This window comes from Bradyrhizobium sp. 27S5 (assembly GCF_037217225.1).
Classification (GTDB): Bacteria; Pseudomonadota; Alphaproteobacteria; order Rhizobiales; family Xanthobacteraceae; genus Bradyrhizobium; species Bradyrhizobium septentrionale.
In genome coordinates, this window is record NZ_CP147714.1 from 8,152,686 (window position 1) to 8,383,371 (window position 230,686).

Here is a 230,686-nt window from a genome sequence, read left to right on the forward strand (position 1 = left end):
CGGTCGTAGCAATTCCACGACACCTCATAACCGGGCACGTTGGTGCCGATACCGTGGATATCGAGATTGTTCGGACCGCCCTCGGAGACGATCAGCAGCGTCTCAGAGCGCGCGTCGGCCTTGGCCGGCGACCAGATCGCGGGCGCGGTCGGCGCCAGCGCCCCCGCTGCCAGTCCGGACACCGATTTGAGGAAATCGCGACGCTTCATGTGATGCTCCAAATGCCTTTTTGGAAAATGGCTTTGGAACAGGGATCGCAAGGTTTGTGCCAACCCTTAACGGAATCTTATTCCGAATTAAGCAATTGAAATTCAAGGCAAAACATTGCACTGGCAGCAAAGTCCGGCCAAGCACGTTGCATACAAAGGCAGACAGTTTGCCCAATATGAGTGCAAACGACAGGTGCTGCTCGCCTTTTCGTGCAACCAGCGACCAGGCGTCACTAGCTGGGACGCGGACTCATTAAGGCGTAGCCACAGGCGGTGCGAGCGCGAGCTGTCAGTGGCGTGGCGGTTAGGTGGGGCGCCATCCCGTTTCACCTGTGAACGCTTGCAGGCGAACCTTCCCCCGGCCCTCCAGTGGCGTCAGTCATGCCGAGCTGGGGAGCCGCTCTCCGCCAGGCGATCCAGCCAACTACTATCGATAGTGCCGCTACGACAAGCGGCGCCACCCCGTGCCCGTATTCGCCGTGGAGTGTGACGGTCGCGAGCGCCGCCAACATCACGGCGCAGCCGAGCGCCGAGCCCCACAGCCGCGTCCGTGCCCGCGCCAGCAGAACGGCGGTCGTGAGTTCCAGCGATCCGGTTACGAAATGGAACCAGTACGGGTATCCCCACCGCAGATATTCTTCGTAGATAGACCCAGGGGCGAAGATGTTGCTGAGCGATCCCACAACGAAGAAAGCTGCAAGCGCCAAGGCCGAGACTAGGCGCCAGGAAATCTTTGACATTTGTCCATCCTTTTCTGATTAGGGCGTCGCGGAGAGACGGCCGGCTCGCGACGCATTCATTCCGAAGGAGATGCGAATTTCCGGAACAGGTCCGAAAGTCGCATCTCATCGCTGATCCGCGGACCTAAGCCGTGGCGGCCTTCTGGGCCGCTGCGAAGACATCGCGGGGAAGCGTTGTGCCGGCGACGCGCTCCGTGCCCGCTACGCCGACGTCCATCCAGCCCGCGTTGACGGCGTCGAACATCGCTTCAGCCGGTCCGGTTTGGCCCTTCGGGATGCCGAACTGCTCGAATGCTGCCGGCCACTCCGCCCGCGGGACAGCGAAGGCGTGGACTTCGCGCTGCATGACATCGCCCAGTTGCGCTGCGACTTCATCCGCGCTGACCATCGAACCAAGTTCGATGGCGCGATGCTCCGACCACGCCGGCCCGGTCAGCAGCGTCGCCACCTCGGCACCGATGTCGTTCGTCGCGACCATGGTCGATTTCCGGTTGGTCGGGTTGTAGTAGACGGGGAGCGTGCCGCCCTTGGCGACGTGCAGGCCGTAAAGGAAGTTCTCGAAAAACCCGCCGGCGCGCACGAAGGCGGTCGGCGATGTCAGTTTGCGAAAGCCTTGCTCCAGCAACGACAGGGCCGTGATCATCCCCAGCCCGCTGGTTCTGTTCGCCCCCATTGACGAGAGCCCGACGACTCGCGGCGGCGGGGCCTTGGTCAGCGCCTCGACATAGTTCGCGATGACGCCCTTGGCTTCCTTGAAGTCCGGCGAGGGGGCCCAGACGGCCGGCAACATTACAAACGCGCCGTCGACGCCCTTGAGCGCCCGCTCGATGGCGGCCGTGTCGTTCCAGTCGCCGTCCACCAGTTCCACGCCCTGGTCCGTCCAGCTTGCCGCCTTCCCGCGGTCGCGAACCAGCGCGCGTACTTTCTTACCTTGCGCCAATAGATGCCTGGCCGTTGCGCCGCCGACTTTTCCTGTAATTCCAGTGACTAGAAACATGCGTATTCTCCGGGTGCTCAATGGCCTATATTCTAGGGTAGGTCTCACATAGAGACCGCAGACCTGCACCGTAAGGAGGCAGTTTTTTGTAACCAGGAGAGAAAAAGGGGACCGGCATGAGCGACGCATTGAGCGCGATCGAGCGATTCAGCCGATATCAATCGGACGACGCCCAGTCAGTAGAGCCCGTGCATTGCCCGGTGCGCGACGTGCTCGACTGCATCGGCGACAAGTGGAGCATACTCATGATCATGACCCTCGCGACGCGACCGCAGCGCTTCGGCGAGCTTCGCCGAGCCATCCGCGACATCTCGAAGCGCATGCTCACACAGACGCTGCGCGACTTGGAGCGCGACGGACTTATCACCCGCCATGTCTTTCCGACCAAGCCGCCGGGCGTTGAATATCGCCTTTCCCCGCTAGGCCAATCCCTGCTGGACCCGATGGCGAGCCTCATCGATTGGGCCGACCGTCGCTATTCGGATATCCATGCTGCGCGCGTCCGCTTTGACGAAGCCCCCTGTGATGTCCCGCGTTAGTGATGTGAAACAGAAGTTCACATCATCGCGTGTGTGAGGTTTGGCGGCGTGCTTCCGATGCAGATAACAGCAGCCGGTTCGTTAGCTGTTGCCGAGAATGGATGTCGGCATTCGTTACGGTGATGGCCGCTGGCGGAATCTCAAGTCTACCCTCCTGCTGCACGACGAGTCAGAACTGACGGCGATCCCGGAATTGCGGCGTTCAATAATAGTCCGGCCAGATCAACTGCTGAAGCTGCACGAAATCGTCGACCCGGTCCGGCCACCCCTCGATGCAGATGTGCCGGAGCGGATCGCTGGCCCCATGCAGCATCAGCAGCGCCATCAGCCGCCGCTTCAGCGCGAACGTCACATCCGCGGGTGCAATCCCAAAGCCGTCGAACAGGCTGCGCACAAGCCGCGGATGGCCGGCGGCCATGAAGGCGCTGGGACCGAGCAGATCGTACTCGCCCCACCCGGTCCGGACATCGCCGAAGTCGAACAGGCCGGCGACGTGCCAGCCGTCGGCCCGGCGCTCCAGCAGGAAATTCTCCGGGATGTACTCGCCGGTCAGGATCACCGGCGGCGCGTCCATCGGGATCAGTTCGGCGGCGTCCCGCAGCAAATCGTCGAGCCCGGCGAGGAATTTCGCCGGCAGGCCGAGCCGCTCGTGCCGCGCCCGGCACTGCGCGATCTGCCCGCGCATGAAGGCCTCCCAGCGCGGCTCGATCGCAAGCAGGCGGCCGGGCGGCACGCGCTGTACTTCGGCAATCACGGCGCCGATCTCGGCGAGCACGCGCTCCCGCTCGGCCTCCGACAGCGACGGCCACACCTCCGAGCCGACGGTGCCGGACAGGCGGGTGATGACGAGATACGGCCAGCCGTCCCGCTCGCCCTCCGCGACCAGGTCGGGAATCGGAAAGCCGAGCCGTCCGCGCAATTCCGCCAGCGCGCCGCGTTCGGAGACGAATTGCGGGCGCAGAAACGGTGGAAACAGTTTCAGGATCAGTTCACCGTCGAGCCCGATAACGAGATTGGTGCCGGTCGAGAACACATGCGGGGTGCGCCAGAACAGCCCATGGCCGTCGGCAATATCGCGCGCGACCGGCAGCCAGCGCGACGTGTCGCTGCGCCAGGCGCGGTAGGTGTCGTAGGTGGTCAGGGATGGAAGGGATATCATTTCAAGGAATCTCGTAGCCCAATCTCTCCCCGTCATCCTGAGGTGCGAGCGGAGCGAGCCTCGAAGGATGCACGGCCCGACGGTGGCCGTCGATCCTTCGAGAGGCCGCTTCGCGGCTCCTCAGGATGACGGAGAAGCAGTTGAGCAGCCTGGCTGCACGATCACCGGTCCGGATTGGCGCGCTCGAACTGGCGCAGCAGGCGGTTGCCGCGTTCAACGGCGTTGTCCATCGCGGCCTGCGCCGTACGCTTGCCGGCGAACACCTGCTCGAGCTCCTCCTCGATCACATCGCGGATCAGGACGAACGAGCCGAGGCGGATGCCCTTCGAGTTGTCGGTCGGCGGCTTCAACGTGACCTCCTCGATCGACATCGAGGCGCCGGGATTGCGATCATAGAAGCCCTGCGCGCGGGTGAGATCGAACGCGGCGTGGGTGATCGGCAAGTAACCCGTGTTCTGGTGCCAGGCGGCCTGGACTTCCGGCCGCGACAGATAGGCGAAGAACTTCGCCACTCCGGCATATTCGGCGCGCGGCCGGTCGCGCAGCACCCACAGCGTCGCGCCGCCGATGATCGAGTTTTGCGGCGCGCCCTGCACGTCGGGATCGTACGGCATCATGCCGTAGCCGACCTCGAATTTTGAGTTGGCCCTGATGTCGGCTCGGGTGCCGGACGAGCCGATGAAGATGCCGCACTCGCCCTTCTGGAAGCGCGGCTCGGCCAACTGCCCGCGGCCGCTATAGTCGAAGGTCTTGTCGGCCTGCCACTGCGCGAGCTGCGCGATATGGCGCACCAGCAGCGGGTTGTTGAAGATCAGCTGCGCGTCGAGCCCGGAGAATCCGTTGGCCTTGGTCGCGATCGGCAGATTGTGGAAGGCGGAGAAATTCTCGACGTTGATCCAGGACGGCCACGACGTGGTCACCCCGCACATTGCGCCCGCGGCGCGCAGCCGCTTGGCCGCGATGCCGAGCTCTGGCCAGGTCCTCGGAGGCTGGCTCGGATCGAGCCCGGCCGAACGGAACATATCCTTGTTGTAGTAGAGGATCGGCGTCGAGGCGTTGAACGGAAACGACAGCATGTTGCCATCGACATCGGCATAGTAGCCGGCCACCGCGGGCAGATAGGCCGACGGCGCGAACGCTTCCGATTGATCGCGCATCAGCTCGAACACCGGATAGATCGCGCCGCGCGCCGCCATCATGGTTGCGGTGGCGATCTCGTTGACCTGAACGATCGCCGGCTGGCTGCGCGAGCGGAAGGCGAAGATCGCCGCGGTGACGGTTTCGGTGTAGTTGCCCTTGTAGACGGGCACGATCCGGTAGTCGGACTGCGAGGTGTTGAAATCGGCGGCGAGCTTCTCGAGCTGCTTGCCGAGCTCACCCGACATCGCGTGCCACCACATGATCTCGGTCGCAGCTTGCGCGGGCGATACAAGCAGAAGGGCCGCCACGGTGAGTTGCAGGAGTTTGAAAGCGAACTTCACGACGAGCTGTTCCTCGATGCCAGCGCGCAGTCATAAGGCGCCACAACCCCGGATTCAATCGACACAGCAGGTTGCACCGCGGATTTAACGTTTGGCCGATGGGCGAACCACCCACGTTCTGCTAGAAAGCATTGAACCTTTTCCTCCCGCCCTGGACACAAATCACAAGGGGAATTGTAGCCTGTGTACCGCCGCGCCGGCCTTTCGCGGACAATGATGCTTGCCGTCGCGCTGTTATGGACAGCGGTTTCGGCGAGCCTTTCTGCGCGCGAATTCCGCACGGCCGATACCCAGAATGAGGACTATCCGACCGTTCAGGCACTGAATTACATGGACCGCCTGATCGCCGAGCGGACCTCCGGCCGGCACCGCATCGTGGTCTTCCATTCCCGCCAGCTCGGCGAGGAAAAGGAGACGCTGGAACAGACCCGGGCCGGCGCCATCGATCTGAACCGGACCAACGTCGCGCTGATCGGAACCATGGTGCCATCGGTCAACGTGCTGGCGATGCCGTTCCTGTTTCGGTCGCTTGAGCACCTGCAACATGTGCTGGACGGACCGATCGGGACCGAGATCCTGAACAATTTCGAAGCCCATGGCTTCGTCGGATTGACCTTCTACGATTCCGGCGCCCGCTCGATCTACAACAGCGTCCGCCCGGTGCGCTCGCTCGACGACCTCAAGGGGCTGCGGCTGCGCGTGCAGCAATCCGAACAGATGTCGGACATGATCCGCGCTCTTGGCGCCCAGCCGGTCGAAATGCCCTACGGCCAGGTGCTGACCGGGCTCGCCAACCGGCTGATCGATGGCGCGGAGAACAACTGGCCGTCCTTCGTCACCACCGGCCACTACAAATACGCCGGCTACTACACCTTGACCCGGCACACCATGAGCCCGGAAGTGCTGGTGATGTCGCGCAAGGCCTGGGCCAGCCTCTCGCCGGACGAGCAGACCATCTTCCGCGATGCCGCGCAGCGCTCCAGCATCTATATGCGCGACAAGTGGCGGGAGCTCGAGGAGCGCTCGCGCAAGCAGGCGGAACTCGCGGGCGTCAAGGTCGTGACCGACTTCGACCGCAAGCCGTTCGAGGCGGCGATGGCCGGTATCTATGCCAGGGCCGAGCGCGATCCCGCTCTATCAGCGCTGATCGAACGCATCCGCAACATGGAGTAACCGGATCTTGGCTGCACCCAAACAGGACAGGAAGACACGGCGGCCGGCGGCCTTTGGGCCGCAGGGCCGTTTCCGTATCGTCCAGTTGCTGCGTGCGGTGCCGATCCGCTGGCGCATTCTTTCGATCGCGCTGCTCAACTCCGCGGTCGTGATCGTGCTCGCGGTGCTGATCTGGAACGGTTCGAAGGTGCTCGGCTCCGCCTGGGAGGATGTCCGCCAGGTGCGGGAATCCGACAAGATCCTGGCCAAGCTCGAAAGCGAGACCAGCCGGCTGCAGAACCTGATCCACCGCTACATCAACCAGCCGAGCCCGGACCTGTTCGCGGAAATCCTGCTGCTGCGCGAGGCCGTGCTCGGCACGCTGACGAACCGGGCCTCGACCGACCCGATGCTGTCGGGCTCGGTCGAGCAGCTGGAACGCGTCACCAGCCGCTTCCTCGACGGCTTCGGTGAATTGCGCACCTTGCAGACCAAGATCTCCAAGACCTATGACGAACAGGTGCTGACGCCGACCAAGGACATGGCCGGGCTCTATTCGATCATCGAGGGCGCGACCGGGCATCGCGATGCGCTGATCTGGCCCGCACTCGGCAAGTCGCGCGAGGCGTTCACCTCGCTGCTGGTCGCCGCCAACGCCTACTACCTCTCGCTCGCCTCGTCGTCGGCCGAAGAGGCCCGCCGCAACATCGACACGATCGAGAAGACGATCCCGGTCATGACCGATATGGCCGAGAATGATTTGCAGCGCATGGCGCTGGCGCGGCTCAAGGTCAAGACCGCCGAGCTGCGCGACGGGCTCGGCAAGCTCAGCGAACAACTCACCAACCGCACCGACCTGTTGCGCAACTCGATCGACGCCAGCCAGGCCGACGCGATCGGCGCGATCGACGATCTCTCGGTGAAGATGCGCCAGCGCGAGCAGAAGGCGCAGGAGACGTTCGACAGGACGCTGTCTTCGATTTCGCGCCGGGTGCTGTCGATTGCCGTGGTCTTCCTCGGCGTCATCATGTCGGCCGGCGTCATGATCGCACTGTCGATCCGGCTGCCGCTCGCGCAGATCATGGCCGCGATGCGCACGATCACCTCGGGCGATCTCGACCGGCCGGTGCAGGGCACCTCGGCCAAGGACGAGGTCGGCGCCATGGCGCGCGCGGTCGAGGTATTCCGCGAAAACGCGATCGCCAAGCGCAAGACCGAGGACGAGCTGCGCACCGCCAAGGAGAAGGCCGAGAGCGCACTGCTCGAGCTCAATGCCGCGCAGCAGAACCTGATCGATGCCGAGCGCCTCGCCGCGCTCGGCGGCCTCGTGGCCGGCGTCGCCCACGAGGTCAACAACCCGATCGGCATCAGCCTGACGGTGGCCTCGAGCTTTGCCCGCCGCGCCGAGATGTTCGACAACGACCTGAAGACCGAGCCGCTGCGCCGCTCCAAGCTCGATGACTTCGTGCGCGCTTCGCGCGACGCTTCGCAGCAGCTGGTCTCCAACCTGCAGCGCGCCGGCGAACTGATCCAGTCGTTCAAGCAGGTCGCCGTCGACCGCTCGCATGCCGAACGGCGCCAGTTCAGCCTGGGCGAATCGACCGACCAGATCGTGGCGAGCCTGCGGCCGGTCCTGAAGAAGGCCGCCATCGCGCTGTCCGTCGACGTGCCCGAGGGGCTCCTGATCGACGGCTATCCGGGCGCCTATGGGCAGATTTTAACCAATCTTTTCCTCAACGCCGTCAATCATGCCTTCGCCGACGGCCGCTCCGGCAACATCACGATCTCGGCCCGCGGCCGCGGCGCCGATGATGTCGAGATCATCTTCGCGGATAACGGGGCTGGCATGACGCCGGACGTGCAGCGGCAGGCGTTCGACCCCTTCTTTACGACGCGCCGCAACGAAGGTGGTACGGGTCTCGGCCTCCATATCGTCTATAACCTGGTCACCCAGCAGCTCGGCGGACGCATGATGCTGGAGTCAAGGGTAGGACAAGGCACCACTTTTCGCATTATCATGCCCAGGATCGCCAAGGGCCAGCCCACGATCACTGACGCAGCAGCTGACGGAACCAGTCAATGGCCGAACAGGACGATGTCCTCCAACTGATCGACGATACCGAGAGCCCCCCGGAGGACTCGTCGGCCCGCAAATGGAAGATCGCCGTCATCGACGACGATCACGCCGTCCATGAAGGCACCCGTTTCGCGCTCAGCGACTACAATCTGAACGGTGCGACGCTGGAAATCCTCTCGGCCTACTCCGCGGCCGAAGGCCGCACGCTGATGCGGGACAACCCTGATATCGCAGCCGTGCTGCTCGACGTCATCATGGAGACCGACGTCGCCGGCCTCGAGCTCGTCGAGTTCATCCGCAACGAGATCAAGAACGAGACCGTCCGCATCATCCTGCGCACCGGCCAGCCCGGCCAGGCGCCGGAACGGCGCGTCATCGTGCAGTACGACATCAACGACTACAAGGCGAAGACCGAGCTCACCGCCGACAAGCTGTTCACCTCGCTGACGGCGGCGCTGCGCAGCTACCAGCAGCTCGAGCGCATGGTGCAGACAAGGCGCGGCCTCGAGATCATCATCGACGCCGCCTCGACCCTGTACGATTTCAAGTCGATGCAGCGTCTCGCCGAAGGCGTGCTGACCCAGCTCGCCTCGCTGCTCAATGTCGATTGCGCCGGGATCCTAGTGCTGCGCGACGACGGCAACGCAGCCGCATGCGATTTCTCGGTGTTGGCCTGCTCGGGCTGCTACAGCCGCTTCATCGGCACCACCTCGTCGAGGGCGCTCGATCCGGACCTGCGACACATGGTGGAGGCGGCATTCCAGCGCCGCAAGAACGAGTTCGCCGACCACCGCAGCGTACTCTATTCGCGCACCGGCAGCGGCCGCGAGGTCGTGGTGCTGCTGCAGGCCGAACGCCAGCTCTCCGACACCGACCGTGCGCTGGTCGAGATCTTCTCGAGCCGGCTGTCGATCGCGTTCGACAATGTGATCCTGTACCAGCAGCTGCACGAGGCCAACAGCCAGCTCGAGGACCGCGTCGCGCAGCGCACCCGCGCGCTGATGCAGGCCAACCGGCGGCTGTCGGCGCAGTGGCTGCGGCTACAGCGCGCCAACGGCTTCAAGAACGAGATCCTCGGCACCGTCGCCCACGACCTGAAGAATCCGCTCGGCGTGATCCTCGGCCGCACCGAGATGCTGACCGAACTGATCGGCGCCGGCTCGCCGAAGGAGAGCGTCACGTCGCAGGTCGAGCACATCCGGGATGCGACCAAGCGGCTGACCTCGATGGTCGACCACCTGATCTCGGATGCGATGGCCGATGCCTTCGACATCACCATTCGCCGCGAGCCGGTCGATGTCGCAGCCCTCGTCAACGAGGTCACCGAGGCCAATTTGCCCTCGGCCGTCAACAAGCAGCAGAGCATCTCGGTCTCGGGTCCGCAGCATTTCGTCACGATGTGCGACGCCGACCGGATCCGCGAGGCGATCGACAACCTCGTCAGCAACGCCATCAAATACTCGCCGATCGGCGGCAAGATCACGGTCTCGGTCAGCCACGAGGGCGAAGACACCGTGATCCGCATCTCCGACCAGGGCCCCGGCCTCAGCCCCGAGGATCTCGGGCGGCTGTTCGGCCGGTTCCAGCGGCTGTCGGCCAAGCCGACCGCGGGCGAGAGCTCGACCGGCCTCGGCCTCTCCATCGTCAAGCGCATCATCGACATGCATGGCGGCCATGTGACCGCTCAGAGCCCCGGTCCCGGACAGGGGTCGACCTTTACGGTTACACTGCCGGCGACAGAGACATCATGAACCAGAACCCGCATATCTTCATTGTCGACGACGAGGCGCCGGCCCGCGAGATGGTCGGCGATTACCTCAAGATGCACGGCTTTGGCGTGACGCTGTGCGATGGCGGCAAGAGCCTGCGCAAGGAGATCGAGAGCAGCACGCCCGATCTCGTGGTGCTGGACCTCAACATGCCCGAGGAGGACGGGCTCTCGATCATTCGCGACCTCAAGAGCAAGATCAACGTCCCCGTCATCATGCTGACAGCTACTGCCAGCCCGATCGACCGCGTGGTCGGGCTCGAGCTCGGCGCCGACGATTACGTGGCAAAACCCTGCGAATTGCGCGAGCTGATGGCGCGCATCCGCTCGGTGCTGCGGCGGAGCGGCCCCGCGAAGACCGCTGCGCCGGAGCCGGCCGGTGCAAAGGCCGAAAAGGAGCAATTGGTGCGGTTCGGCACCAAATGGCTCGATCTCGAGGCCCAGGCCTTGCGCGACGACGAAGGCAATGAGCACCCGCTGACGGCCTCCGAATTCGGCCTGCTGAAGGTGTTCGCGGCCAATCCGAAGCGGGTTCTGTCGCGCGAGCGGCTTTTGGAACTCGCCAATGCGCGCGACGCGGAAGCCTTCGACCGCGCCGTCGACCTCCGCATCATGCGGATCCGCCGCAAGATCGAATTCGATCCGACCAAGCCGTCGGTGATCCGGACCATCCGCGGCGGCGGCTACCTGTTCTCGCCGACCGGCGATAAGGCATAATCTATTCCGCAGCTGCCCCGACACCCTGAGGAGCCGCGAAGCGGCGTCTCGAAGGGTCGACGGCCACCAGTCGGGCCGTTCAGCCTTCGAGGCTCGCTCCGCTCGCACCTCAGGATGACGGGATGGCACCATCAAATCCATCGATTTGGCTGTGCGGCACGCCCAGAATCCACACAGCAAAGGCTGTCAATCCGCGCAAAAATCCCTAAGTTTCGGCCATGCCGAAAACAGCCTCCACAGACCCCGCCAAATCAGCCCCGAAGACCGCCCCCAAGCCCGTTGCCGCCGAGCCCGTTGCTACCAAGGCCGCGGCGAAGGGCGACCATGTCTTCCTGGTCGATGGTTCGGGCTACATCTTCCGCGCCTATCACGCGCTGCCGCCGCTGAACCGCAAGTCCGATGGGCTGCAGGTCAATGCCGTGCTTGGCTTCTGCAACATGCTCTGGAAGCTGCTGCGCGACATGCCGGAGGACAACCGGCCGACGCATCTGGCGATCGTGTTCGACAAGTCGGAGATCACCTTCCGCAACAAGCTCTATCCCGACTACAAGGCGCACCGGCCGCCGGCGCCGGACGATTTGATCCCGCAATTCGCGCTGATCCGCGAGGCGGTGCGCGCTTTCGACCTGCCGTGCCTCGAGCAGGTCGGCTTCGAGGCAGACGATCTGATCGCGACCTATGCGCGACTGGCGAGCGAGCGCGGCGCGACCACGACGATCGTATCTTCCGACAAGGATTTGATGCAGCTCGTCAACGACAAGGTCGTGATGTACGACACGATGAAGGATCGCCGCATCGGCCGCGACGAGGTGATCGAGAAATTCGGCGTGCCGCCGGAGAAGGTGGTCGAGGTGCAAGCGCTGGCCGGCGACTCCACCGACAACGTTCCCGGCGTGCCCGGCATCGGCATCAAGACCGCGGCGCAGCTGATCATCGAATATGGCGACCTCGATCAGCTGCTGTTCCGCGCCAGCGAGATCAAGCAGCCGAAGCGGCGCGAGGCGCTGCTCGAGAACGCCGAGAAGGCCCGCATCTCGCGCCAGCTCGTGCTCCTCGACGACAAGGTCGCGCTCGAGGTGCCGCTCGACGACCTTGCCGTGCACGAGCCCGACTCGCGCCGGCTGATCGCCTTCCTCAAGGCGATGGAGTTCTCCACCCTCACCCGCCGCGTCGGCGAATACGCGCAGATCGATCCCGCCAATGTCGATGCCGATCCCGGCAACAAGAGCGGCGCCAGCGTGTTCTCGCCGCTGCCGCCGTCGGACGTGACGCCCGCGCCCGGAAACGGATCGGCGGCCTCTGCATCTGCAACGTCAGCGTCGAAAGAGCGCGCCAAGCCGAGCGGCGCGCGCGACGACAAGAATTCCAGCCTGAAGGGCACGCCGGCCGCGCTGGCGGAGACCCGCGGCGAGGCGATCCGCAACACCGGCTTCGACCGCAAGGCGTATCAGGCGATCGGCAGCCTCGACCAGCTCAAGGCCTTCATCGCCCGCGTGCCCGACACCGGCTATGTCGCGATCGAGGCGATGTCCGAATCGATCGACCCGATGCAGGGCGAGCTCTCCGGGCTCGCGCTGGCACTGGCGCCGAACGACGCCTGCTACGTGCCGCTCAGCCACCGGCAGCCCGGCGGCGGCGCAGGCCTGTTCGATGCAGGCCTCGCACCCGGCCAGATCAAGGCTGCCGAGGCGCTTGAGACCCTGAAGCCGCTGCTGGAGTCCGCCGGCATCCAAAAGGTCGGCTTCAACGTCAAGTTCACCTCGGTGATGCTGGCGCAGCACGGCATCACCTTGCGCAACATCGATGATGCGCAGCTGATGAGCTACGCGCTCGATGCCGGCCGCGGCTCGCATGCGCTGGAGTCGCTCGCCGAACGCTGGTTCGAGCATGCCGTCGTCAATTACGGCGGCCTCGTCGGCAGCGGCAAGGGCAAGCTGACCTTCGATCAAGTCACGATCGACAAGGCGACTGAATACGCCGCCGAGAGCGCCGATTTGATCCTGCGGCTGTGGCGGGTGCTGAAGCCGCGCCTGGTCGCCGAGCGGATGACGACGGTCTACGAGACGCTGGAGCGGCCGCTGGTGTCGGTGCTGGCGCGAATGGAGCGGCGCGGCATCTCGATCGACCGCCAGGTGCTGTCGCGGCTGTCGGGCGATTTCGCCCAGACCGCGGCGCGGGTCGAGGCCGAGATTCAGCAGATCGCCGGCGAGCCGGTCAATGTCGGCAGCCCGAAGCAGATCGGCGACATCATCTTCGGCAAGATGGGATTGCCCGGCGGCACCAAGACCAAGACCGGCGCGTGGTCGACCACCGCGCAGGTGCTGGACGACCTCGCCGAACAGGGTCTCGAATTCCCCAAGAAGATCCTGGAGTGGCGCCAGGTCTCGAAGCTGAAATCGACCTATACCGACGCGCTGCCGACCTATGTCAACCCGCAGACCCATCGCGTGCACACCACCTACGCGCTGGCCGCGACCACGACGGGGCGGCTGTCGTCGAACGAGCCGAATTTGCAGAACATCCCGGTGCGCACCGAGGACGGCCGCAAGATCCGCCGCGCCTTCATCGCGACGCCGGGCAACAAGCTGGTGTCGGCCGACTATTCCCAGATTGAGCTGCGTCTGCTTGCCGAGATCGCCGACGTGCCGGTGCTGCGCCAGGCGTTCCGCGACGGGCTCGACATTCATGCCATGACCGCGTCTGAGATGTTCGGCGTGCCGATCAAGGACATGCCGAGCGAGGTGCGCCGCCGCGCCAAGGCGATCAACTTCGGCATCATCTACGGCATCTCGGCGTTCGGCCTCGCCAACCAGCTCGGCATCGCCCGCGAGGAAGCTTCGGCCTACATCAAGAAATATTTCGAGCGCTTCCCTGGCATCCGCGCCTACATGGACGAGACCAAGGATTTCTGCCGCCGCAATGGCTATGTGACGACGCTGTTCGGCCGCAAGTGCTATTACCCTGATATCAAGGCGTCCAACGCCTCGGTGCGCGCTTTCAACGAACGCGCCGCAATCAACGCCCGCCTGCAGGGTACCGCGGCCGACATCATCCGCCGCGCCATGATCCGGGTCGAGGGCGCGCTCGCCGAGAAGAAGCTCTCGGCGCAGATGCTGCTGCAGGTGCATGACGAATTGATCTTCGAGGTGCCCGACGGCGAAGTCGCGGCGACGCTGCCCGTCGTGCAAAAGGCGATGCAGGATGCGCCCTTCCCCGCGGTGATCCTGTCGCTGCCGCTGCAGGTCGACGCCCGCGCCGCCAACAATTGGGACGAGGCGCATTAGCTTTCTTGCCTCTCCCGCTTGCGGGGGAGGCCGACGCGCGCGAAGCGCGCGGCGGGTGGGGGCTCTCACCGCTGAAAGATTCTGCGCGGAGACACCCCCACCCCGCCCTCCCCCGCAAGCGGGAGAGGGAGCCCTCACACCATGTTCGCGGCTACATTGCTCCGAGAGCAATTCCAGCATGGCCGCGCGGCGGACGACACGCTAGACATGCGTGTATCCCCTCGCGAGAGCCATCATGCCCCACACATCCACATTGCTCGGCTTTGCGCTCGTCTGCCTCGGCATGGTGCTGACGCCGGGCCCGAACATGATGTACCTGATCTCGCGCTCGATCACGCAAGGCCCCGGGGCCGGCATCGTCTCGCTCGGCGGCGTCGCGCTCGGCTTCGTGTTCTACATGCTGTGCGCGGCGTTCGGCATCACCGCGCTGCTGTTTGCCATCCCCTACGCCTATGACGCGCTGCGCTTTGCCGGCGCCGCCTATCTGCTCTGGCTGGCGTGGCAGGCGCTGAAGCCCGGCGGCCGCTCCCCATTCCAGGTCAAGACGCTGAAGGTCGACGGCCCGCGCAAGCTGTTCGCGATGGGCTTTGTCACCAATCTGCTGAACCCGAAGATCGCGATGCTTTATCTCGCGCTGCTGCCGCAGTTCATCGATCCCACAGGCGGTAGCGTACTGACGCAGTCGCTCGCGCTCGGCTCGATCCAGATCGTGATCAGCGTCAGCGTCAACGCGATGATCGCGCTCGCCGCCGGCTCGATCGCGGTGTTCCTCGGCACCCGCCCGACCTGGCTGCTGGTGCAGCGCTGGCTGATGGGCACGGTGCTCGCAGGGCTTGCGATGAAGATGGCGCTCGAGGCAAGGAGGGCGTGAGCTTCTTACCTCGCCCCGCCTGCGGGGAGAGGTCGGATCGCATCGTCAGATGCGATCCGGGTGAGGGGGACTCACCGCGAATTCAATTCTCACCGTCTTTGCGGCACCGCCCCTCACCCCAGCCCTCTCCCCGCAAGAGCGGGGCGAGGGAGAAGATCAATCCAGTTTCGCCTCCATCCCCCGCTTCGTCGCGGGGCGGGCCATCAGCGTCTCGTACCAGCGCTTGACGTTGGGGAAGTCGGCCAGATCGACCTTGTGGCGCGGATGGCGCCAGGCCCAGCCGAGGATGGCGAAATCGGCGACCGAGAGATCGCCGGCGACGAAGTCGCGGCCATCCAGCCGGCGGTCCAGCACGCCGTAGAGCCGCCGCGTCTCGACCATGTAGCGCTTCAGGCCATAGGCGCGGTCCTGCTCGTTCTCCAGCGCGATGAAATGGTGCACCTGGCCCGGCATCGGGCCGAAACCGCCCATCTGCCACATCAGCCATTCATAGACCGGGATCCGCTCGGTGAGCGGCTTCGGCAGGAACTTGCCGGTCTTCTCGCCGAGATAGAGCAGGATCGCGCCGGACTCGAAGATGCTGACACGCTTGCCGCCGGGTCCGTCGGGGTCCACGATCGCCGGGATCTTGTTGTTCGGGCTGATTTCGAGGAAGCCGGGCGCCATCTGCTCACCCTTGCCGATATTCACCGGGATCACCTTGTAGGGCAGGCCCATTTCCTCCAGCGCGACGGAGATCTTGCGGCCGTTGGGCGTGTTCCAGGTGTGCAGCTCGATGGTCATTTCCGCTTCCCATGCAAGTGTTTGGCGCTTGCTTTAGGGGGAACCCGTTGATGGCACAACCCGCGCTTTCCGCACACGGCTGCGCTGAAATGGCGGCGCGGGCACTGTTGACGGCGGGATTTACCCGCTGGAATGTGTTGGAGACCGCCGATAGATTGCCGGCCGCCGCAAACCGCCAAGAAGCCCCCAAAGGGAAAAAGCCTTGTCCAAATCAGCCTCCCGCGCCCGCCTCGCCGAGATCATCCGCAAGCGTTCGTTCGGCCGCGGCGAGATCACGTTGGCGTCGGGCCGCAAGAGCGACTTCTATTTCAACCTGAAGCCGACGATGCTCGATCCCGAAGGCGCAGCCCTGCTCGCCGAGCTCACCTATGAGGCGCTGAAGGACGACAAGCTCGATTTCGTCGGCGGGCTCGAGATGGGCGCGGTGCCGCTGGCCGGCGCCATCGCACAGCTCTCCTGGCTGAAGGGCCACCCGATCGCCGCCTTCTTCGTGCGCAAGAAGCCGAAGGAGCACGGCGCGCGGCTTGCCGTCGAAGGGCTGGCCAAGGGAGAGACCCTGGCGGGCAAGCGGATCGTGATCGTCGAGGACGTCACCACGACCGGCGGCTCGGCGCTGAAGGCCGTGGAAGCCGTGCGCGAGGCCGGCGGCGAGATCGCGCTGGTCTTCACCATGGTCGACCGCGAGGAAGGCGCCACCGAGACGTTTGCCGAAGCCGGACTGCCGTTCCGCGCGCTGTACAAGGCCGGCGAATTCTTGAAGGGCTGACGGTTTCTCTCTTCTCCCTCGCCCCGCCCCTGCGGGGAGAGGGTTGGGGTGAGGGGCTGCTTCCACGAGCCGTGAACGTGGTGAGACCTGTACCCCCTCACCGGATCGCATCTTGCGATGCGATCCGACCTCTCCCCGCAAGCGGGGCGAGGTAAAGAGAGGTTCGCGCAACCTCGCCTTCTTCCTGTGACGCCGTCACGCACGATCAATCGCTCGTTTACCATCCCGCACTATGGTGAATCCGCCGGGGCAGCTTGTCGCCACGGCGTGGTGCGTCGGTGGAGTTGGCGTTGCGTACAGAGTTGAGTGATCGGCGCATGCGGCGCCGCGTGATGCTTGCCGCCGCGGCGTTTGCGGGTTCCGCCCTGGTCGTGCCCGCGCCCGTCTCGGCCGAAGGGCTGTTCGACTTGTTCTTCGGCGGTGCCCAGAAGCAGCAGGGCCGGCAGGCGCCGCCGCAGGCCAATTTCTTCGCCGACCCGTTCGGCCTCAACCAGCAGCCGGAACGGCAGACGTCCGCGCCCATCTCGGCGCCGCGCGTCGCCGGTTCCGGCCCTGCCTATTGCGTGCGCAGCTGCGACGGCAAATATTTTCCGCTGACCATGCGCGGCAACGCGACGCCGGCGCAGCTTTGCCAGGCCTTCTGTCCGGCAAGCGCGACCAAGGTCTATTACGGCGGCCATATCGACAGCGCCGCATCGACCACTGGCGAGCGTTACGCCGACAGTGAAAACGCCTTCGCCTACCGCAAGGCGTTGCGCGCCGACTGCACCTGCAACGGCCGCGACCCCGCCGGGCTTGCGCCGGTCGACCTCGCGCTCGATGCCTCGCTGCGCGCCGGCGACGTGATCGCGACCACCGACGGCCTCGTCGCCTATACCGGCGTGCGTGTCGGCAACGAGCAGTCCTTCGACTTCACGCCGATCGCCTCCTATCCGGGGCTGACTGCGGCGGTCCGCGCGCGGCTCGGCGAAATGAAGGTCGCTCCCGTCAGCGCCGAGCTCGCCGGCGACGCGCCGCTGCCGGAGACCAGCCGCGATGTCGCGCCGTCGGCGCCGTCGTCTGCTGTTCCTAAGATGACGACACCAAAGCCGGCGAGGCGCGCGGAAGTGAACTGATGGGCTAAGTCGTCATTCCGGGGCGATGCGACGCATCGAACCCGGAATCTCGAGATTCCGGGTTCGCCTCTTCGAGGCGCCCCGGAATGACGACGTTACAAATTGCTACCGCGCCACGATCACGCCGATCACGTCTGGCGCGGCCATGTATTTCTCCTCGATCGCGGCGCGCGCGGCCGCGCGGTTCTCCGGGTTGAGGATGCCGCGCTTCTCGGCGAGGATCATCCAGCAATAGCCCCACCAATCCGTCAGCATGCCGTGATCGTCGACCAGATCGTAACCGTGCTCGGCGGCGAAGATGCGCGCATGCGCTTCATCGAGCGCGTCGAGCCAGGCGTGATCCTCTGATGAGAACAACTCGTCGCCGAAATCATCGGTGGTGTAGCCCCAGATCGACATGCAGACCGCGTTGAACTCGCGATCGAGCTGGTCGTCGTCGATCGGCTGGCGTCGCGAGGCCTGGTGCAGCCGCGACAGCGACCGCGCGAAATCGGCAATCCGGGTCAGGGCGAATGGATCGAACGCGATGGTGGACATGTAGTCCTCGTGGAGACTGAGAGACCATAGATATTGTGTCGGCACAGGCACCGAATCACAATGATATATCAAAGACTTGCTAAAGTGTTCTTAATTCGTTCTGATGCCATCTTAGGCGTCGCCCCGGCGAAGGCCGGGGCCCATAACCACCGCGATCGGACATCTCACGTGATCGGTGCCCTGAAATGAATGCCGCAGCCTACTACGTTTACATTCTCGCGAGCCGCCGCCATGGGACGCTCTACATCGGCGTCAGCAACGATCTTTGCAATCGGCTGACGCTCCATCGTTCCGGACGCGGCTCACAATTCGTCAAGAAGTACGGGGTCACGCGACTGGTTTACGTAGAGGTCTACGCTTCACCACAGGAGGCGATTGCACGGGAAAAAGCGCTGAAGGAATGGCGCCGCGACTGGAAGCTTCGCCTGATCGAGCAAGATAATCCGGAGTGGAGCGACCTGTCCCATCTTCTCTGACGGCTGTGGTTATGGGCCCCGGCCTTCGCCGGGGCGACGAATTGCGGTGACTGCCGTTTCCTCATGAAAAAGCGGTCGCCATGCTCGCACGGCCCCCAAAAGCAATTCGGGCCGCCGACAAATGTCAGCGGCCCGTTGAAAATTGCTTCGGAATGAAATGCGTCGGAGCTTAAAAATGTGCCCGCCCCACGGGCGACAGTTCGTTTGTAAAGAACTCGTTAAGTTCTGGGAATCCGTATCACCACGGTGTTCCCGACTGCGCGTGAAACGCCTTGCGCGCCGGCTTAATTCGCCGCCGACAGCAATTTGTCACCGCAAGCATTTGCGTAGAACTTGCCGCCGCATTGCCGCTTGATGGCGGCGCAGCGCGCGGCCGGCGAGGCATTCTGCGCCACGCTGAAGCTGCAGCTCAGGCCGTCGGCGCTGCGGCCGAGTTTGCCCGCTGCATAAGCCGCGCTGGTCGCCGTGATGCACACCACGAGCAATGCTGCGGCCGCGATCTCGATCAAGAGTCTCATCACGCATCCTCCGCCAACTTGCCGCAAGATTTAGGCTTTCATGGTCGATCGTAGCACCGGCAACGACGGTTCCGAAGGCCCCTAAATCGGCCCGGTCCTTGCATAAAATGTCGGCAGCGCTGTGCACGGCAACGTTTCGGGCGGTTTTGATTGCCATGCAACACGCGTATCATCGGGTTGGGGCATGATCCGGACATTATGATCGCATCATGATCCGGAAATCTGAACGGCAGGGATTGGGCGTTGCAGGAACAAACAAACTACCCGGCATTGAACCAGCCGATCGATGAGCTGGCGCTGACCGAGATCAAGGGCGCGATCCTGGCCAAGCTGCGGCTTGCGATCGGCAAGGACGCCACCGTTGCGACCAGGCGCGACTGGTACAAGGCCGCGACGCTGGCGCTGCGCGACCGCATCGTGCACCACTGGCTGACGGCCGAGAAGCAGAGCTACGACGCCGGCGCCAAGCGCGTCTATTATCTCTCGCTCGAGTTCCTGATCGGCCGGCTGTTCACCGACGCGCTGAACAATATGGGGCTGTTGCCGGTGTTCGCGGCCGCGCTCGGCGACCTCGGCGTCGACCTCTCGGAGCTGCGCAAATGCGAGCCGGATGCGGCGCTCGGCAATGGCGGCCTCGGACGGCTGGCGGCCTGCTTCATGGAGAGCATGGCGACGCTGGCGATCCCCGCGACCGGCTACGGCATCCGCTACGATTTCGGCCTGTTCCGCCAGATCATGAACCATGGCTGGCAGCAGGAATATCCCGACGAGTGGCTCGCCTTCGGCAATCCCTGGGAATTCCAGCGGCCCGAGGTGGTCTACAACGTCCACTTCGGCGGCCATGTCGAGCATGTCGATGACCGCGGCCGCGACCTCGCCACCTGGCACCCGGCGGAAACCGTCGAGGCGATGGCCTACGACACGCCGATCGTGGGTTGGCGCGGCCAGCACGTCAACGCGCTTCGGCTGTGGTCGGCGCATGCGCCCGATCCGCTCCAGCTCGATGTCTTCAACAGCGGCGACTACGTCTCGGCCAGCGCCGAGCAGGCGCGCGCCGAAGCGATCTGCAAATTCCTTTATCCGAACGACGAGAGCGCGGCGGGCCGCGAGCTGCGGCTGCGCCAGGAATATTTCTTCGTCTCGGCGTCGCTGCAGGATCTGGTGAAGCGGCAGCTCGCCTCCGACGGCGGCCTGCGCAGCCTCGCGCAGAAGGCCGCCGTGCAGCTCAACGACACCCATCCGAGTCTTGCGGTCACCGAGCTGATGCGCATCCTGGTCGACCTGCACAATTTCCGCTGGGACGAGGCTTGGAAGATCACGGTCGCGACGCTATCCTACACCAATCACACGCTGCTGCCGGAGGCGCTCGAGACCTGGCCGGTCGAATTGTTCGAGCGGCTGTTGCCGCGCCATCTCGAGATCATCTACCGCATCAACGTGGCGCATCTCGCGCTCGCCGAGGAACGCTTCCCCGGCGATATCGAGTATCGTGCCTCGGTGTCGCTGATCGACGAGCGGAGCGGCCGCCGCGTGCGCATGGGCCAGCTTGCTTTCGTCGGCTCGCACCGCATCAACGGCGTCTCGGCGATGCATTCCGACCTGATGAAGGAGACCGTGTTCCACGACCTCCATCATCTCTATCCGTCGCGCATCACCAACAAGACCAACGGCATCACCTTCCGCCGCTGGCTGATGCTGGCCAATCCGCGGCTGACCGCGCTGCTGCGCGAGACCTGCGGCGAGGCCGTGCTCGACGACTTCTCGCTGCTCGAACGGCTCGAGACCCATTCGAGCGACCTCGAATTCCAGAAGCGCTTCCGCGACGTCAAGCATCACAACAAGCTGGCGCTGGCGCGGCTGATCGGCGAGCGCAACAGCATCAAGGTCGACCCGTCGGCGCTGTTCGACGTGCAGATCAAGCGCATCCACGAATACAAGCGGCAGCTGCTCAACATCCTGGAGACCATCGCGCTGTACCACGCGATGAAGGACGAGCCGCAACGCGACTGGGTGCCGCGCGTAAAAATCTTCGCGGGCAAGGCGGCGGCGAGCTACCGCTACGCCAAGCTGATCATCAAGCTGATCAGCGACGTCGCCGAAATCGTCAACAACGATGCATCGCTCGGCGGCAAGCTGAAGGTCGTCTTCCTCGCCGACTACAATGTCAGCCTCGCCGAGGTGATCATCCCGGCCGCCGATCTCTCCGAGCAGATCTCGACCGCCGGCATGGAGGCCTCGGGCACCGGCAACATGAAGCTCGCGCTGAACGGCGCGCTGACCATCGGCACGCTCGACGGCGCCAATATCGAGATCCGCGACAATGTCGGCGAGGAAAGCATCGCGATCTTCGGCCTCGAGGCCGGTGATGTCATGGTCCGCCGCAAGCAGGGATTGGACGCCAGCGACGCGATCAGCAACTCACCGCGGCTGGAGCGCGCGATCCGCGCCATCGAGAGCGGCGAGTTCTCGCCCGGCGATCCCGCCCGCTTCGCCTCGATCGGGCACGCGCTGCGCTACCTCGACCACTACATGGTTTCCGCCGATTTCGATTCCTACTACGACGCGCAACGCGGCATCGACGCCCGCTGGCGCGTGCCTTCCGCCTGGACCCGCGCTTCGATCCTCAACGTGGCGCGCATGGCGTGGTTCTCCTCCGACCGCACCATCCGCGAATATGCCGAGGATATCTGGCACGTGCCGGTGCATTCGACGGTCTCGCCGCAGCTTGGCGTTCAGCGCGAGGCGAAGGGCTAATAGAGGTAATTCCCGGGCAGCGGAAATCCATTACTTTCGACGTCATTGAATTCGCTGCAGCAGCAATGATACTGCACGGCTGAAGCGAGGCGGATTTGGCAATGCCTGTCGGCGAGTACGTTAGCCCGGACGGGCAGCTGAAATTCATTGTTACCTGCCCCGATGGTGATTGGACCATCGGCTTTGACGGATATCCGTGGCACACGCATGGAAGCGTCTTGGCAGCACTCACCGGACAGGACGAGGTAGTGGCCGTCGAGCGGCTTCTCGCCGATCTAATCGGCAATGTAAGTGTGATCACGCTGGCGCGTCGGGCCGGCAAATTGGTCGACATCTGGGTAACAGATGATCCGGCGAAAGACCTGTCGAGCTGCAAGGAATACGGCAGTGCCGAAGACACGGTTGAGTTTCGACTATGGAATGGGACGTCGGTAAAGATTTAACGGATCGAATTCATGCTCACCAAGACCCCGCACCTGTTCGATGACGCCACTGCCGTGACCGCCGGCGACAGCCGCTGGCAGGGACGGACCAGCCCGGATTACTGGGCGTTCGTCGGCCCGTTCGGCGGCTGCACGGCGGCGACCATCCTGCGGGCGCTGATGCAGCACCCGCAGCGCGCGGGCGATCCGCTGGCACTGACGGTCAACTACTGCGCGCCGGTCGCCGAGGGCGTGTTCGATCTCGATGTCCGCCTGGTCAAGGCCAACCGCTCCAGCCAGCACTGGTCGGTCGAGATGACGCAGGGCGGCGGCGAGGTCGCGACGCTGGCGACCGCCGTGTTCGCCGAGCGCCGGCCCTCGTGGTCGCACCAGCCGGCCGACTTTCCCGGCGCGGTGGCGTTCGAGCAGCTCCGGTCCTATCCGAAGCTCGCGATGACCTGGGCCAACCAGTACGACTTCCGCTTCGCCGAGGGCGAGCCGAACTTCAGCGGCAGCGCCGCGAAGGAACCGTCGAGCGCCTATTCCAAGATGTGGATCGCCGACCGCGTGCCGCGCAAGCTCGATGCGCTGTCGCTGATGTCGATGTCGGACGCCTTCTTCGGCCGCGTGTTCCACGCGCGGCACGAGCTGGTGCCGTTCGGCACGGTGTCGCTGACGACCTATTTCCACGCCGACGCGGCGGATCTGGACGCAGAGGATACCACTCGCGTGCTCGCCACAGCCGACGCCAAGACCTTCCACAAGAGCTATGGCGACCAGCACGGCGAATTATGGTCGCCCTCCGGCCGCCTGCTGGCGACCACGACGCAGATCGCCTACTTCAAGGCCTAAGCGAAGCGCACATATCCACATTGGTCTGTCGCGACCGGATTGCCTATTTCAAGGGTTGAGGGAACATTGGCGCGTCGCTTCTGTTCCACGCCTTTGGGAGCACCGCCGCATGTCCGAAGCCGACAATTCCAAACCATCGCGCATCGCTTTGCTGGGCGTTCCCATCGAGATCGGCGCATCGCAGGCCGGTCCGCTGATGGGACCGGACGCGCTGCGCACCGCGGGTATCGCCCGCCTGCTCGAGCAGCTCGACTTCCAAGTTGACGACCACGGCAACCTGGCGATCCCGGCTGTTGTCGCCGACGGCCCGGTGCCGGCGAACACCAGATTCTACGACGAGGTGAAGACCTGGACCCGCGCGCTCTCCGAGCGCGCCTACTGGCTGGCGCATTCCGGCGCGATCCCGATTTTCATGGGCGGCGATCACTCGTTGTCGATGGGATCGATCAACGGCGTCGCACGCTACTGGAAGGAAAAAGGCCGGCCGCTGTTTGCGCTGTGGGTCGACGCGCATGCCGACTACAACACGCCGGCCACCACCATCACCGGCAACATGCACGGCATGTCCGCGGCCTTCCTGTGCGGCGAGCCCGGCCTCGACGACCTGCTCGGCGGGCTGCCGCGCGCCTCGATCCCGCCCGATCAGCTCGACCTGATCGGCACCCGTTCGGTCGATCCGCTGGAGCGCAAATTGCTGCGTCAGCGCAATGTCGCGATATCAGACATGCGCCAGATCGACGAGTTCGGCGTCGCCGTGCTGACCCGCCGCGTCATCGAGCGCGTCAGGGCAAAGAACGGCGTGCTGCATGTCTCGTTCGACGTCGACTTCCTCGACCCGGCGGTGGCGCCCGGCGTCGGCACCACGGTGCCTGGCGGCGCGACCTATCGCGAAGCGCATCTGATCATGGAGCTGCTGCACGATTCCGGGCTGGTGCGTTCGCTCGATATCGTCGAGCTCAATCCCTTCCTCGACGAGCGCGGCCGCACCGCGCGCGTCGCGGTCGAATTGATCGGCAGCCTGTTCGGCCTGCAGATCACCGACCGCCAGACGCCAAGCAACGCGGTGCTGCCCGAGATGGGCGAGTAGCACATACCCGGACCCGTCATCCTGAGGTGCGAGCACTTGCGAGCCTCGAAGGATGTACGGCCCGGCTGGTGGCCGGCGACCCTTCGAGACGCCGCTGCGCGGCTCCTCAGGGTGACGGAACGAGGACGTGTCGCGCGGATAGAGGAAGACAACTGCAATAAAAAAGGCGGCCACGAGGGCCGCCTTTTCAAATCGCGGGATCGTTGCGCGCTTTACTCCGCCGCCAGCTTCACTTCCGGCGCGGCGGCGCGGACTTCGGCGTCGACCTGCGCTTCGAACTTGGCAAAGTTCTTCTGGAACATGCCGACCAGTGCACGCGCGGTCTTGTCGAACTCGACCTTGTCGGCCCAGGTCTTGATCGGATCGAGGATGTGCGGCTCGACGCCCGGCAGCGAGGTCGGCACCGCGAAGCCGAAATACTTGTCGGTGCGGAAGTCGGCATTGCGCAAGCTGCCGTTCAGCGCCGCGGTGAGCAGCGCGCGCGTCACCTTGATCGGCATGCGGCGGCCGGTGCCGTACTTGCCGCCGGTCCAGCCGGTGTTGACCAGCCAGCAATCGACATTGTGCTTGGCGATCAGCTCGCGCAGCAGATTGCCGTAGACCGACGGATCGCGCGGCAGGAACGGCGAGCCGAAGCAGGTCGAGAATTCCGGCTGCGGCTCGTTGCCGAGCCCGCGCTCGGTGCCCGCGACCTTCGCGGTGTAGCCGGACAGGAAGTGATACATCGCCTGCGCCGGCGTCAGCTTGGCGATCGGCGGCATCACGCCGAAGGCGTCGGCGGCGAGCATCACCACATTCTTCGGATGCGGCGCGCGGCCGGTGCGCGAGGCGTTCGGGATGAAATCGAGCGGATAGGCCGAGCGGGTGTTCTCGGTCTTCGAGCCGTCGTCGAAATCCGGCACGCGATCATTCGCACCGAGCACGACGTTTTCCAGCACCGCGCCGAAGCGCTTGCTGGCGGCGTAGATCTCGGGCTCGGCCTCGGCGGAGAGCTTGATGCACTTGGCGTAGCAGCCGCCCTCGAAATTGAAGATTCCGTCGGCGCTCCAGCCATGCTCGTCATCGCCGATCAGCGTGCGCTTGGGATCGGCCGAGAGCGTGGTCTTGCCGGTGCCGGACAGGCCGAAGAAGATCGCGCTGTCGCCGTCGGGGCCGACATTGGCCGAGCAGTGCATCGGCATCACGCCCTTTTCGGGCAGGTAGAAGTTCAGCGTGGTGAACACGCTCTTCTTCATTTCGCCGGCATAATAAGATCCGCCGATCAGGACGATCTTGCGGGCGAAATCGATCGCGACGACGTTCTCCGACTTGCAGCCGTGACGTTTCGGATCGGCGCGGAAGCTCGGCAGATCGATGATCGTGAGTTCCGGCACGAAGCTCGCGAGCTCCGACGCCTCGGGGCGAATCAGCAGCGTGCGGATGAACAGCGAGTGCCAGGCGAGCTCGGTGAAGACGCGGGTCTTGATGCGATGCGTCGGATCGGCGCCGCCATAGAGATCCTGCGCGAACAGCGTCATGCCTTCGGCATGCTTGAGGAAGTCGGCATAGAGCGCCGCGAACTGCTCCGACGTGATCGACTGGTTGCCAGCCCACCACATGCTCTTGTCGGTCAGGTCGTCGCGGACCGTGAACTTGTCCTTCGGGCTGCGGCCGGTGAACTCACCGGTATCCGCGCAAAGCGCGCCATCGGCCGAGAGCACCGCTTCGCCATTGCGCAACGAATGCTCGTAGAGCTGCGGCGCGCCATAGTTCCAATGCACGCCTTTGAGATTTTTTAAGCCGAATTTGTCGGCGCCGAAGGCACCGTTATGCACGCCCGTCTCTTGCACGAAGTACCTCCTCGAACCCGCGTATCCTTGTTCGCGCGAATGTCGCTAATCGCGCCCTGCCGCGGTGACCGTCATCAGAATATAGCCTCTCGGCCCCGGTCCGGCGACCTAATAGTGGGGATCGCCGGGCTTGCCAAGCCAGTCGAACGGCTTTTGGTTGATTCCAAGGCGGGCACATCATCTGGCGCAAATACCGCAGCGCGGGACCCTTTCGTTTTGCTTTCGCTTTCGCTTTGTTTTCACAGCAGTCGGGCGGCGTTCCACTACCTTTCTCGCTGCGTACAAGGCGTTGCGATGCACAAAAGGTGCCAGCTAGCGGGCCGCGCCTTCGCCGATCAGGGCGAACGGCGCCCAGAATGCCGGGTATGCATTTCGCGCCGAGGATGTGTCGTTGAGATAGGCGAGCATCGCCTGGCGCAACGCCTCCGCGCGTCCCAGTTTGGGATCGGCCTTCAGGCGATCGAAGGTCGAAATGGTCAGCCGCGTTGCGGCCTCCGAATCCACCGACCAGTGCGACACCAGCAGTGCTCGCGCGCCCGCATAGAAGAACGAGCGCGCCAGCCCTGACAGGGCTTCGGCACCGGGCTTGTCGCCGGCGATCGTGTTGCACGCAGATAGCACCACCCAATCGGCGTTGAGCTTGAGCTGCGCGACCTCGCTCGAGGTGAGCAGTCCGTCGTCAAGGTCTGACGGCTGATTAGGAATGCTCAACACCAGCGAAGGTTCCGCAACTCCCTTCACATCGCCTGCAACCAGGCCATGCGTTGCGAAATAGATGATTGCGTAGTCAGCCAGTGGCGCGCGCTTCACCACAGTTTCGCTCGCGTCAGCGCCGAGATGGATGTCGGAGGCTTCAGCGCCGAGATCCTTTGCGACCGCATTCAATTCGTCGGCGGTGTCAGGCAGTTGCGGCAGCGCGGCGGCAAGCCGCGCACGATCGACGCCGGCGCCTTGCCAGAAATCGGTGTAGGCCGACGTCACCAGCGCGCGCGAGGCCTGCTTGACCGCGGTGCGATTGGCGCCCGAGCCTTCGCGCGACGGATTGAACAGCGGATCGCCAAAGCCGGTCAGCGGCTTTGTGCTTTGCTCCTTGCGCGCGAAGACGCGCGACGCCTTCAGGCTGGAAGCCGCAGGCAACACCGATACCGCCTGCCGCTTCAACAGCCATGCCGCGTCGCGATAGCCGGCAAATGTTTCGGGAATCGCTGAAGGCGGCGGCTCGGTGACCAGCAAATGGAATGGTAGCGCTGTCAACGCTCCTACAGGCGCGACCAGCAGGCTGCGCTTGTCCCTGACCAGCGCATCGACCGGGCCGAGCAGCGCCGCGTAGAGCTCATTGGCCAGTGCGAGATCGAACAGGCCGGCCTTGCCGCTGGCATCGCTCGCCTTGCCGATATCGAGCCCGCGGCGAAATGCAGCAATTTTGGCAGACAGCGCATCGCCGCCGAGGGAGACCTGCTTCCAGTCGACCGCGTCGCGGGTCAGCGCGAACACGAAGCTTTCCTTGTTAGCGACCGCGAACAGCACCATCGCCTCGTCGGGCGAGAGCAGCGCCTGGATCTCCCGCGCGGTCATCGGCAAGGGATTCGACAGCGCGGCATAGTCGGGGAACTCGATCGCAAAGGTCTTTTGCAGGCCGGCACGCTCGGTCGCGATGGCGGCGAGCCGCGCGCGGCTGCGCGCCTCGGCCGCGGCGTCGCGCTTGGCGCGGTCCTTCGACACCGCCGACAGCAGCGACTTGTCGAGAGCCTCGGCTTCCGCCGCGAGGTCCTGGTCGCGGCGCACCAGCTGCGCGAGACGGTCGGTGCCGGCGGCAAGCCGCACCGCAAGCTTGTTCACGGCCGACGCCGCCGATGACTGCGTGGCGCGCTGGACCACATTCAGCGCAGCGTCGAGCGCCCTGTCGCCGGTCAGCAATTGCTGGCGCTGCGCGGCGAGCAAGACCGGCAGCGCTATGCGGAGCTGCGCCCGGCCATTCGTGATCGAGGTCTCGACGATCGGCAGCGCGTCGGCGCTGCGGCCTTCGGCCTGGTAGAGCCCGGCGAGGTTGTTGAGCGATATCGCAAGATCGGGATGATCGGGTCCCAGCGCGCCTTGCCGGATCGCAACAGCGCGCTGATAGAGCGGCTCGGCATCGGCATAACGGCGCTGCCGATCATAGAGATCGGCGAGATTGTTGAGCGAACGCGCCACATCGGGATGCTCGCGCCCGAGCACTTTCTCGCGGATCGCAAGCGAGCGCCTGATCAGCGGTTCGGCCTCCGCATAGCGCCCCTGCACCTTCTCGACCTGGCCGATATTGTTGAGCAGGGTCGCGACCGCTGGATGCTCCGGACCAGCCGCCTTCTCGTAGATCGCGAGCGCCCGCTTGAACAGCGGCTCGGATTCCGCGTGCCGGCCAAGCTTCTCGTACAGCGTCGCGAGATTGTTGAGCGATTGGCCGAGATCGGGATGGTTTCGACCTAGCGCCTTCTCGCGGATTGCCAGTGCCCGCTTGAACAACGGCTCGGCATCGGCATAGCGCTCCTGCCGCTGATAGAGCGCGGCAAGGTTGTTCAGTTCAGGCGCGGCATCGGCGGAATCAAGACCCGACACTCGGTCGAGGATCGCGATGGCGCGCTTCAACAACGGCTCGGCCTCGGCGTCGCGGCCCTGCGCGCCGTAGATCTGGGCGAGATTGTTCAGCGCCGCCGCGACATCGCGGTTATCGGACCCGTACTTCTTTTCGAGGCTGTCGAGCAGGCCCTGCGCCAGCGGCAGCGCTTCGGCATATTTGCCGGCGCGGCTGAGCGCGTTGATCCTGGCGCTGAGCGCTGCGACGCTGCCCTGCTGTGCGAATGCCGGTGCGGACAGGCTGCTGCTCGCGGCCAGCGCAAGCCACAGCGTGACGACCAGATGGTTGCCTGACTTCATAGGCCTCGCTCCTGGCGCAGCAAGTTCGCGCAAGGAGCAGCGGCCATGCGACATCATGCCTCGCTGCGCTGCCTTCCTCAGTTGCGCTGCCTTGGGTCGCGGCAGCGGCGGCGTCCGTTCAAGACAAGGCCTGAGATTATCGCGATGCTATTGCTTGGCGCGCGCCTCGCCGGCGAGCCGCACGAGCATCTTGCGCAGCAAGGTGCCGTTGGTGACCCTCTCGGGGAAATCGAGCCGCAGCGTGTTGCGGCCGGCCTGCATGTCCATGCCCTCTGGGTCGCTGCCGGTGCAGAGCCAGTCGGCACTTTCCGCGCCGAGCAGCCGCGTGGCGTAGAGGTTCATGGCCTCGCGGTGATCCTCGTTCATATGCGCCACCGCGCCGGGCTCGGCCTCCAGCAGCGCTTCGGCCCCGCCGAGATCGGTCAGGAACTGCGCCGGCTTGAGGTCGACGATACGGCCGAACCCGGCCACCAGATGGGCGCCGCTCGGCTTTATCAAGAAGAACGAAAAATCCTTAAATTCTACAAAGGCTTCCGCCGAAGGATGGGCGCCGAGATAGCGCCGGCGGACGAGCTCCCGCTCAGCCTCCGCGACCTCCTCGGCCTTACCCCCCAGCATGATCCGGGCGCCCTCCAGCGGATCGCCCTCGGCGCGCTCGTCCAGCATCAGCGACACCCGGCTATCGGCAAGGATGTTCTTGGTGTGCAGCGCCAGCCGCGAAATCAGCAGGATTGGCGAGCCGTCGGGATGACTGGCCAGATTGACCAGCGAGCAATAGGGATCGCCGGTCCCGGTCATCAGCGTGGCGAGCGCCCCCTGGCGGCTGCGGCGCAGCAGCGAGCGGGCAAGACGGGCGGGGTCGAAGTCGGCGGTCGGTTGCATGGGTCTATCGGATCATTTTATGGGCGAATCGGGCCGGTTCCGCATGAAAAAAGGGCCTTTTCTCAGGGTCTAAGGGTGCTATATGGGGTCCATCGCTTGGGTCGCAGCGTTTTTGCGGAACTCGGTCACACTTCAGCCCAGCTTGCATTGCTCGTTGACCGCGTTCGAAGCCCATTTCCACGGCGCGTCGCCAGAGTGCCCGCCGCTTAAGCCACTCTCAAATTGTGAAAGCAGCACATGCCCACAATCGCCCTGGTCGACGACGACCGCAACATTCTTACTTCGGTCTCGATCGCGCTCGAAGCCGAAGGCTATCGCATCATGACCTACACGGACGGTGCGTCGGCGCTGGATGGGTTTCGCACGTCGCCGCCCGATCTGGCGATCCTCGATATCAAGATGCCGCGCATGGACGGCATGGAGACGCTGCGCCGGCTGCGCCAGAAGTCCGACCTGCCGGTGATCTTTCTCACCTCGAAGGATGAAGAGATCGACGAATTGTTCGGCCTGAAAATGGGCGCCGACGATTTCATCCGCAAGCCGTTCTCGCAGCGCCTGCTGGTCGAACGCGTCAAGGCCGTGCTCCGCCGCGGCCAGCCGAAGGATCCGACCGCCGCGCCGAAGGAGCCGGACGCCCGCGCGCTCGACCGCGGCCTGCTGCGGATGGACCCGGAGCGCCACACCTGCACCTGGAAGAACGAGCCGGTGACGCTCACCGTGACCGAATTCCTGATCCTGCAGGCGCTCGCCACCCGCCCCGGCGTGGTGAAGAGCCGCAACGCACTGATGGACGCGGCCTATGACGACCAGGTCTATGTCGACGACCGCACCATCGACAGCCACATCAAGCGGCTGCGCAAGAAGTTCAAGGTGGTCGACGACGATTTCGAGATGATCGAGACGCTGTACGGCGTCGGCTATCGCTTCAAGGAAGCCTGATCTGCACTTCCCGGGCGGCTTGTTACCTGACAGGGTCCGCACGGCTGGGGTAAGCTCGGGCCACCATTTGCTTCGCGGGACGACATCCATACCAACCGGCAGCTTTGCCAGTGCTTGATCGAACGCAGCTCGAGCAGGGACTGAACACCGAGGACGCGTCCCAGCTCCTCGATCACGAGGCCGTGGCCGACGACGTTGCGCAGGACTTGGCGCAGGAAAAGGGCTGGCGCCGGCCGCTCGGTTGGCTGCGCCGGGCCGGTCAGTTCTTCTTCGCGCTGTCGTTCTCGAGCCTGACGCGCCGCATCGTCTCGCTCAACCTCGCCGGCCTCGTCGCGCTGGTCGCTAGCATCCTCTATCTCTCGCAATTCCGCGCCGGCCTGATCGAGGCGCGCACGCAGAGCCTCTTGGTCTATGCCGAGATCATCTCGGAGGCGATTGCCGCCTCCGCGACCGTCGAAGGCAATACCGTCACGATCGATCCCGACCGCCTGCTCGACCTGAAGCCCGGCGAGAGCTTCGGCCAGCCGGATGAATCGGCGGATTTCCCGATCAATCCCGAACGGGTCGCGCCGATCCTGCGCCGCCTGATCGCGCCGACCAAGACGCGAGCCCGCATCTTCGACCGCGATGGCGGCCTGATCCTCGACAGCCGCAACCTGTTCGCGCGCGGCGACGTGCTGCGCATGGAGCTGCCGCCACCGTCGGAGAAGTCGTCGCTGTACGACAAGACCAAGGCCACGATCAAGACCTGGCTCAACCGCGGCGACCTGCCGATCTACCGCGAGCTCGGCCCCGAAGGCGGCAAGGGCTATTCGGAAGTCGCGCAATCGCTCGAGGGCATGAAGGGCAGCGCAGTGCGCGTCACCGAGCGCGGCGCGATCATCGTGTCGGTTGCCGTTCCGGTGCAGCATTTCCGCGCCGTGCGCGGCGCACTGATGCTGACCACGCAGGGCGACGACATCGACCAGCTCGTGATGTCGGAGCGCCTCGCCATCCTCAAGATCGGCGGGGTCGCCTCCGCGGTCATGATCATGCTGTCGCTGCTGCTGGCGAGCACGATCGCAGGCCCGGTACGCCGGCTCGCCGACGGTGCCGAGCGCGTCCGTCACCGCATCCAGACCCGCGTCGAGATTCCCGATTTCACCGGGCGCCGCGACGAGATCGGCCATCTCTCCGGCGCACTGCGCGACATGACCAACGCGCTCTACAGCCGCATCGAGGCGATCGAGATGTTCGCGGCCGATGTCGCCCATGAGTTGAAGAACCCACTGACCTCGCTGCGCTCCGCGGTGGAGACGCTGCCTTTGGCGCGCAACGAGAACAGCCGCGCGCGGCTGCTCGCCGTGATCGAGCACGACGTCAGGCGGCTCGACCGCCTGATCTCCGACATCTCCGACGCAAGCCGGCTCGATGCCGAGCTGCAGCGTCAGGACATGGCGCCGGTCGATCTGCGGCGGCTGCTGACGACGCTGACCAGCGTCGCCAACGAGACCCGGCTCGGCCACGACGTCGCCGTCGAAGCCCGCTTCGAGGGCCGCGGACCGACCGACACGCTCTCGGTGCCCGGCCATGATTCCCGGCTCGGTCAGGTGATCTCGAACCTGCTGTCGAATGCGCAATCATTCTCCAAGCCGGGCGACAAGGTGCGCATCGTTTGTCGCCGCAGCCGCGGCGAGGTCGAGATCGTGGTCGATGATGACGGGCCCGGCATCGGCGAGGACGCGCTGGAGCGGATCTTCGAGCGCTTCTACACCGACCGGCCGCATCAGGGATTTGGCCAGAACTCCGGCCTTGGGCTCTCGATCTCCAAGCAGATCATCGAAGCGCATGGCGGACGCATCTGGGCCGAGAACCGCCTTGGCCCGGTGGACCAAGATGGCCAGCCCACAGTTGCCGGCGCGCGCTTCGTGGTCAGGCTGCCGTCACTATGAGCGACAATTCAAGCGTGCACGCATCCGCCGTTCTGGTCGGCGAGCGTGCAGTGCTGATCCGCGGCCCCTCGGGCGCCGGCAAGTCGCGTCTGGCCTTCGAGCTGATTCTCGCCGGGCGCACCGGAGCGCTCCCGCCGGCCATTTTGGTGGGGGACGACCGTGTCTATCTCGACACAGCCGGCGAACAATTGTGGGTTCGCCCGGCACAGCAATTGGCCGGCCTGATCGAGATCCGAGGCCTCGGAATCCGCCATTGCCCGTTCGCAAACGAGGCCGTGGTGGGGCTGGTCGTCGACCTCGCGGCCGATGACGCCGCGCGGCTGCCGTCGCCGGAGGCGCTCAAGACTCGCCTTAATGGTGTTTCAATACCGCGAATTCCCGTACCGGCCGGCTTCCAACCCCTGCCGCTGGTTGTCGCTGCGCTGACGACAACCTGAAAGTTCATGTTCCCGTAATCTTGCGGCCAATTGTGAGAAGGGAATTGGTAACCATATCACATCCACTATCGCGTCGGATTTTGCCGGCGCAGCCTCCCCTCTCTACCGCCAGGAACAGGGAGACTAGCCAAGATGCCCTCTTGCGCAGGGCCTCTGGATGGTCAAAGTGGCGCGTTCGTGCGGTGCACCAAAGGGCGCCCGCGAGGAGTTTCCGATGATTGGTCTAGTGCTGGTGACCCATGGGCGCCTTGCCGACGAGTTCCGAGCCGCGCTCGAACACGTCATGGGTCCGCAGAAACAAATTGAAGCAATTACGATCGGCGCCGAGGATGATTCCGATCTCTGTCGAAGCGACATCATCGAGGCGGTGAACCGCGTCGATAGCGGCGACGGCGTTGCGATCCTCACCGACATGTTTGGCGGCACGCCGTCGAACCTCGCGATCTCCTGCATGAGCCGCCCGAAGGTGGAAGTGCTTGCGGGCATCAATCTTCCGATGCTGGTCAAGCTCGCCAAGGTTCGCGAGGAGCGTTCGCTGCCCGACGCGATCGCGATGGCCCAGGAAGCCGGCCGCAAGTACGTCACGATCGCCAGCCGCGTTCTCGCAGGCAAATGAGCGGCGAGGCCCCGGGCGAGAATCAGGTCGGCCCGGGCGTGCCGGCCGGCGCCATTTCCCGTGAGCTCTTGATCGTCAACAAGCGCGGCCTGCATGCGCGGGCATCAGCCAAATTCGTCCAGATGGTCGAGCGCTTCAACGCCGAGATCTGGGTCACGCGCGGCGGCGAGACCGTCGGCGGCACCTCGATCATGGGATTGATGATGCTCGCCGCCGGGCCCGGCACCACGGTCGTGGTCTCGGCAAAGGGCGAGCAGGCGCAGCAAGCACTGGACGCCATCGCCGAACTCGTCGCCAGCAAGTTCAACGAGGAAGGCACGTAAGGGCTGCCCGCCCGCTAGGCCAAGCCATCACCGTCACCCTGAGGAGCGCGCATCGCGCGCGTCTCGAAGGGTCGACGGCCCGACTGTGGCCGTGCATCCTTCGAGGCTCGCAAGAGTTCGCACCTCAGGATGACGGAACGGCAATGGCGACTGTTCAAGACAGTTGGTGGCAACGATGCCGCGGCGCTACTTCGCCGGCGGCACCAGATAGACTTTCCAGACCGTCGACGGGCCGGGATGGCCGTTGAAGAAGCGCATGGTGGTCATCACCAGCGGCTCGGCATCCCTAGCATTCTCCGCCATCCATGCCTCGCACGGCTTCAGGAACACCGGATCGGTGGTGTCGCAGACGCCGATGAAGCCGAGGCGCTTGGCCTCGTCGAGTGATGTCAGCCCCGACGACCACGCCTCGCCCGGCACCAGCGACGCCGGATGATCGGGGCTGTAGAACGTCATCGGCTCGCCAATGTCGGAACGTGCGACGACCACGGCCCAGCGCGAATGGAATTTGGCCTGCCAGGTCTCGGTGAGCTCGCGGGCGAGCTCGGAGCGCGCGGCGTAGGTCGAGGCGCCATTGTGGCTCGACGCCATCTCCTGCGTGGCGATGCTGGGCGCAGCGATCAGCGTGGCAACCGTGGCCACCAACCAGACGGCTGATATCGAGAACAGCGCCATCCGCGGGATACGAAGCGAGGGGATCGCCACCAGCGCAAGCGGCACCAGGAAGAACAGCGGGATGCCCCAATCGGTCTTGATATAGACCTCGAAAGCCAACGCGCCGAGCGGCGGCCCGATCGCGACGATCGACTGGATGATCCAGACATTGAGCGCCTGCGGCCGATTGACGCCCGGATTGGGTCCGCGCGACCAGATCCGCGCCAGCACGTCCGACGGCCGCCACGGCACCGACCCCAGCAGCAGCGCCACTAGACCCAGCACGACGGGAATCGCGAGCAGCCCAAGATTGTGCACGATGTAGCCGATCACGAGCTGGACGTTGAGCGCGCGGCTCGACAGCGCGTAGACATCGCCGGCATAGGTGAACGGCAGGAAGTTCACCTCCTCCAGCCAGACCAGATGCGGAATCATCGCCACGACCATCGTGCCGATCGCAACCCATGGCGCCGGCGAGCGCAGGAATTGCATCCGCTGCGGATGGATCAGCGCGGCAAGCCCGATGGCGCCGATCATCGTCACCACCCAGTACTTGGTCATCAGCGCCAACATGCCGGCAAAGCCGAGCCAGAGGCCCGATTTCACGGTGCGCTTCTCGAACGCGTTCAGATAGGCCAGCACCAGGAGCGGCAGCGGCACCAGCTGCGCGAGGTCGGCGTTGTACTTGAAGCCCTTGAAATTGAAGATCGGGTAGAGCGCGAGCATCACCACCATGAAGAACGCACGGCGGCGATCGACGACCCGCAGCGCAATCAGCCAGCAAACCACCAGCGCAAAGCTGACGGTTGCCATCGCAAGCGCGTAGGTCGACCAGTTGGTGACCGGGAATATCCTGAACCAGACCCCGGCGATCCAGCCCGACAGCGGCGGATGCTTGCCATAACCAAGCAGGAAGCGCTGGCCCCAGGCATAGGCCTCCGCGACATCCATATGGACGTCCTGCGCGGCCTTGAGCCTGATCAGGATCAGCGTCCACAAGATCGCGTGGACCAGCGCGAAGCCGATCACGAGCCACAGGCCGGTCCCGGGACTGGTTGCGCGCGAGGCAACCCATGCGGCGATGCGCCGGATCGTCAGCTTGCGGCTGGTGCGCCGGGCGGCAGGGAGGGTGGAGACGGTCGACATGGCCTGTGCCTAAAGGCATGACCCGGAAAACTGGAAAGTGGTTTTCCGAAGGGATCATGCCGAATGGAAGCGGAAGCGCGATGAGTGAGTGCTCACCAGCAGTTCAGCGCGCTTTAGCGCGTTTTTGTGGCGAGTGAAATCAGCTTGGCGTGAGAACGCCTCAAACCGGCCGATTCACTTTCCGAGAAGCTCCGGCCGGTACTCGAAATGCATGGTATCGTAGTGATACCATTTGCCGCCCCAGATGAATCCGTGGCGCTCGAAAATGTCGACGATCTGCTGCGGCATGCGGTTTTTGTAGGCGATTGTGCTGCCCTTGCCCGCCCACAGCCAGTAATCCGAAACTTTCAGGTTGAGGTCGATCGCAGCGGCGTAGCCATGCATGCTCATCCGGCCGGTATCGGCGACGGCGCGACACGACAGCACACCGGCGATCGGAAAGGCGGCGGCGCGCAGCCCGGAGCGAGCGCGTCGATCTCGGCCGAGACCTGCTTGAGACGCTCGGCCACGCCGTTGACCCGCGTGACCTGAACCGGCTTGCCCCAGGATCGCGGCAGCCAAATGATCGTCACCAGGTTCCGCCTGACCTCATCCGTATTGCAGTCGCCGTACATCTTCTTGAAGAAGGCCTCGTTGCGGAAACGGCCGGGATCGGCGTTCGGGGCCGGCGGCGCGGCTGGCCCGGACGGATAGGACAACCGCATCTGATCGAGGATCGACGCATTGCGCAGCATCTGATCGAACGGCTTGCCGACGACGCCGTCATCGACCGGCATCACCGTGCCGTCACGCCAGGTGATCGTGGTGTCGTCGTGCCCGGTCAGCGCGTCGGGATAGGCGCGCACCAGACGGTCGAGCAGCTCGCGTCTGTCTTGGGCATGCAAAAGTGGCGGCATCAGTGCGGGCAAGAGCGTCAGTGCGAGCAAGACATGGGCGCACGCCACCCATCGCACAGCCATTCGGCGTTTCCCGGCCTGATCGATCGGCGCGGCATTGGCCTCTTCGATCGCGTTCATCCTCGGATTCCAGCTGTTCGGCGCTACCAGGCGAAGCGAGGGTTTCGGGCCGAAAGACCTAGCAGAAACCTGCCCGAAAATCGATCGCGGCAGCCCTGACTGAAACACCCCGGTGATTCGCCGCCACACCCCTGCAAAATACCGCAATATGGTTGCCCGCGCGGGGGTGCGGATGCTATCCCGCGCCCCATGACAACTGCCCCGATTTCGAACATCCGCAACTTCTCCATCGTCGCCCATATCGACCATGGCAAATCGACCCTCGCCGACCGCCTGATCCAGATGACGGGCGGCCTGACGGATCGTGAAATGGCGGGCAAGGAGCAGGTGCTCGATTCGATGGATATCGAGCGCGAGCGCGGCATCACCATCAAGGCGCAGACCGTCCGGCTGAACTACCGTGCCAAGGACGGCAAGGATTACATCTTCAACCTGATGGACACGCCCGGCCATGTCGACTTCGCCTACGAGGTCTCGCGGTCGCTGGCGGCGTGCGAAGGTTCCCTGCTGGTGGTTGACGCCAGCCAGGGAGTGGAGGCGCAGACGCTCGCCAACGTCTACCATGCGCTTGACGCCGGTCATGAGATCGTGCCGGTCCTGAACAAGGTCGATCTGCCCGCAGCCGAGCCCGAGAAGGTCAAGCAGCAGATCGAGGACGTGATCGGCATCGACGCGTCAGACGCGGTGATGATCTCGGCCAAGACCGGCCTCGGCGTGCCCGATGTGCTGGAAGCGATCGTCACCCGCCTGCCGCCGCCGAAGGGCGACCCTGACGCGACGCTGAAGGCGCTCTTGGTCGACAGCTGGTACGACGTCTATCTCGGCGTCGTCGTGCTGATCCGCGTCGTCGACGGCACCATGAAGAAGGGTAGCCGCATCCGCATGATGGGCACCGGCGCCGCCTACGACATCGAACGCGTCGGCTTCTTCACGCCGAAGATGACGCAGGTCGAGGAGCTCGGCCCCGGCGAGATCGGCTTCATCACCGCCGCGATCAAGGAAGTCGCCGACACGAGAGTGGGCGACACCATCACCGACGACAGGAAGCCGGTCACCGAAATGCTGCCCGGCTTCAAGCCGGCGATCCCGGTCGTGTTCTGCGGCCTGTTCCCGGTCGATGCCGACGATTTCGAGACGCTGCGCGCCGCGATGGGCAAGCTCAGGCTGAACGACGCCAGCTTCTCCTTCGAGATGGAAACCTCGGCCGCGCTCGGCTTCGGCTTCCGCTGCGGCTTCCTCGGGCTGTTGCATCTGGAGATCATCCAGGAGCGGCTGTCGCGCGAGTTCGACCTCAATCTGATCGCGACCGCGCCGAGCGTGATCTACAAGATGAAGCTGACCGACGGCACCGAGTTCGAGATCCACAACCCGGTCGACATGCCCGACGTGGTCAAGATCGCGGAGATCGAGGAGCCGTGGATCGAGGCGACGATCCTCACCCCCGACGAATATCTCGGCAGCGTGCTGAAGCTGTGCCAGGACCGCCGCGGCGCGCAGAAGGAGCTCACTTACGTCGGCTCCCGCGCGATGGTGAAATACGACTTGCCGCTCAATGAAGTGGTGTTCGATTTCTACGATCGCCTGAAGTCGGTCTCCAAGGGCTATGCCTCGTTCGACTATCATCTGACCGACTACAAGCCGGCCGATCTCGTGAAGATGCAGATCCTGGTCAACGCCGAGCCGGTCGACGCGCTGTCGATGCTGGTGCATCGCACCCGCGCCGAGGGCCGCGGCCGCGCCATGGTCGAGAAGATGAAGGAGCTGATCCCGCCGCACATGTTCCAGATCCCGATCCAGGCGGCGATCGGCGGCAAGGTGATCGCGCGCGAAACCGTCCGCGCGCTGCGCAAGGACGTCACCGCGAAGTGCTACGGCGGCGACATCACGCGCAAACGGAAACTTCTGGAGAAGCAGAAGGAAGGCAAGAAGAAGATGCGGCAGTTCGGCAAGGTCGACATCCCGCAGGAAGCCTTCATCGCCGCACTCAAGGTGGATAGCTGAGAGGATGTGAGGCTATATCCTCGTCCACCGCTGTCATCGCCCGGCTCGATCGGGCGATCCAGTACGCCGTGGCCTCTCGGCTCAAGCACTGCGGTCTCTGGAATACTGGATCACCCGCATGCGCGGGTGATGACACTGAGCAAGCTGAGCAATCACCCCGTCATCCTGAGGCGCCGTCACGAGCTGTCGCCGGCTTGACGACAACGACACCAGTCCCGCCCGAACCGAAAATCTCGAAAACAACCCCATGCAAAGTAGCCTGAGGTGGATAGCTGACGCGCCGCAGCCGGGGCGCCTGTTGCCTATTTTTGTCCCAGCAACAAAACGCACCATGATTTGAATCGCCACGACGCGACGTGCGGACTAAGCTGCCGCCATGTTGCGCATCCTGTCTCTCTCGATTGTTATCCTCGCCTTGCTGCAGCCGGACCTTAGCGCGGCCGCTTCCTCGAAAAAGCGGCAGAGCGCCCGCTGGCACGGCTATGGCTTCCTGCCCGGCTACCGGCAGCCGCCCAACGAAACCATTCCAGTGCTCGGACCGCGCGGCGCGGCCCGCGGCTACCCGGATTATTCGCCGCGCTACTGGTATGGCGACGACATGTATTATTTCGGCCGCCCCGGATTCTACCGCGGCCGCTACAATGGCGGCAGTTTTGGCCCGTGCTGGACCTGGACGCCGATCGGGCGGGCGTGGAATTGCGGGTAGAGCATGATCCGGAAAAGTGTGACGCGGTTTTCCGAAAGATCATGCTCAAACAAGAAGCTAAAGCGCGATGATGGTTCAACCCAATCTCATCGCGCTTTAGCCGCGTCGCTGCGACATCTCGCACACGCAACTCACAATCCGCTGATCCCGGAATGAGAGGCATGTTGCCCGTCATATTGCCCCTGGACCTCAGATAGGCCACCATCCTCCCTGCGCGCACCACAAAAACAACAGCGCCGGGGAAACGCATGAGCAAGGACGCTCGGTTCGACTATGGCTGGGTCGTCGTCGGCGCGGGCGCGCTGATGACCTGCGTCGGCTTCGGCACCATGCTGTCGCTCGCGGTGTTCCTGCAGCCGATCTCGGATGCGATGGGCTGGTCGCGCGCCGGCATATCGGCAGCAGCGACGCTGGATTTCCTCTGCATGGGCTTTGCGGCGTTTGCCTGGGGCGCGCTGTCCGACCGGTTCGGCACCCGCATCGTGGTGCTGGCGGGCAGCCTGCTGCTCGGCCTTGGCCTCGTGACGGCAAGCCAGGCGCAGAGCCTGTGGCAATTCCAGCTGTGCTTCGGCGTGCTGATCGGGATCGCCGCCGGCAGCTTCTATGCGCCGATGATGGCGCTCGCCAGCGCCTGGATCGACAAGCATCGCAGCCTCGCGGTGGCGCTGGTGTCGGCCGGCATGGGCGTATCGCCGCTGACCGTCGCGCCATCGGCAAGCTGGCTGATCACGGCCTATGACTGGCGCTTTGCGATGCTCGTCATCGGCATCGTCGCATGGGCGCTGTTGATCCCGGCATCTTTCCTGGTGCGCCCCGCGCCCCACGGATCGACCGTCGCGACTGGCGCGGCCGCGAACGCGCCACAAGCGGAATGGACCGTGGCGCAGGCGCTGCGCACGCCGCAATTCATCACCTTGGCACTGGCGCATTTCGCCTGCTGTGCGGCGCATTCCGGGCCGATCTTCCACATGGTGTCCTACGCCATGGTGTGCGGCATCGCGCCGTTGACCGCAGTCACGGTCTACAGCCTCGCCGGCTTCTCCGGACTCGGCGGACGGCTGCTGCTCGGCGTGCTCGCAGATCGGCTCGGGGCAAAGCCGGTGCTGGTCGGCGGCCTGCTGGTGCAGGCGCTGTCGATCGCGACTTATCTGGCGGTGGCGCAGCTCGGCGAATTCTATGCGCTGTCGGTCGTGTTCGGCCTCGCCTATGGCGGCGTGATGCCGCTCTATGCCGTGCTGGTGCGCGAGTTCTTCGGCGCACGGATCATGGGCACGGTGTTCGGCGCGGTGTCGGCCTTCGCGAGCCTCGGCATGGCGCTCGGGCCATGGGCCGGCGGTTACGTGTTCGACACGTTCCACGGCTACACATGGCTGCACGCCGGTTCCTTTGCGATCGGCCTCGCCGCGGTCGCGGTCGCGCTGAGCTTCTCCACCAAGCGCCGGCCGTCGCTCGATCTCGGCCGCGCCACGGCCTGAGCGTGCGCGTCTGTCGATCAATCACACATCGGAGCTTGGGATGGATAGCTGATCTGCGTCGGCGCCGTCCCGCCTTGCCCTCCCCTGTTGGATGGGTCACCATCGTGCATCCGCCCAACAACAATGTCAGAAGGGGCCGAGGAAACGCATGAACAAGCCGCAGGGGTTCGACCTTGTCGAGCGGGCGCGCGCGCTGGCGCCGCTGATCATAGCTGAAGCCGACGAGATCGAACGGACGCGGCGGCTGACGCCTTCCGTCACATCGGCGCTGGTCGAGAACGGGCTCTATCGCGCGCTGCTGCCGAAGCGTTTTGGCGGCGCCGAGGCGACCCTGGAAGCGTTCATGCAGATGCAGGAGGAGATCGCCAAGGCCGACGCGTCGACCGCCTGGTGCCTCGGCCAGTGCGGCGTCTGCGCCATGACCGCGGCCTATCTCGAGCCCGACGCGGCCAACGAGATCTTCAACACCGCGCCCGGGATTCTCGCCTGGGGCGCGATCGCCCATGAGGTCCGCGCCGAGCCCGGCGGCTACCGCGCCAATGCGCGCTGGGACTTCGCCTCGGGCTCGCGGCAGGCGAGCTGGCTCGGCGCCCATGTCCGCGTCGTCGAGGCCGACGGCTCGCCGCGCAAGAAGGCCGACGACTCGCCGGAGATCCGCACCATCCTGTTCCCGATGTCATCGGCTGTGATGTACGACGTCTGGGACGTGATCGGCCTGAAGGGCACCGGCACCGATTCCTACTCGGTCGACAACCTCTTCATCCCGGAAAAATTCGCGGCGCTGCGCGACGATCCCACCGCGTGCCGCGAACCGGGTCCGCTCTACAAGCTCTCCACCAACATGGTGTTCAGCATGGGCTTTGCCGCCACCTCGCTCGGCGTCGCGCGCGCCATGCTGGATGCGGCGACCGAACTTGCCCGCGGCAAGACCCCGCAGGGCCTCAAGGCGATGCGCGACCACAACGCGGTGCAGGGCCAGATCGGCCGCACCGAGGCGAGCCTGCGCGCCGCTCGCGCCTATCTCTACGCGACGGCGAACGACGTCTGGCGCGATCTGTCGCGCGGCGATCCCATCAGCGAGGCGCATCGGATCGCGATCCGCATCGCCTCGACCTGGACCATCCACCAGTCGGCCGCCGTGGTCGACATCGCCTATCACATGTCGGGGGCAACCGCGGTATTCGCCAAGAATCCGTTCGAGCGGCGGTTTCGCGACATGCACGCGATCGCGCAGCAGATCCAGGCCCGCGACACCCAGTATGAGGATGCCGGCAAGGCGATCCTGGTGGGGAATCTCTCCGCGCCGCCGACAGCGCGCTAAAGCGCGATGAAGTCAGGTTGAACCAGGGCGCGTACTCATGAATCCGCCATGTCGGCTCTGCCCCCTAAAACCTGATATCGCCGGGTGACAACGGCATGTCGGTTTTGGGCCAATATCGGAAGTAACGGACATGACGTTGCGGCGTACGCAGAAGCAGCGTTCAATTCTGACAGACGAAGAACGCGACGTATGGGTGCGAGCGCCATGGGATGTGTTACAGCCCAACTTGCCGCACGGGCACGATGCCTCATGACTTAGGAGCGCCGCCAATGCTTTCTGAGTTACACCGGCTGTTAGCCACCAGACCGTGTCAAATACGGATCCAAGGATCCAGCTAATCGGTCCGCCACTTGTCTGGCGGACAGCGTGGACTGCTTTTCGGGATAGAGCGAGCCGACGGAATTCACGACCAGCCCGCTACAAGCGGCAAGAACAACTATCGCAATCGCAGCGAGATATTTGGTCCTCATGACGATGGTCCCTTCATCGCCCCATGAACTAACTGGGCACTCTCAGAAATGGTTCCCGCGCGCAACGATGGCATCGATGGGATGCGTCGACCTCCCACTCCGGGTTCCTCCGAATGGAACATCGCGTCGCGAGATCAAGGAACGAAAGCGCACGCCGGGCTTTAGAGAGATGCGAGACCGCCCCTCGCTGGTAGAAAGTCCGCGCATGTCGCGGATAGCCAAAGGTCGCGACCAAAGACCCGCTGTTGTGAAAACGAGCGCTCGCGCAGATAGCCAAAAGCGGCGGTCTCCCGGTCCATTCAAAAGTCGCTGGCCGTGCCTCCACTGAGGTTACGGAGGCGGTAGCTACGATGTCGGACTTTGGCTGGGTTTGCATTTACGGGAACGAGAGCAATTGCATGAACCATCGCGTTGACCTTGACCACGCGCACAGCCGCGCCATCGTTCGAGAGATCGGCGAGAGATTGGGCGCGTCGCTGAAGCCAGAGCCGGGACTACCAGAGGGACTTAGACAGCAAATCGACCGGCTCCGCGAATTGGAGGAGCAATCACCATCGATCATTCCAGCGGCCGAGCGCTGGGACAAGGTTCGCCGCTGAGACGGCTCGGCCGAATTGGATGAGCAATGCCATCGGTGAAGCGCCGTGCGTCAAGAATTCTGAATGAGTACGGCGAGGCACAAGCCGAATTGATCGGCAAAGCCGTCGTCCTTACAGATGGAAAAGCAGGCACGGTCGAGCACGTTTGGCTGGATGAATTGCACGGGCTTCGGATTTCGATCAAAGGTCATGACGGAAGATGGCCGGTCTCAACCATCAAGATCACGGAGAACTAGCGCGCTGCACGGCGCGATCCTTTCAGATCAGCCCAATCAAGATGAAAAGAGCGATTTCGGCCAGGAAAGTGGCGCTCATGATCGCGACCGTAAGGAACACGTCGCCCGCCGAGAGAGGATTCATGAATGCCTCGCATCTTGCGAAGCCCCAAGAGTAAATCATTCAGGCCAGAAAATGTTTCGGTTTCAACGCAGACGGCGCGAGATGCGGGCCGCGGACATCCGAGGGCGGCCTAAAGGCAGGGCCCGCTTCGGGTCAAACTCAGAAGTCGGAACACGCAATCGTAACGACCGCTTCACCTCAACACCGGGACTTTCGATTAGCCAGCGCGGCACTTCCGAAAAGGGCCAACAAGGCGACATTCGCGAAATGAAAGAGGCCGCCAACTGAGGCGGCCTTAGTGGATAGCTCCCAATTCTTTCAGCTCGGCGCTCTTGTGAGCGCCAACCGATACTGTTAGTCGCAACGGCGGATCCTGCGGACCGAACCGTCGTCGCGCTCGATCGTGACGGTGCGGCATCCACCGCGATATCCGCGATCATATCCGTTGTCATATCCGTAGGCGCGATAAGCGGGTCGATCGTAGTCTCGGTAGTAACGCCGCTCCGGGCCCACTACTACGCCTCCGAGCGGAGTTTCAACGGCAACTTGAGCCAACGCGGGTGCAGTGGAGATCGGCGTGGCGATGGCGAAACCAGCTACCGCCAATACACCAGCCAGTAACAGGGTTCTCATACGAGTTCCTCCCTAGTTATCGCATTGCTTTCCAACATCCGAGGTAGGGCATGGTTCCTGCACGAAATTCATCCAAACGGCGGGCGGCGTCGCAGCGATCTGATGCGATGGGCCGGTTCCAGACATGCCTGCAAATTAGAGCGGTCCTCCGAATAGCCCATTTGACGGGCCTCCAGCTTTCGCGTCAGCGTCGCCGGGACGCTATGCGCTCAATATCGGCCGCGCATTGATCATTAAGAAGATCACCTAGCCTGCGCACATCCTTGATACCGAAGTACACGTTGCAAGGTGTCTCGGCCAAACGGAAGTGAGGCAACCTGCGCCCGACTTTTACGAATCTGCGGTCACGAAAAACTGGTTCGGATTTATATGTGTCGTATCTGAGTTCGCCGAACGAGCCGACGATATGGCGGACGCTTACATTTCCGTAGCACCACAAGCCGGCATAGACGCAAGCGCCGTTGAGGTATCTCAAATCATATGCAGCAAAGCCATCCGTATCGGCGACGCGCTTGAAGTACCTAAGCCATCTGACGAACATTCTTGTCTGATCGATTTTTACGATCATTCGTTCTGTCGTGAGAATATACGCAAATGCCCCGCCTATGCGCAGCGCGAATAACTGAGGTATGAAAGCAAATATGACTATCACACAGACAACTATCCATCGTCCTCTTACGAGCCCTTCAATGGCGTGTTGCTCGGGTGTTAGGGTATAGATTCCGTGGTACGCGAAAAGCGCCAGGAAAAGAGCTCCCCACGTAGGAACGGTCGTTGAGCAGAAGAAAGTACTGAACCATCCTGGCGTGCCAATCCAGACAACCCGCTCGTCTTCACCCAGCTTGGGTGTCACCCCGGAGGCGTCGACCAGGTCTTGAGGCGGATCGAATATCGACAGACCGCGCTGGATCATTGATCGAAAGCTCGCTTGCAAGGCGCGGTCGAGAATCGAAATTGTCCGCGTCTGAACTCTAGCGCAGGCGAGGCAATGATGCACGCTATGCGTGTATTAACCGTTAATCCTCCATTCTGAATGCCGCTGAGTTGTGTGCAATCAACCGGACAAGGACAAAGGCCAAGCAGCGCAGGGGGAGGGCTGGGGTGGGTATCGCCGCGTATCCCATCGTGGAGAGAGCCCCCACCCGCAATCGGGAGAGGCGAAGCGAGTCTGCGGTCCGACTGATTCAACCTAACTCCATCCCGCTCCAGCCGCTCGGTACGAAAGTAGCACCGGCGACAACGGTCGCGGCACGAATACCGGCCGCAACAACACCCGGTTGTTAAGCTTTTTCTGAGACTTTGCGGGCGGCGCTAATGCCTGGAGTTCCGCTGGTCCCATGTTCACGCTTCGATCGATTGCCGCCCGCCTGATCCTGGCGATTTCGCTGACCGTTGCAGTCGCCTGCGCCATCCTCGGCGGCTTCTCCATCAGCCAGCAGCGCGCGTTGACCCGGCTGGCTCTCGATCAGCAGCTCAAGCTGCAATATGACAGCGTGATTGCAGCGATCGACTACGAGGGGCGCGCTGCGCTGGCGGTCTCGGCTGTCATCGCCGCCTTGCCGCCGGTCGAGGATGCCATCGCTAGGGGCGACCGCGATGGCCTCGGAAAGCTGCTCAGCGCTCCCTGGGCGTCGATGAAGGCGCAGGGCATCCCGCTGATCTCGTTCTGGCAGACCCCGGCGACGAGCTTCTACCGGGTCCACGCGCCAAAGCTGTTCGGCGATGACGCCTCCGCGCGGCGCACGACGGTGGTGGAATCGATCAAAGCCGGCAAGCCGATCGTCGGCGTCGAGCCCGGCCGCGAAGCGCTTTCGATCTTCGGCATGACCCCGATCATGCACGACGGCAAGACGCTGGCCAATGTCGACGTCGGCGCCGCCTTCGGCAAGGAATTCGTCGACCGCGCCAAGAAGCGCTTCGGCATCGACCTCGCCGTGCATTCCTTCGACGGCCAGAGCTTCAAGCGGCTGTCCTCGACCTTCGGCGACACGGTGGTCGCGACCCAGGACGAGCTCAAGGGGGTGATGAGCGGTTCGGCACTGCTGCGCGACGCTACGCTCGACGGCCATGCGGTGGAGCTCTATCTCGGGCAGATCAAGAACTATGCCGGCGAACCGGTCGCCGTGCTCGAGATCATCAAGGACACCAGCGACTATGAAGCCGCCGCATCAAGCGCGCAGCGCAATCTGATCCTCGGCACGGTCGCGATCCTGGCCGCAGCCGTGTTGCTCGCGTTCCTGCTCGGCCGCGGCCTGTCCCGGCCGCTCACCGCGATCACCGCCGTGATGAACCGCCTGTCCAGCGGCGATACCAGCGTCACGATTCCCGGCAGCGAGCGCCGCGACGAGCTCGGCACCATGGCCAAGGCGGTCGACGTGTTCCGCCGCGGCATGATCGAGACCTCTTCGCTGCGCGACGCGCAGGAAGCCGACAAGGTGAAGGCTGCAGCCGACCAGCAGGCGTTGCAGCGGCAGATGGCCGACCGCTTCGAATCCGACGTCAAGGGCATGGTCGCCGCGGTCGCGCGGTCGTCGAGCGACATGCAGCGCGTCGCCAACGAGATCACCACCAGCGTCAACGGCGCCTCGGAACGGACCACGGCGGCGGCTGCCGCGTCCGAGGAGGCGTCGGCCAGCGTCAATGCGGTCGCAGCCGCCACCGAAGAGCTGGCCTCCTCGATCACCGAGATCGGCCGCCAGGTCACCCATTCCAGCCATGTCGCCGACAATGCAGTCGCCAAGGCCAAGGAGACCACCGAGATGGTGACGAGCCTGGCCGCATCCGCCGAGAAGATCGGCGACGTGCTGCGCCTGATCAGCGCGATCGCCAGCCAGACCAATCTGCTGGCGCTCAACGCCACCATCGAGGCCGCGCGCGCCGGCGAGGCCGGCCGCGGCTTTGCCGTGGTCGCCGCCGAGGTGAAGGGATTGGCGAGCCAGACCGCGAAGGCGACCGAGGAAATCGCCGGCCAGGTCGGCGCGATCCAGTCAGCCACCGGCAATTGCGTCAGCGCAATCGGCGACATCAGCGGCACCATCCGCGAGATCTCGGGGATCGCCACCGCCATCGCGGCCGCCGTCGAGCAGCAGGACTCGGCGACGCGGGAGATTGCCCGCAGCGTGCAGCAGGCCTCCGCCGGGACCGTCGAAGTCTCCGCCAATATCGCCGGCGCGAGCGAGGCCGCCGGCCAATCCCGCGCCCTTACCGGCAATGTGCTGGATACGTCCAGCCAGCTCGGCGATCACGCATCCGCGCTGTCGCACAGCGTCGACACCTTCCTCGCCGGACTGCGCAACGCCGCTTAATCTTACTGTGCCATAGGCACAATACCCGTCATCCGTCACCCTGAGGTGGCCGCTTCTTCAGCGGCCCTCGAAGGGTCGACGGCCACCAGCGGGGCCGTGCACCCTTCGAGGCTCGCAAGAGCTCGCACCTCCAGCGGCAAAGGCGACGCCTTTGCGCGGGGATGACGGGCCTGGAAGCGTACGCCTCTTGCCTATGACGCAGCAGTACTAGAGCGTGATCACGGCCAGGGCAGCACGGGCGGCGGCGCCGATCGCTCCGCCTTGTCGTCCGGCCCTGACCCGTCCTGCCCCCATTTGCCCATGAACGGCATCTTGAGCAGCCCGGGCAGCGATTGCTTCTCGGGATCATCAAAACCATCGAGGCCGTAGCGCAGCTCCGCGAAGCGCGGACCGTGATTGTAGGTGCCGCCGAGCCGATCCCAGATCGAGAGCAGATTGGAATAATTGCTGTCGGTCTCCGGCTGGTGACGGGAATGATGCATCTTGTGCATGTTCGGTGTCACGAAGACGAGCCGCAACCAGCGATCGAGCCGCTCGGGAAGACGGATATTGGCATGCTCGAACTGCGCGTTGAGCGCCGACAGCGTCAGATAGGTGACCAGCACCCAGGCCGGCGTTCCGAACACCAGCACACCCGCGATGTGCCAGCCGATCCGCCACAGCGTTTCGCCGGGATGCTCGCGGAAGGCCGTGGTGACATCGACGAAGCGGTCGGCATGGTGCATGCGGTGGAAGCGCCACATCCAGCCGAGCTTGTGCATGGAGACGTGGGCGAAATAGGCGAACAGGTCGAGCCCGATGAGGCCGAGCAGAAGCTGCTCCGGGGGCGACAGGCCAAGCCAGTACGACAGGCCGAATTTCGCATCCCACGTCCATTGCGCGGCCAGCGGCGACAGCGGGCTGAGCAGCAGGTTCACGCCGACGAAGATCACGGTGATGGCGACGTTGCGGCCGATGTTGCGCATCCGCTCGCCGCGGCCATAGCTGAACAGCGGAAACGCGGCCTCGAACAGCAGCACGATCGCGAAGCTCGCGAGCAGGAACGCGATACGCGAGCCGGTCGACGGCAGCTCGACATCGGCCATTTCGCCTGCGCCTGGGTGCCACAAAAGCTTTGCAAAGCCGATCATGCCGATTGCTCCTCTCTTTACAAAACGAATATTCGTTCTTTATAATGATGGCAGACGATCGTCAAGCCGGCCTCGCTCGCCGGCGAGCCGTGGCCCGAATTCGCGACAAGGACCGACAATGCCGAAGGTGAAACCCGAAACGCTCGCGATCCGCCGCGAGGAGATCCTGCAGGCCGCGGAGATCTGCTTTGCCCGCCAGGGATTTCACCAGACCACGATCCAGGACGTGATCAAGCAGTCCGGGCTCAGCGCCGGCTGCATCTACGGGCATTTCGCCGGCAAGGAGGAGTTGATCCAGGCGATCGGGGAAAGCCGCCATGGTCGCGACAGCGCCCTGCTCGCGCTCAAGGGCCCATCGGATGATGTGCTGCAGAGCCTGCGGTCGATCGCCCGCGCCTTTCTCGGCGACCTGCAGAAGGAAGAGGGACTGCGCGCCCGCCGCGTCGCCTTGCAGCTCTGGGCCGAGGCGCTGCGCGACGACGTGGTCCGCGAGCAGGTGATCAGCGGAATCCGCCAGCCGATCGCCCTGATCGTGGAGTTGCTGCGACGCGGCCAGAAGAGCGGCGCGATCGACCGCAGCGTGCAGCCGCGCGGCGCGGCGCGGGCGATGGTCGCGATGTTCCAGGGCATCGTGCTGCAGCGGCTGTGGGGCGAAACCGTCTCGACATCGGAGGCGATGCACGCCTTCGACATCTTCCTTACCGGCCTTGCCGCCAGGCATTGACGGAGGGCGCGGTGAACATCCATGACCTCATTGCCGGCATCGTCACGGGCCTCGCCGGCGGATTGACCGCAGGCCTGCTCGGCGTCAGCCCCGGTGGCGGACTGGTGGTGTTCTCGGTGCTGCTGCTCGGCGCCGGCCAGCATGTCGCGCAGGGCATTTCGCTGGTCGCGCAGGTGCCGCCGACCAGCCTGACCGGGATCAGGCGCTATTGGCAAAGCGGCAACCGCACGCCGCTGCGCTGGATCGTTCTGTTGACGTTTGGTTTCGTAGCCGGCGGCGGCGCCGGCGCGCTTGCCGCGAACCACGTCGCCGAGCCCGCCCTGCGCTGGACCTATGTGGCCTATCTCGTCGCGCTTGACGCGATGCTGATCCTGCGCGGCGGACGCGACAAGCCGGAGCATGACGGCGATGACGCCACGCGCGACATATCGTGGCCGGCGCTGCTCATTGTTGGCCTGCTTGCCGGCCTGTCGTCCGGCTTTCTCGGCATCGGCGGCGGACTGGCGACCGTGGTCGGATTGAGCGCCGTGCTCGGGGTGCCGCAGCATCAGGCGCAGATGGCGAGCCTCGTGATGTCGCTGATCCCGACCACGATCCCGTCGGCCTGGATCTATTGGAGCGAGGGCGCGCTCGCGTCATGGCCGGTGCTGGCAGGCGTCATCGTCGGCCTGCTCGCCGGCACCGATCTCGGCGCCCGCGCCGCCAACCGCATCGACCGCGCGACGCTGCGCATCGCGATGATCTTCTTCGTGTCGCTGATGGCGGTCTATATGACCTTCAAGGCGCTGTGGTAGATAGACACGACACGCCCTCCTCGCGGAGCCCACCATGCGCAAGCCGGCAACATCGACCAGCAAGGCGGCACGACGCCCGCACGCGAAAGCCGCTGATGCGCTGTTCGACACCTACCCTGCCCCGGTCAAGGCCAGGCTGCTGGCGCTGCGTCGCCTGATCTTCGAGACCGCGAAGGCGACCAGGGGCGTCGGCGCGCTGGAAGAGACGCTGAAATGGGGTCAGCCGAGCTACCTGACGCCGGAGACCGGCAGCGGCAGCACGATCCGGATCGATCAGGTGAAGCCGGCCGCCGGCCAGGTCGCGATCTACTTCCACTGCCAGACCAACCTGGTCGAGACTTTCCGTGAGCTCTATCCCGAGCTCAGCTACAGCGGCAACCGCGCGATCCTGCTCGATGTCGCCGGCAAGCTTCCGGAGGTAGCGCTGCGCCACTGCGTGGCGCTGGCGCTGACCTATCATTTGAACAAGAAAGCGACGTAGGCTTCGCTACGCCGCCGTCGCGACGCGCTGCGCCTTCAGCAGGCTGATGACCTCGGCATTCGGCCGCGCCCGGCTGAACAGAAAACCCTGGCCCTCGTGGCAGCCCTCGGCGCGCAGGCAGCTCAGCTCCGCTTCGGTCTCGACACCTTCCGCGGTGATGATGACGCCGAGCCCCATGCCGAGGCTGACGATCGAACGCACGATCGCCTGCGCGTCCGGGTTCGAGCCGAGGCCGCGCACGAAGGACTGGTCGATCTTGATCTTGTCGAACGGAAAGCTGCGCAGATAGCTGAGGCTCGAATAGCCGGTGCCGAAATCGTCCATCGACATCCGCACCCCGAGCGCGCGCAGCGCATGCAGCGTCGCCAGCACCTGACTGCTCTTCTCGAGCAGCAGCGTCTCGGTGATTTCGAGCTCGAGCCGCCGCGCCGGCAGGCCGGATTGCCGCAACGCGTCGGTGATCAGCGCCAGCAGATTGCCGGTGCGGAATTGCAGCGGCGACAGATTGACCGCGACGCGCACGTCATCGGGCCATTGCGCCGCATCCATGCAGGCGCGATGCAGCATCAGCGCGCCCAATGGGTTGATCAGGCCGGTCTCCTCCGCCACCGGGATGAACTCGCCGGGCGAGATCATGCCGCGCTCCGGATGCGGCCAGCGCACCAAAGCCTCGAAGCCGGTGATGCGTCCGCTCGCGAGATCGACCAGCGGCTGGTAATAGGGCCGCAGGCCTTCGTTCTGGATCGCATCGCGCAAATCGATCTCGATCTTGCGGCGGCTCTGGGCGCGCGCATCCATCTCGGCCTCGAAGAACGAGAAGGTGCCGCGGAATTCGCTCTTCGCGCGCGACAATGCCATGTCGGCGCTCTTCAACAGCTTTTCGGAATCCTCGCCATCGCCGGGCGACATCGCGATCCCGATGCTGGCGCCGATCACCACCGAATGCCCCTCGAGCAGGTACGGCTCGCCGATCGCGTCCAGGATCCGCCTTGCCAGCAGCACCGCGTCCTCAGGCCGCATCACGCCGCCCTGCACGATGGTGAATTCATCGGAGTTGAGGCGCGCCATCGCATCTTCCTCGCGCAGCGTCGAGCGCAGGCGCTTGGCGACCCCGCGCAACAGCTTGTCGCCGATGCCGTGGCCGAGCGTCTCGTTGACCGCCTTGAAATTGTCGAGCCCGAGGATCAGCACCGCAACCTTGTCGGTCGAGCGGCGGGTGTGCTGCAGCATCTCGTCCATCTGCTGACGCAGCAGGTTGCGGTTGGGCAGGCCGGTCAGGCTGTCGTGCTGGGCCATGAAGGCGAGCCGCGCCTCGGCGCGCTTGCGCTCGGTGATGTCCATCAGCGCGAGCAGCATCGCCGGCTGGTCGCCATGCATCAGCTGGCGCGAATAGATCGCAAGGTCGATCAGCGTGCCGTCTGCGCGCACATGCTTCCAGGTCCGCGCCGCCTGCTCGTCGCTGCTGCGGCCGGCGGCCCAGGGCAATTCGGTGTCGAACGCCTGCAGGCTCCTGATCGTCATTCGCTCGAATTCGGCACGGACGTAGCCGTAATGCGCGATCGCGGCGTCGTTGACGGCGAGGATCCGTTCGCCGTCGAGCGCACACAGGATCATCGGCACCGGATTGCCGTCGAACAGCAGGCGGAACGACGCTTCGCGCTGCTTCAGTTCGGTGATGTCGACGCGCAGACCGACGATGCCGCCATCGGCGGTCAGTCGCTCCTCGATCAATACCACGCGGCCGTCGGCTAGCACCTGCTCGTGCCGTTCGCCCGGCTGGTACATCTTCTTGACCCGTTCGGCGATCCACTCTTCCTCGCGGCCTTTGGCCTCGGGATAATCGCCGCGCGCGACACCGATGCGGATGGTGTCTTCCAGGCGCGCACCGTGCTCGAACAGATCGGAGCTGCGCTTGTAGATTTCCGAGTATTTCTTGTTCCAGAGCGTGTAGCGGCCCTCCGGGTCCAGGAACACGATGCCCTGCGGCAGGATGTCGATCGCCTCGCGCAATCGCGCGTTCGACTTGCGCGCCTCGGCGATCGCGGCCTCAGCCTGCGCGCGCTGGCGCACCAGCTCGCCGATCTCAACGGCTGGGCGGCGCAAGCTGCCGGACACTTTCGGCACCGCTTGGGGCCGGCGCCCCCGGGAGCGGGCCGGTTTGGCCTGGCTTGGTTTCTTGATCTTCTTCGGCCGCATCATCGGTATCGCACGCCCCACGCGCATTCCAGCTCGGCGATATTTCTGCGATAAGTCTCTGAAAAATTGGTATCTCTTGGCGAAGCGCTGCGCTGTATGAGATATCCGGGCATGCCTGCTTTGCAGGCGGGTTCACGCCACGCGCGAGTTGCCGGCGGTGTGCAAGCGACGAACAGCGCAGATTTGCAGCGTGGAAGCACCGAAGCGTGGTGAAGGAAGCGTAAATCGGCGCGCGAATGCCCAATGAATGCGCCGAATGCGCTGCAAGCGCATCAATGTTTGCCAGCATGTGACAGGGTTATCGCAGGGTTAAGCCGCTGCGCGCTTCTGCCCGCCTGCGTGCCAAGCGGGCTAGAGCATTTTCGGTTCTGATTGAATCAGAACCGAAGCTCTAGGTTATTGTCTTGACGCGTTTTCTTCACGCGAACCGGTGTCCACTTCGCTCGAAAACGCGCTAGTTGGTGATCTGGATCCGCGTGCCGCCGCGGCCGTTGCGCTCGACCAGCCCATAGAGCTGTGCTGCGTGCGAGGGATGCAGGCGCACGCAACCATGCGAGGCCGGCCCGCCGAGACGCGTGAGCTCGTAGGTGCCATGGATGGCAAAGCCGCCATGGAAGAAGATCGAGTACGGCATCGGCGAGTTGTAGTACTTCCGCGAGTACCAGCGGCGCGCCAACATCTGCGGACGGAAGACTCCGCTCGGCGTGCCATAGCCGCGGCGGCCGGTCGACACCGGCCAGTTGTAGCGCGTCGCGCCGTCGACGCTGACCGCCATGCGCTGGGACGATTTATCGATGTGAACGACGATGTCGGCCCGCGCCGGAGACAATGCCAATGTCGACGCGGCGATCGCGGCGGCAAACGCCAGCCGTACGCATACGCTTGTCATAATGACGCCTACCCTGAATTATTGCGGGCATGATGTCGCCTGCAACGTGTGCTTGTAAAGTGGCGTTGCTCACATGCGCGCCAGGAAGCCGCGGGTAATCTTAATCCGTCTTGTGGGCGATCAAGCAAATGGGATGAATGCGCGGTCCGCCTGCTTCGAATCCATGCTAGCCTCGCGCCGACAGAGTGATCCGAATGACACCCCGCCTTCGTCTGATCCCGCTCCTGATCTCAATCCTCGTCGCCTGCACCGTATCCGCGCGGGCGCAGGACAAGGGCTCGCTCGCTCCGCAGCCATTGCCGCCGCTCGCTAACCCTAACGATCCAAAGATCGGGGCGAAGGAGCTGTTCGCACGCAAGGTGCTGCCCGCGGCGATGCCGACGCGGTCGATCGGCGGCTACACCAAGGGCTGCCTTGCCGGCGCGGCGCAGATGCCGCTCAACGGCGACACCTGGCAGGTGATGCGCTTGTCGCGCAACCGCTACTGGGGTCACCCCGACATGATCGCGCTGTTGAAGCGGCTCGCGGTCAACGCGCACAAGGACGCCGGCTGGCCGGGCATCCTGGTCGGCGACATCGGCCAGCCGCGCGGCGGCCCCGCGCTGACCGGTCACGCCAGCCACCAGATCGGGCTCGACGCCGATATCTGGCTGACGCCAATGCCGGATCGCAAATTGTCGCGCGAGGATCGCGAGGAGATGTCGGCGGTGATGATGGTGCGCGACGACCGGCTCGACATCGATCCGCGCGTGTTCACGCCGGCTCATGCGCTCGTCATCCGCGACGCCGCGCGGGAGCCGGCGGTGCAGCGCATCTTCGTCAATCCCGCGATCAAGAAGGCGCTGTGCCGCGACGCCAGGGGCGACCGCAGCTGGCTGTCGAAGGTCCGGCCGTGGTGGGGCCACGACTACCATTTCCACATCCGCATGCGATGTCCGTCCGGCAGCCCCGAATGCGAGGGACAGAAGCCGCAAGCGGAAGACGAAGGCTGCAAGCCGTCCGACCTCGCCTACTGGTTCAAGGATTCGGTGCTGCATCCGAAGCCGCCGCCGAAGCCGCCGAAACCGCGCCCGCCGACAACGCTGGCGCAGCTGCCGGCGGACTGCAAGGCGGTGCTGAACGCGCCCGACGCCAAACAGTAGCATCCAAGGCAATAACATCTTCGTCAGGCGGCTATGCCGGCCGGCTCGAACTGCGTTATGATCTGATGTCGTCGCGCCGTAAGCGCGTACGAGCGATGGATCGGGGCCGCTGATCTGTTTCATCCGTCATCATCTTAATGGACCAGACATGCGCAAATCGCTCCTCGCCGCATCGCTCCTGCTCGTCTCGGTTCCCGCTTTCGCAGCGGAAGAGCCGAGCGGCTGCGACAAGTTCAAATGGTCGATCGACCGGGCACGCGCCGCGCTGACCGCGCCGGATCGCGCCAAGCTCGCCTCGGGCAGCGAGCAGACCGCATTGCCATCGACCGCCATCACGTTGGCGCTGGTCACGCCCAGCGACGCCAAATTGCCGACTCCGCCGGAGCGCGCGCCGAAGGACGGCACCTTCGCCGGCTTCACCAGCTTCAAGGCCGCGCCGAAGGCCGGGCTTTATACCGTCAGCCTCTCGGCCGGCGCCTGGGTCGACCTGGTGCAGGACGGGCATTTCCTGAAGCCGAAGGCGTTCAGCGGGGCGACCGATTGCGACGGTATCCGCAAGACCATGAAATACGACCTCGCCGCCAGCCCCTTCGTGCTGCAGGTCAGCGGCTCAAAAGAGAACTCGCTGTCGATCACGATCCAGCCGTCGGATGAATAGGACGACCCGTTAGACAAACGGTCGCCTTTACCGTAAGCCTCAGCCTGCTATGTTTGCAGTGCGATATCCCTGAGGACCGTAAGTCCTTCGGGGACCAGCGGAACAGCGCTTCCGTCCGTCGCAGGCCAGACTTCACCCAACGCCTGATTTGCGCGTGCTGGTTCGCGCGCGAGCTCGCACGGAGCGCTTCCATGTCACGACTTGCCGGACTTTTCACTGCCTTCGTCATCCTGCTCGGCGCGATCCATTCGCCCGCGAGCGCCGAGGACAAGACGCTCACCGTCTTTGCCGCGGCCTCGATGAAGAACGCGCTCGACGACATCAATGCGGCCTACACCGCCAAGACCGGCGTCAAGATCAGCGCCAGCTATGCCGCAAGCTCGGCATTGGCAAAACAGATCGAGCAGGGCGCGCCGGCCGACGTGTTCGTCTCCGCCGACACCGACTGGATGGACTACGCGATCAAGCAGAAGAACATCAATGAGCAGACCCGGGTCAACCTGCTCGGCAACTCGATCGTGCTGATCGCGCCGAAGGATTCCAAGATCGACAACGTCAACATCGGACCGGGCTTCGATCTCGCCAAGCTCGCCGGCGACGGCAGGATCGCGACCGGCGACGTCAAGGCGGTGCCGGTCGGCAAATATGCCAAGGCCGCGCTCGAGAAGCTCGGTGCATGGCAGGCGGCGGAGCCGAAATTCGCGATGGCCGACAGCGTGCGCGCGGCACTGACGCTGGTGGCGCGCGGCGAGGCTGTGCTCGGCATCGTCTACTCGACCGACGCCAAGGTCGAGCCCGGCGTCAAGATCGTCGGCACCTTCCCGACCGACAGCCATCCGGCCATCATCTATCCGGTCGCGGCGACCACGACCGCGAAGCCGGAGACCGCGGAATATCTCGCCTTCCTGCGTTCGTCGGCGGCGAAGACGATCCTCGAGAAGTATGGCTTCAATTTCCTGATCAGCCCGACGACCTGAGCGTGTTTGAGATCTCGCCGACCGAATGGACGGCGATCCTGCTGTCGCTGCGGGTCGCCATCATCGCAACGCTGGTGGCGACCCCGTTCGGGATCGCGCTCGCCTGGCTGTTGGCGCGGCGCGACTTCTGGGGCAAGTCGCTGCTCGATGCCGCTGTGCATCTGCCGCTGGTGCTGCCGCCGGTCGTCACGGGCTATCTGCTGCTGCTGACCTTCGGCAAACGCGGCCTGGTCGGCGGCTGGCTGGCCGATCATCTCGGCATCGTGTTCGCTTTCCGCTGGACGGGCGCGGCGCTGGCCTGCGGCGTGATGTCGTTTCCGCTGCTGGTGCGGCCGATCCGTCTCTCGATCGAGGCGGTCGATCGCCGTCTCGAGCAGGCCGCCGAGACGCTGGGCGCGGCGCCGTGGCGGGTGTTCGCAACGGTGACGCTGCCGCTCGCACTGCCGGGCGTGCTGGCCGGCATGGTGCTCGGCTTTGCCAAGGCGATCGGCGAGTTCGGCGCGACCATCACCTTCGTCTCCAACATTCCCGGCGAGACCCAGACCATTTCGTCGGCGATCTATTCGCTGATCCAGACGCCGGACGGCGACACCGCTGCAGCCCGGCTCGTGATCATCTCGGTCGTGCTCGCGGTCGGCGCGCTGGTCGCAGCCGAAGTGTTCGCGCGCCGGGCCACCGCGCGCCTGCACGGGCAATAGCGATGCTGCGCGTCGACATCACCAAGCAGCTCGGCGAGTTCACGCTTGCGGCATCGTTCACCAGCGAGGGCCGCGTCACCGGCCTGTTCGGCGCGTCCGGCTCCGGCAAGACTTCGCTGATCAACACCATCGCGGGACTGTTGCGCCCGGACCGCGGCACGATCGTGATCGATGGCGAGACCGTCGACGACACCGCCGCCGGCATCCACGTGCCGACCTGGCGCCGTCGCATCGGCTACGTCTTCCAGGACGCACGGCTGTTTCCGCATCTCGATATCAGGCAGAACCTCGACTACGGCCGCCGCATGAACGGCCTCGCCGAGGATCCCGCGCAACACAAGCGCGTCGTCGACCTGCTCGACATCGGCGCCCTGCTCGACCGCCGCCCCGGAAAGCTCTCCGGCGGCGAGCGCCAGCGCGTCGCGCTCGGCCGCGCGCTGTTGTCGAAGCCGCGGCTGTTGCTGCTGGACGAGCCGCTGGGCGCGCTCGACGAAAGCCGCAAGCTCGAGATCCTGCCCTATCTGGTGCGGCTGCGGGACGAGGCCGGCGTCCCCATGGTCTATGTCAGCCACGACGCGGCCGAGCTGCGCCAGCTCGCCACCCAGATCGTGATGCTGCGCCGCGGCCAGGTGACCGCGTTCGGCGGTGTCAAGGTGCTGACATCCGGCGCCTAGAGCTTCGGTTCTGATTGAATCAGAACCGGAGCTCTGGATTCTTGTTTTGACGCGTTTTCTTCACGCGAACCGGTGTCCACTTCGCTCGAAAACGCTCTAGCTGGCCGTTTTTCCGAAAGTCGGCATAAGATAGCCAATCTTGTCTGCTAGGCCCGCATTGGGACATCCGATCGGGCATGGGGAAGGGCACATTGTGCGACTGACAGGCTGGGTATTGCTGCTGATCGGCGCGGTGCTGTGCGCCACGATTTCGTGGGCCGCGCTCGGCTTCCTGCTGATGGGCGTCGGCCTGATCGCGCTGCAGGTCGCCGAACGCCGCCGAAGCCCGGCAGATGATACCGCGCCGGCAGCCGCGGGATTTACCCCTCCGCGCCTCAGTGCCGGGCTGCGGCCGCCGACCCTCGACCCGGTCACCGGCCAGGACGCCGGACCTCAGCGTCAGCCACGCCGGGTGGCTTGGCCCGACAAGAACGGCGCGCCCTACGACCGGGAGGCGTGGCGACGGCTGGTCGAGAGCGATCCTGATCTGGCCCAGATCGCGCATGTCCTCGCCGACTATGGCCCGCAATATGTCGACGAGCTGGCGGCCAGCTATCTCGCCGCCCCCGACAAGAGCCGCCTGGGGGCGATCGTCGACGGCATAATCGCGCGCGCCCGCAGCGGTCAGCCGGTCCCGCCGGCCCCACCGCTCGAGGCATCGCGGCCACCGCCGGTGGTCGAGGTATCGCGGCCGCCGCCGGTGCCGGTGCCGCCCCGGCAGGAGCCGAAGGTGGTGGTCGCCCCTGTCGCCAAGCCAGCGGCGCCGCCGATACCGCCGAGCAATCCCGCCGATGCGCTGGAATCGTCCCTGCTCGCCACCGTCGAGGAGGCTTCCGCCAGGCTCGCCGCCGAACGCGCGGGTCTCTTCAAGCCCGGCAGGGAGCCCAGCAAGGCAACCGAGAACCGGCCGCCGACGGCGAACCAGCGGGAACCGCTGTTCGGTCGCGCGCCCCGGGACACGAAGCCCGCCGCGCCGCCGCCGATGCCGATCCCGGCTGAGACTCCCGCCGATCTCGAAGCATCGTTGATCGCCGCCGTCAGCCAGGCCGCCGCCAAACGGGCGGATACCCCCAAGCCTCCACCGATACCGGAGCGCGCGCCGATCGCGGCGAAGCCCGAGCAGGACGCCCGCGCCGTCGCGCCCAACCAGCCGAAGCCCGCGCCGCCGGCGCCGTTGCCACCTCCGCCCGCCATCATACCGCTCGCGAAGCGACCAGCCGGAAAGACAGCGGCCGACGATCTCGATGAGACGCTGCTCGCGGCGCTGGCCGAGATTTCCGGCCAGAAGTTCAAGGACGAACCCAAGCCGGACTCGCCCGGCCCGCCGGCCGACGACGGCCTGTCCGAGATGATCAAGAAGTTCGCGCCGGATTCGCAGTTCTTGCGCAAGCAGTAGCGCTCAGACCCCCGCCACCGACGCCCAGATATCGGCGAGCTTGCGCCGCACGGTCTGCATCCGCGTCTGTGGCGCGACCTCCTCCTCTTCCGGCAGCCGCAGGCCGACGACGTTGACGCGGCCGCCGCTGATGCTGCGCGCCACCAGCACGATCTCGTCGAGCGCAAGCTCGGCGCCTTCCTTCGGCGCGCGGTCGAGATTGATGTCGAAATAATCCGCAAGCGTCAGCTTGGCCTGGTGCTCATCGACCTTGACGCCGTAGATCTCGGCGAGCTCGCCCAGCGTATGCTCGCCCGAGACCATGAAGTCGCCGAGCAGATGCGGATCGGGCGTGCTCGATGGCGCCATGTCGACGAAGAAGCGGTCGAGCGCCTCGGCGCGCTCCGGCGGCGCCAGCAGATAGATGTAGTCGCCCGGCGCGACCGGATCGGCCTCGACAGGCGTCAGGATCCGCTCGTCGCGGATCACCAGTGTCGGCTTCGACCACGACGGAATCAGCCCGCGGCGGAAATACAGGCTCTTGGGCCGCACCGGATAGCCGACCAGCTGCTGCTCGAGCTGGCCGGGCAGGTCGAGCTCGACGCGACGCGGGCCGCGTTCGGCGCGCGGCAGCGCGACATGCAGCCGCCGTGCCGCCGGTCCCAGCGTCCAGCCCTGCAGCAACAGCGAGATGATGACGACGACGAAGGCGACGTCGAAATACAGATAGGCCTTCGACAGGCCGACCAGCATCGGGATCGAGGCCAGGAAGATCGCGACCGCGCCGCGTAGCCCGGTCCAGGCGATGAAGATCTTTTCCCGCCAGTTGAACTTGAACGGCGCGAGGCAGATCAGCACCGCCAGCGGCCGCGCCACCAGCATCAGTGCGAATGCCACCAGCACCGCGCCGCCGGCGCTGGAGAGCAGGCGATGCGGTGACACCAGGAGGCCGAGCAGCACGAACATCACGATCTGCGCCAGCCAGGTCGCGGCGTCGAGGAACGTCACCACCGAATTATGCGCGCGGGTCGGCCGGTTGCCGATGATGATACCGGCGAGATAGACCGCGAGGAATCCCGAGGCATGCACGATCTGCGAGCCGCCGAAGATCACCAGTGCCGCTGTGGTGACGAACGGCGCATGCAGGCCCTGCGGCAGCGCCACATAATTCAGCGCCAGCACCACCAGCCGGCCGCCGATCACCCCGATGATGGCGCCGAGCACGGCTTCCTGGATGAACTCCATCGCGATGTGCGAGGCCGAGCTCTGGCCGATCGAGATGAACTCGACCAGCATCAAAGTGAGGAAGATCGCGAACGGATCGTTGGTGCCGGACTCCGCCTCCAGCGTCGCGCCGACGCGCGGGCGCAGGCGCAGGCCCTGGGTATGCACCAGGAGGAACACCGCCGCGGCGTCGGTCGAGGCCACCACGGCACCGACCAGGAGCGACTCGGTCCAGTTGAGGTCGAGCACATAGCGGGCGACCGGCGCCGTGATCAGCGCGGTGAGCAGCACGCCGGCGGTCGCCAGCACCATCGACGGCACCAGCACGGTGCGGATGCTGGCAAACCGCGTCTTCAAGCCGCCGTCGAACAGGATCAGCGCCAGCGCCACCGAGCCGACCAGATAGGTGGTGCGGACGTCGTCGAACTGCAGCCGGCCGGGGCCGGAATCGCCCGCCAGCATGCCGACCAGCAAGAACACCAGCAGCAACGGGGCGCCGAACCGCAATGCCAACAGGCTCGACAGGATGCCGGCCATCACCAGCACCGCGCCGAGCAGGATCGCTATACTGACGGAGTCAAGGGATGCCATGCGCCTTCGGGGGTCTCAAATACTTGCAATTGCATCCTTATCGTCGCCACACCGGGACGCCAAACGATTTCTGCCATAAGCGGCAATGTGCCCGGTCCCGCTGCCCCGAGATCCTTTTCCGTTCCGATAAAATCGGAACGGGTCTCTCGATTCTTGTTCTGACGCGTTTTCTTCACGCGAACCGGTGACCACTTCGCTCGAAAACGCTCTAATGCGCCTCGACACTGTGGTGTATCGATGGTCGCGCGCGCGCCGTTGTGGGAATCTCCCAACACCTTCGAATCACATTTGCCTGACCCGCACTGCAAGTTGAGAATTTGCCGATGGACATGAGCTGGAAGGACGTCCTGGAATCGATCCAAATGGCCGCGCGCTCGGTCGGCGCCGAGGTCGCCTCGCCCTGGTTCTATCTGCAGTTCGGCATCATCCTCGCCGCCGCGGGCCTCGCCTACGCGGCCGATACCGCCATTCACTCACGGGTCGAATTGTCGTCGCTGGCGAGCCGGTGGCCGCTGCCGCTCCGGCACTTTGCCCGCGTGATGGTGACGAGCGCCTCGACCGCCGTGTTCGCGGTGCTGATGGTGATCTCGCGCATCGTGATGTGGCACGCCACATGGCCGAGCCGCAGCTACCTGATCGCGGTCTCCGCCAAGCTGGCGCTGGCCTGGCTCGTGATCCGCCTCGTAACCTCGGTGATCGACAACGCCTTCATCGTCAAGACGGTGTCGATCGCAGCCTGGGTGGTTGCGGCGCTCAGCATCGTCGGCCAGCTCGATTGGGCGGCCGACACGCTGGATTCGTTCGCCGTCGTCATGGGCGGTCTGCGGCTGTCGCCGCTGCTGCTGATCAAGGCCGGCGCGGTGCTGATCCTAGCGTTGTGGCTGAGCAATATCGCCAGCAATTTCATCGACGGCCAGATCACCCGCTCGACCGACCTGACCCCGTCGATCCAGGTGTTGTTGGTCAAGATCATTCGCATCGGCCTGATGGTGGTCGCGGTCGCCATTGCCTTGAGTGCCGTCGGGATCAACTTGTCGGCTCTGGCGGTGCTTTCCGGCGCCGTCGGCGTCGGCATCGGTTTCGGCCTCCAAAAGATCGTCGCCAACTTCATCTCGGGGATCATTCTGCTGGTCGACAAATCGGTGAAGCCGGGCGACCTCGTCACCATCGGCGACAGCCAGGGCCGCATCAGCGCGATGAAAACCCGCTACATCTCGGTCGCCGCCGGCGACGGCCGCGAGTTCCTGATCCCGAACGAGGATTTGGTGACGCAGAAGGTCACCAACTGGACCTATACCGACAAGAATACGCTGGTGAAGATCGCCTTCGCCGCCAATTACGACGCCGATCCGAGACTGGTCTGCAAGCTCGCGATCGAGACCGCCGCGGCCCACGCCCGCGCGCTCAAGGGCAAGCCGCCGAACTGCATCCTGACCGAATTCGCCGAGCTCGGCATGAAGTTCTCTCTGACCTTCTGGATCGCCGATCCCGACGGCATGGACAATGTGAAGAGCGACGTCATGCTGGCGCTGTGGGACGCCTTCAAGCAGCAGGGCATCAGGGTGCCCTATCCGGTGCGGGAACTCCGGATCCGCGGCGGCGCGCCGCCGGTCGAGAGCGTGGTCGAGGTCTCCAGCTAGCATTTGAACACAGTTTTTTCGGACAAGGAGCGGCCGCTGTTCCGGATTGGGCCGCGAAATCAAGCAGTTTGGGCATTGTCCCCATGCCCAACCTTGGCTTGCACCGGGCGCGCCGATCATTAAATTAGAGCCTGAAATCAGCCCCTTGCCCGCAGAAACGCCCCGCCCATGAGCTATATCGACGCCACCGACACCTCCCTTCGCAAGACCGGCCAGATCAAGCTGCACGGGCAGAGCGGCTTTGCTGGCATGCGCAAGGCCGGCGCGTTGGTGTCGAAATGCCTCGACGCACTGACCGACCTCGTCAAGCCGGGCGTCCCGACCTCCGATATCGACGAGTTCGTCCGCAAGTTCGCCTTCGACCACGGCGCCTATCCGGCGACGCTGATGTATCGCGGCTATCGCTACTCGACCTGTACCTCGATCAATCACGTGGTCTGCCACGGCATGCCGGGCGATCGTCCGCTAAAGGAAGGCGACATCGTCAATGTCGACGTCACCTTCATCGTCGACGGCTGGTACGGCGATTCCAGCCGGATGTATGCGATCGGCGCCATCGCGCGGAAGGCCGAGCGGCTGATCGAGGTGACCTATGAGGCGATGATGCGCGGCATCGCGGCGGTGAAGCCCGGCGCCACTACCGGCGATATCGGTCACGCCATCCAGAGCTATGTCGAACCGCAAGGCATGAGCGTGGTGCGCGACTTCTGCGGCCATGGCCTCGGCCGCCTGTTCCACGACGAGCCGAACATCATCCATATCGGTCGCCCCGGCGAGGGCGTGCCGTTGAGGCCCGGCATGTTCTTCACCATCGAGCCGATGATCAATCTCGGCAAGCCGCATGTGAAGATCCTGTCCGACGGCTGGACCGCGGTGACCCGCGACCGTTCGCTGTCGGCGCAGTTCGAGCACTCGGTCGGCGTCACCGCCGACGGTGTCGAGATCTTCACGCTGTCCGAGCGCCATGGCGAGAAGCCCTGGGTTCAGGTGTAGGCAGGTCGAAACGTTCCTGCGGCAAGTTCGGTGTATCTCTCCCGCTTGCGGGGGAGGTCGCATCTAATGCGATGCGGTTGCTACTCAATCTAACGTCATCACGCTTGATCAATAATCGCTTCGCGTCCGCTCGACGATCTCCTCGGGCGTGTGGTTCTCGCCGATCGACATCGCGCAGATCCGCGACAAATGCAGATAGGACAGCCCGGTCTCCTCCGCCCAGGCGTTGAATTGCGCCTGTACCTTGGCGAGATCGCGCTTCGATTTGACCTCCTCGGCAATATCGAGGCCTGCATCGCGCAGGCAGGCGACGACGTCGCGCGAGGTGACGAAGCCATCCCAGCCGAGAAAGCGCAGCAGCATCTGCCCGGTGTTGCCGCCGAGCCGGCTGCCGCGCTTGGCCAGCAGATCAAGCAATCCGACCTCATCCGACGACGGCCATGCCGCGAGGAATTTGCCGAAGCTGCCGTGCTCGCGCGCGATCTCCTGCACGAAGCGGCCATTGTCGCGCACCGACATGATCTTGGCGCCGTTGCGCACGATCCTTGTGTCGCTGGTCAGCTTCTCCCAAAATTCATCTGATTTGAAGGCGAGCTTGGCGGGCTCAAAGCCAAGGAACGCTTGCTCGAAACCCTCCCATTTGGCGTCGATCACGCTCCAGGCGAAGCCTGCGCAGAACACGCGCCTGGTCATCTCGGCCAGCACGCGGTCGTCGCCGAGCTTTGCCAGCGTCTTGGCGCCCGCCGGCGGCCGCAGCAATTTCGCCAGTGCCTTCGGCCCGCCCTTGCGCTTCTCGGCGCGCGCGCGGATCACCTTGAATGACGTCACGCCGTCCTCCCCCATTTCGATCTCGAACCGTTGCAGCGAACGGTAATTCGCCCGTCGCATCGTGGCAAACCGGGGAAGTGGGCGCCTCACACACGATCGTCGTTCTGGCAAAAGCCAGGACCCATTTGCGGTGGCATCACCCGCGAAAGCGGGTGATCCAGTATTCCAGAGACGCCACCGCTTGAATCGAGAAGCCGCGGCGTACTGGATCGCCCGGTCCCGTCTACGCCAAGGCTTCGACGGGGCTTTCGCTCTCAGGCGCGCCGAAGCTTTAGCGGAGGCGGCGAGCCGGGCGATGACCGTGGGTTGCATCGCCCCTTGCAAAACCCGGCGGGCACGGCATGGTTGTGGCCGATGCCCGCCAAAGCCAGTGACAGCACCGATCAGCCCGACGGGACGCCGCATTATCATGGCCATCGCGAACGGCTGCGCGAACGCTTCCATGCGGCCGGCCCCGACGCGCTGACCGACTATGAGCTGCTGGAGATGGCGCTGTTCGCTGCCATCCCGCGCCGCGACACCAAGCCATTGGCCAAGGCGCTGCTGAAGAAGTTCGGCTCCTTCGCCGAGGTGGTGCACGCGCCGGTGGCGCGGCTGCGCGAGGTCGACGGCATCAAGGACGCCTCGATCAACCAGCTCAAGCTGCTGGCGGCAGCCGCCGGCCGGATCGCCAAGGGCGAGATCAGGCGCAACATCGCGCTGTCGTCCTGGAACGACGTCATCGACTATTGCCGCACCGGCATGGCGTTCGCCGACAAGGAGCAATTCCGCCTGCTGTTCCTCGACAAGCGCAACCAGCTGATCGCCGACGAGGTGCAGCAGACCGGCACCGTCGATCACACCCCGGTCTATCCGCGCGAGGTGATCAAGCGGGCGCTGGAATTGTCGGCGACCGCGCTGATCCTGGTGCACAATCATCCGAGCGGCGACCCGACGCCGTCGCAGGCCGACATCCAGATGACCAAAGCGATCGTCGAGATCGCAAAACCGCTCGGCATCGCGGTGCACGATCACATCATCGTCGGCAAGAACGGGCATGCGAGCTTCAAGGGCATGCGGCTGATTTAGCATTGCACTCAACAAGCCGCCCGCTGTCGTCCCGGCGAAGGCCGGGACCCATTGCCACAGGGGTGAATTGTTGAAGCCGGCTGCGGCCCCAGCATCGCCAACCAACTGATATCTGGGGTTATGGGTCCCGGCCTTCGCCGGGACGACGGTGTTGGTCTGATTCAATGTGAAGCAGCTTTTCCGGTGTCATCACCCGCGAAAGCGGGTGATCCAGTATTTCAGAGACAGTCGTGTTTGAACGGATGGGCCTCGGCGTACTGGATCGCCCGGTCAAGCCGGGCGATGACAGCGTGGATGAAGACACAGCTTCGCATTCTCGCGACTTGGTGCGCAATTGCGCACCTGGGGGCATCGCTTTGCGAGCCCCGGAATGACGATTGCGTCATACGAACCACGCGCGATTGCCGCTAAAATAGCCAATGCAACGTTTTTCGCGTGGCGGCGTTTGTTGCAGGTTGAATTGCTGGCCTTGGGGGGCGTGATGTCCGATTTTGTCGTTGAGGAAGGCCTGCCCTATCCGCTGGGCGCGCATTGGAGCGGCCATGGCACCAACTTCGCGGTGTTCTCCGCCAATGCCAGCAAGGTCGAGGTCTGCCTGTTCGACGGCGAGCGCGAGACCCATCGCCTCGAGCTGCCCGAATATACCGACCAGGTGTTTCACGGCTTCATCAACGGCGTGCAGCCGGGCACGTTGTACGGCTTTCGCGTCTCAGGCCCCTACCAGCCCGACGGCGGTCACCGCTTCAACCCGAACAAGCTGCTGCTCGATCCCTATGCGCGCGCCCATGCCGGCAGCCTGACATGGAATCCGGCGGTGTTCGGCTACAAGATGGAAAGCGGCGACGATCGGACGTTCGACGAGCGCGACAGTGCGCCGTTCATGCCGAAATGCGTCGTGTGCGATCCCAATTTCGACTGGGCTCAGGAGCCGCAACGGCAGGAAGCCCACTGGGACGAGACCGTCGTCTACGAGACCCACGTCAAGGGCTTTACCAGGCAGCATCCCGGCATCCCCGACAACCTGCGCGGCACCTATGCCGGCCTCGGCTCGAACGCCGCGATCGACCATCTGAAGGCGCTCGGCATCACCTCGGTCGAGCTATTGCCGGTGCACTCCTTCATCAACGACAGCAATCTCCTCGAAAAGCACCTCACCAATTATTGGGGCTACAACACGATCGGCTTCTTCGCGCCGGACCCGCGCTACGCCGCCGATGTCCCCAACAGCCTGCGCGAATTCAAGGAGATGGTGTCGCGGCTGCATGGCGCCGGTCTCGAGGTGATCCTCGACGTCGTCTACAACCATACCGCCGAAGGCAACGAGCGCGGTCCGACGCTGTCGTTCAAGGGCATCGACAATGCGAGCTACTACCGGCTGTTGCCCGACAAGCGGCGCTACTACATCAACGACACCGGCACCGGCAACACGGTGAACCTGTCGCATCCGCGGGTGATCCAGCTGGTGATGGACAGCCTGCGCTACTGGGCCGGCCACATGCATGTCGACGGCTTCCGCTTCGACCTCGGCACCATCCTGGCGCGCGAGGTCTATGGCTTCGACGAGCAGTCCGGCTTCCTGAAGGCTGTCAACCAGGACCCGCTGCTCGCGACCGTCAAGCTGATCGCCGAACCCTGGGACTGCGGTCCCGGCGGCTACCAGGTCGGCGGCTTTCCGGCGGGCTGGGCGGAGTGGAACGACAAGTACCGCAACACCGTGCGCGATTTCTGGCGCGGCGAAGCCACGCCCGGCGCGCTGGCGCCGCGGCTGCTCGGCTCGCATGATGTGTTCAACCGCGAGGGACGCCGCACCTGGGCCAGCGTCAACTTCATCACCGCCCATGACGGCTTCACGCTGAACGACTGGGCGAGCTACAACAACAAGCACAACGAGGCCAACGGCGAGAACAACAGCGACGGCACCTCCGACAATCATTCCTGGAATTGCGGCACCGAGGGTCCGACCGACAATCCCGACATCCGCGCCTTGCGCGAGCGCCAGAAGCGCAACATGCTGGCGACCCTGCTGGCCTCGCAGGGCACGCCGATGCTGCTCGGCGGCGACGAGTTCGGCCGCACCCAGCGCGGCAACAACAACGCCTATTGCCAGGACAACGACATCTCCTGGTTCGACTGGAATTTGTCCACCGACGCCGAGAGGCAGCTCGCCTTCACCAAACGGATGATCAAGCTGCGGCGCGATTACCCGATCCTGCGCCGCAGCCGCTTCCTCTCCGGCGATCGCGACGCCGAGCTCAACATCCGCGACGTTGTCTGGATCAGCACGTCGGGCGTCGAGATGACGCGGGCCGATTGGACCACCGGCTGGATCAAATGCTTTGCCGCGCTGCTCGACGGCCGCGCGCGCAAGACCGCGATCGCACGCGAGGGCGAGGACGACACCGTGCTTGTCATCCTCAACAGCTATGAGGGCGAGGTCGACTTCAAGCTACCGACGACATCCGCCGGCGCGCACTGGTCGCTGCTGCTCGATACCAGCGCGCCGGAGCAAGCGGCGGGCGGACAGTTCGGCTTCGACAGTATCTACAAGGTAACGGGCCGCTCCTTCGTGCTGCTCACGACCGGCGAGGTGAAGTAGCTCTGTAGGGCGGATTAGCGAAGCGTAATCCGCCGTTCTGCGTTGGACGCGAAGCAGTGGATTACGCCTTCGGCTAATCCACCCTACGAAGCAGCTTACGACTTCCACTCAAACCGTGCAGGCCGCAACGATCTTCGGCAGAAAGCTCTGGCAAAAATCCAGATAGGTTCTGACGATGGTCGATTGGTGACGGTGCGGCGGATAGAGCAGGTTGAGCGACCATTCCGGCAACGGATACTGCGGCAACAGTCGGACCAGGCGCTTCTCGCGGATCGGCGCCGCCGCAAGGAAGGGCGGCAGCTCGGTGACCACATCGCCACGCAGCGCGCGCCTGTACAAATGCTCGTAGTCGTTGGTGGCCAGCAACGCCCTGGGCTCGACAACATGCCCGCCCAAGTCCCAGCGCGCCTGCTCATCGATGCGCGAGGCCCACGTCGCGCATGGCAGATCATGCAGCGCATCCGGATGTTTTGGCACGCCGAGGCGCTTCACCAGTTGTGGGCTGGCCACGAGGATATTGCGGGACGAGAGCAGGTGTCGCGCCACCATGGCCTCGTGAACGATCGCGCCGACACGAAGCGCGACATCGATGCCGTCCTCGACCAGGTCGACACGACGCTCGGTCGTGTAGAGGTAAATCTCGATATCGGGATAGCGCCGCTGGAACGCGGCCAGCAACTCCCACCACGGCTCGAACGTCGGCGGCAATGACAGCCGCAGGCGTCCCTTCAGATGGGCCTGGTCGTTTACGATCACCTGCTCGGCCTCGAGCAGCGTCTCGATGCCGCGGCCGGCGTGTTCGTAAAGCCTAGCGCCGGCATCGGTGAGCCTGGCGCCGCGGACCGAGCGCTCAAGCAACTGGACCTTGAGCTGCCGCTCGAGATCGCGGATGCGGCGGCTCAATGTCGGCAGCGGCATTCCAAGGCGCGTGGCTGCCGCAGACAGGCTGCCCGCCTGCACGACCGCAACAAACATCCTGACGGCGTTGAGATCCATCCGACGTTCCTACCATATTCGGTAGGATATCTGCCAACCTTGGTCATTTATTTTCGTATTTGGATGGACTACCAGCTCGCGCGGAGAGGACCTCATCCGGAGCCCCTATGAAAACGAGCATCTTGGCAGCCATGTCATTTGAATTGGCGGGAACCATCGCGTCCGCACAAACACCACCATCGGCCCCGCAGCGCGTCACCATCGACACCTACAACCGCGCCCAGACCGATACCTATTTCGCCGGGGTGGCCGGCAGCGGCGGCTTCGGAAAATTCCGCCATGGCCGCGAGCTTGCTGCTCCGGTGCAGCAGGGCATCGTCCGCCCCAACCGCGACACGCTGTACTCGCTTGCGGTGTTCGATCTCGATGCCGGTCCGGTGACAATCGAGCTGCCCGGCGGCGCCAGGCGTTTCAGGGCGATGCAAATCGTCAATGAAGACCAGTACACCCTTGCGGTCCATTACGGCGCCGGCCGCCACACCCTGACCCGCGAGACGGTCGGAACGCGCTACGCCGTTGCGGTCGTCCGCTTCCAGGTCGATTTTGCGAACGCCGAGGAGGTCCGGCAGGTTCACGCCCTGCAGGACGCGGTGAAGGCCAGCCAGGACCGGCCCGGCGCATTCGAGATCCCGAACTGGGATGCGGCAAGCCTGAAGACGGTGAAAGCCGCGCTGTTGCAGCTTGGCGCCACGGTCTCCGATACGCGGCGGATGTTTGGTGCCAACGAACATCAGGTCGATCCGGTGCGACACCTGATCGGAAGCGCGATGTTGTGGGGCGGCAATCCGGAGCGGGACGCGCTTTATCTTCCGATCACGCCCGCGCGCAATGACGGCGGCACCATCTACCGGCTGACGGTCAGGGATATCCCGGTCGATGGTTTCTGGTCGCTCACCGTCTACAATAGTGAAGGCTACCTGCAACCGAACCCGGCCAATGCCTATGCGGTGAACAGCATCACCGCAAAGCAAGCCGCCGATGGCGCGGTCACCATCCAGTTCGGCGGCTGCGACGGCAAGGTCGCCAACTGCCTGCCGATCACGCCGGGGTGGAATTACACGGTACGGCTGTTCCAACCGCGCGCCGAGATCCTCGACGGCAGCTGGAAATTTCCCGAGGCGCAGCCTGCGGACTGAGCCGCGTCCGGTACCGCGATCCTCCACCCAAGGTCCCTCCCCGCGACCCCGCCGGCCAATTGACATTCGGCCGCGGGGTGCCAGACTTTGGCAAAAATACAGGGTGGAGACCTCTGGATGGCCAATCTTTCGGCCTCAAATCACGTCGCCCGTGTTTTATCGGCGGCCAATCAGGTGGCCGGCGTCGACACCGAGACGCGAATTGCCGCGTCCTGGCGGCGCTGCCTGGTCAATCACAATCTCGATCCGGCCCGGCGCGGGCCGCCGCAGACGCTGACCGAAGCCGAGGTCCGGCACATCGCCGAGCCGATGGAGGACCTGATCCAGGTCGCGATCCCGGAGCTCGAGGACCTCGCCCGCGTGCTCCACCATAGCGGCTACTGCGTCAACCTCGCCGACCCCAACGCCACCATGCTGGTGAGCCGGCTGCCCGAGGGCGACTACGCGCGGATGTTCCTGGAATGGAAGATCTACACCGGCTCGAACTTCGCCGAGACGTTTGAGGGCACCAACGGGCTCGGCACCGCGCTCGCCGAGCAGCGGCCGATCCTCGTGCATGGCGACGAGCATTTCCGCGAGCAGTGGCACATGTTCACCTGCGCGGTGTCGCCGCTGTTCGATCATGCCGGGCGCCTCGCCGGCGCCGTCAACATCTCCTCATGCCGCAGCGACCTCGGCCGCAGCGCGCATGAACTGGCGCTCGCCGTCACCACGGAGGCGACGCGGCGGATCGAGCAGTCGTTCTTCCGCCGGCGCTACCGCGCTTCCTGGATCGCGACCCTGCCCGGCGATGGACACGGCATGCTCGCCTATGACGACGACCGCCGCGTCGTCGGCGCCTGCCGCACCGCGCGCGGCGTGTTCGGATTGACCGATGCGATGGTCGACGACGGCATCGAGCTGTCGCGTCTGATCCAGCTCGACGATCGCGCGACACGCGCCGCGGACGAGTCCGTCACCTTGCGCCGGGCCGATGGCACGCCATGGGGACGCGGCCACCTGGCGCCGCCGGTGCGGGCGCGTTCGCTGCGGCCCCTGCCGACACAGCCGCGTGAAAAACCGGCCGGGCAGTTCGGCGGCCTGCACAGGCTTGCCGGTCGCGATCCCGTGCTGATCAAGGGCGTGAAGCGGCTGATGACGGTCGGCAATCTCGATCTGCCGATCCTGCTCCGTGGCGAGACCGGCGCCGGCAAGGACGTGTTCGCGCGCGCCATCCACGCCGCCAGCAGTCGTGCCGGCCGCAACTATGTCGCGCTGAACTGCGCGGCGATGCCGGAGAGCCTGATCGACGCCGAGCTGTTCGGCTACGAGGCCGGCGCCTTCACCGGCGCCCGGCGCGAGGGATCGAAGGGACTGATCGTGCAGGCGAGCGGCGGCACGCTGTTCCTCGACGAGATCGGCGACATGCCGCTGGCGTTGCAGACGCGGCTGCTGCGCGTACTGGAGAATCGCGAGGTCTGGCCGCTTGGCGCGCTGAAGCCGGTTGCGGTCGACATCCGCCTGATCAGCGCCACCCATCGGGATCTGGCGCTGATGGCCGAAGACGGCAGCTTCCGCTCCGACCTGTATTACCGGCTGCGCGGCATGGAGGTTCGGCTGCCGGCGTTGCGCGAGCGTGCCGACAGGCGCGATGTCATCGCGCAGATCGCCGACGAGGAGGCGCCGCACTGTCGTATCTCAGCTGACGCTTGGGTGCAGCTGATGGCCTATCCGTTCCCCGGCAACATGCGCCAGCTCCGCCATGTGCTGCGGCTCGCCGGCGCCACTGCCGAGGGCGGCGTCATTACCGAGGCCGACCTCGATTTGCCGGCGTTCAGCGCTGGAAGCGCCGAGGCGGATCATGCGGGAAGCGAGCGCGCGATGATCGTGGAGGCGCTGCGCGCCAGCGGCGGTCGCGTGACCGAGGCGGCGAAGGCGCTCGGGCTCAGCCGCGCCACGCTGTATCGGAAGATCAAGGCGTTGAAGATCGGGTTCGACGGCTAGACCAAATATTTCATTCGAGCAAAGTTCCCTCGGATCGGGGCGTCGACCCTTATGGCGCGATATCGCCTTGCCAGGAAAGGTGATAGCCTACGGCTTTTCTGCAACGCCACGGAGCGGGTCCTATGACACGGTTTCCCCTCGCTGTGGTCGTTGGCCTGGTTGCCGCGACCATTTCGCAGCCTGCTACCTCACATTCCGAAGAACAACGATTGGGCAAAGTGCATTTTGTGACGTCCTGCAAGCCGGAGGCGCAGGAGCTGTTCGATCGCGCCATGCTGTATCAGCATTCGTTCTGGTACAGCGCGTCGCGCCGCACCTTCGAGGAGGTGCTCGAGGCCGACCCGCAATGCGCGATCGCCTATTGGGGCATCGCGCTCAGCTATCTCTACAATCCGCATGCGCCACCGCCGCCGGACAACCTACCGCTCGGCCTCGCGGCCGTGAAGAAAGGCCAGGCGCTGGGTGCGCAGACGCCGCGCGAGCAAGAATACATCAATGCGATCGCCGCGATGTATGTCGACTATGACAAGGTCGATCACCGCACCCGCGTGCAGCGCTTCCTCACCGCCGAAGAGCAGGTCGCGACCCACTATGCCGACGATGACGAGGCGCAGATCGCCTATGCGATCACGCTCAACGTCGCGGCGTCCCCGACCGACAAGACCTATGCCAACCAGCTGAAAGGCGCGGCGCTGCTCGAGCCGATCTTCAAGCGCCAGCCCGAGCACCCGGGCATCGCGCACTATCTGATCCACCTCTACGACTATCCGGCGCTTGCGGAGAAGGGCCTCGACGCGGCGATGCGCTATGCCAAGATCGCCGAACGCGCGCCGCATGCCCAGCACATGCCGTCGCACATCTTCACCCGCGTCGGCTACTGGAAGGAATCGATCGCCTCGAACAAGGAGTCCGCGCGCATCGCCAAGGAAAATGGCGAACAGCAGGATCAGGCGCACGCGATGGACTATCTGGTCTATGCCTATCTGCAGCTCGGCCAGGACAAGGAGGCGCGCGCGGTGGTCGACGAGCTCGGTAAGATCGAGTTCAAACAGGATCGGTTCGCGGGCCCCTACGCGGTGGCGGCAAGCCAGGCCCGCTATGTGTTCGAGCGCGGCGACTGGAAGGGAGCTGCCGCGCTTGAGGCGCGTCCGACCAAGTACGCCTACGCTGACGCCGTCACCTATTTTGCCCGCGCGGTCGGCGCCGCGCGCTCGGGTGATCCGGCGGCCGCCAAGGCCGACATCGGGAAGCTCGTCGAGCTGCGCGACAAGCTCAAGGACGCGAAGGACGCCTACTGGTCGAACATCGTCGACATCCAGCAGCAGATCGCGAGCGCCTGGGTGCTGTACGCCGAAGGCAAATATGACGAGGCGCTCGGCGCGATGAATTCCGCCGCGGAGGCGGAAGACAAGACCGAGAAGCATCCCGTCACCCCCGGACCGCTGGCGCCGGCGCGCGAGCTCTATGCGGCAATGCTGCTCGATCGCGGCAAGGCGAAGGAGGCGCTGGCCGCCTACGAGGCCGTGCTCAAGAAGGAGCCCAACCGGCTGGCGGCCTATCTCGGCATGATCAAGAGCGCCAAGGCGTCCGGCGATCAGGCCAAGACCCAGGAATGCGCGGTGCAGATCGCCCGGCTCACTGCGGATTCCGACGTATCGAGGCCGGAGCTGATCGAATTGCGCCAGACAACCGGAAGCAAGCTCTGATGCTGCGGATACCATCGCGCAACAATGGATGGCGCAACGGTGCGGCGGCGCTGCTCGGCGCCGTCGGACTATCGCTGTGCCATATGCCGCCGCTCGGCGCGATGGAGATCCTCGGTCAGGCCGGCGTGCTCGGCGAATGGGAGCTGACCGGGCATCTGACCGAAAGCGAGCCGGGCGCACGAAAGCAATTCTCCGGACCGCTGAAGATGAAGCATGTGGGGATCTGCACCCAGGACGGACCGGAGGAGCGGGCCGGAGAGATCCTGCTGCAACTCGCGGGGCCGGATTCGCAGGTGACGGCCGAGCTGATGCTGGACGGCGCGCCCTGCACCTACAGCGCCCGCAAGACGCATGCCTATGAGGGGACGCTGTCGTGCGCGGGGCGCGCGCCGGTCCCGCTGATGGTGTGGCTGAAATAGAAGTTGCGGGACGCGCGCGATCGCTTCATCGCACGCGTCACGGCGGCAGATCAGCCGCGGTGCTTTTTCTTTAGCTTCTTTCCGGGTGCGCCTTTCGCAGGCCACGCAGTTACCCGCGGCGGCGGTCCCGCGTGGCCGGATTTGTCCTTATGCTTCTTTTTCTTACCCGACGCCGGCTCGCCGCCGAACTTCGCGCCGCTGTCGCGGTAAGGCTTGCCGCGGTGCTTTGGTCCGGCCGTCTCGCGCGGCACGTCGCCGTGACCAACACCGCCATCGCTATCGACCGCCTCGCGCCGGGGCGCGTGTGATCCCTTGTCGGACGCCGCCTGCCCTTGCGGCGCGCCGGTGAGCGGCTCGATGCGGATGCTGTCTTCCTTGTCCGGACGCTGGACCTTGACAGCGAAGGATTCGGCAACCCGCTCGGAAATCTCGAACTCGGTCGTGGTATCCATGATCCTGATCGCGCCGATGTCGCGCTTGTCGATGCCGCCGCGACGGCAGATCATCGGCAACAGCCAGCGCGCTTCCGCATTCTTTTTTCGTCCGATCGCCGCGCGGAACCAGACGCTGGCTTCCGCCATGCCGTGGCGCGACGATGATGTTCCGCTCTTCGATCGGGCTCTCGCGGGCCGGTCATCACCGCGTGAACTGCGCGGATCGTCCCGGCCGCGATCGTCACGCGATCGGCCCTTGCCCTCGCCGGGATCGCTGATGTCTTCGGGCGACGGAAGCCGCGCACGATAGAGCCGCGCCAGCGCCGCGGCGATCTCCTCCGGCGAGCGCTCGGCGAGCAATGCCTGCGCCAGCACCAGATCGTCGGGGCTCGACTCCTCGGTGAGCACCGCATCCTTCAGCATGCGTTCGTGATCGAGCTTGCGGATTTCATCCGGCTGCGGCGCGGTGCCCCAGACCGCATCGATGCCGGACAGATTGAGCAGCAATTCCGCACGCCGTCGACGCGCCGGCGGCACCAGCAGGACGCTGACGCCCTTGCGGCCGGCACGGCCGGTGCGGCCCGAGCGATGCTGCATAACCTCGGCGTCATTGGGCAGATCCGCATGGATCACGAGGTCGAGGCTCGGCAGGTCGATGCCGCGCGCCGCCACGTCGGTCGCCACGCAGACGCGGGAGCGTCCGTCGCGCAACGCCTGCAGCGCCTGGGTGCGCTCGTTCTGGGTCAATTCGCCGGACAGTGCGACCACGGAAAAGCCGCGCTCCAGGAGCGCCGACTGCAAATGCCTGACGGCTTCGCGCGTGTTGCAGAACACCAGCGCGCTCGGCGCGTCGAAAAAGCGCAACACGTTGACGACCGCGTGCTCGACATCCCCCGCAGCGATCCGGATCGCGCGGTAGTCGATGTCGGCATGACCACCCTCGTCGCCCGCGACCTCGATCCGGAACGCCTGCTGCTGATACTGCTTCGCCAGCGCGACGATGCCGCGCGGGAACGTCGCCGAGAACAGCAAGGTGCGCCGCGCCTCCGGCGTGGCCTCGAGGATGAACTCCATATCCTCGCGAAACCCGAGATTGAGCATCTCGTCGGCTTCGTCGAGCACGACAGCCTTCAATTCCGAGGTGTCGAGGTGGCCGCGGCGCAGGTGGTCGCACAGCCGGCCGGGCGTCCCGACGACGATATGCGCGCCGGCGGCAAGCTCGCGCTGCTCGCGGCGCGGATCCATGCCGCCGACGCAGGAGACGACGCGTCCATCGGCATATTGATAAAGCCATGCGAGTTCACGATGGACCTGCAAAGCAAGCTCACGCGTCGGCGCGACGATCAGGGCAAGCGGCGCAGCCGCCCGCTCGAACCGCTCGGCCCCGTCCAGCAGATCGGTCGCGATCGCAAGCCCGTAGGCGACGGTCTTGCCGGAGCCGGTCTGGGCCGAAACCAAGAGGTCGCGGCCGACGGCTTCGTCGGCAAGCACGGCGACCTGAACGGGGGTCGGCTGATCGTAGCTGCGCTCGGCGAGGGCCCGGGCGAGCGGCGGGCTGGTGGTCGAAAATGACACGAGAAGGGAAATCCTGGTTGGCGCAGAACGCCGCACCCGGCGGCGTCGAGTCGCGAGGTCCGGCAGGCGGCACGGCCGCGCGTGGCGATTGTGATTTCGGCTGCTTTACGCCAAGCGCGGGCAAATCACCATGCCCCATGGACCGCAAATTGGGCCGTAAATGCGGTGCCCGGGCCGGATTTGATCCCGCCACGTGCCGCAGGGGACGATCAGCCCCCCGGCCGTGAGCGGCGCAGCCATTCGCTCAGGTCGATCCGGCCGAGGCGGGCCTCGCCCAGCGGCACCAGCGAGTGCTGCTCGACCCGGCCGCCCCAATAGAGCGCCTCAGGGTCCCTGATCACCTCGCGCGGGTCGCAGACGGCCTTCAGGTAGCGGGCCACGATTTCGTTGAATGGCGCGCGGTCCGGACCAGCGATCTCAACGATGCCGTTGCGCGGGGCCTCGAGCGCCACATCGGCCACCATGGCCGACACATCCTCCGCCGCGATCGGTTGGAACAGGCCGGGTGACAGCCTGACCGCCTTGCCATCTCCACCCGCATCGGCGATCGCGCCGACGAATTCCATGAACTGCGTCGCGCGGATGATGGTGTAGGGAACACCGGAGGCCTCGATCAGCTTCTCCTGGGCCACCTTGGCGCGGAAGTAGCCATTCTCGGGCGTCCGGTCGGTGCCCACGATCGAGAGCGCGACATGGTGCCGGACACCGGCCGGCTTCTCCGCCGCCAGGAGGTTGCGGCCGGAGGTCTCGAAGAATTCCATCACCGCCTTGTCCTCGAACGATGGCGAATTGGCGAGGTCAATCACCACGGCCGCGCCGGCCAGCGCCTGGTTGAGCCCCTCGCCGGTGATGGTGTTGACGCCACCCTTCGGCGAGGCGGCGACGACGTCATGGCCGCGCTGGCGCAGAATGGTAACGGTCTTGGACCCGATCAGTCCGGTGCCGCCGATCACAACGATCTTCATGGTTGCTTCTCCCTTGTTGACGAGAGATCTTGGAACGCGCCTGTGCTTCCGATTGCCGCCGGCAACCGCGATGAGCGTACCGACGCCGTCATCGACCGCGCCTGCACGCGCGACGGGGCTTATAGCATGCGCTCGCGCATATGATGCGCGCGTCGATTTGATCAGGATTGGTCAGCGATGCTGATTGACTATCGGAGGACGGCTCGCGTCCGACGCGGCGAAAACACGGAAGAGCGGCAATAGGATCGTCGCAATCCAACCGACCGCCGACTCCGTCAATCGATCAGGAAAACTCGTTCCAGCTGACGCGGCGCGCGTCGAGATCGCCGAGCACGACGGGGTCGTGGATGTTGCGCACGCTCTGGAAGCCAGAGCGCAGATAGATCAGCGGATCGACCGTGGTCACGGCGCGCACATGCTGGACTTCGCCGATGAAGACCGAATGGGTTTTGGTCTCGAGCTCCTGCGTCAGCACGCAGTCGAACGCCGCGACGGCATCCTCCAGCACCGGGGCACCGGTCGCGCCCGTGGTCCAGCGGCCGAACGCAAAGCGGTCATCGCCGTTGACGCCCTTTTGGCCGGAGAAGGTCAGCGCCAGCATCGCGTGGTCTTCGTTCAGGAAGTTGATGACGAAATGGCGCTCCTCGCGGATCCTTGTATGCGCGCTGGCGTTACGGTTAACGCAGACCAGGACCGAGGGCGGATTGTCCGAGAGCGAGCAGGCCGAGGTCACCGTCAGGCCGGTGCGCTGGCCCGGCTCGCGGCCGACCGTCACCAGCGCCACCGCGCCCGCGCAATGGCGCATCGCCTGCTTGAAACTCTGTGCGTCGACCGTCATGCCCTGACCCTGAACCGATAAAATCCCCTTCAAGATATGCGGCGCGGGGTGCGAGGCAAGCCCCGCACCCCGCGCAGCTGTCATGCAGCCTTCTCGAACTCAGCGCCGAGATGCTTGAGCCGCGGCATCACCTCGTTCTTGAGCAGCTCCAGCGAGTGCCGCCAGGCCTCCGGCTTGTGCTTGTAGTCGAAGCCGAACACGCAGAGGACGCCGAAGCCGCCGACCTCCTGGTAGATCTTCTCGATCTTCTCGGTAACGGTCGCCGGCGAGCCGACGATCCAATTCCGGCGCGCGCAATATTCGACGGTGACGTCGCTATCGGGCACGTCGGGCGCGTGCTTCAGATAGTCCTTGAAGCCGAAATGACCGAGCAGCGGCAGGAAGTACTCGCCCATCATCCGGCCCATCATGTCGCCGGTCGACAGCCTCCACGCCTCCTCGTCGGTGTCGGCGACGAACACCTCGCGCACCAGCCGCCAGTCCTTGCGGCTCGGCTTGCGCCCGGTCTTGGCCGCGCCGGCCTCGACCGAATCCCAGTGGCTGCCGACATAGGCCGGGTTGAGGTTGAGGCTCATCGGAATGAACCCGCGCTCGCCGGCGAGCTTCAGCGTGTCCGAGTTCTTCGATAGTCCCGCGACGCCGATCGGCGGATGCGGTCCCTGCAGCGGCTTGATATGGGGCTTGAGGAAATCGAACATCGTGTCCGGCTTCGACACTGTCCAGAACTTGCCCTTGTGCGTCCACGGGCCCGGCTCCGACCACATCTTCAGGATGATCTCGAGCGCCTCGCGGGTCATGTCGCGGTTCTGGCCGGACATGCCGTCGACATTGAACATCGCCCAGTCGCTCGGCAGGCCGGAGGCCGCGACGCCGAAATTGAGCCGTCCGTTCGAGAGATGGTCGAGCATCGCGACGCGGTTGGCGAGCTCGGCCGGATGATGATACGGCAGCAGGAAGCCGCCGGGGCCGATGCGCAGATTCTTGGTCTGCAGCAGCGCCTGCGCGACCAGCAGATCAGGCGACGGGTGCGGCTCCCAGGGTGCGGTGTGATGCTCGCCGATCCAGGCCTCCTGATAGCCGAGCTCGTCGAGCCAGCGCAGCGTCTGCAGGTCCCAGTCGTGGCCCTCCTTCAATCCGCACTCCGGCGGGTGCGAGGGCATGGTGAAGTAGCCAAGCTCCATGTGCATTTCCTTCCTTCTGGCTTTGCGGTTCAGTCATGCAATGCGTCTTGCCGCGCATTCGAAAGATGCGTTGAGCAAGCGCTGTGCCAGCGCGGAAATCGCAGGAGAGGAGGAGGAAAGACGGCGTTTTTGGCCAAGTATGAGCCATGCCTCGGGCTCAGCGAGGCCCTTGCCGTCTCATCGTCGCGAGACGGTGTCGCAAGCCGTGAGACGCCGATGGCGTTCGGCTAATTTACTCCCTCTCCCCGTTCTTACGGGGAGAGGGTTGGGGTGAGGGGCTGCCTCCGCACATACGGAGACAGATACTCTCGCGGAGACTCCCCCTCACCCGAATTCGAGCTTCGCTCGAATTCGACCTCTCCCCGCAAGCGGGGCGAGGTAAAGCTGAGCCCGTTGTTCGATCCGGCCGAAAAGCCCGTCTGCCTTACCCCGCAGCGCGGCGCGGCAGCGCGCCGGTGTCCGGCTCCGACGGCGGGGGAAGCTGCATCAAAATGGTCTGGCCCATCGAGGCGATCTCGATGCCCTCTTCCTGGAAGCGTCGCTTCATGCGGCGGTTGAACTCGCGTTGCACCGACCAGCGGCCGCCATCGGTGCAACGAATCTGGCCGACGATGGTCACCACCGAGCCGTCGACCTTGTCGACACCCCACAATTCGAGATCGCCGCGGATCAGCGCGCGATACGCCGCCTCCTGGCGCATCCCGGCGACGATGTCCTTCAGCACTTCGCCGGCGCGGTCGGTGTCCTCCTTGTAGGACACGTGACGCTGACCGCGGCATTGCCGGCGCCGCGGCTGGCATTGGTGATCGTGGTCACCGCGCTGAACGGCACCACATGCACCGAGCCGTCGCCGGCGCGCAGCCGCATGGTGCGGATCGAGACATTCTCGACCACGCCCGAGAGCCCCGACACTGTGACGTTGTCGCCGACCTGCACAGTGTTCTCGATCAGCAGGAACAGCCCGGTGATCAGATCCTGCACTAGCTTCTGCGAACCGAAGCCGATCGCGATGCCGACGATGCCGGCGCCGGCGAGCAGCGGCGCGACATTGACGCCGATCTCGCTGAGCGCCGTGAGCCCGACCACCGTGACGATGATGCAGAACAGCGCGGTGCGCAGCATCGGCTGGAAGGTGCGCAGGCGCGCGGCGCGGGCGAAGTGTCCCTCGCGCGACAGCGATTCAATCTGCCGGTCCATCAGCGCATTGGCGACTTCCCAGATCACGGCCGCGGCGAATGCGGCAATCCCGATCGTCACCAGCGCCGAGATCAGGCGAGAGCCGATCTGGCCGCCATAGAACCAGACGATGGCGTCGACGCCCCAGACCTCGAGCAGCGCGACGAAGCCGATCAGGGCGATCACCGCCGTGACCACCTTGCGCAGCAGCGGCAGGTAGCGATTGGCGCGCGTCTCCAGCCCGGGGAAGCGGTGCAGCAGCTCCGGGCTGATGCGGAAGCCGCGATCGATCAGGCTCAGCACCACCATGATGACGAGGCGGGTGACCAGCAGCACCGCGACGGTGCCGACGAAATATTGCAGCAGCAGCGAATAGCCGTTGCGGATGTTGAGCGCCCACACCGCCCACAGCGCGAGGTCGAGCGCGATCGCCAGCACATGCCAGAGCGACGCGAGACGATTGCGCGTCCGCGCCGCGAGGCCGGTGCGACCGGCCGGCGCGCGGATCGCTTCCGCGACCTGCCGGCGGCACTGCAGGATGATGACGACGACGAAGAGATGCACGATCAGCATCACGAGCCGGAGCAGCGCGGCATAGCCGGCGCGATGCAGCCCAAGCAGCAGCGCGACATTGGCAAAGGCGATGCCGGAGACGCCGACGGCCACGATGCGCCGCGCCCAGATCTCGATATAGGCCGCGGTCTCGGCGCGGACGCGGAACAGGCCGAACGGACCGGCCAGCGCGCGCACCGCGCAGATCAGCACGCGCGAGAACACATAGGCGTTGACGACGGCCAGGATCACGAGCCGCGTGGTCGACTGGTCGCCGATCTCGGTGCCGAGCAGTGCGGTGGCGACGCCGCCGAACACCACCACCGGCAGCAATTCGAGCACGAGGCGGCCGAGCACGAAGGGCAGCCGGACCAGCGACTGCCAGGCCCGCGCCAGGCCGAGCCGGCGGCGATGCAGCTCGCCCTCCGGGGTGACGTCGGCGACCGACGACGGCGGATCGGCGCTGGCCAGCGCCTGCACCGGCACCCGCGCAGTCTGCGGCAGCCGCGCTTCCAGGAATGCGACCGGCCGCTTGATCAAACGGAACACCACCCATTCGGCTGATAGCGCGCAGCCGAACACCAGCGCCAGCTTCCAGGCGATATCGATCAAGAGGCCATAGGCAGCCGGATCGTTGGCGGTGCGCACGAACCAGTAATAGAACGCCGGGAAATGCGTCAGCGTGCGCGCGACGTCGGCGACCTCGCGCGACATCTCGCCGACCTGCTCCGAGACCATCAGCAACAGCTCCGCGCCGAGGCTGTCGGCGGTGAGCGGGATCGGCGACTGCTGCTCGGGGGCCGGCGCGGGCTGCGCCGCCTGCGGCGAGGCGTTGGCGATCGCCCGCAGCGTGTTGATGATCTCGCCGCGCTTCTTGTCGTCCTGCAGCGTGTCGAGCGCGCGCCTGGCCTGCTCAGGGGTCAGCGCGTCACTGGCCGCGGGTTGCGGCGGCGCCGGCTTGGCGGCCGGCTGCGCGAGCGCGGGAGAAAGGAACAGCGTGAAGACGAGAAGGATCGCAAAACGAAGTTTGTGCGACACGAGGACCTCATAAAAATAATCGCGCGACGGAAGATTCCTCGAGAGAATCTGCCTCGCGCTCGCATCATGTCGGATTACTCCTTTTCGCCCCGATGATGTGTCGGAAGTTTGCCGTTGCAGCGGCCATCTCTTGGCATTTCTCTTGGCATTTGTCTTGGCATTTGCCGCAACACAATCGTCACAAGCGTTGAAGTGCGTTTACGCTCTGCAGCGCGTTCCGCGCTGAGCGGGCCAATCGGTGCTCGCCACACGCCAGGGCTGAGGTAGGACAATCTTTCGCTTGACGCGCAAAGGCCTCTATGATGTTCTTACTTTGTTCTTCGCGTTCCATTGCGTTGCGGGGGGTCTCATGCACGATGTTTTTGCCGACGACGGACCGGTGCAGCTTTTCATCCACGACGACGATGAAACCCCGCTGGAATTCGTGCAGGATTTGTTGCGAACGGTGTTCGGAAAATCCCAGCAGGAAGCCGTCGCGGCGGCTGCCTTGATCGAAGCCAAAGGTGCTATTCCGTGCGGCCCTTATCCGGCACCGGTGGCACGGGCAATATTCAACTCGGCGAAGTGGCTGATCCGCTCCAACGGCCAGCCATTGATGATCACCTCCGAATCCGCTGACGCCAGCCGCCCCTGCGATCTCTGCGAAGCCCCGCGGGCCGTGACGGAGATTTTTCTCGCCGGTATGACCGGTGCGACCGCCTCGCTGTGCAGCGATTGTCTGCTCGCCGCACGCCGCAGCTCGGAAGAATTGCCAGGCGAAACGTTTCGATCCGCTTACGTTGCGCTCGACTGGCATTTCGCCGACGTGCCGCGCAACCTGATCGTGACGCGGGCGCGACAGTTTCCGGGTCACATGCGCGCCGACGTTCAGGTCGCGATTGACAAGTTGCTCACCGATCCGATCCACTTCTTCGGCATCCATGAGGAATATCGCTACGAGACCCTCGACTTCGCGGCGCTGATGAAGGCCGGCCGCAATGCACCGGCGATCGCGCCGCCGCAGTATCACGACGTCGACATCGGCGAGGCCGAGCCCGTGAAGTGCCTCGCCAATGGACTGTGGCTGTGCCGAACCGAAGAGCTGCGCTACGCGGTGCTGCTGACATTCCATCGCGAATACAACCACGAGCCGTCACTGCGGATCGAGCTTGCGGTGCCCGCCGGCGCGGCCGGCAATGCTTTCGTGCAGCGCACCTTCGCCGAGCTGGAAATGGCCGTGCATGCGGCGCGATCCTATCGCGGCAAGATCCTGTCGTTGGAGGATGGCGCCAATTATCGCGGACGTTCGCGTGGCTTGACCGTGCATCGCTTGCCGACGGTTGCTCGCGACGACGTGATCCTGCCGGACCGGACGCTGCGGCTGCTCGACCGCAACGTGCTTGGCTTTGTCGAAAGCCGCGATCTGCTGCGCGGGCTCGGCCAGTCGACCCGCAAGGGCATTCTGCTGTACGGCCCGCCCGGCACCGGCAAGACCCACACCATTCGCTATCTCGCCACCAACCTGCCCGGCCACACCACGCTGATCATCACTGCCGAGCAGGTCGGGCTGCTCGGTGCCTATATGAGCCTTGCGCGGCTGCTGCAGCCGACCATGGTCGTGATCGAGGATGTCGACCTGATCGCGCGCGACCGCGAGGACATGGGCGGACCGTGCGAGGAATCCCTGCTGAACAAGCTGCTCAACGAGATGGACGGCCTGAAGGAGGATTGCGATATCCTGTTCGTGCTGACCACCAACCGGCCCGAAGAGCTGGAGAGCGCGCTGGCCGGCCGGCCCGGCCGCATCGATCAGGCGATCGAGGTGCCGCTGCCCGACGAGACCGGGCGCGGCAAGTTGATCCGGCTCTACGGCAAGGGCCTGCCGCTCGACGAGGCCATCATCGACCAGGCAGTGGCACGCACGGCAAGCGTCAGCGCCGCCTTCATCAAGGAGCTGATGCGCCGCATCGCCCAGGCGAGCATCGCACGCGGCGGCGGCCGGGATGTCACTGCTGAAGACATCGACGGAGCGCTGAACGAAATGCTGTTCGACGGCGGCCGGCTCAACGTCAAGCTGCTCGGCGGCGCGCAGGGAATGAGCGCGGTGTGATGGCCGACGCATCAGTGCGGCGCTGCTTTACACTATCTCAAAAATGAGATATTTATCTGGTGTCCTGGCGCGTCGAAATCCTCAATGAGGCCGTCGCAGCCGAGATCGCGGCGTTGCCGGTCGACATGCAGGCGCGCTTCCTCCGTCTCTCCGAACGTATCATTGCCGCCGGGCTGGAAAGCTTGGGAGAACCGCATGTCAAGCACCTGGTGGGGAAGCTTTGGGAGTTGCGGCTGACAGGGCGCGATGGAATTGCGCGGGCACTCTATGTGACGGCCACCGGTCGCCGGGTCGTAGTCGTGCGCGCGTTCGTTAAGAAATCTCGGAAGACGCCGCCAGCTGAGATCGAGTTGGCGTTGCGGCAAGCAAAGGGAATTGCATGACCATCCCGTTCGAAAAGCTCAAGGCGCGCCTATTGGCCAATCCCAAGGTCAAGGTCGAATACGAGGCGCTTGCACCCGAATTCGAGATCGCCGCAGAACTGGTGAGAGCGCGCCAGCGCGCTGGACTGTCGCAATCCGAACTTGCCATCCGGATGGGCACCAGTCAGTCGACCGTCGCTCGCCTCGAAAGCGGCCAAACGCTGCCGAGCACCAAGACGCTGCTACGATTTGCCAAGGCGACTGGCAGCAAGTTCCAGATCCGACTCTCGGCGGCGTAACGCCAAGCAACAGACGATCCGCCCGCCCATCGGCGCCGCTGGCTGATTATCCCCGCTGCACCGGCGCCAGCAGCAAGTCACGCTCGCCGGCCGCGAGACGCGCAAGCTCGTCCGACATCCGCGCCAGCACGCGGTCCCAGGCCTGCGGTCGGTCCTGGCGGAACAGCCGCATGGTCGGATACCAGGGCGTGTCGGCGCGGTCGCGCAGCCAGCGCCAGTCGAGCGCATAGGGGCACAGCAGCCAGACCGGGCGGCCGAGTGCGCCGGCAAGATGCGCCACCGAGGTGTCGACGGCGATCACGAGATCGAGCGCGCAGACGGCCGCCGCGGTGTCGGCGAAATCGCCGAGCGTCGGAGCGAGGTCGACGATATCGGAACCGAGGCTCTGCAGGACCGGTGCATCGTCCGGCCGCGGTTCCTTCTGCAGGCTGTAGAGCTGGACACCAGGTGTGACCAGCCGCGGCAGCACGGCGTCCGCCGGCAGCGAGCGCTGGCGGTCGCCCTTGTGCCTGGGATTGCCGGCCCAGACTACGCCGACCTTCAGCCCGGCAGCGCCGGCGAGCGCCGCGCGCCAACGCGCGAGCTTGACGGCATCCGCCTGCAGATAGGACACCGCTGCGGGAATCGTATTGACGGTGGTGCGGAAGATCCGCGGCAGGCTCAGCAGCGGCAGCTGTAGATCGAACGGCGGCAATGGCTCGCCGCGGGCGAACACCGCGACTTCCGGCAGCATCGGCCGCAGCAGTGAGACCAGCGCCGGCTGCACCTGCAGAATGATCCGGCCGCCTCTGCCCGCCAGCATCGGTACATAGCGGACGAAATTGATGGCGTCGCCGAGCCCGTATTCGGCAAACAGCAGCAGCGTGCGCCCGGCGAGCGGCTCACCCTGCCATTCCGGCTCATCGAACACGGGATCGCCGTCACTGAGCATCTTGGTCTTGCGGCGCCACTGGTACTCTTCAAAACCCTCCTCGAACTCGCCGTTCATCAGGAGGAAATGCGCGTGGTTGTAATGCGCAAGCGGCTGATCGGGATCGAGCGCGATGGCCTTGCGCGAGGCCACCAGCGCCGCATCGATGTCGCCGGCATTGCGCAGCGCGACCGCGAGATTGGCATGGCCCTTGGCGTAATGGGGCTCGAGCTCGATGGCGCGCCGATGTGCTGCGACCGCCGCCTCGACCAGATTCTGCGCCTCGAAGATGATCCCGAGATTGGTGTGCGCAGCCGCATAGTCCGGCTTGAGCGCCAGCGCGAGCTCGGCGCAGGCGATGGCGTCGTCGACCTGCCCAAGCTCGAAGAGGCAGGCGCCGAGATTGTTGAGGATGACGTGGTCGGACGGGTCGCGGGCCGAGACCTTCCGATAGATGCGGAGTGCCTCCTCGCGCTCGCCCGCTTCGTGCAGCACCATCGCCAGCAGACGCTGCGGCGTGAGGTTTTCCGGATCGAGCGCCGTCGCGCGGCGAAATTGCACGATCGCGTCGTCGAGCAGGCCCTGGCGGTAGAGCGCGCCGCCGAGACCGCAATGCAGCCCGGCATTGTCGGGATCCGTGCCAAGCCCGCGGCGATAGGCGGTGGCGGCGTCGCCGAGCTTGTTCTGATCGGTCAACACATTGCCGAGATTGAGCCAGACGCCGCGATAGGCCGGGTCCCGCGCGATCACCTCGCGATAGGCCTGCTCCGCCTCGACCGGCCGCCGCTGCCCGGCCAGCGCAACGGCGAGGTTGAACTTCGCCCGCGTCAGGCCGGGATCGAGCGCGATGGCGCGGCGGAACGCCGTCTCGGCCTCGTCGAAGCGCGACAGATCGCACAGCGCAACGCCGAGCTTGATGTGCAGGCCGGCATCCTTCGGCCGCAGCGTCACGCCGCGCTGGAACGCCGCCGCCGCGCCTTCGTGCTCGCCCTTCACCGCGAGCGCATCGCCGAGCGTGGCGAATGCCGGCCCATGATGCGGATCGAGGCTGAACACCCGGTTCAGCAGCACCGCGCCCTCGGCAGCACGATCGGTCACGAAGGCGATGACGGCGGACAGATGCAGCGCCGGAACATGGTCGGGATCGGCAGTCAGGATGTCGCCGCACAGCGTGCCGGCCTCCGTCGCGCGGCCCGCGCCATAATGCGCCACCGCATCCAGCAACATCCGATCAACCACCACACTGCCCACGATACCGCCCTCGCCCTTGGCAATCCCGATAGGGATTAAACGGGCGGCGCCGCCAAATCCGGCACGAATATCCCGATTGAAGAATCATGACCCGGGTGCAGGCCCTGATCTCTTCTCCTTCCGCCTGAAAGGGGGAAGGTCGGGATGGGGGTCAGCCGCAGACGACGCTGCAAGCGGAGAGAGCGGATCCCCACCCGCTTTGCTCCGCGGAGCAAAGCGACCTCCCCTTTTCAAGGGGAGGTTAAGAGGGCGACCAGGAGCGCTGATGCGCCCGCCATCGCCCCTCTTGACGTCCGGCGCATCATGCAACATATGAAGTTACATGATGCGCGATAGCCGTTTGTCTGGTGTGCTGCACGGCCTGCTCCACATGATCGGAGCGGGAGAGCCGGTCACGTCGGAGCAACTTGCCCAGGCGATGGCCACCAACCCGGTGGTCGTACGCCGCGTGATGGCGGGCCTGCGCGAGAAGGAGCTGGTCCGTTCGGAGAAGGGCCATGGCGGCGGCTGGACGCTCGCGCGCGATCCCGCCGACATCACGCTCGCGGACATCTATCGCGCGGTCGGCGCGCCTACGATCGTTGCGATGGGCCATCGCTCGGAAAATCCCGGGTGCCTGGTCGAACAGGCGGTCAACGACGCGCTCACAGGTACGTTTCGCGAGGTCGAGGCGATCTTCCTGAAGCGGCTCGGCGCGGTGACGCTCGATGCCCTCGCCAAGGATTTCAAGCGCCGGCTCGCCAAGCACAAACAGAGCCTTGAGGACCAGATCCATGCAGTCAAGTGAGCAGGCGAAACCTCTGCCGTTCAACGATCCCGCGCACTGGGACAAGATGGTTGCCACCTACGAGGCGCAGTCGCAGCCGTTCACGACGCACTTCGCCGACGCCGCGGTCGCAACACTCCCGATCGGCCGGTCATCCAAAGTGCTCGACGTCGCCACCGGCACCGGTGCGGCAGCGCTTGCCGCCGCCCGCACCGGCGCAGACGTCACCGCGATCGACCTCTCCGCCGGCATGGTGGCGCGGGTCCGTGCGCATGATGTCGCGAACATCGAGGCGCGGCAGATGGACGGCCAGGCGCTCGACCTGCCGGATGCTGCATTCGATGCGGCGGTCTCGGTGTTCGGCGTGATGCTGTTTCCCAATTGGCGCGCCGGCTTGCGCGAGATGGCGCGGGTGACGCGATCAGGCGGGACGGCCGCGATTGCGGTCTGGAAAAGCGCCGACGGCGCCGCCGTGCATCTGCAACTCGCGCAGATCATCCGGCGGCTTTATCCTGACAATGTCACACCGATGCCCTGCACGGGCCTCGCCGAGCTCGCCGATCCCGGCCGCCTCGCTGCTGCGGTCGTCGCCGCCGGCTTCACCGATCCGGCGGTCGCCGAGATCACCCACGACTTCAAGCTCAATGTCGGCAATCCCGGCGATGTCGACAAACTGTTCGAATTCATGCCGCATTGGAGCGGCCTCGACGCGGACCAGAGCGCCGCGGTCGCACGCGCTTTCCGGAGCGAGATCGAGCGCGGACGGGTCGGTGACATCTTCGCGATTCCCTCGACCGCACTGATCGCGACGGCCCGGCGGCCCTGATCGCAGTGCGGAGTTTGGCGGGCTCGGTGAGGCGGGTCCGTGGCCGTGCCGTTCTCGCCTCAGCGCGTATCGTCGTCCTGCTTCTCTCCATCGCTCGGCGGCTGCAGGCCGGGGCTGTTGGCCCAGCGGTCGAGCTCCTCGATGACCCGCCGGTGGCTCGGCCGCAGTGTCGACGGACCACCGGGCTCCTGCGACAATTTTCGGGGCAGCTTGACCTGTTCTGGCATGGCGAGGCTCCAGAACTGGGCGGTGTGCGGGCCATTCGCAGCGCTCGCTACGCAAGGCGTGGATCGCCAGCCGCAGCAGCGCGTGAAGATTATTTGCGGTCTGCCGGCTTCGCTGGCGCTGCGACCGGCTGCACGGGAGCCGCCTGCTCCCACGGCGCCGGCAGGATGACCCGCGCCGGCGGCAGGTTCTGCGCGGCGCGCTGCACATTCGCATTCGCCGGCCGCGGCTCGTCGCTGGCGCTATCGGCATGTGCGATGGCAATGGCGATACCGAGCGTCAACGCGATAGATCCAAGTGCCGCGCCGATCGATCCGGCGGACCGCAACATGGCGGACCGCCGCCTGTTCAGGATGGCAAGATGAGATGAGGCCATCACAACTGCTCCTCACGCAATACAGATCGTTCGAAGCCGTGCGAGACGCGCGCCTCGCACGGCTCAAGGCAAATCGTCAGGTCTTGATGTCGGCCGGCAGCTTGCCGCCGTTGGCGGCGAGCTTGGCCATCACCTGCTGATGCAGCCAGACGTTCATCGTGGCGGTGTTGTTGGTATCGCCGGTGTAGTGCAGCTCCTTCGCGAGCTCCTTGCGCGCTGCAAGGCTGCTGTCGAGGCCGAGCGCCTTCATCAGATCGACGATCGAGCTGCGCCAGTCGAGCTTCTCGCCGGTGGCCGCGGCGGCCTTGTCGACGATCGCCGCGACGTCGACGGTTTGCGCCGCGGGCGCTGCCGATGCAGCCGACGTTGACGGTGCTGCCGGCGAGGCACCCGGCGCAGCCGTCGTTGTGGTCTCAGCGGCGGTCCCAGCCGTCTTAGCCTGGGCGCCATGGCCGAAGATTGCACCCATGATGCTTCCAAAAATGCTCATGATCTCTCACTCCGTGCGCCCGAGACAGCGTTTGCCTCATGGCGGGTTCCAGTGACGGAGCGGACGATAGGCAGGCCATTGGCCGAGCGGAAGATGACCATCGTCACTATCGGAGTGCGGGACCGCGTGGTGCAGTTGGCGGGGAAAGTGTGCCGCTCGCCAAGCGGCCGCGTGAGAGCCTTTCATCGTACGCCCCACGTGCGATGAAGTCAGCCGCCCCGGCCCGATTCGCCAGCCCCGAGAAGTCGGGGCGGCTGACACAAACCTGCGCCTAAGTTTCCTGAGCTAAAGCTGGCGGCGACGGATGGTCTGCGCGAGTTCGACAAAGCATTCCGCAATGCCTGTGCCGGTTTTCGCGCTGACCGATTTGACGCTCGACTTCGCGAGCTCGCCGATCGCGCCGGCGCTTCCCGCAGCCTCCGGCAGGTCGATCTTGTTCAACAGCGCCCGGTACGGCCGGCCGGGAAATCGCTCCTCGAAGCCGCGGACCAGCTCGACCATGCGGGTCACCGTCTGCGGCCGCGTGACGTCGGAGACGATGATGGCAGCGGATGCGCCGGTGACATAGACGGTGTCGAAGATCTGCGTGCCGAAATCGCCGTCGGTGTCCCACAGCACGAGGCGCATCGGATCGCTGTCGTCCACCGGCACCACGTCATGGCTCAGGATCTCGACGCCCAACGTCGATTTGTACTGGCCCTCGAACCGGTCGTAGATCAGCCGGTAGAGGATCGAGGTCTTGCCGACCCCCATATCGCCGAGCAACATGACTTTTGCGGTGAGCATCAGCGCGACACTTCGCCTCGATAGACCGTCTCGAACGACACCCGGCGGTTGCCGCCGACGGTGGCGTCGGGCCGGTCAGTGATCGGCATCGTCGCGGCGCGCGACACCAGGATCAGCCGCGACGGATCGACGCCAAGCGCGGCCAGCCTGCGCTGCACCTGCTCGGCCCGCTTGCGCCCCAGCGTCCGGTTGGTGCCTTCCGTGCCGCTCTGGTCGGCATAGCCGACGATGCGCACCCTGAGATCGTTGTTGGCCAGCACGCCGGCCAGTTCGCGCAGCTGCTGCTCGGCCTGATCGGCGTCGAGGAATTCATCGGAATTGTAGACGAAGAAGATCGCGGAGGCGGCGATGAACCGGTCGAGCCGCGCCGTCGGTCCGTCGGCGACGGACTGCAGCTTCGCAACCTGCTCGCCCAGCTTCGTAGACTGCTCGCCGAGCTTGTCATATTGCGCGCTGAGCGCCGCATGTTTCTGGTCGCCCGACTGGGCTTGCGCGCTCATCGCCTCGCGCATCTGGTCGAGGCTCGCCTGCAGGCGCACCATACCCTGCTGCAGGCCCGCGATGCCGGCCTGCGATGCCGCGACCTGCTCCGGTGCGGACACCAGGCCGATGCGGTTGACGATCTTGTACGGCGCCGCCGCAGCGGCGAGCACGTCGAGCAGTGGTGCGGTCTCCAGCTGACTCGGCTCAATACCCGAGACCGCCACGCTACGGCTGCCGTGATCGAAGTCGAGCCGAAGCGGAAACGAGGCCAGCAACGGCTGCTTGGTGGCGAGCTGCTCCAGCGCCGTATGGGTCCGCCGCTCCAGCAGGCTGCGCGTCACCGACGTCACCGCAAGCCAGAGCAGCAGCGCGGCGATAGCCGCGAGCACGGCGAGCAGGATAACCTTGCCGCGCCGGCTCGCGATCCTGCGCGGGGTGTCATCGGTCTCGATCGAGCCGGCAAGCGACGCGAGCATCGGCCCATCGCAATCCGCGCCACGGTCGATGCGCTCGATCGCATCGAAGAACAGCGAATTGATCCTGGCATTGTCGGCGGGACGCAGCGGCCCTAGGCACTCCGCCGCCAGGATGAAGCGGGGCGAGGCGCGCAGCGCGAGCTGCCGCCCGCCGAAATCGAGCGTTTGCAGATTGCCTTCGCCGGCGAGCGCCTGCACCGAGAATTCCAGGATCGCCGCGACCATCGCACTGAGCAGGTCGGCCCGTTCGTCGGCAGTCGCGTCGCGCTTCCAGTCCGCGATCAGGCGGCCATTGCCGCGCTCGATGATCAGCAGGCGGTTGACGCGCGGCGGGTTGTCCGCGAGCACGAATTCGCTGATCGGGCGCCCCGTCACCAGCGACTTGACGCGCCCCACCCACAGCTGGGCCGAGGTCAATGCATTGATGCGCTGCTCGAGCGAGGCAACCAGTTCCCGGAACGAATTCGCCACCGCGGCACTGACCAGCCGGCCGACGATCGGATAGAGCGCCTCGATCATCTGCTCGCGCGAATTCTTGATCTCACTCCGGATCGCGGAGACCACGACCGGCGCAATCGCGCTGGCAAGCTCACGCGGCCGGTTGACCTCGGCGCGCTCCAGCGCCTCCACCAGGATGCCGGCGGTTGCCGTCTCCAGGCGGTCGGCGTTGCCGACATATCGCTGCAGCGAGTCGAGATCGGCCTCCAGCGACGTCAGACGCGTCGCCTCGGGCTGAAACAGCAATGTCTTGAGCTGCTCGATCTCGCGGTTCTGGCCGGCAGCAGCTGCCATGCTATGTGCCCGAGCGGCCCGATCCCAATCCGCTGATCGCCGCGCCGAGCTGGGTGATGGCCGCGCCGACATCCTTCAGCGAGTCGAGGCGCTTCTGCTCGGTATCCCGCTCGAGGTCGGAGAGCCTCGCCTGCAGGGCGGTGAGCTCGTTGGTGAAGTCCGCCTGCATCTGCTTGAGCTGCGCCTGCATCTCCTCGCGCAGACCCGAGAGGTTGGTCTCGAGCGAGCGTTGCGCGCCGCCGAACAGCAGATCGCGGACCTGATCGATCGCCGCCATGCCATGCGCCGCCGCATCGGCGCCGTTGCCGGCCGCCGGAGGGTTTGCCAGTCCGTCGGTGGTCTGGCGCTCGATACCCTTCATGGTCATTCCCTGCTTACTACTCATGGCCGCGCAATCCGGACGTGCGGTGTCAAAAAGCAAATCCGGAACAATCCTATAGCCAATTTTACGGGCGCGGCCCAGAGAAAGGCGAGTAATCTCAGCCGGATCAACCGCGTGGTTGTGCGGCTTGAGGCAATTATTTCTAGTAAGTTATTGCCTTTATTGCCAGTTCCGTACGGTTCTTGACCTGGCATTTCTCCAGGATCGTGCTGACATAGTTCTTCACGGTTCCTTCGGCCAAATGCAGCCGTTCACCGATCTCGGTGTTGCTCTTGCCCTCGACGATCAGCGTGAGAATTTCATTCTCCCGCGCCGTCAGCCCGTCACGAACCGGCAGCTTCGCCGAGACGCGCGGGCCGCGCAGCCGCTTGAACTCGTCGAGGATGCGCGCGGCAACGCTCGGCGAAAGCCCGGACTGGCCGTTGATCACGGCGCGGATCGTGCCCGCGATCTCCTCGATCCTGGCGTCCTTCAACAGATACGCCTTGGCGCCTGCGCTGACTGCCTCGAAGATCAGATCGTTGGTCTCGAACGTCGTCAGCACCACGATATGGGTCTGCGGCAGTTCGCGGAGAATCCGCTGGGTCGCCGCGATGCCGTCGACCCGCGGCATCTGCAAATCCATCAGGATGACGTCCGGCCGATAGCGCCGCGCGAATTCGATGGCCTGCTCGCCATCGGCCGCACCAGGCAGGATCTCGAAATCGTCGTTCTGCTGGGCGAGCAGTGTCGCGATACCTTCCCTGATCAGCGTCTGATCCTCGGCGATCAGCACCCGTACCTTCTCAATCCTGCTCACGGGCTTCCGTCATCCTCTCGAAGGTCTTCTCGCTCCAAAGCGTGATCCGATCGAATCGGATCATGCTCTTATCCTCTCGTTGGTCGCGTTTACTTTACGCGAACCGGTAGCCACTTTGCTCGAAAAACGCTCTCAATGCGCGGGCCGTGACATCAATCGGCCAGCACGCCGGCAGACGCTGTCGGCGGCGCCGCCACGGGGAGCAATATCCGGACCAGCGTTCCCTGGCCAGGCGCGCTCTGCACCGCGCAGCTTCCGCCGACAAGTTCAGCAAATTCGGCCATGCCAATCAATCCGAAATGTCCTGGAGTAGGCTCCGCGGGATCGAAGCCGCGGCCGTCATCGCGGATCTCGACGACGAGCTTGCGGCCGACCGCGGCCGGCTCGGCGAAGGCGTGAAAAGAGACGCGGCGCGCCTGCGCATGTGCCTGAACATTGCGCAGCGCCTCAGAGAGGATGCGTTGAACGGTCAGACCGCAGTCGCGCAAGCCGGGCCGTGCCTGCTCGTCGATCTGGATCGAGACCCTGACGCCGCTGCGGGCGGCGAAATCGCTCAGCAGTCCCTCGACATCGGGATCAAGCTTCAGATCGTCCGGCGTGCGCAGGCGATCGATGGCTTCGCGGGCGCGCGAAAGGCCGCTCGCCGCCGCGTCTTCCGCGGTCGCAAGACTGTCCGCCACGCGTGCGGGGTCGGCCGACAGATAGTGCCTGATCAGCCGGATCTGGGTCAGCAGCGCCACGATCGAATGCACCAGCGTATCGTGCAGATCGCGCGCCAACCGAAGCCGCGTCCGCGCCAGCGAGGCAAACCGCACCTCGGCGCTCGCCGCCTCGAGCTGCTGCTCCATCAGCCGGCGCGCCCGGCGCTCGCTGCCGAGCAGCGTTTCGACCTGACGGCCCGCGAAATCCGGCATGGCGATGACGAAGTAGTGTGACTGCGCGCCGTTCCATCGCACCACCGCCGTTATCGGCTGCGTGATCCCCGGAGAGGCGCCGCGCACACCGGCCAGCGCGATCATGTCCCGCTGGCCCGCGGCCAGCGCCGCCAACTCGGCTTCCATGCCGACCAGCAGCATGCACTCGCAGCAATCGACGCCGATGGCGGGAAGCCATTCGACCAGCCGCCCGATCTTCCGCTGCATGCGTCGGTCGGCAGCGATGACGGCGAGACCGATGACATCGGCTTCTGCGGCCGCAAGCAAATCCGCGCTCAGATCGATCATGCGTTGCCCATCAGCTCAGCGACCGCCCACTCTGGCGTAAGCCGGCAGCGGCCGCAAACGAATATGACTTTCGTCACGACCGATCCTGACTTTCGTCAGATGCCGCTGCCGCTCGAAATGCGGTTGTCTCCCTAGAATGAGCAACGGCGCAATCCATGATGTGCCACATGTCGTCGCCGATGACGACGCCAGCCGGGCCGCGCCCTTGCAGGGCCGCGCCGATCGACCGGAGCTTGAACTGACAATGAGGGGCGCGCCACGGAAACCGTCGCGCATCGAGCTGCGCATGTTGGCGGAAGCAGAGAAGCCCGCACGGCGTCGGCGCCTCAGTGCGACCCAGAAGGTGGCGCTGCAGGAAGCCCTCGCCGGCCGCCTGCAGCTCTATCCGCGCGGATATGCCGCGCGCAAGACCGGGCCGTTCCACTCGCGGCGTGCCATTCTCGGACTGGTGCGCGCCGGCCTGATGAGCCTCAGCGCAACGGCGCGTTATGCGGCCGTGACCAAGCGCGCGCGGGAAATTTATGCAGCTCCGACGGCGGACGGCGTGGTCCAGGGCGCGATGAGTTCAGATTGACCTCTCATCGCGCCCTGGGCTCCTGTCTGCGCATGATCTCCGCGCAAACGCGTTCCGCGTTTGTCGCGAGGGAAACCGCCATGCACTTTGCGCTAACGCGGCCCGTCGCGTCCGGATCATGCTTCTTGTTTGAGCATGATCCGTTCGGAAAACCGCTACGCACTCTTCCGGATCATGCTTTAGCCCTTGAGCGCGGTCACCACCACCTCGATCAACGCGCCGCCGCCGAGATCGGCCACACCGACCGTTGCCCGCGCCGGCAGATTGTCGCCGAAGAACTCGGTCCAGACCGCGTCCATCTCCTTTTTCTTCGACAGGTCGGTCACGAAGATCGAGGCGCTGACAATGCGCGAGGGGTCCGTTCCGGCCTGCTTCAGATAGCCCGAAATCTTACCGAGGATGTTGCGGGTCTGCTCGCCCATCGCGACGCTGGTGTCGTCGGCGATGGTGCCGCCGACAAATACGAAGCCGTTGGCTTCGACGGCGCGATGCATGATCGGCGTGCGGATGCTGCGGGTGATGGTCATGATGTCTCGTCTTCAGGGTTGGGAAGTCTGGAAGCGCTCGATGCCGAGATCGCCGATCCGGGTCTGGGTGCCGCCATTGGCGATCAACTCGGCCATCACGGCGCCGGCGGCGGGTCCGAGCTGAAAGCCATGCAGCGAAAAACCGAACTGGTGATAGAGCCCCTTGTGGCGGGCACTTGGTCCCAACACAGGCAGCTCGTCCCTGGTGCGCGCCTCGATGCCGGCCCAGGCGCGCATGATGGTCGCGGCGCGCATCACCGGAAACAGCTCGAACACGGTGCGCGCACTCACCGCGAGGCCGTGCCAGTCGAGCACCGTCTCGTTGCGGTCCTGATCCGGCGTCGCCAGATGGCCGCCGCCGATCAGCACCGTGCCATTGGCGAACTGCTTGAACGACAGCTTGCGGCCGCGCAGGATCACGACGGGATCGATGAAATGCGGCACGCGCGAGGTGATCATCAGCATCGGCGCCACCGTCTCGACCGGAACCGGCTCGCCGAGACTGGCGGCGATCCGCCCGGCCCACGCGCCGGCTGCGTTGACGAGCACCGGCGCAGCGTAGCTGTCGGCGCCGACATCGACATGCCAGAGCCCGTCATGCTGGCGGATATTGCTGGCGGCGATGCCCTCGCGCACGGTCGCTCCGAGCATCGCGGCCTTGCGTCGAAACGCCGTCGTCGTTTGCGCCGGATTGGCCGCGCCATCGCGCCGCGAGACCACGCCGCCGGGACAGCTGTCGGCCACGGCGGGCACCAGCCGCCGCAGCTCCGTTGCGTCGATCAGCTCCTCATGGGTGAAGCCGAGCGCGTTCAGCTCAGCGACCCGCGCGCGGCAGGTTTCCAGCTCCGCGGCGTTTTCGGCGACCAGCACCTGGCCATGGCTTTCGAAGCTGCAATCGTCGTCGACCAGCTGCGCGATCCGCTCCCAAATGTCCATCGAACGAATCGAGAGCGGGATTTCGGCGACGTGCCGTGCAAGCTGCCGGACCCCGCCGGCGTTGACGCCGGAGGCGTGTCGTCCGGCATAGTCCTTCTCGATCAGGACCGGCTTCATGCCGGCGAGGCACATGTGAAGCGCGGTCGAGCATCCGTGGATGCCGCCACCCACGATGATGGCATCCGCAAGCTTCGTCATCCGCGCACCACGGCTTTGACGTCGGCCTCGGTCCGCGGCATGGCGGCGAGCTCCGCCAAGGTGATCGGTTTCACCGGCGCACGCAGCCGGTAGTAACCGATCTCCTGCGGGCTCTTGCCGCGCGCCTGTGCCATCAGCTCGGTGACAGTAAGACCGCAAAGACGCCCCTGGCACGGGCCCATGCCGGTGCGCCGATAGGCCTTGAGCTGGTTCGGACCGGTCGCACCGATGGCGACGGCATCGAGAATGTCCTTGGCCGTCACCTCCTCGCAGCGGCAGACGATGGTGTCCGCCGACGGTATCCGAAACTGCGGCGCCGGACGGAACAGCACGTCGAGAAAGGCGCGGCCGCGTTCGGCCTGCGCCAGCGCCGTCTTGAGCAAATTGTCGGCAGCGAGTTTCGCCGTGGCGGCAGGCGCCAGCGCTTCGACCGCGGCGCGCGCGGCGATGCGGCCACGCGCCACCGCAACGGTGGCGCCGCCGATGCCGGCGCCGTCGCCCGCAATGGCGATACCTTCGACCGACGTGTTGGCGTCGGCATCGAGCACCGGCGACCAGCACAGCTGCCGGTCATCCCAGCGATGTTCGATCCCGGCCGCCATCGCCAGATTGACGTTCGGCACGACGCCCTGATGCAGCAGCAGCAGCTCCGCCGGAATGGTCTCGCGCCGCCCGCCGGCAACGTAGCTCACGCTGGCAAGCTGGCCCTCACCGGAAGCGGCGAGTTCGCTGACGCCGGTGACGACGGGGACCTTCGCCTTCACCTCGCGCATCATCGCAAGCCCCTTGGCGAAATAGGGCGACATCAGGAATCCCAAGGCGTGAGGCAGAGCCGCAAAGTAGTTCCTGCGCTCCGTCGTATCGAGAATGCGATCGATCCGGCCGCCGAGGCGCAGGATCTGGGCCGCCAGCAGCCACAGCAGCGGCCCCTGGCCCGCGATCACGGTCGGGCCATCAGGCACCAGGCCCGACGATTTCAACATCGTCTGGGCGGCGCCCGCGGTCATCACGCCCGGCAGCGTCCAGCCGGGAATTGGAAATGGCCGCTCCAGCGCGCCGGTCGCGAGAATCACCCGCCGCGCCTTGATGAAGCACGACGTGCCGCCGACCGAGACGCCGATCTCGAGCTGACGATCGAGGCTCCAGACCGTCGCGCGGTGAATAATCTCGGCACCGCTCGACTGCAGCTCCGCGACGAGATCGGCACCTGCCCAATAGTCGGCGCCCAGTTGCTCGCGCGCCTTCACCGGCGTCGACGCGATGCTACGCCAGACCTGGCCTCCGGGGCCCGGATTCTCGTCGAGCAGCAGTGTCGACAGGCCGGCCCCGGCCGCCGTCGCGGCCGCGGCAAGCCCCGCGGGGCCCGCTCCAATCACCACGACGTCATAATTGTCTAGACGCGGCGTCGTGGTCATCGGCCGATCTCCCTCTTGCCCTTCTGGATTTCGATCTGCATGCCCTCAGTGACCGGCACCAGGCAGCCCTGGCGGTTGCCGACGCCATCGATGGTGACGAGGCAGTCGAAACACACGCCCATCATGCAATAGGGCAATCGCGGCGCACCGCTGACTGCGGTGGCGCGGCGCACGTCGCGGCCAGAGGCCAGCAGCGCCGCGGAAACCGTGTCCCCGGCGCGCGCCTCGATGGCGGCGCCATCGACAAAGATCTGCACACTCGGCCGCTTGTCTTGATCGGATCGTTTGAACATTGGATGCCTCTTCAATGCTGGCCTGCGCGCGGCGCGCCGAAGCGGCGGGCCGAGAACGCCCCCACCAATTCCGGCGCGAGCGCGCCGTCGGCGACCATCCGCGCGACGTCGAAGGCATGGTTGGATGCCAGCGTCACGCCGGAATGGCAGCAGGCGACGAAGGCGCCGGGCGCGCTCTCCGACTGGTCGTAGATCGGAAAGCCGTCCTGCGTCATCACGCGGATGCCGGCCCATGTGCGTATGACATTGAGGCGCGCGAGATGCGGAAACATGCGCTGCGCGCGATCCGCCATCACCGCACTCACCGCATGATTGACCGCGCGATCATCGAGCTGCTCCTCCCGGCTGTCGCCGATCATCACCGTGCCCTCGTCGGTCTGGCGCACGGTGGTCAGCGGGTGCGGCAGGAACGGCACGGTGCGCTCGGTCACGACGATCTGTCCGCGCGTCGGCTCCATCGGCGCATCGAGGCCAACCATCGGCGCCAGATTCTGATTGGCGTTGCCGGCCGCGAGCACGACTTTTGCCGCGCGGATTTCGCCCTGCGGCGTCGCGAGCCTGAATTCGCCGCCCTCGCTGACGATCGCGGTCACCGGCCGCTCCGGCAGATAGTCGACGCCGAACAGTTTCATGCCGGTATGAAAGGCGCGGAACGTACGCAGCGAATTCACGTGACCGTCGAGCGGACAGAAGCTGCCGCCCGAGACTTCCGGGCCGATCAGCGGCAGCATCTTCTTAACGGCGGACGCCGACAGCATCTCCATCCTGTAGTCGGCCGCGCCGACCTGGTTGTGCATGCGCGTGACGAGCTGGCCGCGCTGCGCGAACTCGTCCTCGCCGAGCGTCAGATGAAATCCGCCATTCTGCTGCAGGGCGACGTCGAGGCCGGTCTGGTCCTTCAATTCGGCCGCAAGCCTGCCCCACGCTTCCGATGCCCGCACCGTCCAGCCGGTATAGGCCGGCATGCCGAGCCCCTTGCTCTGCACCCAGACCAGCGCAAAATTGGCGCGCGAGGCGCGCTTGGCGATATCACCTTCGTCGAGCACGGCCACCGTCTTGCCGAGCCGGCCCAACCCCCAGGCAATTGCGGAGCCGAGCAGGCCGCCGCCGACGACAGCGACGTCATAGTCCTTGTGCATGGGTTCTCCTATCGCCCCGGATCGCTCTTGCCGGCGAGCACGCGGTCGAGCCCGTAGAAGCGGTCAAGCAGGATCAGCGCCGTCATGGTGATCGCGATCACGCTCGCGGATACCGACGTCACCAGCGGATCGATGTTGTCCTGGATGTAGAGGAACATGCGGACCGGCAGCGTCTCGGTGCCGGGCGCCGCGAGGAACACGGTCATGGTCAGATCGTCGAAGGACTGGATGAAGGCGAGCGCCCAGCCGCTGATCACGCCGGGCAGGATCAGCGGCAGGGTGACGCGGCGAAACAGCGTCCAGCCGCCGGCGCCGAGCGAGACCGCCGCCATCTCGATCGAGCGGTCCATGCCGGTTGCCGCCGCCAATGTCAGGCGCAGCGCGAACGGAAACACCACGATCACGTGGGCGACAAGCAGCGCCGTAAAACTTCCGCCCATGCCGATCGAGGTGAAGAAGCGCAGGAAGGCGATGCCGAGCACCACATGCGGGATCATCAGCGGCGACAGGAACAGCGCGACCAGCGCGTCGCGGCCGCGAAACCGGTAGCGCGCAATCGCGAGCGCCACCGGCACCGCGAACAACAGCGCGACGAAGGAGGACAGCATGCCGAGCCCGAGGCTGACCCAGAAGGCGTGAACGAATTCCGGATAGTTCGCGATCGCCCTGAACCAGCGCAGCGAGAAGCCGTTGGTCGGCAGCGACAGGAAGCCCTCGGGCGTGAAGGCGACCAGGCAGACCACGACGATCGGCGCCAGCATGATCACAACGAAGATGACGTGAAAGGCAAGCGCCAGCGGGCCAATGGTTCTCATCGGAACACCTCGGCATAGCGCCGCTCGATGAGAGCGTTGCTGCCGACGACGATCAGCGCCAGCGCCACCAGCAGCAGTACCGCGACCGCAGCACCAAGCGGCCAGTTCAGCGTGTTGAGGAATTCGTCATAGGCCAGCGTCGCCGCGACCTTGAGCCTGCGGCCGCCGATGATCGCGGGCGTGGCGAAGGCGCTGGCCGACAGCGAGAACACGATGATCGCGCCCGACAGCACGCCGGGGATGATCTGCGGCAGGATGATGCGGCGGACGATGGTGAAGGCGCCGGCGCCGAGCGACATCGCGGCATTCTCGATCTGCGGGTCGACGCGCTGCAGCGCCACCCAGACCGAGAGCACCATGAACGGCATCATGACATGGGCAAGTGCTACGACGATGCCGGTTTCGGTGAACATGAAGGGCAACGGCGCATTGATCAGCCCGAGCGAGATCAGGAGCTTGTTGACGAGGCCGTTGTTGCCGCCGAACAGCAGCGCCCAGCCGAGCGTGCGCGCCACCACCGAGATCAGCAGGGGGCCGAGGATCAGCAGCATGAAGAAGCCCTTCCAGCGTCCGCTCATGCGGTTGAGGATGTAGGCCTCGGGCGCGCCGAGCACGGCGGTGATCAAGGTCGCCAGCAGCGCGATCCGGAATGTCCGCCAGAACATCTCCGCGTAATAGGGATCGCTCGCGATCTCGCGCCAGTTCTTCAGGATGAAGACCGGCTCGATACCCTTGTATTGGCCCCAATCGTGAAACGAGAGCATCACGGTCATGGCGAGCGGGATCACCAGCACGCCGCCGAACAGCATCAGCGCGGGCGCGGACAATAGCCACGGCGCGGTCGCGGCGCCCTGATCGGACGATGCCGCGACGGCTCGCGGCGCGGTGTCGACGGCGCTCATGCGACGCCTCCAATCGGACGCACGCTCATGTCCTCCGGCCGCCACGCCAGGCAAACCGCCTCGCCCTCGGCCGGCTGCGGCTTGCCGTCGTTCTGACGGACCACGAGCGCGGGCCCGCATTCGGTCTCGCACTGGAACAGCCAGTGATTGCCCTGGAAAATCCGGGTGACGATTTTGGCGGCGAGCCCGGCGTCGGCAAAGCTGATGCGCTCGGGGCGAAGGCTGATCGTCACCGGGCCGGCTACAGCCGCCGGTGCCGGCGCGTGCCAGGAGCCGGCAACCAGCCGCGCCGGCGTCGCCGTCCGATCAATGGTCGCGGCGAAATCATTGGTCTTGCCGAGAAACTGCGAGACGAAGGCCGACGCCGGCCGCTCATAGGTCTCCTGCGGCGTGCCGATCTGCTCGATGCGGCCCTGGCTCATGACCACGATGCGATCCGACAGCGACATCGCTTCGTTCTGATCGTGCGTGACAAGGATCGTGGTGGTGCCCAGCGTCCGCTGGATCTGGCGCAGCTCGATCTGCATCTCCTCGCGCAGCTTGGCGTCGAGGTTCGACAGCGGTTCGTCGAGCAGCAGCACGCTCGGCTGGATGACAAGCGCCCGGGCCAACGCCACGCGCTGCTGCTGGCCGCCCGACATCCGCCGCGGATAACGCTCCTCAAAGCCCGCAAGCCCGACCATCGCGAGCGCCGCAGTGACGCGCTCGGCGCGCTGGCTCCGCGGCACCCGCCGCATCTCGAGCCCGAAGGCGACGTTCTCCGCCACGGTCATGTGCGGAAACAGCGCATAGCTCTGGAACACCACGCCGAGGCCGCGCCTTGCCGGATGCACCGCGGTGAGATCACGCCCCTCGAGGCGGATCGCGCCCCGCGACGGCTCGAGGAAGCCCGCGATCATCTGCAGCGTCGTGGTCTTTCCGCATCCGGACGGACCGAGAAACGAGATGAACTCGCCCTTGCGGACCGCGAGGCTGAAATCGTCGACGACGGTCTTCGAATCGAACTGTTTTGCGACGTGCTCGAGTTCGAGAAAGGACATCGATGTGCTTTCCGGATATTGAAGGAGCCGGGATTGATGGCGCGGGTGGGAGGCGGCCCTCGCGAGAGCTCAGCGCTCGACTTCGCGATTCCAGCGCTTGGTCCAGTCCTCGCGCTTCTCGTTGATCGCCGTCCAGTCGGGATTGTAGAGCTTCGCCGCGCGCTCGCCGATCGGCGCCATCTTGCCGAGCCCCTCCGGGATCACCAGCGATTTCAGCACCGGCCCGTAGCCATATTCCTTCAGCAGCACGAGCTGGATCTTCGGATCAAGCAGCATCTTGATGAAGGCGCCGGCGAGCGGCGACGCGTTCGGCTTGGCGATCGGGCACGCGGTCGTGAGCAGCGTAGCGGCACCTTCCTTCGGGTAGACGAAGTCGACGGGGAAACCGGTGCTGGCAAAACTCTGCACCCGGCCGGTGCCCCATACCGCGAGCACCGCCTGGCCGGACTGGAACAGCTCGGTCATCTTGCCCGGCGACGGCTCATAGGCGAGCACGTTCGGATTGATGTCGTTCTTGAAGATCTTGAAGCCGGCATCGACATTGGCTTCGCTGCCACCGTTCATCCGCGCCAGCATCAGCAGCGCTTCCAGGCCGTAGGTGTTGTTGATCGGCGGAATGACGAGCTGCTGCCGGTATTTTGGATCCTTCAGATCGTTCCAGGACGTCGGCGGCGCCCAGCCCTTCTCGGCAAACACCTTGGTGTTGTACATCAGGCCGGTCGCGACGATGCCGATCGCAACCGCGCGATCGTCCTTGAAGCGCGCCGTGTCATAGAGATCGACGTTGGAAAGACCATCGAGCTTGCCGCAGAAGCCAAGCTGGATCGCCTGGTACATCGGACCGTCGTCGACGATCGCCACATCGATCTGCTGGTTCCCCTTCTGCGCCTGCAACTTGGCGAGCGTGTCGGTCGAGTTGCCGGCGACATATTGAACCTTGACGCCGTTGGCCTGCTCGAACGCGGGGATCACCTCGTCGCGCATCGTCTTCTCGTACGAGCCGCCGTATCCCGCGACATAGAGCGTCGTCGGCTGGGCCGAGGCCTGCGACGACACCGAGACCAGCGCCGCGAGGCTGGCTGCGCACAGAAGGCGAAGAGTCTTCATCGTCCAAGCTCCCATTTCGCTGCGCAGCGGCGTCCCGGCAGTCGATGACCGGGAGGCCGGCGCGTGTGGTTGGCCCTGCGCCCGTTCAAAGCTCGATCGAGCAATAAAACGGTATCCAGAAACCGTCTACGTCCTTTCAGCCATTCCAATCTGCTGAAAAAACATGCGGTATCCAGACTTGATGAAAAAGATCGCAGCCCTCGCTTTCGCCGTCCAATGAATAATGGCAGGCTCCATATGCCGAAATATTATGAAGGACGAACAAGTTGGCGCGGATCAATCCACGGCAGGTCGAGGCCTTCAGGGCCATGATGCTGACCGGCAGCGTGACCGAGGCGGCCAAGCTGATGGCCGTGACCCAGCCGGCGGTGAGCCGATTGCTCCGCGATTTCCAGGCGCTGCTGAAGATGGAGTTGTTCGAGCGGCGTGGCAGCGGGCTGGTGCCGAGCACGGCGGCCACGGCACTTTATATGGAGGTCGAACGCTCCTTCGTCGGCCTCGAGCGCATCACCGCGGCTGCCGAAGAAATCCGCAGCCGTCGCACCGGCACGCTGCGCATTGCCGCGCTGCCTGCGCTGTCCAACGGCTTCCTGCCGCGGCTCACCGGACATTTCCTGAAAGAGCGGCCCAATTTCAACCTCGCCTTCTTCGGCGTGATCTCGCCGATCGTGATCGACTGGGTGCTGAACAATCAATGCGACATCGGCTTTGCCGAGGCCCCGATCGCGCATTCCGGCCTGCCATGCGTGCGGATGCCCGCACTGCCGCGCGTCGCCATTCTTCCCGCCGGCCACCGGCTCGCCAGCAAGGCCACGCTCGAGCCGGGCGATTTCGAGGACGAGACGTTCATCTCGCTGTCGGCCGGCTCGACCGGCCGCCACCTCATCGACCAGGCCTTCAGCCGCAACGATGTCCGCCGCATCCTGCGCGTCGAAACGATGCTGTCGGAGATCATGTGCGGGCTGGTCTCGTCCGGTCTTGGCGTCGCGCTCTGCGATCCGTTCACGGCGCGGGAGTTCGAGAGCCGCGGCGTCGTGGCGCGCCACTTCCTGCCGCGGATCGATTTCGAATTCGCCGCGGTGTTTCCACCGCAGCGGCGCCCCTCGCCCGTCGCGCTCGAACTGGTGGAAACCCTGCGGCAAGCGCTCGTTGCGCTGGACGGCGAGACTGCGACCGGCATGGGCTGATCACGGAATTATGAAGCTTAACTGCTAAGATTAACTTTACAGTTTATCTTCATATCTACTATCGACTTCGTATGAGCAGTTCACCCGCCCGTACCGGCTCGGCGCGCACCTCCGCGCTCGCTGAAGACCTTCGTTTGCTGATTGGCACGCTGAAGCGCCGGCTTCGCGAGCAGGGCCAACGCGAGGATCTGCCGCCGTCCCAGGTTGCGGTCCTGCTTCGTCTGGAAAAGAACGGCCCCGCGACCGTGTCCAGCCTGGCGCGATCGGAGGGGATGCGTCCGCAGTCGATGAGCTCGGCGATCGCAGCGCTCGAGGCCGCGGGCCTGGTCCGCGGCGCTCCCGATCCGGACGACGGAAGGCAGACCATCATGTCGCTCACCGAGACCTGCCGCGAGCGGCTGCGCACCGGCCGCGCGGCGCGGCAGGACTGGCTCTCGCGCACCATCGCCGCGCGGCTGACGCCGCGGGAGCAGGAAGAGCTCGCCGCCGCCGTCGGCCTGCTGAAGCGGCTGGTCAACGATTGATGCGGCCGCGCCGATCGCGCGAAACATCCGCTGGACAAGGAAACGATGATGGCTCTGACGACGCTCGATCCGGTCACCGCCCTCATCGTCGTCGATCTGCAACGCGGGCTGGTCGGCTCGCCCTTCATGCATCCGTTCGCAGACGTCGTGGCGCGGACCTGCGCGCTCATCAGCGCATTCCGGCAGCGCGGACTGCCGGTCGTGCTGGTCAATGTTGACGGCGCTGCGCCGGGACGCACCGAGCGGCCGCGCCAAGGTGGACAGTTTCCCGACGGCTGGACCGACCTGATCCCGGAGCTCGAGCGGCAGCCGGACGACATTGTCGTGACCAAGCGGACATGGGGCGCGTTTGCGAGCACCGATCTCGGGAACCAGCTGCGAGCCCGCGGCGTCACCCAAGTCGTGATCGCCGGCGTCGCGACCGGCACCGGCGTCGAATCCACCGCACGGCAGGCCTATGAGGCGGGCTTCAACGTCACGCTGGCGATCGACGCCATGACCGATGTGCGGCCGAACGCGCATGCCTACAGCGTCGAACACGTGTTCCCGCGGCTCGGCGAAGCCGGCTCGACGCAGGCGATCATCGACCTCCTTGAAAGGACCAACGCGCATGAACTGGCTTGACCTCGTCGCCTACTTCTTTGGCGGCGCCTTCCTCACCAACGCCATCCCCCACGTCGTCGCCGGTATGATGGGCGAACCGTTCCAGAGCCCGTTCGCGAAACCGCCGGGCGAGGGCCTGTCGTCATCATCAGTCAACATCGTGTGGGGCTTCTTCAACCTCGCCGTCGGATATCTCTTGGTCTGCCGGGTCGGCGACTTCGGCTTGAGGACCACCAGCGACGTCGCGGCGCTCGGTCTCGGCGGCCTCCTGATCGGAATGTTTCTGGCGCGGCGGTTCGGACGGTTTCACGGCGGCAATGAACCGCAGCGAACATGAGACGCGTCTTTCGATCGCTGGCGAGCTTCAACTACCGGATCTGGGCGGCGGGCGCGCTGGTGTCCAACATCGGCACCTGGATGCAGCGCGCCGCCCAGGACTGGCTCGTCCTCACCCAGCTCACACAGCATAGCGCATCCGCCGTCGGCATCGTGATGGCGCTGCAGTTCGGACCGCAGCTGCTGCTGATGCCGTGGACCGGTTATGCCGCCGATCATTTCAACCAGCGCAAGCTGCTGATGGCGACGCAGGCGACGATGGGCGCGCTCGCGCTGGTGCTCGGGATTCTTACCGTCACCGGACTGGTGCAGCTCTGGCACGTCTATGTGTTCGCCTTCCTGTTCGGCTGTGCCGCCGCACTCGATGCCCCGGTGCGCCAGACCTTCGTGGCCGAGCTGGTCAGCGACACCAACCTGTCGAATGCGATCGCGCTGAACTCGACCTCGTTCAACGCCGCGCGCATGATCGGCCCCGCCGTCGCCGGCCTCATCATCGCCTCGGTCGGCACCGGCTGGGCGTTCCTGTTCAACGGTGCATCGTTCCTGGCGGTGCTGACGTCGCTGACCCTGCTGCGCAGCTCCGAGCTGCGCCCGAACGCCCGCGCCCATCGCACCAAGGGCAGCGTCATGCAGGGCTTCCACTATGTGTGGTCGCGCCCCGATCTCCGGGCGACGCTGATCATGCTGTTCCTGATCGGCACCTTCGGACTGAACTTCCCGATCTTCATCTCGACCATGGCGGTCGGCGTGTTCCACACCGATGCGCGCGGCTTTGGCCTGCTGTCGTCGATAATGGCGCTCGGAACCATGTCGGGTGCGCTGCTGGCCGCAAGCCGCGACCAGCCGCGCTTCGCCTCGCTGATGCTGGGATCAGCGATCTTTGGGCTGGGCTGCACGCTGGCCGCGCTGGCGCCGAGCTATTGGCTGTTTGCCGCGGCACTGGTCGTGATCGGCGTCGCCGCGCTGACCGTCACCAACACCTCGAACGCGCTGATGCAGCTTTCGACCGAGCCCGCGATGCGTGGACGCGTGATGGCGCTGCGGCTGGGCGTGGCGCTCGGCGGCACGCCGATCGGCGCACCGATCGTCGGCTGGGTCGCCGATCATCTCGGCCCGCGCTGGGCGCTCGGGGTCGGCGCCGCCGCCGGCTTTGCCGCCGCGATCGTCGCCATTGCTTTCCTGTCGCAACGGGATGTCGAAGCAAGCCAACTGCCGCCCGCGGTGAAGCGGTAAGCAGTTCGGTCAAGCCGACGCTTAAAATCACAAAAGAACCTCGATCAGACGGGGACCGGGATCTTTCATCGCGCTGGCGAACTGGTTCGCGAATTCCTCGACCGACGTTGCGCGGCTCGCCTCTACGCCCATGCCGGACGCGAGTTTGACCCAATCAAGCTCGGGATTGTGCAGATCGAGCATCGAAAAGGCCTTGGGTCCGGGATCGCCGGCTCCGACCCGCCCGAGCTCGATGTTGAGAATCGCGTAGGAGCGGTTGGCAAAGATCACCGTGGTGACGTCGAGCTGCTCCCGGGCCTGCGTCCACAACGCCTGCAGCGTATACATCGCTCCACCGTCACCGTGGAGACAGACGACTTTCCGGTCCGGGCAGGCGACCGCAGCGCCTGTGGCGAGAGGGATGCCCTGCCCGATCGCACCACCGGTCAGCGTCAGATGATCGTGCGGCGCGATCGTGGCTGCAAACCGATGCATGCCGCCGCCTGCCGTTGCGCCTTCGTCGGAAATGATGGCCCCATCAGGAAGATAATGGGCGATGACCTGTCCGGCCGTCCGCGCATCAAGCGGACCGGCCGGAATGTCCGGCTTGTTCAATGCGCCGACGTGCAGCGGCCGACCTGCAGCCTTCACTGCGTCGGCGAGGGCCTCCAGGGCGACGACGCCATCCTCATGCGCGTGGGCGAGATAGAGAATCCGGCAATGCTCGGGCGTGCACCAGGACGGCTTGTTCGGATAGGCGAAGAAGCTGACGGGAGGCTTGGCGCCGACCAGGATGAGCTGCTCCGTCCCGCTCATGAACTCGACGATTTGCTCGGCGAAATAGGGAATGCGTTCGACCTGCACGCGGCCGGCTCCGCGCTGGCAACGCGGCGCGAAGGTATCGCAGGCGATCCGTGCGCCGGTCGCCGCGGCGATCCGGCCGGCTGCGTTGAGCCCGCGCTCCTTCAGCGCGGCCCCGCGGATCAGCATCATGGTTTTCTTGTCCGATCGGAGCGCGGCCGCGGCTTGGTCGATCGCCTCGGTCGAAACCTCTGCCGGCATCGGCTTCGGCAAGGCCGGCGCCGGACGATCAGCTTCCAGCCAGGCGGTGTCGGCGGGCAGGATCAAGGTCGCGATCTGACCGGGATATTGCAACGCCGCCTCAACGGCACGAGCGCCGTCCGCAGCAACAGTCTGGGCACTTGCCGACGAATGCACCCACGCGGAGACCGGCCGTGCGAACCCATGGACGTCGGAAGCGAGCGGCGCGTCATATTGCGCGTGATAGGTCGCGTGGTCACCGACGATATTGACGATCGGTGTCGCCGCGCGTCGCGCGTTATGGAGATTGGCCAGTCCGTTCGCGAGTCCCGGCCCGAGATGCAGCAGCGTCGCGGCGGGCTTCTCTGCCATGCGACCATAACCGTCGGCCGCGCCGGTCACCGCGCCTTCGAACAGGCCAAGCACGACCCGCATGCCCGCGACCCTGTCGAGCGCTGCGACGAAGTGCATCTCCGACGTGCCGGGATTGCCGAAACAGACCTCGACACCCGATTCGACGAGCGTCCGCAAAAGACTTTCCGCGCCGTTCATGCCGTTTCTCCGTCGTGCGGTTGATCGCCTGGCTCGTTATGATGTTCCCACCCGGGCGTCCGGTTTCGTCTTGTCAGACGAAGGCGCTCAATCCCGTGATCGACTTGCCGACGATCAGGGTGTTCATCTCGCGGGTGCCCTCATAGGAATAGATCGCCTCGGCATCCGCCACGAAGCGGCCGATATGGTTCTCAAGCAGGATGCCGTTGCCGCCGAGCAGCTCGCGCGCGTAGCCGACGGTCTCGCGGCATTTGACGGTGCAGAACGCTTTCGCGAGCGAGGCGTGCTCGTCCAGCATCACGCCTTCATCCTGCAACTGCCCGAGCCGCAACATCATCGCCTGCGTCGCGGTGACGTTGCCGAGCATCCTGACCAGGAGATCCTGCACCAGCTGGAAGCCGCCGATCGGTCTGCCGAACTGCTGCCGCTCGGTCGCGTAACGCAGCGCGTGCTCATAGGCACCCATCGCACAGCCGACGGCGAACCACGCCACCCCGGTCCGGGTCATGCGCAGCACCTTGGCGGTATCCTTGAAGGTGTTGGCGTTCTGCAGGCGGTCCGCCTCGGGAACGCGGCAGTCCTTCAGGGTGATCAGGCCGTTCTGCACCACGCGCAGCGCCATCTTGGTCTTGATCTTCTCGACCGAGAAACCGGGATTGTCCTTAGCCACGACAAAGCCCTTGACCTGGTTGGAGCCCTCTTCGCGCGCCCAGATCACGTTGATGTCGGCAAAGGTGGCGTTGCCGATCCACTTCTTCTGGCCGTTGAGGATCCAGACGTCACCCTCGCGCCGGCAGGTCGTGAGCATCCCGCCTGACGTGGCGGAGCCGACCAGCGGCTCCGTGAGACCAAACGAGCCGATCTTCTCGAAGCGCATCATCGCCGGCAACCAGCGCTGCTTCTGCGCCTCATCGCCGCACAGATAGATCGAGCCTGCCGAGAGCCCGGTGTGGACGCCCCAGAAGGTTGCCACCGAGGAATCGACCCGCGCCAATTCCATCGCGACAAAGCCGTTCAGAAGCCAGCTGCCGCCGGCCGCGCCGTAACCCTGATAGCCGACGCCGCCGATGCCGATCTCGGCCATCTTCGGGATGATCGCGAACGGAAATTCGTCGCGCGCCCAGAACTCCTCGATCACGGGCGCGACCACGCCTTCGGTGAACTCACGCACGCGCCGCACCAGCGCGCGTTCCGTCTCGTTCAGGACGTTGGCAATCCCGTAGAAATCGCCGTTGATCGGCGGCGGCGCGTAGTCCGGCTTGGCGGCCCGTGTTGCCTGCGCGTTTGCCATGGTGTCCTCCCTGATGCCTGGCGATGTTTCGCCTTGATATCTCGCGCTCCCGGCAGAACGCGACGTCCTGCCGGGATTCGTCGTGTCGTGACGTCAGGTCGGCTTGTTCGGACGGACGCTGCTGCGGAACTCCTCAAAACTTTCCTTCATGCGGTCCTGGATGATCTTGACCGCGTCGGTGGTCGACTGCCGCGCGGTCGACGCGCTGTCCTGGGCGCCCTTCACCGCAATATCGAACATCTTCCGCGCGAATTCGGTCTGCAACGCGAGGTTCTCGTGGACCTTGCCAAGCGGCTTGTATTCGCGCGCCAGCGTCGAGGCCTCGCGCAGCCCGGCCTCCAGCACCTCGCGCTGCTTCTGCGCCACCGATTGCGCGCCTTGCGCCGCGACCTTCGCGCTCTGGCCGAGCGCTTCGAGGTTCTTCTTCTGGGCCTGCAGCAATTCGTCCACGTTCAGCTTCGGCAAGCCGAGATCACTACCGAACTTCCGCAGCATATCGATGTATGAGCTGTTATCCGTCATGATGTCCTCCCTGTGGTTACGATTTTTGCCGCCCGTCTCCGGACGTTGGAACGAGATCCCTGAGGTAACTGGTGGTGCGCGTGAGCAGCGATGACGACACGGCCTGACGGCTCTCGTCAGCCAGGAATGCCTCGATCAGGCCGGCGGTTTCCTTTGGCCGCGTCACCATGAACAGGTGCCCGTCGTCGATCATGTGCAGCTCGGCGTTCGGGATCAGGCTTGCCATGATCTGACCGTTGATCGGAGGCACCAGCGGGTCGTCACGGCCCATCAGGATCAGCGTCGGCTCCGGCAACGACCACAGCCATGGCAGGCTGGTCCAGCCGGTCATCGCGAGCAGCTGATAGAAGTAACCCATGCTGCGCACGCCATGCATCGCCGCCGCATGCCGGCCGATCAGGGACGGGTCATCGCGAAACGCCCCGCCATAGATGTCGGCGGCGACCGTCTTCATGTAGCCCTTGTCGGTGTAGCGGCGCGGCGTCGCCATCTTCCACAGCACCGCAGGGCTTGCCGGCACCATGGTGAAACCCGGCGCCGTCGCGGCAAGCACCAACCGCCGGCAGCGCTTTGGAAACTGATGCGCGAACTGTTGCGCAATTCCACCGCCCCAGGACACACCGGCGACATCGACCTCGGCATGGCCGAGCTCCGCGACAAGATCGGCGGCCAGCCGCGCCAGCGTTGACGGACGATAGGGCCACGCCGGCCTTGGCGACCCGCCGACGCCGGGCACATCGAAGATGATGGCGGTCGTATTGGTGAGCGCTTCCAGGAACGGCCGCGCCAGCTCCCAATTGGCGCCGATCCCGTTGAACAGCGACAGCGGCGGCGCGCTGCCGTCACCATGCCGGATCGCGACCTGGAGCAGCTGGCCGTCGATCGTGACCTGCCGCGTCTCGATCGCGCCGCGCTGCGTGGCGGCTGCCGGCCCAACCTTTGCCGGACTTGCCTTGTCGGCGCTGGTGAGATCTTCAGTCAAAGACGTAGGTTCCTGGAGCCGCAGCAAGGGTCGGATAGCGCGTGCTGCCGAGCACGGCCGGCGCATTGACCTCGTCGCCAGAGCGCGGCTGCAGCCAGTCGCGCCAGTCGAGCCACCAGCTCCCCTTGCGCTTTTCGGCCGAGGCCATGAACGCTTCGGGCTTGTCCGTGGAGATCGGCCCGATCATGAAGGACGCCTTCGGATTGCTCGGCGGATTGATCAGGCTCTGCAGGTGCCCGCTGCTCGACAGCACGAAGGTGGTGCCCTCGCCCATGATTTGCGCCGTCTTGTAGACGCCCTTCCACGGCGTGATGTGGTCGGTCATGCCGGCGACGACGTAGCTGTCGGCCTTGACCTTGCTCATGTCGATGGTCTTGTCGTTGAGCTTAAGCTTGCCGGCGTTGACGAACGGGTTGGAGAAATAGAGATCGAGATAGTCGCCATGCAGCGCCGCCGGCAGGCGGGTCGTGTCGGCGTTCCAGTACAGGATGTCAAAGGCCGGCGGCTGGTTGCCGAGCAGATAGTTGTTGACCCAGTAGTTCCAGATCAGATCGTTGGGCCGCATCCAGGCGAACATCCGCGCCAGGTCATGGCCATCGACAATGCCGCGCAGCTGCGACGAGGCCTTCGCCGCGCGCATGGTCTCGGGTGTCATCAGGCAGCCGAACGTGCTCTCCTCGGCCGAGTTGGGGTCGAGCAGGCAGACCGCCAGCACCAGGTTCTTGATCTTCTTTTCGGCGGCGCTGCCAAGCGTCGCGAAATAAGCTGACGCGGTGATGCCGCCGGAGCAGGACCCCATCATCGAGATGTCCTCGCTGCCGGAAATCTCGCGCGCCGCGTCGACGGCCTCGTCCAGCGCTGCGACATAGGTGTCCAGCCCCCAGTCGCGGTGCGCCGCCGTCGGGTTGCGCCAGCTCACCGCAAACACCTGGATGCCGTTCTCGAGCAGGAAGCGCACCATGCTCTTGTCCGGCGAGAGGTCGAGCGCGTAGTACTTGTTGATCTGCGGCGGCGTGATCACCAGCGGCCGCTTCCTGACCGTCGGCGTCGTCGGCGTGTACTGGATCAATTCGAGCAGCTCGTTACGGAAGATCACGGCGCCCGGGGTGGTCGCGAGGTTGTCGCCGACCTTGAATGCGCTCATGTCCACCATCGACGGCATGCCGCGATTCTGCGTCAGATCCCCGATGTAGTTCTTCAGGCCGGACCACAGGCTCTGTCCGCCGGTGTCGATGAACTTGCGGACCGCCGCCGGGTTGGTGAGCATCGTGTTGGTCGGCGCGACGGCGTCGATCAGGATTTCCGTGATCAGGTGCGCGCGCTGCTTGTCGATATCGCTGAGGCTGGTCTTGTCGACCAGGCCGTTGACCGCCTCGCCCCAGGCCAGATAGGCCTTGAGCAGGCCAGAGTGCAGCGAGCTCTCCTTCCAGGTCGGATCGGCGAACCGCTTGTCGCCCGCCTTCGGCGCGCGCTCGGACTTGCCGGACACGATGGAGCCGAGTTCGCCGACGAAGGACAGCCACTGCTCGGTCGCGACCTTGGGTTCGTTGATGACGGCCTTGAACAGGATGCCGGCGCCCTCGACCAGGTCCTGGCCCTGGATGCCGACCAGTGGATTGAGCGCCAGCGTATTCCTGGACGCCGCCTCGGACACGTCAGACGCCGGCGAATCCGGACCGCGATTTTCTGTGCTCATTGCTTTGCTCCCGCCGCGGGAATCAGAAGGGCCAGCGTTTCGGCGATCAGCGCCGGCTTCTCCGAGCCTTCGACCTCCAGCGTGTTCTGGGTTTTCATGATCACCTGACCGCCGTCCTTCGGCTCGATGCCGGCAAGCACGACGCGCAACCTGACGCGGGCGCCGGACGGCACCGGCGCCAGAAAGCGGACCTTGTCGATCCCGTAGTTCAGGCCGGCTGCGGCGTCGCGCGGGATGATGCCGACCTGCATCGCAAGCGGCGCCACCATCGCGAGCGTCAGATAGCCATGCGCGATCGGACCGCGGAACGGGCTCTCGCGCCTGGCCCGCTCAACGTCGACATGAATCCACTGGTGATCGCCGGTGCAGGACGCAAAGGCGTCGATACGTTGCTGGTCGACCGTGACCCAGTCGGAGATTCCGAGCTCCCGTCCGACATGTTCGCCCAGGCCGGCAAGCGTGAGGTTGCTCATCTTGTGGTCCTCCTCGATCCCTTCTCGGCTGCGCCTGCGCGCTCACATGTTGCCGTACTGCTCGCGCAGCTCCTTCTTGTTGATCTTGCCGACGCTGGTCTTGGGGATGCTGTCGATGAACAGGATCGTCCCGGGGATGCCGTATTTCGAGATGACGCCCTTGTCGGCGAACACCTTGAGGTGGTCCTTGATGGCGACGTCGCTGAGGCCGTCGGCACCGGAGGGCTTCTTGACCACCAGCGCGAGCGGCCGCTCGCCCCATTTCTCGTCCTTGACGCCGATCACCGCGGCCTCGGCAACACCGGCGCATTGCGTGATCAGATCCTCGATCTGCAGCGACGAGACCCATTCACCGCCGGTCTTGATCACATCCTTGATGCGGTCGGTGATCTGGACGTAGCCGCCCGGGCTGACCACCGCGATGTCGCTGGTGTGCAGATAGCCGCCCTCCCAGAGCTGCTCCGAGCCCTCGGGATTGTTGAAGTAGCCCTGGGTGAGCCAAGGTGCCCGCAGCACGATCTCGCCGGCGGACTTGCCGTCATGCGGCACGTCCTTCATGTCGGGATCGACGATGCGCAGGTCGACCAGCGGGCCGGCGATGCCGGCGCGGGTGCGGAATTCGACCTCGCCATCGGGATCGCCGCTGAGGTCCTTGGACTGGACATGGGAGACCGCGGCGAGCGGGCCGGTCTCCGACATGCCGTAACCGGCGAAGATGTCAATGCCCGCCGCCATCGCCTGCTTGGCCAGCGCCTTCGGTAACGCCGAGCCGCCGATCACCATCTTGAGACCTTTGAGATCGACGTTCGCCGCAGCGGCGGCGTTGAGCAGCATCTGCAGGATGGTCGGCACGCCGTGGGTGAAGGTGACGCCTTCGCTCTTGATCAGCTTGACCAGCATCGCCGGCTCGTAGCGGCCGGGATAGACCTGCTTGGTGCCGGCCAGCGTCGCCGACCAGGGGAAGCCCCAGGCGTGGACGTGGAACATCGGCGTGATCGGCATGTAGACGTCGTCGCGCGAGAAACGCCCTTGGGTCCCCGCCATGCCGAACAGCGCGAGCCCGGCGAGCGAGTGCAGCACGAGCTGGCGGTGGCTGTAATAGACCCCCTTCGGCAGGCCGGTCGTCCCTGTCGTGTAGAAGGTGGTGGCCTGGGTGTTCTCGTCGAAATCGGGAAAGTCGTAGTCGGGCGAAGCGGCAGCCAGCAGGCTTTCATATTCACCGATGAAGGACAGGCCGCCGGTCTGCGGCGACGGCTTGTCCGACATCACGATCAGCCGTTTGACCTTGGGCAGTTGCGCCTTGATGCCTTCAAGTAGTCCGACGAACTCGTCGTTGACGAGCAGCGTCGATGCGCCGGCGTGATCGATCGTGTAGGCGATCTGCTCCGGCGACAGGCGGACATTCACGGTCTGCAGCACGGCCGCCATCATCGGGATCGCGAAGAAGGCTTCGAGGAAGCGGTGGCTGTCCCATTCGAGCACGCCGACGGTGTCGCCGGGTTCGACGCCTGCCTTGCTGAGCGCCGAGGCGAGCCGGCCGATCCGCTCTCTCGTCTGCCGGTAGGTGAATCGCTTGAGATCGCGATAGACGATCTCCTGGTCCGGCGCCTGCACGCGCGGCGTGTGCCAGAGCTGCTTGAAGATGAGTGGATATTGATAGGCGGATTGGGCAGTCTGAATCAGTCTTCCAACCATGGAAGCCTCCCTCGACCTGGCATGTCCTCCGGCCAACGTCCGCATTTCTTAAGCGAGCGGATCGCGTGGTCTGCCGTCTTTTGTCACGACGGCCTGACCGTGTGACATTAGGACGAAGCCTCGCGTGATGCCCGAGATTTGTGAAGGTCCGAAACGGACATCGGCGGGGTCTTAGCCGGACAAGCTGCTCTCATCGACGGCCGCCGTCTTGAACAAAGCTGCTCTCTCTGACGCCGGCGGCGTCTTTTCGACGCGCTTTCTGCTGCCTTGCTACAAGGGCGAACCCGCTGATATGTCTGCGGATATGACTGGTGATATTTCTTGGGTTGTGCCGCGAACCAGTTATGTTCCGTGATGACGCCGAACCGCAATCCGCCGCGTCGGAGAAGCTGGGTCGCCTCACACGTTGTCGTCTTTATTTGCTGCGCCGCAGGAAAGGCTGGTGCGAGTTGCAACCAACCACGCGACCGAAGAGACCCCTGGGCCCTCGCAGCGACATGCTGAGCGTCGGCGCCGGCGACAAGGTCTACGAGACAACCAAGCTCGGCGCCGTCTTCGACATGCTGGCGAGTCACGGCGTCCCGGCCGACGCCATCCTGCGCAACACGAACATTCCGCTTGCCGAGGTTCATTCGCCGCAAGCGCGGATCTCGCTGACGCAGCTGATAACGGTCTGTCAAAACGCGTTGCGCCTGTCGACCGACCGTCATCTGCCCTATCGAATCGGTGCGTCGATCCACATCTCGACGTACGGAATGTACGGCTATGCGCTGCTGTGCTGCCCGGACTTCCGCAAGGCGATGGAATTCGCGATGCGTTATCACGCGCTCGCGGCGCCACTGGCTGCGATCGACTTCACTGAAGACAAGGCCCATGCGAGATGGACCATCGAGCCCAATCTGCACGCGTTTGCCGATCCCGCGCTCTACCGCTTCGTCGCCGAGATGCAGATCGGCATCCACATCTCTCTGATGCGCGACATCATGGGGCCGGGCTTTGTCCCCTCCGAAATCACGCTCGCTTACCCGCAGGCGGCGGACTTCGATCTCCCGCTCGACCATGTCGGATGTCCGGTGCGCTTCGATCAGCCCGCCAACCAGATCGTCTTCAAGGCGCAATTGCTGGACCGGAGCGCGGATCTCGGCAACAAGACGACATATCCGACCATCGTGGCGCTCTGCGACGACTTGCTCGGAGACTTGAGATTACGAACCGGCGTTGCCGGCAAAATTCGCGCCATCCTGCTCCGCGACATCGCAAATCCCCCGACGTTCGAGGCCATCGCCAAGCAGCTCGGCGTGAACGACCGGTCGTTGCGGCGTCAGCTTCGTCAGCAGGGCTTTTCCTTTCGCGGACTGCACGACGAGCTGCGCACCCAGATTGCCCTGAAATATCTCCGCAACACCACGCTGGCCAACGAAGACATCGCGCTGGCGCTCGGCTTCAGCGACGCGGCAAACTTCCGGCGCGCGTTCCACCGCTGGACCAACAAGGCGCCGAGCGACATCCGCGGCGAATAGTTGCGGGACCGTCGCATCATCTCGCGCGCGAACGCACAGCTTCTAGAAGGCGTAGGACGTCTTGCTCGGCTGCACGGTCAGCCGAAACGCGACATCGGTCGAACCATCCATCAGCTCGATCATGTGGCCGCACACCAGGCAGCGAAACTCACCTGCGGTGCCACCCTTCGACGTCAATTCGATCCGGCGATAGCCGGCCTCGCAATGGGGACAAGTCACATCGGATTTGCGCATCGAATCAGCAAGCGGTTGCTCTCTGCAGTTTTCCCACACACCCATCGTCGGAAATGTGACGGCCGCCTAGCTGGATGTAGGTCGACCGGAGCACCGGGAATTTGTGCTGTCCTTTCAACCGAAAAATTCCCGAGAGCCGCAAGAGCAATGCTGGGCCACAGGCAAACAAAGCGAATGCGCTAAAAAACGAGCGAGCGCTCTCTCAGAAAATTTGCTCATCCCCCTTTTCCGACGGCCGTTTCGTAGGCTAGGAATGACGCAAGGGCGCAAAGCCCACACCCGGACCAGCAACAAAATGAAATGGTCCGGGAACATAGCCAGGGAGGCAATTTGGGTCTCGCGCGTCAGCGGCCGGGGACGAATGCGTTCGCGATGGAGGTGCTTTGCGCACGCATCCTCGAACGTCATCGCGATTCCATCCGGGTCCAGAAAACGCATCTCGCCGTTCCGAACCTCACGCGCATCATCGGCGCGACGCTCACGCTTTCCAACAAGCACGGCTTTCACGCCACCACCCTGCGCCAGCTCGCAGAGGCCTCCGGCCTCAGCATGGGCGGCCTCTACACCTATTTCGACAGCAAACCGACGCTGCTGTCGATGATCCTCGGCGAGGTCGCCGAGACGGCGGCGGAGGTCCTCAACTCGCCGCCCGCCAACGTCAAGCAGGATGCGCGCAAGCATCTGCACTGGATCGTCGCGACCCATATTCGCATGAGCGAGGCGATGCAGCCCTGGTTCGTGTTCTGCTTCATGGAAGCGAAGTCGTTTCCGGCCGCAGAACGCCAGCGCGCCATCGAGATGGAGGTGATGACCGAGAAGATCATCGCCGACGTCCTCAGGCAGGGCGTTGCCAGCGGGGTCTTCGCGATCGATCAGATCATGCTGACGGCCTCGCTGATCAAGCCGCTGCTGCAGGACTGGTACGTCAAACGCTGGAAATACCGCAGACGCGGCACCTCGATCGAGGCCTACATCAACGCCGTCGGCACGTTTATCGACGCCGCGGTCGCCGGCAGAGCGCGGCCGAGCCGCGTCGCGACCACCTCCCGCGCAAAATCCAGGCAGACGGGAACAGCCATAGCCGCAGGAAGGACGAGGCAATGAAGCGATTGCGGTTCAATCAGCAGGAGATCGTCTTCGCGGTATTTGCTGCCCTCTTCCTGGCGTTCTCGATTTTCCTGCGCGGCTTTCTGACCCCGGAGAACATGCTGACGCTGCTGCAGAACGTGGCGGTGCTCGGCATCCTCGGGCTTGCGATGGCGATCGTCGTGATCGGGCGCGGCATCGACATCTCCCTGATCGCAGCCCTCGCGGTACCTCCGGGGCTCGTGCTGCAGATGGTGCAGAACGGCCACTCGCTGCCGGCCTCGCTGCTGACGGCCGTGCTGCTCACGATCGGCTTCGGTCTGGTCAATGGCTGGCTGATTGCCTACGCCGAAGTTCCGTCGCTGTTCGCGACACTGGCGAGCGGCCTGCTGCTCGCCGGCCTCGGCCAGACCGCGCTGTTCCAGCTCGACGTCGTGCAGTGGAGCGACGGCATGGCCGGCTTCGAGCGGCTCGGACAAGGTACCATCGTCGGCATTCCGACCTCGATCGTGATGTTCGCGATCGCCTGCGCGGTGGTTGCGTTCCTGCTGCGCCGGACCCGCTGGGGCGCCTACATCTACGCGATCGGCGACAATCCCTATGCGGCCCGCGTCACCGGCATCCCCTCGCGCCCGATCATCGTGCTGCAATATGTCGTCGCGGCGCTGATCGGCTGCTTCGCGGGTCTGGTGATGGCGGCCTCCGTCAACTCGATGCCGACCCGCATCTTCAATTCGACCCTGATCTATGACGTCATCCTGGTCGTCGTGCTCGGCGGCATCGGGCTGTCCGGCGGCCGCGGCGGCGTGCTCAACGTCATCATCGGAACGTTGCTGATCGGCACCATGCTGAACGGCATGACCATCATGGACATCTCCTACGCCGGACAAAATCTCGTCAAGGGTGTCGTCCTGCTGCTCGCGGTCATCACGGATTCATTCCTGAACCCGCGCAACGAAGAAACCGCACAGCAGGGCGACATCTGATCAAGCAGAGAAACAACCATAACCAAGGAGGAAGCGATGAAGCGCATTGTCAGTTCTGCAAAGGTGACCGCCATAGCACTGGGGCTTGCGGCCATCGCCGCACCGGCCCTGGCCCAGCAGGGCCTCGACGAGCCGTTCCAGAAGCCGTTCAAGGAGGCTCTCGCCGGCAAGACGGTGGCCTACGTTCCGGTCGCCATGAACTTCGACCTCACCGAAGGCTGGTACGCCGGCATGAAGAAGGAGCTTGAGCCGTTCGGCGTCAAGTTCGAGATCCGCGATCCGAACTGGAACACCAATGCCGGCGCGCAGGCGGTGACCTCGCTGATCTCGGAAAAGCCGGCCGTGATGGTGATCCACAATCCGGACGTGCAGACCTATGCCAAGCTGCTGCAGCGCGCCGAGAACGAAGGCATCTACGTCATCCAGATCAACATGGGCTCGGCCTATCGCTCTTCGGCCTTCGTCGGCGCCAACTGGATCGAGATCGGCGAGAAAGACACTGAGGCGGTGGTGAAGGCCTGCCAGGGCAAGTCGAACAAGATCGCCATCGTGCAGGGCGCGCTCTCGGCGGCGGCCAGCGCCTACACGCTCAAGGGCGTTGAGAACGTGCTCGCCAAGCATCCCGAGATCAAGGTGGTGTCGAGCCAGGCGGCTGACTGGGATGCGGCGAAAGCCAAGGCGATCACCCAGACGGTGCTGAAGCAGAATCCCGACCTCTGCGGCATCGTCGGCTTCTGGGACGGCATGGACATCGGCACCGCAGCCGCGGTGAAGGAAGCCGGCCTGACCGGCAAGGTGTTCGTGGCGACCTCCGGCGGCGGTGAACGCAAGGGCGCCTGCGAGCTCGTGAAGTCCGGCGCCTTCGACCTCAACCTGAGCTACGACGTGCCGACCCAGGCCGCGCAGATGGCCGGCACGATCAAGTGGCTGCTGTCGTCGGGCGCCAAGGCCGGTTCGATCAAGGGCTCGGAATACACGACCCTGATTCCGATCACCAAGGAGAACGCGGACAGCCAGACCGCGTGCTGGAATCTCAGTGACCTGAAGAAATAGCCTCGCCATTCCCGCTCGACGTCCCGGGTCACGCCCGGGACGTCGACCTCCCAAATCGAACGCCTTTGGAATGCCGATGCGCGACACCTTGACGAGCCTGCGTTACCGCTATTGGCCGGATCATCTCCTCGGCGAGATCCTGTCGAAGCGTTGGACCGAGACCGCAATTCCGGTGATCCTGCTCTTGATCGTCGGCTTCGCGCTCAGCCGCTCTATCGATCACTTCCTGTCGCCGTCGAGCCTTGCCGATACCGCGCGGCAGGCCGGCGAAATCGGCTTCATCGGGCTCGGCATGGCGCTGGTGGTCATCGTCGGCGGCATCGATCTGTCGGTCGGATCGATCTTCGCGCTGACGGATTTCTGCGCGCTCTATCTGCTCGACGTGCTGAACTGGCCGGTGCCGGCAGTTGTGGTGGCCACCCTCCTCTGCGGCGCATTGCTCGGTGCCGTCAACGGCGTGCTGATCGGATACTTGCGGCTGCGTGCCTTCATCACCACGCTGATCACCCTGATCATCTACCGTTCGGCGTTCGATCTCCTGATCCAGCGCTACTCCAATTCGATTGCCGCGGCCTTCCCCGACATCCCGTCCTGGAATTTCATCGGCGGCGGCGACGTGTTCGGCATTCCGAGCGTCGCACTGGTCTACATCGTCATCGCGATCTTCGGCCATATCTTCATGACCCGGCTGCGCCCGGGCTGGCACATCACCGCGATCGGCGGCTCGCGCCGCTCGGCTTATAATTCCGGCATTCCGGTTCGCCGCACCATCGCACTCTGCTATGTCGCAAGCGGCGTACTGACCAGCATCGCCGCACTGTTCTTCGCGGCACGGCTCGGCACCGTCGGCGGCGACATCGGTGTTGGCCTCGAGGTGATCGTGCTGACCGCGACCGTGCTCGGCGGCATCACGCTCGGCGGCGGCAAGGGCTCGGTCGCCAAATCGCTGGTCGGCGTGCTGATCGTGCTCCTGATCACCAACGGCCTGACCACGCTCAACGCGCGGGGCGGCATCAACCGCATGGCGCTGGCGGGAATTCTGCTGATCGCGGCCATGGTCGACATCCGCTGGCAGAAGAACCGCACCCGCATCATCAGCAAGGTCTATGTCGCGCCGACCTATCACGCCTTGCCGCCGCCACCCGCGACCGAGATCGGCCAGGGCGGCCCGTTCGAGCAGAACGACAAGCTGCGCGACGTCGAACTGATCGGCCTCGGCCGCATCGAGGCGCCGGAGGACGTGATCCTCGATCGCAACAACAATCTCTATGCCGGCTCGCGCCATGGCGACATCATGCGCTTCTACGCGCCCGACTATCAGCGCATGGAAGTGTTTGCCCATATCGGCGGTCAGCCGCTCGGCATGGCCTTCGACCGGCAGGACAATCTCTATGTCTGCATCGGCGGCATGGGCCTCTACCGTATCAAGCCGGACGGTACGGTCGAGAAGGCCACCGATGAAACCAATCGCAGCATGCATTCGGTGAACGACGACAGCCGCCTGCGGCTGGCCGACGACCTCGACATCACCGACGACGGCCTGATCTTCTTCTCGGAAGCCACCGTGCGCTACGAGATGGACGAATGGCCGATCGATGGCCTCGAGGCGCGCGGCAACGGCCGCATCATCTGCTACGACACCAAAACCGGCGCCACGCACACCGCGCTGCGCGGCCTCAAATTCCCCAACGGCATCTGCGTCGCCAGCGACGGCCAGTCGATCCTGTTCGCCGAAACCTTCGGCTGCTCGATCAAGCGGCTGTGGTTCGCGGGACCGAAGAAGGGCCAGGTCGAGGTGGTGATGGACAATCTGCCGGGCTATCCCGACAACATCAACCTCGCCTCCGACGGCAATTACTGGCTGGCGCTGGTCGGCATGCGCAGCCCCTCGCTGGACCTCGCCTGGAAGATGCCCGGCTTCCGCCGCCGTATGGCCAAGCGCGTCCCGGTCGACGAATGGCTGTTCCCGAACATCAACACCGGCTGCGTCGTCAAGTTCAACGAGCAGGGCAAGATTCTCGAATCGTTCTGGGACCTGCGCGGCGAGAACCATCCGATGATCACCTCGATGCGCGAGCATCGCGGCTATCTCTATCTCGGCGGCATCATGAACAACCGGATCGGCCGTTACAAACTCGACAACGCGGACCCGAACTACGTGCAGTATGACAAGCGCTGGGGGAAGCTGTCGTGATCGCGGCTGTCAGGGAATTCGCCAACCGCTTTCTCGGCCGCGGCGAGGCCACCATCACCGTGCCGTCGTTCGACGGTGCGCTGAAGCCGAACCAGAAACTGGAGGCCGCGACCACCGTGCTGGAATGCGAGGCGCCCGAGGACCTCGCAACCGACGGCCGCAATCTCTATGTCGCCGACGGCCGGCGCCTGCTGCGCCTCGACGGCAGTGCCGCGACCGAGCTGCGCAGCTTCGATCGGCCGATCTCGGCGCTCTGCACGCTCGCCGACGGCGGCATCGCGGTCGCGCTTGGCGGCCGCGAGGTGCGACTCTATGCCAACCCCTCGTCTGGCGAGCCGAGCGTGACGTTCAGCGACGCCGCCTTCAATGCGATCAACGCGCTGACGCCGGCGGACGACGGGACCTTGATCGCCACCGACGGCTCGGCGAGCTGCGGCGTCGACGACTGGGCGCGCGACCTGATGGAGCTCAACCGGAGCGGCCGGGTGTTCCGGCTCGATCCCAGGACCAAGTTGGTGAAGCCGCTGGCGTCGAAGCTCGGCTACGCTTTCGGCGCCTGCGCGCAGGGCGATGGCCTGCTGGTCAGCGAGAGCTGGCGGCATCGTCTCGTCCTGGTCGCGGACGGCAGGCCGCCGCAGGTCGTGCTCGGTCACCTGCCCGTCTATCCCTCGCGGCTGTCGAAGGCCGCGGGCGGCGGCTATTGGCTCACCGCATTCACCGCACGCACCCAGCTGATCGAGTTCGTGCTGCGCGAGCCGGGCTACCGGCGCCGCATGATGGCCGAGATTGATCCGGCCTATTGGGTGGCGCCGCGGCTGCGCTCCGGCTTCTCGTTCAAGGAGCCGATGCAGGGCGCACACATCAAGACGATGGGCGTCATCAAGCCATGGGCGCCGCCACGTTCCTACGGACTCGTGATCCGGCTGAGCGAAGACGGCAAGCCAATGTATTCGCTGCACAGCCGGGTCGACGGCATCAACCACGGCGTCGTCGCGGCGCTCGAGATCGGCGACGACCTTGTGCTGATCGCCAAGGGACCGGGCCGCGTGCTGAAACTGCCCCTCGCCGGGCTCGCCGAGGAGGTCGGCTTATGATCGACACCGTGCTGTCCCTGCGCAAGGCCACCAAGCTTTATGCCGGCGTGCCCGCCATCGAGGGCGTCGACTTCGACCTGCGCCGTGGCGAGATCCACGCGCTGGTCGGCGAGAACGGCGCCGGCAAGTCGACGCTGACGAAAGTGATGGCCGGCGTCGTAGCGTTGACCTCGGGCGGCATGACGGTCGATGGCGCGGAGGTCGCGCCGCGGACGCCGCTGGAGGCCCGCAATCTCGGCATCGCCATGGTGTTCCAGGAGAACAGCCTGGTGCCGACCATGACGGTGGCGCAAAATCTCTTTCTCGGGCAGGAGAAATTCTACAACAGGCTGCGCGGCATCTACATCGCCGCTCAGCAATTCCTGCAATCGCTCAATTTCGATGTCACGCCGACCGCGACCGTGAGCGGGCTCGGCGCAGCCAAGAAGCAGATGGTCGAGATCGCGCGCGCGGTCCTGCACAAGGCCAAGGTCATCATCTTCGACGAGCCGACCGCGTCGCTGACGCCGGAAGAGAAGAAGTACTTCTTCGACCTGGTCCGCGACCTCAAGAAGCGCGGCGTTTCGATCATCTTCATCTCGCACGCCCTGGAAGAGGCCCTGCTGCTCGCCGACCGCATCACCGTGTTGCGCGACGGCAAGCACGTCATCACCGACGACGCGGCGAAATTCGACCGCGCGGCGATCGTGCAGGCGATGGTCGGACGCGACCTCTCCAACACGCTGTATGGCGCGCGGAAGACCAGCGTCCGGCCGGCAGGCGCGCGCGTGCTCACCGTGCAGAACCTCAAGATGGCGCCGATGGTGAAGAACAATTCGCTGTCGGTGTTTGCCGGGCAGATCACCGGCGTGTTCGGCCTGGTCGGCGCGGGTCGCACCGAGACCTTCAAGATCGTCTCCGGCGTGCTGAAGCGCGACTTCTTCCACGGCGGCGAGATCCTGCTGCATGACAAGCCGGTGCGCTACCGGGTCCCGGCGCCGGCGGTCAAAGCCGGCATTGCCTACGTGACCGAGGACCGCAAGGTGGAGGGCTTCTTCGAGACCGCCTCGATCGCCCGCAACATCTATCTCGGCCTGCTCTCCAAGTTCCCCGGCGGGCGGATGCTGTTGTCGCGGCGCGAGACCAACTCGGTCGGCAAGACCTGGACCCAGCGGCTGAAGGTGCGCGCCATCGGCGACGAGGCCAAGGTGGTCGAGCTCTCAGGCGGCAACCAGCAGAAGGTAGTGATCGCCAAGTCGCTGGTGCAGGAGCCTGAGCTGATCATCTTCGACGAGCCGACGCGCGGCGTCGACGTCGGCGCCATCGTCGAGATCCACGAGTTGATCAACCAGCTCGCCGACGAGGGCAAGGCGGTGGTGGTGATCTCGTCCTATCTGCCCGAGATCATGGCGCTCTCGGACCGCATCCTGGTGTCACGCCAGGGCAAGGTGGTCGAGGAATTCTCCGCGCTCGAAGCCACCGAGGAGAGGATCATGTACGCGGCGATCCATTGATGCCGCGACGCGCAAGCGTCACGGCCAGCTCGCGATGCCATCGCCGGAGCACGATCGCATTGAGCGAGCCCGCCGCATCAGCCGCGATCCTGGCCGCCTACTGCTTTGGACCAACGGTTCCGGTTGTCTTCAGCCTCGCCGACCGCACCCAACCCGAGACGTCGTTGCCCGTCCGCGGATTGATGTACATCACCGACGACCAGCCATCACTAGTTTGCGCATAGGCGACGAGCTCGTCATTCGGAATGACGAAGACACCGCTGACCGGACAGTGCAGATTCGGCGCCGAATAGAATTGCAGCCGCCCCGTGCCCGTCACCACATTGGCGAGCGGCGGCGAGAATATCGGGACCCGACTGGTGCCGGTCTGCGGCTCCTTGCAGCCCGACGGCGTCTGCGCATGCACGGACGCGCCCAGAGCACCGAGCGTCACGGCGCTGCAGACGATGCAGGCGAGTATGGACCTGTCCGACATCATTTCATCCTCCCGGACGCACTGAAGGTCGCCGCCCGTTGGCTTGAGATGTTTGTCGCCGGACATGGCGAACAGGTTCTGCGGCTGAGACGAAAGTTTGCGTAGCGGGACAGGCAGCGCCGCGATCGAGCAATGCGGATGTATTTCCTCCGGGGCTAGGCGTCCGGCTTCCACTGCGCCACCGCCGCGTCGAGCCGTGTGCGGTTAGCGATGCCGTGAAGTTGCTATCCGCAGGGGAAACAAACGGAAACACCGTCGGACAGTCAGGGAATTGATCGTGATTCACTTCGGCCGATGTCGAATCGCGCGTCAGCTCCTCATGGACGGCCGATTTTTTATCGCGCCGAGCCAAACCGCGCGCGGCCTGTTCAATAGCTTCCTGCTTCAGGTGAAAAGCCCAAACCGAGCGCGAGCTACGCAGCGAGCCGGCTGGCATAGCAATTCGTTCGTGATGCCGGACGACTGTTTCGGCGTTGACCGTCGCGACACTCTGCTATTGCAGAGCGTGACCGCTCATGAACACTCCTTCCGCCAGTCTGGCACCTTGGCGAGTTGGCAGCAGAATGTTACGCGCTATGCCAGCGGGAACAAGCGGCTGGTGCTGGCCATCTCTGCAGCGTTCGCCGGACCGCTTGTCGGTCCATGCTCCGCGGAAGGCGGGGGGCTGCATTTCGAGGGCGCGTCATCGACGGGCAAAAGCACCGCGCTGCATGTCGCTGGCTCAGTGTGGGGCGGCGGCGATGCAAACGGCTATGTTCGATCGTGGCGCGCAACCGCGAACGGACTTGAAGGCGTCGCTCTCGCCCACAGCGACACCCTTCTTCCACGCGGCAATGGAGTACGAAACGCAGACGACAAAAGCCGAGGAGCAATTTGCGCAGAAAAGACAAGAATTCGACGACCAGCACTCCCAGTTCTCAAGGTGAACGTCAGTCCGAATTCGAGAAGCTGAAGTCTGGCCTGGAAGGCATCACGTTAGCCTACGAGACACGCATGCAGTTGCAGGGGCCAGTCCGATACTGGAGACTTCGCGCGGACCAAAATCGCCTAGCCTATCGCGTCGCATTGGCGATACTGATCGTATTCTCGGCAGGGGCGATATATGTCCTTTATTGCCTTTATGACCGTGCAGCATCGCATCTGCCCACAGATGGAGCCGCCGTTCCCTGCGCCGCACTTTTCAAGGCCACAGCATTTGCCTGCTCATGACGACCGTCGCATTTTGGGTCGGTCGGATTCTCTTGCGGGTATATCTCAGTGCCTATCACCTCGCGACTGACGCTGAGGAGCGAAGGACAATGATCATGACCTTCCTGGCTCTCGCAAAAAGCAAATCCGTCGAAGAGGTCGAAGAGAAGGACCGGCAAGTAATCTTGACGGCACTGTTTAGGCCCGGCTCAGACGGAATAGTTAAAGATGATGCAGCTCCAGAAGTCGGCGGACTGCTACAGGCGCTCATTAGAAAACCATGACGCCAGCACGGGGGGCGTGAGAGCGTGAGAGCCTTGGCGACGACGTTGCCGGACGACCCGTCAGCCCCCCGTCAGGTTTGACGCTTACACTCCTCTACTTTTGAGGAGGGTTTCATGTTCAGCCTTTCGAAGCCTGCGACGGATGATTTCGACGCCTCGCGCCCGGTGTCCACCCTCGCCACGGTTACGCTGTTCAGCGTTATCGGCTTGGTTTTGTCTCTCGCTCTCGCGCGCTATGGGATTGATATCGCCGCCAGCATGTAGCGGCGAGCTGCCAGCCTTTTCCGGGAAGAACAATTGACCAACCAATAGCGCAACGGGCCGTTCGATCGCCAAATCCTAGCGGCTTCTCTACGCGCGCGATCGGCGCGATCATCCGCTTATGCCGTCACGCCGCTACACAGAATGGTCCGGCCGCTCCTTCCCGCCCGGTAGCCCCGGGGAATGGCTCGCGGACGGACATGTGACGTGCAACATAAAATGCCATGGCGACTGCAACAGGATGGTGGACGTCCGTCTGGACGCATTGCCGCAGGATCAGTCCTGGTCGCGCGTCGGCTGGCGTTTGGTCTGCACCACCTGTGGCGTTGCTGGCGCTGTGCACATCGTTCCGAACTGGCATGACATGGGTGGGCGCCGTGCCATTTTGAGAAAACTGGAGATCGTGATGGAGATCGCTGCCTCAGGCCAGGCGCACGTAGCGATAGCTTAAAACCAGCGCCCCCAGCGCCGGACGTTAGTCACAGCGCCAGGGATCGCTACTCCCAGGGGCTGAGGAGCGACTGGGAGCTGGAACGCCGACTCTTGCCGTATCCATTCGTTCCTACGAACAACGATCAGCGAGCTGCCCCTCCGAGGTACGAAACGATTGCGCGCCTGCGCGGTATTCTACTCGTCAGGATTTTGCACTTTACATCCTGGGGCTAGAGCCAACGCTGCCCGCGTGTATTTTTTGCGGGCAGCGTTGAGCCCTAATCCCCCGACTGAGATTCGTACGACATCTGGGCGCACCTGAAGTGCACCGCTTGCGGCAAGGTCGGTTGGGTCGATACGCGGCTAGACTGGGGCGAGGTGATAAATTTCAGCAAAGGCGTCTCTGGCTAGGCCACTCCAAAAAGAAAGGCCCCAGCGAGGGGACACAAGCCGGGGCCTAGTTTGGACTTGAAGGATCAGGCGCGCGGTGTTGCGCCCTAGCGGCAACCACGCGAATGGACCGCATATGAATCGTACCGTGCATAGGCGCCGCGACAACCCAGCCGATGCGCATAGGCCTATGCTTTAATTCCTTGGCGGCGTTGAAGCGAAACGGCCCCGGTCGGGCTTGGGGAGCACACCGGGGCCGCTTCGTGGGGCGCCCCTTTCCGGAGGAGCGCCATTCACAGTATCGGGAAAAAGTGGCAGTCGGTACTACGCTGGCGGGCTACTCCAGAAGATGCGTGCAACAGAAAGAACCCCAGAGCGTCGGAGCACTGGGGCCAAGTTTTTCCTATGCATCAATGAAAATCGGGGCGTGACACCCGAGATTCCAAATCTAACATGGCTGTCAGGAATTGCCATTTTTTCCCGAATTCGCTGTAGGTAAGGAACGATCGGACCGACCGAACGTCTATATGAAGCTTCCAGCCAAGGGCGCCCCCCCGACTGCTGGAAGAAAACCCGTATCGCTCGGGTTGGCGGCCCCAGGTGGGGGCCGCTTTCGTTGAGTTCGCCAAACGGGCCCCCGATACCTATCTTCCGGGGATGCCGATTACCCGAAAACCGATCGAGATCCCGCCCGAAGTCGCCCGCCAGTTCCGGCCGACATATTACGTTCCATGCCGCGCACGCCTCGATCAAGCGCGACGAGATCGCCACTAACTCAACACCTGCTCTTGAGCACTTGCCGAAGGGCACGAAGCTCCGACTGGCAAACTGCCCTCGAGTTGTAGTTGATGAGCTGAAGCGCACCCCATTCACGGGCGTGAAAGCCTTGGCGAAGACGTTGCCGGACGACACACGCCAAGGCTCACCACACAACGGATTGCCCCTTGAAGGGCCAGCCCCCGCGTGAGGCCCGCTAACGCACTAGCTCTGAGGTTTGGTCAGGAACGAGTCCTGTGTCCAGGCGGCGGCGCCCATCGCTACAGCGATCGAACCCCCATCGACCCGACCGGAGCTACTGGTCAGATACTGGTTCAGCAACGCAAAGCTGTTGCTTGCCTGAGACGCCGCCGTGCCCTGATCTCCAGACCAAGAGGCCGTCTGCCGTGCGGGGTCTGCCAACGAGCTCGGTTGCGCAAAATCTTGGTTTGCCCAGCTTCCAGTGCTTGCGCCGGTCGTGCTCGCCGACCAGCCGGACGGTGAAGCCAGTCCCATGGCGCTTAGGAAGCTGGGGACGGTCGTTGTAGTAGCCGTTCCCGGGTCGACTGCCGCGGTACTCGGCGAAGTCGTGTCCGAGGTTGCAGTCGGCGTGACAACAGTGGTCGGAGTGGTAGTTGAGGTAGCGGTCGTGTCCGAAGTGCTGGTCGTGGTCGGCTGGGACGGTGGCGTGACCGGCGAGGAGGTGTCGACCCTCGCTCCAGTAACGGAGCCGGCGCCGCCGGGCAATCGATAGAGCTGGATTTCGTCGATCTGCATCTGCATCGTCGAGGGGGTAGAGCCATCAAGTGCAGTATGCCAGCCGGCCGCGTTTGAATTCGCGACCTGATTGCTCATGATCAGCTGCATCGGCTGGTTCGGAATCTGCGCCTGCGCGCTGGTCACCGTCGCTATCTGTCTTCCGTCGAGGTACCAGGTGATCGATTGGCCGGGCACCCAATTGATGCCGTAGGTATGGAAGCCGGCCGTGAGATCGACGCCGGTGTCGACAACACCGCCGACCGTCCCTGACGGCGAGTGAAGATGCCAGGAGAAGGCCTGGTTTGCCGGTCCCGAGCCGGTATATCCGCCCTCCTGGATATCGATCTCGAAATTGTCGCCGCTGTTCGAGCCTGCGCCGGGCATCAGCCAAAGCCCTGGCCATGCACCATTGCCGCTCGGCGCCTTCATGCTGATCTGAAGGTAACCGCCGTTAAACTCGAAGTTGCCGTAGCTGCTGACGGCGCCCGACGTAATCGGAAATGACTGCACCGAGCCCTGATTCATGCCGGTGACGGTCTGCTTGGCCGCCGTGAGATTCAGCAGACCGTTGCTCACGGTCACCTGGCTCGGCATGTCGTAGTCGGCATCGTACGGGCCGCCCGGCCCGCTTCCACCCGATCCATAGCTGTTCCACGCCGAACCGTTGGCGGCGCGGCTCGTGATGTAGGTGTGCCAGTCGCTGTCTAGCGAACTGGAAAAGCTGTCCTGATAGACGAGATTGCTTGACGTAAAGCCTGCTGGCGCGGCAAGGGCCATTCCATGTTCCTTCCGAGGATTGAACCGAGAATTCCACCGTCGCGAACCGCGCGACCATTCCACTGCCGCGAATTGCGCGACCATTCCAGCGTCGCGAATTGCGCGACGGACCCCGTGCCCGCAGCGGGTGATGCGGGCAGATTTCAACGCAGTGGAGATTTGAAGGTACGCCCCCCCCACTGCTAGACTAGCTTGGCTAGTGAGGGAGTATGGCGAAAAAAATAAGGTAGCATGGCGACAATTAGACGAGGTGCGTAGGCGACTGACCCGGCTCAATCGATCATAGCCGGCGGCGAGCATGAAGGCCGCCCCGGCTGATATGGAGTTGATAGTGCTGAAGTCCGTGGCGTTTTTGACCCAACCGATCCTTCCGTTTCTTCTACCCGTGGGCCGAAGCAAGCGGCCAGCTGCCCGTTGAGAAGCACGGAGTTGAAGGTCGCGAATTACGTCGATCGTTTCGTTGTAATTGCGATCAAGGCACATAACTGGGCGCAGGCGCTTCTCGCTAAGAACGCGGACGAAACGAGTGCCGGGAGACGTCGTCAGCCGGGCGACTTTTGGCGTCGGCCGACGCCGTCGAAGAGCGACGCGGCAACGATAGATCAGCCAGCGATGATATCTTCGAACACTGACCGAGGCACGCCACGCTGCGGCCACTGCTCGTACGGGACCGCCCAAGGACCCAAAGGCGTACCTTCGAGACGCAGGTGTTCAGCCTCAAGACGCTCCATCTCATCTCGACCGCCAAAGCGAACACGCTCGTCCCAAGCCAGCGCCTTGGCGTACACGTACTCGGCCATGCGCTTGATCTCGGTGTCATTCAGGCTGGTGCGCTTGATCGTCGGCATGATGGCGGCTGCGAGGCGCGCCTTTGCCTTGGCGATGACGCGGTCAAATTCTGCCAACACGGGCTTGGCGCGTATGTTGACCTCTCGGAGGTCCTTGGTGCCCAGCGAACGCTTCAGGTGTTTCTGCGCGGCCTTGCCGTTGTTCAGCTCGCGCGCAACCGCAGCCTGCAGTCCCTTGGGCTTCTCTGGCACCGTCTTCGGGCACAGTACGTCCCGTGCCTATCCTTGATAACGCCCATCAACATGCGCACGATTTAGCACCACCGCTTGTGACCACCACGCGGCAGCTAAACGCTTGTATCTGCGTTAGTTCTTGATTTTCAATGGGAACTTGCGTGAATGGCGCGCCCGGAACGATTCGAACGTCCGACCCTCAGATTCGTAGTCTGATGCTCTATCCAGCTGAGCTACGGGCGCATTTTCGCGGCAGGGCTTGAAGCCCAGACGGCTCCGAGAGGCCCGGAACGTCGCGAAAGAGCGCTCTAGCTACAGGCTCCCGGTCCGGTTGGCAAGGTCTGGAAACGCCAATTTCGGCGCGGTTTTGGCCCGCGCTTCCGGCATACCGGGACGCGTTTACGCCCGCGCCCGCTCGCTGCGGACCGAGAGCAGTTCCACCGGACGATCCGGGATCGAGATCCGGAAGGTGGCGCCGATGGTGCCTTCGACCAGATGGATATGGCCGCCATGGGCGCGGATCAGCTCGGCGGCAATCGCGAGACCAAGCCCGCTGCCGCCGGGGCGGCCGGAGGTCTGGAACGCCTCGAACAGGTGCTCGCGCGCCTTGGCGGGCACGCCGGGGCCGGTGTCGGAGACCTCGATGATCGCAACCGTCCCCTCGCGGCGGCCGGTGATGCGGATCTGCTGGGCGCCGCCGTCGCTGGCGGTGCGGCTTTCCAGCGCCTGCGTCGCGTTGCGCACCAGATTGAGCAGCACGCGGAACAGCTGGTCCGGGTCGGCGTCGATGGTGAGCCCGCGCTCGATCGCGCTGATCCAGGTGATCGAGACATCGGTCGCAAGCCCGGCCGACTCCCGCACCTCGGCAACCGCCGGTTCGACCATGATGACGCGGCGGTCGGGCGCCGCCTCCTGCGCGCGGCCATAGGACAATGTCGACTGGCAGAACGCGATGGCGCGCTCGAGCGAGCGCAGCAGTTTCGGCGCGAAGCGCTGCACCCGCGGGTCGGGCACGCTGGCAAGCTGGTCCGACAGCAGCTGTGACGAGGCCAGCAGGTTGCGCAGATCGTGATTGATCTTGGAGACGGCGAGCCCGAGCGCGGCGAGCCGGCTCTTCTGATGCAGCATCGAGACGAGGTCGCGCTGCATGTCCGACAGCTCACGCTCCGCAACGCCGATCTCGTCGCCGCGCTGGCTTGGCACGATGATTCGCGCTGAGCTTTCCGGATTCTCGTGGAAGCCGATCAGGCTCGCGGTCAGCCGCCGCATCGGGCGGACGAACAGATAGTGCAGCGCCAGATAGACCAGGCCGGCGGTGAGGCCGGCAATCAGGAGGGCAACGACCAGCACGTTGCGCGAGAAGCGATACATCGCCTGCCGCAGCGGCTTCTCGTCGATCACCACCTCGATGAATTGCGCCTGGCCCGGCGCGGCGCCAACCACGCGGATGGTCTGGTCGCCGTGTTCCAGCATGATCTCGAAGGCATCGACGATCGCCGACCACACCGTCATGGTCCGCATGTCGACGTCATGGTCGATCGCGGCCGGCAAATCGGCGCTGGCAAGCAGGCGGCGCTGCTGCCCGAGCTTGATGGCGACGGCGCGGGCACCGATGCTGGTCAGGATCTGCCGCGCCAGCGAATCCGGCACCAGGCCGGAGGGGGCGGCGTCGAGCACCAGCGCCGCAGTATTGGCGGCTGCCAGGCGGTCATTGAGCCGGTTCATCCGGAAGTTGGCGATCGCCGGCACGTAGATCAGGAGCCCGGCGATCATCACCAGGGGGATCGTCAGCAGCAACAGCTTGCCCGACAGCCCGAGCCGAAGGGACGGCTTGGGCCGCTGCTTCTGCGCGGGCGCCTGATCGTCAGTTAGAGCCACAAGATAAGGCCTTGCTTGGCTTAGGGGTCGGAAGATGCCGCCCGGCCCCCAAGCCGGTCAAATTACGGATCGCTAATGTCGGCGGTTCCTAGAGCATTTTCGGTTCTGATTGAATCAGAACCGAAGCTCTAGCTTCTTGTTTTGACGCGTGTTCTTCACGCGAACCGGTGCCCACTTCGCTCGAAAACGCTCTAGAGCGCCCCACAGCGCCCCTCACCGTCAAAAACCCCGCGAAAACAGATATATTCGCCCTAATTGCGACGTTTCGAAGAAGCCCGTTTGCGACGCCCTGTGACATTGACGAAAACAAGACGCTCCCTTATAAGCCGCGCCAACTGTCCGCGATGGCCCGGTTCTTGACCCGGGGGCGGCTCGTTCGGGGCCGTAATCGGCGCGTTTGAGCCCGCCAGCATCACCGGACTTCATCTCAATACAACGGCAAATTGCCCGGTCAGCGGAGAATTACCCGTGAAGCGGACTTATCAACCCAGCAAACTGGTGCGCAAGCGCCGTCACGGCTTCCGCGCCCGTCTCGCCACGGCCGGCGGCCGCAAGGTCCTCGCTGCGCGCCGCGCGCGTGGCCGCAAGCGCCTGAGCGCCTGAGCCCGGACGTCTCCACTCCGGAGATACCCATTATGGATCGGCTGAGGCAGCGGGCGGATTTCCTCGCCGTTGCCAATGGCGCGCGGGCGAATACCGCAGCTTTTGTGCTGCAGGGCCGCCGCCGCGACGATCAGGGCCCGATCCGCGTCGGCTATACCGTCACCAAGAAGAATGGCACCGCGACCGAGCGCAACCGCATTCGCCGCCGGCTTCGCGAAGTGATTAGACGGGTCGGTGCCATATACATGCGGCCGCACCATGATTATGTGCTAGTCGGCCGTCGTGACGCGCTGACCCGCGACTTTGCGACCATGCTTGACGACCTGCGGTCGGCGCTGCGCCGCCTCGACCGGCCTGCGCCAAAGGCGGGTAACACAAGCGCGCCCAATCCGAACGGAATGACGAGACCATAAGAGATGTCCGACAACCGCAACACGATCCTTGCCGTCATTCTGTCCGGCTTCGTCCTGATCGCCTGGCAATATTTCTACAATGTGCCGCAGATGGAGAAGCAGCGCGAGGTCCAGCGCCAGGCCGAGGTGCAGAAGCCAGCGGCGCAGCCGGCGGCTCCGGGTGCCACTCCTGGCGCCGCTCCGGGGACTTCTGCGTCGCCGGCGCCGGGCGCGCCTGCCGCCGACGCCCCGGTGGCGAGCCGCGAGACGGTGCTCGCTTCCGGCCCGCGCATCAAGATCGACACGCCGCGCGTCACCGGCAGCATCGCGTTGAAGGGCGCCCGGATCGACGACCTGGCGCTGGTCCAGTTCCGCGAGACGGTCGACCCCAAATCGCCGGCTGTCGTGCTGCTGTCGCCGTCTGGCACGGCCGAGCCTTATTACGCCGAGTTCCTGTGGCTGACCGCCAACGGCTCGTCGGTGAAGACCCCGAACGGCGAAACCGTCTGGCAGCAGGAAGGCTCGAACAGCCTGTCGCCGACGAGCCCGGTGACGCTGAAATACGATAACGGCCAGGGGCTGATCTTCCGCCGCACCATCGCGATCGACGATCGCTACCTCTTCACCATCAAGGACGAGGTCAACAATCTCGGCAGTGCGCCGGTCACGCTGTATCCGTTTGGGTTGATCTCGCGCGGCGGCAAGCCGCCGGTCTCCGGCTACGCGATCCTGCACGAAGGCCCGATCGGCTATCTCGGCGAACACGGTCTGCAGGAATACACCTACAAGAATCTCGACGAGAGCAAGACCTCGACCGGCGGAAACTCTCGCGGCGTCGTGTTCTCGAAGGTCACCAACGGCTGGCTCGGCATCACCGACAAATACTGGGCCACGGCGCTGCTGCCCGAGACCGACGCAACGCTCGAAACCGCAAGGTTCACCACCGGCGACAAGCGCTACCAGGCCGACTACATGCTCGGCGGGCAAACCATCCCGATCGGCGGCACCGCCGTCGCCAGTGGGCGGTTGTTCGCCGGCGCAAAGGAGGCCGCTGTCGTCGGCCTCAACTTCCCGCTGGTCGGCTTCGGCGGCTACAACAAGCAGCTCGGCCTCAACCATTTCGATCTGCTGATCGACTGGGGCCACTTCTACTTCATCACCAAGCCGATGTTCCTGGCGCTCGACTGGTTCTATCGCCTGGTCGGCAATTTCGGCATCGCGATCCTGCTGGTGACGGTGATCGTGAAGCTGCTGTTCTTCCCGCTCGCCAACAAGTCCTACGCCTCGATGGCGAAGATGAAGTCGGTGCAGCCGCAGCTGGCCGCGCTCAAGGAACGCTATCCTGACGACCGCGTGAAGCAGCAGCAGGAGATGATGGAGATCTACAAGAAGGAGAAGATCAATCCGATCGCCGGCTGTCTTCCCGTCGTTGTCCAGATCCCGGTGTTCTTCTCGCTCTACAAGGTGCTGTTCATCACCATCGAAATGCGGCACGCGCCGTTCTTCGGCTGGATCAAGGACCTCTCGGCGCCCGATCCGACCAACCTGTTCACGCTGTTCGGGCTGATTCCGTTCGATCCGATCGCGCTGCTCGGACCGCATATCGGAGCTTATCTGGTGATGGGCATCTGGCCGATCATCATGGGCATCACGATGTGGGTCCAGATGAAGCTCAACCCGGCGCCGCCGGATCCGACCCAGAAAATGATCTTCGACTGGATGCCGCTGATCTTCACCTTCATGCTGGCGGGCTTCCCGGCGGGTCTCGTGATCTACTGGGCCTGGAACAACCTGCTGTCGGTGCTGCAGCAGAGCTTCATCATGCGCAAGAACGGCGTAAAAGTAGAGTTGTTCGACAATCTCAAATCCACGTTTCAAAAAAAAAGCGTGACGACTGAGACCAAGAAAGCGACGTAGCTTCCGGCAACAACGCTTCATCGCCACGTCATGCCCGGCCTCGTGCCGGGCATCGACGTATTGGAGGGCGGCAGGACGTTGACCTGGATGGCCGGGTCGTCTTACGCCAAAGACACGCCTTGGGCCTTTGCCTGGCCACCACGAGATGGGATCCTTCGCATGAGCACCGAACCCGATGCGGAGCTGATCGAGCAGGGACGAAAGCTGTTCGCCGGCGACTGGCGATTCATCTGGGCCTCGCCCTCGATCGAGACGCTGCCGCCGATGGCCGGCCTCGAGGTCGCCTTTGCCGGCCGTTCCAATGTCGGCAAATCGAGCCTGATCAACGCGCTGACCGGCCGCAATGCGCTAGCTCGCACCTCGCATACGCCGGGCCGCACCCAGGAACTGATCTTCTTCGAGGGCCCGGAAAACGCGGACTTTCGTCTCGTCGACATGCCCGGTTACGGCTACGCCTCGGCGCCGAAGACCAAGGTGGCGTCATGGACGGCGCTGATCCACAAGTTCCTGCTCGGGCGCGCGACGCTGGCGCGGGTCTATGTGCTGATCGACGCGCGCCACGGCATCAAGGACGTCGATCTCGACGTGCTGAAGACGCTGGATAAGTCCGCGGTCAGCTACCAGGTCGTGCTGACCAAGGCCGACCAGGTCAAGGCAGGCGAACTGAAGACCGTGATCGCCGACACGTCAGCGACGCTGGCAAAGCATCCCGCCGCGTTCCCCGAACTGCTGGTGACCTCGTCGCGGACCGGCGACGGCATGCCGGAGTTGCGCGCCGCGATGGTGCGGCTGATCGAGGAACGGCGCCGATGAACGGCCTATCCCGCCTTCTGATCGGCGTTGCCGCCGTCATGGGCGCCTGCGGCGTGATGCTGGCGGCGGGCGCAGCCCATATGCCTGATGCCACGCGGCTGGCGGCGGCGTCCTCGATGCTGCTGTTCCATGCACCCGCCGCCATCGCGACCATTGCCGTTGCGGACCGCGCTGTCATCCATGCCAAGTTCGGAATTGCGGCAGCGGCCGGTTTCGTCATCGCGGCGTCATTGTTCGCCGGCGACCTCGTGCTGCGCCAATATGCCGGCCATGGATTGTTTCCAATGGCTGCCCCGATAGGCGGAACGCTGCTGATCCTGAGCTGGCTGGTGCTGGCGGTCGCAGCGATGTGGCCGAGGCGGTGATGACCACCTTCCTTCTCCCCTTGTGGGAGAAGGTGGCGTGGACGCAGTCCTCGCCGGATGAGGGGTCTCTATCCGCGGAGACAGACCCCTCACCCGGCTCCGATGCTATCGCATCGAAGCCACCCTCTCCCACAAGGGGAGAGGGTTTGAAGACCACTTTGCGCCCCGCCCGCCAATCAGATAGAACCCTGCGCGCCCCTCCGCTGACGACGAGACCAGTCCCATGACCGACCAGCACATCAGCCCGCTCGATCAGGCCCGCATCCTGTCCGAGGCGCTGCCGCACATGCAGGAATATGACGAGGAAACCATCGTCATCAAGTATGGCGGCCATGCCATGGGCGCCGAGGACACCGCCAAGGCGTTCGCGCGCGACATCGTGCTGCTGGAGCAGACCGCGATCAATCCGGTGGTCGTGCATGGCGGTGGGCCGCAGATCGCGACCATGCTGAAGCGCCTCGGCATCCAGTCGGAATTCGCCGCCGGCCTGCGCATCACCGACGCCGCGACCATCGAGATCGTCGAGATGGTGCTGGCTGGCTCGGTCAACAAGCAGATCGTCGGTTACATCAATGAGGCCGGCGGCAAGGCCGTGGGCCTCTCCGGCAAGGACGGCAACATGGTGAAGGCGTCGAAGACGACGCGCACCATGGTCGATCCGGATTCCAACATCGAGAAGGCGGTCGATCTCGGCTTCGTCGGCGACCCCGAAAAGGTCGACCTCACGCTGCTCAATCAGCTGATCGGCTATGAGCTGATCCCGGTGCTGGCGCCGCTGGCGACCTCGCAGGACGGTCAGACGCTGAACATCAACGCCGACACCTTTGCCGGCGCGATCGCGGGCGCGCTGAAGGCAAAGCGCCTGCTGCTGCTGACCGACGTGCCCGGCGTGCTCGACAAGTCCAAGAAACTGATCCCGGACCTCTCGATCAAGGAAGCCCGCAAGCTGATCGCCGACGGCACGATCTCCGGCGGCATGATCCCGAAGGTCGAGACCTGCATCTATGCGCTCGAACAGGGCGTGCAGGGCGTCGTGATCATCGACGGCAAGACGCAGCACGCGGTGCTGCTCGAGCTCTTCACCAACCAGGGCACCGGCACGCTGATCCATAAGTAATGGCAGACGCGGCAGCGCGACCAGAGCGTTTTCGAGCGAAGTGGATACCGGTTCGCGTCAAGAAAACGCGTCAAGGCAAAGATCCAGAGCCCCGTTCCGATTCCATCGGAACGGAAAAGGCTCTGAAGGCCGTCATCGCGGGACTTGTGGCGAGGATGCCTCGCCGGTCGCCGGCGACGCGGCTCGCGATGTCGCTGCCGGCCGCGCTGGTATCAATCCTGTTCTCGGCGGCGCCGGCGCATGCCGACCTCAAGCTCTGCAACCGCATGAGCTATGTGATCGAGGCCGCGATCGGCATCGACGACAAGGCGGCGACAGCGACACGCGGCTGGTTCCGCATCGATCCCGCCACCTGCCGGGTGGTGGTGCAGGGCACGCTGACCGCCGACCGCGTGCTGCTCAATGCGCGCGCGCTCGGCGTCTACGGCGCCTCGCCGATCCCGCAGAACGGCACCGACACGCTCTGCGTCGCGCAGGACAATTTCGTGATCGCCGCCGCGCGCCAATGCCGCTCCGGCCAGACGCCGGCGCAATTTACCCAGATCACGCCGACGCAGACCGATGACGGCAATCTCGTCGCCTATCTCGCCGAGGACAGCGAATATGACGACGAGCAGGCGCGGCTCGCCGGCATCCAGCGCCTGCTGGTGATCGCGGGCTACGACGCGGCGCCGATCGATGGCGTCGACGGGCCGAAGACCCAGAGCGCGCTGTCGGCGTTCCTCAGGAGTCGCGGGCTCGCCAGCGACATCGTGCAGTCGCCGAACTTCTTCGCTACCATGATCGATGCCGTGCAGAAGCCGTCGGCGTCGGGGCTGACCTGGTGCAACGACACGCAGTACAATGTGATGGCCGCGGTTGCGACCGATGACGGCAAGGTGGTGACCAGCCGCGGCTGGTATCGGATCGACCCCGGCAAGTGCCTGCATCCCGACGTCACGGGCACGCCGAAGCAGATTTATTCGTTCGCCGAGGCCGTCGACAGCGACAACCGCGCCATCCGCATCAAGGACAAGCCGCTGAACTGGGGCGGCGCGGTGCAGCTCTGCACCCGCGAGAGCAAATTCGAGATCAACGAGCAGGGCGATTGTGCCACCCGCGGCCTCGCCGCGCTTGGCTTCACCACCGTCGACATGACCAGCGGCGGCAAGACGCTGCGCTTTGCGATGCCGTGATGCGCGGGACGAGAGATTGAGCAAACCATGAAAACTCCCCGCAGCTTCGGCCATGTCGAGGCCTGGGTGTTCGACCTCGACAACACGCTGTACCCGCATCACGTCAATCTGTGGCAGCAGGTCGATGCGCGGATCGGCGAATTCGTCAGCAACTGGCTGAAGGTGACGCCAGAGGACGCGCGGCGGATCCAGAAGGACTATTATCTGCGCTACGGCACCACGATGCGCGGCATGATGACGGAGCATGGCGTGCAGGCCGACGACTACCTCGCCTATGTGCACAAGATCGATCATTCCCCGCTGCAGCCGAATCCGGCGATGGGGGCTGCCATCGCCAAACTCACCGGGCGCAAGCTGATCTTGACCAACGGCTCGGTCGGCCATGTCGATGCGGTGCTGGGCCGGCTCGGCATCACCAACCATTTCGACGGCGTGTTCGACATCATCGCGGCCGATCTCGAGCCGAAACCGGCGCCGCAGACCTATCAGAAGTTCCTCAGGCTGCACGACGTCGATCCGGCGAAAGCTGCGATGTTCGAGGACCTCGCGCGCAATTTGGTGGTGCCGCATGAGCTCGGCATGACCACCGTGCTGGTGGTGCCCGACGGCAGCCAGGAGGTGGTGCGCGAGACCTGGGAGCTCGAAGGCCGCGACGCTGCCCATGTCGACCATGTCACGGATGATTTGACCGGGTTCTTGCAGCGGCTGAACGGATAGCCCTGATCTCTCCACACGTCGTCCCGGCGAAGGCCGGGACCCATTACCATCAGTCTCTGTATGGCTACGCGCTGTGGCCCCATCGTGCTGCACCGCTGGCATTCGTGGTAATGGGTCCCGGCTGCGCCGGGACGACGTTGAGTTTGCCTTGACTCTCCTGCCCCAAATTCCGAAAAAGCCCTGCAAAATTCCCGTCATAATCACCGATACGCCCAAGGATTGTCCCGATGTCGCTGGCCGCCCTCGAAACCACCGTCAACGCCGCGTTCGACGCCCGCGAAGGCATTTCGACCTCGACCAAGGGCGAGGTCCGCGAGGCCGTCGATCACGCGCTGGAACTGCTCGACAAGGGCGAGACTCGCGTTGCCGAGCGCGAGGCCGGCGGCAAGTGGAAGGTCAATCAGTGGCTGAAGAAGGCGGTGCTGCTCTCGTTCCGCCTCAACGACATGGGCCAGATCGCGGGCGGCCCGGGCAAGGCGTCGTGGTGGGACAAGGTGCCCTCGAAGTTCGAGGGCTGGGGCGAGAACCGCTTCCGCGACGCCGGCTTCCGCGCCGTGCCGGGTGCGATCGTGCGCCGCTCGGCCTTCATCGCCCGCAACGTCGTGCTGATGCCCTCCTTCGTCAATCTCGGCGCCTATGTCGATGAAGCCACCATGATCGACACCTGGTCGACGGTCGGCTCCTGCGCCCAGATCGGCAAGCGCGTGCACATCTCCGGCGGCGTCGGCATCGGCGGCGTGCTCGAGCCGCTGCAGGCCGAGCCCGTCATCGTCGAGGACGACTGCTTCATCGGCGCGCGCAGCGAGGTCGCCGAGGGCGTGATCGTGCGCAAGGGCGCGGTGCTGGCGATGGGCGTGTTCCTGGGCGCCTCCACCAAGATCGTCGACCGCGAGACCGGCGAGATCTTCGTCGGCGAGGTCCCGGAATATGCCGTCGTGGTGCCCGGCACCATGCCGGCCAAGCCGCTGAAGAACGGCCAGCCCGGCCCCGCGGTCGCCTGCGCCGTGATCGTCAAGCGCGTCGACGAGCGCACCCGCGCCAAGACCAGCATCAACGAGCTGCTGCGGGACTGAGAAGCGCTGCGCTAAATTCCTCATCCCGTCACCCTGAGGAGCGCGAAGCGCGTCTCGAAGGGCGATGGCCCGGCTCTCGGCCGTTCACCCTTCGAGGCTCGCTCCGCTCGCACCTCAGGATGACGGGTCCAACGGAGGATCGAACCAATTTCCATCCGACGTCGACAAAACTCCGGGCCGCGAAAATTGCCGCCGCCCGGAGTTTTTTCATGGACTGGGCCAATTACCTGTTCGGCTTCAAGGGCCGCGTCAACCGGGCCAAATTCTGGCTCGCGGGGCTGATCATCGTCTGCTGGATGATGTTCTTCGCCCTGCTGGTGGTCTCGGCCGGCCTTGGCGGCAAGGATGGGTTTGGCTTCAATGTCGACGACATCTTCCGGGCGTTCGACCCGGACAGCTACAAATCGCTGACCTCTGCCGGATTGCCGGCGCTGCTGGTCAAGGCCTGCGGAACGGCGCTATTCGTTTGGGTCTATATCGCCGTCTCGATCAAGCGCCTGCACGACCGCGACAAGAGCGGCTGGTGGATGATTCCGTTCTTTGCGATCCCGGGTCTGATGAGCCAATTCTCGGACCGGCTGCCCGATGAATCCTATTGGGTCATGGCCGCGGGCTCGATCGTCTTCGTGCTCTATATCTGGGGCTTCATCGAGCTCGCCTTCCTGCGCGGCACGTCATACCCCAATCGATACGGTCCCAATCCGCTAGGAAAAACCCATGAGAGGCGAGGAGGCGACCGCGGCAGTGGGTCGCGCTCCGGGAGGGGCTGGGATCAGCAGAGCGAGCTCGATATGGTGCCGCACAAAGCTGGTCCACCCACGGGGTGACGTGTTAAGCGAGACGCATGAATGATGCCGTCTCGATCACCCGCGATCTCGTTCGCTGCCCCTCCGTCACCCCGGCCGACGCCGGCGCGCTCGGCGTTCTCGAAGGCCTGCTGAAGGCGGCAGGCTTCGACGTCCATCGCGTGACGTTCTCCGAGCCCGGCACCGCCGATGTCGACAATCTCTACGCCCGCATCGGCAGCTCCGCGCCGCACATCACCTTCGCCGGCCACACCGACGTGGTGCCGCCCGGCGATGAATCGGCGTGGACGATCGGCGCATTCTCCGGCGAGGTGAAGGACGGCTTTCTCTACGGCCGCGGCGCCGTCGACATGAAGGGCGGCATCGCCTGCAGCGTCGCCGCGGTGCTGCAATATCTGCAGGACCATGGCGGCAAGCCACAAGACAACGGCAACGGCTCGATCTCCTTCCTGATCACCGGCGACGAGGAAGACGTCTCGATCAACGGCACCGTCAAGCTATTGAAATGGTGCGCCGAGCGCGGCGAGAAATTCGATCATTGCGTGCTCGGCGAGCCCTCCAATGTCGAGGTGCTCGGCGACATGATCAAGATCGGCCGGCGCGGCTCGCAGTCAGGCACGCTGGTGGTCGATGGCGTGCAGGGCCACGTCGCCTATCCGCACCGCGCCTCGAATCCGGTGCCGGATATCTCGCGGCTGATCGTGGCGCTGAGCGACGAGCCGCTCGATCACGGCAGCGCGCAATTCCAGGCCAGCAATCTCGAATTCACCACAGTCGATGTCGGCAATACCGCCGGCAATGTGATCCCCGGCCAGGCACGGGCGAAATTCAACATCCGCTTTAATGACAACCACACCCAGGAGAGCCTGCGGCAGCTGGTCGACGAGCGGCTGGCAAAAGCCTGCGGCAACCGCATCCGCGCCCACATCGACTGGATGCCGTCGAACTCGAACGTGTTCGTCACCAAGCCGGGGCCGTTCACCGACCTCGCCGTCGCTGCGATCGAAGAGATCACCGGCCGCAAGCCGGAGCTCTCCACCTCGGGTGGGACCTCGGATGCACGCTTCATCTCCAGCTATTGCCCGGTGATCGAATTCGGCCTGGTCGGCCAGACCATGCATCAGATCGACGAGCGCACGCCGGTGGCCGATCTGGAGAAGCTGACGCGGATATATCGGGGCGTGCTGGATCGGTATTTCGGCTAGCCTCGCGACCGTAGGATGGGTGGAGCGCAGCGAAACCCATCATCTCACCGCGTCGAAAGAAAGTTGATGGGTATCGCTTCGCTCCACCCATCCTTGTATTAGCGCGCTGGGTTAGACTGGCCTCGTTCCGTGAGGAATGGCCCAGCTCGGGTGGCCGCCCGGGCTGGGCCGCTGATCGATCGGATCGATACCCATCGAAGCCTTGAAGGCTGTTATTCGTAGCAAGATCGCGATCGGCACTTCATCGGGACCCGCATGGTTGAACGAACTTTAGGTTCGCATCACAAGGGAGGGTCGAGGAAGATGGCCAAGCGTATCACAATCTGTGCCGGAATCGATATTGGCAAACGGAAGCTCGACGTGGCGCTCGACGACGGCTCGGAGCAGCTGCAGGTGGAGAACACGGCGGAAGGTTACAAGACGCTGTTGGAGTGGCTTGGGCGCCATAAGGTCAGGCGAATTGGGATCGAGGCGAGCGGTGGCTATGAGCAGCCGGTCGTCGTCGAGCTGCGGCGCAAGCGGTTTGTCGTCGTGGTGTTCCAGCCGGCGCAGGTGCGTGCCTATGCCAAATACCGCGGGCAGCGTGCCAAGAACGATCGGATCGATGCCGCGCTGATCGCCGCATGCACCGCTGCGGTCAAGAAGATCCACCCGGCACCCGATGCAAGATTGCCGCCCTTGGCCGGGCATCTGACGCTGATCGATCAGATCGGAGAAGATATCGCGCGGTTCAAGAACCGGCTCGAGAGCTGCCGCGACGCGCGTATCCAAAAGCTCTGGAAGGACGACATCGCCCGTCTGGCCAAGCGCGAACGAGTCGAGTTCAAGGCTCTGGTGGCAGCGATCCGCAAGCAGCACGATCTCGCCGCTCGGCTCGACCTGATCTACAGCGTCGGTGGGGCCGGGCTGCCGACTGCGGTCTCCGTCCTGGTCCGGATGCCCGAGATCGGCCAGGTCAGCCGCGAGCAGGCCGCAGCACTTGCGGGCCTTGCGCCTTATGACGACGACAGCGGCGAACACATCGGCGCTCGTCACATCGACGGTGGACGCAAACGTCTGCGCCATGCGCTCTATGCTGCGGCGCTGGCGGCGTCTTTCCGCTGGAATCCGCAGCTCATGGCCCTGTACAAACGATTGATCGCCGCCGGCAAAGGCCACAAGCGTGCCCTGATCGCCTGCGCCAGGAAGTTGCTCATCTTCATCAACACCGTGGTGGCCCGAGCGACCCCTTGGCAAGCTCACTTGCCAGTCGTCGCCCCGGCGACCTGAAGCGTTTCTTTGTTCGATCGGGGCACCGTTTCTTCGTCCCGACCTGCCGTCACAAGGACGCCGCGCACAGCGGCCGTCAAGGATGGCCGTCGCTCAAATGCTGCCACATCCCACCCTCGACAGGCCACGCCTTGATGGCCGCGAGCACGGCGTCAGTCTCAACGGCGATCGGGCAATTCAATCGCACACAACCGAAAGAGCTAATGGTTGCTACGAAGCTACTCGCGCCAGACAAAAACATCGAAATCAACCCCATGCACAGTAGGGATTGGGGCCGCTAATAATCCACCCGCATCAGATAGAGCCCGTCCGGTGGCGCGACCGGGCCGCAGGCGGCGCGGTTGCGGGCGGCGAGCGCAGCAGCGAGATCGTCCGCGCTCCAGCGGCCCTCGCCGACCCAGACCAGCGAACCCACCATCGAGCGCACCTGGCTGTGCAGGAACGAGCGCGCCGAAGTGAGGATCGAAACCGCGTCGCCTTCCCTGACCACGTCGAGCTGATCGAGCGCCTTCTCCGGCGACTTGGCCTGGCACTCGGTGTCGCGGAAGGTGGTGAAATCGTGCTTGCCGAGCAACCGCTGCGCAGCCTCGTGCATCGCCGCCGCATCGAGCGCGCGCGGCACGCGCCAGACGCGGCCGAGGTCGAGCGCGAGGTTCGCCCGAGTGTTGGTGATGCGATAGAGATAGTGCCGCTTGGTCGCCGAGAAGCGCGCCTCGAAATCGTCAGGCACGATATCAGCCGCCAGCACGCCGATCGGATTGGGCCGCAGATGCGCGTTCAACCCGTCGCGGAAGCGGCCGGGCGGGAAATGCTTGGCGATGTCGCAATGCGCGACCTGGCCGCGCGCGTGCACGCCGGCATCGGTACGGCCGGCGCCATGGACGCGCACGTCCTCGCCGCAGATCGCCTTGACCGCCGTCTCCAACGCGCCCTGCACGGTCGGCGCGGTGTCCTGGATCTGCCAGCCGGAGAACGGCGTGCCGTCATATTCGATGGTGAGTTTGTAGCGCGGCATCAGGCGAGCCGCGCAGGCGGCTTCAGCGGAGTGCCGTGCAGAAAATCCGCCGCTTTCATCGGCGCCTTGCCGGCGCGCTGCAATTCGAGAATCCGGATCGCACCCTCGCCGCAGGCGATGGCAAATTTGTCGTCGAGCACATCGCCCGGCTCGTCCGAGCCCTTGGCGAATTCGCAACGCAGGATTTTCAGCCGCACCGGCTCGCCTTCGCCTGATAGCTCGCACCAGGCACCGGGGAATGGCGAGAGCCCGTGAATGTGCCGAAGCACCGCATGCGCCGGCTGCGTCCAGTCGATTCGCGCCTCGGCCTTCTCGATCTTGGCGGCGTAGGTGACGCCGTCCTCGCTCTGCTTCGTAAGCTGCAAGCCGCCACGCTGCAGCGCGCCCATCGCGCGCACCATCAAATCGGCACCGAGCGGCGCCAGCGCGTCGTGCAGATCGGATGCCGTCATGCTGTCTGAGATCGGCAGCCGCTCGGCCATCGCGACGTCGCCCGTGTCGAGGCCGACATCCATCTTCATCACCATCACGCCGCTCTCGGCGTCACCCGCCATGATGGCGCGGTTGATCGGCGCGGCGCCGCGCCAGCGCGGCAGCAGCGAGGCGTGCAGGTTGAAGCAGCCGAGCCTGGGCGCATCGAGGATCGCCTGCGGCAGGATCATGCCATAGGCGACGACGACGGCGGCATCCGCGTCATGCGCGCGAAATTCCTCGAGCGCTTCCGGCGTCTTCAACGTCTTCGGCGTCAGCACCGGAATGCCGAGGCGGCGCGCCTCCTGCTCGACCGGCGTCGGCTGCAACTGCAGCCCGCGCCGCCCGCCCGGCTTCGGCGCGCGAGTGTAGACGGCTACGACCTCATGGCCATGGGCCACAAGCTCCAGCAGCGTCGGCACTGCGAAATCGGGCGTGCCCATGAAGATCAGACGGAGCGGCATCAACAGCACTCGCTGCGTTCCCTCCCCCCTTGTGGGGGAGGGTTAGGGAGGGGGGTAGCCGCAACGGCGGTGCTTGCGGCTACCCCCCTCTCCGGCTCTCCCCCACAAGGGGGGAGAGGGCGCATCGCACAAGCGGAAACGCTGTTCACGCTACACTCACTCCGCCGCGCGCTTGGCGGCCTTCTCGAATTTCTTGAAAACGCGGTCGCGCTTCAGCTTCGACAGATAGTCCACGAACAGCACGCCGTTGAGGTGGTCGATCTCGTGCTGGATGCAGGTGGCGTAGAGCCCCTCGGCATCCTCTTCATGCACCTTGCCGTCGAGGTCGGTGAAGCGCAGGCGCACCCGCGCCGGACGCTCGACCTCCTCGTAATATTCGGGGATCGACAGGCAGCCCTCTTCGTAGACCGACAGCTCTTCCGAATGCGAAATGATCTCCGGATTGATGAACACCCGCGGCTGCGGCGTGGTCTCGCCGTTCTCGTCGCGCTTGGCGAGGTCCATGGTGATCAGCCGCAGCGGCTGCGCGACCTGGATTGCCGCGAGCCCGATGCCGGGCGCGTCATACATGGTCTCGAGCATGTCGTCGGCGAGCTTGCGGATCTCCGGCGTCACCTTCTCGATCGCCTTCGACACCAGCCGCAACTGCTTGTCCGGCAGAATGATGATTTCTCTGATAGCCATGGCCGCGATTTAAGCTGCGGGCATGATGCGGTCAATGCGTTCGGGAACCCCTTAAGGCGGCCTTAACCACGTTTCTTTACACAGCGTTAACCAAGAAAATTGAGGGAGCGTTTACCATAAATGTTCCCTTTTCGTTCGGAAGCGACGCCGAATCGGCTACAACGGCTGGCATGAACGAGATTCTCCTCACGATCGGCGACCTCCCGGTCCGCGTCTCCGACGCGTTGATCGGCCTTGGCGCGCTGGCGCTGATGCTGCTGTTCGCCATCGCGGTGGTGATCGCACGAGCCAGCCGGCGCAGCGCGGAACTGGCGATGGCCCAGGCCATTCGGGCCGACGAGCTGGAAGAGCGGCTCGCCGACATGCTGCGAGCCCAGAGCGAGGCCTCCGGGCGGGTCGATGCCATGGGGCAGGCGCTGGCCGGCCGCCAGGCCGAGATGGCCCGTGCCGTCAACGAGCGGCTGGATTCGGTGACCCACCGGGTCGGCCAGTCGATGGAACAGACCACGCGCAACACGATGGATTCGCTGCGTGTGCTGCATGAGCGACTCGGCATCATCGACCACGCCCACAAGAACCTCAACGAACTCACCACCCAGGTCACGACGCTGCGCGACGTGCTCGCCAACAAGCAATCCCGCGGCGCGTTCGGCCAGGCGCGGATGGAGGCGATCGTCCAGGACGGCATGCCGAAGGGCTCGTTCGAGTTCCAGTACACGCTGACCACCGGGAAGCGGCCGGATTGCGTGGTGTTCCTGCCCGACCAGCGCCCGCTCTGCATCGACGCGAAATTCCCGCTCGAAGCCATGACCGCGCTGCACGATGCGCGCAGCGACGAAGAGCGCAAATTCGCCAGCCAGCGGCTGCGCGCCGACGTGCTGAAGCATGTCAGCGACATCGCGGAGAAGTACCTGATCCCCGGCGAGACCCAGGACACCGCGCTGATGTTCGTGCCGTCGGAGTCGGTCTATGCCGAAATCCATGACGGCTTCGACGACGTGATCCAGAAGGCCTATCGCGCCCGCGTCGTGCTGGTATCGCCCTCGCTGCTGATGCTGGCGATCCAGGTGATGCAGCAGATCCTGAAGGACGCCCGCATCCGCGACGCCGCCGACCAGATCCGCAACGAGGTGATGCATCTCGGCGATGATCTGGCCCGCCTGCGCGAGCGCGTGCTCAAGCTGCAGAACCATTTCGGCCAGGTGAACGAGGACGTCAGGCAGATCCTGATCTCCGCCGACAAGATCGAAAAGCGCGCTGGCCGCATCGAGGAACTCGACTTCAGCAAGTCCGAGACCCCGATCGAAGTCCCCCGCTTCGTCAAGCCCGCCGCCCCCGAGCTGTTCCCCGCCCCGCGCAAGCTGCAGGCGGGGGAGTAGGTGTTGTCTTTAGAAGTTGTTTAGCGCGCTCGCGCCACCCAATCGGGGTCATCGCCCGGCTTGACCGGGCGATTCAGTATCCCAGAGACGGAAGTTGGGAACACGTAGCTACTACATCTACATTCTCGCCAGCCGCCTCGGCGGCACACTCTACATCGGTGTGACAAATGACCTCATTCGCCGCGTCGGCGAGCACAGACTGAAACTCATCGAGAGTTTCACTGAGAAATATGATGTGGTGAAGCTCGTTTATTTCGAGCAATTCGATGATCCTGAGAGCGCGATCCATCGCGAGAAGCGGCTCAAGAAATGGCCGCGCGCGTGGAAGATTTCGCTGATTGAGAAGGATAATCCGGACTGGAACGACCTCTATCAGGAAACTGCCGCAGGCGGCGGATAGGCCTCTGGGATACTGGATCGCCCGGTCAAGCCGGGCGATGACAGTCTTTTTGGGGCCGAATCTGGTAACACCGGTTTTATGACAGCACCTGAAGCTACGTCAGACGCGTCCGCGAAGCCGCAGGAACTTGCCGCCACCTCCTGGCGCGACAGCTTCGCGGTCTATCTGCAGCCGCGGGTGCTGATCGTGCTGCTGCTCGGCTTCTCCTCAGGCCTGCCGCTGGCGCTGTCGGGCTCGACGCTGCAGGTGTGGATGAAGGAGGCCGGGGTCGATCTCGGCACCATCGGGCTGCTCGCGCTGATCGGCACCCCCTACACGCTGAAATTCCTCTGGGCGCCGCTGGTCGACGCACTGCATGTGCCGCTGTTCACGCAAATGTTCGGTCGCCGTCGCGGCTGGCTGCTGTTCTCGCAGCTGTTGCTGATCGCGACGATCCTGGTGCTGGCGATGGCCGATCCGGCGCGATCGCCATGGTTCGCGGCCTTTGCCGCGCTGCTGGTCGCAGCCGCCTCATCGACGCAGGACATCGTGGTCGATGCCTTCCGCGTCGAAAGCCTGCCGGAAAGCGAGCAGGCTGCCGGCATGGCATCCTATGTCGCGGCCTACCGCATCGGCATGCTGGTCTCGACCGCAGGCGCGCTGTTCATCGTCAGCGGTTTCGAGTCCGCCGGAGTGGCGCGCCCGTCGGCGTGGATGTGGGGCTATGTGGTGATGGCCGCGCTGGTCGTGATCGGCATTGTCACCGCGTTGGCTGCGACCGAGCCGGCCCAATCGAAAGGCGCGGAGGCGGCCACGCATGCGCAGACCGCAGCCGAACGCGTATGGCACGCGGCGCTCGGCGCGTTCTCCGAGTTCCTCAGCCGCAAGGATGCATTCGCGGCGCTCGCCTTTGTGGTGCTGTTCAAGTTCACCGACGCGTTCTCGGGCACCATGACCGCGCCGTTCGTGATCGACATCGGCTTTTCCAAGGTCGACTACGCGGCAATCGTGAAGGGCGTCGGTCTCGCGGCGACCTTGATCGGCGGATTTGCCGGCGGCTTCGTGGCGCGGCGCTATTCGCTCGCCACCAGCCTTTGGATCGGCGGCGTGCTGCAGGCGGTCGCCAACCTCTCGTTCTCCTGGCTCGCGCATGTCGGCGTCGATCAATGGGCGCTCGCGCTGGCGATCACGGCGGAGAACTTCACCAGTGCGATCGGCACCGTGATCTTCGTCGCCTATCTCTCGGCGCTGTGTCGCAACCCGCTGCACACCGCGACCCAGTATGCGCTGCTCACGGCGCTGGCAGCCGTTGGCCGCACCTATTTGTCGTCGGGCGCGGGCTATGTGGCCAAGGCCGTCGGCTGGCCGGTGTTCTTCGCGATCTGCGTGCTGGTCGCGATCCCGAGCCTGATCCTGCTCGCCTGGCTGCAGCGCCGCGGGCATTTTGATGAGTTGGGGCCGGTGAGGGTTTAAGCCTCCGCTGTCGTCACCCGCGCAGGCGGGTGACCCAGTATTCCAGAGACAGTTGTGCTTGAATCGAGAGGCCGCGGCGTACTGGATCGCCCGGTCGAGCCGGGCGATGACATCGTAATTGAGGCACGGCCCTACTTCGCCACCACGCTCCACTTGGTGACGATGGCTTCGCTCATCTGGCCGGCGTCCTGGGCGCAGGCGACCTCGTCGACCTTCACCGAGATTTCCTTGCCGGTAAGACTCTTCAGCTGCGCGGCCTGGGCATCGTTGGTCGGAATGAGCTGGAAGGTTTCCGGCCCGGTCTCGAGGTTGCAGAGACCGTTCGGCGGCGGCAGACGACGCGGCTCGCTGGTGATCTGGTAGGTCGCGACGCGCTTGCCACGGTTCTTGGCATCGCGCACCTTCAGGGCGCTGAGTTCTCCCGACAGCACGTCGCCGGCCCGGATCATCTTGCCGGGCTTCTGCGGCGCGTCGCTCTGCTGCGCAATGGCGCAAGGCGCGGCGAAGGTGGCTGCCAGAAACGCAAAGCCCAAGCGTACGCCGAATCGGTGTGTCGTCATTTTCAGGAGTTCCGTATCTAGATTCGTCAGAGCGTGAATGACCGTCCCCGAATCGCCATCCACCCTATCATTTTGTTTCAGCGCGATCTTTTCGGCTGTCGCCGATCGCCTGGCGAACGTCGCCGTGCCGGCTCTCGATCGCGCGCTAGAACAGCGTCCGCTGCCGCATGGCTGCGGATAGCGTACCTTCATCGAGGTAATCAAGCTCTCCGCCGACCGGCACGCCATGCGCCAGCCGCGTCACCCGCACATTGGCCTCCGACAGCAGGTCGGTGATGTAATGCGCGGTGGTCTGGCCGTCGACGGTCGCATTCAGCGCGAGAATGATCTCGCTGACCTCAGGCGCATGCGCGCGCGCCACCAGCTGATCGATGGTGAGATCCTGCGGGCCGACGCCGTCGAGCGGCGACAGCGTTGCGCCCAGCACGTGATAGCGGCCATTGGTCGCATTGGCGCGTTCCAGCGCCCAGAGATCGGCGACATCGGCGACCACGACGATGATCGAGCGATCGCGGCGCGGATCGGTGCAGACCGTGCAGGGATTTTGTGTATCGATGTTTCCGCAGGTCTTGCAGACCTGGATCTTGTCGATGGCGACCTGCAACGCCGCGGTCAGCGGCGTCATCAGAGCCTCGCGCTTCTTGATCAGGTGCAGCGCCGCGCGCCGCGCCGAGCGCGGGCCCAGCCCAGGCAGCCGCGCCAGCAGCTGGATCAGGCGTTCAATCTCGGGGCCGGCAACGCTTGCAGCCATTTAGGTCGGACCAAATCCCGGCGGCAGGCCGAGCCCGCCGGTGATAGCCATCATCTTCTCCTGCATCGCGGTCTCCGCCTTGCGGCGGGCGTCGCCGAGCGCGGTGACCAGCAAATCCTCGAGCACCTCGCGTTCCTCCGGCTTCATCAGCGACGGATCGATCTTGATGCCCTTCACGTCCATCTTGGCGGTCATGCGCACCGCGACCAGGCCGCCGCCGGAAATGCCCTCGACCTCGACATTGCCGAGCTCGTCCTGCATCGCCTGCATCTTGGATTGCAGCTGCGCTGCCTGCTTCATCATGCCGAGAAAATCAGCCATGCGTGCGTTCCTATCACCAGATCAATCGTCGTCGCTGTCGGAAGTTTCAATCGGGTCTTCGCCGGTCGCATCCGCTACCGGCACCTCCGCGGCAAGGCGGCGGACCTCGACCACCTTCGTACCGGGAAAGCGCGCCAGCACCTCCTGCACGCGCGGATCGGCTTCCGCGGCGCGCTGATGCTCGCTGCGCGCCAGTTCGTTCTGCGAACGCACGGTGGGCTGGCCGGCCTCGTTCGAGATGATCACGGTCCAGCGCCGCCCGGTCCACAGTTCGAGCTTGCGCGACAGATCGGTGACGAGCGCGCGCTGCGCCTTCGGCTCAAGCGCGATCTCGAGCTGGCCATCCTCGATGCGCACAAGCCGCACATCGGCCTCCAGCGCACTCTTGGTCATGATGTCGCGCTTCTCGCCGGCGAGCGCGATCAGCTGCGGGAAGCTTGATATCCGCAGTGCCGGCGCGGCATCGGCAGCCGGCGCCGCCATCTGCGGACGCGCGGCGAAATCGGCGCGTGGCGCCCCCTGCGGGGCACGCACCGGCGCCGACGACATCGCAGACATCGCCGAGGACGGCGCGCCGCGCGACGGCTGCGACGCGGCCGAGCCTGAGGTCGCGGGCGCTGAGCCACCGCCGTTCTGCTCGATCATCCGGATCGCTTCATCCGGCGTCGGCAGGTCGGCGACATAGGCGATCCGCACCAGCACCATCTCGGCGGCAGCTGCCGGACGCGTCGCGGTCTGCACCTCGGTGATGCCCTTGAACAGCATCTGCCACATCCGCGACAGCACGCGAAACGACAGCTTTGCGGCGAATTCGCGCGCGCGCACCCGCTCGGTCTCGCCGAACGCGACATTGTCGGCGGTCGCCGGCACGGCCTTCACGCGGGTGACGAAATTGACGAACTCGGCAAGGTCGGACAGCACCACCACCGGATCGGCGCCGACGTCATACTGCGCGCGGAATTCGGCGAAGGCTGAGGCGAGATCGCCGCGCGCCAGCGAATCAAAGAGATCGATGACGCGGGTGCGATCGGCAAGGCCGAGCATCTGCCTGACCGCGTCGGCCTTCACAATGCCCGCGGCATGCGCGATCGCCTGGTCGAACAGCGACAGCGAGTCGCGCACTGAGCCTTCGGCCGCGCGCGCGATGATGCCAAGCGCCTCCGGTTCGACCTCGACGCCCTCCTTCGCGGCAATATTGCCGAGATGCTTCATCAGCACGTCGGCCTCGACGCGGCGCAGATCGAAACGCTGGCAGCGCGACAGCACCGTGATTGGCACCTTGCGGATTTCGGTGGTGGCGAACACGAACTTGGCGTGCTCCGGCGGCTCCTCCAGCGTCTTCAGGAAGGCGTTGAAGGCCGCCGTCGACAGCATGTGGACTTCGTCGATGATGTAGACCTTGTAGCGCGCGCTCGCCGGCGCATAGCGCACGCTGTCATTGATCTGGCGAACATCGTCGACGCCGGTATGGGACGCGGCGTCCATCTCCAGCACGTCCATGTGCCGGCTTTCCATGATCGCCTGGCAGTGCACGCCGAGGTCGGGCATGTGGATGGTCGGCCCCTTCACCGAGCCGTCCGGCTTGGCGTAGTTCAAGGCGCGGGCGAGGATGCGCGCGGTGGTGGTCTTGCCGACCCCGCGGACGCCGGTGAGGATCCAGGCCTGCGGAATCCGCCCGGTCTCGAACGCGTTCGAGACGGTGCGGACCATGGCCTCCTGGCCGATCAGATCCTCGAAGCTGGAGGGGCGGTATTTGCGGGCGAGAACGCGGTACGGCTTGGCCGTATCCGGCGCGCCACCCAAATCAAAGCCGCTCTGGCTTGCGCCGTCGGACGGTTGGGAGGGGTCGCCAGCGTCATTCATGCATCGATCCGCAACTTGGGAATTGTCTCTTGCAGCCGGCGTGCGGATAGGAGCCGAAATCAAGCGCCGGGCGCGGAGACCGCCATTCCAGCACGATTCGCTCGGAAAAACAGGTAGGAGACTGACGAGCGACCCGATCCGGACCTCGTTAGGGCTGCTTCCTTCCGGACCTGACCCGGTTGGCGAGTGGCTCGTCCACCGCCAATCTCCCGGTCCCTATTTGGGGCCAAAACCGCCGGAAAGCAAGCGGCCTGACCGTGCTTTGTGGGACTTGTGTGGGAACACGGAAAGGCATTATTTGCCCCTCATGTCCGCCTCCAATTGGTCGCTGCATTCGCAGCTCAAAAAAGACACCATCGACATCGGCGACCTGCCGCTGTGCAAGGTGCTCGTCATCAAGGATGCGCATTATCCTTGGCTGCTGCTGGTGCCGCGGCGCGACGGCGCGGTCGAGATCATCGACCTCGGCGAGGTCGAGCAGGCGCAGCTGATGACGGAGATCACCCGCGTCTCGCGGGCCCTGAAAGAGGTCACCAAGTGCGACAAGCTGAATGTCGCCGCGCTCGGCAACCTCGTCCCGCAGCTTCATGTCCATGTCATCGCGCGCCGTACCAGCGACGCTGCATGGCCGCGTCCCGTTTGGGGCGTGATGCCGCCGCTGGCGCATGACGCCGAGGAAGTGCAGAATTTCATCAGCGCGCTTCGCCGCAACATCTGGTTGGGTTGAAATTCAATGTCCGCATCCGATTCCTTTCCGCTCGGCCAGCCGGCCTTCGTCACCCATGTGCTGGACCGCGCCGCCCATCTGCGCAGCAATGACGAAAAACTGTTCGCGCTCGAAGGCCATCGCGAGGCCCGCGCCTATGTGATCTATCGCGACTCGCTGGTGGTGAAGCAGGAGGATGGCGGCGCCCGCGCGCTGCTCTCGCTGGAGGAGGCCCGCGGCTTTGGCGCCAATCCCGGCACGATCTTCCTGGGCTTGCGCGATGCCGCGCCGATCTTCGGCATGGGGATCGCACCACAGGCCGCGGAAAAGCTGGTCGGACGTCCCGACGTCGCGATCACCGAATTGCGCGGCATGGCGATGCAGGGCGTGGTGCCGCCCGAGCAGCTCTCGGCGATCGCGATGGCGAAATCGATGGTGACCTGGCATCAGCGCCACGGCTTCTGCGCGAACTGCGGCACCCGCACGGCGATGAAGGACGGCGGCTGGAAGCGCGAATGCCCGAGCTGCAAGGCCGAGCACTTTCCGCGCACCGATCCGGTCGTGATCATGCTGGTCACGTCAGGCGACAAGGTGCTGCTGGGACGGCAGAAGCAGTTCATGCCCGGCATGTATTCCTGCCTCGCCGGCTTCGTCGAGGCGGCCGAGACCATCGAGGACGCGGTCCGGCGCGAGATTTTCGAGGAGTCCGGCATCCGCTGCACCGACGTCAATTACTACATGACGCAGCCCTGGCCCTATCCGTCATCGCTGATGATCGGCTGCACAGCGCGCGCGACCAACGAGGACATCGTGGTCGACCGCACCGAGCTGGAGGATGCGCGCTGGTTCGACCACGCCGAGGCGACGCTGATGCTCAAGCGCCAGCACCCCGACGGCCTTGCCGGTCCGCATCCGTTCGCGATTGCCCATCATTTGCTCGGCCGCTGGGTGCATCACCGAAACCCGTTGGACCAGTAGCGGGAACCGGACATCGTTCTGCCGATTAGTCCAGACACAGGTTGTGGCAGTTGGAGCATGATCCGGAAAAGTGCGAAGCGGTTTTCCGAAAAGATCATGCTCAAATAACGGGCTAAAGCGCGGTGAGCATTCAACCTGATCGCATCGCGCTTTAGCGGAACCATTGCGACGGACCCCTGCATGAATTTTCCGAACGGCGCCTCGAAAGTCCCGCCCCGCATCCTCTGCATCGGCCTGCCGGTGCGCGACCTGACCTTCCGCGTCAATGTCCCGGCGCGCGGCTCCAAGGAGAACGCGACGCATTTCGACGAGATCTGCGGGGGCAATGCGCTGAACGCCGCGATCGGCATCGTCCGGCTGGGCGGCCGCGCCTCGATCTGCGGACCGATGGGCGATTCGCGGGAGACCTCGAGCCGCTACATCTTCGACAAGCTCGGCGAGGAGGGCATCGAGACCAACCATCTCATCCACATGCCGAACCTGGTGACCCCGATCTCGGCGATCATGATCGACGACACCGGCGAGCGCACCATCGTCACCTTCCGCGATCCCGAGCTCTGGAAGGTCAAGCTGCCGCCGACCGAGCTGTTGCTGGAAGATTGCGCGGCGATCCTGACCGAGAGCCGCTGCGCGCCGTTCTGCACCGAGCTGTGCGCCGAGGCCGTCAGGCGCGGCATTCCCGTGGTTGTCGACGTCGACCGCGCGATGTCGATGCGGGAAGGGCTGCTCACCGCCTCCTCCCATCTGGTGTTTTCCAGCGAGCCGCTGCAGGAGACCGCCGACGTCACCGACGACGGCCAAGCGCTGCAGAAGCTCGCCAAGCTCACCCCCTCCTTCCTGGCCGGCACCCGCGGGCCGATGGGGACGATCTGGCTCAACGAGCAGGGCGAGCTCGAGGAAACCCCGGCCTTCCCGGTCCACACCGTCGACACGCTCGGGGCCGGCGACGTCTTCCACGGGGCGTTTGCGCTGGCCATCACCGAGCAGCAGGAGCTGCGGCAGGCGCTGCGATTCGCTTCGGCCGCTGCAGCGCTGAAATGCACCCGCTTCGGGGGTGCTTATGCCGCACCGCAACGTGCTGAAGTTGAAGCGTTTTTGGGCGAACACGCCGAGGCCCGGCCGGCCTGACTGGCCACGACCCGCTTGATTTGGAAGATTTTTCTCTATATGAGGGAGATTGAACCTTCATGTGGAACTTTCTTCTATGACCGATGTCGCCATTCAGCTTCACGACAACAACCGCCGCCTTGACGCGATCGACCGCAAGATCCTGACCGTGCTGCAGGAGGACGCCTCGCTCTCCGTCGCCGAGATCGGCGACCGGGTCGGGCTGTCCTCGACACCGTGCTGGAAGCGCATCCAGCGGCTGGAGGCCGACGGCGTGATCCTGCGCCGCGTCGCACTGGTCGACCAGAACAAGATCGGACTCGGGATTTCGGTGTTCGTCTCGGTCGAGAGCGCCGACCATTCGGAAGCCTGGCTGCGCAAATTCGCCGACGCCGTCAGCGCCATGCCCGAGGTGATGGAGTTCTACCGGATGGCCGGCGACGTCGACTACATGCTGCGCGTCGTGGTCGCGGACATGCAGGCCTATGACGTCTTCTACAAGAAGCTGATCTCGGCGGTGCCGCTGAAGAACGTTACCTCGCGCTTTGCGATGGAGAAGATCAAGTCGGTGACGGCGCTGCCGGTGCCGGCGGCGTAAGCACCACCTTCTCAGCTGTCATCGCCCGGCTTGACCGGGCGATCCAGTACGCCGCGGCCTCTCGGCTCAATCGCTACCGTCTCTGGAATACTGGATCACCCGCTTTCGCGGGTGATGACAATCCAATTTGCCGCTCGCAGCGCGCTCAAATCTTCTGATTGTACTCGCCGACCTCGGGGTGGGTGCGCAGCACGGAATCCATCGCCTCGAACAGGTCGTGCATGCGCTGCTCGCTGACCGGGCTTTCCACCACGACGACGAGCTCCGGCTTGTTCGAGGATGCGCGCACCAGGCCCCAGCTGCCGTCCTCGACCGTGACGCGGACGCCGTTGACGGTGACGAGATCGCGGATGTTCTGGCCCGCGACCTGCGCGCCCTTCTGTTGCAGCGTCTCGAAGTGCTTCACCACAGCGTCGACGACGCCGTATTTCGCCTCGTCGGCGCAATGCGGCGACATGGTCGGCGACGACCAGGTCTTCGGCAGCGCGTCCTTCAGGTCGGCCATCGACTTGCCGGGGGCGCGGTCGAGCATCTCGCAGATCGCGATCGCCGACACCAGGCCGTCGTCATAGCCGCGGCCGAACGGCTTGTTGAAGAAGAAGTGACCTGACTTCTCGAAGCCTGCGAGTGCGCCGAGTTCATTGGTGCGACGCTTCATGTAGGAATGCCCGGTTTTCCAATAGACCGTCTTCGCGCCCTGCTTCTGCAAAACAGGGTCGGTCACGAACAACCCGGTCGACTTCACGTCGACGACGAACTGTGCATTCGGGTTGATCGCCGACATATCGCGCGCCAGCATGACGCCGACCTTGTCGGCAAAGATCTCCTCGCCGGTGTTGTCGACCACGCCGCAGCGGTCGCCGTCGCCGTCGAAGCCCAAACCCACATCAGCCTTGTGCGCCAGCACCGCATCGCGGATCGCGTGCAGCATCGCCATGTCTTCCGGGTTCGGATTGTATTTCGGGAAGGTGTGATCGAGCTCGGTATCGAGCGGGATCACCTCGCAGCCGATCGCTTCCAGCACCTGCGGCGCGAACGCGCCCGCGGTGCCGTTGCCGCAGGCCGCCACCACCTTCAGCTTACGCTTCAGCTTCGGCCGGTTGGTGAGGTCGGCGATGTAGCGCGCCGGATAGTTCTCGTGAAACTGGTAGGAGCCGCCGGTCTTGTTGTCGAACGCGGCGTTGAGCACGATCTCCTTCAGCCGGGTCATCTCATCGGGGCCGAAGGTGAGCGGGCGATTGGCGCCCATCTTGACGCCGGTCCAGCCATTGTCGTTGTGCGAGGCGGTGACCATCGCGACGCAGGGCACGTCGAGATCGAACTGCGCGAAATAGGCCATCGGCGTCACCGCGAGCCCGATGTCGTGCACCTTGCAGCCCGCCGCCATCAGGCCCGAGATCAGCGCGTATTTGATCGAGGCGGAATAGCCGCGGAAATCGTGACCGGTGACGATCTCCTGCTTGACGCCGAGCTCAGCGATCAGCGCGCCGAGCCCCATGCCCAGCGCCTGCACGCCCATCAGGTTGATCTCCTTGTTGAACAGCCAGCGCGCGTCGTATTCGCGAAACCCGGTCGGCTTCACCATCGGCTCGGATTCGAAGGCATAGGTGTTCGGAACCAGCGCGGATTTCGGCTTGGGAAACATGGATCGGCCTTATGGTCATGCAGAGGGTATCGCCGCAGCCTTTAGCGAATGCGCAGGCCGGGCGAAAGCTGAGACTGCGGCTGGTGGCCGACAATTACGGCGGAAATGGCGGCGATATCGGGTCGCCGCGGATACCCCGAAAGGGCTGGATTTATTGCTCCAGCAACAACTTGCCGTTGGCGTATTCGAAGCGCTTCAGCTTCGACAGGAAGGACAGGCCGAGCAGGTTTTCGGACAGCGCCTCGTCCGGCAGCACCAGGGCGTCGACGTCGCGCACGGTGAGGCCGCCGAGCTCGATCATGGCGATGCGGGCACGCGCGGCCTTGATGGTGCCGTTCGCGGTGGTGACGCGCGAGGTGTAATCGCCCGGCACCGGACGCAGGCCGAAGCGGGCGGCCGAGGTTTCGTTCAGGGCCACCACGGAGGCGCCGGTGTCGACCATGAAGTTGATGCGCTGGCCATCGATCCGGCCGTCGGTGGCGAAATGGCCGCGGGGATCGGGCGCAATGCTGAGCGTGCGGGAGCTGGCCTGCGCCACCGTGACGGCGGGGGCGATGGTCTGCTTTGCGGTGGTCGCGGCGGCGGGCGACATCTTGCTGGCCATCTGGGCCATGAAGGTGCCCAGCCCGATCAGGATGGCCGCGAAAATCATCAGGTTACGCATGACACCATACTCGGAAAACCGAACACGCAATTTCACCACGCCGCACGCCCCGCCGCGAGCAAGCGCGGCAGCGCGAGGCTGCCATTTTGGCGAAAAGATGAGCGAAGAGTTAATGCCAGCCCGTGAGAGGCGGCCAAACGCCTCGGCCGCCTCTCACGGAAGGATTTTGCCGGCTTTCAGGCCGTCTTTCAGGCCGTCTTGGCAACCGGGCTCGGCATCGCAACGCGCAGCGCGTAGTAGACAGCGCCCGCGATTCCGACCCCGAAGAACCAGCCATAGACCGCCCACCACGCCGGCAGGATCGAGGTGAAGTTCGGCAGCACCGACGAGAACAGCGCGCCGATGGCGGCTGCGATCAGCGCGCTGACATTCCAGCCGTTCTGGAAGCGATATTCGCCGTTCTCCTGATACAGCGCCGGCACGTTCACGCGGCCTTTGGCGATCAGATAATAGTCGACCATCATGATGCCGAAGATCGGCCCCATTGTCGCGCCGATCAGGCCGACGAACGAGGCGGCGTTGCCCTCCCAGGGCGCGAACGGATACAGCGCCAGCGCGATCAGCGCTGCGATGTAGCCGCCCTTCTTGAAATCGATATGCCGCGGAAACACGTTGGAGAAATCGAACGCCGGCGAGACGAAATTGGCGACGACGTTGATGCCGAGGGTTGCCACCGCAAAGGTAACCGCAGCGAGCAGCGCCAGGAACCAGCTGTCGAACTTCGCCGAGATCTGGTCAGGATGCAGCAGCACCTCGTGATAGACGTTGAACGCCGCGATCGTGGTGACGCCGGCGACCAGCGAGAACAGGATCAGATTGACCGGCAGCCCCCAGATGTTGCCCTTGCGCAGCGCGTGCACGTCGGGCGCATAGCGCGAAAAGTCGCAGAAGTTGAGATAGAGCGCGGCGAAATAGGTGATCCAGGTCGCGGCCACGGCGCAGAGCGCCGGGAAAGAGCCGGGAACGCCGGGCACGCCGGCTTCCTTGGTCTTCTCCAGCAGCACATCCTGCGGGATCGGCGCGGTGAGCGAGATGCCACCGGCCGCGATGCAGAGATAGACCGCAAGGATCAGCATCATCAGCCACACCGCCGGCCCCGCCCAGTCCTGGAAGCGGCGCACCGTTTCCATGCCGCGCTGGATGATCAGGAGTTGTAGCGCCCAGATCACGACGAAGCAGATCACCTCGAGCGTGGAATGGCCGAGCATGTGGCTGGACTGGTGGAACGCCTTGAAGCTGTCCATGCGCGTAAGCAGCGCGACGATCGCACCCGAGGCCGCCGCGGTCTGCGCGCCGTACCAGAAGCAGGCGACGATGGCGCGCACCAGCGCCGGAATGTTGGCGCCCCAGACCCCGAACGAGGCGCGCGCCAGCACCGGATAGGGCACGCCGGTCCGCACGCCGGCATTGCCGATCAGGCTCATCAGCACGAAGATCACCAGCGAGCCGACGCCGATCGCCAGGATGAAATTGACGAAGCTGCCGCAGAGCAGGAACAGGCTGGCGGCGAGATAGTAGCCCCACAGGCTGTGCACGTCCGACGTCCAGACGTTGAAGATGCTGAAGGCGCCCCAGTTGCGTTCCCTGGCCGGCGCCAGGTCTTCGTTGTAGAGCGACGGCGATGCGTTCTTGATCTCCAGGTTCTTGAAGTCCATGGCAGCGTCCCCAAAGTGCGAGCCCGTGATCCCGGCGCGCAAATCTAACCACCGTTTGCAGGCACTCGCCAGCGCAACCGATCAAGCATGAACCGGAAAACGGAGACTCGGTCTCGTCCCGGCGAATGAGAGAAATGCGACCTTGGGGCGCAACAACGCGAAACGTTGACGCGGCACGACAAAGCATTGCCTCGAAGATTTAGGTCCCGCGCGGTTTCAAGCGCCTTGTCGGCATCGCGCTGGCGGGATCTTCCGGCCAGGGATGGCGCGGATAGCGGCCGCGCAGGTCGGAACGAACCGCGGCGTAGCTGCCGCGCCAAAAACCTGGAAGATCGCGCGTCACCTGCACCGGCCGCTGCGCCGGCGACAGCAGTTCCAGCACCAGCGGCACCGCGCCCTTGGCGATCGAGGGATGGATGTTGAGCCCGAACAGCTCCTGCAACCGCACCGCAATGGTCGGGCCCTGCTCAGCCTCGTAATCGATCGCAAGCTGCGTTCCGGTCGGCGCCTCGAAATGCGTCGGCGCCTCGCGGTCGAGCCGCGCGCGCAATTCCCACGGCAACAACGCCATCAGCGCATCCGACAGATCGCCGGCGGACAAATCCTTCAGCGCGGTCTTGTCGTACAGCGCGGGCACCAGCCAGTCCTCGGCACGCGCGGCGAGCGCGGTGTCCGACAGATCGGGCCAGCTCTCATCCTCGGCCTTGCGCAGGAACATGATCCGGTCGCGCCACTGTTTCGAATGCTTCGACCACGGCAGCCGGTCGAGGCCCGCCGCGATCAGGCCGTCGGCGAAGATGCGCGCGGTCTCGGCCGAGGGCTGCAGCGACATCGGCGCTTCCGACAGCGTGATCGCATGCAGCGAGCGCCTGCGCCGCGCGCGCAGCGCCATCGCGCCGCGGTCGAACGTCACCTCTTCCATGGTCTCGATCTGGTCGGCGAAGCGCTGCTCGATCTCGTCCTGGGTGATCGGCGCCGCCAGCAGGATGCGGCCACTCGCGGCCGTTCCGGTCAGTTCGGCGACGGCGATATAGGGCAGCCGCGCCAGCGCCACGGTCTGCTCCACCGCGGCGCCGCGGCCATTGGCCAGCACGAAGCTGCCATTGCCGCGGTTCCTGGCGACGCGATCCGGGAACGCGAAGGCAAGCATGACGCCGGTGGAGAGATCGCCGCGATCGACAGACACTACCTTTGCGGGCCCCCATCCCCGGCCCTCCCCCGCAAGGGGGGAGGGAGAAGAAAGTCTCTCAGACCTCTCCACCTGCGAGGCCCAGCGTTCGGCCATGCTGCGCGCGCTCGATGCCCGCTGCGAACGGTCGCGGCGGAACTGGTCGAGCCTGTGGTCGAGATCGACGCTGTCGCCGCCGAGCCCGCGCTCGGTCAGCACCGCGGCGATCTCGGCCGCTTCCTCGCCTGCACTGAGGCGGGCGGAATCCACGATCATCCGCGCCAGCCGCGGCGGCAGCGCCAGCGCGCGCAGGCTCTTGCCCTCCTCGGTGATGCGGCCGTCGCCGTCGAGCGCACCGAGCTCTGACAGCAGCGATTTCGCTTCCTTCAGCGCTGGCCCCGGCGGCGGATCGAGGAAGGCAAGGCTGCCGGGATCGCTGACGCCCCATTGCGCGAGGTCGAGCACCAGCGAGGACAGGTCGGCGGAGAGGATCTCGGGCGCGGTGTAGGCCGGAAGCGACGCGGTCTGCGGCTCGTCCCACAGACGGTAGCAGACGCCGGGCTCGATGCGGCCGGCGCGGCCGCGCCGCTGATCCACCGCAGCGCGCGAGGCCCGCACGGTCTCGAGCCGGGTCAACGCAATGTCAGGCTCGTAGCGCGGCACCCGCGCCTGGCCGGAATCCACCACGATGCGCACGCCCTCGATAGTCAGCGAGGTCTCGGCGATCGATGTCGCCAGCACCACCTTGCGCGTGCCCTTTGGCGCCGGAGCGATGGCGCGATCCTGCACACTCGCATCGAGCGCGCCGAACAGCGGCACGATCTCGACCGACGCGTCATGCACGCGTTCGGCGAGGAAGGTCTGGGTGCGGCGGATCTCGGCCGCGCCCGGCAGGAAGGCGAGCACCGAGCCGGCATCGGCGCGCAGCGCGGTTGCGATCGTCTCGGCCATCTGCCGCTCCAGCGGCGCGTCCACCTTGCGGCCGACATAACGGGTCTCGACCGGAAAGGCGCGGCCCTCGCTCTCGACAACAGGCGCATCGCCAAGCAGTCTTGCGACCCGCGCGCCGTCGAGCGTTGCCGACATCACAAGGATACGCAGATCCTCGCGCAGGCCGGTTTGCGCGTCGCGCGCCAGCGCCAGCCCGAGATCGGCGTCGAGCGAGCGCTCGTGGAATTCGTCGAACAGCACCGCGGCGACGCCGTTGAGCTCGGGATCGTCGAGGATCTGGCGCGAGAAGATGCCTTCGGTGACGACCTCGATCCGCGTCGCGCGCGACACCTTTGAGCCGAAGCGCACGCGATAGCCGACGGTCTCGCCGGCGCGCTCGCCGAGCGTCTTCGCCATCCTCTCGGCGCTGGCGCGCGCGGCGATGCGGCGCGGCTCCAGCACGATGATCTTCTTGCCCTTGGCCCACGGCGCATCGAGCAAGGCCAGCGGCACGCGCGTGGTCTTGCCGGCACCCGGCGGGGCGACCAGCACTGCGGCGTTATGGCCATCGAGCGTGCGGTCGAGTTCATCGAGCACGGCGTCGATCGGCAGCGGGCTATCGAATTGGCGCGGCAAGGACTCTCATCGCGGCAGCGGCTGGGACGGCCTGCGTCCCGTGGTTAACGAACGTCTCTGTTCCTTTCGGAATACTGGGCCTCTTAGACCATTCGCCTGTTGCAGGGAACCGGGGAAAGGCCGGGTTCGTCGGCACATCATTTGTATGAATAAAGGAGAAAGCAACAGATCGGGCCGATGATAGGCACGATCACGCCGAAACAGGACAAGGATGACCACAAACGGCACAGCAGCTGCGACAGATCGTTCCGCCGGGAACGTGGGCGCGCGCGTCGATTGGGTCGACTATGCCAAAGGCATCTGCATCATCATGGTCGTGATGATGCACTCGGTGCTGGGGGTCGAGAAGGCCGCCGACCAGACCGGCTTCATGCATTATGTCGTGATGTTCGCAAAGCCGTTCCGGATGCCGGACTTCTTCCTGATCTCGGGACTGTTCCTGTCGGTCGTGATCGACCGCGACTGGCGCACCTATCTCGACCGCAAGGTGATGCACTTCGCCTATTTCTACGTGCTGTGGGTGACGATCCAGTTCGGCTTCAAGGCACCGTCGCTGGCCGCCGAGGCGGGCTGGGGCCAGGTCGGGTTCGCGTATCTCGAATCCTTCATCGAGCCGTTCGGCACGCTGTGGTTCATCTATCTGCTGCCGATCTTCTTCGTCGTCACCAAGCTGACGCGCAACGTCCACCCGCTCGTGATCTGGCTGATCGCAGCATCGCTGGAGTCGGCGCATGTCACGACCGGCTGGACCGTGATCGACGAGTTCTGCGCCCGCTTCGTCTATTTCTACACGGGCTATGTCCTCGCCAGCTATGTGTTCGCGTTGTCGGACCGCGCGCGCGCGCAGCCCGCGCTTGCCCTGCTCGGACTTGGTCTCTGGGCATCGATCAATGGCGGCTTGGTTGCGCTCGATATCAGCGAATGGCCGATCGTCTCGCTGGCGCTCGGCTTTGCCGGCGCCTGCGCGATCATCGTGACCGGCACGCTGCTGGCGCGCGCGCACTGGCTCGGCTTCCTGCGCTTCTGCGGCGAGCATTCGATCGTGATCTATCTCGCCTTCTTCCTGCCGATGGCCGCGACACGCACCCTTCTGCTGCGGTTCGAGGTCATCCACGACATCGGCCTGGTTTCGCTGATCGTGACCGCGGTCGGCGTCGCCGGTTCGCTCCTGATCTGGCGGCTGGCGCTGGCGGCGCGGGCCAATTTCCTGTTCGAACGGCCTGATGCGTTCTGGATCGCCCCGAAAAAGGCAGCGCCCGCTTTGCAAGCGGCCGAATAGGCCCGAATAGTGCCAAAAGTCATGGGCCGGATTCGTTCCGACAGGGGCGATTCCAGCCGCCCGAATTTTCCGCGCATTGAAATTACTGGCTTTTTGGCCCCGAATGTTTCGTCGTCGGACCGCCGACGAAACAATTCTCCCGGTCACGAAACCATTTTCCGCTTTTCGCGCAGACATCCGGAAACGGGCGGTAACTAACAATTCTCCTAACGAACCGCCGCCTAACGGCGAATTGGGAGCCTGTCATGCCGAACGTCATCGCCATCAACACTGCAGCCAAGAAGCATATCGACGCTGCCCGCGCGACCTCGGATGAAATGCTGCTCGCGAGTATCGCCAAGAATAACCGCACCGCGATGCACACGCTCTATGCCCGTCACAATGTCCGGGTTTACCGCTTCGTGCTGCGGATGGTCCGCGACACCACGATGGCCGAGGACCTGGTCAGCCAGGTGTTCCTGGACGTCTGGCGCACCGCGGCCCAGTTCGAGGGCCGCTCGCAGGTTTCGACCTGGCTGCTGTCGATCGCCCGCTTCAAGGCGCTGACCGCGCTGCGCCAGCGCAAGCATGAGGATATCGACCAGGACGATGTGCTGGAGATCGCCGATGGCGCCGACACGCCGGAAACCTCGCTCGATCGCGCCACCACCAGCGAGATCCTGCGCGCCTGCGTGGCCAAGCTGTCGCCGGCGCACCGCGAGATCATCAACCTGGTCTATTACCATGAGAAGTCGGTCGAGGAGGCCGGGCAGATCATCGGTATCCCGCAGAGCACGGTGAAGACCCGCATGTTCTATGCCCGCAAGCAGCTCGCCGACCTCCTCAGGGGTGCCGGCGTGGACAGCGTCGCGGCATAATCTAACGCAAATTCAGCCACTTAACAGGAGATCGCGCGATTCGGGCAATTGTCGACGAAGCCGAAAAAGTGAGGCGACGAAACAATTGAAACAATCGACGACATCACCCGGAAAAACCCGATCTCTATACCCATATCCAACGACGCGACCCCAACCACTACCAGCTCAACGAGTTTCGACGCTTCTCTAGTTCCAACCTCCCAAGTAGCCTCCAACGACCCGGCCGGGATGCCCCCCAGCCGGGTCGCTCTGTTTTTGGCGCGGCGTCGTGATGCCGAACGCGCCTCGTCTCACACGTACGTGACGTCATCCGCGACGGCTCAGCCGTAACGGGCAGACCGTCCTCGCGAAGACCATCAGGCGTACCCGGCATGGCCCTGTGGCGCGCCGGGAGTTCTGATGGACGGACGACGATGCTCAGCCTTGCCCTAGCCCTGCTTGCCGGTGTCGCCACCGTCGCCGCCCCCTGCACCCTGCCGATGCTGCCAATCTTGCTTGGGGTATCGATAGGCCAGACCCGCAAGGCGCGGCCTGCGGTGATCGCGCTCGGCTTCGTGATGTCATTCTCTGCGGTGGCATTGCTGCTGAGCGCGATCACGCGTGCGTTCGATTTCGATCCGAATGTGCTGCGCACCGGCGCAGCCGTCCTGCTCGCCGGCTTTGGCCTCTTGATGATCTGGCCGGCGCCGTTCGAATGGCTGTCGATCCGGCTCAGCGGTGCTGCTTACGGCGCCGGTCAGGCTGCGCCGTCGCAGGGCCTGCTCGGCGGCTTCGTGCTCGGCAGCACGCTCGGCCTGGTGTGGACGCCCTGCGCCGGACCGGTGCTCGGCTCGATCCTGACCATCGTCGCGACCTCGAAGGATACGGCGTGGGCGAGCCTGCAGCTGGTCACCTACGCGATCGGCGCCGCGATCCCGATGCTCGCGATTGCCTATGGCGGCCAAGCCGTCACCACCCGCGTGCGCAGCATGGCGCGGATCGCGCCGCGTCTGCAGCAGGGCTTCGGCGTCGTGATCATCGGCTTCGCTGCGCTGTCCTACCTGCAATACGACACGCTGATCGTGGCGTGGCTGACCCAGTTCTATCCCAACGGCCAGATCGGCCTCTGAACCCCACAGGAGATATCGATGCCCGTGCGCTTGCTTGCTGTCTCGGCCCTCGTTAGCGCCCTTGGCCTGGGCGGCGCCGTCATCCCCGGCCTCTGCTCGGAGTTCGACACGCCTGCGAAAGCGGTGCCGGTGGCCGCGGCGATGACCGCCGAACAGAGCCAGACCGCGCCCGAATTCGCCGGCATCAGCAACTGGTTCAATTCGAAGCCGCTGAAACTCGCTGACCTGCGCGGCAAGGTGGTGCTGGTGGACTTCTGGACCTATGGCTGCGTCAACTGCGTCAACACGTTGCCGCACGTCACCGAACTTTATTCAAAGTACCGGGACCGCGGCCTCGTGGTGATCGGGGTCCACACCCCGGAATTCCCGTTCGAGCATTCGGCGTCCAACGTGCAGGCGGCACTGAAGCGGCACGGCATCCTCTATCCGGTGGCGCAGGACAACAATTCGCAGACCTGGAACGCCTACGGCAACCAGTATTGGCCGGCGCAATACATCATCGACCAGAACGGCAAGATCGTCTTCCAGCACGCCGGCGAGGGGCGGTACGACGAGATCGACCGCACCGTCGCCCGGCTGCTCAACGCCAACAGCTAGAGCGTTTTAGAGCGAAGTGAACACCGGTTCGCGTGAAGAAAACGCGTCAAAACAAGAATCTAGAGCTTCGGTTCTGATTCAATCAGGACCGAGGCTCTAGCGCATCAAACAGCAAGCCAAAGCGCGATGACGTTGCCGTCCGGTCTCATCGCGCTTTGGACAATCCGCCCTGTGTCGTCGTCACATCCGGCGTGGTAAGGTCCACGCCAGGTCGGCGACAAATGGTGGATCATGTTCGAAGGCTGGGATGCGGTCGTACTCGCCCGCGCGCAATTCGCTTTCACGATGTCGTTTCACATCGTGTTTCCCGCATTCTCGATCGGGCTTGCGAGCTATCTCGCGGTGCTGGAAGCGCTGTGGCTCGCCACCAAGCGCGAAGTCTACATCAACCTGTTCAATTACTGGCTGAAGATCTTCGCGGTCGCGTTCGGCATGGGCGTGGTCTCGGGCATCGTGATGTCCTACCAGTTCGGCACCAACTGGTCGTCCTTTGCCGACAAGACCGGGCCGGTGATCGGCCCGATGATGGCCTATGAGGTGCTGACCGCGTTCTTCCTCGAGGCGGGCTTCCTCGGCGTGATGCTGTTCGGGCTGTCGCGCGTCGGCCCAAGGCTGCACTTCCTGGCGACCCTGATGGTCGCGATCGGCACGCTGATCTCGGCGTTCTGGATTCTGTCGGCCAATTCCTGGATGCAGACGCCGACCGGCCATGCCGTCAATGCCGATGGCCAGTTCGTCGCAGCCGACTGGCTCAAGGTGATCTTCAATCCCTCGTTCCCCTATCGCCTTGTGCACATGGTGCTGGCGGCCTATCTCACCACCTCGCTCGTGGTCGGCGCAGTCGGCGCCTGGCACCTGCTGCGCGACCAGCATCTCGCCGGCCCGCGCGTCATGTTCTCGATGGCGATGTGGATGGCGACACTGGTGGCGCCGATCCAGATCCTCGCCGGCGACCAGCACGGCCTCAACACGTTGGAGCATCAGCCGGCCAAGGTGATGGCGATGGAAGGCCACTACCAGAGCCACAAGGATGGTGCGCCGCTGATCCTGTTCGGCTGGCCCGACCAGGCCGAAGCGAAGGTGAAATACGCGATTGAGGTGCCGAAGCTCTCGTCGCTGATCCTGAAGCATTCGCTCGACGCCCCGCTCGCCGGCCTCGACACCGTGCCGCGTGAAAACTGGCCGCCGGTGCCGATCACCTTCTGGTCGTTCCGCATCATGGTCGGGCTCGGCTTCCTGATCCTGGGGCTCGGCCTGCTCAGCCTGCTGATGCGCTGGCGCGGCATGATGTACCAGTCGCCGCTGCTGCACCGCTTCGCGGTGCTGATGGGCCCGGCCGGCTTCATCGCGGTGCTCGCCGGCTGGATCACCACGGAGACCGGGCGGCAACCCTTCACCGTCTACGGGCTGTTGCGCACCACCGACTCGGTATCGCCGCTGGCGGCGCCCGCGGTCGGCTCGTCCCTGATTGCCTTCATCATCGTCTATTTCGCCGTGTTCACCGCGGGTGTGATCTACATCCTGCGGCTGATGGCGCAGCCGCCGCATCCCGGCGAACAGGGCCCGACAAAAGATCTTCCCGCCCGTGCCGCCGGCATCACGCCGGCCGCGGGCGCTGTCGTGGAGGGTGCGCGATGAGCATTCCCATCGACCTCACCACGATCTGGGCCTTCATCATCGCGTTTGCCGTGTTCGTCTATGTCGTGATGGACGGCTTCGATCTCGGCCTCGGCATCCTGTTTCCGGTGTTTCCGCAAAAGGCCGACCGCGACGTCATCATGAACACGGTGGCGCCGGTGTGGGACGGCAACGAGACCTGGCTGGTGCTGGGCGGCGGCGGCATGATGGCGGCGTTTCCGCTGGCCTATGCGGTGCTGATGCCGGCGCTCTACACGCCGATGATCGCGATGCTGCTCGGCCTCGTGTTCCGCGGCGTCGCCTTCGAATTCCGCTGGCGGACCCAGAAAGCGCGCAACAAATGGGACCTCGCCTTCGCCGGCGGCTCGCTGGTCGCGACCCTGGCGCAGGGGATCGCGCTCGGCGCCATCCTGCAGGGCATCCATGTGGAGGGACGCCAATATGCCGGCGGCTGGTGGGACTGGCTGACGCCGTTCAGCGTCCTGACCGGCATCGCACTGGTGATCGGCTACGCGCTGCTGGGGGCGACCTGGCTGGTGATGAAGACCGAGGGCGAGTTGCGCGACCGCGCCTATCACCTGAGCTGGATCCTGCTGATCGCGATGCTTTGCGCGATCGGCGCGGTCAGCATCGCAACGCCGTTCCTGGCCGTGCAGTACACCCAGCGCTGGTTCGCCTGGCCCAACATCATCCTCACCGCGCCGGTGCCGATCGCGGTCGCCGCGGCCACCGCGCTGCTGCTGCGCGCGCTCAGCAACAAGAACGACCACCAGCCGTTCTTCCTGACACTGGCGTTGTTCGCACTGTCCTATGCCGGGCTTGGCATCAGCATGTACCCGTACATCGTGCCGCAGAGCATCACGATCTGGCAGGCGGCGGCGCCGGCCAACAGCCAGATCTTCATGCTGTTCGGGGTCTCGATCCTGGTGCCGCTGATCCTCGGCTACACCGCCTGGGCCTATTGGGTGTTCCGCGGCAAGGTGCGGCCCGGCCACGGATACCACTGATGCCGCAGGCCCCGAATCAACGGCCGCTCGGCCAGCGCCTGTTGTGGTTCGCAGCGCTCTGGCTCGGCGGCGTCGGCACGGTCACAGTGATCTCGTTCGCGTTGCGACTCTGGATTGCGCCGAAATGAGGCGGATGGCGCGGCACATCCCGGCGCGCAATGACAAAAAACAGAAGCATTACAGTGATATAGTGTGACGCCCGCCCTAAACTTGCCATCAAGCTGCCGCTCAGATTTGATGCTGCCGCGATTTGGGGTCGAGCAACCATTGGCTGCGCGCCAACAAGGAGAGCTTTGCATGACGAAACTTCGTCACCTGGTCTGGATGTTGATCGCCACGGGCGCACTCGTGCTGTCGACGTCGCAAGGCTTCGCCCAGAGCCGCCCCGATGCCGACGAGCCCGGCCTGGTCGCCGACGACGGCTACGAGCTCGATCCGGAATGGCAGAAGCAGGTGGTGTATTACCGGACCAACGAGGCGCCGGGCACCATCATTGTCGCCACCGCCGAGCGCCATCTCTACCTCGTGCAGGGCAATGGCCGCGCGCTCCGCTACGGCATCGGCGTCGGCCGCGAGGGCTTCACGTGGCAGGGCCTGGTGAGCATCACCCGCAAGGCCGAGTGGCCGGACTGGGTGCCGCCGCCGGAGATGATCGCGCGCCAGCCCTATCTGCCGCGCTTCATGGCGGGCGGCCCCGGCAACCCGCTCGGCGCGCGCGCGATGTATTTGGGCACCACGGTCTATCGCATCCACGGCACCAACCGGCCCGACACCATCGGCACCGCCGTTTCCTCCGGCTGCTTCCGCCTGGTCAACAACGACGTGGCCGATCTCTATAGCCGCGTTCCCGTCGGCACCAAGGTGATCATCCGCCAGAAGCCCGAACTGTAGCGTCCGATATCCGCCCCGTTTCCCCCGATCACTCGCGAGAGAGAACCCATGCGTACATTTCGAGGCGGCCTGACGATCGGGCTCGCGGTCGCCGTGCTGGTTGCGGCAGCCGCCATCACCTATGAGCGTTACGACACCCGCACGCTGAAGCGCACCGTGCGCCGCGGCGACGTGCTGTGCGGCGTCAACAAGGGCCTGCCGGGCTTCTCGATCCCCGACGACAAGGGCAACTGGACCGGCTTCGACGTCGATTTCTGCCGCGCGGTCGCGTCGGCGATCTTCGACGACCCGTCGAAGGCGAAATTCGTTCCGCTCGACGCCAGCGAGCGCTTCAAGGAGCTGCAGAACCGCAAGGTCGACATCCTCTCGCGCAACTCCACCTGGAGCATGTCGCGCGAGACCAATTACGACCTGTATTTCCCGGCGGTCGCCTATTATGACGGCCAGGGCTTCATGCTGCCCCGCGCGCGCAACATCGATTCCGCGCTCGACCTGAACGGCAGCAAGGTCTGCGTGCAGTCCAACACCACGACGCAGCTCAACCTCGCCGACTATTTCCGTGCCAACAACATGAAGTACACGGAGATGAAGTTCGACAAACTGGACGATGTCGTGAAGGCCTATGATTCCGGCCAATGCGATACGCTGACGTCGGACGCCTCGCAGCTCTATGCGCTGCGGCTCAACCTATCCAAGCCGAGCGACCACACGATCCTGGCCGACATCATCTCCAAGGAGCCGCTGGCGCCGGTGGTCCGGCTGCGCGACGACGACTGGATGATGATCGTGAAGTGGACGCTCTACGCCATGATCAACGCCGAGGAGCTCGGCATCACCTCGAAGAATATCGACGAGGCGCTGAAGTCGAAGAAGCCGGAGGTGATGCGGCTGGTCGGCACCGAGGGCGCCTATGGCGAGGATCTCGGCCTGACCAAGGACTGGGCCGTGCGCATCATCAAGCATGTCGGCAATTACGGCGAGGTCTACGACCGCAACGTCGGCGCCGACTCCAAGCTGAAGATCCCGCGCGGCATGAACCAGCTCTGGAACGCCGGCGGCGTCCAGTACGCGCCGCCGATCCGGTGAACGACCGCGCGGCTTAGACCACCGCTGTCGCCGCACTCTCAATTGTCATCACCCGCGAATGCGGGTGATCCAGTACGCCGCGGCCTGTCGGCTCAAACACAAACGTCTCTGGAATACTGGATCGCCCGGTCGAGTCGGGCGATGACAGTGTGTTGCGCGGAGATGTCGCCGCCGCTGATCGACAGCGCGGCTTGGCCACCGCTGTCACCGCACTCTCACTGTCATCACCCGCGAAGGCGGGTGATCCAGTACGCCGCGGCCTGTCGGCTCAAACACAAACGTCTCTGGAATACTGGATCGCCCGGTCGAGCCGGGCGATGACAGTGTGCGTGTAGCGACGGCTCCCGTGCCTCAGTACCCCTTGCCCTGCGCCAGCTGGTCGGCGTGGAAATTGCTGTCGCCGAACAGCTCCTGGCAGACGCGGGCGCGCTTCATGAAGAAGCCGATGTCGAACTGGTCGGTCATGCCCATGCCGCCATGCATCTGCACGCCTTCCTGGACGGCGAGCGTAGCGGTCGTCCCCGCGCGCGCTTTTGCAACCGCAACCGCATTGCCCGCCTTGTCGAGATCGGCATCGAGCGCCTGCAGCGCCTTCAGCACGGCGGCGCGGGTGATCTCGATATCGATATAGAGCTCGGCAGCGCGATGCTGCAGCGCCTGGAACTCGCCGATCGCCTTGCCGAACTGCTTGCGCTCCTTCAGGTAGGTCACGGTGCGGCCGAACACCTCGTCGGAGAGGCCGACCATTTCGGACGCCACAGCGCCGCGGCCGATATTGAGCACGCCCTCGAGCAGCCCGAAACCCTGATCGACCTCGCCGAGCACGCTGTCGGCATTGACCTCGACCTTGTCGAACACGATACGCGCCGCGTTATGCGAGTCGACCATCGCGGTGCGCTCGATTGCGAGCCCCTTCGCCTTCGGATCGACCAGGAACAGCGTCAGGCCGTTCTTCTCGCCGGCGCTACCCGCGCTGCGCGCGGCCACGATCAGAAGATCGGCGGTGTGGCCGTCGACCACAAAGGCCTTGTCGCCGGATAGCCTGAAGCCGTTGCCGGAGCGCGTCGCCTGCAATCTGGTCTGCAGCGGGCGATGCTTTGCACCCTCGTCGATCGCGAGCGCCACGAGCAGCGAGCCGTCGGTGATTTTCGGCAGATGCTGCGCCTTCTGCGCCTCGCTGCCGCCGCGCGACAGCGCCGAGGTGGCAAGCACCGAGGTCGCGAGGAACGGCGACGGCATCAAGGTGCGGCCGATCTCCTCCATCACGATGCCGGCCTCGACGCAGCCGAGCCCGCTGCCGCCGAACTGGTCGGGCACCAAAAGGCCGGAGAAGCCCATCTCGGCAAACGTTGTCCAGAGCTCGCGCGAGAAGCCGGTGGCATCCTTGCTGTCGCGCAAGGAGCGCAGATGCGCCACCGGCGCCTTGTCGCTGATGAGGCCGCGCGCACTGTCGCGCAGCATGGATTGTTCTTCGGTGAGGACGAGGGCCATGGATGGATTCCGAAATGACGACGATGAATTTTCCAACTGTTGAACCCCCTCCCCCTGCAAGGGGGAGGGTCGGGGTGGGGGTCTGCCGCTTGCTCCGTGCTTGCGGCTTGACCCCCGCCCGTCGCGCTCAGGGAGCGCAAGAGCGCTCCCGAGCGCGCCGACCTCCCCCTTTCAGGGGGAGGTGAAGATCACGCCCCCGGCAGATCGAGGATGCGCTTGGCGACGATGCCGAGCATCACCTCCGAGGTGCCACCCTCGATCGAATTGGCCTTGGTGCGGAGCCAGGCGCGCGGGCGGGCGCCGCCTTTGGAGCGATCGCTCTCCCATTCCAGCGCGTCGATGCCGCCCGCCGACATCAGGATCTCGTAGCGCCGCTTGTTGAGCTCGGTGCCGTAATATTTCATCGCCGAGGAGAACGCCGGATGCGATTGCCCCGCCTTGGCGAGATCGACCGCGCGTTCCGCGGCCGCGGCGAGCGCGGCTTCATCGACCTCGAAGCTCGCGATCTGGCTGCGCAGCTGCGCGTCGTCGAGCTTGCCCTGCGCATCGGCGCCGACCGAGTCGGCTGCGATCTGGCCGAGCGGACGGCCGACGCCGCGCTCGCCCATGCCCGAGATCATCGCGCGCTCGTGCTGCAGCAGGTACTTCGCGACGTCCCAGCCGCGATTGACGGTGCCCACGACATGCGACTTCGGCACGCGGACATTGTCGAAGAAGGTTTCGCAGAACGGCGAATAGCCCGAGATCAGCAGGATCGGCTTGGTCGACACGCCCGTTGATGCCATATCGAACAGGATGAAGCTGATGCCGTCGTGCTTCTTCGCCGCCGGATCGGTGCGCACCAGGCAGAAGATCCAGTCGGCATAGTTGGCGTAGGAGGTCCAGATCTTCTGGCCGTTGATGATGTAGTCGTCGCCGTCGCCGACTGCGCGGGTCTGCAGCGAGGCGAGGTCGGAGCCGGCGTTCGGCTCGGAATAGCCCTGGCACCAGCGGATCAGGCCCGCGGTGATCTTCGGCAAATGCTCCTTCTTCTGCTCCTCGGTGCCGTATTTCAAAAGCGCCGGCCCGAGCATCGAGATGCCGAACGAGGTCAGCGGCGCCCGCGCACCGATTGCGGCCATCTCCTGGCGCACGATCTTGGCCTCCTCGCCATCGAGGCCGCCGCCGCCATATTCCTTCGGCCAATGCGGCACGGTCCAGCCCTTGTCGCGCATCCGCTCGAACCAGACGCGCTGCGCGTCGGACGAGAATTTCGTGTTGCGGCCACCCCAGAAGGTGTCGCCATCCGAGGTCATCGGTTTGCGCATCTCCGCCGGGCAGTTTTGCTCCAGCCAGGCGCGGGTCTCGGCGCGGAATTTCTCGAGGTCAGCCATGGTGCGTTTCCAGTCAAATTCGACGAATTGGGATCGACCTTAGACCTGCGCGGCCGCCGAATTCAATATGCCTCGCGGCCGCGCCATGCTCTGGCGTCGGTGGTCACCTCGCGTGATCGGGTGTATCGGCGAGACAGGTAACGATTGAAAAACAAGAGGAAACGGACATGCGGCTGAAGCTGCTTTCGCCTAGCGAAATGACCGCCGCCCAGAAAGAAACCTACGACGAGTCGATCGCCGGCAAGCGCGGCGCGCCACCGGCGCCGATGATGGCCTGGCTGAACAGCCCGGAGATGGCGCGGCATGCCACGCGGCTCGGCGAGGTGCTGCGCTTCGACACGATCTTCCCGGCAAAGCTGTCGGAGATCGCGATCCTCGTCACCGCGCGGCACTGGACCGCGCATTACGAATGGTATGCCCACAAGCGCCTCGCGCTGAAGGGCGGCCTCGACCCGAAGATCATCGAGGACATTCGCGTGCGCCGGACGCCGACCTTCGACGACCCCAAGGCCAGGATGATCTACGACGTCGCCAAGGCGCTGCACGAGGGCCACGGCCTGCCGAAGCCGCTCTACGACGAGGCAGTCGAGGTGCTGAGCCAGCGCGGCCTCGTCGAGGTGATCGGCCTCTGCGGCTATTACACGATGGTGTCGATGACGCTGAACACGTTCGAGTTCGAGCTGCCCGGCGGCGAACTGTCCGAGCTCGCATAGACTCCACCAAGGATGGCGCTTGCGGAAACGCTGCGTTTCCGGATCAGTCGCTCGGGTCCCGGCAAATCCGGCCTATATCATGCGCTGAGGCCTTGCCCCTGACGGCAAGGCATTGACGCCAACGGAGCCAGGCCATGCCGCAAAATCCTCCCATCGTCGCGGGCACGCGGATCGGGCATGTCCATCTCAAGGTCGCCGATCTCGACCGCGCGCTCGGCTTCTATTGCGGCGTGCTCGGCTTCGAGCTGCAGCAGCGCTTGGGCGCGGACGCGGCCTTCATCTCGGCCGGCGGCTATCACCACCACATCGGCCTCAACACCTGGGAGAGCAAGGGCGGCGATCCGCCGCCACCCGGCACCACTGGCCTGTTCCACACCGCCATCCTCTATCCGACCCGCCCGGCGCTCGCCGACGCGCTGCATCGGGTGCTGTCAGCCGGCATCCAGCTCGACGGCGCCAGCGACCATGGCGTCAGCCAGGCGCTCTATTTGCGCGACCCCGACGAGAACGGCGTCGAGCTCTATTGGGACCGGCCCGAGGCCGAATGGCCGCGCAGTGCCGACGGCAAGCTCGCGATGTTCACGCGACGGCTCGACCTCGACGATCTGTTGAAGCAGCGCGCGGTGTAATTCCGCGGCCCGGATAATTTCGTAGCCCGGATCGCGCTTCGCCGCATCCGGCTACAGGTCTTTATTCCCCTTCCCCCTGAAAGGGGGAAGGTCGGGATGGGGGGCAGCCGCGGGCTCTGCTGCAAGTGGAGAGAGCAGATCCCGACCCGCTTTGCTCTGCGAGCAAAGCGACCTCCCCTTTTCAAGGGGAGGTGGAAAGGCAGATCGGATGGAGTGCAGCGCAATCTGCGGCTTTCTCGCCAATCGATCGAGCGGTCCCGATTACTCTTCGCTCATCCGGGCTACTTCCCCTTCATCATGATCGTCACCGCTGCGATCAGTTCGAGACCGATGCAGCCGTAGAACGGCAGCGTGTAGCTGCCGGAGAGATCGTGCAGCAGTCCGATCACGCCGGGACCGAACGCGTAGGTGATCTGGTTGATCGCGGTGATCAGGCTGACCAGCACGCCGAACGCGCGCGGGTCGAACTCGCGCTGCACGATCAGCGCCGGCAGCGTGATCAGATTGCCGACCGAGAAGCCGAACAGAGCGCAGGCGGCGATCTGCGCGAAATCATTGTGCACGTTGATGATGATGACGAGCGCGATGGCCTGGCTGACAAAGGACAGCGCCGATGCCAGCCGCTGGTTGAGCCGGTCGATCACGAAGGAGAAGGAGACGCGGCCGACCACGGCCATCGCTGTCAGCAGCGCCATCGCCACCGTGGCGCGTTCGCGGCCGATCACCTGGTCGAGATAGGCGATCAGATGGACGATGAAGCCGACCTGGGCGAACAGCACCAGCGCGAAGGCGATCGAGACCGAGAGGAAGCGGATGTCGCGCAGCGCCCGCGCGCGCAGCTGCGTCGCCGACGGGGCATCGGCTGCGGCTGAAGTCACCGCGTGAAGATGCGCCGGCGGGCGCCCGACGAAGATCAGGATCACCGGCACCATCACCACGATCAGCAGCACCGCGGCCGCGCTCATCGCGCCGGAGAAGCCGAACGCGCCGATCCCCGCCACCAATAGCGGGACGCCGACGATGCCGCCGAAGCTCGCGCCGTTCAGCGCCAGGCTGATCGCCATGCCGCGCTTCTTGTCGAACCACAGGCCGAGCGTGTTGGTGATGATGCCGAGGCTGGTGCCCGCCCAGCCGAACGCCAGCAATGCATCGGCGAGATAGAGTTGCCAGGGCTCGCGCACCGCGCCGATCGCGACCGCCGCGACCGCCATCGCGAAGGTGCCTGCGATCAGGCAGCTGCGCGCACCGAACGACTTGATCGCCTCGCTGACGAAGGCAACCAGCGCAGCGCCGAACAGATAGAAGAACGTCGTGCCCGACGAGATCAGCGACGCCGGCCAGCCGTGCAGCCGCTGCAGCTCGGCGACATAGACGCTCTGGCCGTAGAAGCCCAATCCCCAGCCGAAGCTCGCAAGCAGGAAGCAGACCACGACGATGCGCCAGCCCTCGTAACCAAGCGAGGATTCGTCTGATTGCGTGGGCGATGATGCGTCCATTTCTTGCTCTTGCTTCTCACATCGTCATGGCCGGAGTAGTCCGTTCCCACGATGTGAGCAGCCGTGCAAAGCCGGTCATTTCGAAACCGATCGAAGTGTCAGCAATTGGCAGCAGAAAATTAGAGGCTTGGCTCCGGGATTTCTTCCACCGTGCGCACTTTCGCGCGCCGCTTGGCGAATGAGGCGAGCGCCAGCACGGCAAGCCCGAGCAGCACCGGCGGGAACACCACCCAATTGACGGCGTTCCAGCCGTAGTGGGCGAGCAGCTGGCCCGACGAGAACGAGCCGATCGCCATCATGCCGAACACCAGGAAATCGTTGAACGCCTGCACTTTGTTGCGCTCCTGCGGCCGGTGCGTTTCCAGCACCAGCGCGGAGGCGCCAACGAAAGCAAAATTCCAGCCCACGCCGAGCACGAACAGCGTCGCCCAGAAATGCGGCGCCGTGATACCCGACAGGCCGATCATCGCGGCCACCGCCTCCAGCGCCAGCCCGAGCGCGACGATGCGAGGTGCGCCGAACCGCGCGATCAGCGAGCCCGTGAAGAAGCTCGGGCCATACATCGCCACGATGTGCCACTGGATGCCGAAATTGGAATCGCTGACCGACAGCCCGCACATCTTCATGGCGAGCGGCGCCGAGGTCATCACCAGGTTCATCATCGGATAGGCGATCACGCCGCACAGCGCCGCGGCGATGAAGCGCGGCTGCCTTGCGATCTCGAGCAGCGGACGGCCGCCATGCAGATCCGCCGCCGCCGGCTTCGGCGCGTCGACGCCCGACAGCACCGCCATCGCCACCAGCGCGACCAGCGCCTGCATCACGAAGGAGAACGCGAACAGATAAGGCGGCCAGATGTCCATGGTCCATTGCACGAGCTGCGGCCCGAGCACGCCGGCGAACACGCCGCCGGCCATCACCCAGGACACCGCCTTGGGCCGGAACGCGGCGCTCGCGCCATCGGCCGCGGCAAAGCGATAGGATTGCGCGACGGCGCCATAGAGCCCGCCGAGGAAGGTCGCGCCGCAGAACAGCCAGAACGACGAATGCAGGATCGCCCAGGCGCCGAGCGCGCCGGTGAGCGTGCCGCAGAAGGTGCCGACGATGAAGGCGACGCGCCTGCCATAGGCGCGCGAGATCGCGCCGGTCGGCAGCGTGCCGGCGGCAAGCCCGAGCACATACATCGAGAGCGGCACCGTCGCGAGCGAAACGTTCGGCGCCAGCGTCGCGCCGACGATCGAGCCGGTGGCGAAGATCACGGCCGAATTGGCGCCGGTCAGCGCCTGCGCCGCCGCGAGCCGCCACACATTGCCGCGCGCCCGCGCATCGTCGCTCGTCTCGTCAGCAGCTGTCACGTCGATCATCGGTCGTCCCGCACTGAAGCCCCGGCGGGAGCCTCCAATCGCCGGCACTATGGAGAGCGGGTGCAGGCCGATCAACCGGCGCAAACGGACGTACGCCATGCGGGAGGCGCACGAGAGAGCGCACCGCCCTCGTGTGCTATTGCAGGGATGACACTTCTATCAGTCCCGTCATCCTGAGGTGCGAGCGGAGCGAGCCTCGAAGGATGCACGGCCACCAGCCGGGCCGTCGACCCTTCGAGACGGACGCTGCGCGGCCTCCTCAGGGTGACGGTGAGAGAGCTTGACGAGCGACGCCTACCGCGCCGGCTTCTTGCCCGGCCGTTTCTCGGCGCGCAGCGCGCCGGTCTTGTGGACCTTGGAGCGCGGCCCCACGAGGTACGGCTTGTGAACGTGCCATTCAAGCGCAAGCGTCGCGGCGAAACCGAAAAAGCTCGAACGGCTCATGCCGAGTCCGGCGGCATGCTTGTCGATCCGTGCGATGAGGCTCTTCGGCAGATAGACGTTCACGCGCTCGGACGGGTCGGGCGGGTCGACGCCGACCATGAAGAAGGCGGCGACGTCCGAGCCCTTCGGCGCCACGATGCGCTCGATCGGGGTCGGCTCCGGCAATGGCTTGCCCTGCTCGACCCAGCCGTCGACGGTCTGCGCCAGCGTATGCTCGGCGCGCTCGATCGCGTCTTCCTGCGATCGCCCCGCGGCAACGCAGCCCGGAAAGTCCGGAAACCATGCCCCGAACGCGCCGCGCGGACCGCGCTCCAGCACGGCCGGATAAAGCCGTCTCTTCATTCTGGCCTCCGCTATCAGCGTATGCTATTTCACACACCTTGATGTGTCAAATAACACAACGCATGAGAGCGCAGGAATGGACCGGCAGGCCGAACTCCGCATCATCCGCGCCGCCTATGCCAAGCAGATCATGGCTGCCGCCAACGTCAGCGACACACGCGTGGCCGCGGCCTTCGCCGCCGTTCCACGCGAGGACTTCGTCGGCCCGGGACCGTGGATGATGCTGCGATGGTGGACCCGCGACTATGCGCCGACGCCCGATGCCGATCCGGTCTATCTCTACACCAACGATCTGGTCGCGCTGTTGCCCGAGCGCCGCCTCAACAACGGCCAGCCGTCGCTGCATGCCCATCTCATGCACCAGGCGGCGCCCGCCGCCGGCGAGCACGTGGTGCATGTCGGAACGGGCACGGGCTATTACACCGCGCTCCTCGCGCATCTGGTCGGACCGACCGGCCGCGTCAGCGGCATCGAATACGATCCGGAGCTTGCCGCACGCGCCCGCGCCAATCTTGCTTCCTGCCGGAATGTCGAGATCATCGAGGGCGACGGCACGCTTGTCGCGTTCGATTCGGCCGACGTGATCTACGTCAACGCCGGCTGCACCCGGCCTGCCGCGCGATGGCTCGACGGCCTCGCCGACGGCGGTCGCCTGATCGTGCCGCTGACGTCGGATCAGGGATTCAAGGGCGGCGCGCCGGAGCAGGTGGCGCGATCCGGTGCGGTGTTCCGCGTCCGGCGCGAGGGAGCAGACTATCAAGCTTCCTGGATCTCACCGGTCGCGATCATTCCTTGCGACGGCGGCCGTGACGAACCGTCCGAAAAGGCGTTGGCCGAAGCCTTCGCCCGCGGCGGCTGGCAGAAGGTGACGCGGCTCCATCGCGACGCCGACATTCCCGACGAACGCTGCTGGCTGCGCGGGGATGGCTGGTGCCTCGCCTATAGTTGATCCATACCCGATGTTCGCCACACGACGCGCAATGGACAGCAAGCGGGCGTCCGCGTAGATCAAGTATGATCGTCAAGCCTCCCCTATCATCGTCGATGGAGTCAGCTGTGTCCCCAGACGAAAGGCCCACTCTCGCCGCTCCTGACGATGATCCCTATCTGTGGCTGGAAGATATCGAGGGAGACCGCGCACTCGATTTCGTCGAACGGCAGAACCGGCTGACGCTGGAAAAATTCGGCGGCGCGCGATTTGCGGCTGACCGCGACCTGTTGGCCGCGATCTACGACCGGCCGGACAATATCCCCTACGTCACGCGCCGCGGCGGGCTGCTCTACAATCTCTGGAAGGACGCGAACAATCCGCGCGGCCTGTGGCGGCGGACGACGCTTGAGGAGTTTCGCAAGCCGAAGCCCGAATGGGAAATTCTACTCGATATCGACAAGCTTGCCAGCGAGGAAAACAAGGACTGGCTGCTGAGCTGGACCCATGCGCCTCCCGAAGCGGGTTCGCGCGCGATCGTAAGTCTGTCGCGCGGCGGCAGCGATGCCACCACGCTGCGTGAATACGACCTGGAAGCGAAGAGCTTCGTCGTTGACGGATTTGTGCTGCCGGAAGCAAAGAGTGGCGCCGAATGGGCCGATGCCGATACGCTGCTGCTGGCGAGCGTGGTTGGCGAAGGCATGGCCACGACCTCCGGCTATGCCCGCACCGTCAGGCGCTGGCGCCGTGGCGAGGCCGTCGAACAGGCTCCGGTGATTTTCGAGGTACCCGCCGACCATATGGCGGCATACTGCGGCGGCGACCGAACTGGGCCCAGTCCGCGCATCTGGTTCACCGATCGCATCGACTTCTTCAATCTCAAGGTCTGGCTCGGCGACGAGACCGGCGCGAAAACCAAGCTCGATCTGCCGACCGACATCTGGCTCGAAGCGCAGCAGGACTGGCTGGCGGTCAAGCTGCGCTCGGCATGGACCGTGGCGGAGAAGACCTATGCGGCCGATTCCGTGCTCGGCATATCGCTGTCGGCCTTTCTCGCAGGCGATCGCCATTTCACTGTCGTGTTCGAACCGGGCGCGCGGCGCGCGCTGCAGGGATTTTTCTGGACCGACGGCGTACTGGTGCTGTCGACCCTGGATGAGTTGCGACCGGTTTTCGAACTCTGCACACCCTCGGCCAATGACTGGACCCGCCGGAATCTGCCAGGGCTTCCCGAGATCGGGGTGGTCGATGTCTGGCGCCTCGATGTGCACGAGTCCGAGAGCAACGGCGACATGCTGGCCAATGTGCAGGACCCGCTGACGCCGCCCTCCCTGATGCTGGTCGACGGCGTCGCGAGCCCGGCACTGTTGAAGCAGGCGCCGAAGACGTTCTCCGCCGACGGGCTCGTGACCACCCAGCACGAGGCCATCTCGGTCGACGGCGAGCGCATCCCCTACGTGCAGACCGGGCCTGCGACGAGAGCGGCGACGCTCCGGTCTATATGAGCGCGTATGGCGGCTTCGGTCTCGCCGTAAAACCCTATTACAGTTCGGCGCTCGGCAAGCTGTGGCTGGAGCGCGGCGGCTCCACGGTGCAGGCGAACATCCGCGGCGGCGGAGAGTTCGGCACACGCTGGCACGATGCCGGCCGCAATGCCGGCAAGCGGCTGGCGCATGACGACTTCGCCGCGGTCGCTGCCGATCTGGTCAGACGCGGCGTGACACGCGCCAGCCGGATTGCCGCGGAAGGTGGATCGAACGGCGGCATCCTGATCACCAACATGCTGACGCGCTATCCTGAACGGTTCGGCGCCCTGTTCTGCACGATTCCGCTGATCGACATGCGCCGCTACACCAAGCTTCTCGCCGGGGCGAGCTGGATGGCGGAATATGGCGATCCCGACAAGCCGGAGGAGTGGGACTGGTTGCAGACCTACTCGGCCTATCATGCGGCGAAGTCAGGACAGCACTATCCGCCGATCCTGATCGCCACCACAAGGCGCGACGACCGTGTTCATCCCGGACACGCGCGAAAGATGACGGCCAAGCTGCAGGCGATGGGATACGAGGCCTATCTCTACGAGCCCGCCGCCGGCGGCCATGGCTACGGCAAGGACAACCAGGAACGCGCCGCCTTCATCGCGCTCGGCTACACCTTCCTGAAGGACAAGATCGGCTGGATCGACAACGGCGCCTGAGCGCGGCTACTTGCGCACGAACATCAGGATCATGTTGTTGGCCGGCATCTCGAAGGCGCCGCCGAGCTTCAGCCCGACGCTCTCCGCAAGCCTCTCGACCTCGGCGATATCGCGCACGCCCCATTCGGCGTCGCGTTCACGCAACGAGGTGTCGAACACGGCGTTGCTGAGCGCGGTGTGCTTGCCGTCGCGCTTGAACGGGCCGTAGAGGAACAGCCGGCCGTCGGCGCGCAGATGCCGCGCGGCGCCGGCGAACAGGCCCTCGGCGACGCGCCACGGCGCGATGTGGATCACGTTGGCGCAGAAGATCGCGAGCAGCTTGTCCGGACCTTCGCCGGCGGACGGCGCCGGCGACCAGGCCGGATCGGACACATCGATCGGTTGCGGCGGCTCGATATTGGCAAGCCCGGCATGCGCGCGCCAGGCGGCGATGCTGCGCAGGTGCGCCGGATGGAGGTCGCTCGGCCACCAAATGATGTCAGGCGTCTGACCCGCGAAATAGACGACATGCTGGCCGGTGCCGCTGCCGGCCTCCAGCACGTCGCCGGATTGGCCGGCGAGGAAGCGTTTCAGGACCGCCCAGATCGGTTGATGGTTGCGGTGGAACGCTGCCGCGTCGAGCCGCCCGTCCGCCTCGACCGGCTGGCCATCCTTGCCGAACTCCACCACGAACTCCGCCACCACTTCTCTCCCTCACGCCAGCCGCTTCTGAACCGTGCAACTGCCATCGGCAAGAGCGGAACCCGCATAGCATACTGCCAAACCGTCATCCCCGCGCAAAGGCTTCGCCTTTGTCGCTGGAGGTGCGAGCTCTTGCGAGCCTCGAAGGATGCACGGCCACAGTCGGGCCGTCGACCCTTCGAGGCTCGCTCCGCTCGCACCTCAGGGTGACGGGTCTAATCTCGTCTGCGCTGACTGTCCGCAAGTGCATTAACCCCATCGCAACGCAACCATTCTCCACATTGCCAGCCGATGGCCTTTGTGCTTTCCACTCTTTATATTGCGATGGGATCATCGAGATTGAAGCCCGGGAAACGTCCTTGATCGCCACTTTCTCCAAGCCAGCCTTCGTCCTGGCGCTGCTGGCAGGCACCGCCATGGCGGTGCCCGCGCAGGCACAATCTGCCGCCGAGGGCCAGAAACTCGCCTTCGACCGCGGGAAGGGCAATTGCCTGACCTGCCATGTCATCAAGGGCGGCGACCTGCCGGGCACAATCGGCCCCGAGCTGACGGGCCTCAAGGCGAAATACAGCCGCGATGAGCTGGTCGCGATCGTAACCGATGAGACCAAGCGCAACCCGCAAACCGTGATGCCGCCGTTCGGCCGAAACCGGATTTTGAGCGAGAAGGAAATCAACGCGGTGGTGGACTTCCTGCAGACGTTGTGACGCCGCGACCGCCGCTCGAGGAGATTTTTTCGATGAACATCACGACCAGCGAATTCTTCAAGACGCGCCGCCTGCTGCTGAAGGGCGCCGGCGTCGCCGCATTGATCGGCCTTGGGGTCATTCCGTTCGACGTGCCGCAGGCGCTCGCCGCCGCCAACGACAAATATCCGGAAGACGCGTTCAAGCAGAAGAGCGAGGCCGACGCGATCAAGGCGCTCTACGGCAAGACTGCCGAGCCCTCGGACAAGGTCAAGATGGACGCGCCGGAGATCGCCGAGAACGGCGCGGTGGTGCCGATCTCCGCCACCACGACGCTATCAGACGTCACCTCGATCTCGTTTCTGGTCAGCGAGAACCCGATCTCGCTGGTCGCCTCGTACAAGATTCCGGCCGGCACGCTGCCGACGGTTGCCAACCGCATCAAGATGGCCAAGACCAGCAACGTCACCGTGATCGTCGAGGCCGGCGGCAAGCTCTACAGCGCCCAAAAGGAAATCAAGGTCACCGTCGGCGGCTGCGGCGGCTGATCACGCGCAAACGATAAGGAAGCAAACCGATGGCATCGAGCATTCGCGTGCGCGCCACGTCAAACGGCGACACCACCGAGGTGCAGGCGCTGATCCAGCATCCGATGGATTCCGGCTTCGTCAAGGACGCCAAGGGCGAGATCATTCCGCCGCACTTCATCCAGGTGCTGACCTTCGAGTATGACGGCAAGCCGGTGTTCGTCGCCGACTGGGGCGGCGGCGTCTCCAAGGACCCCTATGTCAAGTTCGCCTTCAAGGGCGGCAAGAAGGGCGACGATCTGAAGGTCAGCTGGGTCGACAACAAGGGCGCGACCGACACCGCCACGGCGAAGATCCAATGACGCGGCGCCTCGCAATCCGCGCTCTAGAGCGTTTTCGAGCGAAGTGGACGCCGGTTCGCGTGAAGAAAACGCGTCAAAACAAAAATCTGGTCGCAACGCTTGCGCTCGGCATGCTGACGCTCGCGCCGGCCGTGCGCGCGGCCGACACCGTCGATCCCGCCGCCGACAAGGCCGCGTTCCAGAAATTCTTCACCAGCAAATTTCCCAAGCTGAAGCCCGAGGATTTCGTCAACGGTCCCTATTCGATGAACGAGGACCTGCACAAGCAGTGGGAGGAGAAGGAGCAGTTTCCGCCCTACGAGTTCTCGCTCGAAGCCGGCAAGGAGATGTTCTCGACGCCGTTCAAGAACGGCAAGACCTACGCCGACTGCTTCCCGAACCAGGGCATCGGCATCCGCCAGAACTATCCCTATTTCGACGAGAAGGAAGGCAAGGTCGTCACGCTCGAGCTCGCGCTCAACCGCTGCCGCGAGGCCAATGGCGAGGCGCCGTTCTCCTATGTGAAGGACGACATGGCGGCGCTCACCGCCTACATGGCCTTCACCTCGCGCGGCAAGCCGATGGATATCAAGATCCCGAACGATCCACGCGCGCTGGAGGCCTATCAGAAGGGCAAGGAGTATTTCTACACCCGCCGCGGCCAGCTCAATTTCTCCTGCGCCACCTGCCACATCCAGAGCCCGGGCGAGCGGATCCGCGCCGAGGTGCTGGCGCCGGCGCTCGGCATCCTGAACGCGATGCCGATCTACCGCTCGGAATGGTCAGGGATGGGCACCACCAGCCGCCGCTTCACCACCTGCAACAGCCAGATCCGCGGCGTGCCGCTCAATCCGCAGGACGACGAGTATCGCAACCTCGAATATTATCTGTCCTACGTCAGCAACGGCCTGCCGATTTCGGGGCCGGGAGCGCGGCCATGAGAACCATCTTCGCAGCATCAGCCCTGCTGCTCGCAACAGCGACGGGGCCCCTCGCCGCCTCCGAGGCCGACTATAAGGCGGCCTATGCCGCGGCCGAAGCCGCCAACAAGGAAGCAGGCAGCCTGCGCAACCAGTGGACCACCACCGCCGCGACGCTATCCGCCGCAAAAAAGGCCGGTGAGGCTGGTGATTTCGACACCGCCGTCGCCCAGGCCAAGGAGGCCGAGGCACTGGCAAAGGCATCGATCTTCCAGGCCACCAGCGAGAAGGAACGCTGGAAAGACATGGAAATTCGCTGACGCATAGGAGTTAGGAAGGCACTGGCGAAAGGGTTCCCTCCCCCCTTGCGGGGGAGGGTTAGGGAGAGGGGTGAGCCGCACGGGCGGTGTTCGTGGCTTACCCCACTCTCCAACTCTCCCCCACAAGGGGAGAGAGCCCGACCACCGCCCGCGTGACTTCGAGCCAAGTGCTGAGAGAGTGATGATCATCCGCCGCGAATTCCTGAGAGCTTCGGCCGCCGCGACGCTCGTGGCCGGCCTGCCCCGGCTTGCGCGCGGCGCCGATACCGCCAGCGTCTACGACCTCGAGCGCTTCGGCAACGCCCGTATCCTGCACATGACTGACACCCATGCGCAGCTGAAGCCGGTGTTCTTCCGCGAGCCCAGCGTCAATCTCGGCGTCGGCGCGATGGCCGGCCAGCCGCCGCATCTGGTCGGCAAGGCGTTCCTCGACCGCTTCGGCATCCGGCCCGACAGCGCCGACGCCTATGCCTTCACCTGCGTCGAGTTCGAGAAGGCCGCCGGCCGCTTCGGCAAGCTCGGCGGCTTTGCCCATCTGAAGACGCTGGTCGACAAGCTGCGCGCCGATGTCGGCGAAAAGCGCTCGATCCTGCTCGATGGCGGCGACCTCTGGCAGGGCTCAGGGCTCGCCAACGCCATGAACGGCGCCGACATGGTGGAGGCCGCCAATTTGCTCGGCATCGAGGCGATGACCGGGCATTGGGAATTCACCTATGGCGAAGAGGTGCTGCGCGACAATCTCGCCCGCTTCAAGGGTGAGTTCCTGGCGCAGAACGTGTTCCTGACTGAGGAAGCCGCGTTCAACGACGCCAAGGCGTTCGATCCGGCCTCGGGGCGTGTGTTCAAGCCGTCTGTCATCAGGGAGATCGGCGGGCACCGCGTCGCGATCATCGGCCAGGCCTTCCCCTATGTGCCGATCGCGCATCCCAAGCGCTTCACGCCGGACTGGAAGTTCGGCATCCGCGACGAGGAGCTGCAAAAGCTGGTCGATGGCCATCGCAACAACGACAAGGTCGAGGCGGTGATCCTGCTGTCGCATAACGGCATGGATGTCGATCTCAAGCTCGCCAGCCGCGTCACCGGCATCGACGTCATCCTCGGCGGCCACACCCATGACGCGATCCCGATCCCGATCACGGTGACCAATGCCGGCGGCGTGACGCTGGTCACCAATGCCGGCTCCAACGGCAAGTTCATCGGCGTGCTCGATCTCGACCTCGCCAAGGGCAAGGTCGCCAATGTCCGCTACCGCCTGCTGCCGGTGTTTGCCGAACTGCTGAAGCCCGATCCGGCGATGCAGACGCTGATCGACAAGATGCGCGACCCGCATGTCGACGACTGGAGCGACAAGCTCGGCACGGCCGACCGGCTGCTCTACCGCCGCGGCAATTTCTCCGGCACCGTCGACCAGTTGATCTGCGACGCGCTCTTGAGCGAGCTCAACGCCGAGATCGCGCTGTCGCCGGGTTTCCGCTGGGGCCTCACCGCGCTCGCCGGCCAGCCGCTGACCATGGAAGACGTGCTGTCGGAAACCGCGATCACCTATCCCGAGACCTACGTCGCCACCATGACCGGCAGCCAGATCAAGGACGTGCTGGAAGACGTCTGCGACAATCTGTTCAACGTCGATCCCTATTATCAGCAAGGCGGCGACATGGTCCGCGTCGGCGGCCTCGCCTATGCCTGCACGCCGGGCGAATCCGTCGGCAAGCGCATTTCCGAGCTGAAGCTCGGCAACGGCAAGCATCTCGAAGCCGGCAAGCACTACAAGGTCGCGGGTTGGGCCTCGGTCAACCAGCAGAGCGGCGCGCCGATCTGGGAAGTCGTGGCCAAGCACCTGCGCTCCGGCCGGCCGCCGAACCGCGACGAGCCCGGCGTGACGCTGAAGGGCGTCGACGACAACCCGGGCATGACGAAGCTCGGATGACGCGGCGCCCGATCATCGCAGCGCTCGGCCTGGCGGCGCTCGCGCTTGCAACGCCGCTCGCCCGCGCCCAGCTGGCGCCGCTGCAGGACAAGCCGTTCGCCGAGCACAAGATCGTGCTACAGCTCTCCGACAATGATCCGAGGAAGCAGGGCCTCGTCATCAGCGTCGCCAACAATCTGATGAAGCACTACGACCCCGACAAGGTCGCGGTCGAGATCGTCGCCTTCGGCCCGGGCATCGAGCTGCTCAAGCCCGACAATCCGAACCGCAAGCTGGTCGAAAGCCTGGTCGCGCAGGGTGCGCGGGTCGATATCTGCCTCAACACCGTCGACACGATCGAGCGCGACACCGGCAAGCGGCCCGACTACATCGCAGCCGCCACTCCGGTGCAGGTCGGCGTCGCGCAAATCCTGCTCTTGACCGAGAACGGATATACGCTGGTGCGGCCCTGACGGAGCCGCAGGAGCAGGGCTGGAGTAAGTCACGAAATATGGCCCGTCATCCTGAGGTGCACGCGCAAGCGTGCCTCGAAGGATGCACGGCCCCGATGCCTCCGCGCTCCACCGTTCCTTTCGTGAGAGACCCGGGCCGTCCACCCTTCGAGACGCCGCCTACGCGGCTCCTCAGGGTGACGGGACAGGCTGGAACGGGGATGGATTTGCTTTGAATCGACCCCATCTATGGAATAATATCCTCCCTGTGACTCGGCCCGGAGAATAGGTAAGCCGTCATGATCTTTCGCCAGCTCTTCGACAGCGTGTCCGGCACCTACAGCTATCTGCTCGCGAGCCGCGCCGGCGGCGAGGCGCTGATCCTCGATCCGGTGCTGGAGAAGGCCGACCGCTACTGCAAGCTGCTGCAGGAACTCGACCTCAGGCTGGTCAAGGCCGTCGATACACATCTGCATGCCGATCACGTCACCGGCCTCGGCGAGCTGCGCGACCGCACCCAGTGCATCACCATCATGGGCGAGCAGAGCAAGGCCGACGTGGTGTCGATGCGCGTTTCCGACGGCGACAAAGTGACGATCGAGGGCCTCTGCCTCGAGGCGATGTACACGCCCGGCCACACCGACGATTCCTATAGCTATCTGATGGGCGACCGCGTGTTCACCGGCGATACGCTGTTGATCCGCGGCACCGGCCGCACCGATTTCCAGAACGGCAGCGCGCGGGCCCAGTACGATTCGATCTTCAATCGCCTCTTGAGGCTGCCCGAGGAGACCATGGTGTTCCCCGCACATGACTACAAGGGCGACACCGTCTCCACGATCGGCGAGGAGAAGCGCTACAATCCGCGGCTGCAGGTCAAATCGATCGACGACTATGTCGAGCTGATGAACAACCTCAATCTGCCGAACCCGAAGCTGATGGATGTCGTGCTGCCCGCCAACATGCATGTCGGCCTGCACCAGGACGAGCTCACCAAGGAAGGCCTCTCCCTCAACGCACGCGACGCCATCGCGAGCCTCGGCCGGCCCGATATCCTGCTGGTGGATTTGCGCGAGAGCGGCGAACGGGCCAAGCACGGCACGCTCGCCGGCGCGCTGCACGCGCCCTATCCCGGGATTTGCGCCACATTGCAGCCCGGCGGCATGCTGCGCGAAGTTGCCGCCGCGACCGGCCGCCGCGTCGTGTTCTTCTGCGCCTTCGGCGAACGCTCGGCGATGGCGGTGGCCGCCGCGAAGAAGGCGGGACTGGCGAACACCGCGCATATCGAGGGCGGCATGGATGCGTGGAAGAAGGCCGGCGGGCCGGTGGTGCTGGGGTAATTCCCTAGGCTCTTCGCTAACGCGCGCGAAATTATCTACCGTCACCCTGAGGTGCGAGCGAAGCGAGCCTCGAAGGGTCGACGGCCACACTGTGTCCGCGCGCATTTGGCGATATCGGGGCCGTGCATCCTTCGAGGCTCGCAAGAGCTCGCACCTCAGGATGACGGGGTTAATTAGAGCGCTCGGCGCTTACCCGCTGCAGCTCCGCCGTCAACCGATCCAGCGCATCGGCCAGCATCACGCCGCCGCAGACGGTGAGCCGCTCCGGCAGCACGATGCGCTTGCCCTCCGGATAGAACCGCTCCAGCGCCGGATGCAGCAGGAAGGCGCGGCCGTCATCCTCGGCGCGATCGCCGGCCTCCGCCACCAGGATGAAATCCGGCCGCAGTTTCACGATTGCTTCCAGCGAGGCAAATCCGCCGGCGTTGAAGCCGAGCTCGCCGGCGGCGTTGGAAAGACCCGTTGCCGCCAGCAGCGAGTTGACCAGGCTGCTCTCACCCGACACAAAGCCGCGCCGCTCCAGCGGCAGCACCCGATAATGATGACCGTCAGCCACCGCCCGCGCCCGCGCGATCGCCGCGTCGAGGCGCGCGATCTCGGCCTCCGCGCGATCCGGATGCTGCAGCACCTCGCCCATGGCGCGGATCTGGTCCCTCACCTCGTCCAGCGTGCGCGGCACCGTGAACTCGACGAGATGCAGCCCCTTCGCCTTCAGCAGATCGCGCGTCGCCCGCTTGTCGAACAGGCTGACGACGACGAGGTCCGGCTTGAGCAGCAGCACGTCCTCGGCCTCGCCGGACAGCCGCGGATAGTTTCGCGCCCGCTCGGCGGCCCAGGATTGCCAGGCATCGCGGGAGAAACGGCTGAGCCCGAGGATCTGGTCCGGATCAGCCAGCGACAGCACCAGCTGGTCACTGCAGACATTCATCGAGACGATGCGCGGTCCGGCGGCAGACGCGGCACTGGCGGACATGAGCCCAGCAAGAACGGAGAGCGTCAGCAAAAAGCAGAGCCGAGCGAGATGGCTGACACGCAAAAGGTGCGCCCCCTCTCCCGCTTGCGGGGGAGGGTTGGGGTGGGGGTAGCGCCGCAATGAACACTCTTCGAGTGGAGAAAGCCCCCGCCCGCATCGCATCTTTCGATGCGACACAGCCGAAGCCTCGCTTCGGCGTTTCTTAAGAACGGCCGCCGAAGGCGGCCTATGCTCCCCCGCAAGCGGGAGAGGTGAACCGAACTCGCGGCAGTATCTCGCCCGCATCACACGTCCGCCCACGGCACGATAACGGCCTCGCGCTGAAATTCAGCGCGGTAGGCGCTGACCCGGAACACGCTGGCGAGGACCGCTTCCGACAACGCCTCATCCGGCGGGCCTTGCGCCGCCAGCCGGCCCTCCGACAGCACCAGCACGTGATCGGCAAAGCGCGCGGCGAGCCCGAGATCGTGTGTCACCACGATGACCAAGACGCCGGTGTCGGCGACGTTGCGCAGCTTCTGCATCACGTCGATCTGGTGGCGCGGATCGAGCGACGCGGTCGGCTCGTCGGCGAGGATCACCGGCGCCTCGACCGCGAGCACCCGCGCCAGCGCGACGCGGCTGCGCTCACCGCCGGACAGCTCGGTGACGCGGCGGTCGCTGAATTCAGTGACGTCGACCGCCTGCATCGCCCGCAGCACGGCCTCCATGTCCTTCGGCGATAGCCGCGCCGGATCGGTCGCGCCATGCGGATAGCGGCCGAGCGCAACGATATCGCGCGCCGGCAGCGGCCAATGCACCATGTGCCCCTGCGGCAGATAGGCGAAGCGCTTCGCGCGCTCGCGCAGCGGCAGTGACGCCAATGCGTCGCCGCCAATCCGGATCTCGCCGTCGGACGGAATCAATCCGGCGAGCGCGCGCAGCAGTGTGGTCTTGCCGGCGCCGTTCGGGCCGACCAGCGCGACCAAATGGCCCGATGCCAGCGACAGCGACACATCGTGCAGCACCTTTCGGCTGCCGAGCGAAGCATCGAGCGCGATGGCGGACAGCAGCGTCATGCCACGCCTCCGCCGAGCGCGCGGCGTTCGCGCATGATCAGATAGAGGAAGAACGGCACGCCGATGATCGAGGTCAGCACGCCGACCTTGATGTCCGAGGTCGAGGGGATGATGCGCACCGCGATATCGGCCGCGAGCAGCAGCGCCGCGCCGGTCAGCGCGCTCGGCACCAGCAGCCGCGCCGGATCGTGACCGATCAGGGGACGCATCAGATGCGGCGCGACGAGCCCGATGAAGCCGATCGTGCCGGTGACCGCGACCGCGCCGCCGACGCCGAGCGCAACGCCCGCGATCACGAAGAGCCGCAGCCGCCCGACATCGACGCCGAGGCTCTGCGCGGCCTCCTCGCCAAGCGTCAGCGCACGGAACGCGTTCGCCTGGCTGAGCAGGATCGCGGCACCCGCGATGATGAAGGGCAGCGCCAGCGCCACATGCTGAAAGCTGCGGTCCTCCAGCGAGCCGAGCAGCCAGAACGCGATCTCCAGCACCACGAAGGGATTGCTGGAAAGATTCATCACCAGCGCGGTCGCAGCACCGGCGAAGCTCGAGATCGCAAGCCCCGCGAGGATCAGGATCAACAGCCCGGCATTGCGGCCGGCGATCGCGAGCAGCGCGAACACCGAGCCGAACGCGGCGATGATCGCCACCACCGGCAACGCGTAGGAGCGCACGTCGGCCAGGCCGAGCGCGATCACCAGCACCGCGCCGAACGCCGCCGATTGCGGCGCACCGAACAGCGACGGCGAGGCCAGCGGATTGCGCAGCAGGCCCTGCAGCGCCGCGCCTGACAGCCCAAGAATGCCGCCGATTGCGAACGCGAGAATGGTGCGCGGCAAACGGATTTCGCGCACGATCACCTGCGCCACATCGCTGCCGCCGCCGAACAGCGCCTCGATCACCGCGAGCGGCGACAGCCGCACCGGCCCGATGCCGAGCGAGATCACGCACAGCAGCACCACAAGCGCGAGCAGCGCCGCGGTGGCGCCCCATCGGCGCCGCGCCGCGACCTCGGCCGCCAAGGCAAAATCCTGCACGCTCATCGGATCCATGCTCTTACAGCGATCGCCGTGGCAGACAAGCGACACTCGACAAAAACCGTGGCCGTCTGACCGCCGCCCGACTTCCGCCGGATTGACTTTGCTGCCCGGCCGAACCCTAGATGAACATGACGGTTCTTTCATGAGATGAAAAGGGAATGCGGTGCGGGGAAACTTCCCCAAGGCCGCGGCTGCCCCCGCAACTGTATGCGGTGAATCCTTCGTCACGGGCCACTGGGAATCTCGGTCCTGGGAAGGCGACGAAGGGTAACGACCCGCGAGCCAGGAGACCTGCCGTCAGCCGTGGTCACACGCGAAGATGCCGGTCGGGGAGTACAGGCATGAGCTTCACCTGAGGCTGTTAGCACGATGGTGAGACTGGTTCGCGGTGACGTGCCACTGACGTTACCGAGGTCTCGCTTATGTCGTCCTACCCATTCCACCATTGGCGGCGCCGCGCGCTTCTGCTCGCGACGACGATGCTCGCGCCGGCAGTCTTCACCGCCGCCGCGCGGGCGCAGCAGGCGCCCGCTCCCGATCAACTACCGGCGATCGAAGTCACCAAGCCGGGCGAACAGAACGTCACGCGCGCCAAGCCCGCTGCAGACGAAGCGCCCGCACCGCGCCGTCCGGCGCCGGGCACCGTAGAGAGCACCAATGTGGGCGGCGGAAGCGGATCCGGCACCACAGGGACAGGCACGGCCACCGGGACCGCCGGCAACGGTGGCGGCGGCCGCCAATTCGCCGGCATTGTCGGATCGTCCTCGACCGTGATCACCGCCGACGACATCGCGCATTCGCCGGTGCAGTCGCTGCCCGAGATCCTCGCGCAGGTGCCGGGCGTGCAGCTGCAAACGCTCTATGGCGGGCCGAACGGCGCCAAGACCGCGGTCGACCTGCGCGGCTTCGGGGCATTCGCCACCGACAACACGCTGTTCCTGCTCAATGGCCGCCGGCTCAACGACGTCGACAAGGCCGGCTTCGACCTCACCACGATCCCGCTCGATTCGATCGCGCGCATCGAGATCACGCGCGGCAACAGCGGCGCCGTGCTCTACGGCGACAATGCGGTGGGCGGCGTCGTCAACATCATCACCAAGACCGGCGTCGGCGGTCCGCCGACGACGATGAGAGCCGAGGCGGGATTTGGCTCGTTCAACACCCGCATGGCCGCCGTCTCCGCGGCGCTCAATGCGGGACCGTGGTCCACCTCGTTCTACGGCAACGGCATCAAGTCCGACGGCTACCGCGTCAACAATGCGCTCGACCAGCGCAACGCGGTCGGCAGCGTCAACTACACCACGGCCGACCTCACCGCTTTCCTGACCGTCACGGGCAGCGACCAGAAGCTCGGCCTGCCCGGCGGGCGGCTGGTCGATCCGTCGATCGGGGTGAACGAGCTGCAAACCGACCGCCGGGGCAGCAGTACGCCGTTCGACTATGCCAACCAGCAGACCGCGAGCGTCACCGCCGGCTTCACCAAGACGCTGATCAACGGCGTCGACCTGATCGTCGACGGCGGCTGGCGGCAGCGCGATACCCAAAGCGGCTTCTTCGGCACGGTACCGACCATCAGCTTCGCCTCGACCTACAACGATGCCGCGCTGGAGACCTGGTCGCTGACGCCGCGGCTCAGCGTCAAGAACGTGATGCTGGGGATGCCGTCGACGATCCTCACCGGCATCGACTATTACGATTCGACGTTCCGTCAGGCACGCGGCGCGTTCCAGGGCGTCGACCCCTTCCACATCTACAATATCGAGCAGCAGAGCGTGGCCGGCTACTGGCAGCACACGCTCGGATTGCTGCCGACCACTGACTTCTCTTATGGCGCACGCGTCCAGAATACCAGCGTCTCGGCGCGCGATCGCTACGACCCGAATGCGCCGTTCGCGTTCGACGCGCAAGCGTCGCCGCTCGACAGCAACGAGACGCAATATGCGCTCCATGTCGGCGTCGAGCATCGCTTCACGGACACATTTTCGGTGTTCGGCCGCGCCGCGCGCGCATTCCGCACGCCCGATGTCGACGAGCGCGTCGCATCGGGTCCGTCATTCGACCCGCTGACCTTCCTGCCCATCGCGCAGAATTTTGCGCTCAAGACCCAGACGTCGGAAGACGTCGAGGGCGGCTTCCGGGTCAGGACCAACCGCTTCCAGGTCCAGACCAGCGTCTATCTGATGGATCTCGAGAACGAGATCCATTTCAACCCGGTGCTGTTCTACAACGTCAATCTCGACCCCACCCGCCGCTACGGAAGCGAGACCAGCGCCTCGCTCAAGGTCAGCGACAGCGTGACGCTGCGCGGCGGCATGGCGATCACCCGCGCGGTCTTCCGCGAAGGCATCTGGGCCGGCAACGACGTGCCGCTGGTGTCGCGCTACACCGGCAGTCTCGGCGTGACCTGGAATATCTGGCAGAACTATCTGGTGTTCGACGCCACCGCGCGCGCCTGGAGCTCGCGCATCATGGACAACGACCAGGCCAATACCCAGACCCGGATTCCCGCTAACGCCACCGCCGACATCAAGCTGAGTGGGCAAATTGACCGCTTCTTCTGGTCGCTCAGCGTCAACAACCTGTTCAACGCGCTCTATTACGACTACGCCATCGCGAGCTCGTTCACAGATGGCCGCTTCTCGGCCTATCCGCTCCCCGGCCGCACCTACATGGTGAAGGCTGGCGCAACGTTTTAGAGCATGATCCGGCGCGGCGGGGGTGTGATCCCGCCGCGCCGTCTCACTCCATTACAAGCGCCAGCAAACTGGGATAGAATTCCGGCAGCTGATTTAACCCGCGCAGGGGAAACGCATGGGCAAGGCCGGAAAGACGAGCAAGGGCGCCGACAAGCCCAGCAAAAAGTCCGACGAAAAGTCGAAGGCGCCTCCGCCACCCGCCGCGCCGCCGGACGACGAGTATGACGAGGATGGCGACATCGCCACGCCGAAGATCGACCGCTATGGCAATGACGACGAGCCGTTGTGAGGGATGAACGATATCCATCCCTGCGTCGTCCCGGCGAAAGCCGGGACCCATAACCACAGGGCCGAGTTGTTGAAGCGCGCTGTGGCCCCAGCGCGTCGCAACAATCATCATTAGTGGTTATGGGTCCCGGGTCGCGCTTCGCTTGCCCGGGACGACGAGAATGGGGTCAGCAAAACTCCGCACTCTCGATCTTCCTGATGCTGCGGCGATCCAGCAGATGCGCGCCAAAGCCGCCGCGCGCCAGCGATGAGGCGATCTGCGGCGATGCCAGCAGCAGCGCCGTGGTCATCGCCAGCGGCGCGGCGCTGAGCCAATCGAGCCGCACCGGCGTCAGCTCTTCCGTGCTGCCGCGATAGAGACCGTCACCCGCGGCGATGCGGCCGCATTCCCTGATCAGCTCGCGCCTTGTGCCGTCGCGCGACGCGCTGCCGAGCAGCGCCTGCATCGCCAGATGGGTCCGCACCCCGGCGCGGCCGTCTGCCAGCGGAGCCGGCGTCTCGTCAAGCGAGACGCGCAGCAGCAGGTCGACCAGATCGGTGCCGGACCGGTATGCGTTCATGGGCTCGACCAGCCGCGGGTTGCAGTCGATCAAGAGCGGCGTTGCGCTGTCGAGCGGCATGATGACATCGACCGAGAGCGCGCCATGCCAGCCGAGATGCGCGCCGATCGTCTCGAGCGCGGCGCGGATCGCCGGCCGGCTCACGCTCTCCTTGATCGCCTCGCCGCCGCCGACGCCGGCCGCGATCTGCCGGTAGGCGTGGAAGGCAATGAGAGTGCCGCGGCAAAACACCGATTGGGCCTTCTCGACGGTGCCGGTGATGAGGTCCTGCACCACCACCTCGCCGGCAAAATCGCCAGCGGATTCGAGATCGTAAAGCGCGCGATGGAGATCGCTGGCGTCGCGCACGAACCAGATGCCACGGCTGGCAGTGCCGATCGACGTCTTGACCACGGAGGGAAACCGCAGGCCGTCGCGCAGCTCCTCGACCGAGTTCACGATCCGGGTCGGCGGCTGCGGCAGGCCGAGCTGGTCGAGCAGACGGCTGAAGCCGGCCTTGCTGTGCACGGCGCGATAGCTGGTGAAATCCGGCAGTGCGAGGCCCACGCGCGGTTGCAGCCGTCCCTCGGCGCGGGCGAACAAGAATCCCTGTTCATGGATCGGCAGCAGCACATCGAAATGCCGCGACGCCAACAGACGCTCGACGAAGCGCAGGAAGCCCGCCGGATCGGTGCGCAGGGGCGGACAATGGTGGTACTTGCGGACAAAGCGGGAATAGCGCGCCAGGCACCAGCGCGAGGGATCGCAGATTTCGACGTGATGGCCGGCCAGCCCCAGGATCGTGATCGCCTCGCGGCCGGAGGTGCTGGAGCCCTCTGACACGAGCACCCGGAGCGGCTTTTTGGCGTCGATCATGACCGATCATCGCCGCGCCGCCACGCTTTGTCGCCGCCATTAATGCCGCATGTGTCGATCCGGCACGCCCACTCCGGGGGCAGCCATGCAGGCGCGTTCATGGACAATTAGCAGCCAGCCTCTATTTTCGGCGCGCCCTGCCGGGCGTTGGGAAAAGGGTTGTCTCAAAAATGGTCGACGTTCTGGCCGCACCGCAGCAAGCAAGAGCCGACAGCGCGGTGCGCACGCTGACGGGGATTTCGGTGGCCCATTGGGTCAGCCATTTCCATATCTTCGTGCTGCCGATGCTGTTCCCGTTCCTGAAGCAGCAGCTCGGCGTCGGCTATGTCGAGCTCGGCCTGGCGCTGACGGTGTTCGCGGTGGTCTCCGGCCTGACCCAGGCGCCGATCGGCTATCTCGCCGACCATATCGGCGCGCGCAAGATCCTGCTGATCGGACTGACGATCGGCGGCTGTGCGCTGATCGGGCTCGGCCTGCATCTCAGCTATCCCTCGCTGATCGTCTGCGCCGTGCTGCTTGGGCTTGCCAACAGCGTCTATCATCCGGCTGACTACGCGATCCTCTCGGCCCATATGGACGAGGCGCGCATGGGCCGTGCCTTCTCGATCCACACCTTTGCCGGCTTCCTCGGCGGCGCGGTGGCGCCCGCGATCATGGCGGCGCTGGTCGCCTCGATCGGCGGCCTCGGCGCGCTGATCGTGGCCGGCGCGGTCGGTCCGCTGGTGGCGTTGTTCCTGATCGTGCTCGGCATTCCCGATGCCGGCGCCAACAGGAACAAGGCGAAGGACGACAATGCGCCGAAGGCCAGCGTGATCACGCCGGCGCTGATGGTGCTGACCGCCTTCTTCACACTGCTCAGCCTGTCGACCTCGGGCATCAACAATTTTGGCGTGGTGGCGCTGATGGGCGGTTACGGCGCATCGTTCTCCACCGCCAATATCGCGCTGACCGCGTTCCTCGGCGCCAGCGCCGCCGGCGTGCTGGCGGGCGGCTATCTCGCCGACTGGACCCATCGTCACAGCCAGGTCGCGGCGGCCTGCTTCGCGATCAATGCCGTGCTCGTGCTGCTGATTGCGCTGATGGACCTGCCGCCCGTCCTGCTCACGCTGGCGATGGGGCTCGCCGGATTCCTTGGCGGCGTGATCGCGCCGTCCCGCGACATGATGGTGCGCAACGCCGCGCCTCCCGGCGCCGCCGGCCGCGCCTTCGGCATCGTCTCCACCGGCTTCAACTTCGGCGGCATCGTCAGCCCGCTGCTGTTCGGCTGGATCATGGACCAGCACATGCCGCACTGGGTGTTCGGTGCCTCGGTGGGCTTCATGGTGCTGACCGTGCTGCTGGCGCTGGTCACCGAGCGCAAGCCGCAGCCCTCCGAGGCTACAATCCGGGCGTAGCCCCGTTCGGCAACCCGGCGCGGCAGGCTCACCGCGCATCGCGCTAACCTCCAGAGGAGCTGCCAAACTCACCGGCCCCAGAATGCCGGCGTCGTCTTGAACCGCCGCCAACTCTTGCGCAGCGTCTTCGCCACCGCGATCTGATCGCGGGCCAGCCAGCCGGCCATCGCGCCGATGCCGAGATGGAGCGCAGGCTGGTCGTCCTGCCGGATGGCATGGAGCAGCGTGCGCGTGCTTCCGATGTCGCACACCCGCCCGAGACTGGCCTGCAGCCCGGCGAGCCGCTTCACGTAGCGCTTCGCCGGCGCGTGCGCGGCATAAAGCGGCAGGAAGAATTCCGCCGCATAGCGCAGCTTCTTGAGGTTGATTCTGAGATTGTGCTGCGCATGGATATCGAGCCGCCGGAAGCGCGCACCCCGCTTCAACGTCTTGCGATGCAATCGTTCCAGAATTTTATCGGCGAGCACCGGCATTGGTTGCGACAGGACAGCCAGCGCTTCGCTGTCGATCTCGTTGCGCCAGCTGCGGCGTTCCACCACCTGCCCCAGCGAGAGCAGGAAGCGGCTGCAACGGGGATCGGCCAGAACGCTTTGCAAGGCGCCGTAGCTCGACTTCCGCTGCTGTTCAACCGCCTGGCGGAGGCCATCCAGGTCGATATCCGGAGCCGCGCGGGCCAAGCGGGCGATCGTCTCCTTGGCGAAGACGTCCCAATCCCGGGCCCGGCCGAGTTGCCGCATCAGCCATTTTGCTTCGCTGTTGACCGCCAGAAATGCCGGCGACGGAATGTCGCGCCGGAACAGCGCACAGATCGTCCGCAAGCGCCGCAAGGCCACCCGCATCTGGTGCACGCCTTCGGGGTCCGATCCCTGCTCGGCCACCGCGTGGTTTTTCAAAAGATGGTGCCAGCAGGAGCCCACCAGCAGTGCGATGACGTCGTCGACCACAAGCTCCGCGGTAACGCCTGACAACTCGGCTTTCGCTGCCGATGGCGCGACGTCAAACGCAAGCGCATAGCCGCGTTCCGACTTGCTGCGCGTACCAATCTGCAGCGGCGCGGCGTCGAGCAACTGCGCTCCGAGATCGAACAGGACGCCGGCATTGCCGCTCTTCAGTTCAAGCTCGATTTCCGACAGGACCTCCTGGCGCGCATTGGCCTCGATCGTCCCCTCATCGAAGACGACTTCAACCGACGCATCTGGCAGATCGAGCTGCCGTGCGTGCCGGCGCACCTTGGTCGCGAAAACCGGCACCAGCGCGTCGTTACTCAGCGCCGCCAGGGGATCGCCGACCTCGTCGACGGGGAGTCGCGCCAGATCAGGGGCGATGCTTTCAACCGGCGCTTCCCATTGGCGTCGCATCAGAGGCTGCGCGCCGTTGGGGGAAAGCTTCAGCGTCTGGATGAAGGTCTTGCCGCTGCGTCGCACGCGCAATGACATGCCATGCTGAAACAGCAGTCGCTCCGGCGTGTCGTAATACACCGTTTCCAGCCGGTGAAACGCGCCGCGATTGCGCGCATGCTGCACGATGCAAGGTGCCTCGCGCAGTTTTTCGAGGCTTCCTTGCGGCGCAAGCAGCTTGAGTTCGATTTCCGCCTGATCGCCATGCCCGACGGCAATGGCAGTGCCCGCATCGATCACGACCGGCTGCCGCTCATTCAATGATATCGCCCCCAGCTTGGTGTATGAAGGTTTCATGACAATGACAAGGCGTACCCTTGCACGACAGCGTGCATTGCGACGAATTGTACCTAAATTCACGCGGTGAAGTTGAAGTGGGTTGCGCCGCCATCCAAGAGCGAGAAACGCGTGCCACGCGTTTTCGATGCTTGTTCATCAACGCAAGCAACAGGTTCCGCGATATCAGGCCGGGACCGCGCGCCTGACGCGCGATGCGTTGTGCATGCGACGCGGTCAGCCCGACCGCCGCGACAGCACCTGTTTGAGCAACGGCTCGATCCGCGACAGCTCGTCGAGATGAACCGCAGACAGTTCGGCGAGATGATCGGCCGCAAGGCCGGTTAGTTTCAGCAACACCCGCCGCTGGTCGGCGGGATCGAGCACGCGCTCGACCAATCCGGCCTCGGACAGCCGGTCGACGAGCTCGACCGTGGTGTGGTGACGAAGCCGCAGCCGCTCGGCCAGATCGCCGATCGTGACCGGCCCGCCACCCGGATACCCCTTGATCGCCAGCAGAGCCTGATGCTGCCGCGGCGTCAGCCCCTCGGCCTTCGCGGCGTCCTGGCTGAACTCCAGAAAACACCGGATCAAATAGCGGAACTGCGACAGCGCCTCGTAATCGGCCTGGGTGGGAACCCGCTTCCGGTTCCTGGCCGGCGATTTCGCAGGCCTTTTCAACGCTGCCATTCGATGTCTCCCGCTTGTAATTATATCGCAATGCGATATGACGCCCGGCGTCCACTTCATCCGAGCCTTACGCCACCCATGAGCGTCATTTCCACCAAATCGAGCGCCTCCGCCAACAACGCCTCCAAGATCGGCGACAAGGCCAGTCATCTTCTGAGCGACTTCACCACCGATCCGCGTGTCGTCGTGATCTCGGCGATCGCCGTGTTCGTCGCCGCCGCCGGCGTGCTGGCCGGGGCGGGCCTGCTGCAGCTGATCAAGCTCGCCACCAACATCGCCTATTTCGGCCGGTTCAGCTTCGCCGATCTGAAATTGCAGGATTCGCCGCTTGGTCTCTGGACCGTGCTGGTGCCGGTCGCTGGCGCGCTGATCATCGGCCTGATGGCGCGCTTCGGCAGCGAGAAGATCCGCGGCCACGGCATTCCGGAAGCCATCGAGGCGATTTTGCTCGGCCGTTCCCGGCTCGACCCCAAGGTGGCGATCCTCAAGCCATTGTCGTCGGCGATTTCGATCGGCACCGGCGGTCCGTTCGGCGCCGAGGGCCCGATCATCATGACCGGCGGCGCGATCGGCTCGCTGATCGCGCAGATGCTTCCGGTGACGGACAACGAGCGCAAGACCCTGCTGGTGGCCGGCGCCGCCGCCGGCATGACCACGGTGTTCGGCACCCCGATCGCCGCGATCATGCTCGCGGTCGAACTGCTGCTGTTCGAATGGACGCCGCGCAGCTTCATCCCCGTCACCGTCGCCGCCGTGGTGGCCGCGGTCGGGCGCACCTTCCTTCACATGCCGGCGCCACTGTTCCCGTTCGCGGGCGGCGTCGACATCTCGGTGCTGCAACTCGGCGCCTGGATGCTGATCGGAATCCTCTCCGGGCTGCTGTCAGGCGTGCTCACTCAGCTGGTTTATGGCTGCGAGGACATTTTCCTGAAGCTGCCGATCCACTGGATGTGGTGGCCGCTGATCGGCGGCCTAGTCGTCGGCCTCGGGGGGCTCATCGAACCCCAGGCGCTCGGTGTCGGCTATGACAATCTTGCCGCGATGCTGAGCGGCGACGTGGTGCTGAAGGCGGCACTGCTGCTGCTCGTGGTGAAGGCCGTGATCTGGTCGGTCGCGCTCGGCTCGGGCACGTCGGGCGGCGTGCTGGCGCCGCTGCTCATCATGGGCGGCGCGATGGGAACGGTGCTGAGCGGTTACCTGCCGCCCGCGAGCCCCGGCTTCTGGGCGCTGCTGGCGATGGCGGCGACGATGGGCGGCACGATGCGCTCGCCCTTGACCGCGACCTTCTTCGCGGTCGAGCTCACCGGCAACACCCATGTGCTGCTGCCGCTGATCGCGGCCTGCGGCACCGCGCATGGCGTCACGGTGCTCTTGATGCGGCGCTCGATCCTGACCGAGAAGGTCGCGCGGCGCGGTCATCATCTGGTGCGCGAGTACCGCGTCGATCCCTTCGCGCTGACGCGCGTGCGCGACGTGATGACCAAGGCGGTCGAGACCGTCTCCGACACCATGACGCTGCACGGCGCGGCAGCCTTCCTGACCAACCCGAAGACCGGGCACCCGAGCTTCCCCGTCGTCGACGCCAACCATCACGTGCTCGGCGTGATCGACCCGCCATCCGTGCTGCGCTGGCGCCGCGCCGGCAAGCATCGCACCGCGACGCTCGGCCAGCTGCTGGCCGGCAGCAAGATCACCGTCGCCTATCCCGATGAATATCTCGACCGGCTCGCCGACCGCCTGATGCAGGTCAACGTCTCGCATCTGCCGGTGATCTCGCGCGAGGATCAGCGCCTGGTCGGCTATATCGGCTGGAAGGACCTGATGCGGGTGCGCGTCCGGCTGCAGGCCGAGGAGACCCAGAAGACAGCCTTCTTCGGCGCGCGGTAGGTGTTCAGGCGGCTTCCGCGGCGGCGGGTCATCGACCCGTCGCGGAACAAATTTCCGCCGGGCGGTCGCACTCGATCCTCACTGGCAAATCGTCGCCAACGCATCCCAGAGCTTCATCGGCGATGGTTGACAGCATCAGGGGGTCACCCATGATGCCGGCAACCAAGAACAGCCTCGGGATGAAACGCCATGACCTCGACCCCAGACCTCGTGATCCGCGGCGGCACCGTCGCCGACGGCAAGGGCGGCGACCTCTATGAAGCCGATGTCGCGATCTCTGGCGGCAAGATCACCGAGGTCGGCAAGGTCTCCGCAAAAGGCAGGGAAGAGATCGACGCCAAGGGCAAGCTCGTCGCGCCCGGCTTCGTCGACGTCCACACCCATTACGACGGCCAGGTGACCTGGAGCAAGGACATCACGCCGTCGTCACAGAACGGCGTCACCACCGCGATCATGGGCAATTGCGGCGTCGGCTTCGCGCCGTGCCGGCCGAGCGATCACGTCAGGCTGATCCAGCTGATGGAAGGCGTTGAGGACATCCCGGAGCCGGTGCTGAGCGCCGGCATTCCCTGGGCCTGGGAAAGCTTCCCCGATTACATGGAGTGGCTGTCGAAGCGCAGCTTCGACATGGACATCGGCGCGCAACTGCCGCATGCAGCGCTCCGCGTCTATGTGATGGGCGAGCGCGGCGCGCGCCGCGACCCCGCAACGCCTGACGACAACAAGGCGATGGCGGCACTGGCTGGCGACGCAGTGCGATCAGGCGCGCTGGGGTTCTCGACCTCGCGCACGCTCAACCACCGCACCTCGACCGGCGACTACACACCGACCTTGAAAGCCGGCGAGGACGAATTGACCGCGATCGCCGGCGCGATGCACGGCGTCGGCCGCAGCGTGCTGCAATTCGTGCTCGACCAGAGCACCGTGCACGAAGATCTGCCGATGATGCTGCGGGTCGCTGAAAACACAAAGTGCCCGATCTCGTTCTCCGTCGCCCAGGCCGACAAGGCGCCGCGGCGCTGGCGGCAGACCATGGACACCATCAATGAAGCCGCCGCCCGCGGCTTGTCGATCACCACCCAGATCGCCGCGCGGCCGGTCGGGCTGTTGCTCGGGCTGGAATTGTCGCGCAACCCGTTCCAGACCCATCCGAGCTACCGTGCCATTGCAAAGCTGCCGCTGGCCGAACGGCTGACCCATCTGCGCCGGCCCGAGATGCGCGCGGCGATCCTGAGCGAGAGCGCGACGGCGACCGACGATCCGCTGTTCTTCCGGCCGAACTACGACAAGATGTATCTGTTGGGCAATCCGCCGGACTATGAGCAGCCTCCGGAGAACGCGCTCGGCCCGCAGGCGCGGCGCCAGGGCCGGCAGCCGGAAGAACTCGCCTATGACGCGATGCTGACCGACGAGGGCCGCGGCATGCTCTATGTGCCGTTCCTCAATTACGCCGACGGCAATCTCGATGCCGTGCATGAAATGCTGCGCGAGCCGAGCGCGGTGCCCGGCCTGTCCGATGGCGGCGCGCATTGCGGCATCATCTGCGATGCCAGCTTCCCGACCTATCTCCTGACGCACTGGACGCGCGACCGCAGCCGCGGCGAGAAGCTCTCGATCCCGTTCGTGGTCGCGGCGCAGTCGCGCAAGACCGCGTTGTCGGTCGGTCTGCATGATCGCGGCGTGATCGCGCCGGGGTTCAAGGCCGACGTCAACGTGATCGATTACGACCGCCTGCATCTGCATCCGCCGAAGGTGCATTACGACCTTCCGGTCGGCGGCCGCCGCTTGCTGCAGCAGGTCGACGGCTACGACGCCACCATCGTGTCAGGCGTGGTGACCCAGCGCGACGGCAGAGCCACCGGCGCGCGGCCCGGCAAGCTCGTGCGCGGTGCGCAGGGGTTGAACTGAAATAGACGGAGAGACACAGCCGCGGCTTTACCCTCCCCTGAAAGGGGAGGGTCGACGCGAATGAAATGAGCGGCGGGGAGGGGTCAGCTCTCTCCGCGGAAACGCTGCCCGAATGGAGAGATGACCCCTCCCCGGCTCGCATTCCGCGGTGCTTCATGCGAGCCGACCCTCCCCTTTCAGGGTAGGGGAATCGCATATGGCTCAGGAGGGGTGTTGCCAAGCGGTTGGAACTGGATTCTTTGGGGGTCTCTCGATTGTCGAGGGAGACCCAAATGCGCAAACTCAGGCGCCTGTTTCGACCGCTCAAGGATCCACGCGCCGGCAACACGCGACACGATTTGTTGGAGATCCTCGTCATTGCCTTGGCGGCGACGCTGGCCGGCGCCAAGACCTGCACCGAGTTCGAGTTCTTCGGCAAAGGCCGAGAGCAGCTGTTGCGGAAGTTCCTGGAGCTTGGACACGGTATTCCTAGCCACGACACGTTCAGCAACGTCTTCCGCGTGCTGGACCCGAAGGGTCTGGAAGCGGTTTTGCGTAAGTTCAGCAAGAGCTTCGGCGTCAAGGGCGTGGTCAGCATCGACGGCAAGGCGTTGCGCGGAGCCTTCACGCGTGGCCGGCGGGCTACGCCGCTACATATGGTCAACGTCTGGGCGGCAGGCACGCGCATGGCGTTGGCGCAGAGAAAGGCTCCCAATCGCAACGAGATTGCCGGCGCTCTCGAAGTCCTCGCCCTGCTCGATCTGGATGGTGCTCTTGTCACCGCCGACGCCTTGCATTGCCGGCCCGACACGGCGCAGGCCATCCGCGATCGGAAGGGCCACTATGTATTGGCCATCAAGAGTAATCGCGGCCGGCTCTTCAAAGCCGTCAAGGCGCTGCTCGATACGGCCCGGAAGCCAGCGCGGGCGAGCCAGCGAAGGACATCGGCCCACGGCCGCATCGAGCGCCGGCAGGCCATCGTCGTGCCGGCCCCAGACTTGGCAAAGCAATACAGCTTCCCTGCTATCGCTGTCGTCGGTCGCATCGATAGTTGGCGCGCCAAGGCCGGCAAGACAGCCAAACACACGGCCCGATACTTTCTGGCCTCACGCCGGTTGTCGGCCAAGAAGCTGCTCGAGGCCGTCCGCGCCCACTGGGGTATCGAGAACAACTTGCATTGGGTTCTCGACGTTCTGTTCGACGAAGACGCCTGCCGTAGCCGCAAGGGCCATGCCGCCGAAAATCTTGCCGCCATCCGAAAGCTGGCACTTAACGCTCTACAAGCCACGCCAGGTCCCACGCGCACCAGCCACAAAATGCTCCAGGCCAGATGGAATAACGACTTCCTTCTCTCCGTCCTCGCCCATATGCGATAGCCCTACCTTTCAGGGGAGGGTGAAAGATACCCCCTTACGTCGGCGACATCGCGCCTTTGATCGTGCCCGCCGGCTGCGACGGGCCGGTCAGCCGCGCGCGCTCGGTGTTGGGCCACAGCAGCAGCAACCCGAGCACGCCCGAGCCCACCATGATCGCGGCGTTGATGGTGAAGCCGGTCATATAGCCCGCCATCGGCGTGGCGGCGTGCTGGATCACGTTGCCCATCACCGTCGGCGCCAGGATGCCCGAGATGGTGTACAGCGCGCCGTAGATCGCGATCACCGCGCCGCGCTGCGACACCGGCGTGAACTCGCCGAGCATCGGCGGGCACACCACATAGATCGAGCCGCACAGGCCGGAGCCGATCACGAGGGCCGCGATCATCAAGCCGCCCGGTGGGGCATAGGGCAGCGTCGCGAGAATGCAGCCGCCGACGATCAAGGGCGCCGCGCCGAGCACGCCGCGCGCACCGCGCGTGGTGAAGCCGCGCGCCAGCATCAGCTGGGAAATCCACCCCGTCAGCAGCACGATGGTCGCACCGAAGATCCAGGGCAGGATCGAGACGAAGCCGGCCTGCTGCTGCGAGAAGCCGAGTCCTTCGATGATGAAGGAGGTGAACCAGGTCAGCCCGAGCGACAGCGCCCAATAGGCGCCGAAGGTCGCGACCACGCAGCCGATGAAGGTGCGCGAGGTCAGGAGCTTCCAGTAGGAAATCCGTTGCTCGTCGGCGGCCGCGGCCGCTGTCGACACCAGCGGCCCTTCCTTGCCGAACGCGAACCAGGCGACGGTCCAGATCAGGCCGACGATGCCCAGCGCGCCGAAGGCGTGATGCCAGCTGTGATTGACGATGATCCAGTTCAGCGCGGGCACCGCGAGGATCACGCCAAACGCCGAACCCTGCGACAGGATCGCGGTCGGCAGCGTGCGCTTCTCGTCGGGAAACCATTTGTAGATGGCGTGCGCGGCGACCGAGAAGGCCGGTCCCTCGCCGGCGCCGAGGATGATGCGGCAGATCACCAGCGTCGTGTAGCTGACGGTGCCGATCATCGGAAATTGCGCCAGCGACCAGATCACCGCCAGGATCAGCAGCACCCAGCGCGTATCGACGCGGTTGACGATGAAGCCGACCACGATCGCCGAGATCGAGAACAGGATGAAGAAGGCCGAGCCGAGATCGCCGAATTGCTCCGGGCTGAGACCCATGTCCTTCCGGATCGGCACGCCGGCGAGCCCGACCACGATCTTGTCCGCAAAGTTCACCACCATGAACAGGAACAGCAGGAAGGTGATTGTCCAGGCGCCTTTGGGCGTCCCCTTCGACATCCCTCCGGGCGTCGGTTGCGTGGTCATGTCTGGCTCCCCGTCGTTTCGTTTTTGGCTTCGTAAAATCGGCCCCAACTGGCGATGCTAGCCACGCCTCGCCACGCAACGCAACACCGCATTTCCTCGGGGTCGCACGCCCCGGCGCGCCGCTAACGGCCCGATCACGATCGCGTCGTCACGCCCGTGAAGCGGTGATCTGTCATGTCCCCCCTGCTATGTTCGGGGCCAACGAAAAGCCCGGGGTTATTTCATGAACAAATCGATCCTACGCGCGGCCACCTGCGTTGCACTTGTGTCCGCCGCGCTGCTCGCCGTGCCTCAAGTCCGCGCACAGGACGTCGCCGCTCCCGACTATGCGGCGATCGTCGCCTCGCCCGACCGTAGCGATGCGGATCGCCAGGTCGACCAGCGCCGCCAGCCGGCCAAGATGCTCGCCTTTGCCGGCGTCAAGCCCGGCATGACGATCCTCGACATGGCGGCGAGCGCCGGCTACAGCACCGAGCTGTTGGCGCGCACCGTCGCCCCGTCGGGCAAGGTCTACGCGCAGGATTCCGCTGCCGTCCTCGAGCGTTTCGTGAAGGACAAGTTCGACATTCGCGCGAAGGCGCCCGCGATGAAGAACGTCGTCCATGTGGTGCGGGACTATGACGACCCGATCCCGCCCGAGGTCAAAAACCTCGACATGATCACCTTCTTCTTTTTCTATCACGACATCACCTATCTGCCGGTCGACCGCGCCGCGATGAACAAGAAGATGTTCGCCGCGCTCAAGCCCGGCGGCTTCCTGGTGATCGCCGACCACTCGGCCAAGCCGGGCGACGGCACCAATGTCGCCAAGACCCTGCACCGGATCGAGGAGAGCACCCTGAAGCAGGAGATCGAGGCCGCCGGCTTCAAGCTGGTGGCCGAGGGCGATTTCCTGCATCATACGGAGGACCCGAAGGACATTCCCGTCTTCAAGGCGCCGGTGCCGATCGACGAGTTCGTCCTGAAATACCAGAAGCCTTGAATGAGGCACGGCCATCGCTTCATCTGACCAGACCGCCGCGGTGCTTCGCGTCACCGGCCTGACCAAGAGTTATCGCTCTGCCGGCGAAGACGTCGCGGTGCTGCGCGGCGTCGACCTCGCGGTTGCGACCGGCGAGAGCGTCGCGCTATCGGGTGAATCCGGCAGCGGCAAGAGCACGCTGCTACATCTGATCGCCGGGCTCGATGCCGCCGACGGCGGCGAGATCAGGCTCGCCGATACCGTCGTCTCCCAGCTCAACGATGCCGGCCGCGCCGAGTTGCGCCGTGACCGGATCGGCCTCGTGTTCCAGCAGTTCAACCTGATCCCGAGCCTGACGGTTGCGGACAATCTGGTGTTCCAGTCGCGCATCGCCGGCCGGCACGATGCCGCCTGGCATGACGAACTGGTCGAGCGCCTTGGGCTGAAAACCCTCCTGAAGCGCTATCCCGAGCAATTGTCCGGCGGCCAGCAGCAGCGCGTTGCGATCGGCCGCGCGCTGGCGCCGAAGCCGTTGTTGCTGCTCGCCGACGAGCCGACCGGCAATCTCGACGAGGACACCGCCGACGAGGTGCTGCGGCTGGCGCGCGATCTGGTGACGCGCACCGGCTGCGGCTTCCTGATGGTCACCCACAGCGCGCGGCTCGCCGCAACGCTCGACCGCCAGGTCAATCTGCATGCCGGAGTAATTGCGTGAGGCGCGCGCTCTGGATCCTCGCCGTGCTGCTCAGCCATTGGCGACGGCATCCGATGCAGCTCGCAACGCTGCTGATCGGATTGATCTCGGCAACCGCGCTGTGGAGCGGCGTCCAGGCGCTGAACCAGCAAGCCCGCATCGCCTATGACCGCGCTGCCGCGACCTTCGGCGGCTCGCGCACCGCAATGCTGGTCGCCAGGGACAGCGCGACCTTCCCGCAAAAACTGTTCGTCGATCTGCGCCGCGCCGGCTGGCGGGTGTCGCCGATGCTGGAAGGCCGCGTCCAGATCGACGGGCGCAGCTTCCGCCTGCTCGGCGTCGAGCCGGTGACGCTGCCCTCCGAGGTCGGCAACGCGCCGGCGATCGGCCGCGGCAACCTGCAATCCTTCGTCACGCCTCCAGGCGAAATGCTGGTGGCGCCTGAGACGCTGCGCGATCTCGGCCTCAAGGAAGGCGAGCGGCCGCAGGCCAACGGCACGAGCTTGCCGCCGCTGCGCGTGCAGGCCGAGCTCGCGCCCGGCGCGCTGGTCGTCGATATCGGCATCGCGCAGGACATCCTGAAAATGCCCGGCCAGGTGTCGCGCCTGCTGATCGGCAAGTCCAAAGCGCCGCATAGCACGCTTGAAAGCGTCGCGGGTGACAAGCTGCGTCTGGTCGAGCCGAGCGCGGAGAGCGACCTCGAACGCCTCACCGACAGTTTCCATCTCAACCTCACCGCGTTCGGCCTGCTGTCGTTCTTCGTCGGCCTGTTCATCGTCAACTCCGCGATCGGGCTCGCCTTCGAGCAGCGGCTGCCGATGCTGCGCACGCTGCGCGCCTGCGGTGTCTCGGCGCGGATGCTCAACACCGTGCTGGTGATCGAGCTGGTGTCGCTGGCGCTGATCGCCGGTCTGATTGGCCTCGTCTGCGGCTATTTCATCGCGGCGGCTTTGCTGCCCGACGTCGTGGCCTCCTTGCGCGGGCTCTACGGAGCGCAGATCCCCGGACAGCTGTCGCTCAAGCCCATCTGGTGGTTCGCCGGCATCGCGATCAGCATTTTCGGCGCGCTCGCCGCAGCGGCCGCGAGCCTCGCCAAGGCGATCCGGATGCCCGTGCTGGCGACCGCGCAACCGCAGGCCTGGCAGCAGGCGCAGCGGCGCTGGCTTATGCTCCAGAGCGCGGCGGCGCTCGCGGTGTTTGCGCTCGCCGCCGGCCTGATCCAGTTCGGCGATTCCCTGATCGCGGGCTTTGCCGTGCTGGCGGCGCTGATGCTCGGCGCGGCATTGATTTTGCCGATGGTCCTGCAGATCGCGCTTGCATTCGGGCAGCGCAGCGCGCGAGCGCCTGTTAGCATCTGGTTCTGGGCCGACAGCCGCCAGCAATTGTCGGGCCTGTCGCTGGCGCTGATGGCGCTGCTGCTCGCGCTCGCCGTCAATGTCGGCGTCGGCACCATGGTGGAAAGCTTTAGCCGCACCTTCCTGATCTGGCTCGACGGCCGGCTCGCCGCCGACGTCTACGTCAGCGCCGCCAGCGACACGCAGGCGAAGGAGATCAGGGCCTGGCTGCACGACCGGCCTGAGGTCGAGGCGATCCTGCCCGGCGGCCGCGCCGACACCCAGCTCGGCGGCGCGCCGATCGAAGTGCTCGGCCTGCCCGACCACACCACCTATCGCGACAACTGGCCGCTGCTCGAGAGCACCGCCAATGCCTGGGTCAGGCTCCGTCCCGGCGACACCTGTCTGGTCAGCGAGCAGCTGTCGCGGCGGATGAAGCTTGGCCTCGGCGACCACATCGAAGTGCCCGCCCCCGGCGGCGCCTGGCCGCTCGAGATCGTCGGCATCTATGCCGATTACGGCAACCCCAAGGGGCAGATCGCGGTCAACTACGCCGCGCTGACACGGCGCTTCCCGCAGACGCCGATGACGCGGATGGGCCTGCGCGTCGCGCCCGACAGAATCGCGCCGCTGATCACGGCGCTGCAGGAGAAGTTCGGCCTCGACGACCGCAACGTCGCCGATCAGGCGACGATGAAGCGGGAATCCAAGCGGGTCTTCAATCGGACCTTCTCGGTGACGGCGGCGCTCAACGCCTTCACCCTCGGCGTCGCCGGCATTGCACTGTTGACCAGCCTCCTGACACTCGCCAATTCGCGGCTGCCGCAGCTTGCGCCGCTGTGGGCGATCGGCCTGACGCGGCGGCGGCTCGCGGCGCTCGAACTCTTGAAGACCATGGCGGTGGCGCTGATCACCGCGCTGTTCGCGCTGCCGCTCGGACTGCTGGTGGCGTGGTGCCTGCTTGCGATCGTCAATGTGAAAGCGTTCGGCTGGCGGCTGCCGTTCCAGATCTTCCCGCTGCAGCTGATCGAGCTGCTCGCGGTGGCGATGGCGGCCGCGCTCTGTGCGGCGGCGCTGCCGGTCGCTAGACTGGCGCGCATGCAGCCGGCCAGCCTGATCCGGATTTTTGCCAATGAGCGCTGAGACATGAAGAGGCCACGCAGCTGCCGCGACGGAACTCTATTCCCTCTCCCGCTTGCGGGGGAGGGCCAGGGTGGGGGTCTCACCGCGAGTCATATTGGGGAGAGAGCCCCCACCCGTATCGCATCTTCGATGCGATACGACCTCCCCCGCAAGCGGGAGAGGTGAAGCGAGGTTGCGGATGCGTCGGTCCATGCAACAGACATTCGCTACTAGCGCTGATATCACGCGCCGTGCCTTTGCCGGCGGCGCGCTAGCGCTTGCGCTTGGCGGCAAGAGCTTTGCGCAGGGCTTTGCCGGTCTCGGCGAGAATGCTGAAGGCTTTGCTGCCGTCACGCCGGGCAAGCAGTTCGCGTTTCCAGCCGATCATGGCCCGCATCCGGAATTCCGGATCGAGTGGTGGTACGTCACCGCGAACCTGTCGGATGCGAATGGCGTAGCCTATGGCACGCAATGGACGCTGTTCCGCCAGGCGATGAAGCCCGGCGGGCCGGTCGAAGGCTGGGCCAACCAGCAGGTCTGGATGGGCCACGCGGCCGTGACCAGCGCCGCGACGCATCGCTTCAGCGAGACCTTTGCGCGCGGCGGTGTAGGTCAGGCCGGTGTCGACGCGACGCCGTTCCGGGCCTGGATCGATGCCTGGGAAATCCGTGGCCTCGATGGGTTCGATGCGCAGATCGTCGCGCCGCTCGAGCTCAAGGCCTCCGCCGCCGACTTCAGCACCACGCTTCGGCTTGCCGCCGACCGTCCGCTGGTGCTGCAGGGCGATCACGGCTACAGCCGCAAGTCGGATCGCGGACAGGCGTCGTACTATTACAGCCAGCCGTTCTACAAGGCGTCCGGCCGCATCGCGATCGACGACAGACCGGTCGAGGTCACGGGCATGGCGTGGATGGACCGCGAATGGAGCAGTCAGCCGCTCGCATCCGACCAGACCGGCTGGGACTGGTTCTCGCTGCATCTGCCCGGCGACGAGAAACTGATGCTGTACCGGCTGCGCCAGAAGGACGGCCGCGAAAACCTGTTCGGCAACTGGATCACGCCGGACGGCCGCTCGACCGAGATCGCGGCGAGCGGCAACAGCATCGCGCCGGTTGCGATCACCGAGATCGACGGCCGCAAGCTGCCGACAGCGTGGCGCGTCGCCCTGCCCGCGCGCGGCCTTGCCATCGAGACCGCGCCACTCAATCCAAAGAGCTGGATGGGAACCAGCTTCCCCTATTGGGAAGGCCCGATCCGCTTCACGGGAAGCCACGCCGGAATCGGCTATCTTGAGATGACCGGGTACTAGAGCGGAATGAGTTTGAATCAGTTGGGCGGCAAACTCACTGCACCTCTCCCGCAAGCGGGAGAGGGAACGCAGTTCCGACGCCGCTGATAATCGCTCTGCCTGTCACACCGGTCGCTGCTGCTCCGTCATGACATCGGGGCCAACGGAACAAGAGGACACGTCCGACATGTACCACTACACGGCCATCGTCACCTGCCTTGCCGTCGCGTTCTATTTCTTCACCTCGCTCGAGGTCGCGCGCGCCCGCGTCGCCTATGGCGTCAAGCTGCCGGCGATCTCCGGCCATCCGGATTTCGAGCGTATCTTCCGTATCCAGATGAACACGCTGGAATGGATGCCGATCTTCCTGCCGTCGCTTTGGCTGTTCGCGATCTATATCGGCGATGCCGCGGCCGCAGCCATCGGCGCGCTCTGGGTGATCGGCCGCATTGTCTACTTCACCGGCTATCGCGAGGCGGTGGCAAAGCGCAGCCGCGGATTTGGCATCCAGGCGATGGCGTGCATCGTGTTGTGGGTCGGCGCGATCGGCGGCGCGGTGTCGCGGCTGATCCATTGAGGGCGCCACATACTCCGCCGTCGTCCCGGCGAACGCCGGGACCCATAACCGCAGCAACCAGTTTTGCGAAGGCTGGGGCCGCAGCGCAGCAGAGCAACTAACATCGGTGGTTATGGGTCCCGGCCTTCGCCGGGACGACACCGATACTTGTTGCCCCAACCGCGCGTCACTTGGTCAGCGGGCAGCCGCTGTCCTTGGCGCTGAAGAACGCCTTGTCGCCCGGCACCACGGCGAGCTGCTTGTAATAGTCCCACGGCTTCTTCGATTCCGACGGCTTCTTGACCTCGAACAGATAGAGGTCGTGGACCATGCGGCCGTTGGCGAGCACCTTGCCCTTGGCAAAGGCGTCGTCGACCGGCAGCTCCTTCAGCTTCACGGCGACCGCTTCGCTGTCCTTGGTGCCGGCCGCCTTCACGGCCTTGAGGTAGCTCAGCGTCGCCGAATAGGTGCCGGCATGGATCATGCTCGGCATCCGGCTGGTGCGCTTAAAGAAGCGCTCGCTGAAGGCGCGCGAGGCGTCGTCGTGATCCCAATAAAAGCCCTCGGTGAGCACGAGGCCTTGGGCTGCCTCCAGCCCGAGACCGTGCACCTCCGACAGCGTCATCAGCAGGCCGGCGAGCTTCTGGCCGCCCCTGACGATGCCGAACTCGGCGGCCTGCTTGATCGAGTTGGTGGTGTCGAGCCCGGCATTGGCGAGCCCGATGATCTTCGCCTTCGAGCTCTGCGCCTGCAACAAGAAGGAGGAGAAGTCCGACGAGTTGAGCGGCACGCGGACCGAGCCGACCACCTTGCCGCCCTTCGAGTGGACGATGTCGCTGGTGTCCTTTTCCAGCGCGTACCCGAAGGCGTAGTCGGCGGTGAGGAAGAACCAGGTGTCGCCGCCCGCCTCGGTCAGCGCACCGCCGGTGCCGACCGCGAGCGCGCGGGTGTCATAGGCCCAGTGGAAGCTGTAGGGCGTGCAGGCATCGCCCGAGATGCGCGAGGTCGCCGCGCCGACCACGATGTCGATCTTCTTCTTTTCCTTCGACAGCTCCTGCACCGCGAGCGCAACCGACGAGGTGGTGAGCTCGGTGATCATGTCGACGTTCTCGACCTCGTACCAGCGCCGCGCGATCGCGGTCGCAAGGTCCGGCTTGTTCTGATGATCGGCAGTGACGATCTCGATCTTCTGGCCCAGCACCTCGCCGCCGAAATCCTCGACCGCCATCCGTGCCGCCTCGAGCGAATACTTTCCGCCGTAGTCGGCGTAGACGCCGGACTGATCGTTCAGAATACCGATCTTGACGCCTTGGGCCATCGCCGGCGCCGCAAGCATCAGGCTGCACGCCGCAACCGCGGCCAAAAATCCCGACTTCATCGTTATGCTCTCCCAGCAGTCTTGATCAGGAAAAATCGGCGCGACATTATTTTATAACCCTGCGCCTGCCCATCCCTTCCCGCTCAGCCAATAGTATGGGCTCAACTCCGCAGCACGACCTCAAACCCGTCGTCCTGAGGTGCGAGCCTTGCGGCGCAATTGCGCCGCTGGGCGAGCCTCGACCGGCGAACGGCCACCAGCCGGGCCGTGCACCCTTCGAGACGCGCGTTCCGCACTCCTCAGGGTGACGGGTCTAGGGCTGCGTCTTCGTCACGCATCCGTGTCACGCCCCTCACCCCGCCACATTCGCCGCGGGCGCCGCCGGCTTGCCCTCGTTCTTTCCTTCCGCGAGGTTGCGCACCACCATGTAGAAGATCGGCGTGAAGACCAGGCCGAACAGCGTGACGCCGAGCATGCCGAAGAACACGGCGACGCCGACCGCCTGGCGCATCTCCGAACCTGAGCCGGACGACACCACCAGCGGCAGCACGCCGAGAATGAAGGCGAACGACGTCATCAGGATCGGCCGCAGCCGGAGCCGGCAGGCCTCGATGACCGCCTCCAACCGCGGCTTGCCCTCCAGCTCGATGTCACGTGCGAACTCGACGATCAGGATCGCGTTCTTGGCGGCGAGCCCGACCAGCACGACGAAGCCGATCTGGGTCAGGATGTTGACGTCCTGGCCCATCAGGCGCACGCCGATCGTGGCCGCGAGCAGGCACATCGGCACGATCAGGATCACCGCGAACGGCAATGTCCAGCTGCCATATTGCGCGGCCAGCACCAAGTAGACGAACAGCACGCAGATCGGGAACACGTAGAGGCCGGCGTTGCCGCCGGTGACCTGCTGGTAGGACAGGTCGGTCCATTCGAAGGTGAAGCCCGAGGGCAGCGTCGCGTCGGCGAGCTGCTTGATGGTGTTGAGCGCCGTCGTCGAGCTGGTGCCGGGCGCCGGCTCACCCTGCAGCTCGGAGGCGGCGTAGAGATTGTAGCGCGCGACGCGGTCGGGGCCGGAGGTATCCTTGAAGTCCACGACGCTGCCGAGCATCACCATGTCGCCGGCGGCGTTGCGGGTGCGCAGCCGCGCGAGGTCGGTGGTCTCCTTGCGGAACGGCAGGTCGGCCTGTGCCGTGACGTGATAGGTGCGGCCGAACAGGTTGAAGTCGTTGACGTAGGTCGAACCGAAATAGGTCTGGATGGTGTCGTTGATGCCAGCGATCGGCACGCCGAGCTTCTGCGCCTTGACGCGGTCGATATCGACGAACAATTGCGGCGTGTTGGCGGTGAACGGCGAGAACACCGACGTCAGGTTGGGCGACTTGCGCGCCGCGCCGACCAGCTCGTCGGTGGCGGAGGCCAGCAGCTCGGGGCCGCGGCCCTGCCGGTCCTGTATGCGGATCGTGAAGCCGCCGCCGGTGCCGATGCCGGGCACCGCGGGCGGCGGAATCACGATGATGAAGGCGCCCTGGATCACCGACAGGCGCTTGCGCAGGTCTGCGGTGATCGCCGTGGCGGTCAGTCCCTTCTTCAGCCGTGCCTCCGGCTCATCGAACACCGGGAACAGCGCCGCGGCATTGCCCGCCTGCGTGCGCGTCGCGCCGGAGAAGCCGGCGAAAGCCGCGACGCGAACGATGCCGGGCGTATCGAGCGCAATCCGCTCGATCTCGCGCACCACCGCCGTGGTGCGCGCCAGCGACGCCGCGCCCGGCAGCTGCGCCGAGATGATGACGTAGCCGCGATCCTGCGCCGGGATGAAGCCCTGCGAGGTGGTTGCGAGTAGCCAGCCGGCGCTGCCGATCAGCACGACGTAGATCGCGAGCATCACCGCGGTGTGGCGGATCACGAAGTCGGCCACCGCCGCGTAGCCGTGCGCCAGCCGGTCGAACACGCGGTTGAACAATGCGGTGAAGCTGTCCCAGCCGCGCGCGATGATGTTCCAGCGCGCCGGCGGGCGCTTGTCCTCGTGCGGCACCAAGATTTGCGAAGCCAGCGCCGGCGACAGCGTCAGCGAGCAGAAGCAGGAGATCGCGGTGGCGACCGCAATGGTCACCGCGAATTGCTGGAAGAACTGCCCGGAGATGCCGCCGAGGAAGGCGGTCGGCACGAACACCGCGCACAGGACCAGCGCGATCGAGACCAACGCGCCACCGACCTCCTCCATGGTCTTGAGCGCGGCGTCGCGCCTGGACATGCCGTGCTCGAGATGGCGCTCGACATTTTCGACCACCACGATGGCGTCGTCGACCACGATGCCGACCGCCAGCACCAGGCCGAACAGCGTCAGATTGTTGATCGAGAAGCCGAGCGCGGCCATCACCGCGAAGGTGCCGACCAGCGACACCGGGATCGCGACGATCGGGATGATCGCAGGCCGCCAACCCTGCAGGAACACCAGCACCACGATGACGACGAGCGCCATCGCCTCGTAGATGGTCTTGATCAGCTCATGAACCGATTGGGCGATGAATTCGGTCGGGTTGTAGCCGATATTGTAGTCGAGCCCCTTCGGGAAACTCGCCTTCATCCGCTCCATCGTGTCGGAGATGCTCTTGGCGGTGGCGAGCGCGTTCGATCCGGGCCGTTGCGTCACCAGCAGGGCCACCGCCGACTTGCGCAGCAGGAAGCTGTTGGTGGCGTAGGACAGCGCACCGAGCTCGACGCGGGCGACGTCGCGCAGGCGCACGGTGCGGCCGTCGGAGCCGGCCTTCACCACGATGTCTTCGAACTGCCTGATGTCCTTGAGGCGGCCAGTGAAAACCAGGTTCGGCTGGAAGGCACGATCGGTGATCGGCGGCTCCGCGATCTGTCCGCCCGCGATCTGCAGGTTCTGCGCCCGGATCGCCGCCAGCACCTCGGTCGAGGTCAGACCGAGATTGGCGATCCGGTCGGGATCGAGCCACAGCCGCATCGAGTAGTCGCGCGCGCCGAACATCTGGATGTCGCCGACGCCGTCGAGCCGCAGCAACTGGTCGCGGACCTGCAGCAGCGCGTAGTTCGAGATGTAGAGCTGATCGAAGCTGTCGTCGGGCGACAGCATGAACACCACCATCAGGATGTCGGGCGAGTTCTTGCGCGTGGTGACGCCGTTGCGCTGCACCTCCTCGGGCAAGCGCGGCTGCGCGATCGCGACGCGGTTCTGCACCAGCACCTGCGCCTTGTCGAGGTCGGTGCCGAGCTTGAAGGTGGCGGTGATGGTGAGCTGGCCGTTCGAGGTCGCCTGGCTGTAGAGATACAGCATGTCCTCGACGCCGTTGATCTCCTGCTCGATCGGGGCCGCCACGGTGTCGGACACGGTCTGCGCCGAAGCGCCGGGATATTGCGTCGTCACCACGACGGTCGGCGGCACCACCTGCGGATATTCCGAGACCGGCAGCGTCGGATAGGCGATCGCGCCGACAATCAGCAGCACGATCGACAGCACCATCGCGAGAATGGGCTGGTTGATGGAAAGCCTGCCGAGATTCATGGTTTGGCACCTGCTGCGGGCTTGTCGCCTGCCGGTGGCTTGGTATCCGCGGGAGCCTGCGCCATTTTCGGCGTCACCTTGGCGCCGACGCGGGCGCGCTGCAGGCCGTCGACGATCACATGGTCCTCCGCCTTGAGGCCTTCGCGGATCACCCGCAGGCCCTCATCGAGCGGCCCCAGCACGACGGCTCTTGCTTCCACCGTGTTGTCATCCTTGACCACGAACACGATCTTGCGCGACTGGTCGGTGGCGATGGCGGTGTCCGGGATCAGCAGCGCCTCATAGGGCGAGGAGCCGATGATGCGGACCCGGCCGAACTGGCCGGGCAGGATCGACAGATCCTTGTTCGGAATCACCGCGCGGCTGCGCAGCGTCGCGGTCGAGACGTCGAGCCGGTTGTCGAGGAAGTCCATCTTGCCCTCATGCGAGGGCTTGGTCTCGCCGGTCAGCGCCACCTGCACCGGATTCGCCGTGTCGCGCGAGCTCGGCCGCCGGCCTTCGAACCACAGCTTGCTGTTGCGCTGATAGGTCGCCTCGTCGACGTCGAAATAGATGTAGATCGGATCGAGCGACACGATCGAGGTGAGAAGCGTCGCGCCGCCCTCGCTGCCTTGCACGAGATTGCCCGGCGTGACCAGATGCCGGCTGACGCGGCCGGCGATCGGCGCCAGCACGTGGGAGAATTCGACGTTGAGCTGCGCGGCCTTCAGAGTTCCCTCGGCCTGCGTCTCGGCGGCGCGTGCCGCCTGCAACGCCTGGCGGCGCTGGTCGACGACCTGCTCCGAGACCGCGCTGGTCTGCACCAGGTTCAGCCCGCGCTCGAGATCACGCTTGGCGAGCTCCCCCTTGGCGCGTGCGTCGGCGAGCTGGCCCTGGGCCTGCAGCACCACCGCCTCGAACGGGCGCGGGTCGATGGTGTAAAGCAGATCGCCGGCATGGACGATCGCGCCATCCTTGAACTCGACACTGTCGACGAAGCCGCCGACACGGGCGCGGACCTGAACTTCCTCGATCGCCTCGAAGCGGCCGGTGAACTCGTCCCAGTCGGTGACCGTGCGCTTGACCGGCTGCGCGACCGTCACGGGCGGCGGAGGCGCGGCCTGCGATTGCGCGCTCTTGTCACCGCAGCCGCCGAGCGTCAGTGCCGCAAGCAAGCCGAGCGGCGCGAGGCCGAGCCCGCCAAGACCACGAAGCGAGTCAAGACGGCCGAGCGAATCATGGCGGCGAAGCGAATCGCGTTCGACGCCGTTAACCGGGGCCGGACGCTCCGTTGTGTCAATCGCACTCAATTCCTTCTCCCCCGGAACGACCAAAGCAGGGCTACCAAAGTCGCATCTAAAATTGCAGTGATTCAACTCGGACGGATCGTCGCGATGTCGCGGCGGTGGACGTCACAGATGTAGCCGACCCCCAGTCTGTTCAAGATGGGCGCCGGATCAAGCGAATAGTTGCGTAGTCTGAACGCCTTACGACACGCTCGCGAAACCGTTACGACGGGAAGGGACAGACTGGCTGGCCTTTCGGGGGTACGAGATCACAGACGGATCGCCGCGAATCAATCACAACGCGAGCTCGTTTCACAGATTCGTCACACCACGCCCGACTCGACTTTTGGCGCACAACCTCCGGCCGCAAACGGCAAAACCGGTCAGTTTTCCCACGCTCTACCTCCCGCTGCATGGCGGAATCGTGGTTAACGGCGCGCTGTCATCCGGACACACATTGACACTCGGAAATATCGCCAATACGGTCATGGTTGCCAAACAGTGAAATTTTGTTGGCCGCCGCATTTTTCTCGAACATTCATTGGACTTTGTCGCGGCGTGAGTGGTGAAGGCGACTACGTAAATGGCAAGCGCATTGGATCTTGCTGATGTCACGGCTCCGCGGACATCGCGGCTTTCCCACATTGCGAGCGAGTCGATGCGGTCTCCAGTCGCGGCCGATCAACTTCAACGTGTGAACGGCTTCACACGTCCCCGTATCCAAAAATTGTAAATACTGACTGGCTTCCACGCCGGTTGCAGGAGTGCACATGACGACCATACCCGCCTATACAATCGGTGGTTTAACCCGTCCCGAACTCCATCTTGATCCGAGCGGCAATATCATCCTGGATCCGTCCGCGCAGGCATTCGTCGATGCGTATGGTCTGCAATATCTCTATCTCGGCTGCCCTCCCGGCACGCCCTTTCCGCCGATCCACGGCTTCCTGTCGGCGCCGACCGACACCAATTCCGGCGCCAACACGGTCGTTGAAGGCGCCGCCGTCAATAGCTCGGTCAATATCACCGCACATTCCGACAGCCTGATCGGCCTCCCGGTCACCTATTCGCTGACGTCCGATTCCTCGCATGGCGGCTTCAAGATCGATGCCAATACCGGCGTGGTGACGATCGCCGACCCCACCAAGGTCGATTTCGAGAGCTCCGGCGGCAGCTATGTCGTCAATGTGCAGGCCACCGACGGCATCTTCGTCTCGTCGCAGAGCTTCACGATCGCGGTCAGCAATGCGCCGCCGTCGACACCGACCGACAGCAACGCCGCCGCCAACGCCGTCAACGAAGGCGCTGCCGTCAACACGCTGGTCGGCATCACCGCAGCGGCGGCCGACGTCAATGGCCCCGGCGTCACCTATTCGCTGACGGCGGACACCTCCAACGGCGGCTTCAAGATCGATCCCAACACCGGCGTCGTCAGCGTCGCCAATTCCGGCAAGATCGACTTCGAGACCGCGCCGGGCCACGCCTACAGCATCACGGTGCAGGCCAGCGATGGCCATGGCGGCGTCAGCTCGCAGACCTTCACCATCAACGTCAACGACCTGCCGGTCTCTACGCCGGTCGACGTCAATGCCGCCGCCAACGCCGTCGTCGAGGGCGCCGCCGCCAACACGCTGGTCGGCATTACCGCTTCCGCGGTCGACCCGAACGGCCCCGCAACCACCTACTCGCTGACATCAGACAGCTCCGGCGGCGGCTTCAAGATCGACGCGAGCACCGGCGTCGTCACCGTCGCCGATCCCACCAAGCTCGACTTCGAGAGCAGCGCGCCCGGCCACGCCTACACGATCAGCGTGCACGCGACGGCCGGCGCGACCTCGTCGACGCAGACCTTCACCATCAACGTCACCGACGCCCCGCCGTCCGCCCCCACCGACACCGACGCCACCGCCAACTCGGTCACCGAGGGCGCGGCTGCGGGCACCGCCGTCGGCGTCACGGCGCACGCGACCGACATCAACGGCGGAGCCGTGACCTATTCGCTGGTCGGCGACACCTCAGGCGGCGGCTTCACCATCAACGCGGCGACCGGCGTCGTCACCGTCGCCGATCCGACCAAGCTCGATTTCGAAACCTCGCACGGCAGCTACACCATCACCGCGCAGGCCAGCGACGGCACGCTGTCGAGCACGCAGACCTTCACCGTCAACGTCACCGACGTCGCGCCATCGACCCCGGTCGACAACAATGCCGCCGCCAACGCCGTCGTCGAAGGCGCGGCCGTGGGCACCACGGTCGGCATCACCGCGTCCTCGACCGACGTTAACGGTCCCGGCGTGACCTATTCGCTGACCGGCGACACCTCCGGCGGCGGCTTCACCATCGATTCCCACACCGGTATCATCACCGTCGCCGATCCCACCAAGATCGACTACGAAAGCGCTCCCGGCCACGCCTACACCGTCACCGCGCAAGCCAGCGACGGCACGCTGACGAATTCGCAGACCTTCACCATCGGCGTCAACGAAGCCCCGCCGTCGAGCCCGGTCGACAGCGATGCCGCCGCCAATGCGGTTGCCGAAGGCGCCGCCGCCGGCACCGCGGTCGGCGTCACCGCATCGTCGACCGACGTCAACGGTCCGCCGGTGACCTATGCGCTGATCGGCGACACCTCCGGTGGTGGCTTCACCATCAACGCGACGACGGGCGTCATCACTGTCGCCGATCCCACCAAGATCGATTACGAGAGCAGCGGCGCGGGCCATTCCTATACGGTGACCGCGCAAGCCAGCGACGGCACGACCGCGAGCTCGCAAACCTTTACGATCGGTGTCACCGACGTTGCGCCGTCGGCCCCCGTCGACAGCGACGTCGGCGCCAACAGCGTCGTCGAAGGCGCGGCCAACGGTTCGACCGTGGGCATCATCGCGTCGGCAACCGACATCAACGGCCCGGCCGTGACCTATTCGCTCACCGGCGACACTTCCGGCGGCGGCTTCACCATCAATGCCGCGACCGGTGTCATCACCGTCGCCGACAGCAGCAAGATCGACTACGAGACCGCGGCGGGGCATGCCTACACCGTCACCGCGCAGGCCAGCGACGGCACGCTGACGAATTCGCAGACCTTCACCATCGCCGTCTCCGACGTCGCGCCGTCGGCCCCCGTCGACAGCAACGCCGGCGCCAACACCGTCGTCGAAGGTGCCGCCGCCGGCACCACGGTCGGCATCACCGCGTCGTCGACCGACATCAATGGTCCGGCCGTGACCTATTCGCTGACCGGCGACACCTCCGGCGGCGGTTTCACCATCAACGCCACCACTGGCGTCATCACCGTCGCCGACCCGACCAAGCTCGATTACGAAAGTGCGCCCGGCCACGCCTATACAGTGACTGCGCAGGCCAGCGACGGCACGCTCACGAACTCGCAGACCTTCACCATCGCCGTCAACGACGCCCCGCCGTCGGCGCCGGTCGATGCCAACGCCAGCGCCAACACCATCGTCGAAGGCGCGGCCAACGGCTCAACCGTCGGCATCACCGCATCGTCGACCGACGTCAACGGCCCGGCCGTGACCTATTCGCTGATCGGCGACACCTCTGGTGGCGGCTTCACCATCAACGCGACGACCGGCGTCATCACTGTCGCCGATTCCACCAAGATCGATTTCGAAAGCTCGGGCGGCAGCTACACCGTCGTTGCCCAGTCCAGCGACGGGACGCTGGCGAACTCGCAAACCTTCACCATCGCCGTCAACGACGTCGCGCCATCGACCCCGGTCGATAGCGACGCTGGCGTCAACCGGGTCGCGATCGGCGCACCCGCCGGCTCGGGAACCGGCGTGACGGCATCCTCGATCGACGTCAACGGTCCCGCCGTGACCTATTCGCTGGTCGGCGACACCTCCGGCGGCGCCTTCACCATCAACGCGGCCACTGGCAAGGTCACGGTCGCCGATCCTACCAAGATCAACATTGCTGATCCGTCCTATGACGTCACGGTCGATGCCAGCGACGGCACCTTGCACAACCAGCAGACCTTCACCATCGCGGTCGTTGTCGACCAGGCGCCGGTCGTCACCGCCGGGCACACGCTGAACTACACCGAGAACCAGGCCGCGACCGCGATCGATTCGGCGATCACCGTCACCGACGGCGACGACGCCAATCTGGTGTCCGCGACGGTGCAGATCACCGGCGGCTACGTCAACGGCGAGGACGTGCTCGCCTTCGCCAACACCGCCACCATCACCGGCACGTTCGATGCCGCGACCGGAACGCTGACGCTGACCGGCACAGACACGGTCGCCAATTATCAGGCCGCGCTGGCCGCAGTGACCTATCACAACACCAGCGACAACCCGTCAGGCGCACCGCGCACCGTCACGATAACAGCCAATGACGGCACGCTGGACAGCAGCCCGGTGACCGACACCATCAACGTCACGCCGGTCAACGACCCGCCCGTTGTGGTCGCCGGCCACACCCTGAACTACACCGAGAACCAGGCCGCGACCGCGTTCGACCCGGCGATCACCGTAACAGACGTCGACAACGCCACGCTGGCCGGCGCCACCGTGCAGATCACCGGCAACTACGCCAACGGCCAGGACGTCCTCGCCTTCACCACCCAGAACGGCATCACCGGCTCGTTCAATACGGGAACCGGCTTGCTGACGCTGACAGGCACAGCCACGGTTGCCCAATATCAGGCGGCGCTCGCCTCGGTGACCTATCAGAACACCAGCGACAACCCGTCGGGCCTGGCGCGTACGGTCACCATCATCACCAATGACGGCTCCGCCAACTCGGCTGCGGTCACCGACACCATCAATGTCACCCCGGTCAACGATCCGCCGGTCACGACGGCCGGCGGCACGCTGAACTATGTCGAGAACCAGGCCGCGTCCGTGATCGATGCGTCGGTCAACGTCTCCGACGTCGACAGCGCCAACATGTCGAGCGCGACGGTTGCCATCACCGGCGGCTTCGTCGCCGGCCAGGATGTGCTGGGCTTCGTCACCCAGAACGGTATCAGCGGGGTCTACAACAGCGCGACCGGCGTTTTGACGCTGACGGGCTCCTCCAGCGTCGCCAACTACAAGGCCGCGCTGGATTCGATTACCTATTTCAACTCGAGCGACAACCCGTCCGGCGCAGATCGCACCGTCAGCTTCACGGTCAACGACGGCAGCGCTAGCAGCAACACCTCGACCTCGACCATCCATGTCACGCCGGTCAACGACGCGCCTGTCGTCAGCTTCGGCGCCATCACCGGATTCTCCGAGCCGCCGAACGGCACGCCGGCTTCGAGCTCGACGCCGGTCACGATCACGCCAAACCTGACGATCTCGGACGCCGAAGGCAACAACATCACCGATGCGACCTTCGTGCTGAACAATCTGAAGGCGTCAGACGCGCTCTCGATCGCAGGTCACGCCGGCACCAGCGGCGACATCGGCGGGATCCACTTCGACATCACCAGCACCGCCGGCACCGAAACGATCAGCTTCACCGGCACCGACACGCTGGCGCATTACAATGCGGTGCTCGACCTGATCCAGTTCAACAACACCAGCGAAAATCCCGACAGCACCGCGCGTTCCTATACCCTGACCGTGCACGATGACGGCGGCACCGCGAATGGCGGCAACAACACCGGGACGGCATCGACGACGGGAAGCGTGACCGCCGTGGACGATGCGCCGACCGCGGCGGTGCCGGCGGACAATTCGCTCGGCACTGCGTTCTCGCACACCGACTTTGCGATATCAGGCCTTTCGGTCGCCGACGTCGATTCCGACCCCGGCACCGTCACGGCCACGATTTCCTCCAGCCACGCGAACCTGACCTTCACCACTACGGGGCTGGCCAGCTTCACCAACAACGACAGCCACACAGTGACGCTGACCGGCACGGCCGCACAGGTCAACACCGCGCTGGCGACGCTGACATACAACAGCGATGACGGCTTCGCCGGCTCGGATACCGTCACGCTGAACGTCAGCGACAACGGCCACACCGGCACCGGCGGGCCGCTCACCTCAGGCGCCCAGACCTTCCATGTCGGCGTCGTGCCGCAGGTGTTCTACATCGACAACTCGGCCACGGCGCTTGCCAACAGCCACAATCTCGGCACCGCTGCCGACCCGTACACCTCGATCGCCGCCTTCAACGCGGCGAACCCGGCAGGGAGCGGCGACTACGTCGTGCTGAGGTCCGGCACCTACACCGAGGCCAACGGCATCAACCTCGCCAACGGCGTCAACCTGGTCGGCGGCAGCCACGCCCTGACCTTCACCAACCCGGTGACCGGTGCCCTGGTCACCGCCAACACCGCAACCGGCACCGATCCGGTGATCAAGGTGACCGGCGCCGACAACGGCATCGACCTGCTCGGCACGTCGGGCCACAGCATCAGCGGCGTCAGCATCGACACCTCGGCCTCGACCGGCATCGGCATCAGCGACGACGGCAACAATGTCGGCACCGTCTCGATGTCCGACATCACGGTCCATACCGGCAGCGGCACTGGCATGAGCTTCACGCATGGCGGCACCATCTCGCTGACCGGCACCGCCAACTCGATCACGTCAGGCACCGGCACCGCACTCGACGTCGAGAACACCCAGATCGGCTCGTCGAACCTCACCTTCAAGAGCATCACCTCGAGCGGCGGCTCCGGCAACGGCATCATCCTCTCCAACACCGGCACCGCAGCCGGCAATGGCGGCCTGCACGTCACCGGTGACGGCTCGACGGCGGGCAGCGGCGGCACCATCGCCAACAAGACCGGCGCCGACGGCAGCACCACGCAGGGCAGCGGCATCTACCTGAACAACACCAAGGACGTGCAAATCTCCTACGTGTCGATGCACGACTTCCAGAACTACGGCATCGTCGGCACCGCCGTCACCGGCTTCACCCTCGGCAACACCACGGTGACCGGCACCAACGGCACCAGCGTCGGCGGCATCGGCGAGGGCGACGTCTACTTCACCGGCCTGTCCGGCACGGCGTCGATCACGAACTCGACCCTCACCGGCGCAGCCTATGATGCCCTGCACGTGTTCAACGACGGCAGCCAGACGCTGAACCGCATTACCGTGACCGGCTCGACCTTCGCGACCAATTCCGCGGCCGGCAATGCGTCCAACGACGCGATCGCCTTCCAGGCGACCGGCGGCACGTTCAACGCTACGGTCCAGAACTCGACCGTCACCTCCGCGCGCGGCGACATGTTCCAGCTCAATCTGCTTGGCACGGTGTCGTCGGACCTGGTCATGACGGGCGACAATTTCAGCAATACCAACCAGAACATCGTCAGCGGCGGTGGCGGCCTGACGATCGGCGGCGGCGGCGCAGCCAACGACATCACGCTGACCTACAACATCTCGAACAACACCATCAAAGGCGCTCTGGGCGGGGCTCTCGCAGTCACCAAAGGCACCGGCACCGACGGGCACTTCACCGGCACGATCAGCGGCAACACGATCGGCACGCAAGGCTCTGCCGGCAGCGGTTCGACGCAGGGCTACGGCATCAGCGTGTTCGAAGACGGCGCGGGTTCGTCGAGCACGACCATCACCAACAATCATATCTCCGGCGTCGTCGGCGGCATCTATACGCTGGTGCATAACGGCGCTGCCGGCGACATGACCGCGGTGATCCAGGGCAACACGGTCGATACGCTCGATTCGACGAACGGGTTTGCCGGCATCTATGTGCAGAACGGCTCAAATACCGGAGCGGGCGGCGACAACAATCTGCTGAACGCCACGATCGGCGGCGCCGGCGCGCTGAAGAACACCGTCGATCTCGGCGGCAATACGGGCCTCGGCCTGGTCGCCGGCATCTTCCTCGAGCAGGAGGGCGTTTCGAAAACCGGCTTGATCGGCAGTCCCGACTATGCCGGCACGCCGTATAATTTCTCGGCGGTCGCGAGCTACGTGGCGAGCAACAACACCGTGACCGGCACCGGAAACGGCGCGGTTGCCACACAGGCCATCGGTGACCCCGGGCAATCCGCAGGCGGCGGCTATTTTGGCGGCGCGCAGTTCCTGGTCGCCAGTTCGGGTGGCGTTGCGGCAGCCTCGCCGACGGCGGGCGAAACCCACCTGACCCAGAGCGAGCTCGACTCGGTCGTGTCGGCGGCTATTGCCCAATGGGCGAAGGCAGGCGCCGGCGCGGGTCAACTCGCCGCGCTGCATGCCGTCACTTTCAGCGTCGCGGACCTCGCTGGCCAGGTCGTCGGCCTGGAAAGCTCCGGCCACATTACGATCGATGTCGATGCCGCCGGCCACGGCTGGTTCGTCGATCCGACCCCATCGGACAATTCGGAGTTCACGCACGCCCTCAATGCGTCCGGCGGCAATCTGCAGACCGATCCGTCGGCGGCAGCGGCGGGTCATCTCGATCTCCTGACCGCCGTTGTGCATGAACTGGGACACGTGATCGGCCTCGCAGACCTGACCTCGCCCTCCGATGCCAATGATTTGATGTATATCAACCTCGCCGACGGCGAGCGCCGGCTGCCGACCGCGACTGACCTGCCGAAGGACCACAGCATGGATCCCGGTCGGGCCCAGCAGAACTTCGTGTTCGTGCCGACCACCGTGGCCCCGAGCCAGCAGCAGGCCAGCGCGCCGGTTGCCAACACGGCGATGGGGCAGAGCTTCAACTTCTCGGCATTCGCCCAGGCGGCGCCGCAGACCGACACCAGCCACGCGGCGAACACCCAAGCGTTGTCAGATCTGTTCAGCGGGCATTCCGATGCCCCCAACCCGTGGGCCGGACACGAGACGGTGTTGGCCGCCATGGGCGGCATGCCGACCGACAATCACGTCCAGACCCAGCTGCATCATGACCTGATCGTCTGATCGGACGCCGTATCGACCAGGATAACATCGACCACGACAACGCCTGCCGAATCGCTTCGGCAGGCGTTGTTCGTTCGGCGCGGTCGAGTCCGGATTCCCGCCGCAGAGAACTCAGATCATCGCGCAGGATGCGCTCGCAGATGTCCGTTTCATGACGTGAACTCCGCAGCCAGTGATCGCACAAGGATCGCACACTAAGGATCGCGTGCCAGCAATCGCGGCTCGCAAGCCACGCTCAACCGGCGATTGAAGAAAAATTGCCAACCCGGCACAATCGTTGAGGTTGCACTTCGTAGAAAACACGCTATCGTGCACACGCTGTCGACACGGCATCATTGTCTCGTATTTTTCATAAATCTTACGACGTATTCGCGGAGGACCGATGGCTGATCCGTTTCTTTCCGAAATCCGCATGATGTCGTTCGGCTTTGCTCCCAAGGGCTGGGCTTTTTGCAACGGGCAACTGCTTCCGCTCAATCAGAACCAGGCGCTGTTTTCATTGCTTGGCACTG

198 protein-coding genes, 1 tRNA gene, 1 other RNA gene, 2 pseudogenes and 1 riboswitch (2 of these 203 only partly in view) are annotated in these 230,686 nt (G+C 65.0%); of the genes and pseudogenes, 117 read left to right on the top strand and 85 right to left on the bottom strand.

The window, feature by feature from the left end; all coding sequences use genetic code 11:
- The 3 genes from WDM24_RS38385 to WDM24_RS38395 form a co-directional block, all read right to left on the bottom strand.
- Positions 1-209, bottom strand: partial view of an ABC transporter substrate-binding protein gene (locus WDM24_RS38385; RefSeq protein ID WP_338829397.1) — the 5' portion only. The gene continues 1,414 nt to the left of window position 1, outside the view; 209 of the gene's 1,623 nt are visible here — the first part of the coding sequence; it begins with the start codon at positions 207-209; the stop codon falls past the left edge of the window.
- A 326-nt stretch (positions 210-535) separates the two neighbouring features.
- Positions 536-949 (bottom strand): DoxX family protein, encoded by a 414-nt coding sequence (locus WDM24_RS38390; RefSeq protein ID WP_338692610.1) that lies wholly within the window; start codon positions 947-949, stop codon positions 536-538.
- 124 nt (positions 950-1,073) lie between these two features.
- Entirely contained in the window at positions 1,074-1,946 is an 873-nt protein-coding gene (locus tag WDM24_RS38395) for an NmrA family NAD(P)-binding protein (protein ID WP_166307601.1), read from the bottom strand.
- 116 nt (positions 1,947-2,062) lie between these two features.
- Between WDM24_RS38395 and WDM24_RS38400 the strand changes: the two genes are divergently transcribed.
- The gene (locus WDM24_RS38400) at positions 2,063-2,485 is read left to right on the top strand and encodes a winged helix-turn-helix transcriptional regulator (protein ID WP_166299437.1); all 423 of its coding nucleotides are present in this window, start codon (positions 2,063-2,065) and stop codon (positions 2,483-2,485) included.
- A gap of 202 nt (positions 2,486-2,687) precedes the next feature.
- Here the strand turns inward: WDM24_RS38400 and WDM24_RS38405 are convergent, their stop codons facing one another.
- Both WDM24_RS38405 and ugpB read right to left on the bottom strand, forming a co-directional pair.
- Positions 2,688-3,644 (bottom strand): aminoglycoside 3'-phosphotransferase/choline kinase family protein, encoded by a 957-nt coding sequence (locus tag WDM24_RS38405; RefSeq protein ID WP_338829398.1) that lies wholly within the window; start codon positions 3,642-3,644, stop codon positions 2,688-2,690.
- A gap of 161 nt (positions 3,645-3,805) precedes the next feature.
- Entirely contained in the window at positions 3,806-5,125 is a 1,320-nt protein-coding gene (ugpB, locus tag WDM24_RS38410) for a sn-glycerol-3-phosphate ABC transporter substrate-binding protein UgpB (RefSeq protein ID WP_338829399.1), read from the bottom strand.
- A 216-nt stretch (positions 5,126-5,341) separates the two neighbouring features.
- Here ugpB and WDM24_RS38415 point away from each other — a divergent pair, with 216 nt between their 5' ends.
- The 6 genes from WDM24_RS38415 (at position 5,342) to WDM24_RS38440 (ending at position 14,994) form a co-directional block, all read left to right on the top strand.
- On the top strand, positions 5,342-6,298 hold the full coding sequence (locus tag WDM24_RS38415; protein WP_338701689.1) for a TRAP transporter substrate-binding protein: 957 nt from the start codon (positions 5,342-5,344) through the stop codon (positions 6,296-6,298).
- Between the two features lie 97 nt (positions 6,299-6,395).
- Entirely contained in the window at positions 6,396-8,387 is a 1,992-nt protein-coding gene (locus WDM24_RS38420; protein ID WP_338832522.1) for a HAMP domain-containing sensor histidine kinase, read from the top strand.
- Positions 8,357-10,105 carry an ATP-binding response regulator gene (locus WDM24_RS38425; RefSeq protein WP_338829401.1) on the top strand — a complete coding sequence of 583 codons (1,749 nt, stop codon included), beginning with the start codon at positions 8,357-8,359 and terminating at the stop codon, positions 10,103-10,105. The genes WDM24_RS38420 and WDM24_RS38425 overlap by 31 nt, the downstream gene beginning before the upstream one ends.
- Positions 10,102-10,839 (top strand): response regulator, encoded by a 738-nt coding sequence (locus WDM24_RS38430; RefSeq protein ID WP_338692618.1) that lies wholly within the window; start codon positions 10,102-10,104, stop codon positions 10,837-10,839. The genes WDM24_RS38425 and WDM24_RS38430 overlap by 4 nt, the downstream gene beginning before the upstream one ends.
- A gap of 218 nt (positions 10,840-11,057) precedes the next feature.
- The gene (polA, locus tag WDM24_RS38435) at positions 11,058-14,123 is read left to right on the top strand and encodes a DNA polymerase I (protein ID WP_338829402.1); all 3,066 of its coding nucleotides are present in this window, start codon (positions 11,058-11,060) and stop codon (positions 14,121-14,123) included.
- Positions 14,124-14,358: 235 nt separating this feature from the next.
- Complete coding sequence (locus WDM24_RS38440; RefSeq protein ID WP_338829403.1) at positions 14,359-14,994, top strand: LysE family translocator; 636 nt, start codon at positions 14,359-14,361, stop codon at positions 14,992-14,994.
- A 156-nt stretch (positions 14,995-15,150) separates the two neighbouring features.
- Here WDM24_RS38440 and WDM24_RS38445 read toward each other — a convergent pair whose 3' ends face one another.
- Positions 15,151-15,777: a glutathione S-transferase family protein gene (locus WDM24_RS38445; protein ID WP_338829404.1), complete on the bottom strand. Its 627-nt coding sequence runs from the start codon at positions 15,775-15,777 to the stop codon at positions 15,151-15,153.
- 202 nt (positions 15,778-15,979) lie between these two features.
- On the opposite strand from WDM24_RS38445, the gene pyrE reads away from it, so the two are divergent.
- Both pyrE and WDM24_RS38455 read left to right on the top strand, forming a co-directional pair.
- The gene (pyrE, locus tag WDM24_RS38450; RefSeq protein WP_029082962.1) at positions 15,980-16,543 is read left to right on the top strand and encodes an orotate phosphoribosyltransferase; all 564 of its coding nucleotides are present in this window, start codon (positions 15,980-15,982) and stop codon (positions 16,541-16,543) included.
- A gap of 317 nt (positions 16,544-16,860) precedes the next feature.
- Positions 16,861-17,658, top strand: coding sequence for a DUF2865 domain-containing protein (locus WDM24_RS38455; RefSeq protein WP_338829406.1), 798 nt, complete (start codon positions 16,861-16,863; stop codon positions 17,656-17,658).
- A 105-nt stretch (positions 17,659-17,763) separates the two neighbouring features.
- Here WDM24_RS38455 and WDM24_RS38460 read toward each other — a convergent pair whose 3' ends face one another.
- Positions 17,764-18,195 (bottom strand): hypothetical protein, encoded by a 432-nt coding sequence (locus tag WDM24_RS38460; RefSeq protein WP_338829407.1) that lies wholly within the window; start codon positions 18,193-18,195, stop codon positions 17,764-17,766.
- A 185-nt stretch (positions 18,196-18,380) separates the two neighbouring features.
- On the opposite strand from WDM24_RS38460, the gene WDM24_RS38465 reads away from it, so the two are divergent.
- Entirely contained in the window at positions 18,381-18,671 is a 291-nt protein-coding gene (locus tag WDM24_RS38465) for a GIY-YIG nuclease family protein (RefSeq protein ID WP_029082965.1), read from the top strand.
- A 284-nt stretch (positions 18,672-18,955) separates the two neighbouring features.
- Here the strand turns inward: WDM24_RS38465 and WDM24_RS38470 are convergent, their stop codons facing one another.
- Positions 18,956-19,189: a hypothetical protein gene (locus WDM24_RS38470; protein WP_338829408.1), complete on the bottom strand. Its 234-nt coding sequence runs from the start codon at positions 19,187-19,189 to the stop codon at positions 18,956-18,958.
- 243 nt (positions 19,190-19,432) lie between these two features.
- Here WDM24_RS38470 and WDM24_RS38475 point away from each other — a divergent pair, with 243 nt between their 5' ends.
- The 4 genes from WDM24_RS38475 to rocF all read left to right on the top strand — a co-directional run bounded on the left by WDM24_RS38475 (position 19,433) and on the right by rocF (position 24,304).
- Positions 19,433-21,943 (top strand): glycogen/starch/alpha-glucan phosphorylase, encoded by a 2,511-nt coding sequence (locus WDM24_RS38475; RefSeq protein WP_338829409.1) that lies wholly within the window; start codon positions 19,433-19,435, stop codon positions 21,941-21,943.
- A gap of 101 nt (positions 21,944-22,044) precedes the next feature.
- Positions 22,045-22,386 (top strand): hypothetical protein, encoded by a 342-nt coding sequence (locus WDM24_RS38480; RefSeq protein WP_338829411.1) that lies wholly within the window; start codon positions 22,045-22,047, stop codon positions 22,384-22,386.
- Between the two features lie 12 nt (positions 22,387-22,398).
- Positions 22,399-23,217, top strand: a complete 819-nt coding sequence (locus tag WDM24_RS38485) for a thioesterase family protein (RefSeq protein WP_338829412.1) — start codon at positions 22,399-22,401, stop codon at positions 23,215-23,217.
- A 109-nt stretch (positions 23,218-23,326) separates the two neighbouring features.
- On the top strand, positions 23,327-24,304 hold the full coding sequence (rocF, locus tag WDM24_RS38490; RefSeq protein WP_338692635.1) for an arginase: 978 nt from the start codon (positions 23,327-23,329) through the stop codon (positions 24,302-24,304).
- Between the two features lie 212 nt (positions 24,305-24,516).
- Here rocF and WDM24_RS38495 read toward each other — a convergent pair whose 3' ends face one another.
- The 3 genes from WDM24_RS38495 to WDM24_RS38505 all read right to left on the bottom strand — a co-directional run bounded on the left by WDM24_RS38495 (position 24,517) and on the right by WDM24_RS38505 (position 29,928).
- A complete protein-coding gene (locus WDM24_RS38495; RefSeq protein ID WP_166299449.1) occupies positions 24,517-26,133 on the bottom strand; it encodes a phosphoenolpyruvate carboxykinase in 1,617 nt (538 codons plus the stop codon).
- Positions 26,134-26,445: 312 nt separating this feature from the next.
- A complete protein-coding gene (locus WDM24_RS38500) occupies positions 26,446-29,046 on the bottom strand; it encodes a CHAT domain-containing tetratricopeptide repeat protein (protein WP_338829413.1) in 2,601 nt (866 codons plus the stop codon).
- A 147-nt stretch (positions 29,047-29,193) separates the two neighbouring features.
- The gene (locus WDM24_RS38505) at positions 29,194-29,928 is read right to left on the bottom strand and encodes a HugZ family protein (RefSeq protein ID WP_166299451.1); all 735 of its coding nucleotides are present in this window, start codon (positions 29,926-29,928) and stop codon (positions 29,194-29,196) included.
- A gap of 237 nt (positions 29,929-30,165) precedes the next feature.
- On the opposite strand from WDM24_RS38505, the gene WDM24_RS38510 reads away from it, so the two are divergent.
- The 5 genes from WDM24_RS38510 (at position 30,166) to WDM24_RS38530 (ending at position 34,174) form a co-directional block, all read left to right on the top strand.
- Complete coding sequence (locus WDM24_RS38510) at positions 30,166-30,867, top strand: response regulator transcription factor (protein WP_016843287.1); 702 nt, start codon at positions 30,166-30,168, stop codon at positions 30,865-30,867.
- Positions 30,868-31,049: 182 nt separating this feature from the next.
- Positions 31,050-32,798: a stimulus-sensing domain-containing protein gene (locus tag WDM24_RS38515; protein WP_414645789.1), complete on the top strand. Its 1,749-nt coding sequence runs from the start codon at positions 31,050-31,052 to the stop codon at positions 32,796-32,798.
- The gene (locus WDM24_RS38520) at positions 32,795-33,235 is read left to right on the top strand and encodes an HPr kinase/phosphatase C-terminal domain-containing protein (protein WP_338829414.1); all 441 of its coding nucleotides are present in this window, start codon (positions 32,795-32,797) and stop codon (positions 33,233-33,235) included. Before WDM24_RS38515 ends, WDM24_RS38520 begins: the two co-directional genes overlap by 4 nt.
- A gap of 214 nt (positions 33,236-33,449) precedes the next feature.
- On the top strand, positions 33,450-33,851 hold the full coding sequence (locus tag WDM24_RS38525; RefSeq protein WP_021076632.1) for a PTS sugar transporter subunit IIA: 402 nt from the start codon (positions 33,450-33,452) through the stop codon (positions 33,849-33,851).
- Complete coding sequence (locus WDM24_RS38530; protein ID WP_166299454.1) at positions 33,848-34,174, top strand: HPr family phosphocarrier protein; 327 nt, start codon at positions 33,848-33,850, stop codon at positions 34,172-34,174. Before WDM24_RS38525 ends, WDM24_RS38530 begins: the two co-directional genes overlap by 4 nt.
- Before the next feature lie 186 nt (positions 34,175-34,360).
- Here WDM24_RS38530 and WDM24_RS38535 read toward each other — a convergent pair whose 3' ends face one another.
- The 3 genes from WDM24_RS38535 to WDM24_RS38545 all read right to left on the bottom strand — a co-directional run bounded on the left by WDM24_RS38535 (position 34,361) and on the right by WDM24_RS38545 (position 36,990).
- Positions 34,361-35,974, bottom strand: a complete 1,614-nt coding sequence (locus tag WDM24_RS38535) for a glycosyltransferase family 39 protein (RefSeq protein WP_338829415.1) — start codon at positions 35,972-35,974, stop codon at positions 34,361-34,363.
- Between the two features lie 174 nt (positions 35,975-36,148).
- A complete protein-coding gene (locus WDM24_RS38540; protein WP_338829416.1) occupies positions 36,149-36,364 on the bottom strand; it encodes a M15 family metallopeptidase in 216 nt (71 codons plus the stop codon).
- The gene (locus WDM24_RS38545) at positions 36,361-36,990 is read right to left on the bottom strand and encodes a hypothetical protein (protein ID WP_338829417.1); all 630 of its coding nucleotides are present in this window, start codon (positions 36,988-36,990) and stop codon (positions 36,361-36,363) included. Before WDM24_RS38545 ends, WDM24_RS38540 begins: the two co-directional genes overlap by 4 nt.
- A 189-nt stretch (positions 36,991-37,179) precedes the next feature.
- Between WDM24_RS38545 and lepA the strand changes: the two genes are divergently transcribed.
- The 6 genes from lepA (at position 37,180) to WDM24_RS38575 (ending at position 43,798) form a co-directional block, all read left to right on the top strand.
- Positions 37,180-38,991 (top strand): translation elongation factor 4, encoded by a 1,812-nt coding sequence (lepA, locus tag WDM24_RS38550; protein WP_338829418.1) that lies wholly within the window; start codon positions 37,180-37,182, stop codon positions 38,989-38,991.
- Between the two features lie 376 nt (positions 38,992-39,367).
- The gene (locus WDM24_RS38555) at positions 39,368-39,697 is read left to right on the top strand and encodes a hypothetical protein (protein WP_338829419.1); all 330 of its coding nucleotides are present in this window, start codon (positions 39,368-39,370) and stop codon (positions 39,695-39,697) included.
- Between the two features lie 248 nt (positions 39,698-39,945).
- Complete coding sequence (locus WDM24_RS38560; protein ID WP_338829420.1) at positions 39,946-41,172, top strand: MFS transporter; 1,227 nt, start codon at positions 39,946-39,948, stop codon at positions 41,170-41,172.
- Between the two features lie 148 nt (positions 41,173-41,320).
- Complete coding sequence (locus WDM24_RS38565; RefSeq protein WP_338829421.1) at positions 41,321-42,493, top strand: acyl-CoA dehydrogenase family protein; 1,173 nt, start codon at positions 41,321-41,323, stop codon at positions 42,491-42,493.
- Positions 42,494-43,361: 868 nt separating this feature from the next.
- The gene (locus tag WDM24_RS38570) at positions 43,362-43,562 is read left to right on the top strand and encodes a hypothetical protein (protein WP_166299460.1); all 201 of its coding nucleotides are present in this window, start codon (positions 43,362-43,364) and stop codon (positions 43,560-43,562) included.
- Positions 43,563-43,588: 26 nt separating this feature from the next.
- A complete protein-coding gene (locus tag WDM24_RS38575; protein WP_166299461.1) occupies positions 43,589-43,798 on the top strand; it encodes a PRC-barrel domain-containing protein in 210 nt (69 codons plus the stop codon).
- A 920-nt stretch (positions 43,799-44,718) separates the two neighbouring features.
- Here WDM24_RS38575 and WDM24_RS38580 read toward each other — a convergent pair.
- Positions 44,719-45,447 carry a hypothetical protein gene (locus WDM24_RS38580; RefSeq protein WP_338829422.1) on the bottom strand — a complete coding sequence of 243 codons (729 nt, stop codon included), beginning with the start codon at positions 45,445-45,447 and terminating at the stop codon, positions 44,719-44,721.
- Positions 45,448-45,871: 424 nt separating this feature from the next.
- Between WDM24_RS38580 and WDM24_RS38585 the strand changes: the two genes are divergently transcribed.
- Positions 45,872-47,839 (top strand): methyl-accepting chemotaxis protein, encoded by a 1,968-nt coding sequence (locus WDM24_RS38585; RefSeq protein WP_338829423.1) that lies wholly within the window; start codon positions 45,872-45,874, stop codon positions 47,837-47,839.
- A gap of 218 nt (positions 47,840-48,057) precedes the next feature.
- On the opposite strand, the gene WDM24_RS38590 is transcribed toward WDM24_RS38585, so the two are convergent.
- Positions 48,058-48,969, bottom strand: a complete 912-nt coding sequence (locus tag WDM24_RS38590; protein WP_338829424.1) for a sterol desaturase family protein — start codon at positions 48,967-48,969, stop codon at positions 48,058-48,060.
- Positions 48,970-49,087: 118 nt separating this feature from the next.
- On the opposite strand from WDM24_RS38590, the gene WDM24_RS38595 reads away from it, so the two are divergent.
- From WDM24_RS38595 to WDM24_RS38605, 3 genes are read left to right on the top strand one after another with little or no spacing between them, the layout of a single operon-like run.
- Positions 49,088-49,693: a TetR/AcrR family transcriptional regulator gene (locus WDM24_RS38595; protein WP_338829425.1), complete on the top strand. Its 606-nt coding sequence runs from the start codon at positions 49,088-49,090 to the stop codon at positions 49,691-49,693.
- Between the two features lie 11 nt (positions 49,694-49,704).
- The gene (locus WDM24_RS38600; RefSeq protein ID WP_338829426.1) at positions 49,705-50,487 is read left to right on the top strand and encodes a sulfite exporter TauE/SafE family protein; all 783 of its coding nucleotides are present in this window, start codon (positions 49,705-49,707) and stop codon (positions 50,485-50,487) included.
- Positions 50,488-50,521: 34 nt separating this feature from the next.
- Positions 50,522-50,968 carry a DUF1801 domain-containing protein gene (locus WDM24_RS38605; RefSeq protein ID WP_338829427.1) on the top strand — a complete coding sequence of 149 codons (447 nt, stop codon included), beginning with the start codon at positions 50,522-50,524 and terminating at the stop codon, positions 50,966-50,968.
- A 6-nt stretch (positions 50,969-50,974) separates the two neighbouring features.
- Here the strand turns inward: WDM24_RS38605 and WDM24_RS38610 are convergent, their stop codons facing one another.
- Complete coding sequence (locus WDM24_RS38610) at positions 50,975-53,164, bottom strand: putative bifunctional diguanylate cyclase/phosphodiesterase (protein ID WP_338832523.1); 2,190 nt, start codon at positions 53,162-53,164, stop codon at positions 50,975-50,977.
- Between the two features lie 454 nt (positions 53,165-53,618).
- A complete protein-coding gene (locus tag WDM24_RS38615) occupies positions 53,619-54,053 on the bottom strand; it encodes a L,D-transpeptidase (RefSeq protein WP_338829428.1) in 435 nt (144 codons plus the stop codon).
- Positions 54,054-54,247: 194 nt separating this feature from the next.
- Between WDM24_RS38615 and mepA the strand changes: the two genes are divergently transcribed.
- The 6 genes from mepA to WDM24_RS38645 all read left to right on the top strand — a co-directional run bounded on the left by mepA (position 54,248) and on the right by WDM24_RS38645 (position 59,637).
- Positions 54,248-55,195: a penicillin-insensitive murein endopeptidase gene (gene mepA / locus WDM24_RS38620; protein WP_338829429.1), complete on the top strand. Its 948-nt coding sequence runs from the start codon at positions 54,248-54,250 to the stop codon at positions 55,193-55,195.
- A 148-nt stretch (positions 55,196-55,343) separates the two neighbouring features.
- Positions 55,344-55,853 carry a hypothetical protein gene (locus tag WDM24_RS38625; protein ID WP_338829430.1) on the top strand — a complete coding sequence of 170 codons (510 nt, stop codon included), beginning with the start codon at positions 55,344-55,346 and terminating at the stop codon, positions 55,851-55,853.
- Between the two features lie 191 nt (positions 55,854-56,044).
- A complete protein-coding gene (gene modA, locus WDM24_RS38630; protein ID WP_338692698.1) occupies positions 56,045-56,830 on the top strand; it encodes a molybdate ABC transporter substrate-binding protein in 786 nt (261 codons plus the stop codon).
- 2 nt (positions 56,831-56,832) lie between these two features.
- Positions 56,833-57,528: a molybdate ABC transporter permease subunit gene (gene modB / locus WDM24_RS38635; RefSeq protein WP_166299465.1), complete on the top strand. Its 696-nt coding sequence runs from the start codon at positions 56,833-56,835 to the stop codon at positions 57,526-57,528.
- A gap of 2 nt (positions 57,529-57,530) precedes the next feature.
- Positions 57,531-58,202, top strand: coding sequence for a molybdenum ABC transporter ATP-binding protein (gene modC / locus WDM24_RS38640; protein WP_338829431.1), 672 nt, complete (start codon positions 57,531-57,533; stop codon positions 58,200-58,202).
- A 193-nt stretch (positions 58,203-58,395) separates the two neighbouring features.
- A complete protein-coding gene (locus WDM24_RS38645; RefSeq protein ID WP_338829432.1) occupies positions 58,396-59,637 on the top strand; it encodes a hypothetical protein in 1,242 nt (413 codons plus the stop codon).
- A 3-nt stretch (positions 59,638-59,640) separates the two neighbouring features.
- On the opposite strand, the gene WDM24_RS38650 is transcribed toward WDM24_RS38645, so the two are convergent.
- The gene (locus tag WDM24_RS38650; RefSeq protein WP_338829433.1) at positions 59,641-61,431 is read right to left on the bottom strand and encodes a potassium/proton antiporter; all 1,791 of its coding nucleotides are present in this window, start codon (positions 61,429-61,431) and stop codon (positions 59,641-59,643) included.
- Positions 61,432-61,754: 323 nt separating this feature from the next.
- Between WDM24_RS38650 and WDM24_RS38655 the strand changes: the two genes are divergently transcribed.
- Both WDM24_RS38655 and map read left to right on the top strand, forming a co-directional pair.
- The gene (locus WDM24_RS38655) at positions 61,755-63,071 is read left to right on the top strand and encodes a mechanosensitive ion channel family protein (RefSeq protein ID WP_338692708.1); all 1,317 of its coding nucleotides are present in this window, start codon (positions 61,755-61,757) and stop codon (positions 63,069-63,071) included.
- 168 nt (positions 63,072-63,239) lie between these two features.
- Positions 63,240-64,064 carry a type I methionyl aminopeptidase gene (gene map, locus WDM24_RS38660; RefSeq protein WP_166299476.1) on the top strand — a complete coding sequence of 275 codons (825 nt, stop codon included), beginning with the start codon at positions 63,240-63,242 and terminating at the stop codon, positions 64,062-64,064.
- Between the two features lie 108 nt (positions 64,065-64,172).
- On the opposite strand, the gene WDM24_RS38665 is transcribed toward map, so the two are convergent.
- On the bottom strand, positions 64,173-64,892 hold the full coding sequence (locus tag WDM24_RS38665) for a DNA-3-methyladenine glycosylase I (protein WP_338829434.1): 720 nt from the start codon (positions 64,890-64,892) through the stop codon (positions 64,173-64,175).
- Between the two features lie 354 nt (positions 64,893-65,246).
- Between WDM24_RS38665 and radC the strand changes: the two genes are divergently transcribed.
- Both radC and glgX read left to right on the top strand, forming a co-directional pair.
- On the top strand, positions 65,247-65,960 hold the full coding sequence (radC, locus tag WDM24_RS38670) for a RadC family protein (RefSeq protein ID WP_338829435.1): 714 nt from the start codon (positions 65,247-65,249) through the stop codon (positions 65,958-65,960).
- A gap of 481 nt (positions 65,961-66,441) precedes the next feature.
- A complete protein-coding gene (gene glgX, locus WDM24_RS38675; RefSeq protein WP_338829436.1) occupies positions 66,442-68,556 on the top strand; it encodes a glycogen debranching protein GlgX in 2,115 nt (704 codons plus the stop codon).
- A gap of 108 nt (positions 68,557-68,664) precedes the next feature.
- Here the strand turns inward: glgX and WDM24_RS38680 are convergent, their stop codons facing one another.
- Positions 68,665-69,552, bottom strand: a complete 888-nt coding sequence (locus tag WDM24_RS38680) for a LysR family transcriptional regulator (RefSeq protein WP_338829437.1) — start codon at positions 69,550-69,552, stop codon at positions 68,665-68,667.
- Between the two features lie 131 nt (positions 69,553-69,683).
- On the opposite strand from WDM24_RS38680, the gene WDM24_RS38685 reads away from it, so the two are divergent.
- The 4 genes from WDM24_RS38685 to WDM24_RS38700 all read left to right on the top strand — a co-directional run bounded on the left by WDM24_RS38685 (position 69,684) and on the right by WDM24_RS38700 (position 74,796).
- Positions 69,684-70,688 (top strand): DUF1214 domain-containing protein, encoded by a 1,005-nt coding sequence (locus WDM24_RS38685; RefSeq protein ID WP_338829438.1) that lies wholly within the window; start codon positions 69,684-69,686, stop codon positions 70,686-70,688.
- Positions 70,689-70,805: 117 nt separating this feature from the next.
- Entirely contained in the window at positions 70,806-72,671 is a 1,866-nt protein-coding gene (locus WDM24_RS38690) for a sigma-54-dependent Fis family transcriptional regulator (RefSeq protein ID WP_338829439.1), read from the top strand.
- A 218-nt stretch (positions 72,672-72,889) separates the two neighbouring features.
- Positions 72,890-74,377, top strand: a complete 1,488-nt coding sequence (locus tag WDM24_RS38695) for a hypothetical protein (RefSeq protein WP_338829440.1) — start codon at positions 72,890-72,892, stop codon at positions 74,375-74,377.
- Entirely contained in the window at positions 74,377-74,796 is a 420-nt protein-coding gene (locus WDM24_RS38700; RefSeq protein WP_338829441.1) for a hypothetical protein, read from the top strand. Before WDM24_RS38695 ends, WDM24_RS38700 begins: the two co-directional genes overlap by 1 nt.
- Before the next feature lie 50 nt (positions 74,797-74,846).
- Here WDM24_RS38700 and WDM24_RS38705 read toward each other — a convergent pair whose 3' ends face one another.
- From WDM24_RS38705 to WDM24_RS38725, 5 genes and pseudogenes are all read right to left on the bottom strand, one after another.
- Positions 74,847-76,805: a DEAD/DEAH box helicase gene (locus WDM24_RS38705; protein WP_338829442.1), complete on the bottom strand. Its 1,959-nt coding sequence runs from the start codon at positions 76,803-76,805 to the stop codon at positions 74,847-74,849.
- A 209-nt stretch (positions 76,806-77,014) separates the two neighbouring features.
- The gene (locus WDM24_RS38710) at positions 77,015-77,770 is read right to left on the bottom strand and encodes an SDR family oxidoreductase (RefSeq protein WP_338829443.1); all 756 of its coding nucleotides are present in this window, start codon (positions 77,768-77,770) and stop codon (positions 77,015-77,017) included.
- A gap of 283 nt (positions 77,771-78,053) precedes the next feature.
- Complete coding sequence (locus WDM24_RS38715; protein ID WP_165129248.1) at positions 78,054-78,608, bottom strand: flavin reductase family protein; 555 nt, start codon at positions 78,606-78,608, stop codon at positions 78,054-78,056.
- An 80-nt stretch (positions 78,609-78,688) separates the two neighbouring features.
- Positions 78,689-79,789, bottom strand: coding sequence for an LLM class flavin-dependent oxidoreductase (locus WDM24_RS38720; protein ID WP_029083124.1), 1,101 nt, complete (start codon positions 79,787-79,789; stop codon positions 78,689-78,691).
- Positions 79,790-80,213: 424 nt separating this feature from the next.
- Positions 80,214-82,555 (bottom strand): annotated as a pseudogene (locus WDM24_RS38725) (mechanosensitive ion channel domain-containing protein).
- 349 nt (positions 82,556-82,904) lie between these two features.
- On the opposite strand from WDM24_RS38725, the gene WDM24_RS38730 reads away from it, so the two are divergent.
- Genes WDM24_RS38730 through WDM24_RS38740 form a run of 3 tightly spaced genes read left to right on the top strand, consistent with a single transcriptional unit; the run spans position 82,905 to position 85,305 of the window.
- On the top strand, positions 82,905-84,644 hold the full coding sequence (locus WDM24_RS38730) for an ATP-dependent Clp protease adaptor ClpS (protein WP_338829444.1): 1,740 nt from the start codon (positions 82,905-82,907) through the stop codon (positions 84,642-84,644).
- 59 nt (positions 84,645-84,703) lie between these two features.
- The gene (locus WDM24_RS38735; protein ID WP_338829445.1) at positions 84,704-85,027 is read left to right on the top strand and encodes a type II toxin-antitoxin system RelE/ParE family toxin; all 324 of its coding nucleotides are present in this window, start codon (positions 84,704-84,706) and stop codon (positions 85,025-85,027) included.
- Complete coding sequence (locus tag WDM24_RS38740; protein ID WP_338829446.1) at positions 85,024-85,305, top strand: helix-turn-helix transcriptional regulator; 282 nt, start codon at positions 85,024-85,026, stop codon at positions 85,303-85,305. Before WDM24_RS38735 ends, WDM24_RS38740 begins: the two co-directional genes overlap by 4 nt.
- Positions 85,306-85,351: 46 nt before the next feature.
- On the opposite strand, the gene WDM24_RS38745 is transcribed toward WDM24_RS38740, so the two are convergent.
- The gene (locus WDM24_RS38745; RefSeq protein ID WP_338829447.1) at positions 85,352-87,442 is read right to left on the bottom strand and encodes a tetratricopeptide repeat protein; all 2,091 of its coding nucleotides are present in this window, start codon (positions 87,440-87,442) and stop codon (positions 85,352-85,354) included.
- 346 nt (positions 87,443-87,788) lie between these two features.
- On the opposite strand from WDM24_RS38745, the gene WDM24_RS38750 reads away from it, so the two are divergent.
- Both WDM24_RS38750 and WDM24_RS38755 read left to right on the top strand, forming a co-directional pair.
- Positions 87,789-88,253, top strand: coding sequence for an Rrf2 family transcriptional regulator (locus tag WDM24_RS38750; RefSeq protein ID WP_338829448.1), 465 nt, complete (start codon positions 87,789-87,791; stop codon positions 88,251-88,253).
- The gene (locus tag WDM24_RS38755) at positions 88,240-89,058 is read left to right on the top strand and encodes a class I SAM-dependent methyltransferase (protein ID WP_338829449.1); all 819 of its coding nucleotides are present in this window, start codon (positions 88,240-88,242) and stop codon (positions 89,056-89,058) included. Before WDM24_RS38750 ends, WDM24_RS38755 begins: the two co-directional genes overlap by 14 nt.
- A 59-nt stretch (positions 89,059-89,117) precedes the next feature.
- Here WDM24_RS38755 and WDM24_RS38760 read toward each other — a convergent pair whose 3' ends face one another.
- From WDM24_RS38760 to WDM24_RS38795, 8 genes are all read right to left on the bottom strand, one after another.
- Positions 89,118-89,285, bottom strand: coding sequence for a hypothetical protein (locus WDM24_RS38760; protein ID WP_166299507.1), 168 nt, complete (start codon positions 89,283-89,285; stop codon positions 89,118-89,120).
- A gap of 89 nt (positions 89,286-89,374) precedes the next feature.
- Entirely contained in the window at positions 89,375-89,659 is a 285-nt protein-coding gene (locus tag WDM24_RS38765; RefSeq protein ID WP_338829450.1) for a hypothetical protein, read from the bottom strand.
- Positions 89,660-89,735: 76 nt separating this feature from the next.
- Positions 89,736-90,149 (bottom strand): DUF3597 domain-containing protein, encoded by a 414-nt coding sequence (locus WDM24_RS38770; protein ID WP_338829451.1) that lies wholly within the window; start codon positions 90,147-90,149, stop codon positions 89,736-89,738.
- Between the two features lie 285 nt (positions 90,150-90,434).
- A complete protein-coding gene (locus WDM24_RS38775) occupies positions 90,435-90,935 on the bottom strand; it encodes a Rab family GTPase (RefSeq protein ID WP_338829452.1) in 501 nt (166 codons plus the stop codon).
- Entirely contained in the window at positions 90,935-92,686 is a 1,752-nt protein-coding gene (locus WDM24_RS38780) for an OmpA family protein (RefSeq protein WP_338829453.1), read from the bottom strand. The genes WDM24_RS38775 and WDM24_RS38780 overlap by 1 nt, the downstream gene beginning before the upstream one ends.
- Position 92,687: 1 nt before the next feature.
- Positions 92,688-93,071, bottom strand: coding sequence for a hypothetical protein (locus WDM24_RS38785; protein ID WP_338829454.1), 384 nt, complete (start codon positions 93,069-93,071; stop codon positions 92,688-92,690).
- Between the two features lie 139 nt (positions 93,072-93,210).
- Positions 93,211-93,867, bottom strand: a complete 657-nt coding sequence (locus tag WDM24_RS38790; protein ID WP_029083136.1) for a response regulator transcription factor — start codon at positions 93,865-93,867, stop codon at positions 93,211-93,213.
- Positions 93,868-94,019: 152 nt separating this feature from the next.
- Positions 94,020-95,090, bottom strand: coding sequence for a sensor histidine kinase (locus WDM24_RS38795; protein ID WP_338829455.1), 1,071 nt, complete (start codon positions 95,088-95,090; stop codon positions 94,020-94,022).
- A 136-nt stretch (positions 95,091-95,226) separates the two neighbouring features.
- Between WDM24_RS38795 and WDM24_RS38800 the strand changes: the two genes are divergently transcribed.
- Complete coding sequence (locus tag WDM24_RS38800; protein ID WP_338829456.1) at positions 95,227-95,664, top strand: hypothetical protein; 438 nt, start codon at positions 95,227-95,229, stop codon at positions 95,662-95,664.
- A 179-nt stretch (positions 95,665-95,843) separates the two neighbouring features.
- On the opposite strand, the gene WDM24_RS38805 is transcribed toward WDM24_RS38800, so the two are convergent.
- From WDM24_RS38805 to WDM24_RS38845, 9 genes are all read right to left on the bottom strand, one after another.
- Positions 95,844-96,191, bottom strand: a complete 348-nt coding sequence (locus tag WDM24_RS38805; RefSeq protein ID WP_166299519.1) for a RidA family protein — start codon at positions 96,189-96,191, stop codon at positions 95,844-95,846.
- Positions 96,192-96,203: 12 nt separating this feature from the next.
- Positions 96,204-97,325, bottom strand: a complete 1,122-nt coding sequence (locus WDM24_RS38810) for an FAD-dependent oxidoreductase (protein WP_338829458.1) — start codon at positions 97,323-97,325, stop codon at positions 96,204-96,206.
- Complete coding sequence (locus WDM24_RS38815) at positions 97,322-98,740, bottom strand: NAD(P)/FAD-dependent oxidoreductase (protein WP_338829459.1); 1,419 nt, start codon at positions 98,738-98,740, stop codon at positions 97,322-97,324. Before WDM24_RS38815 ends, WDM24_RS38810 begins: the two co-directional genes overlap by 4 nt.
- The gene (locus WDM24_RS38820; RefSeq protein ID WP_338692763.1) at positions 98,737-99,033 is read right to left on the bottom strand and encodes a (2Fe-2S)-binding protein; all 297 of its coding nucleotides are present in this window, start codon (positions 99,031-99,033) and stop codon (positions 98,737-98,739) included. The genes WDM24_RS38815 and WDM24_RS38820 overlap by 4 nt, the downstream gene beginning before the upstream one ends.
- Positions 99,034-99,044: 11 nt before the next feature.
- Positions 99,045-100,172: an FAD-dependent oxidoreductase gene (locus tag WDM24_RS38825; protein WP_338829460.1), complete on the bottom strand. Its 1,128-nt coding sequence runs from the start codon at positions 100,170-100,172 to the stop codon at positions 99,045-99,047.
- A gap of 8 nt (positions 100,173-100,180) precedes the next feature.
- Positions 100,181-100,987 carry an ABC transporter permease gene (locus tag WDM24_RS38830; RefSeq protein WP_338829461.1) on the bottom strand — a complete coding sequence of 269 codons (807 nt, stop codon included), beginning with the start codon at positions 100,985-100,987 and terminating at the stop codon, positions 100,181-100,183.
- A complete protein-coding gene (locus tag WDM24_RS38835) occupies positions 100,984-101,889 on the bottom strand; it encodes an ABC transporter permease (RefSeq protein ID WP_338829462.1) in 906 nt (301 codons plus the stop codon). The genes WDM24_RS38830 and WDM24_RS38835 overlap by 4 nt, the downstream gene beginning before the upstream one ends.
- A complete protein-coding gene (locus tag WDM24_RS38840) occupies positions 101,886-102,929 on the bottom strand; it encodes an ABC transporter ATP-binding protein (RefSeq protein ID WP_338829463.1) in 1,044 nt (347 codons plus the stop codon). Before WDM24_RS38840 ends, WDM24_RS38835 begins: the two co-directional genes overlap by 4 nt.
- A 69-nt stretch (positions 102,930-102,998) precedes the next feature.
- Entirely contained in the window at positions 102,999-104,036 is a 1,038-nt protein-coding gene (locus tag WDM24_RS38845) for an ABC transporter substrate-binding protein (RefSeq protein ID WP_338829464.1), read from the bottom strand.
- Positions 104,037-104,302: 266 nt separating this feature from the next.
- Here WDM24_RS38845 and WDM24_RS38850 point away from each other — a divergent pair, with 266 nt between their 5' ends.
- From WDM24_RS38850 to WDM24_RS38870, 5 genes are all read left to right on the top strand, one after another.
- Complete coding sequence (locus WDM24_RS38850) at positions 104,303-105,223, top strand: LysR substrate-binding domain-containing protein (protein WP_338829465.1); 921 nt, start codon at positions 104,303-104,305, stop codon at positions 105,221-105,223.
- A 71-nt stretch (positions 105,224-105,294) separates the two neighbouring features.
- Positions 105,295-105,747, top strand: a complete 453-nt coding sequence (locus WDM24_RS38855) for a MarR family winged helix-turn-helix transcriptional regulator (RefSeq protein ID WP_338829466.1) — start codon at positions 105,295-105,297, stop codon at positions 105,745-105,747.
- A 48-nt stretch (positions 105,748-105,795) separates the two neighbouring features.
- Positions 105,796-106,371, top strand: coding sequence for an isochorismatase family protein (locus WDM24_RS38860; RefSeq protein ID WP_338829467.1), 576 nt, complete (start codon positions 105,796-105,798; stop codon positions 106,369-106,371).
- Positions 106,358-106,687, top strand: coding sequence for a hypothetical protein (locus WDM24_RS38865; RefSeq protein ID WP_338829469.1), 330 nt, complete (start codon positions 106,358-106,360; stop codon positions 106,685-106,687). The genes WDM24_RS38860 and WDM24_RS38865 overlap by 14 nt, the downstream gene beginning before the upstream one ends.
- Entirely contained in the window at positions 106,684-107,919 is a 1,236-nt protein-coding gene (locus WDM24_RS38870; RefSeq protein ID WP_338829470.1) for an MFS transporter, read from the top strand. Before WDM24_RS38865 ends, WDM24_RS38870 begins: the two co-directional genes overlap by 4 nt.
- Before the next feature lie 27 nt (positions 107,920-107,946).
- On the opposite strand, the gene WDM24_RS38875 is transcribed toward WDM24_RS38870, so the two are convergent.
- From WDM24_RS38875 to WDM24_RS38905, 7 genes are all read right to left on the bottom strand, one after another.
- Positions 107,947-109,491 carry an acetolactate synthase large subunit gene (locus WDM24_RS38875; RefSeq protein WP_338829471.1) on the bottom strand — a complete coding sequence of 515 codons (1,545 nt, stop codon included), beginning with the start codon at positions 109,489-109,491 and terminating at the stop codon, positions 107,947-107,949.
- A 73-nt stretch (positions 109,492-109,564) separates the two neighbouring features.
- The gene (locus tag WDM24_RS38880) at positions 109,565-110,782 is read right to left on the bottom strand and encodes an acyl-CoA dehydrogenase family protein (protein WP_338829472.1); all 1,218 of its coding nucleotides are present in this window, start codon (positions 110,780-110,782) and stop codon (positions 109,565-109,567) included.
- A gap of 93 nt (positions 110,783-110,875) precedes the next feature.
- On the bottom strand, positions 110,876-111,304 hold the full coding sequence (locus tag WDM24_RS38885; protein ID WP_029083155.1) for a phasin family protein: 429 nt from the start codon (positions 111,302-111,304) through the stop codon (positions 110,876-110,878).
- Between the two features lie 16 nt (positions 111,305-111,320).
- Positions 111,321-112,286: a poly(3-hydroxyalkanoate) depolymerase gene (phaZ, locus tag WDM24_RS38890; RefSeq protein WP_338829473.1), complete on the bottom strand. Its 966-nt coding sequence runs from the start codon at positions 112,284-112,286 to the stop codon at positions 111,321-111,323.
- The gene (locus tag WDM24_RS38895) at positions 112,279-113,982 is read right to left on the bottom strand and encodes an alpha/beta fold hydrolase (RefSeq protein WP_338829474.1); all 1,704 of its coding nucleotides are present in this window, start codon (positions 113,980-113,982) and stop codon (positions 112,279-112,281) included. Before WDM24_RS38895 ends, phaZ begins: the two co-directional genes overlap by 8 nt.
- Positions 113,979-114,455: a MaoC family dehydratase gene (locus WDM24_RS38900; RefSeq protein WP_166299552.1), complete on the bottom strand. Its 477-nt coding sequence runs from the start codon at positions 114,453-114,455 to the stop codon at positions 113,979-113,981. Before WDM24_RS38900 ends, WDM24_RS38895 begins: the two co-directional genes overlap by 4 nt.
- A 42-nt stretch (positions 114,456-114,497) precedes the next feature.
- Positions 114,498-116,150: a fatty acid--CoA ligase gene (locus tag WDM24_RS38905; protein ID WP_338829475.1), complete on the bottom strand. Its 1,653-nt coding sequence runs from the start codon at positions 116,148-116,150 to the stop codon at positions 114,498-114,500.
- Positions 116,151-116,647: 497 nt separating this feature from the next.
- Here WDM24_RS38905 and WDM24_RS38910 point away from each other — a divergent pair, with 497 nt between their 5' ends.
- Positions 116,648-117,670, top strand: a complete 1,023-nt coding sequence (locus WDM24_RS38910) for an AraC family transcriptional regulator (RefSeq protein WP_338692793.1) — start codon at positions 116,648-116,650, stop codon at positions 117,668-117,670.
- Between the two features lie 42 nt (positions 117,671-117,712).
- Here the strand turns inward: WDM24_RS38910 and WDM24_RS38915 are convergent, their stop codons facing one another.
- A complete protein-coding gene (locus WDM24_RS38915; protein WP_029083160.1) occupies positions 117,713-117,904 on the bottom strand; it encodes an MJ0042-type zinc finger domain-containing protein in 192 nt (63 codons plus the stop codon).
- Between the two features lie 372 nt (positions 117,905-118,276).
- On the opposite strand from WDM24_RS38915, the gene WDM24_RS38920 reads away from it, so the two are divergent.
- The 6 genes from WDM24_RS38920 to WDM24_RS38945 all read left to right on the top strand — a co-directional run bounded on the left by WDM24_RS38920 (position 118,277) and on the right by WDM24_RS38945 (position 125,810).
- The gene (locus WDM24_RS38920) at positions 118,277-119,008 is read left to right on the top strand and encodes a TetR/AcrR family transcriptional regulator (RefSeq protein ID WP_338832524.1); all 732 of its coding nucleotides are present in this window, start codon (positions 118,277-118,279) and stop codon (positions 119,006-119,008) included.
- Positions 119,005-119,976: an ABC transporter permease gene (locus tag WDM24_RS38925; RefSeq protein WP_338692797.1), complete on the top strand. Its 972-nt coding sequence runs from the start codon at positions 119,005-119,007 to the stop codon at positions 119,974-119,976. Before WDM24_RS38920 ends, WDM24_RS38925 begins: the two co-directional genes overlap by 4 nt.
- A gap of 36 nt (positions 119,977-120,012) precedes the next feature.
- Positions 120,013-121,029: a sugar ABC transporter substrate-binding protein gene (locus WDM24_RS38930; protein WP_338829477.1), complete on the top strand. Its 1,017-nt coding sequence runs from the start codon at positions 120,013-120,015 to the stop codon at positions 121,027-121,029.
- 70 nt (positions 121,030-121,099) lie between these two features.
- Positions 121,100-123,223: an ABC transporter permease gene (locus WDM24_RS38935; RefSeq protein WP_338829479.1), complete on the top strand. Its 2,124-nt coding sequence runs from the start codon at positions 121,100-121,102 to the stop codon at positions 123,221-123,223.
- The gene (locus WDM24_RS38940; RefSeq protein WP_338829480.1) at positions 123,220-124,317 is read left to right on the top strand and encodes a hypothetical protein; all 1,098 of its coding nucleotides are present in this window, start codon (positions 123,220-123,222) and stop codon (positions 124,315-124,317) included. Before WDM24_RS38935 ends, WDM24_RS38940 begins: the two co-directional genes overlap by 4 nt.
- The gene (locus tag WDM24_RS38945; protein ID WP_338829481.1) at positions 124,314-125,810 is read left to right on the top strand and encodes a sugar ABC transporter ATP-binding protein; all 1,497 of its coding nucleotides are present in this window, start codon (positions 124,314-124,316) and stop codon (positions 125,808-125,810) included. Before WDM24_RS38940 ends, WDM24_RS38945 begins: the two co-directional genes overlap by 4 nt.
- A gap of 97 nt (positions 125,811-125,907) precedes the next feature.
- On the opposite strand, the gene WDM24_RS38950 is transcribed toward WDM24_RS38945, so the two are convergent.
- On the bottom strand, positions 125,908-126,288 hold the full coding sequence (locus WDM24_RS38950; RefSeq protein ID WP_338829482.1) for a hypothetical protein: 381 nt from the start codon (positions 126,286-126,288) through the stop codon (positions 125,908-125,910).
- A gap of 274 nt (positions 126,289-126,562) precedes the next feature.
- On the opposite strand from WDM24_RS38950, the gene WDM24_RS38955 reads away from it, so the two are divergent.
- The 3 genes from WDM24_RS38955 (at position 126,563) to WDM24_RS38965 (ending at position 128,021) form a co-directional block, all read left to right on the top strand.
- Positions 126,563-127,237: a DUF927 domain-containing protein gene (locus tag WDM24_RS38955; protein ID WP_338829483.1), complete on the top strand. Its 675-nt coding sequence runs from the start codon at positions 126,563-126,565 to the stop codon at positions 127,235-127,237.
- A 253-nt stretch (positions 127,238-127,490) separates the two neighbouring features.
- Positions 127,491-127,757 (top strand): DUF6161 domain-containing protein, encoded by a 267-nt coding sequence (locus WDM24_RS38960; RefSeq protein ID WP_338829485.1) that lies wholly within the window; start codon positions 127,491-127,493, stop codon positions 127,755-127,757.
- A 114-nt stretch (positions 127,758-127,871) separates the two neighbouring features.
- A complete protein-coding gene (locus tag WDM24_RS38965; protein ID WP_338692809.1) occupies positions 127,872-128,021 on the top strand; it encodes a hypothetical protein in 150 nt (49 codons plus the stop codon).
- Positions 128,022-129,821: 1,800 nt separating this feature from the next.
- Here WDM24_RS38965 and WDM24_RS38970 read toward each other — a convergent pair.
- The 4 genes from WDM24_RS38970 to WDM24_RS38985 all read right to left on the bottom strand — a co-directional run bounded on the left by WDM24_RS38970 (position 129,822) and on the right by WDM24_RS38985 (position 134,032).
- Positions 129,822-131,132, bottom strand: coding sequence for a glycoside hydrolase family 16 protein (locus WDM24_RS38970; RefSeq protein WP_166299570.1), 1,311 nt, complete (start codon positions 131,130-131,132; stop codon positions 129,822-129,824).
- A 602-nt stretch (positions 131,133-131,734) separates the two neighbouring features.
- Positions 131,735-132,172: a hypothetical protein gene (locus tag WDM24_RS38975; RefSeq protein ID WP_338829486.1), complete on the bottom strand. Its 438-nt coding sequence runs from the start codon at positions 132,170-132,172 to the stop codon at positions 131,735-131,737.
- Positions 132,173-132,320: 148 nt separating this feature from the next.
- Positions 132,321-132,397, bottom strand: a tRNA-Arg gene (locus WDM24_RS38980).
- 156 nt (positions 132,398-132,553) lie between these two features.
- Complete coding sequence (locus tag WDM24_RS38985; protein WP_338692841.1) at positions 132,554-134,032, bottom strand: HAMP domain-containing sensor histidine kinase; 1,479 nt, start codon at positions 134,030-134,032, stop codon at positions 132,554-132,556.
- 468 nt (positions 134,033-134,500) lie between these two features.
- Between WDM24_RS38985 and rpmH the strand changes: the two genes are divergently transcribed.
- The 12 genes from rpmH (at position 134,501) to WDM24_RS39045 (ending at position 145,484) form a co-directional block, all read left to right on the top strand.
- Positions 134,501-134,635, top strand: coding sequence for a 50S ribosomal protein L34 (rpmH, locus tag WDM24_RS38990; RefSeq protein ID WP_008542748.1), 135 nt, complete (start codon positions 134,501-134,503; stop codon positions 134,633-134,635).
- 32 nt (positions 134,636-134,667) lie between these two features.
- A complete protein-coding gene (gene rnpA, locus WDM24_RS38995; protein WP_338692845.1) occupies positions 134,668-135,048 on the top strand; it encodes a ribonuclease P protein component in 381 nt (126 codons plus the stop codon).
- Positions 135,049-135,051: 3 nt separating this feature from the next.
- The gene (yidC, locus tag WDM24_RS39000; protein WP_338692847.1) at positions 135,052-136,944 is read left to right on the top strand and encodes a membrane protein insertase YidC; all 1,893 of its coding nucleotides are present in this window, start codon (positions 135,052-135,054) and stop codon (positions 136,942-136,944) included.
- A 159-nt stretch (positions 136,945-137,103) separates the two neighbouring features.
- On the top strand, positions 137,104-137,757 hold the full coding sequence (yihA, locus tag WDM24_RS39005) for a ribosome biogenesis GTP-binding protein YihA/YsxC (RefSeq protein ID WP_029083634.1): 654 nt from the start codon (positions 137,104-137,106) through the stop codon (positions 137,755-137,757).
- A complete protein-coding gene (locus WDM24_RS39010; protein WP_338829487.1) occupies positions 137,754-138,122 on the top strand; it encodes a DUF423 domain-containing protein in 369 nt (122 codons plus the stop codon). The genes yihA and WDM24_RS39010 overlap by 4 nt, the downstream gene beginning before the upstream one ends.
- A 223-nt stretch (positions 138,123-138,345) precedes the next feature.
- Positions 138,346-139,239, top strand: a complete 894-nt coding sequence (gene argB / locus WDM24_RS39015; RefSeq protein WP_029083632.1) for an acetylglutamate kinase — start codon at positions 138,346-138,348, stop codon at positions 139,237-139,239.
- A gap of 188 nt (positions 139,240-139,427) precedes the next feature.
- On the top strand, positions 139,428-140,414 hold the full coding sequence (locus WDM24_RS39020) for a DUF1036 domain-containing protein (protein WP_338832525.1): 987 nt from the start codon (positions 139,428-139,430) through the stop codon (positions 140,412-140,414).
- Between the two features lie 27 nt (positions 140,415-140,441).
- Entirely contained in the window at positions 140,442-141,131 is a 690-nt protein-coding gene (locus WDM24_RS39025; RefSeq protein ID WP_338829488.1) for a pyrimidine 5'-nucleotidase, read from the top strand.
- Between the two features lie 227 nt (positions 141,132-141,358).
- Complete coding sequence (gene dapD / locus WDM24_RS39030) at positions 141,359-142,204, top strand: 2,3,4,5-tetrahydropyridine-2,6-dicarboxylate N-succinyltransferase (RefSeq protein ID WP_166299618.1); 846 nt, start codon at positions 141,359-141,361, stop codon at positions 142,202-142,204.
- A 209-nt stretch (positions 142,205-142,413) separates the two neighbouring features.
- The gene (locus WDM24_RS39035) at positions 142,414-143,031 is read left to right on the top strand and encodes a DUF805 domain-containing protein (protein WP_338829489.1); all 618 of its coding nucleotides are present in this window, start codon (positions 142,414-142,416) and stop codon (positions 143,029-143,031) included.
- 17 nt (positions 143,032-143,048) lie between these two features.
- Entirely contained in the window at positions 143,049-144,215 is a 1,167-nt protein-coding gene (gene dapE / locus WDM24_RS39040) for a succinyl-diaminopimelate desuccinylase (protein WP_338829490.1), read from the top strand.
- A 303-nt stretch (positions 144,216-144,518) separates the two neighbouring features.
- Positions 144,519-145,484, top strand: a complete 966-nt coding sequence (locus WDM24_RS39045) for an IS110 family transposase (protein WP_338828278.1) — start codon at positions 144,519-144,521, stop codon at positions 145,482-145,484.
- Positions 145,485-145,761: 277 nt separating this feature from the next.
- Here the strand turns inward: WDM24_RS39045 and truA are convergent, their stop codons facing one another.
- The 3 genes from truA to def all read right to left on the bottom strand — a co-directional run bounded on the left by truA (position 145,762) and on the right by def (position 148,118).
- A complete protein-coding gene (gene truA, locus WDM24_RS39050) occupies positions 145,762-146,499 on the bottom strand; it encodes a tRNA pseudouridine(38-40) synthase TruA (RefSeq protein ID WP_338829491.1) in 738 nt (245 codons plus the stop codon).
- Positions 146,499-147,434, bottom strand: coding sequence for a methionyl-tRNA formyltransferase (gene fmt, locus WDM24_RS39055; RefSeq protein WP_338829492.1), 936 nt, complete (start codon positions 147,432-147,434; stop codon positions 146,499-146,501). The genes truA and fmt overlap by 1 nt, the downstream gene beginning before the upstream one ends.
- A gap of 156 nt (positions 147,435-147,590) precedes the next feature.
- Entirely contained in the window at positions 147,591-148,118 is a 528-nt protein-coding gene (def, locus tag WDM24_RS39060) for a peptide deformylase (protein ID WP_166213509.1), read from the bottom strand.
- Between the two features lie 170 nt (positions 148,119-148,288).
- Between def and WDM24_RS39065 the strand changes: the two genes are divergently transcribed.
- The 3 genes from WDM24_RS39065 to WDM24_RS39075 all read left to right on the top strand — a co-directional run bounded on the left by WDM24_RS39065 (position 148,289) and on the right by WDM24_RS39075 (position 151,349).
- Positions 148,289-149,497 carry a DNA recombination protein RmuC gene (locus tag WDM24_RS39065; RefSeq protein WP_338692868.1) on the top strand — a complete coding sequence of 403 codons (1,209 nt, stop codon included), beginning with the start codon at positions 148,289-148,291 and terminating at the stop codon, positions 149,495-149,497.
- A 94-nt stretch (positions 149,498-149,591) separates the two neighbouring features.
- Entirely contained in the window at positions 149,592-149,897 is a 306-nt protein-coding gene (locus tag WDM24_RS39070; RefSeq protein WP_338829493.1) for a GIY-YIG nuclease family protein, read from the top strand.
- A gap of 78 nt (positions 149,898-149,975) precedes the next feature.
- A complete protein-coding gene (locus tag WDM24_RS39075) occupies positions 149,976-151,349 on the top strand; it encodes an AmpG family muropeptide MFS transporter (protein WP_338829494.1) in 1,374 nt (457 codons plus the stop codon).
- Between the two features lie 131 nt (positions 151,350-151,480).
- Here the strand turns inward: WDM24_RS39075 and WDM24_RS39080 are convergent, their stop codons facing one another.
- From WDM24_RS39080 to ffs, 5 genes are all read right to left on the bottom strand, one after another.
- Entirely contained in the window at positions 151,481-151,909 is a 429-nt protein-coding gene (locus WDM24_RS39080) for a hypothetical protein (protein WP_338692874.1), read from the bottom strand.
- A gap of 145 nt (positions 151,910-152,054) precedes the next feature.
- A complete protein-coding gene (gene recR / locus WDM24_RS39085) occupies positions 152,055-152,660 on the bottom strand; it encodes a recombination mediator RecR (RefSeq protein WP_338829496.1) in 606 nt (201 codons plus the stop codon).
- On the bottom strand, positions 152,661-152,981 hold the full coding sequence (locus WDM24_RS39090) for a YbaB/EbfC family nucleoid-associated protein (protein ID WP_166299634.1): 321 nt from the start codon (positions 152,979-152,981) through the stop codon (positions 152,661-152,663).
- A gap of 21 nt (positions 152,982-153,002) precedes the next feature.
- On the bottom strand, positions 153,003-154,844 hold the full coding sequence (locus WDM24_RS39095; protein ID WP_175619398.1) for a DNA polymerase III subunit gamma/tau: 1,842 nt from the start codon (positions 154,842-154,844) through the stop codon (positions 153,003-153,005).
- Between the two features lie 113 nt (positions 154,845-154,957).
- Positions 154,958-155,054, bottom strand: an RNA gene (gene ffs / locus WDM24_RS39100) — signal recognition particle sRNA small type.
- A 97-nt stretch (positions 155,055-155,151) separates the two neighbouring features.
- Between ffs and WDM24_RS39105 the strand changes: the two genes are divergently transcribed.
- From WDM24_RS39105 to WDM24_RS39120, 4 genes are all read left to right on the top strand, one after another.
- A complete protein-coding gene (locus WDM24_RS39105) occupies positions 155,152-155,571 on the top strand; it encodes an HIT domain-containing protein (RefSeq protein WP_166299635.1) in 420 nt (139 codons plus the stop codon).
- Between the two features lie 6 nt (positions 155,572-155,577).
- On the top strand, positions 155,578-156,528 hold the full coding sequence (gene nudC / locus WDM24_RS39110; protein WP_338829497.1) for an NAD(+) diphosphatase: 951 nt from the start codon (positions 155,578-155,580) through the stop codon (positions 156,526-156,528).
- A 180-nt stretch (positions 156,529-156,708) separates the two neighbouring features.
- A complete protein-coding gene (locus WDM24_RS39115; RefSeq protein WP_338829498.1) occupies positions 156,709-157,656 on the top strand; it encodes a sugar kinase in 948 nt (315 codons plus the stop codon).
- A gap of 76 nt (positions 157,657-157,732) precedes the next feature.
- The gene (locus tag WDM24_RS39120) at positions 157,733-158,233 is read left to right on the top strand and encodes an Lrp/AsnC family transcriptional regulator (RefSeq protein WP_024578797.1); all 501 of its coding nucleotides are present in this window, start codon (positions 157,733-157,735) and stop codon (positions 158,231-158,233) included.
- 145 nt (positions 158,234-158,378) lie between these two features.
- Here the strand turns inward: WDM24_RS39120 and WDM24_RS39125 are convergent, their stop codons facing one another.
- The 4 genes from WDM24_RS39125 to hrpB form a co-directional block, all read right to left on the bottom strand.
- On the bottom strand, positions 158,379-159,878 hold the full coding sequence (locus WDM24_RS39125; RefSeq protein WP_338692891.1) for a phosphomannomutase/phosphoglucomutase: 1,500 nt from the start codon (positions 159,876-159,878) through the stop codon (positions 158,379-158,381).
- A gap of 151 nt (positions 159,879-160,029) precedes the next feature.
- Entirely contained in the window at positions 160,030-160,542 is a 513-nt protein-coding gene (locus tag WDM24_RS39130; RefSeq protein ID WP_224741310.1) for a TIGR02281 family clan AA aspartic protease, read from the bottom strand.
- Between the two features lie 188 nt (positions 160,543-160,730).
- On the bottom strand, positions 160,731-162,197 hold the full coding sequence (locus WDM24_RS39135; protein ID WP_338692894.1) for an NCS1 family nucleobase:cation symporter-1: 1,467 nt from the start codon (positions 162,195-162,197) through the stop codon (positions 160,731-160,733).
- 199 nt (positions 162,198-162,396) lie between these two features.
- Positions 162,397-164,931: an ATP-dependent helicase HrpB gene (gene hrpB, locus WDM24_RS39140; protein WP_338829499.1), complete on the bottom strand. Its 2,535-nt coding sequence runs from the start codon at positions 164,929-164,931 to the stop codon at positions 162,397-162,399.
- Between the two features lie 211 nt (positions 164,932-165,142).
- Here hrpB and WDM24_RS39145 point away from each other — a divergent pair, with 211 nt between their 5' ends.
- The 9 genes from WDM24_RS39145 to WDM24_RS39185 all read left to right on the top strand — a co-directional run bounded on the left by WDM24_RS39145 (position 165,143) and on the right by WDM24_RS39185 (position 173,395).
- On the top strand, positions 165,143-166,210 hold the full coding sequence (locus tag WDM24_RS39145; protein ID WP_338829501.1) for an acyltransferase family protein: 1,068 nt from the start codon (positions 165,143-165,145) through the stop codon (positions 166,208-166,210).
- A gap of 245 nt (positions 166,211-166,455) precedes the next feature.
- Positions 166,456-167,067, top strand: a complete 612-nt coding sequence (locus tag WDM24_RS39150) for a sigma-70 family RNA polymerase sigma factor (RefSeq protein ID WP_166213495.1) — start codon at positions 166,456-166,458, stop codon at positions 167,065-167,067.
- Positions 167,068-167,480: 413 nt separating this feature from the next.
- Positions 167,481-168,176: a cytochrome c biogenesis CcdA family protein gene (locus tag WDM24_RS39155; protein WP_338829502.1), complete on the top strand. Its 696-nt coding sequence runs from the start codon at positions 167,481-167,483 to the stop codon at positions 168,174-168,176.
- Positions 168,177-168,194: 18 nt separating this feature from the next.
- Positions 168,195-168,773 carry a thioredoxin family protein gene (locus tag WDM24_RS39160; RefSeq protein WP_338829503.1) on the top strand — a complete coding sequence of 193 codons (579 nt, stop codon included), beginning with the start codon at positions 168,195-168,197 and terminating at the stop codon, positions 168,771-168,773.
- A 231-nt stretch (positions 168,774-169,004) separates the two neighbouring features.
- Positions 169,005-170,411, top strand: coding sequence for a cytochrome ubiquinol oxidase subunit I (locus WDM24_RS39165; RefSeq protein WP_338692909.1), 1,407 nt, complete (start codon positions 169,005-169,007; stop codon positions 170,409-170,411).
- Positions 170,408-171,418: a cytochrome d ubiquinol oxidase subunit II gene (gene cydB, locus WDM24_RS39170; RefSeq protein ID WP_338692911.1), complete on the top strand. Its 1,011-nt coding sequence runs from the start codon at positions 170,408-170,410 to the stop codon at positions 171,416-171,418. The genes WDM24_RS39165 and cydB overlap by 4 nt, the downstream gene beginning before the upstream one ends.
- Positions 171,418-171,546 carry a DUF2474 domain-containing protein gene (locus WDM24_RS39175; RefSeq protein ID WP_156928837.1) on the top strand — a complete coding sequence of 43 codons (129 nt, stop codon included), beginning with the start codon at positions 171,418-171,420 and terminating at the stop codon, positions 171,544-171,546. The genes cydB and WDM24_RS39175 overlap by 1 nt, the downstream gene beginning before the upstream one ends.
- A gap of 169 nt (positions 171,547-171,715) precedes the next feature.
- Positions 171,716-172,309, top strand: a complete 594-nt coding sequence (locus tag WDM24_RS39180) for a L,D-transpeptidase (RefSeq protein ID WP_029083603.1) — start codon at positions 171,716-171,718, stop codon at positions 172,307-172,309.
- 48 nt (positions 172,310-172,357) lie between these two features.
- Positions 172,358-173,395, top strand: a complete 1,038-nt coding sequence (locus tag WDM24_RS39185) for an amino acid ABC transporter substrate-binding protein (protein ID WP_338829504.1) — start codon at positions 172,358-172,360, stop codon at positions 173,393-173,395.
- A gap of 351 nt (positions 173,396-173,746) precedes the next feature.
- On the opposite strand, the gene WDM24_RS39190 is transcribed toward WDM24_RS39185, so the two are convergent.
- Positions 173,747-174,886: an acyl-CoA dehydrogenase family protein gene (locus WDM24_RS39190; RefSeq protein WP_338829505.1), complete on the bottom strand. Its 1,140-nt coding sequence runs from the start codon at positions 174,884-174,886 to the stop codon at positions 173,747-173,749.
- Between the two features lie 188 nt (positions 174,887-175,074).
- Positions 175,075-176,259, bottom strand: a complete 1,185-nt coding sequence (locus WDM24_RS39195; RefSeq protein ID WP_338829506.1) for an acyl-CoA dehydrogenase family protein — start codon at positions 176,257-176,259, stop codon at positions 175,075-175,077.
- A gap of 167 nt (positions 176,260-176,426) precedes the next feature.
- On the opposite strand from WDM24_RS39195, the gene WDM24_RS39200 reads away from it, so the two are divergent.
- Both WDM24_RS39200 and WDM24_RS39205 read left to right on the top strand, forming a co-directional pair.
- Positions 176,427-176,972: a carboxymuconolactone decarboxylase family protein gene (locus tag WDM24_RS39200; protein WP_338829507.1), complete on the top strand. Its 546-nt coding sequence runs from the start codon at positions 176,427-176,429 to the stop codon at positions 176,970-176,972.
- 134 nt (positions 176,973-177,106) lie between these two features.
- Positions 177,107-177,601: a VOC family protein gene (locus WDM24_RS39205; RefSeq protein WP_338829508.1), complete on the top strand. Its 495-nt coding sequence runs from the start codon at positions 177,107-177,109 to the stop codon at positions 177,599-177,601.
- Positions 177,602-177,882: 281 nt separating this feature from the next.
- Here the strand turns inward: WDM24_RS39205 and WDM24_RS39210 are convergent, their stop codons facing one another.
- The 3 genes from WDM24_RS39210 to WDM24_RS39220 form a co-directional block, all read right to left on the bottom strand.
- A complete protein-coding gene (locus WDM24_RS39210; protein WP_338829509.1) occupies positions 177,883-179,097 on the bottom strand; it encodes an MFS transporter in 1,215 nt (404 codons plus the stop codon).
- 119 nt (positions 179,098-179,216) lie between these two features.
- Positions 179,217-180,461 carry an MFS transporter gene (locus WDM24_RS39215; protein ID WP_338829510.1) on the bottom strand — a complete coding sequence of 415 codons (1,245 nt, stop codon included), beginning with the start codon at positions 180,459-180,461 and terminating at the stop codon, positions 179,217-179,219.
- Between the two features lie 294 nt (positions 180,462-180,755).
- On the bottom strand, positions 180,756-181,247 hold the full coding sequence (locus WDM24_RS39220) for a type II toxin-antitoxin system HicB family antitoxin (protein WP_166213483.1): 492 nt from the start codon (positions 181,245-181,247) through the stop codon (positions 180,756-180,758).
- A 76-nt stretch (positions 181,248-181,323) separates the two neighbouring features.
- Here WDM24_RS39220 and WDM24_RS39225 point away from each other — a divergent pair, with 76 nt between their 5' ends.
- Both WDM24_RS39225 and WDM24_RS39230 read left to right on the top strand, forming a co-directional pair.
- Positions 181,324-182,196: a protein-L-isoaspartate O-methyltransferase family protein gene (locus tag WDM24_RS39225; protein ID WP_338829511.1), complete on the top strand. Its 873-nt coding sequence runs from the start codon at positions 181,324-181,326 to the stop codon at positions 182,194-182,196.
- Between the two features lie 107 nt (positions 182,197-182,303).
- Positions 182,304-184,372, top strand: a pseudogene (locus WDM24_RS39230) (prolyl oligopeptidase family serine peptidase).
- 6 nt (positions 184,373-184,378) lie between these two features.
- On the opposite strand, the gene WDM24_RS39235 reads toward WDM24_RS39230, so the two are convergent.
- Positions 184,379-185,053 (bottom strand): DUF938 domain-containing protein, encoded by a 675-nt coding sequence (locus tag WDM24_RS39235; RefSeq protein ID WP_338692939.1) that lies wholly within the window; start codon positions 185,051-185,053, stop codon positions 184,379-184,381.
- Between the two features lie 416 nt (positions 185,054-185,469).
- On the opposite strand from WDM24_RS39235, the gene soxX reads away from it, so the two are divergent.
- The 8 genes from soxX to WDM24_RS39275 all read left to right on the top strand — a co-directional run bounded on the left by soxX (position 185,470) and on the right by WDM24_RS39275 (position 191,545).
- Positions 185,470-185,760: a sulfur oxidation c-type cytochrome SoxX gene (gene soxX / locus WDM24_RS39240; protein WP_051346599.1), complete on the top strand. Its 291-nt coding sequence runs from the start codon at positions 185,470-185,472 to the stop codon at positions 185,758-185,760.
- Between the two features lie 32 nt (positions 185,761-185,792).
- On the top strand, positions 185,793-186,287 hold the full coding sequence (gene soxY / locus WDM24_RS39245) for a thiosulfate oxidation carrier protein SoxY (protein ID WP_029083590.1): 495 nt from the start codon (positions 185,793-185,795) through the stop codon (positions 186,285-186,287).
- Between the two features lie 29 nt (positions 186,288-186,316).
- Complete coding sequence (gene soxZ, locus WDM24_RS39250; protein WP_029083589.1) at positions 186,317-186,628, top strand: thiosulfate oxidation carrier complex protein SoxZ; 312 nt, start codon at positions 186,317-186,319, stop codon at positions 186,626-186,628.
- Between the two features lie 110 nt (positions 186,629-186,738).
- Positions 186,739-187,548, top strand: coding sequence for a sulfur oxidation c-type cytochrome SoxA (soxA, locus tag WDM24_RS39255; RefSeq protein WP_338832526.1), 810 nt, complete (start codon positions 186,739-186,741; stop codon positions 187,546-187,548).
- Positions 187,545-187,847: a hypothetical protein gene (locus tag WDM24_RS39260; RefSeq protein ID WP_338829512.1), complete on the top strand. Its 303-nt coding sequence runs from the start codon at positions 187,545-187,547 to the stop codon at positions 187,845-187,847. Before soxA ends, WDM24_RS39260 begins: the two co-directional genes overlap by 4 nt.
- Before the next feature lie 178 nt (positions 187,848-188,025).
- Positions 188,026-189,774 (top strand): thiosulfohydrolase SoxB, encoded by a 1,749-nt coding sequence (gene soxB, locus WDM24_RS39265; RefSeq protein WP_338829513.1) that lies wholly within the window; start codon positions 188,026-188,028, stop codon positions 189,772-189,774.
- Positions 189,771-190,226 (top strand): hypothetical protein, encoded by a 456-nt coding sequence (locus tag WDM24_RS39270; RefSeq protein ID WP_338692949.1) that lies wholly within the window; start codon positions 189,771-189,773, stop codon positions 190,224-190,226. Before soxB ends, WDM24_RS39270 begins: the two co-directional genes overlap by 4 nt.
- A 278-nt stretch (positions 190,227-190,504) precedes the next feature.
- Positions 190,505-191,545, top strand: a complete 1,041-nt coding sequence (locus WDM24_RS39275; RefSeq protein ID WP_338829514.1) for an MBL fold metallo-hydrolase — start codon at positions 190,505-190,507, stop codon at positions 191,543-191,545.
- A 169-nt stretch (positions 191,546-191,714) separates the two neighbouring features.
- Here the strand turns inward: WDM24_RS39275 and WDM24_RS39280 are convergent, their stop codons facing one another.
- From WDM24_RS39280 to WDM24_RS39290, 3 genes are all read right to left on the bottom strand, one after another.
- On the bottom strand, positions 191,715-192,518 hold the full coding sequence (locus WDM24_RS39280) for an ABC transporter substrate-binding protein (RefSeq protein ID WP_338829515.1): 804 nt from the start codon (positions 192,516-192,518) through the stop codon (positions 191,715-191,717).
- A 284-nt stretch (positions 192,519-192,802) separates the two neighbouring features.
- Positions 192,803-193,576, bottom strand: a complete 774-nt coding sequence (locus WDM24_RS39285) for an ABC transporter ATP-binding protein (RefSeq protein WP_338829516.1) — start codon at positions 193,574-193,576, stop codon at positions 192,803-192,805.
- Positions 193,573-194,616 (bottom strand): iron ABC transporter permease, encoded by a 1,044-nt coding sequence (locus WDM24_RS39290; protein WP_338692955.1) that lies wholly within the window; start codon positions 194,614-194,616, stop codon positions 193,573-193,575. The genes WDM24_RS39285 and WDM24_RS39290 overlap by 4 nt, the downstream gene beginning before the upstream one ends.
- A 112-nt stretch (positions 194,617-194,728) precedes the next feature.
- Positions 194,729-194,926, top strand: a riboswitch (cobalamin riboswitch).
- Positions 194,927-195,035: 109 nt separating this feature from the next.
- On the opposite strand from WDM24_RS39290, the gene WDM24_RS39295 reads away from it, so the two are divergent.
- Positions 195,036-197,309 carry a TonB-dependent receptor gene (locus WDM24_RS39295; protein WP_338829518.1) on the top strand — a complete coding sequence of 758 codons (2,274 nt, stop codon included), beginning with the start codon at positions 195,036-195,038 and terminating at the stop codon, positions 197,307-197,309.
- Positions 197,310-197,424: 115 nt separating this feature from the next.
- A complete protein-coding gene (locus tag WDM24_RS39300; RefSeq protein ID WP_165127318.1) occupies positions 197,425-197,598 on the top strand; it encodes a hypothetical protein in 174 nt (57 codons plus the stop codon).
- Between the two features lie 166 nt (positions 197,599-197,764).
- Here the strand turns inward: WDM24_RS39300 and WDM24_RS39305 are convergent, their stop codons facing one another.
- Positions 197,765-199,012 carry a hypothetical protein gene (locus WDM24_RS39305; RefSeq protein ID WP_338829519.1) on the bottom strand — a complete coding sequence of 416 codons (1,248 nt, stop codon included), beginning with the start codon at positions 199,010-199,012 and terminating at the stop codon, positions 197,765-197,767.
- A gap of 170 nt (positions 199,013-199,182) precedes the next feature.
- On the opposite strand from WDM24_RS39305, the gene WDM24_RS39310 reads away from it, so the two are divergent.
- Complete coding sequence (locus WDM24_RS39310; protein WP_338829520.1) at positions 199,183-200,406, top strand: MFS transporter; 1,224 nt, start codon at positions 199,183-199,185, stop codon at positions 200,404-200,406.
- 68 nt (positions 200,407-200,474) lie between these two features.
- Here the strand turns inward: WDM24_RS39310 and WDM24_RS39315 are convergent, their stop codons facing one another.
- Positions 200,475-202,064, bottom strand: coding sequence for a CHAD domain-containing protein (locus WDM24_RS39315; protein WP_338829521.1), 1,590 nt, complete (start codon positions 202,062-202,064; stop codon positions 200,475-200,477).
- A 252-nt stretch (positions 202,065-202,316) separates the two neighbouring features.
- Complete coding sequence (locus WDM24_RS39320) at positions 202,317-202,769, bottom strand: MarR family winged helix-turn-helix transcriptional regulator (protein ID WP_166307649.1); 453 nt, start codon at positions 202,767-202,769, stop codon at positions 202,317-202,319.
- A gap of 78 nt (positions 202,770-202,847) precedes the next feature.
- Between WDM24_RS39320 and WDM24_RS39325 the strand changes: the two genes are divergently transcribed.
- The 3 genes from WDM24_RS39325 to WDM24_RS39335 all read left to right on the top strand — a co-directional run bounded on the left by WDM24_RS39325 (position 202,848) and on the right by WDM24_RS39335 (position 207,919).
- Positions 202,848-204,656: a chloride channel protein gene (locus WDM24_RS39325; RefSeq protein WP_338829522.1), complete on the top strand. Its 1,809-nt coding sequence runs from the start codon at positions 202,848-202,850 to the stop codon at positions 204,654-204,656.
- Positions 204,657-204,845: 189 nt separating this feature from the next.
- Positions 204,846-206,564, top strand: a complete 1,719-nt coding sequence (locus tag WDM24_RS39330) for an N-acyl-D-amino-acid deacylase family protein (protein ID WP_338829523.1) — start codon at positions 204,846-204,848, stop codon at positions 206,562-206,564.
- A gap of 272 nt (positions 206,565-206,836) precedes the next feature.
- The gene (locus WDM24_RS39335; protein ID WP_338821920.1) at positions 206,837-207,919 is read left to right on the top strand and encodes an ISAs1 family transposase; all 1,083 of its coding nucleotides are present in this window, start codon (positions 206,837-206,839) and stop codon (positions 207,917-207,919) included.
- A 34-nt stretch (positions 207,920-207,953) separates the two neighbouring features.
- On the opposite strand, the gene WDM24_RS39340 is transcribed toward WDM24_RS39335, so the two are convergent.
- Positions 207,954-209,270 (bottom strand): MFS transporter, encoded by a 1,317-nt coding sequence (locus WDM24_RS39340; RefSeq protein ID WP_338829524.1) that lies wholly within the window; start codon positions 209,268-209,270, stop codon positions 207,954-207,956.
- 223 nt (positions 209,271-209,493) lie between these two features.
- On the opposite strand from WDM24_RS39340, the gene WDM24_RS39345 reads away from it, so the two are divergent.
- The 5 genes from WDM24_RS39345 (at position 209,494) to WDM24_RS39365 (ending at position 215,246) form a co-directional block, all read left to right on the top strand.
- Positions 209,494-210,252, top strand: a complete 759-nt coding sequence (locus WDM24_RS39345; RefSeq protein ID WP_338829525.1) for a class I SAM-dependent methyltransferase — start codon at positions 209,494-209,496, stop codon at positions 210,250-210,252.
- Between the two features lie 40 nt (positions 210,253-210,292).
- The gene (locus tag WDM24_RS39350; RefSeq protein ID WP_338829526.1) at positions 210,293-210,946 is read left to right on the top strand and encodes an ABC transporter ATP-binding protein; all 654 of its coding nucleotides are present in this window, start codon (positions 210,293-210,295) and stop codon (positions 210,944-210,946) included.
- Entirely contained in the window at positions 210,943-213,402 is a 2,460-nt protein-coding gene (locus tag WDM24_RS39355; RefSeq protein WP_338829528.1) for an ABC transporter permease, read from the top strand. Before WDM24_RS39350 ends, WDM24_RS39355 begins: the two co-directional genes overlap by 4 nt.
- Before the next feature lie 190 nt (positions 213,403-213,592).
- Positions 213,593-214,690, top strand: a complete 1,098-nt coding sequence (locus tag WDM24_RS39360; RefSeq protein WP_338829529.1) for a lipocalin-like domain-containing protein — start codon at positions 213,593-213,595, stop codon at positions 214,688-214,690.
- A gap of 166 nt (positions 214,691-214,856) precedes the next feature.
- Positions 214,857-215,246, top strand: coding sequence for an MAPEG family protein (locus WDM24_RS39365; RefSeq protein WP_338829530.1), 390 nt, complete (start codon positions 214,857-214,859; stop codon positions 215,244-215,246).
- Between the two features lie 166 nt (positions 215,247-215,412).
- On the opposite strand, the gene WDM24_RS39370 is transcribed toward WDM24_RS39365, so the two are convergent.
- The 3 genes from WDM24_RS39370 to WDM24_RS39380 form a co-directional block, all read right to left on the bottom strand.
- Positions 215,413-216,603, bottom strand: coding sequence for an ABC transporter substrate-binding protein (locus tag WDM24_RS39370; RefSeq protein WP_338829531.1), 1,191 nt, complete (start codon positions 216,601-216,603; stop codon positions 215,413-215,415).
- Positions 216,604-216,895: 292 nt separating this feature from the next.
- Entirely contained in the window at positions 216,896-220,069 is a 3,174-nt protein-coding gene (locus tag WDM24_RS39375; protein ID WP_338829532.1) for a multidrug efflux RND transporter permease subunit, read from the bottom strand.
- Positions 220,066-221,358 (bottom strand): efflux RND transporter periplasmic adaptor subunit, encoded by a 1,293-nt coding sequence (locus tag WDM24_RS39380; RefSeq protein ID WP_175619400.1) that lies wholly within the window; start codon positions 221,356-221,358, stop codon positions 220,066-220,068. The genes WDM24_RS39375 and WDM24_RS39380 overlap by 4 nt, the downstream gene beginning before the upstream one ends.
- 746 nt (positions 221,359-222,104) lie before the next feature.
- Here WDM24_RS39380 and WDM24_RS39385 point away from each other — a divergent pair.
- Positions 222,105-230,174, top strand: a complete 8,070-nt coding sequence (locus tag WDM24_RS39385) for a cadherin domain-containing protein (protein WP_338829533.1) — start codon at positions 222,105-222,107, stop codon at positions 230,172-230,174.
- Positions 230,175-230,556: 382 nt separating this feature from the next.
- On the top strand, positions 230,557-230,686 hold the 5' portion of the coding sequence (locus WDM24_RS39390; protein WP_338692988.1) for a phage tail protein. It continues 368 nt past the right edge of the window; the window shows 130 of its 498 coding nt (coding positions 1-130); it begins with the start codon at positions 230,557-230,559; the stop codon falls past the right edge of the window.

Excerpts from the sequence above, each read along its gene's own strand:
- WDM24_RS39135 (WP_338692894.1), bottom strand. The coding sequence starts at position 162,197 with ATGGACTTCAAGAACCTGGAGATCAAGAACGCATCGCCGTCGCTCTAC.
- WDM24_RS38910 (WP_338692793.1), top strand. The coding sequence starts at position 116,648 with ATGCTGAGCGTCGGCGCCGGCGACAAGGTCTACGAGACAACCAAGCTC.
- WDM24_RS38865 (WP_338829469.1), top strand. The coding sequence starts at position 106,358 with ATGAACTGGCTTGACCTCGTCGCCTACTTCTTTGGCGGCGCCTTCCTC.
- WDM24_RS38480 (WP_338829411.1), top strand. The coding sequence starts at position 22,045 with ATGCCTGTCGGCGAGTACGTTAGCCCGGACGGGCAGCTGAAATTCATT.
- WDM24_RS38470 (WP_338829408.1), bottom strand. The coding sequence starts at position 19,189 with ATGAGACTCTTGATCGAGATCGCGGCCGCAGCATTGCTCGTGGTGTGC.
- nudC (WP_338829497.1), top strand. The coding sequence starts at position 155,578 with ATGTCCGCATCCGATTCCTTTCCGCTCGGCCAGCCGGCCTTCGTCACC.
- WDM24_RS38500 (WP_338829413.1), bottom strand. The coding sequence starts at position 29,046 with ATGAAGTCAGGCAACCATCTGGTCGTCACGCTGTGGCTTGCGCTGGCC.
- WDM24_RS38685 (WP_338829438.1), top strand. The coding sequence starts at position 69,684 with ATGTCATTTGAATTGGCGGGAACCATCGCGTCCGCACAAACACCACCA.
- WDM24_RS39105 (WP_166299635.1), top strand. The coding sequence starts at position 155,152 with ATGTCCGCCTCCAATTGGTCGCTGCATTCGCAGCTCAAAAAAGACACC.
- WDM24_RS38535 (WP_338829415.1), bottom strand. The coding sequence starts at position 35,974 with ATGTCGACCGTCTCCACCCTCCCTGCCGCCCGGCGCACCAGCCGCAAG.
- mepA (WP_338829429.1), top strand. The coding sequence starts at position 54,248 with ATGACACCCCGCCTTCGTCTGATCCCGCTCCTGATCTCAATCCTCGTC.
- WDM24_RS38745 (WP_338829447.1), bottom strand. The coding sequence starts at position 87,442 with ATGTTGCTGGATGCGGTGGCGCATTATGGCGCGGGCCGCGCGACGGAG.
- WDM24_RS39080 (WP_338692874.1), bottom strand. The coding sequence starts at position 151,909 with ATGACGACACACCGATTCGGCGTACGCTTGGGCTTTGCGTTTCTGGCA.
- WDM24_RS39330 (WP_338829523.1), top strand. The coding sequence starts at position 204,846 with ATGACCTCGACCCCAGACCTCGTGATCCGCGGCGGCACCGTCGCCGAC.
- dapE (WP_338829490.1), top strand. The coding sequence starts at position 143,049 with ATGAATGATGCCGTCTCGATCACCCGCGATCTCGTTCGCTGCCCCTCC.
- WDM24_RS39275 (WP_338829514.1), top strand. The coding sequence starts at position 190,505 with ATGATCTTTCGCCAGCTCTTCGACAGCGTGTCCGGCACCTACAGCTAT.
- WDM24_RS38700 (WP_338829441.1), top strand. The coding sequence starts at position 74,377 with ATGCTGCGGATACCATCGCGCAACAATGGATGGCGCAACGGTGCGGCG.
- WDM24_RS39130 (WP_224741310.1), bottom strand. The coding sequence starts at position 160,542 with ATGCGTAACCTGATGATTTTCGCGGCCATCCTGATCGGGCTGGGCACC.
- glgX (WP_338829436.1), top strand. The coding sequence starts at position 66,442 with ATGTCCGATTTTGTCGTTGAGGAAGGCCTGCCCTATCCGCTGGGCGCG.
- rocF (WP_338692635.1), top strand. The coding sequence starts at position 23,327 with ATGTCCGAAGCCGACAATTCCAAACCATCGCGCATCGCTTTGCTGGGC.
- WDM24_RS38825 (WP_338829460.1), bottom strand. The coding sequence starts at position 100,172 with ATGCACAAGGACTATGACGTCGCTGTCGTCGGCGGCGGCCTGCTCGGC.
- WDM24_RS38715 (WP_165129248.1), bottom strand. The coding sequence starts at position 78,608 with ATGACGGTCGACGCACAGAGTTTCAAGCAGGCGATGCGCCATTGCGCG.
- soxY (WP_029083590.1), top strand. The coding sequence starts at position 185,793 with ATGAACATCACGACCAGCGAATTCTTCAAGACGCGCCGCCTGCTGCTG.
- WDM24_RS38960 (WP_338829485.1), top strand. The coding sequence starts at position 127,491 with ATGACGACCGTCGCATTTTGGGTCGGTCGGATTCTCTTGCGGGTATAT.
- WDM24_RS38405 (WP_338829398.1), bottom strand. The coding sequence starts at position 3,644 with ATGATATCCCTTCCATCCCTGACCACCTACGACACCTACCGCGCCTGG.
- lepA (WP_338829418.1), top strand. The coding sequence starts at position 37,180 with ATGACAACTGCCCCGATTTCGAACATCCGCAACTTCTCCATCGTCGCC.
- WDM24_RS38430 (WP_338692618.1), top strand. The coding sequence starts at position 10,102 with ATGAACCAGAACCCGCATATCTTCATTGTCGACGACGAGGCGCCGGCC.
- WDM24_RS39160 (WP_338829503.1), top strand. The coding sequence starts at position 168,195 with ATGCCCGTGCGCTTGCTTGCTGTCTCGGCCCTCGTTAGCGCCCTTGGC.
- recR (WP_338829496.1), bottom strand. The coding sequence starts at position 152,660 with ATGGCTGCAAGCGTTGCCGGCCCCGAGATTGAACGCCTGATCCAGCTG.
- WDM24_RS38770 (WP_338829451.1), bottom strand. The coding sequence starts at position 90,149 with ATGAGCATTTTTGGAAGCATCATGGGTGCAATCTTCGGCCATGGCGCC.
- soxZ (WP_029083589.1), top strand. The coding sequence starts at position 186,317 with ATGGCATCGAGCATTCGCGTGCGCGCCACGTCAAACGGCGACACCACC.
- WDM24_RS38580 (WP_338829422.1), bottom strand. The coding sequence starts at position 45,447 with ATGATCCAGCGCGGTCTGTCGATATTCGATCCGCCTCAAGACCTGGTC.
- WDM24_RS38830 (WP_338829461.1), bottom strand. The coding sequence starts at position 100,987 with ATGAGAACCATTGGCCCGCTGGCGCTTGCCTTTCACGTCATCTTCGTT.
- WDM24_RS38935 (WP_338829479.1), top strand. The coding sequence starts at position 121,100 with ATGCCGATGCGCGACACCTTGACGAGCCTGCGTTACCGCTATTGGCCG.
- WDM24_RS38720 (WP_029083124.1), bottom strand. The coding sequence starts at position 79,789 with ATGGAGCTTGGCTACTTCACCATGCCCTCGCACCCGCCGGAGTGCGGA.
- WDM24_RS39035 (WP_338829489.1), top strand. The coding sequence starts at position 142,414 with ATGGACTGGGCCAATTACCTGTTCGGCTTCAAGGGCCGCGTCAACCGG.
- WDM24_RS38555 (WP_338829419.1), top strand. The coding sequence starts at position 39,368 with ATGTTGCGCATCCTGTCTCTCTCGATTGTTATCCTCGCCTTGCTGCAG.
- WDM24_RS39145 (WP_338829501.1), top strand. The coding sequence starts at position 165,143 with ATGACCACAAACGGCACAGCAGCTGCGACAGATCGTTCCGCCGGGAAC.
- WDM24_RS38565 (WP_338829421.1), top strand. The coding sequence starts at position 41,321 with ATGAACAAGCCGCAGGGGTTCGACCTTGTCGAGCGGGCGCGCGCGCTG.
- WDM24_RS38895 (WP_338829474.1), bottom strand. The coding sequence starts at position 113,982 with ATGAGCACAGAAAATCGCGGTCCGGATTCGCCGGCGTCTGACGTGTCC.
- WDM24_RS39020 (WP_338832525.1), top strand. The coding sequence starts at position 139,428 with ATGTCGCTGCCGGCCGCGCTGGTATCAATCCTGTTCTCGGCGGCGCCG.
- WDM24_RS39270 (WP_338692949.1), top strand. The coding sequence starts at position 189,771 with ATGACGCGGCGCCCGATCATCGCAGCGCTCGGCCTGGCGGCGCTCGCG.
- WDM24_RS38690 (WP_338829439.1), top strand. The coding sequence starts at position 70,806 with ATGGCCAATCTTTCGGCCTCAAATCACGTCGCCCGTGTTTTATCGGCG.
- modA (WP_338692698.1), top strand. The coding sequence starts at position 56,045 with ATGTCACGACTTGCCGGACTTTTCACTGCCTTCGTCATCCTGCTCGGC.
- WDM24_RS39345 (WP_338829525.1), top strand. The coding sequence starts at position 209,494 with ATGAACAAATCGATCCTACGCGCGGCCACCTGCGTTGCACTTGTGTCC.
- WDM24_RS39335 (WP_338821920.1), top strand. The coding sequence starts at position 206,837 with ATGCGCAAACTCAGGCGCCTGTTTCGACCGCTCAAGGATCCACGCGCC.
- WDM24_RS38965 (WP_338692809.1), top strand. The coding sequence starts at position 127,872 with ATGTTCAGCCTTTCGAAGCCTGCGACGGATGATTTCGACGCCTCGCGC.
- fmt (WP_338829492.1), bottom strand. The coding sequence starts at position 147,434 with ATGCCGCTCCGTCTGATCTTCATGGGCACGCCCGATTTCGCAGTGCCG.
- WDM24_RS38760 (WP_166299507.1), bottom strand. The coding sequence starts at position 89,285 with ATGCCAGAACAGGTCAAGCTGCCCCGAAAATTGTCGCAGGAGCCCGGT.
- def (WP_166213509.1), bottom strand. The coding sequence starts at position 148,118 with ATGGCTATCAGAGAAATCATCATTCTGCCGGACAAGCAGTTGCGGCTG.
- soxX (WP_051346599.1), top strand. The coding sequence starts at position 185,470 with ATGGCGGTGCCCGCGCAGGCACAATCTGCCGCCGAGGGCCAGAAACTC.
- WDM24_RS39200 (WP_338829507.1), top strand. The coding sequence starts at position 176,427 with ATGCGGCTGAAGCTGCTTTCGCCTAGCGAAATGACCGCCGCCCAGAAA.
- WDM24_RS39290 (WP_338692955.1), bottom strand. The coding sequence starts at position 194,616 with ATGAGCGTGCAGGATTTTGCCTTGGCGGCCGAGGTCGCGGCGCGGCGC.
- WDM24_RS39155 (WP_338829502.1), top strand. The coding sequence starts at position 167,481 with ATGCTCAGCCTTGCCCTAGCCCTGCTTGCCGGTGTCGCCACCGTCGCC.
- WDM24_RS38530 (WP_166299454.1), top strand. The coding sequence starts at position 33,848 with ATGAGCGGCGAGGCCCCGGGCGAGAATCAGGTCGGCCCGGGCGTGCCG.
- WDM24_RS39180 (WP_029083603.1), top strand. The coding sequence starts at position 171,716 with ATGACGAAACTTCGTCACCTGGTCTGGATGTTGATCGCCACGGGCGCA.
- WDM24_RS38855 (WP_338829466.1), top strand. The coding sequence starts at position 105,295 with ATGAGCAGTTCACCCGCCCGTACCGGCTCGGCGCGCACCTCCGCGCTC.
- WDM24_RS38845 (WP_338829464.1), bottom strand. The coding sequence starts at position 104,036 with ATGAAGACTCTTCGCCTTCTGTGCGCAGCCAGCCTCGCGGCGCTGGTC.
- WDM24_RS39195 (WP_338829506.1), bottom strand. The coding sequence starts at position 176,259 with ATGGCTGACCTCGAGAAATTCCGCGCCGAGACCCGCGCCTGGCTGGAG.
- WDM24_RS39340 (WP_338829524.1), bottom strand. The coding sequence starts at position 209,270 with ATGACCACGCAACCGACGCCCGGAGGGATGTCGAAGGGGACGCCCAAA.
- WDM24_RS38930 (WP_338829477.1), top strand. The coding sequence starts at position 120,013 with ATGAAGCGCATTGTCAGTTCTGCAAAGGTGACCGCCATAGCACTGGGG.
- WDM24_RS38880 (WP_338829472.1), bottom strand. The coding sequence starts at position 110,782 with ATGGCAAACGCGCAGGCAACACGGGCCGCCAAGCCGGACTACGCGCCG.
- WDM24_RS39045 (WP_338828278.1), top strand. The coding sequence starts at position 144,519 with ATGGCCAAGCGTATCACAATCTGTGCCGGAATCGATATTGGCAAACGG.
- WDM24_RS39120 (WP_024578797.1), top strand. The coding sequence starts at position 157,733 with ATGACCGATGTCGCCATTCAGCTTCACGACAACAACCGCCGCCTTGAC.
- WDM24_RS38595 (WP_338829425.1), top strand. The coding sequence starts at position 49,088 with ATGCCGAAGGTGAAACCCGAAACGCTCGCGATCCGCCGCGAGGAGATC.
- WDM24_RS38805 (WP_166299519.1), bottom strand. The coding sequence starts at position 96,191 with ATGACCATCACCCGCAGCATCCGCACGCCGATCATGCATCGCGCCGTC.
- WDM24_RS38820 (WP_338692763.1), bottom strand. The coding sequence starts at position 99,033 with ATGTTCAAACGATCCGATCAAGACAAGCGGCCGAGTGTGCAGATCTTT.
- WDM24_RS38585 (WP_338829423.1), top strand. The coding sequence starts at position 45,872 with ATGTTCACGCTTCGATCGATTGCCGCCCGCCTGATCCTGGCGATTTCG.
- WDM24_RS38560 (WP_338829420.1), top strand. The coding sequence starts at position 39,946 with ATGAGCAAGGACGCTCGGTTCGACTATGGCTGGGTCGTCGTCGGCGCG.
- WDM24_RS39205 (WP_338829508.1), top strand. The coding sequence starts at position 177,107 with ATGCCGCAAAATCCTCCCATCGTCGCGGGCACGCGGATCGGGCATGTC.
- WDM24_RS39215 (WP_338829510.1), bottom strand. The coding sequence starts at position 180,461 with ATGATCGACGTGACAGCTGCTGACGAGACGAGCGACGATGCGCGGGCG.
- WDM24_RS39280 (WP_338829515.1), bottom strand. The coding sequence starts at position 192,518 with ATGTCCGCCAGTGCCGCGTCTGCCGCCGGACCGCGCATCGTCTCGATG.
- WDM24_RS38545 (WP_338829417.1), bottom strand. The coding sequence starts at position 36,990 with ATGAACGCGATCGAAGAGGCCAATGCCGCGCCGATCGATCAGGCCGGG.
- WDM24_RS39125 (WP_338692891.1), bottom strand. The coding sequence starts at position 159,878 with ATGTTTCCCAAGCCGAAATCCGCGCTGGTTCCGAACACCTATGCCTTC.
- WDM24_RS38610 (WP_338832523.1), bottom strand. The coding sequence starts at position 53,164 with ATGCGGCCGAAGAAGATCAAGAAACCAAGCCAGGCCAAACCGGCCCGC.
- WDM24_RS38415 (WP_338701689.1), top strand. The coding sequence starts at position 5,342 with ATGCTTGCCGTCGCGCTGTTATGGACAGCGGTTTCGGCGAGCCTTTCT.
- WDM24_RS39300 (WP_165127318.1), top strand. The coding sequence starts at position 197,425 with ATGGGCAAGGCCGGAAAGACGAGCAAGGGCGCCGACAAGCCCAGCAAA.
- WDM24_RS38485 (WP_338829412.1), top strand. The coding sequence starts at position 22,399 with ATGCTCACCAAGACCCCGCACCTGTTCGATGACGCCACTGCCGTGACC.
- WDM24_RS38815 (WP_338829459.1), bottom strand. The coding sequence starts at position 98,740 with ATGACCACGACGCCGCGTCTAGACAATTATGACGTCGTGGTGATTGGA.
- WDM24_RS38460 (WP_338829407.1), bottom strand. The coding sequence starts at position 18,195 with ATGTCCACCATCGCGTTCGATCCATTCGCCCTGACCCGGATTGCCGAT.
- WDM24_RS38520 (WP_338829414.1), top strand. The coding sequence starts at position 32,795 with ATGAGCGACAATTCAAGCGTGCACGCATCCGCCGTTCTGGTCGGCGAG.
- WDM24_RS39375 (WP_338829532.1), bottom strand. The coding sequence starts at position 220,069 with ATGAATCTCGGCAGGCTTTCCATCAACCAGCCCATTCTCGCGATGGTG.
- WDM24_RS39025 (WP_338829488.1), top strand. The coding sequence starts at position 140,442 with ATGAAAACTCCCCGCAGCTTCGGCCATGTCGAGGCCTGGGTGTTCGAC.
- WDM24_RS38655 (WP_338692708.1), top strand. The coding sequence starts at position 61,755 with ATGGACATGAGCTGGAAGGACGTCCTGGAATCGATCCAAATGGCCGCG.
- WDM24_RS38680 (WP_338829437.1), bottom strand. The coding sequence starts at position 69,552 with ATGGATCTCAACGCCGTCAGGATGTTTGTTGCGGTCGTGCAGGCGGGC.
- modC (WP_338829431.1), top strand. The coding sequence starts at position 57,531 with ATGCTGCGCGTCGACATCACCAAGCAGCTCGGCGAGTTCACGCTTGCG.
- WDM24_RS39325 (WP_338829522.1), top strand. The coding sequence starts at position 202,848 with ATGAGCGTCATTTCCACCAAATCGAGCGCCTCCGCCAACAACGCCTCC.
- WDM24_RS39165 (WP_338692909.1), top strand. The coding sequence starts at position 169,005 with ATGTTCGAAGGCTGGGATGCGGTCGTACTCGCCCGCGCGCAATTCGCT.
- WDM24_RS38755 (WP_338829449.1), top strand. The coding sequence starts at position 88,240 with ATGCAGTCAAGTGAGCAGGCGAAACCTCTGCCGTTCAACGATCCCGCG.
- soxA (WP_338832526.1), top strand. The coding sequence starts at position 186,739 with ATGCTGACGCTCGCGCCGGCCGTGCGCGCGGCCGACACCGTCGATCCC.
- WDM24_RS39150 (WP_166213495.1), top strand. The coding sequence starts at position 166,456 with ATGCCGAACGTCATCGCCATCAACACTGCAGCCAAGAAGCATATCGAC.
- polA (WP_338829402.1), top strand. The coding sequence starts at position 11,058 with ATGCCGAAAACAGCCTCCACAGACCCCGCCAAATCAGCCCCGAAGACC.
- WDM24_RS38615 (WP_338829428.1), bottom strand. The coding sequence starts at position 54,053 with ATGACAAGCGTATGCGTACGGCTGGCGTTTGCCGCCGCGATCGCCGCG.
- WDM24_RS38445 (WP_338829404.1), bottom strand. The coding sequence starts at position 15,777 with ATGACCATCGAGCTGCACACCTGGAACACGCCCAACGGCCGCAAGATC.
- WDM24_RS38810 (WP_338829458.1), bottom strand. The coding sequence starts at position 97,325 with ATGACGAAGCTTGCGGATGCCATCATCGTGGGTGGCGGCATCCACGGA.
- WDM24_RS38605 (WP_338829427.1), top strand. The coding sequence starts at position 50,522 with ATGCGCAAGCCGGCAACATCGACCAGCAAGGCGGCACGACGCCCGCAC.
- WDM24_RS38795 (WP_338829455.1), bottom strand. The coding sequence starts at position 95,090 with ATGATCGATCTGAGCGCGGATTTGCTTGCGGCCGCAGAAGCCGATGTC.
- WDM24_RS38765 (WP_338829450.1), bottom strand. The coding sequence starts at position 89,659 with ATGGCCTCATCTCATCTTGCCATCCTGAACAGGCGGCGGTCCGCCATG.
- WDM24_RS38945 (WP_338829481.1), top strand. The coding sequence starts at position 124,314 with ATGATCGACACCGTGCTGTCCCTGCGCAAGGCCACCAAGCTTTATGCC.
- WDM24_RS38525 (WP_021076632.1), top strand. The coding sequence starts at position 33,450 with ATGATTGGTCTAGTGCTGGTGACCCATGGGCGCCTTGCCGACGAGTTC.
- WDM24_RS38575 (WP_166299461.1), top strand. The coding sequence starts at position 43,589 with ATGCCATCGGTGAAGCGCCGTGCGTCAAGAATTCTGAATGAGTACGGC.
- WDM24_RS38625 (WP_338829430.1), top strand. The coding sequence starts at position 55,344 with ATGCGCAAATCGCTCCTCGCCGCATCGCTCCTGCTCGTCTCGGTTCCC.
- yidC (WP_338692847.1), top strand. The coding sequence starts at position 135,052 with ATGTCCGACAACCGCAACACGATCCTTGCCGTCATTCTGTCCGGCTTC.
- WDM24_RS38900 (WP_166299552.1), bottom strand. The coding sequence starts at position 114,455 with ATGAGCAACCTCACGCTTGCCGGCCTGGGCGAACATGTCGGACGGGAG.
- truA (WP_338829491.1), bottom strand. The coding sequence starts at position 146,499 with ATGCCGCGCTACAAACTCACCATCGAATATGACGGCACGCCGTTCTCC.
- map (WP_166299476.1), top strand. The coding sequence starts at position 63,240 with ATGAGCTATATCGACGCCACCGACACCTCCCTTCGCAAGACCGGCCAG.
- WDM24_RS39210 (WP_338829509.1), bottom strand. The coding sequence starts at position 179,097 with ATGGACGCATCATCGCCCACGCAATCAGACGAATCCTCGCTTGGTTAC.
- WDM24_RS38840 (WP_338829463.1), bottom strand. The coding sequence starts at position 102,929 with ATGTCCTTTCTCGAACTCGAGCACGTCGCAAAACAGTTCGATTCGAAG.
- argB (WP_029083632.1), top strand. The coding sequence starts at position 138,346 with ATGACCGACCAGCACATCAGCCCGCTCGATCAGGCCCGCATCCTGTCC.
- WDM24_RS39095 (WP_175619398.1), bottom strand. The coding sequence starts at position 154,844 with ATGAATGACGCTGGCGACCCCTCCCAACCGTCCGACGGCGCAAGCCAG.
- WDM24_RS38775 (WP_338829452.1), bottom strand. The coding sequence starts at position 90,935 with ATGCTCACCGCAAAAGTCATGTTGCTCGGCGATATGGGGGTCGGCAAG.
- radC (WP_338829435.1), top strand. The coding sequence starts at position 65,247 with ATGCCCGCCAAAGCCAGTGACAGCACCGATCAGCCCGACGGGACGCCG.
- WDM24_RS39225 (WP_338829511.1), top strand. The coding sequence starts at position 181,324 with ATGGACCGGCAGGCCGAACTCCGCATCATCCGCGCCGCCTATGCCAAG.
- WDM24_RS38730 (WP_338829444.1), top strand. The coding sequence starts at position 82,905 with ATGCACGATGTTTTTGCCGACGACGGACCGGTGCAGCTTTTCATCCAC.
- WDM24_RS38740 (WP_338829446.1), top strand. The coding sequence starts at position 85,024 with ATGACCATCCCGTTCGAAAAGCTCAAGGCGCGCCTATTGGCCAATCCC.
- WDM24_RS38650 (WP_338829433.1), bottom strand. The coding sequence starts at position 61,431 with ATGGCATCCCTTGACTCCGTCAGTATAGCGATCCTGCTCGGCGCGGTG.
- WDM24_RS38540 (WP_338829416.1), bottom strand. The coding sequence starts at position 36,364 with ATGAGCATGCATGGCTACGCCGCTGCGATCGACCTCAACCTGAAAGTT.
- WDM24_RS38465 (WP_029082965.1), top strand. The coding sequence starts at position 18,381 with ATGAATGCCGCAGCCTACTACGTTTACATTCTCGCGAGCCGCCGCCAT.
- cydB (WP_338692911.1), top strand. The coding sequence starts at position 170,408 with ATGAGCATTCCCATCGACCTCACCACGATCTGGGCCTTCATCATCGCG.
- yihA (WP_029083634.1), top strand. The coding sequence starts at position 137,104 with ATGAGCACCGAACCCGATGCGGAGCTGATCGAGCAGGGACGAAAGCTG.
- WDM24_RS39185 (WP_338829504.1), top strand. The coding sequence starts at position 172,358 with ATGCGTACATTTCGAGGCGGCCTGACGATCGGGCTCGCGGTCGCCGTG.
- WDM24_RS38395 (WP_166307601.1), bottom strand. The coding sequence starts at position 1,946 with ATGTTTCTAGTCACTGGAATTACAGGAAAAGTCGGCGGCGCAACGGCC.
- WDM24_RS38785 (WP_338829454.1), bottom strand. The coding sequence starts at position 93,071 with ATGAGTAGTAAGCAGGGAATGACCATGAAGGGTATCGAGCGCCAGACC.
- WDM24_RS38875 (WP_338829471.1), bottom strand. The coding sequence starts at position 109,491 with ATGAACGGCGCGGAAAGTCTTTTGCGGACGCTCGTCGAATCGGGTGTC.
- WDM24_RS39175 (WP_156928837.1), top strand. The coding sequence starts at position 171,418 with ATGCCGCAGGCCCCGAATCAACGGCCGCTCGGCCAGCGCCTGTTGTGG.
- WDM24_RS38800 (WP_338829456.1), top strand. The coding sequence starts at position 95,227 with ATGAGCAACGGCGCAATCCATGATGTGCCACATGTCGTCGCCGATGAC.
- WDM24_RS38885 (WP_029083155.1), bottom strand. The coding sequence starts at position 111,304 with ATGACGGATAACAGCTCATACATCGATATGCTGCGGAAGTTCGGTAGT.
- WDM24_RS39310 (WP_338829520.1), top strand. The coding sequence starts at position 199,183 with ATGGTCGACGTTCTGGCCGCACCGCAGCAAGCAAGAGCCGACAGCGCG.
- WDM24_RS39115 (WP_338829498.1), top strand. The coding sequence starts at position 156,709 with ATGAATTTTCCGAACGGCGCCTCGAAAGTCCCGCCCCGCATCCTCTGC.
- WDM24_RS38505 (WP_166299451.1), bottom strand. The coding sequence starts at position 29,928 with ATGCAACCGACCGCCGACTTCGACCCCGCCCGTCTTGCCCGCTCGCTG.
- WDM24_RS39370 (WP_338829531.1), bottom strand. The coding sequence starts at position 216,603 with ATGAAGTCGGGATTTTTGGCCGCGGTTGCGGCGTGCAGCCTGATGCTT.
- WDM24_RS39065 (WP_338692868.1), top strand. The coding sequence starts at position 148,289 with ATGAACGAGATTCTCCTCACGATCGGCGACCTCCCGGTCCGCGTCTCC.
- dapD (WP_166299618.1), top strand. The coding sequence starts at position 141,359 with ATGTCGCTGGCCGCCCTCGAAACCACCGTCAACGCCGCGTTCGACGCC.
- WDM24_RS39010 (WP_338829487.1), top strand. The coding sequence starts at position 137,754 with ATGAACGGCCTATCCCGCCTTCTGATCGGCGTTGCCGCCGTCATGGGC.
- WDM24_RS38510 (WP_016843287.1), top strand. The coding sequence starts at position 30,166 with ATGCCCACAATCGCCCTGGTCGACGACGACCGCAACATTCTTACTTCG.
- WDM24_RS38835 (WP_338829462.1), bottom strand. The coding sequence starts at position 101,889 with ATGAGCGCCGTCGACACCGCGCCGCGAGCCGTCGCGGCATCGTCCGAT.
- rnpA (WP_338692845.1), top strand. The coding sequence starts at position 134,668 with ATGGATCGGCTGAGGCAGCGGGCGGATTTCCTCGCCGTTGCCAATGGC.
- WDM24_RS38860 (WP_338829467.1), top strand. The coding sequence starts at position 105,796 with ATGGCTCTGACGACGCTCGATCCGGTCACCGCCCTCATCGTCGTCGAT.
- WDM24_RS39305 (WP_338829519.1), bottom strand. The coding sequence starts at position 199,012 with ATGATCGACGCCAAAAAGCCGCTCCGGGTGCTCGTGTCAGAGGGCTCC.
- WDM24_RS39090 (WP_166299634.1), bottom strand. The coding sequence starts at position 152,981 with ATGGCTGATTTTCTCGGCATGATGAAGCAGGCAGCGCAGCTGCAATCC.
- WDM24_RS39360 (WP_338829529.1), top strand. The coding sequence starts at position 213,593 with ATGCAACAGACATTCGCTACTAGCGCTGATATCACGCGCCGTGCCTTT.
- WDM24_RS39285 (WP_338829516.1), bottom strand. The coding sequence starts at position 193,576 with ATGACGCTGCTGTCCGCCATCGCGCTCGATGCTTCGCTCGGCAGCCGA.
- WDM24_RS39075 (WP_338829494.1), top strand. The coding sequence starts at position 149,976 with ATGACAGCACCTGAAGCTACGTCAGACGCGTCCGCGAAGCCGCAGGAA.
- WDM24_RS39385 (WP_338829533.1), top strand. The coding sequence starts at position 222,105 with ATGACGACCATACCCGCCTATACAATCGGTGGTTTAACCCGTCCCGAA.
- WDM24_RS38870 (WP_338829470.1), top strand. The coding sequence starts at position 106,684 with ATGAGACGCGTCTTTCGATCGCTGGCGAGCTTCAACTACCGGATCTGG.
- WDM24_RS38750 (WP_338829448.1), top strand. The coding sequence starts at position 87,789 with ATGATGCGCGATAGCCGTTTGTCTGGTGTGCTGCACGGCCTGCTCCAC.
- WDM24_RS38915 (WP_029083160.1), bottom strand. The coding sequence starts at position 117,904 with ATGCGCAAATCCGATGTGACTTGTCCCCATTGCGAGGCCGGCTATCGC.
- WDM24_RS38425 (WP_338829401.1), top strand. The coding sequence starts at position 8,357 with ATGGCCGAACAGGACGATGTCCTCCAACTGATCGACGATACCGAGAGC.
- WDM24_RS38970 (WP_166299570.1), bottom strand. The coding sequence starts at position 131,132 with ATGGCCCTTGCCGCGCCAGCAGGCTTTACGTCAAGCAATCTCGTCTAT.
- WDM24_RS38440 (WP_338829403.1), top strand. The coding sequence starts at position 14,359 with ATGCCCCACACATCCACATTGCTCGGCTTTGCGCTCGTCTGCCTCGGC.
- WDM24_RS38710 (WP_338829443.1), bottom strand. The coding sequence starts at position 77,770 with ATGAAGATCGTTGTGATCGGCGGCACCGGACTGATCGGGTCCAAGACC.
- WDM24_RS38590 (WP_338829424.1), bottom strand. The coding sequence starts at position 48,969 with ATGATCGGCTTTGCAAAGCTTTTGTGGCACCCAGGCGCAGGCGAAATG.
- WDM24_RS39190 (WP_338829505.1), bottom strand. The coding sequence starts at position 174,886 with ATGGCCCTCGTCCTCACCGAAGAACAATCCATGCTGCGCGACAGTGCG.
- WDM24_RS39365 (WP_338829530.1), top strand. The coding sequence starts at position 214,857 with ATGTACCACTACACGGCCATCGTCACCTGCCTTGCCGTCGCGTTCTAT.
- WDM24_RS38570 (WP_166299460.1), top strand. The coding sequence starts at position 43,362 with ATGAACCATCGCGTTGACCTTGACCACGCGCACAGCCGCGCCATCGTT.
- WDM24_RS39260 (WP_338829512.1), top strand. The coding sequence starts at position 187,545 with ATGAGAACCATCTTCGCAGCATCAGCCCTGCTGCTCGCAACAGCGACG.
- WDM24_RS39220 (WP_166213483.1), bottom strand. The coding sequence starts at position 181,247 with ATGAAGAGACGGCTTTATCCGGCCGTGCTGGAGCGCGGTCCGCGCGGC.
- WDM24_RS38950 (WP_338829482.1), bottom strand. The coding sequence starts at position 126,288 with ATGATGTCGGACAGGTCCATACTCGCCTGCATCGTCTGCAGCGCCGTG.
- WDM24_RS39295 (WP_338829518.1), top strand. The coding sequence starts at position 195,036 with ATGTCGTCCTACCCATTCCACCATTGGCGGCGCCGCGCGCTTCTGCTC.
- WDM24_RS38390 (WP_338692610.1), bottom strand. The coding sequence starts at position 949 with ATGTCAAAGATTTCCTGGCGCCTAGTCTCGGCCTTGGCGCTTGCAGCT.
- WDM24_RS38905 (WP_338829475.1), bottom strand. The coding sequence starts at position 116,150 with ATGGTTGGAAGACTGATTCAGACTGCCCAATCCGCCTATCAATATCCA.
- WDM24_RS38780 (WP_338829453.1), bottom strand. The coding sequence starts at position 92,686 with ATGGCAGCTGCTGCCGGCCAGAACCGCGAGATCGAGCAGCTCAAGACA.
- WDM24_RS38920 (WP_338832524.1), top strand. The coding sequence starts at position 118,277 with ATGGAGGTGCTTTGCGCACGCATCCTCGAACGTCATCGCGATTCCATC.
- WDM24_RS38455 (WP_338829406.1), top strand. The coding sequence starts at position 16,861 with ATGCGGCGCCGCGTGATGCTTGCCGCCGCGGCGTTTGCGGGTTCCGCC.
- WDM24_RS39320 (WP_166307649.1), bottom strand. The coding sequence starts at position 202,769 with ATGGCAGCGTTGAAAAGGCCTGCGAAATCGCCGGCCAGGAACCGGAAG.
- WDM24_RS38925 (WP_338692797.1), top strand. The coding sequence starts at position 119,005 with ATGAAGCGATTGCGGTTCAATCAGCAGGAGATCGTCTTCGCGGTATTT.
- WDM24_RS38400 (WP_166299437.1), top strand. The coding sequence starts at position 2,063 with ATGAGCGACGCATTGAGCGCGATCGAGCGATTCAGCCGATATCAATCG.